Genomic DNA, 223,277 nt, shown 5'->3' with positions numbered 1-223,277 from the left:
CTTGCAGATCTTGTCGACCTGGCCGTAAGGCATTTCGAGCACGCGGCCGACATCGCGCAGCGCCGCGCGCGCCTGCAGCGACCCGAAGGTGATGATCTGCGCCACCTGCTCGCGGCCGTATTTCTGCTGCACGTAGCGGATGACCTCTTCGCGGCGGTCCTGGCAGAAGTCGATGTCGAAGTCCGGCATCGACACGCGCTCGGGATTGAGGAAGCGCTCGAAGAGCAGCGAGAAGCGCATCGGATCGACGTCGGTGATCGTCAGCGCATAGGCAACCAGCGATCCGGCGCCCGAGCCGCGGCCCGGGCCCACGGGGATGTCATGCTGCTTCGCCCATTTGATGAAGTCGGCAACGATCAGGAAGTAACCTGGAAACTTCATCCGCTCGATGACGCCAAGCTCGAAGGCCAGGCGCTCGCGATAGTCCTCCTCCTTGTAGCCTGGCGCCATGCCAAGCCTGGACAACCGCTCCTCCAGCCCCTCCTCCGCCTGGCGACGAAGCTCGGCGGACTCGGCGCGCTCGGCCTCCTCCGGATCGTCCGAGGCACCGGTGAAGCGCGGCAGGATCGGCCCGCGGGTCTTCAGCATGAAGGAGCAGCGGCGCGCGATCTCGACAGTGCTTTCCAGCGCTTCCGGCACATCGGCGAAAAGTGCTGCCATTTCCTTGCGGCTCTTGAGATAGTGGTCCGACGTCAGCCGGAAGCGGCGATCGTCGGAGACGACGGCATTGTGGGCGACGGCCATCAATGCGTCATGCGCGTCGTAATCGGCCGGCGACGGGAAGAAGGCCTCGTTCGTCGCGACGAGCGGAAGGTCGTGGCGATAAGCGATTTCGATCAGGCGATTCTCATGGCGTCGGTCGTAGCTGCCGTGGCGCTGCAATTCGACGTAAAGCCGATCGCCGAACAGCTCTCTCAAAGCCTTGAGGCGCGCCTCCGCGAGCGCCGGCAAGCCTGTTTTCAGCGCCAAGTCGACCGGGCCACTGCCGGCGCCGGTGAGCGCAATCAATCCATCGGTGCCGCCGGCCGCAAGCCAGGACCGCGTTATGCGCGCCGCCTGGTGACCTTCGCCTTCGAGATAGGCGCGACTGACCAGGTCGACGAGGCGGACATAACCTTCGTCGGTCGCGGCGATCAGGACGATCGAGGGCAGCTTGGCGAACTGCTGCGCATGGCCGCGCCGCTCGCCCTCCGCTTCGTCCTCCATGTCGATGGACAGTTGGCAGCCGATGATCGGCTGCAATCCGTCGTCGGCTGCCTTCTGGGAAAACTCGAGCGCCGCGAAAAGGTTGTTGGTATCGGCAATGCCGATTGCCGGCTGATCATCGGCAACCGCCTTGCCGATGATCTTCTTCAGCGGCAGCGCGCCTTCCAGCAGCGAGAATGCCGAGTGCACGCGCAGGTGAACGAATTGCGGATCCACGCCCACCGCGCCCTGCCCGATGCTGTCGTCGCCTGCCATTGCCGCACTCCGATTCCTGTCCGGTGCGGAGGATATCCCGTTTCCCGCCCCGGCTGTCCAGCCTTACCGCGCGAACCGGCACCATTTTACCCGGCACGGCATTGGAGGACAGCCCTCAAGCAGGACGGCGATCACATACCGAGCGCGATCACCGCTATGCTTGCGATGAACAGGGTCATGGAGGCGAAGGCAGCGAGATCACGGACGAAATCAGTCATAACATGGCTCCTTTCGGCTATTGTTCTTTTTTTGTTCTATTTTTGTTCAATAGTCAAGCAAGCGCGCATGAAACGCCCGTTATTCACCGGCTATGGTTAACACAACCGGGGCGATCAGTTCTGCCCCCTCGATTAAGCGAGGATCTACCGAATCACCTATTATCGCGGTGTCTCAAGGTACGTGGCGCGCACCCCGTCCGCCTCTTCAAGGAACGCACATGCGATCAGTACTGCTTGCAGCTTGTCTGTTGTTACCGCCGCCTCTCGCCTTCGCCGAGGACGCGATCGGTCCAGCCCGAATCGTGTCCGCCGCGACGGGGGATTGGGACAAGAACGGCGTAAGCGATCTGGTCCTGCTCGTCGCTCCTCCAGAAGGCAGCGACGAGGACAACGGCGTTTATGTCTATCTCACCAATGACGTCGGCAGGCTACTGCTGAAGTCGCTGATCCCCGACAAGGTCTGGGGCCACTTCGGTCTCTACGGTCAGGCGCCATCGGTCAGCGCGCTTCCGAACGGCTCGATCGAGATCGCTTCGCACAACGACGCAATCGGCCGCGACCGCTGGGAGCAGAAGCTGACGGTCGCCTATCGCGGTTCGGAATTCGTCGTCGCCGGCTATACCTACTCGTCCTACGATACGCTTGACCTGGACAACACGACGCAGTGCGACTTCAACGTCCTGAGCGGCAAGGGCACGGCCAATGCGAAGCCGATCAGGGCGAAGGGCGCCACCATCCCGCTCAAGGACTGGAGCGACGAGATCGGTCAAAGGGCCTGCGACGCGAGGTGATTTGTTCACTATTTGTTCTTTACATGAGCGCCCTTTTCAGGCACCTTTCGCCGGAGAGCGAGGGAACGCCCATGATCAACATCGAGGAACTCACAGGCTTTATCGTCGAAGCGAAAGCGAAAACTTACGTCGGCGACGGTGCAAGCCTGCCGGCCTGCCGGGCCGGTTCCCACGATATCGGCCATCGGCGCGGCGCCTGGCGCTATCTCGACAGCTATTTCGGCGGCACCGACTTCGCCGGACAGGAAGCGGTCTGGCATGACGACCAGCCGTGCTGGGCAATGAACTATTTTGGCCGGATCGTTCGCCCGGAACTTATCGATGCGCGAAGGGCAGGTGCGGTCATCAAGGCCGCGCTGCAGGCGATGTATCGCGAGAAGCGTCACTTCCTCGGCGGCATGGAATATCAGCACGCCTATGGGTGCTATATCGACAGCAGCCGTGGGGCGACCGCCCACTTTTCCGGACGCGAGACCATTTTCGTCGATGGCGAAGAGGCCTATGAGCTCGATTACCGCGGCGGGCTGATCGTGCCGTGAGGCTCCGTTCGGGCTATCTCAGTTCAACGACCTTGCCGTCCTCGATCGTCACGCAACGATCCATGAGGCCGGCTAGTTCGTGATTGTGGGTGGCGATCATCGCCGCCAGTCCGGACTGGCGCGCAAGGGCTTCCATCGCCTCGAAGACATAGCCTGCCGTCTCCGGATCGAGATTGCCGGTGGGCTCGTCGGCCAGCAGGATGAGCGGCGCGTTGGCCACCGCGCGGGCGATTGCCACGCGCTGCTGCTCGCCACCGGAAAGCTCGGCCGGGCGGTGCGCGGCGCGGTGGCCAATGCGCATGTAATCGAGGAGCGCACTCGCCCTCTCGGCGGCTTCCGCCTTCGACAAGCCGGCGATCAGTTGCGGCATCATGATGTTCTCGAGCGCGGAGAATTCCGGCAGCAGATGATGAAACTGATAGACGAAGCCGATCTCGTTGCGACGGATCCCCGTGCGCCGGTCGTCGCTGAGACCGTTGCACGAAATGCCGTTGACGGTCACCTCGCCGGCATCGGGATGTTCTAGCAGCCCGGCGACATGAAGCAGGGTCGACTTTCCGGTGCCCGACGGCGCAATCAGCGCAACGGTCTCGCCGCTCCGCAGGGTCAGGTCCACACCCTTGAGGATCGGCAGAAAGGTGTCGCCCTCGCCATAGTGTCGCTCGACGCCGGAAAGCTGCAGTGCCACGCGCGCATTCATTTTGCGTTCTTGTCCTTGTTATTCGTACCGCAGGGCCTGCACCGGATCGAGGCGTGAGGCGCGCCAGGCCGGAAAGATCGTCGCCAGGAAGGAAAGCGCCAGCGCCATGACGACGACGGAGATGGTCTCATCGGCGTTCATGTCGGCGGGCAGTTGACTCAGGAAATAGAGCTCCGGATCGAAGAGCGTCGCCCCGGATACCCAGGAGAAAAACTGCCGGATCGACTCGATATTGAGGCAGACGACGACGCCGAGGACGACGCCGGCGATCGTTCCCGCGACACCGATGGCCGCCCCGGTCATGAAGAAGATCCGCATCACGGAACCGGAGGTCGCACCCATCGTCCGCAGGATGGCGATGTCGCTGCCCTTGTCCTTCACCAGCATGATCAGGCCGGAGACGATATTGAGCGCCGCGACGAGCACGATCAGCGTCAGGATCATGAACATCACGTTGCGCTCCACCTCGAGCGCCGAGAAGAATGTCCTGTTGCGGTCGCGCCAATCGGTCAGGAAGACCTGCCGGCCGGCGGCATCCTCGATCGGCTTGCGAAAGTTGTCGACGGCGTCCGGTTGCTCGACGAAGAGTTCTATCGACTGGACCAGCCCCTCGGCATTGAAATAGAGCTGTGCTTCCTCGAGCGGCATGAAGATGATCGTCGCGTCGTATTCCGACATGCCCATCTCAAAGATCGCCGAAACCGTATAGGCCTTGACACGCGGATTCATGCCGAGCGGCGTGACGTCGCCGTTCGGCGAGGTGAGCGTGATCGTGCCGCCGACGCGAATCCCCAGTTGCTCGGCCATGCGCGAACCGATCGCAACGCCGGCGCCCGAGGCAAAGCCCACGAGATCGCCGGATTGAATGTGCTCCGAGATCGATTTGAGCTTCATCAGGTCTTCCGCCCGCATGCCGCGCACCAGGGCACCGGTGGAGGCATCGCCGATGCCTTGCGCAAGCACCTGCCCTTCGACCATCGGGATCGCCATCGTCACCCCCGGCACGGCGGAGAACTTCGTGGCGAGTTCGGCATAGTTGGTAAGCGGTCCGTCGAGCGGCTGGACGATCATGTGCCCGTTCATGCCGAGAATGCGCGATATGAGCTCGGTGCGGAAACCGTTCATCACAGCCATGACGATGATCAACGTCGCAACGCCGAGCATGATGCCAATGAAGGAGAAGCCGGCAATGACGGAGATGAAGGCTTCCTTGCGCCGCGAGCGCAGGTAGCGCCAGGCAACCATGCGCTCGAAGGCGGAGAAGGGACGACTCAATGATTTGCCGGATGGCGCGGCAACCTGCACTTGCTCTTCCGTCGCCACGGTCATCGTCGCCCCTTGCCTCTTATCTTGTCGCGACCAGCTTGTTGATCGCGGCTTCCAGCGTCATCGTCTCGCGCGCGCCGGTCTTGCGGTTCTTGACCTCGACTTCGCCATTGGCGATCGAGCGCGGCCCGACAATGATCTGCACCGGAACGCCGATCAGATCGGCGGTCGCGAATTTCGCGCCGGCGCGGTCGTCGGTATCGTCCAGAAGAACGTCGAATCCGGCCTTGCCGAGGTCGGAGTAGAGCGTGCCGCAGGCCGCATCGCAAGCGGCATCGCCGGTTTTCATGTTGATGACGACCGCGTCGAACGGCGCCACCGCCTTCGGCCAGATAATGCCGTTCTCGTCATGCGAAGCTTCGATGATCGCCGGCACCAGGCGGGTCGGGCCGATGCCGTAGGAGCCCATATGGACGAGGTGCTCCTTGCCGTCGGGGCCGAGCACCTTGGCGCCCATCGCCTCGGAGTATTTCGTGCCGAAATAGAAGATGTGGCCGACCTCGATGCCCCGCGCCGACAGACGCTCACCATCCGGTATCGCGTCGAAGGCAGCCTCGTCGTGCATTTCGGAGGTCGCGGCGTAGCGCGAGGTCCACTTGTCAAAGATTGCCTTCAGCCCGGCGGCGTCATCGAATTTCGTATCCTCGCCCGGAATGTCGAAACCGAGGAAGTCCTTGTGGCAGAACACTTCCGATTCGCCGGTGTCGGCAAGAATGATGAATTCATGGCTAAGGTTGCCCCCGATCGGGCCGGTATCGGCACGCATCGGGATGGCGCGCAAGCCCATACGGTCGAAGGTGCGCAGATAGGCGGCAAACATCTTGTTGTAGGCATGCTCCGCCCCTTCCCGATCGAGATCGAAGGAATAGGCGTCCTTCATCAGGAACTCGCGGGAACGCATGGTGCCGAAGCGCGGACGGATCTCGTCCCGGAATTTCAGCTGGATGTGATAGAGGTTGAGCGGCAGGTTGCGATAGGACTTCACCGAGGAGCGGAAGATGTCCGTTATCATCTCCTCGTTGGTCGGGCCGTAAAGCATCGGCCGGTCCTGCCGGTCCTTGATGCGTAGCATCTCCTTGCCGTAGGCGTCGTAACGCCCGCTCTCCTGCCAGAGTTCCGCCGACTGCAGGGTCGGCATCAGCAACTCGACAGCCCCGGAGCGGTTCTGTTCCTCGCGAATGATCGCATTGACCTTGTCGAGAACGCGCTTGCCGAGCGGCAACCAGCTGTAGATGCCGGCCGACTGCTGGCGGATCATGCCGGTCCTCAGCATCAGCCGATGGGAAACGATTTCCGCTTCCTTGGGGTTTTCCTTCAAGATGGGCATGAAATAGCGGGACAGGCGCATGACGGGTTCCGGAACTGGTGGCTCTCGCACTATCGGCGGATTAGGGCGAAATGACGTTGTGCTGCGACAACCGCCCTCGCCCTCTGATGGGCAAGGCGGCGATTGCCGTTTGAATATCGGGCTCTTGAATTCCCAGTGGGGCGACCAGGGGAAGCCTTCGAGTTCAGCGTTCATAACCGCTTCGCGCGCGGAAGAAAACCCTGCAGCGTCGGGAAGACAGCAGCACCCAGAAACTTGCTGCGCCGGCGAAAATACAGCCGTAGCCCTGCGTCAAAAGAGCACGCTAGTAGCAGGACAAGGGGCATTTCTGTCAACCGGAATTTTTTGCCAAACTGTAGCAAAAATGCAAAAAAACCTGGTGACATCGCCCATTGTTTGAGCTAGTTTCGGCTCACAAAACAGGCAAGAAGACCAAATTCTTGCCGAATTTCGCGGTCAAGTCTTGGGAGGATAAGATCTTAGGCGCGCTCGTTCGCTGCCGCCGGCAACGGTTGAAAGATCACGCGAAACTTAAAAAACAAGGCTTTGGCCTTGTTTTTTTTTGCTTTCTCGCCCGCACTGGAAACGAAGCAGTGCCAAAATATGTCGATTTATTGTCTGTCAAGAGCCTGACCTCCGAGCCGGCTCGCTGGCCGCTGCCGAGATCGCCCTCACCTTGCGGCACACTTCTTGCGTATCCTCAGTTCTCCTGCAGCACCACGCGTCCCCTCAGACGCACGAGGGTTGCCGTAACGATTTGAAATGCTGTATGTTTTAGCATCAATGCAAGGAAACACGCCGCGAGAGGCACCTGCATCGCGATCAGAGTTCAGGGCCGATGAAGCCGAACATCTCATCAAGGCCATATCCCAACTTCACGGACAGGACATACCAGCCGAGATGGATTACGGCGGCGATGACCGTCGTCATCACGACCACCCGCAAGCCACGAAAACGCGCCGGCGCGCTCTCGACGCTGCCGGGCACGACATCGTTCTCCTCGGCCTGCGTCTTCACGCCGAACGGCAGGACCGTGAAAAGCGTGAGCCACCAGATGATGAAATAGACGGCAAAGATCGAAAAGGCGGACATCCAGGTTCTCTGATGAAGGACACGGTCAGGCGGCCGGCCGTTTGGCAGCAGCCTCGCCGGCCGCAGCGACCTTTGTACGTCCGAGAAGACGCGCGGCGCTGGATGCGCCTTATAGGCCCTTCCGGCCGCCCACGCAAATGGCCGCACCGCGCCCGACTGTCACACCTCTTCAAGCTCGACCAGAGTGCCTTGAAAGTCCTTGGGATGCAGGAAAAGCACCGGCTTGCCGTGGGCGCCGATCTTCGGATTGCCGTCGCCGAGCACGCGCGCGCCCGCCTCCCGCAGCCGGTCGCGCGCCGCGATGATGTCGTCCACCTCATAGCAGATGTGATGCATGCCGCCGGCCGGGTTTTTCTCGAGAAAGGCGGCAATCGGCGACTGGTCGCCGAGCGGTTCCAGCAATTCGACCTTGGTATTGGGAAGGGTGACGAAGACCACGGTGACGCCGTGTTCCGGAAGGGCTTGGGACTCCGTCACAACGGCGCCGAGGGTTGTGCGATAGCTCTCCGCCGCAGCGGCGAGGTCCGGCACGGCGATCGCCACATGGTTCACTCTTCCGAGCATCGTACATCTCCCTCATCGAAGGCTCCAACCGGTCTTACACCGGCTCGCCGATCGGACAAATCAGACTTTGGTGACAAAGACCGTGACGATCGGCTTCTTGCCCCAGATCTGGTTGGCCGTGCTGCGCACCGCGCGCCGGACGGCTTCCTGCAGCATCGCGAGATCCTTGCGCTTGGCGCGGGGGATGCTTTCCACCGCGCCGAGCACGGCGTCATAGAGCACGTCGTCCATCTCGTCGCCCTCGTCGTCGAACTGCGGAAGCCCGATCGGCACGACGACCGGATCGCCGAGAAAGTCGTAGCGGTTGTCGAGCACGACGTTGACGGAGACGTGGCCGGCGAAGGAGAGTTTGCGGCGTTCGCCAATACCCATCTCGTCGAAATCGCCGATAAGGGTTCCATCCTTGTAGATGCGCCCATGCGGCGCCTCGTCAACCACTCCGGCGGATCCGGGCGCGAGGCGCAGGATCTCGCCGTTGCGCAGCCGCGGGACGCTCGCGATGCCCGAATGCACGGCAAGCTCGGCATGCGCCGTCAAATGCGCCGCCTCGCCATGAACCGGCACGACGATCTGAGGCTTCAGCCATTGGTACATCTGCTGCAATTCATTGCGGCGCGGATGACCCGAGACATGCACCAGCGCCTCGCTGTCGGTGACGATATGGATGCCCTGCTCGATCAGGCCGTTCTTGATGTCATTGATCGCCTTCTCGTTGCCGGGGATCGTGCGCGACGAGAAGACGATGGTGTCGCCGGCCGAAAACGCCACATTGCGCATCTCGTCGCGGGCGATCTTGGCCAGCGCCGCGCGCGGCTCGCCCTGGCTTCCGGTCAGGATCACGACCACCTTGTCGCGCGGGATATAGCCGAATTCGTCCTCCGCCAGGAAGGGCTTCAGGCCCTCCATGATGCCGAGATCCTTCGCGACGTCGACGACGCGCTTCATCGAACTGCCGAGCAGGAGCACTTCGCGACCGGCGGCCTCCGCCGCTTCCGCGACCGAACGGATACGGCCGACATTCGACGAAAAGGTCGTGATGCCGACACGGCCCTCGGCGTCGGCGATGATTTTTGCCAGGCTTTCCGATACCTCCCGCTCGGAAGGCGAAACGCCGTCGCGCAGCGCATTGGTCGAATCGCAGACGAGCGCGAGGACGCCTTCCTCGCCGATCTGACGAAAACGCCCTTCGTTGGTGATCGGGCCGAGCGAGGGCTCGAGATCGATCTTCCAATCGCCGGTGTGGACAACCGTGCCGAGCGGCGTCCGGATCACCAGCGACATCGGCTCGGGAATGGAGTGGTTGACGCCGACCGCCTCGATGCTGAAGGGGCCGACATTGATGCGGTCGCCGGCCTTGAAGACGGTGACCGGGATGTCGCTGCGGCCCTTTTCGAAGTCACGCTTCGCCTCGAGCATTCCGGCCGTGAACGGCGAGGCATAGACCGGAACGTTCAGCCCCGGCCAGAGATCGTTCAGCGCGCCGTAATGATCCTCGTGGGCGTGCGTGATGATGATCGCCTTGAGATTGCGACGCTCCTCGGCGAGAAAGGATATATCGGGCAGAACGAGTTCCACGCCGGGCAGTTCCGGCCCGGGAAAGGTCACGCCGCAATCGACCATGATCCATTGCCGGCTGCCGGGCTTGCCATAACCATAAAGGCCGAGATTCATGCCGATCTCGCCAACGCCGCCGAGCGGCAAGAACACCAGTTCTTCTTCTTGCGCCATTTTTTCGATGCGCCTCTATTCTTGTTTATCCGAGAAATACGTCGCCCGCGGCGATTGCCAGCGGCGCGCCCGAGCCTGTGTCGAGCAGCAGCCGCCCGTCTTCGTTGATACCGACAAAACGGCCGGCAATCGACCGGTCCGGCAGGTTGACAGTGATCGCCTCGCCAATGCCCTTCGCGGCGGCCTTCCACTGATCGATGATCGCGGCAATGCCGGTGCCACGATCCCAGATCGAGAGCGCCTCAGCCATCGTCACGAACAGATGCGCAAACAGTTCCTCGGCCGAGATCGTCGCGCCCTCGTGCCGAAGCGAGGTGACCGGGTAGAGCCCCGCTTCCGGCATCACCGCGACGTTGACGCCGCAGCCGATCACCAGCGCATGACGGCCGTCCGGGAGGCCTTCGCCTTCAAGCAGGATGCCGCAGGTTTTCCGGCCATCGATGAGGATGTCGTTCGGCCATTTGATCGCCACCTCCGGCGAACCCGGAGGCATCACCCTGCGAATGGCGCGGTGGACGGCAACGGCGGCTGCGAGCGGCAATGAATGCAGTTGCGCCACCGGCGCTGGATCGATGAGCAGCAGGGATGCATAGAGATTGCCGGGCTCGGAAAACCATTCGCGGCCGCGTCGGCCGCGGCCGCCCGTCTGGCGCGCGGCGGTGATCCAGAGGTTGCCCGGATCACCCGCGCGCGCACGCGCCAGGCATTCGCTGTTCGTCGAGACAGTTTCGGCAAGCGCTATGTGCCGGAAATCGTCAGGCGAGATCCGGCCGCTGCCCTGCCCGCCGCTCAAAAGAATGTCCGCGCCGCAGCCTCGGCGGCATTTCCGAGCGGGCCGCCGATCAGCACGTAGCCGAGCACGAACAGGCCGGAAAGCCCGTAGACCAACCGCAACTCGCCTGCCGTGCGGGCAAACTCACCCTTCGCCTCGTCGAACCACATGACCTTGATGACGCGCAGGTAATAGTAGGCGCCGACGACGGATGCGAGAACGCCGATGATCGCCAGCCCATAGAGCTGGGCTTCGATCGCGGCAACGAACACGAAATATTTCGCGAAGAAGCCGGCAAGCGGCGGGATGCCGGCGAGCGAGAACATCAGGATCGTCAGCACCGTCGCCATCAACGGGTTGGTCTGCGACAGGCCGGCGAGGTCATCGATGCCCTCGACATGCTGCCCGTCCTTGCGGCGCATCGCCAAGATGCATGCGAAGGTGCCGAGCGTCATCACCATGTAGATCAGCATGTAGAGAATGACGCCACGCACGCCGGCCATCGACCCGGCGGCAAGGCCGACGAGCGCATAGCCCATATGGCCGATCGAGGAATAGGCCATCAGTCGCTTGATGTTGCGCTGGCCAATCGCGGCGAAGGCGCCAAGCAGCATCGAAGCGATCGAAATGAACACGACGATCTGCTGCCAGTCGGCAACGACCGGCTCGAAGGCCTCGATAACGACGCGCACCAGAATGGAAATGGCCGCGACCTTGGGTCCGGCGGCGAAGAAGGCCGTTACCGGTGTCGGTGCGCCTTCATAGACGTCCGGCGTCCACATATGGAACGGAACGGCCGAGATTTTGAAGGCAAGGCCGGCGAGGATGAAGACCAGGCCGAACACGAGGCCGAGCGATCGGCCTTCCGCGGTGAGCGCCGCAGCGATCTCGTCGAAGCCGGTATGGCCGGTGAAGCCATAGACGAGCGACATGCCGTAGAGCAGCATGCCCGAAGACAGAGCGCCGAGAACGAAGTATTTGAGGCCCGCTTCGGTCGAGCGCACGCTGTCGCGATTGATCGCGGCCACGACGTAGAGCGCCAGCGACTGCAGTTCCAGTGACAGATAGAGCGAAATCAGGTCATTGGCCGAGATCATCAGCAGCATGCCGAGGGTCGCGAGCAGCAGCAGCACCGGAAACTCAAAGCGGTCGATCTGAGCGGCGCGGGCCTGGCCGATCGTCATCACCATGACGGTGATCGAGCCGATCAGCGCCAGGACCTTCATGAACTTCGCAAAGGGATCCGAAAGGAAGGCGCCGCCATAGGCCTCGCCGTCACCAGTGTTCAGGACGAGCCACAATCCGGCAACGATGAGCACCGCCACGGAGAGCCCGGTGACGACCGGCGTGGCCCGTTCGCTCGAATAGACGCCGACCATCAGCAGCACCAGCGCGCCGACCGCCAGGATCAGCTCGGGGACTGAGAGTTGCAGGCTTGCAAAAAGGGTTTCAGCAGTCATGTCCATCACATCCTGTGGTCAGTGCACCGAAAGCGCAACGTCTTGCGCTGCCTGCAGGGCTGCGGCGTAGTTGTTGACGAGCAGATCCACGGAGGCCGCCGTCGCATCGAAGACCGGCGCCGGATAGACACCGAAGAAGATCGTCAGGATCACCAGCGGATAGAGGATGACCTTCTCGCGCGTCGACAGATCGAGCATCGCCTTGAGGCTATCCTTTTCCAGCGCGCCGAAGATCACCCGGCGATAGAGCCAGAGGGCATAGGCGGCCGACAGGATGACGCCGCTGGTCGCAAAGAGCGCGACCCAGGTGTTGGCGCGGAAGGCGCCGACCAGCGTCAGGACTTCGCCGACGAAGCCCGAGGTGCCCGGAAGGCCGACATTGGCCATGGTGAACACCATGAAGGCCACGGCATATTTCGGCATGTTGTTGACGAGGCCGCCATAGGCCGAGATTTCGCGCGTGTGCAGCCGGTCGTAGACGACGCCGACGCAAAGGAAGAGCGCGCCCGAGACGATGCCGTGCGAGAGCATCTGGAAGATCGCGCCCTGCACACCCTGGACGTTCGCCGCAAAGGTCCCCATCGTCACGTAGCCCATATGCGCAACGGAGGAGTATGCGATCAGCTTCTTGATGTCGCTCTGCATCATCGCCACCAGCGAGGTATAGATGATCGCGACAATCGACAGCGTATAGACGAGCGGCGCGAAATAATCGGACGCCAGCGGGAACATCGGCAGCGAGAAGCGCAGGAAGCCGTAACCGCCGAGCTTCAGGAGAATACCGGCCAGGATGACCGAGCCCGCCGTCGGCGCCTGGACGTGCGCGTCGGGAAGCCAGGTATGGACCGGCCACATCGGCATCTTCACCGCGAAGGACGCGAAGAAGGCAAGCCACAGCCAGGTCTGCATCTGCCGCGGGAAATCATACTTGAGCAGTTCGGTGATGTCCGTCGTGCCGGCCTGCCAATACATCGCCATGATGGCAAGCAGCATCAGCACCGAGCCGAGCAGCGTGTAGAGGAAGAACTTGTAGCTCGCATAGACGCGGTCCTTGCCGCCCCAGACGCCGATGATGATGAACATCGGGATGAGGCCCGCCTCGAAGAAGACGTAGAAGAGCACGATGTCGAGCGAGACGAAGACGCCGAGCATCAGCGTTTCCAGCAACAGAAACGCAATCATGTATTCCTTCAGGCGCTTCTCGATCGTCACCCAGCTCGCCAGCACGCAGAACGGCATCAGGAATGCCGTCAGCGGCAGGAACAGCACCGAAATGCCGTCTATGCCGAGATGGTAGGAAATGCCGGTACCGAGCCACTCATGCTTCTCGATCATCTGGAAGCCGGGGTTCGAGGGGTCGAACTGGTACCAGACATAGAGCGACAGCGCGAAAACGAAGATCGTCGTCAGTAGCGAGATGTTCAGGATGTTGCGGCGGCCGGCGGCGCTGTCTTCCCGCATCAGCAGGAGAAGCAGGGCGCCGACCAGCGGCAGGAAGGTGACCGCGGAAAGTACGGGCCAATCGGTCATCAGAAGGAACTCCCGAGCATCATCCAGGTAACGAGCGCCGCAATGCCGATCAGCATGACGAACGCGTAGTGATAGAGGTATCCGGTCTGCAACCGGACGACGCGATCGGTGACGTCGAGAACGCGTGCCGCGACCCCGTTCGGCCCGAACCCGTCGATGACGCGGCCGTCACCCTCCTTCCAGAGGAACGTGCCGAGACGCTTGGCGGTGCGGACGAAGAGGAAATCGTAGAGCTCGTCGAAATACCACTTGTTGAGCAGGAACTGGTAGAGACCGCGATGCTGCCGGGCGAGATACTTCGGCGTCTCCGGCGAGCGGATATACATGTACCAGGCCGTGAACAACCCGAGCGCCATGGCGACGAACGGGCTCCATTTCACCCACAGCGGAACATGGTGGTATTCCTCGAGGATTTCGTTCTCGGCCGACGTGAAGAGCGCGCCCTGCCAGAATTCGGCGTAGTGATGGCCGAAGAAATAATCGTGGAACAGGAAGCCCGCGACGAGCGCACCGAGCGCGAGGATGTAGAGCGGCACCAGCATGACCTGAGGCGACTCGTGCACGTGATGCATGACCTCGTGCGACGCGCGCGGCGTGCCGTGGAAGGTCATGAAGGTCAGGCGCCAGGAATAGAAGCTGGTGAACAGCGCGGCGATCACGAGCAGGGCGAAGGCAAGGCCCGAAACGATGCTGTGCGAGGCGAAGGTCGATTCGATGATCGCATCCTTCGAGAAGAAGCCCGCGGTGCCGATGACTGTGCCCGGGATGCCGACGCCCGTCAGCGCGATCGTGCCGATGAACATCATCCAGTAGGTGACGGGGATATGCGTGCGCAAACCGCCCATGTAGCGCATGTCCTGCTCGCCATCGACGGCGTGGATCACCGAACCGGCGCCAAGGAACAGCAGTGCCTTGAAGAAGGCGTGCGTGAAGAGGTGGAAGATCGCGGCACCGTAAGCCCCGACGCCGAGTGCCACGAACATGTAGCCGAGCTGCGAACAGGTCGAATAGGCGATGACGCGCTTGATGTCGTTCTGAACGAGACCGACGGTCGCAGCGAAGAAGGCGGTGATCGCACCGATCAGCGTGACGACCGTCAGCGCATCCGGCGACAGTTCGAAGAGCGGCGACATGCGGGCGACGAGGAAGACGCCGGCGGTCACCATGGTCGCGGCATGGATGAGGGCCGAAACCGGCGTCGGGCCTTCCATGGCGTCCGGCAGCCAGGTGTGCAGCAGGAACTGCGCCGACTTGCCCATGGCGCCCATGAAGAGCAGCAGGCAGGTTGCCGTCAGCGCATCAGCCTTGTCGAGGTGCATGCCGAAGAGCGTGATCACCGCCTCCCCTGCCTCTGCACCTTCAGCCGGCAGGTAGCTCTGGGCTGCGGCGAAGACGGTTTCGAGATTGATCGAGCCGAACAGCACGAAGACGCAGAAGATGCCGAGCGAGAAGCCGAAGTCGCCGACACGGTTGACGATGAAGGCCTTGATCGCCGCGGCATTGGCCGAGGGCTTCTTGTACCAGAAGCCGATCAGCAGATACGACGCCAGGCCCACGCCTTCCCAGCCGAAGAACATCTGCAGCAGGTTGTCCGAGGTGATCAGCATCAGCATCGCGAAGGTGAAGAGCGACAGATAGCCGAAGAAGCGCGGACGATGCGGATCGTGGTGCATATAACCGATCGAATAGATGTGCACCAGCGTCGAGACCGTGTTGACGACCACGAACATGACGGCGGTCAGCGTGTCGACGCGGAAGGCCCATTCGACGTCGAAGCTGCCCGACTGGATCCAATGCAGCACCGAAACCTTGATCATCTCCTCGTGGCCGAGGGCGACGTCGAAGAAGACGAACCAGGAGAGCGCCAGCGCGATCAGCATCAGGCCGCTGGTCACATATTCTGATGCCTTGGCGCCGATCTGGGTGCCAAGCAGGCCGGCGATCAGAAAGCCGATCAGAGGCAGAAAGACGATAGCCTTGATAATGGTGTCCATGGCCCTGTCAGCCCTTCATCATGTTGACGTCTTCGACGGCGATCGAACCGCGGTTGCGGTAGAAGACGACGAGAATTGCAAGTCCAATCGCGGCTTCGGCGGCCGCGACTGTCAGGATGAACAGCGCGAAGACCTGGCCGGTGATGTCGTTCAGGAACGCCGAGAAGGCGACCATGTTGATGTTGACCGCAAGCAGGATGAGCTCCACCGACATCAGGATGATGATGACGTTCTTCCGGTTGAGGAAGATGCCGAAGACGCCGAGCGTGAAGAGAATGGCGCTGACGGTGAGATAGTGGGAAATTCCGATTTCCATAAGTCTGATCCCTCGACCTCGCGTCCCGATTAAAGGCCCTGACCCGGCTTGACCGTGACCACCTCGACGGCGGTCTCGGGCGAGCGGGCAACCTGGCGCGGAATGCTCTGACGCTTGATGTTTTCGCGATGACGCAGGGTGAGCACGATGGCGCCGATCATGGCGACGAGCAGCACCAGCCCGGCGATCTGGAAGAAATAGATGTAGTGGGTGTAGAGCACGTCCCCGAGCGCGGCCGTGTTGGTCCGCTCGGTGACGGCCGGGATCGGCATGGCGATGCCCTTGGCGATCTCCGGCGAGAAGGTCGAACCGCCGACGACGATGATCAGCTCGGCAGCGAGGATCAAACCGATCAGCGCGCCGACCGGCGCGTATTCAAGCACGCCCGCGCGCAGTTCGGCGAAGTCGATGTCGAGCATCATGACCACGAAAAGGAAGAGAACCGCGACCGCGCCGACATAGACCACCAGCAGGATCATCGCCAGGAACTCGGCACCCGTCAGCAGGAACAGCCCGGCCGCGTTGAAGAAGGTCAGGATCAGGAACAGAACCGAGTAGACCGGGTTCTTTGCCGCGATGACCATGAATGCCGACGCCACCGCGATGAAGGCGAAGAGATAGAAAAAAAGAGCCTGCAGACCCATGATCGGTGCCTTTTTCGTCTTGCTCGGCGTGACGGCGCGCTGCCCTCACTCCACGAGGCAAAGCCGGACGTCTGTCCGGCCAGTGCCCAAACCTGTTCCGCATGCCTCCTTGCGAGCGGCGCGATGCGGCGTTTACGCAGATGGCCTCAGCGGTAGGGCGAGTCCATTGCAATGTTGCGCGCGATTTCCCGCTCCCACCGGTCGCCGTTGGCGAGTAGCTTTTCCTTGTCGTAATAGAGCTCTTCGCGCGTCTCGGTGGCGAATTCGAAGTTCGGCCCCTCGACGATGGCATCGACCGGACAGGCTTCCTGGCAGAAGCCGCAATAGATGCACTTCACCATGTCGATGTCGTAGCGCACCGTGCGGCGGGTGCCGTCGTTGCGGCGCGGGCCGGCCTCGATGGTGATGGCCTGGGCGGGACAGATCGCCTCGCAAAGCTTGCAGGCGATGCAGCGCTCTTCGCCGTTCGGATAGCGGCGCAGCGCATGCTCGCCGCGGAAGCGCGGGCTGACCGGGCCTTTTTCGAAGGGATAGTTCAGGGTCGCCTTCGGCCGGAAGAAATAGCGCATCGACAGAAAGAACGCGCCGACGAATTCCTTGAGGAACAGTGAGCTGACGGCTTGCGACAGACCGGCCATCATTAACCTCCAAACTTGCCGGCCTGGGAGAAGCCGACGGTATGCAGCGAAGCTTGGGCGGCCATCATGCCCACCCCATGAGCTTCAGAACGAATGCGACGATGACGACCATCGCCAGCGACAACGGCAGAAAGACCTTCCAGCCGAGACGCATCAGCTGGTCGTAGCGGTAGCGCGGCACGAAGGCCTTCACCATCGCGAACATGAAGAACACGAACGAGGCTTTCAGCACGAACCAGATGATGCCCGGTACCCAGTTGAGGATCCAGATATCGACCGGCGGTAGCCAGCCGCCGAGGAACAGGATCGTCGTCAGCGCGCACATCAGGCAGATCGCCGCGTATTCGCCGAGCATGAACATCATGTACGGGGTCGAGCCGTATTCGACCATGAAGCCGGCGACGAGTTCGGATTCTGCTTCGGGCAGGTCGAAAGGCGGGCGGTTCGTCTCGGCGAGCGCCGAGATGAAGAACACGATGAACATCGGGAAGAGCGACAGCCAATGCCAGTCGAGGAAGGAGGCCGGCAGGCCGATCATCGTTCCGAGACCGTCCGACTGCGCATTGACGATGTCCGTCAGGTTGAGCGAGCCGACGCAGAGCAGCACGGTGACGATGACGAAGCCGATCGAGACTTCATAGGACACCATCTGCGCGGCGGAGCGCAGCGCGCCCAGGAAGGGATATTTCGAATTCGACGCCCAGCCGCCCATGATGATGCCATAAACCTCGAGAGAAGATATGGCGAAGACGAAGAGGATGCCGACATTGATGTTCGCGATCACCCAGTTCGCATTGAGCGGAATGACCGCCCAGGCGGCAAGCGCCAGCGTCACGGAGACGAGCGGCGCGAGCAGGAAGATCGTCTTGTTGGCGCCGGCCGGAATGACCGGCTCCTTGAAGACGAATTTCAGAAGGTCGGCGAAGGACTGGAAAAGACCCCAGGGACCCACCACGTTAGGACCGCGGCGAAGCTGCACGGCGGCCCAGATCTTGCGGTCGGCGAGCAGGATATAGGCAATGAAGACCAGCAGTGCGACCAGGAGCAGCAGCGACTGGCCGATCATGATGGCCGTTGGCCAGACGTAGCTCGAAATGAAAGCGTCCATGATGCTCTATTCCCTCGCGCTCATTCCGCGGCAGCTTTGAAATTGTTGCGCGCCAAAGCCGAGCATTCGGCCATGACGGCGGATGCGCGCGCTATCGGGTTCGTCAAATAGAAGTCTTTGACCGGAGACGCAAACACGGATTTGGCCATCTCACCGGCTTTTTGCGCAAGTGCGGCAATTTCGTCGCTGCTTCCTGCAGCAATGCTGTCGACCTCTGCGAAATGCGGATGAGCCGCGTGGAGCTTCGCACGCAATTCGCCAAGCGAATCAAACGGCAGCTTCCGGCCGAGCACATCGGAAAGCGCGCGGATGATCGCCCAGTCCTCGCGTGCGTCGCCCGGTGCAAAGCCGGCGCGGTTGCCGACCTGTACACGGCCTTCGGTATTGACCCAGGTCCCGGATTTTTCCGTATAGGCGGCACCTGGGAGGATGACGTCCGCCGCATGCGCGCCATTGTCGCCGTGCGAGCCAATGTAAACGGTGAAGCCTTTCCTTGCCGAAAGATCGATCTCGTCGGAGCCGAGCAGGAACAGCACGTCCGCGCCGCCGACCATCTGCGCCGCCGACATGCCGCCGTTGCTGGGGACGAAACCGAGGTCCAGGCCGCCGACGCGCGAGGCTGCCGTGTGCAGGACGGCGAAGCCGTTCCACTCCGTGCCGACCGCGCCGACAGCAACGCCGAGCTTTGCCGCGCTGGCGAGAACGGCAGCACCGCCCTCGCCTGCGAGAGCGCCCTGGCCCACGATGATCAGCGGCCGTTCTGCCTTCTTCAGCGTCTCGAAGAACTTGCCCTTGCCGGAAACGAGTTCGCCAAGCGTTTCGGTACCGGCGCCGAGATACTGATATTCATAGCGCAGATCGCCATTTTCGCCGATGACGGCGATCGGGAACTTGCCCATGCGATAACGCTTGCGGATGCGCGCGTTGAGGACGGAAGCCTCGAAGCGCGGGTTGGAGCCGATGATGAGCAGCGCGTCAGCACTCTCGATCCCCTGGATCGTCGGATTGAAAATGTAGCTGGCGCGGCCGAGTGACGGATCGAGCGCTGCGCCGTCCTGGCGGCAGTCGATATTCTCGGAGCCGAGCGAAGCAACGAGTTCCTTCAGGGCGTACATTTCCTCGACGGATGCGAGGTCGCCGGCGATCGCGCCGATCTTGCCGCCGGAGCTGTTGGCGACGGCCGCCTTGATCGCCTGGAAGGCCTCGCTCCAGGTCGCCGACTGCAGCCGCCCGTCCTTCCGCACATAGGGCCGGTCGAGACGCTGCGTCTTCAGCCCGTCCCAGATGAAGCGGCTCTTGTCGGAGATCCACTCTTCATTGATCTCCTCGTTGACACGCGGCATGACGCGCATCACCTCGCGGCCGCGCGTGTCGACGCGGATCGCCGAGCCGACCGCGTCCATGACATCGATCGATTCGCTCTTGTTGAGCTCCCACGGGCGCGCGGTGAAGGCGAAAGGCTTCGAGGTCAGCGCGCCGACCGGGCACAAATCCACGACGTTGCCCTGCAGTTCCGAGGTCATCGCCTGTTCGAGATAGGTAGTGATCTCCGCATCTTCGCCGCGGCCGATCAGCCCGAGCTCGGCGATGCCCGCGACCTCCGTCGTGAAGCGGACGCAGCGCGTGCAGTGAATGCAGCGGTTCATCACCGTCTTGACGAGCGGGCCGATGTACTTGTCTTCGACGGCGCGCTTGTTTTCCTGATAGCGCGAACTGTCGATGCCGAAGGCCATCGCCTGGTCCTGCAGGTCGCATTCGCCGCCCTGGTCGCAGATCGGGCAGTCGAGCGGATGGTTGATCAGCAGGAATTCCATGACGCCTTCGCGGGCCTTCTTGACCATTGGCGTGGTCGTGAAGACTTCCGGCGCCTCGCCGTTCGGGCCGGGGCGCAGATCGCGCACGCCCATGGCGCAGGAGGCGGCGGGCTTCGGCGGGCCGCCCTTCACCTCGATCAGACACATGCGGCAATTGCCGGCAACCGAAAGCCGCTCATGGAAACAGAAGCGCGGAACCTCGGCGCCGGCCTCTTCGCACGCCTGAAGCAGCGTGAAATGATCCGGGACCTCGATCTCTTTTCCGTCGACTTTCAGCTTTGCCATCTTCGCACTCAATCCTGTCTTCCGTCCGGCTGCCTTCTGCGGCGCCGGACAATTCCTTCACGGCTCTTCCGGTGTGGTGACGACCGGACAGCCGTCACGTTATTTCTTGCCGATCAGCGTCTTTGCCTGGCCGATCCAATCGTCCCGCAGGATGCGGCCGTTGAGCGCGAACTCGGCATCGATCCGCGCGACATCCTTCTCGCTGAGAGCGGCGATGTCGGCAAACCGGCGAAGGCCCCTGCCGTTCAGCACCTGCTCAAGCTTGGGGCCGATCCCGGAAATCCGCTTCAGATTGTCGGCGACGCCGCCCTTCGGCTTCGCCGTGACGGGCTTCGTGGCGGGGCGCGCCTTGGGCTTGGCGACAGCAGCCGGTGCGGGCCGAGCCTCGCGGGCGGCTGGAGCCGGGTTGGACTCGCGGGCTGCCGGCGCTGGCGAAGCCTGCTGAATTACAGGCTCGGGCTTTTCGATCGCCGGCGCCGGTTCGGCAATCTCCGCCGGTTCGGCCGCGCCGGCGCTCTTCTGCAGGGCGTTTGCAGCCCCCTGCATGGCGCCGAACATGACGCCTGCGAAGTGGCTCGACAGGCCGAAGCCGAGCGCGGTCGCCGCCGCTACGGCAGCCACGGGATTGGCCATCAGCGGAACAGGCGGCATGGTCTTCATCCATTCGGCCATGCCGAACGGATCGGTCGAGCCGGCGCCCAAGGGCCGCACGAAAGGAATGACTGCAGTCGCTTTCATGTCCTGTCCTTCATTGCGCGTCCCTGCCATCGCTCGTTACTCCGCTGCTTCCAATACCGCGCCGTGCGAGGTGGCGTTGCGCGTATATTCGTCGATCCGCTTTTCCATTTCCGGACGGAAATGCTTGATCAGGCCCTGGATCGGCCACGCGGCCGCGTCGCCAAGCGCACAGATCGTGTGGCCTTCGACCTGCTTCGTCACGTCGAAGAGCATGTCGATCTCGCGCTTCTGGGCGCGGCCCTGCACCATGCGCTCCATGACGCGCATCATCCAGCCGGTGCCTTCGCGGCACGGCGTGCACTGGCCGCAGCTTTCGTGCTTGTAGAAGGCGGAGAGCCGCCAGATCGCCTTGATGATGTCGGTCGACTTGTCCATGACGATGACGGCGGCCGTTCCGAGACCCGAACCAAGCTCGCGCAGGCCGTCAAAATCCATGATGGCGTCCTTTATCTGCGCACCGGGCACGCAGGGAACGGACGAGCCGCCGGGGATGACCGCAAGCAGGTTGTCCCAGCCGCCGCGGATGCCGCCGCAGTGCTTGTCGATCAGCTCGTGGAACGGGATCGACATCGCGTCCTCGACCGTGCAGGGCCGATTGACGTGACCCGAGACCGAATAGAGCTTGGTGCCGTGATTGTTGGGGCGGCCGAAGCTGGTGTACCAGCCGGCACCGCGCCTGAGAATGGTCGGCGTGACGGCGATCGACTCGACGTTGTTCACGGTCGTCGGGCAGCCATAAAGGCCCATATTCGCCGGGAATGGCGGCTTCAGGCGCGGCTGGCCCTTCTTGCCCTCCAGGCTTTCCAAGAGCGCCGTTTCCTCGCCGCAGATATAGGCGCCCGCGCCGTGATGGACGAAGACGTCGATGTCGTAGCCGAGCTTGTTGTTCTTGCCGAGCAGGCCGTAATCGTAGCATTCGTCGATTGCCGCCTGCAGCGCCTCGCGTTCACGGATGAACTCGCCGCGCACATAGATATAGGCCGCATGCGCGCCCATGGCGAAGCTGGCGATCACGCAGCCCTCGATCAGCGTGTGCGGATCGTGGCGCATGATGTCGCGGTCCTTGCAGGTGCCGGGCTCCGATTCGTCGGCGTTGACGACGAGGTAGTGCGGGCGCCCGTCGCTTTCCTTCGGCATGAAGGACCACTTGAGGCCGGTCGGGAAGCCGGCGCCGCCGCGGCCGCGAAGGCCCGAAGCCTTCACCTCGTTGATGATCCAGTCGCGGCCCTTTTCGAGAAGCGCCTTGGTGCCATCCCAATGGCCGCGCGACATCGCGCCCTTGAGCGACTTGTCCTTGAGGCCGTAGATATTGGTAAAGATGCGATCTTCATCTCTCAGCATAGGTCACCTCTTTACCGCGGCTTCTTCGCCGGCTTGGACTTGTCGACCGTCTCGCCTTCGGCCTTGGCGTTCTTCGCCGCCGCCTTCTTCGCGGTCGCCGGGGTCTTCAGCGCCGGATTGGTGACATCCGCGGAGGTCTTCGGCTTGGCGGCATTCGATGGCGGCACGCTGACCGCCTTGTCGTCCTTGCTCCCGTCATCCTTTGACTTGGCTGCGCGGGCCGGCGCCTTCGTCTTTACAGGCGCTTCGACGAGCTGCAGCGTCGTCAGGCCGCCGACCGGGGCGGAATAGACGCGGTCGATCTGGGGGCCAGGGTTGATTTCAGTGCCCTTGCCTGCGTCGAAGCTATCGATGATTTCCTCGAGACGCTCGGGCGTCAGGTCCTCATAGGTGTCCTTGAAGATCATCACCATCGGCGCGTTGACGCAGGCGCCCTGACATTCGACCTCTTCCCAGGAGAGCGTGCCGCTTCCGTTCAGCGTGAAGGGGTCGGCGGCGATCTTCGTCTTGCAGACCTTGATCAGGTCTTCCGCGCCGCGCAGCATGCAGGGCGTCGTGCCACAGACCTGCACATGGGCGCGAGAACCGACCGGCTTCAGCTGGAACTGCGTGTAGAAGGTCGCCACTTCGAGGGCGCGGATATAGGGCATGCCGAGCATGTCGGCGATCGACTCGATGGCCGCTCTCGTCACCCACCCGTCCTGTTCCTGGGCGCGCATCAGCAAGGGAATGATCGCCGACTGCTCGCGGCCCTTCGGATACTTGTTGATCGTTGCCTCAGCCCAGGCGGCGTTCTCCTTGCTGAATGCAAAGGCCGCTGGCTGGACAGTGTCTTCGGCTAGTCGACGAACGGACATTCTAGTGGACACCTTATCAATTAATCGAGCCGCACCGCGATTTCGTCAGCGTGACGAATTCGCAGGCATAGGCTGACTGGTCTTTCTGCAAAAACACGATGTAGCGCGTGCCATTGGCGACGGCTGCCTTGATCTCGTATCCCTTCGACAGGAGCCCGGCCATGGAGCCGCCGTGTAGCCCCGACGAGGACGTGCTGCCGACATCCTCCTGAGCCAGGGCTGCCGGGCAAAACGCCAGAAATCCGAGAACGGCAATCGGCGCCAGACGCATCAGCGATCCACCTCGCCGAACACGATATCGAGGGAGCCCAGCACCGCCGAGACGTCGGCGAGCTGGTGTCCGCGACAGAGGAAATCCATGGCCTGCAGATGGGCGTAGCCCGGCGCACGGATCTTGCAGCGGTAGGGCTTGTTGGTGCCGTCGGAAACGAGATAGACGCCGAACTCGCCCTTCGGTGCCTCGACGGCGGCGTAAACTTCCCCGGCCGGCACGTGATAGCCTTCGGTATAGAGCTTGAAGTGGTGGATCAGCGCTTCCATCGAGCGCTTCATCTCACCGCGCTTCGGCGGCACGATCTTGCCGTCGAGCGAGGAGACCGGCCCGACCTTCGCGTCGCCCAGCAGGCGATCGACGCATTGGCGCATGATCAGCGCCGACTGGCGCATCTCGATCATGCGGATGAGATAACGGTCGTAGCAGTCGCCGTTCTTGCCAATCGGGATGTCGAATTCAAGGTCGGAATAGCACTCGTAGGGCTGCGCACGGCGCAGATCCCAGGCGGCACCCGAACCGCGCACCATGACGCCCGAGAAGCCCCAGGCCCAGGCGTCGTCCAGCTTGACGACGCCGATATCGACGTTGCGCTGCTTGAAGATGCGGTTGCCGGTCAGGAGCTCGTCGATGTCATCGACGGTCTTCAGGAACGGATCGATCCACTTGCCGATATCCTCGACCAGTTCATGCGGCAGATCCTGATGCACGCCGCCCGGACGGAAATAGGCCGAGTGCATGCGCGCGCCGCAGGCCCGCTCATAGAACACCATCAGCTTCTCGCGCTCCTCGAAGCCCCACAGCGGCGGCGTCAGCGCGCCAACGTCCATTGCCTGCGTGGTGACGTTGAGGAGATGCGAGAGGATTCGGCCGATTTCCGAATAGAGAACGCGGATCAGCTGGCCGCGGATCGGCACCTCCGTGCCCGTCAACCGTTCAACGGCGAGCGCGAAAGCGTGCTCCTGGTTCATCGGCGCGACATAGTCGAGCCGGTCGAAATAGGGCACCGCCTGCAGGTAGGTCTTGGTCTCGATCAGCTTCTCGGTGCCGCGATGCAGGAGGCCGATATGCGGATCGACGCGCTCGACGATCTCGCCGTCGAGCTCCAGCACGAGCCGGAGAACGCCGTGCGCCGCCGGATGCTGCGGACCGAAGTTGATGTTGAAGTTGCGGACGTTATGTTCGGTCATACCGATTGCTCCAGGCCAGATGGCGTCCTCGTGGGATCGCCACGGACCGACTTGTCTCAGCGTGCCTTCGCCTTCTCGTCGCCGGGCAGGACGTATTCCGTTCCTTCCCAGGGCGAGAGAAAATCGAAATTGCGGAATTCCTGCCTCAGTTCGACGGGCTCATAGACCACCCGCTTGACCTCGTCGTCGTAACGAACCTCGACGAAGCCGGTCGTCGGGAAATCCTTGCGCAGCGGATAGCCTTCAAAGCCGTAATCCGTGAGAATGCGACGCAGATCCGGATGGCCGGTGAAGAGAATGCCGTACATGTCGTAGGCTTCACGCTCGAACCAGTCGGCGCCGGGATAGACCGGGGTCGCCGAGGGCACGGGCTCGCCCTCACCCGTCGTGACCTTGACGCGAACACGCAGGTTCTGGCGCGGCGAGAGGAAATGATACACGACGTCGAAGCGATCCGGCCGCTGCGGATAGTCCACGCCGCAGACATCGATAAAGCTCACGAAGCCGCAGCGCGGATCGTCGCGCAGGAAGGTCAGGAATTCGAGAAGGTTTTCGGCCTTCACCGTCAGTGTCAGCTCGCCGTACTTGATCGCCGAATCGGCAATCAGCGATCCGCGCGCTTCGCGAAGATAGGTCGCAAGCTCGTTCAGGGCTTCACTCATTGAAAAGAACCCCCTGCCTTAGCGCTCGATCGTGCCGGTCCGGCGGATCTTCTTCTGCAGCAGAAGCACGCCGTAGAGCAGCGCTTCTGCCGTGGGAGGACAGCCTGGCACGTAGATGTCGACGGGCACGACGCGGTCGCAGCCGCGCACGACCGAATAGGAATAGTGATAGTAGCCGCCGCCATTGGCGCAGGAGCCCATCGAGATGACGTAGCGCGGCTCGGGCATCTGGTCGTAGACCTTGCGCAGCGCCGGCGCCATCTTGTTGGTCAGCGTGCCGGCCACGATCATGACGTCGGACTGGCGCGGCGAGGCGCGCGGCGCGAAGCCGAAGCGCTCGGCGTCGTAGCGCGGCATCGACATCTGCATCATTTCGACGGCGCAGCAGGCGAGACCGAAGGTCATCCACATCAGCGAGCCGGTGCGGGCCCAGTTGATCAGCTCATCGGTCGAGGTGACGAGGAAGCCCTTGTCGGCGAGCTCGTTGTTGATCTCGCCGAAGAATGCATCATTGCTGCCGATCGGCTTGCCGGTCGAGGGATCGACAATGCCCTTCGCCTGCGGCGCAACGAGCGTGGTGCCGGATGCTAGTTCCATTCCAGCGCTCCCTTTTTCCATTCATAGATAAAGCCGACCGTCAGGACTAGGAGGAAGACCATCATCGACCAGAAGCCGAACCAGCCCACATCCTTGAACGAAACCGCCCACGGGAAGAGGAAGGCGACTTCCAGGTCGAAGATGATGAAGAGGATCGACACGAGATAGAAGCGGATGTCGAACTTCATGCGGGCGTCGTCGAACGCATTGAAGCCGCACTCGTAGGCCGACAGCTTTTCCGAATCGGGCGCTTTGAAGGCGACGGCGAAAGGAGCGATCAGCAGTGCGAGGCCGATCACAAGAGCGATTCCAATGAAAATCGCGATCGGAACGTAGGAACCGAGAAGTTCAGTCATTGTTATCCGTCCCTGCCTGCGAAGCGCACCGGGAGAGGCGCTTGAACAACGAATGCCGCAGGCCGAAAATCATGTTGCAACGCCAGAGTGGTTAGCGCAGCCCGCGCCCATGCGCAAGCCTAGACCAGCCATTTAAACCCGTTCGCGCCGCAGGTTTGAACGGCACTTTCGCATCGTTGACACAGCGGAGCTTGGAATCGCGGGGATCGGCCCATCCCGGCGCCAGAACCCGGACCGAGACACATTGCCGCAATGCAAAAAAATCGGCGGCTGGGCGCTGAAACCTATAGGAGAAGAAGTGGCGCGAGTGACGGGGCTCGAACCCGCGACCTCCGGCGTGACAGGCCGGCACTCTAACCGACTGAGCTACACCCGCGCATCATGGCCATGAACGGCCATTATCTCATCATCGGCACTTTTTGAGAATGCCGCATTGCCATTCAAGAGTGGCGCGAGTGACGGGGCTCGAACCCGCGACCTCCGGCGTGACAGGCCGGCACTCTAACCGACTGAGCTACACCCGCATTCCCCTTGATTGGCCGGGGCGCTCGCGCACCCCTTTATCAAAGCGGCCCTGCCGTTTCGATGAGCGGCTAACTAAGCGGTTCGCCTTGGGGTGTCAAGCGTGTTTGAAGACAAATCCGTGACCGTACGAATTTGATCCACAGCACAGTCGAGGCCGAAAATCGACGCATGCGAACTCTGCCGCGGCTGCCCTCTTCCGATCCAGGACCGGCACGATCGCCATCGCCGCCTCGACCTCCCCTATCGGCCTTGTCCACAGTGTCGGTCAGCGCTCATTCTCCGACCCGGACGAGCCTTCACAAAAAAATCAAAAAAATCGATCGAATGCTCTTGCGGTTTTCGCCGCCAGCGCATAGATCACGCCCACCGACGCGGCGGACAACTGTTCGACACGCGAAAGGGCGATTAGCTCAGTTGGTAGAGCGCCTCGTTTACACCGAGGATGTCGGGAGTTCGAGTCTCTCATCGCCCACCATTTTCCGCAGCTTTAGCAATTGTCCGCAAGTGGCTACAATCGTTGCCCTATGGTGTTCCTCACCCGCCGCGGTACTGCTCGTCCGTCACATGCTCCAGCCAATCGACCACCTTGCCGTCGAGTGCCTCCTGGACGGCGATATGCGTCATTCCCGTATCCGCGGCCGCGCCATGCCAGTGCTTCTCGCCCGGCGGGAACCAGACGACGTCGCCGGCGCGGATTTCGCGGAGTTCTCCGCCCCAGCTTTGCGCGAGGCCGCGGCCGGCCGTGACGATCAGCGTCTGGCCGAGCGGATGCGCGTGCCAGGCGGTGCGCGCGCCGGGTTCGAAGGTGACCGTCGCTCCGCGCACCCGCGCCGGCGCCGGCGCCTCGAACGCCGGATCGATGCGTACGGCTCCCTGGAAATACTCGGCCGGGCCGCGGGATGAGGGTCTCGATCCACACTCAAAGATTTCCATCCGAACCTCCTCTTGGTAAACCGCGCCAGACACGTAAGTGATGCAAGGACGAGCACCTTAGCTGTTTCCGCCAGTTTGCTACAGCCTGTGGATCGTCACGCCGGCGCAGGCGCTGCGGGCGATATCGCAGAGGTGCTCGTGGTGCGTCAGATAGATCACCTGGCCGACGTGCGCCATCTCCGCCATCAGATCGAAGGCGCGGCCGGCGCGGTTGTCGTCGAATGTCTCCATGATGTCGTCGGCGATGAAGGGCAGTGTCTCGCGGGCCGCTGCGACCTCGTAATAGCCGGCAATCCTCAAGGCGAGGTAGAGCTGAAAGCGCGTGCCCTTCGAGAGATCGCCGGCGAGCTTCGATCCGCCCGCGGCCGTGTTGGCGATCAGGAATTCCTGGCCCTTTTCCGCCTGCGTCGAGAGGCCGGCATATTCGCCGCCGCTGATATGCGAAAAGGTCCGCGAGGCGCGCTGCATCATGGCGCTGCGGTGGCGCTCGCGAAACAGCCTGAGCGCATGCTCGGCAGCGAAAACGCCGGCCTTGAGCCTGAGATAGCCGACCGCCTTGTGCTCGATGTCGAGCAGGATCGTTCGCTGCTTCTGCTCGATTTCGGCCACCCGGCCGCCGCCCTCGATCTCCGCAAGCGCCCTTTCCTTGTTTCTCACCTCAGAATGCAGCTCGCTGACGTCGCGATCGGCGACATCGATCGCTTCCTCCAGCCGGGCGAGCTCGAGCCTGAGTTCCGCCCCGTCAACACCGGCAAGGATGGACTCGGCTTCTTCGCTCGTGGCGGTGGCGAGCCGCGTCACCAGATCATTCTCGAGCTCGGCGGATCTCTGCCTTTGCCTGTCCTGCTCGCGGACCGCCTCTAGGCACTGCCCGGCCTCCTCCAGCGTCCCGCACCCGAAGAAATCAAGGATCGCCTGCCTCATCGCCAGATGCTGCCGCTCTTCATTGCGTAGTGAGCGAAGGACCTCCTCGAGGCGCATGATACTGGCCGACGCCTCGAGGCGTCGCTCTTCCTGACGATGCGCGGCGGCAATGCGATCGCGCAGCGACGCGTAGAGCGCGAGCGGATCGCCCTCTCCCGCTTCCGCCAAGTCGCGGGCGAGATCCGCAATCGCCTCTGTAAAGCTCTTCTGGTCCTTCCGCATGCCGGCGATGCGATGGTCGAGCTCGCTCTTCTTCTGCATAAGCTTGTCGAAATCCTGAAGCACGGCGAGCACCGGACCGATTTCGTGCGGAAGCGGCCGATCGGTGCGGCCGGCAAGCCAGGTCGCGGCGAGTGCCTGCGCCCACTCCTCTTCCCAGCGGACCATGGCCGCCTCGGCGGCGGCCAGGATCGTCTCCCGGTTTTCCACGGCATCCGATGCGCGGCGGAGCTGCGCGACAGCGGCGCTGTGAGCCGCGGCGGCACTTTGCGCACGGGCGACGATCTGTTCCGCAGTGACCAGGAGTTCATCGAGGCGGTCCGGCAAAGGATTCGTCAAGCCGAGCCGCAGCAACTCATTCTGCAACGCGTCGATTGCCGCCTTCTCTTCCGATGCGGCCCTGTCGCGCGCCTGGCGCGCGGCACGCAAATCGGCGCGCAACTCCAGTGCCGCGGCGCGCGTGGCAAGCCAGGCTTCCAGTTGCGGCACCAGCTTCACGTTGGGTAAGCCACCTGCGCTCGCGGCCGCCCCCACCATTGCGGCCAGCCGTTCCCCTTCCTCGCACAGGCCTGCTCTCTGCGTATCGAGCGCCTGAAGGCGGGCACGCCTTTCCGAAATGGCAATCGTGAGACCGCGCATCTCGGCCATCCGCTCGGCATGAGCCAGGCGGAGCGCCACGGCGGCATCGTCATCCTTCAGCGCCGCTTCGAACGCGCTCGCCGTCGCCTCGTCGAGGTTGGCGCGATGCGATTGCCAGGCAAGGGCGCGACGCCTGCGCAGTGCACCCGCCGCCGCGTCGTCCACAACCGCGCCGTCCGCAGTGAATGCGGCGAGGCGGGCTTCGTCCCCCGCCTGGCGCTCGCGCTCGTCGCCGATCCGATCGTCGAGTCGCAACCGCCGCTCGGAGAGAGCCGCTTCTTCCGCCCTCCACATGGCGACGACGCCGGTGGCAGGAACCGGAAGCATCGCCAGCGCATCCGCATCGCCGGCGAAAGGCCGCAAGCTGTCCATGGCATCGGCAAGCGCTGCCTCCAACCGATCGAACTCCTTGGTCGCCGCCTGCTGACGCAACAGGCAATCGCTCTGACGCAGCACATGCAGCCGCTCGACCAGGGCGCCGGTATCGGCGATGCCGTCCTTGAGCCGATCCAACTCGCGTCCCGAATGGGCGTGATCGCGTCTCGCGCTGTCGATCTCCTCGCGCGCCGATGCCAGCTTCTCCGAGAGCCCGGCATGCTGGCGAACCAGTTCCTGGAGGCGGGCAGCGCGTGCGGTCGGCAGCAACAGCGAAGCGGGATCGGGACTGTCCGTTTCGCCGAGCCGGATCAGGCATGCGCGGATCTCAGCCGACGTCCTTGCCAGTTCGTCGAGCCGTGACGGCATATCGCGGGCGGCGGTCTGGTAACGGGCGTCGAGTGCCAATTCACGCAGCGTCTCGAACCGCCCCGCGAGCGCAAGCGCCCGCTCGTCGCGCGCCAGTTCTTCGAGCCCGGCCCGGCGCTGCCCTAGTTCCTCCTCCAGCTGCCGCATCCGGGTGGCGATTTCCACCTCCTGCCTGCGGAGCGCCGGCAGATCGTTCCACCATTCCTGCGGCGGGACCGGCAAGGCTGGCGTGCCGGCAAGCTGTTCCCGCGTGGTGCGCAGCCTTGCCATGAGCGGCAGGGCCTCGAGCTCGGCGCGCAGCCGGTCCCGCCTGACGCGCAGTTCGGCGCGCTGCCGCGCCGCCGCATCGTGGCGTTCGCGGGCTTTCGCCAGCGTCTTGCGAAGATCGGCATATTCGCGCGCATTGATGTCCACAGCCTTGCGCTCGGACTTGAGGGCGTCCAACTCCGCCTTCAATTCCGCCAGCTGATGCTTGCGCGCCTGGGGGCGGAAGAAGGCATCCGCTTCGGCGCGCAGATTGGCGAGCACAACACCGCTATCCGGCAGGCCCGAGCTTGCCGAGAACAGCAGCGAACCCAGTTCGCCCTCGCTCTTCAGGATCGCTTCCCCGCCTTCCTCGATGCTATCGTCGTCGAGCGAGAACATCATGCGATAGGTGGAGCGATCGATCGCCCCGAGGGCGGCGGAGAAGAGGTTGTCCGGCAGCGCCTGCTCGTCCGGGCCCACGAGGCTGTTCGCGTTGCGCTTGATCCGGTAGGCGTGATGGCTCCTGCCGCCGGCCTCCACGATGCCGCCGATCCGCATCGTCTGGTAGGGATGCAGGAAGCCATAGGGGCTGAGACGCTCGATGCCGAAGAGCAGATCGAGGAAGCCCGAGAACAATGTCGATTTGCCCGCCTCGTTGGGGCCGTAGATCAGATGGAAATCGGGCGCGCCCGGGCTGGCGTCGCCGAAGTCGAGGCTCCGCCCGGTGAACTTGCCGTAGCGCACGAGATCCAGCTGTTGCAGTCGCATCAGTCGATGCCCTCGACGGCGCTGCGGCCATGGAGATGCGACAGGACATCGGCACTTCCAGAAAGGGCGGCGTTCTCCACCAGATCGTCGAGTGTCGCCTCGTCCGCGGCGAGCAGGTGCCGCAATTCGGCGGGCAGATGCGGCAGCAGCTCCTCCGCGACGGCGCGCATGTCTGCGCGGAAGGCAAAGGCCGACAACACTTCGTTCTCGACGAGCGCCGTCAGTTCGCCGATCGGATCCACGGCGATGCGGCTTGCATGCGTGTCGAAGCTTGCAAAAAGGGTCTCGATTTTCTCGACCCAGCAGCGGCCGAGTCCGGCCGCGATATTCGCCAGTTCCCCCTGCAGGAGGTCGAAGTCCCGCCGCAGGCGCCAGGCAAGCGGCGTCATGCCCGTCAGCGTGATCCGCAGGATCAGATCGGCCTCCGGCAGGCCCTTGCGCAACAGCGCGAGCTGCCGGCCGGCGGTCTCGAGCATGCGGCTCCAATCCGCGATCCCCGTCAGGTCGATCGAGGCGCGCTCGAACACCGCTGCGCCCACGGGCCGCTCTTCGAGCGCCACCTGCCCATCGTCGTCGATCGTGACGAGCGTCACGCCCTTCACCCCCGATTCGTTGATATCGCGGCCCTGCGGCATGCCAGACATGACGATGCAGGGGCTGACGCCATGGACCTGCCGCTGATGAACGTGGCCGAGTGCCCAATAGTCGTAGCCGTGGCGCTCCAGATCGGCGACGCTGCAGGGAGCGTAGGGATCATGGCCGGCGGAGCCGGAGAGGCTCGTGTGCAGCATGCCGATGTTGATGGCATCCGCAACGGGCGGATGGAAATGCGGCAGCAGGCTTTCCGGCGCATGCGGGTCGGCAAAGCTCAGCCCATGGACATGAACGGTTTTGCCGTTCTCCAGCGTCTTGGCAAGAACCGGCTTGCCGCGCCCGGGAAAGACATGGACCGACGCAGGCAACGTCAGCTCGCGCGTCACCTGCGACTGGGCGTCGTGGTTGCCACGGATGATGAAGGTGCTGATACCCGCCTCGTCGAGACGACGCAGCTCGCCCGCGAGGAAAAGTGCCGTGTTCATCGAGGTCTGATTGCCGTCATAGAGGTCGCCGGCGATCAGGAGCGCATCGACGTTTTCGGAGATGCAGAGGTCGACGATACGCACCAGGGCATTGCGGGTGGCGCCCCGGACGATCCCGGCAAGCTCCTCGTTCCGCAGCGCCAGGCTTCGCAGGGGCGAATCGAGATGGAGGTCTGCGGTATGGACAAATCGGAAGGCCATGGCCGACCATGGCTGCCCCTTCCCCACGCGTCAATGACGCTCGCGGCCACACCCCAAACTCAGCTGTGGGCAAAGGCACGCGCTTGTCCAAAACCGCCCAGGCAGCTCCGCCGGCTCGCCCGATTTGGCGGTTTTGTAGGGTCTTGCTCGGTCGTGTTTCTGCTGGAAACGTCTTGGGCGTTTGCAGCGTCGACGTGATTCGTTATCCGGTATTGGCGCCATCGTGATGACACGCCGACGGCAATTCTTCGCCTCGCAAGACCAAAGGCCTTGGGATTCGAGGGCCGTTTCTTTTCGCGAGGGCCGTGTCCGTAAGAATTGGGAGGTTTTTGTCGACAAATACGGTGATCGTCACTAAATATAGGGCGACTGCCATTTGACATGGCACCTCACCATATCTCAACGGTGTTCATGAAGACGACATTCGAAGTCTCCGACAAACTGTTCGAACTCTACCATCGCGTCCATCGCCTGGTAAACGAGTCGATGACCGAGGAGGGTGTGTCGCTTGCCCGAAGCAAATTCCTGTTCTTCCTGAGCAAGCTCGGCCCCTGCCGCTCCACCGACATCGCCTGCGCCTTGAACTTTGCCCCCCGAACGGTGACGGAGGCGATCGACGGGCTGGAGCGCGATCGCCTGGTGATGCGCAAGCCCGATCCGGACGACCGCCGCGCCAAGATCGTCTCGATTACCGAGACGGGCCGTGCCGTCCTCCAGGCGGCGGAACATCCGCGCAAGCAGCTCATCGAGGAAATCTTCTCGGCGCTCGACGATGAGCAGCTCGACCAGCTCTACGACATCGTCAGCAGGCTCGTCGACAAGACCGACGAGATCCGCAAGCGCAAGGAAGCGGACGAAGAGGCAGATATCGCTGCGGCGCGGTAACCGGCACAACCGAACTTGGTACAACTTGGTACAAAAGGAAGAGGCCGGGACGTCATGTCCCGGCCTCTTCCGTTTTCTCCTGGCCCGACGCTTACATCGCGTTGATCGCGCCAATGGAGAAGAACAGGGTCTCGCCGGACGAGTCGTCGACGCCGTCATTGTCGGTGACGACATAGCCGTTTCCAGCGGCGTCGACCGTGAAGCCCTCCACCTTGTCGACCACGTAGCCGTTCAGCGACTTCAGGTCGGGGATGAGGTCGCGCACCTCTTCCTTCTTGACGACCGGCAGGTCACCGCCGAGCGCGGCGGGCTTCAGCTCGGTGAGCGCCACACGATAGAGCGCCTTGAGCTTCGCGGCTTCGCCGATCAGATTGTCGCGCTCGATCAGATAGGCATAATCGCCATGGACGGAGATCTCCGAAAGGCCGACCCAGCCGGCTTCGGACTTGTCGAGCGGATAGCGCACCGCGCCCCACTCTTTCGTCGCCGGCTTGTAGGAGACGAGCTTGACGAAGCCCTTCTCGTCATCTTTCCACTCGCGCTGGACTGCCATCCAGAGCGTCAGGTGATCGCCTTCGCCGACCGCCGAGATCCCCTCGAAGCCGGAGCGGATTTCGTTGGCGCGCAGCTCCGGCGGAAGCGCGATCTCCTGCTTGATTTCGCCCTTCTTGTTCACGCGGAGGAGTGCGTGGCTGTAAAGCTTGTCCGAATCGCCCTCCGACGCCAGCCAGAAGCCACCCTCGCCATCATTGGCAATGCCTTCGATATCGAGCTTTTGCGCGGCTGCGCCATCGCGGGTGATCGGCAGCGCCTCGGTGATCAGCGCCGGCTTCTGCGTGGCATCGATCGTGAAAATCGTCGGCTGCGACGAAAGGACGGAATCGTTCACCGCCCGCAGGAAGCCCGGCTTGTCGCCGACGGCCGCAAGCCCGGAAAGCGCGCCGAACCCGATCGGCAGACCGTCCTTTTCGGCGGAGCGAATCTGCGGGTAGGCGGCCTCCCCTTCGCCGCGCTCATAGATCATCACATGCGCCCGCGAACCGCCGTCCTCGACGAGGTCGACCTCGTTCGCGGTGGCGAACAGATTGCGGCCGGGAATGGCTACCGCGCCCTCGGGCGAGATCCCGGACGGCAGAAGCTGGAGCAGTTGCGGCTCGGCGCCGGTGTCCTTGTAGACGCCAACCATCGAGGCGCGCTCGGAGAGCACGAAGAACAGTTTGTCATCGCCGTACTGCGCCATTTCCAGGCCTTCCGGCTCGATGCCCTTCGCCGAAGAGCGCTTTTCCGGGTAGTGGCCAATTGCAGCGATGGCGTGCTCCAGGCTTGCACCGGACTCGAACAGCACGTTGCCGGCGGCGTCGAAAATCGTGAAGCCACGGGAGCCGCCTTCGTAGTCGCCCTCATTGGCGACGACCAGACGGCTGTCGTCGAGCCACTTCACGGCATCCGGCTCGCGCTTGACGCTGGCCAGATCGCCCGCAAACGAAATGGTGCCGTCACGCTTCGCGTCGACATTCTTGAGATCCACTGTGCCGGCGGGAAAATGCGCCTTCACGGTCGCGGATTTGCCGTCGATGATGACGATGTGATTGTTTTCCTGCAGCGTCAGCGCAATCTCGTCCTTGCCGTTGAAGGCGACAAATTCTGGTTCCGGATCGTCGCCGGCGACCTCGGCTAGGCCGGTTAGCGTCACATGCCTGATCGTCGCGCAATCGGCGACGCCGTCCTTCAGCGACAGGATCACGAGATCGCCGGCCGGCAGCTGTGGGATCTGCCCGTCGTTGACGTCCTCGTCGCGCTCGTTCTCAATGGCGATCGCCGCAAGCGTCCGGTCCTTGTTGACTGTGACAGAATCCGGCTGGCCACCGAGATCGCAGCTGGTCTCGACCTTTTTCGTCGCGACATCGACAACGGCAAGCAGGCCCGAGGGCTTGGTGAAGCTTTCGCGGGTGTTGACGGCGACCAGTGCCTTCGCGCCGGCAACGGCGACCGACGTCGGCTCGCCCTCGAAGGAGACGATGCCGCCGGCCTTTGGCGTCCCCGCATCCGCGATGTCGATGAAGCCGATACGCTTGCCGGGGCTGTCCGTATAGATGAGCGTATTGCCGTCCTCAGTAGCGGTGATGATTTCCGCCGATGTCGGCGCCTTTTGGTCGGTGCCATCTGGCACGTTGCCGGCGACGGCAAAGGATGCAATGCGGTTAAAGACCTGTTCGGCCTGAGCGGCCGGCGCCGTCGATGCGGCGAGTGCCGCGGCCAACGCGGCGGTGATGGAAATAGCCCTCATTTATCCCTCCTGTCGCGGCGCGCGCCCCGGGATCCGGCTTTCGACACCGCGGTGGCATCCGGAATCACAGTTCGTCCACCTCCGGATGGGAGGCTTGTGCAACCGTCCTGTAACAGCCCGATGACAGAGAAGGTTGAAATGAAAAGAGGCCCGGATCGACCGGGCCCCAATCAACCTGCCGACGATCCTGCCAGAGGAAGGAAGGCGGCAGATGGAACATGAACCTGTTTGCGGCCTCTGTGGCGTAGCCACCGAACAGAGGCCGTACGGGCATCGTCCCGGTCCTCTCGGACCCTAACGTGTCCGATTAGTTGACGGCGTCCTTCAGGCCCTTGCCGGCCGTGAACTTCGGCACGTTGCGTGCCGGGATGTCAACTTCCGCACCCGTCGACGGGTTGCGGCCCTTGCTCGCTTCGCGGCGAGTTACGGAGAAGTTGCCGAAGCCGACGAGGCGAATGTCGCCACCGCTCTTCAGTTCACCCTGAATGGTCTCAAACACTGCATCAACAGCAGAAGACGCATCGGCCTTGGAAAGTCCGGCCTTCTCGGCAACGGCAGACACGAGCTCATTTTTGTTCATGTTTCCACCCCTTTCATATTGGTTCGAAACGACTGTCTCTTAAGCCGGGGCCGCTTGCGCACGCCCACGTCTTGCCATTCCCAATTGCGCCGAATCCCTTGAAATGCAAGGCTTCGAGGGTGCTTTACAACAGAAAAGACCGGCAAATGACCGGTCTTTTCCGTTTTTCTCGGCAAAGGGAGCAAGCGGGACACAGTCCCGACCCTCTTTACCCGTTGTCAGTGGGCGATCGAGGCGCCCGCTTCGTCCTGCGAATCGACCGGTGAAATGGTGCCGGCGTGGCTCGCCGGGTCCCATTCGATCGGCTCGGGACGCCGCATCAATGCGTGCTCGAGCACTTCGCCCATCCGCGAGACGGGGATGATTTCGAGGTTGTTCTTCACGTTGTCCGGGATCTCGGCGAGATCCTTGGCGTTCTCCTCGGGGATCAGCACCTTCTTGATGCCGCCACGCAGAGCCGCCAACAACTTCTCCTTCAAGCCACCGATCGGCAGGACGCGGCCCCGCAGGGTGATCTCGCCGGTCATCGCCACATCCTTGGAGATCGGAATGCCGGTCATCACGGAGACGATCGCCGTCGCCATGGCAACGCCGGCGGACGGGCCGTCCTTGGGCGTCGCGCCTTCCGGCACGTGCACGTGGATGTCGCGCTTGTCGAAGAGGGGCGGTTCGATGCCGAAGTCGATTGCGCGCGAGCGGACATAGGATGCCGCTGCCGAAATCGATTCCTTCATGACCTCGCGCAGGTTGCCGGTGACCGTCATGCGGCCCTTGCCCGGCATCATAACGCCTTCGATCGTCAGCAGTTCGCCGCCGACTTCGGTCCATGCCAGCCCGGTGACAACGCCCACCTGGTCGTCGCGCTCGGCTTCGCCATGGCGGAAGCGCGGCACGCCGAGATAATCGTGAACGTTCTCGGCCGTCACCTCGACCTTCTTGGTCTTGCCCTTGAGGATATCGGTCACGGCCTTGCGCGCAAGCTTCATCAACTCACGTTCGAAATTGCGAACGCCCGCCTCGCGCGTGTAGGTCTGGATCACCGCCATCAGGGCGCCGTCGGTCACCGAGAATTCGTTCGGCTGCAGCGCATGGTCGCGGATCGCCTTCGGCAGCAGGTGCCGCTTGGCAATCTCCAGCTTCTCTTCTTCCGTGTAGCCGGCGATGCGGATGACTTCCATGCGGTCCATCAGCGGCGGCGGAATGTTCAGCGTGTTCGCCGTTGTGATGAACATCACGCTCGAGAGGTCGTATTCAACCTCGAGATAGTGATCCATGAAGGTCGAGTTCTGTTCCGGATCGAGCACCTCCAGCAGTGCCGACGACGGATCGCCACGGAAATCCTGTCCCATCTTGTCGATCTCGTCGAGCAGGAAGAGCGGGTTGGACCGCTTCGCCTTCTTCATCGACTGCACGACCTTGCCGGGCATGGAGCCGATATAGGTCCGGCGGTGGCCGCGGATCTCGGCCTCGTCGCGAACGCCACCGAGGGCCATGCGGATGTACTCTCGGCCGGTCGCCTTCGCGATCGACTTGGCGAGCGAGGTCTTGCCGACGCCCGGAGGACCGACGAGGCACAGGATCGGACCCTTGATCTTGGCGGAACGAGCCTGCACGGCGAGATACTCGACGATACGCTCCTTGACCTTGTCGAGACCGAAATGATCGGTGTCGAGCACCTTCTCGGCGTGGTTGAGGTCCGTCTTGATCTTCGACTTCTTGCCCCAGGGCAGGCCCAGCAGCCAATCCAGATAATTGCGCACGACGGTCGCTTCCGCCGACATCGGGCTCATCTGGCGCAGCTTCTTCAACTCCGCATCGGCCTTCTCACGCGCTTCCTTGGAGAGCTTCGTCTTGGCGATGCGCTCTTCGATTTCGGCCATCTCGTCGCGGCCGTCCTCGCTGTCGCCCAGTTCCTTCTGGATCGCCTTCATCTGTTCGTTGAGGTAGTACTCGCGCTGGGTCTTCTCCATCTGGCGCTTGACGCGCGAACGGATGCGCTTTTCGACCTGCAGCACCGAAATCTCGCCTTCCATGAAGCCGAGCGCCTTTTCCAGGCGCATCTTCACGCTGGTCGTCTCAAGCATTTCCTGCTTCTCGACGATCTTGATCGACAGATGCGAGGCAACCGTATCGGCAAGCTTGGAATAGTCGTCGATCTGGCTCGCGACGCCGACGACCTCGGGCGAAATCTTCTTGTTCAGCTTCACATAGCTTTCGAATTCGGAGACGACCGAGCGGCTCAGCGCCTCGATCTCGACCGGGTCCTCTTCCGGCTCGCGCAGCACATGGGCAACCGCTTCGTAGAAGTCGTCGCGGGAGGTATAACGGTCGATCTCGGCCCGTGCGCGCCCCTCGACGAGAACCTTGACGGTGCCATCGGGGAGCTTCAGGAGTTGCAACACGTTGGCGATCGTTCCGACGCGGTAGATCGCGGAAGGTTCCGGATCGTCATCCGTCGCATTGATCTGGGTCGCCAGCATGATCTGCTTGTCGGTGCCCATGACCTCTTCAAGCGCCCGAATGGACTTCTCGCGGCCGACGAAAAGCGGCACGATCATGTGCGGGAAGACCACAATGTCGCGCAACGGCAGAACCGGATAGGTCGCGCTTTCGGCCGGAGACGTTTTGTTCGTCATGTCTTTTCCTTTCCGTCCCGATTTCGGGCCCGTTCCCGGGAGCCTCAGCGGCACTCCCGGCTGTCAGATTTCCTTCACGAAAGTGGAGTGCAACAGGGGCCATTTCAAGGCCGGGGGCAATCTCCGCCTCCGTGGACAATTCTTGTTTTCTACGCTGACGGGCTGACGCCGGCCTTACGTGGCTCCCCGACGCCTGCGCTTAAACGCATTCATTGAATCGTCGTATCATCGCGTTGTTGCGGAGGTTTCGCAATATTCGATTCGATTGACCCCAATCATTTTGGGGCGAAAATGTTCGCAAGCTTGACGCTCATCATCGCGCCCGGCGGACCGGACGTGGTGCTCCGGCATCTTCACATCTTCGCGACCCCAAAGAAGGGCCGGCTGCTCACGCAAAAGCCCGCACTCAGGCGGGCTTCTTCTGCAATTCTCTCGCCGAGGCTCAGGCCGAAACGTTGGTCTTCTCCTCGGAACGATCCGAGTAGATGTAGAGCGGCCGGGCCGTTCCCTTGACCACTTCGTCCGAGATCACCACCTCACGAACGCCCTCGAGCGTCGGCAGTTCGAACATGGTATCGAGCAGGATCTTCTCCATGATCGAGCGCAGGCCTCGAGCACCCGTCTTGCGGACGATGGCTCTGCGGGCGATTTCGCGCAGCGCGTCCTCGTGGAAGGTCAGTTCGACGTCCTCCATCTCGAACAGCCTCTGGTACTGCTTGACGAGCGCGTTCTTCGGCTCCGACAGAATCTGGATCAGAGCATCCTCGTCGAGGTCCTCGAGCGTCGCGAGAACCGGCAGACGGCCGATGAATTCCGGAATGAGACCGAACTTGACCAGATCTTCCGGTTCGAGGTCACGCAGCACTTCGCCGACCCGACGATCTTCCGGCGCGCGAACCGTGGCACCGAAGCCGATCGAGGTCTTCTCGCCGCGGGCGGAGATGATCTTGTCGAGGCCCGCGAAGGCGCCGCCGCAGATGAAGAGGATATTCGTCGTATCCACCTGCAGGAATTCCTGCTGCGGATGCTTGCGGCCGCCCTGGGGAGGCACGGAGGCCACGGTGCCTTCCATGATCTTCAGAAGCGCCTGCTGCACGCCCTCGCCCGAGACGTCGCGGGTGATCGACGGATTGTCCGACTTGCGCGAGATCTTGTCGACCTCGTCGATGTAGACGATGCCGCGCTGGGCGCGCTCGACGTTATAGTCGGCGGCCTGAAGCAGCTTCAGAATGATGTTCTCGACGTCCTCGCCGACATAACCCGCTTCCGTCAGCGTCGTCGCATCGGCCATGGTGAAGGGCACGTCGATAATCCGGGCGAGCGTCTGCGCCAGATAGGTCTTGCCGCAGCCGGTCGGCCCCACAAGCATGATGTTCGACTTGGCCAGTTCCACGTCGCTGCTCTTTGCCGCATGGGCAAGGCGCTTGTAGTGGTTGTGCACGGCGACGGACAGGATGCGCTTGGCCTGCTGCTGACCGATGACGTATTCGTCGAGAACCTTGATGATTTCCTGCGGGGTGGGAACGCCATCGCGGGACTTGACCATCGAGGTCTTGTTCTCTTCCCGGATGATATCCATGCAGAGTTCGACGCATTCATCGCAGATGAACACGGTGGGACCGGCAATCAGCTTGCGCACTTCGTGCTGGCTCTTGCCGCAAAACGAACAATAGAGGGTATTCTTCGAGTCACCGCCGTTGCTGCCGCTGACCTTGCTCATTTTCACTTCCTTCCAGCACGCCGGACACCTTCGGAAAGATATCGCGGACCAGTCAATTCGCCTTGCGCGCGCTCCAGCCGCCGCGCAGGGTTCCTGGGAGTACTCACCGCCTCAGGGCATATGCCTGATGTCGGTTGCAACGACTCTCCCGTCAAATCCGAATGCTATACTCTAAACACCGGCATAGCATTAGCGGTTCATATTAACGGCTTTGCCCTTCCGATAAAGCCCTCAGCCGTTACAAATGTGTCACAATCACGTCCGTGGCGACACACGCGTGTGATTTCAGCCCTGTTCGGCGCCCTCGATGGCTTCCCGCGACGTGATCACCTTGTCGATCAAGCCCCAATCGAGCGCCTCGTCGGCACTCATGAAATGGTCGCGATCGAGCGTCTGGTCGACTTCCTCATAGGTGCGGCCGCAGTGCTTGACGTAGACCTCGTTCAGACGGCGCTTCATCTTGAGAATGTCTCTCGCATGCCGCTCGATATCGGAGGCCTGCCCCTGGAAGCCGCCGGAGGGCTGGTGCACCATGATGCGCGCATTGGGCGTCGCGAAGCGCATATCCTTGTGGCCGGCGGCCAGCAGCAGCGAACCCATCGACGCCGCCTGGCCGATGCAGAGCGTCGACACCGCCGGCTTGATGAACTGCATGGTGTCGTAGATCGCCATGCCGGCCGTTACCACGCCGCCCGGTGAGTTGATGTAAAGGGCGATTTCCTTCTTCGGATTTTCCGCTTCCAGGAAGAGCAATTGCGCGCAGACAAGCGTCGCCATGTGGTCTTCGACAGGCCCCGTAAGGAAGATGATGCGCTCCTTGAGCAGCCGCGAATAGATATCGTAGGACCGTTCGCCGCGGTTGGTCTGCTCAACAACCATCGGCACCAGCGCCATGGCCGTATCAACTGGATTTCTCATATCGAACCTTCATAGTCGGGCCCGCAATCCCTTCGCGGACCGGGAATCATCGGATAAGCCTCAGTCCTTACATAGAGTGTCAATGCCCTTCACTTCAAGTCGCGAACATTCGATAAGCTTAATGGTCGCGGCACTTCGGACCAACGTTTTTCATCGACCGCGGCGACCTGCCGATAGAACATTTTTCCAAGGTTGCCGCCCGCTGGCGTGGCCGTTGCAGCCTTGCACACAGGCATTCGCGACGTCGCGGTAAACGATCCGTAAAGTCGGAAGCCCCTCCTATCAGAGTTGGGATTCCAGCGGCAGGAAGCGGATCGCCCCGGCAATCAGCCGGCGGTGGGCGCCGGCGTCCGGCTCCCGCCCGAGCAGCCGTGTGGCGCCGTTCGCCCGGTCGCGCCACACCAGCCTTCCGCCTTCCAGGGCCAGCCGATAACTCCTTTCAGGCAGCGTTTCTTCGTCGAAGATGGATTGGAGTTCGATGGCCAGCGCCGGATCGGAGAAGATCACCCCCATTTCGGTATTGAGAGAGGCGGAACGCGGGTCGAAGTTCATCGATCCCACATAGCCGAACCTGCCATCGATGACGAAAGCCTTCGTGTGCAGGCTGGCGTTGCGTGCGCCGAACAGCGACATGCGATGGCGGTCGATCAGATCGCCGTCTTCCTTAAGCTCGTAGAGATCGACGCCGCCCTGAAGCAGGCCCTTGCGGTATTTCATATAGCCGCCATGCACGGCCGCGACGTCCGTCGCCGCGAGCGAGTTCGTCAGCACGGCCACGCGCACGCCCTTTCTCGCGAGCGCCGTCAACTGCCGCGTTCCCTCTGTGCCCGGTATGAAATAGGGCGACATGATGCGCAGGTCGCGCTCGGCGCCATTGATCAGCGGGAAGAGCTCGCGCAGCAACCAGTTCTGCCGCTTCTGCAGCAGCGCCTTTTCCGGCGGATCGAAGGCCAGGCGGACACCGGCACTTCGGTGAAGCCTGCGGTTGCCCCAATAGAGGCCCGCCCCGGCCTCCGCGTCGCTCACCCGCTCCAGGTAGAAGCGCGCCGCCGCGGTGCGCGCCAGGCCATCGAGCGTTTCGCGCAGCGCCGGCAGGTAGTGCTTGCGCGGTGTCCTCAGCGCCGCGATCGGCAACACGGATGCGCTGTTCCAGTATTGGTCGAACATGGCCGTGGCCTGATCGACGACCGGTCCCGTCATCCAGACATCGAGATCGCGGAAGTTCGAAAGTTCGGCGGCATCGAAATAGGCGTCACCGATGTTGCGCCCGCCGGCGATCGCCACGCGGCCGTCGGCTATCCACAGCTTGTTGTGCATCCGCCGCGTGGCGCTCAAGGCGCGCACTGCCATTTCGAAGCCGCGGCGGAAGCGGTCGGTCCGCGCGCGGCTGGGATTGAAGAGGCGCACATCGATGTTCGGATGTGCATCCAGCGCGATGCATAGTCGGTCGTGAAGGCCGGCATTGATGTCGTCGAGCAGCAGCCGCACGCGGACACCACGCCCGGCGGCCCGGATGATTTCGTGGGTCAGCAGAAATCCCGTCAGTTCGTCCTTCCAGTAATAATATTGCAGGTCGAGGCTGCGGCCGGCGGCGCGCGCCGAATGCGCGCGCGCAACGAACGCCTCGATATTGTCCGAGATCAGGGCGACGGCGCAGTCGCCGGAGTTGGCGAAAAGAAGCGACGCAACTTCGGCGTCGATCGGCGTCGCCTCCCCGGTGAGCGGCAGGGCAAAGGAGGGCGGCGCCTGCGGACGGCGCCCGAAGACGCCGTAGACATACAGCGTCGCGGCAACGACAAGAACGAGGAGAGCGGCAAAAAAGAGCGCAATCCAGAAGAACATGCACGCCGTCCCATCGCATCGGCCTCAGATGTGCCGATGCTCCTTTAACATCTTGAATTGATGCGCGATATTACTTGAAAATCGGCTTCGATCTAAGGGGCTGCATAGATGAGCCGTCACGCCTGCTCCATATCAATCAAGCCGGTCGTGCCGCCTTGCTTGAGAGCGGCCTTCAGATCGATCGAGGCCTTGACCGGAAGATGATCCGAGGCGACCCGCGCGAGCGGGGTGTCGTGCACCGCCACCGAGGTGACCAGATGATGCGGATTGCCGAGCACGCGATCGAGCGGGAACAGCGGGAAGCGCGACGGAAAGCTCGCAACCGTCGCATGGGTCGGGTCGAAGATAGGACTAAGGAAGGTCAGCGAAGAACGCTTGCCCATGCGCCACTCGTTGAGGTCCCCGATGAGCAGTGTCGGCCGCCCCGCGCCGTCGGCGGCGATCCGTAGAATAGTCTCCGCCTGACGTGCCCGGGAGTGGCGCAGCAGCCCCAGATGGGCGGCGATGATCCGCAGCGGCCCGACTTTCAGGTCGAGATCGACGACCAGCGCGCCGCGCGGCTCGACGCCCGGGAGATTCAACTGCCGGACATCCGACACGGCGCCTTCCCTGAGCAGGAGAACATTGCCGTGCCATCCGTGCCCTTTTTCCGAGAAAGGAGAAATCGGCACCGAAACAAGATGGGCCTCTCGCCGCAGATGCTCGAGATCGAGAAGCCCGGCGCGTTCGCCAAAGCGCTGATCGGCCTCCTGCAGGGCGACGATATCCGCGCCGATCTCGCCGATGACCTGGGCGATGCGGCTCGGATCGAACCGGCCGTCGGTGCCGACGCATTTGTGGATGTTGTAGGAGGCAATCACGATATCGCCACGGCTCACGGCCGCGTCGCGATTGACCACGGTCGGCCGCCGTTTTCGGATCGCGGCCATGATGCCCGCGGAAAAACTGCCTTGCGTTTTTGCCATGCCGCTCCCTGCTGCTGCCGCATCATGCTCAAAGAGGCCGATCATTGCCACTGAAAAAGTCGACATTGCGGATCTTGTTCCCTCCGGCCGATACCTTATTGATTGCGCTTGCCGCAGCCGCACCCGGCGCAATAGAGATGCGTCGGAGTGTCAAACTGCCAGCTTTCGAAGAGCCGAAATCATGTCCGCAGTTCCCGGTATCACCATAGACGGCCCCGCCCGGCGCGTTTCTCTCGACGTCCGCAACCCTGACTTCTTCCGCAGTCCGCTGCCGGCCTATGCCGCCCTCCATGCCCAATGTCCGGCCTTCTTCTGGGAAGAGCCGCAGCAATGGTTCTTCGCGGGCTACGAGCAGGTCAACGGGCTTCTGCGCGACCGCCGCTTCGGCCGTCAGATCCTGCATGTGGCGACGCGTGAGGAACTCGGCCTGCCCGAGCCGAAGCCGCATCTCAACGACTTTGACGCGCTGGAAGCCCATTCACTGCTCGAACTGGAGCCTCCGGCCCACACGCGGCTGCGCACGCTCGTCAACCGCGCCTTCGTTTCGCGACAGATCGAACAGCTTCGACCGGATATCGAAGCGCTGTCAGATGCGATCATCGACGGCTTCGAGAAGGACGGCGAGGTCGAACTCCTCAAGACCTATGCCGAGACGATCCCCGTCACCATCATAGCCCGCATGCTCGGCATTCCGGTGGAGGCCGCCCCTCGCCTTCTCGACTGGTCGCACCGCATGGTAAAGATGTATGTCTTCAACCCGAGCTTCGAAACGGAACTCGACGCCAACCAGGCCTCCGCGGAATTTGCCGAATACCTGAAGGACATCATCGCCGAAAAGCGCCTCAGGCCGGCGGACGACTTGCTGACCCACATGATCGGTTCCGAGAAGGACGGCGAGCGCCTCACGGAGGCCGAATTGATCTCGACCACGGTGCTGCTTCTGAACGCAGGTCACGAGGCGACCGTGCACCAGATCGGCAATGCGGTCAGCACCATCCTGCAATCCGGCCTCTCCCCTGCCACCATTTTCGCAGGCGAGGAAGCCACGGCGCGAACGGTGGAAGAGTGCTTGCGCTTCGCCGCGCCGCTCCACATCTTCCAGCGCTATGCGCTGTCGGATATCGAACTGGAGGACGGCATTGCGCTCAGGAAGGGCGACAGGATCGGCCTGATGCTCGGGGCGGCAAACGTCGATCCGCGCAAGTTCACCGCGCCTGGTACGTTCAATCCGGACCGCAACGAGGGCGCCAATGTTTCGTTCGGCGCGGGCCTGCACTTCTGCATCGGCGCGCCGCTTGCGCGGCTCGAACTCAACCTTTCCCTGCCGATCCTGTTCCGGCGCCTGCCCGGCCTGCGGCTGAAGTGCGAGCCGCCGGTCAAGGACAGCTTCCACTTTCACGGACTGGAGCGGCTGGACCTCGTCTGGTAGCTGCGGTCCGGCGTTCAGAGTCGGTTAAGGATAAAGCCCTATTCGGGTCTGAGCGGAACCGCGACAGGAGCCAACCGATGCTGCCGATCAAGTTCACAAGCCTGGTTTTCATCGGCCTTGCCTTGAGCGGCTGCCAAAGCGACCTGGCGACGGTGGCTGATGCAGCTTTCAGGTATCCAGTCACCCAAACTGTCACGGGTCAACCGACGACACCCTCGACGCCAACCGAGCCCCCGCCGGCGGTTCCGTCCACACCCCCAGTCGAGAATGTCGACGCGAAACCGGGCTGCGACGCGGAGGTTCAGACCAAGCTGAAGGCGCCCGGAACCAATCCGATCACGCTCGCCTGCAGCCTTCGCCTGTCTTCTGCCGATGTCATCACCCATCCGCTGGTCTTCGAGGGAAGTGCCGCTTCCGGATCGGTTCTCGACTGCGGCGGCGGAACGCTCGATGTCAGCGCGGGAGGATCGCGCAAGGAGAAGACCGCTGTTGTCGTTCGTTCCAGGAAAACCGGCTCCGGCCCCTGGGAAGCGCCGTCGAGCGTCACGATCCGCAATTGCAGGATCAAGGGCTTCGTTCGTATCTACGGGCTCGGCGAGAACGCCAACGGTGCAGTGATGAAGGCGTCGTCGCGAAATCCCGACCACACGGCCTTCGCTCAGGCGTCGGCCCCGAAAAACGTGCGGCTCGAGAGCGTCACCTTCGACGCACCGGATGGCATCCCCTTCTATGTCGGACCGGGCGTCACCAACACGGCTTTGGTCAACTCGAAGGTCAACGGCCGGTCGACGGCCGTTGCCATCTATCTCGATGCCGAGTCCGCCAACAACACGATCAGCAACAATGTCTTCGGGATTTCGACGGAGAAGCGGGAACTGATCGCCATCGACGGTTCGGCGAACAACAGGATCACCAACAACACCTTCGAACGCGCCGACAACGGCGGCATATTCGTCTATCGCAACTGCGGCGAAGGCGGGGTTATCCGGCACCAGAAGCCGCAATACAATCAGATCGTCGGCAATACGTTCCGCTACGGGTCCTCGTTCCTCGTGAAGCCAGCCGTCTGGCTGAATTCACGCAACGGCAGCAGCAGCTATTGTTTCAGGGATCCGGCCTATCCGTTCGGCAGCAGCGCCAGCAACCTCGATTTCGCGCAGAACAATGTGGTGCGCAGCAACAAGATCGAGGGTGGCTCCGAAAGCCTCATCCGCAACGACGATCCGACGAACGATATCGCCGCGAACACGGCGACGGGCGATTAGACGAAGCGAGAACTGCGGGGCGTCAGAGCCGGATCACATAGTCCTTGCGGGTGGTCGTGACGACCTCCCAAGTCCCTGCAAAACCCGGCCGCAGGACCATGCTATCGCCGGCCTTGAGGTGGACCGGCTCTCCGCCTTCCTCGGTGACGACCGAATGGCCGGACAGAACGTGAAAATACTCCCACTCGTCATAGGCGATCCGCCACTTCCCGGGTGTCGACTCCCAGATACCCGAATAGAGCCCGCCCGGCGCTTCTTCGAAATTCCAGGTGCGGAACTCCGGGGTCCCGGAAATCAGCCGGTCGGGCGCCGGGGCACCGATCTCCGGCTCAACCGAAGCAAGGTCGAATTTCAGCACGTGACTCATGAGGCACCTCCGTCGGAGCGGCGCGTCCGTCGCCGGTTCAAATTGCAGTTCGTCGCATACGGCGCAGCCCGAGCCTATGACTTTGGATTCAAAATCAGGAAAACGCTTTGCTCGCCTGCTCTCATGGCAGGCTCGGCGGCGAGATGAACTGATAATAGGCCCACACCAGGACCAACGCGGCTATAACCGCCATCCAGGTAAGAGCTTTCCGCTGCATTGGGCTGACGGTCCTCTGCTCCTGCTTTGGTTTCCGTCGTTCGAACTTAACGATATTGTCGTCGCTCATGTCGTCCCCTTAGTCGCCGATGGACCTCATCAAATTCTTGCAAGCGCCTGCTCCAGGTCGGCGATGATGTCGTCGACATCTTCGATGCCGATCGACAGGCGCACGACATCGGGCCCTGCTCCCGCAGCGACCTGCTGCTCGGGCGTCAGCTGCCGATGGGTGGTCGAGGCGGGGTGGATCACCAGCGAGCGGGTGTCGCCGATATTCGCGAGATGCGAAAACATCTCGAGACCTTCGACGAAGCGCTTTCCTGCCTCATATCCACCCGCAAGACCGAAGGTGAAGACCGCACCCGCCCCTTTCGGCGAATAGCGCTGCTGAAGCGCATGGTTCGGGTCGTCCGCGAGCCCGGCATAGCGGACCCAGGAGACTTTCTCCTGTTCCTTCAGCCATGTCGCGACGGCGAGCGCATTGTCGCAATGGCGCTGCATCCTGAGCGGCAGCGTCTCGACCCCGGTTTGGATCAGGAAGGCGTTGAAAGGCGAGATCGCCGGGCCGAAATCCCGAAGGCCCAGGACGCGGGCGGCGATCGCAAAGGCGAAATTGCCGAAGGCCTGGTGCAGCACGACCCCGCCATATTCCGGTCTGGGCTCGGACAGCAGCGGATATTTTCCGGATTTCGACCAGTCGAAGGTGCCGCCGTCGACAATGATCCCGCCCATCGAATTGCCGTGGCCGCCGATGAACTTGGTGAGCGAATGGACGACGATATCGGCGCCGTGCTCCAGCGGCCGCACCAGATAGGGCGTCGCCATCGTGTTGTCGACGATGAGCGGCAGCCCGTGCCGGCGCGCGACTTCGGCGACGGCGGCAATATCGACGAAGAGCCCGCCGGGGTTGGCGAGGCTTTCGATGAAGATCGCCTTGGTTTTCTCGTCGATCTGTGCCTCGAAGCTTTCCGACCCGGCGGAATCAGCCCAGCGAACCTGCCAGTCGAAGGATTTGAAAGCCTGGCCGAACTGATTGACGGAGCCACCGTAGAGCTGCCGTGCGGCAACGAAATTATCGCCGGGGCTCATGATCGTATGGAAGACGAGAAGCTGGGCCGCATGCCCGGAGGCAACCGCCAGCGCCGCAGTGCCGCCCTCGAGCGCGGCGATGCGCTCTTCCAGCACGGCTTGGGTCGGGTTCATGATGCGGGTGTAGATGTTGCCGAACTGCTGCACGCCGAAGAGGGCCGCGGCATGATCCGCGTCGTTGAAGACGAAGCTCGTCGTCTGATAGATCGGCGTTGCCCGCGCCCCTGTCGTCGGGTCGGGCTGGGCCCCCGCATGGACGGCGAGCGTGCTGAATCCCGGGCCTGCCTTGGTCATTCCTTCCTCCATGGCCTTGTCGATCAGCCGATCAGGCGCGGATATTCGATTGCCGGGCAACGGTCCATAACCACGTTGATGCCGGCGGCCTCGGCCCTGGCGGCCGCCTTGTCGTCGCGGACCGACAATTGCCCCCAGATCACCTTGGGCAAGTTCGGCAGCGCTAGGATCTCGTCGACCAGGGCAGGCAAGGCGTGAGCGGCGCGAAAAACGTCGACCATGTCGATCGGCTCGCGGATGTCAGCGAGCCTTGCCACGACGACCTGGTCGAGGATGGTCCGGCCCGCATGGCCGGGATTGACCGGAATGACGCGGTATCCCTTGCGCAGCAGGAACGTCATGACGCGGTGGCTCGGCCTCTCCGCCTTTGGCGATGCGCCGACGAGAGCAATCGTCTTAGTCTGGCGCAGGATGTCGGCGAGATAGTGATCCGGGTAGACATCGTGATTCATGCTTGCGCGTCCGGCTTTGTTATCGTTGGCGCGGATAGTTGGCGTGCTGTGGCAACGAGTCAACCGAACCTGTGGTCGCATCCGGGCATTTGCACCGTTTCGTTGCCGGTTGCCACAATCTCAACGCCGATCCACCGAATCCGGTTGCATTTCGAACGAAGCAAAGCGACAAACGCAGAGAATTCCTTCCAGATCGTCCGCTGAGGTTCATCTTGCCGCTTGATGTCATCGCGCTTGTGCTCTTCGGAGCGCTGCTGCACGCGATCTGGAACGCGCTTGTCAAAGCGGGCTCGGAAAAGTCGCTGGATGCCGCCATGGTGGCGCTCGGCGCCGCGGTCGTAGCGCTGCCTTTCCTGCCCGTCCTGCCGCTGCCCAACGCCGCAGCCTGGCCCTACATCCTCGTTTCGGCGGTCCTCCAGTTCGCCTATTTCCAGCTCGTGGCTGCCTCCTACCGCGCCGGCGATATCGGTCTCGTCTACCCGCTAATGCGCGGCGTCGCGCCGCTCATTGTCGCCGCCACGAGCAGCATCGTCGTCGGCGAACACCTGACCGGTGGAGCGCTTGCCGGCATCCTGACGATCTCGGCCGGCGTTCTGACGCTGGCCTTCGAGTCGCGCAGGGGTGGAAAGCAGGCCGTCGGCCTGGCGCTCTGTAATGCCTGCGTGATCGCCAGCTACACCTTCGTCGACGGCATCGGCGCGCGGGTGTCCGGCAATGCGATCTCCTACACGCTGTGGATGGCGCTGCTGCCGCCCGTCCTTCTCTTTGCCTGGGCTTTCGCGACCCGCGGGATCAAGCCGGTTTCGCGCCACGTCCGTCACCATTGGTGGCGCGGGCTGATCGGCGGAGCAGGCTCGATCGGCGCCTACGGCCTAGCGCTCTGGGCCATGACCAAAGCTCCGGTCGCGACCGTCGCGGCGTTGCGCGAGACCGCTATCTTCTTCGCCGTCGTAATCTCTATCGTCTTCCTCAAGGAGCGCGTCAGCGTCTGGCGGATTGCCGCGGCCTTCGTCATTGCGCTCGGAGCGCTGCTGCTGAGACTGGCTTAATCTTCCTTCCATTCCGGCATGCGCTTGCCGATAAACGCGCCGATCCCTTCCTGCGCATCGCGTGCCAGCATGTTCTCGACCATCACGCCGACCGCATAGTCATAGGCGTTGGCAAGCGGCATCTCGGCCTGGCGGTAGAAAGTTTCCTTGCCGATCTTCAGCGCCTGCGGCGACTTGGAGGCGATGACGGCAGCGTATTTGTCGACCACCTGGCGCAGATATTGCTGCGGCACGATCCGGTTAACGAGGCCGAAATCCTTGGCGGTCCCGGCATCGATCGTCTCGCCGGTCAGCAGCATCTCCATCGCCTGCTTGCGATGGGCGGCGCGCGACAGCGCCACCATCGGCGTCGAACAGAAGAGGCCGATATTCACGCCCGGCGTGCAGAAGGTCGAGCTGTCGGTGCAGATGGCGAGATCGCAGCTCGCGACCAGCTGGCAGCCGGCCGCCGTCGCGAGGCCGTCTATCTCGGCGATCACCGCCTGCGGCAGCTTCGTGATCTTCAGCATGATGTCGGCCGCCAAGCGGATAGCGCGTTCGAAGAAGGCCTTGCCGCCATCCTCGTCGGCGCGATGCAAGGTCATCTCCTTCAGGTCGTGACCGGCGGAAAAGACCTTGCCGGAGGCCGCCAGCACGACAACCTTGATCTCCTTCGTCCCGGCGACGGCGTCGAGTTCGGCCGCGAGCGCCTGCAGGAGCGCCATCGAGAGCGCATTGGCCGGAGGGTTGTTGAGCGTCAGCCGCAAAACCGGGCCGTTCGTCTCCCGCAGCAGCAGGCCGTTCGGCTCTTCCTTCTTGAATGCAACAACATCCGCCATAATCTTCTCCCGTTCGCCGTATCGAGCCGTGGTACGCCGCCGCCACCGGTCTTTCAACCCCGCGCGGCATCCCGTCTAAGACCATTTTCCAGCTTGCGCGACAGTTGCAGACGTCCTGTAACGGCCGTCAGAATGGAGGGAAGCGCATGACCTTGCAGCCGATCATGACCGTCGAGGAGCTCAACCGGTTTCTCGACACGGATTTCCCGCAGGTGCACACGGACGGCAAGATCTTCGCCGTCACCGACACCGGTCCCGGTTTTGCGACGATGCGCCTCGACCCGAACGAACGCCATATTCGCCCCGGCGGCACCGTTTCCGGGCCGACGCTGTTCGCCCTTGCCGACGTTTCGGCCTATATCGCCCTGATTGCGCATATCGGTCCGGTCGCGCTCGCGGTCACCACGAACCTCAACATCAACTTCCTGCGCAAACCCGAGCCGGAACCGCTCGAATGCACCTGCCGGATTTTGAAGCTTGGTAAGCGGCTCGCCATTCTCGACGCTTCGATCAGGCCCGTCGGAGGCGACGCATTGGTGGCTCACGCGACCGCGACCTACTCGATTCCGCCCCGCTAATGTGTGGTATCAAAAAACCACATCTTTAAGCTACTGATTTGCTTATAGTTTCTTTGGCTGAGCAAGAAACTCTGCTCTTGACCTCGTTTTCGCGCTTGCGTATAAGCTGCCGCAGATCGCGGTCCTAGTCGGGCCGCCTTCTTTTTTGGCCCTCATCGGGCCAAAGCAAGCAACAAGAAACGCCCGGCCTGACACCGGGTCCAACGAAAGAGTTTAGATATGGCAACCTTCGTTCAGAAGCCTGCAGAGGTGGAGAAGAAGTGGATCCTCATCGACGCCGAAGGCCTCGTTGTCGGTCGCCTCGCTTCCCTCATCGCCAACCGCCTGCGCGGCAAGCATAAGGCCACCTTCACGCCCCACGTCGACGACGGCGACAATGTCATCGTCATCAACGCCGAGAAGGCCGTTCTCACCGGCAAGAAGTACACCGACAAGAAGTACTACTGGCACACCGGCTATCCCGGCGGCATCAAGGAGCGCACCGCGCGCCAGATCATCGAAGGCCGCTTCCCGGAGCGCGTCATCGAGAAGGCCGTTGAGCGCATGGTTCCGCGTGGCCCGCTCGGCCGCCGCCAGATGAAGAACCTGCGCGTCTACGCAGGTACGAACCACCCGCATGAAGCACAGCAGCCGACCGTCCTCGACGTCGCCAAGCTGAACAGCAAGAACACAAGGAGCGCCTGATAATGGCTGACCTTTCCGCTCTCAAGGATATTGCCACGACCGCGGAACCGGCCGCTCCGGTTCACGTCAAGAAGGTCGACGCGCAGGGCCGCTCCTACGCGACCGGCAAGCGCAAGGACGCCGTCGCCCGCGTTTGGGTCAAGGCCGGCTCCGGCAAGATCACCGTCAACGGCAAGCCGTTCTCGGCTTACTTCGCCCGCCCGGTTCTGCAGATGATCCTGCAGCAGCCGATCGTCGCTGCTGCCCGTGACGGCCAGTTCGACGTCGACGCAACCGTTGCCGGCGGCGGTCTCTCCGGTCAGGCCGGTGCCGTTCGTCACGGCATCGCCAAGGCCCTCACCTACTTCGAACCGGGCCTGCGCTCCGTTCTGAAGCGTGGCGGCTTCCTCACCCGCGACAGCCGCGTCGTCGAGCGCAAGAAGTACGGCCGTGCCAAGGCACGCCGTTCGTTCCAGTTCTCCAAGCGCTAATCGCTTGCAGACTGCACTTTCGAAGGCCGGGCATGTCCCGGCCTTTTTTTCATGCCGAGCCAATGCACATGATTCTGGCGGCGGGGCCTTGCCTTGCCGAGGCCGATTGTCCAACGATCTCGCCGATCTGACGGGGAGATGCGCATGGCAAACAAGACGATCGATCACGCGATTACCACTAGGACATTGAAATCGGCCGCCTCCGATCCCACCCATGCCGGGGTCCTCTCCTTCATGCGGCGGAAATACACCAAGCAGCTTAAGGGCGCGGACGCCGTCGTCTGGGGTATCCCATTCGACGCCGCTACCTCGAACCGCCCCGGCGCCCGCTTCGGGCCACAGGCGATCCGCCGGGCTTCGGCGATCTTCGATAACGATCCGCAATATCCGTTCCAGCGCGATCTCTTCGCCGACATGGCGACGATCGACTTCGGCGACTGCCTGCTCGACTACGGCAACCACGCCAGGACGCCCGCTACGATCGAGCGCGAGGCGGCGAAGATCCTGAAGTCGGGCGCCTACCTGTTGACGCTCGGTGGCGACCACTTCGTCACCTATCCCATCCTCAAGGCCCATGCGGCGCGCCACGGCCCCCTCGCCCTGGTGCAGTTCGACGCCCACCAGGATACCTGGCCGGACGAGAAAGGCCGCATCGACCACGGCTCCTTCGTCGGCCGGGCCGCGCGCGAGGGCCTGATCGATACCGAGCGTTCGATTCAGATCGGCATTCGCACGCACGCGCCGGACGACTGCGGCATCCGGATCGTCTATGGCGACGAAGTCGAGGAAATGCGCGCCCAGGAAATCGCCGATACGATCGTTCGGCATGTCGGCAGCCATTCGGCCTACCTGACCTTCGACATCGATTGCCTCGACCCGGCCTTCGCACCGGGCACCGGCACCCCTGTCGCCGGCGGTCCATCCAGCGCCAAAATCCTCTCAGTGCTGCGCAAACTCGGTGCGCTCCACATAGCTGGAAGCGATGTCGTCGAAGTGGCGCCGGCCTATGACCATGCCGACATGACCGCCATTGCTGCCTCAACCATCGCCATGTATATGCTGGGCCTGCGGGCCGAATGGCTTGCCGAACGACGCGGCTAGTGGCCGTTAAGAAATCGACTCAATTCTATGCCAGATTGATTCCGGAAAACTCCGTAACCGTCTGCGGGAGCAGGAAAATCATGAAACCGAAGATCTTCATCGATGGCGAACACGGCACGACGGGCCTGCAGATCCGTGCGCGCATGGCTGGTCGCTCGGATGTCGAGCTCCTGTCGATCCCGGAGGCGGAACGCCGCAACGCGGCGATGCGCGAAGACCTGTTGAATGGCGCCGACATCGCCATCCTCTGCCTGCCGGACGACGCTTCGCGCGAAGCGGTCGCCATGGTCGCCGGCAACAACCGGGTGCGGATTATCGACACGTCGACAGCGCATCGCGTTGCGCCCGACTGGGCCTATGGCTTTGCCGAGATGGACAAGGCGCAGCCCGCAAAGATCCGTGATGCGCGCCACGTTTCGAATCCCGGCTGCTATCCGACCGGCGCCATCAGTGTTATCCGGCCGCTGCGCCAGGCGGGCATCCTGCCGGATGGCTACCCGGTGACCGTCAACGCTGTCTCCGGCTACACCGGCGGCGGCAAGCAGATGATCGCGCAGATCGAGGACGAGAACCACGCCGACCGCATCAGCGCGCCGCACTTCCTCTACGGCCTGCCACTCAAGCACAAGCATGTCCCGGAAATGAAGATGCACGGCCTGCTCGAGCGTGCGCCGATCTTTGCTCCGTCTGTCGGCAAATTCCCCCAGGGCATGATCGTCCAGGTGCCGCTCTATCTCGATGACCTCGCCGCCGGAGCGACGCTGGAAAGCATCCATGCCGCGCTCGCCGAGCACTATGCCGGCCAGTCGATCGTCGAGGTCGTTCCGCTTGCCGAGAGCGCAAAGCTTGCGCGGATCGACGCGACGGAGCTCGCCGGCAAGGATTCGATGAAGCTTTTCGTCTTCGGCGCCCCGGGTGGCGCGCATGTGAATCTTGTTGCCCTGCTCGACAATCTCGGCAAGGGCGCCTCGGGCGCAGCCGTCCAGAACATGGATCTGATGCTGTCGGCCTGACGCAAGCTCAAGAAAGCGAAACCCGGCAGTCACCTCTGCCGGGGTTTTGTTTGTTCACGCAAAGGACTGATCAGTCGCGAACTTCGATGGCGGTCGGGCTCGGATATTCGCCTGTGAAACCGCGCCAATGGGCGATCGCAAAGCCGAGCACCACGAGCGCACCCGCCTGGTGCAGCACGCCCCAGCCAATCGGCACCTGCAACAGAAGCGTGGTGATCCCGATCGCTGCCTGGACGGTGACCAGCGCGAAGAGAAGCACCGAACGGCGTGTATGCGTGGTGCCCGGCGCGGCCCGCAGTGACGCGACCATGTGCACGAGCACCAGGGCAAATAGCAGATAGGCGCCGGCTCGGTGCAGGAATTGCACCGTCTTCGGATTTTCGAAGAGGTTGATCCAGAAAGGCTGCTGCACGAAGAGATCCCCCGGCACGATGGCGCCATCCATCAGCGGCCAGGTGTTGTAGCTCAAGCCGGCATCGAGGCCGGCGACAAGAGCGCCAAGGTAAATCTGGAACAGGCTTACCGCGGCGATGATGCCGGCCATCCTTTGCGATCTTTCTGTCGGCGCCGCGTCGCCGGAATGCGGACAAAGGCCGCGGTAAATCCACATGCAGGCGGCAAAGATCAGACAGGCGATGACCAGGTGCGTCGCGAGCCGGTATTGGCTGACTTCAGTGCGTTCGACGAGACCGGAAGAGACCATCCACCAGCCGATGAAACCCTGGAAACCGCCGAGCGCCAGGATGCCGAGAAGCGGCAGCCGCAGACGCCGCTCGACCCGCCCGGTCAGCCAGAAGAAGAGAAGCGGCAGGGCGTATATCACGCCGATGGAGCGGGCCAGCAGACGGTGCGCCCACTCCCACCAGAAGATCGTCTTGAACTCCCCGACGGTCATGTCCTTGTTGAGCTGCTCATATTGCGGGATGCGCTGGTAAAGCCGAAATTCCTCCTCCCATTCCTGCGCGGTCAGGGGCGGGATGACGCCGTGGATCGGCTTCCATTCGGTGATCGACAGTCCGGACTCGGTCAAACGTGTCGCACCGCCGACAATCACCAAGCCAAACAGGGCAAACAGGACGACCGCGAGCCAGCGGCGGATCTGCCGGCGATTACGCTCGGTTCTGTCGATCTCGCTCCGCAGCGTCTGTTCCGTTGCCCAGTCGGCATGCGCCATGACGTCTTCCTCGTTTGTCGGCTGCAACCTCGCAAAGTACGGGTTGCCGGCCAAGCCGGTCCGAAAGCCGTTGATTTGCACCAGAGCGCCGTGCAAAACAAGGCCGAAGCCTTTGCGGCATGCCGTCGCGGCCGATTCAAAAAAGGCGGGACGCGGGCGGAACCGCGCACGCTTTCCTTATCCCGCTCGATACCGCCATCCGAAAGAAGCCCGATGCCCGTACGCCTCAGAAAACTGATCGGCACCGTCCTCATCATCATTCTCGTCATCGTCTATGCGCTGGCGGCGGTCACGTTCGCCTCCCTCCTCCTCGGCGCATCGCCGTGGTGGGTGCATCTCCTCTATTTCTTCTTCACCGGACTCTTGTGGATCCTTCCTGCGATGCTGATCATCAAATGGATGGAAAAGCCTGCCAAGAATCGCTGACTATCCGAGGTCTCCAAATGAAGATCGCCGTCATCTCCGATATTCACGGCAACGACCGGGCGCTCGAGGCGGTGCTCGCAGATATCAGTGCCCAGGATATCGACGAGATCGTCAATCTGGGCGACCATCTGAGCGGCCCGCTCAATGCCGCCCGCACGGCCGATATCCTGATCAGCCGCGAAATGCCGGCGATCCGCGGCAACCATGACCGCTACCTCCTGACGCTTGACCCGGCCAAGATGGGACTGTCCGACCGCGCGGCCCATAACGAGCTCGAGCCGCACCACAAGGAATGGCTGGCGGCCCTGCCGGAGACCCTCGTTTATCGCGACACGTTCTTTCTGTGCCACGGCACGCCCACGAGCGACGAGACCTACTGGATGGAGGCGTTGACGGCCGATGGGGTCGTCCACATGGCGGCGCGCAAGGCGATCGAAAGCTTCGCCGAAGCTATCGACTACCCGGTGATCCTCTGCGGCCATACGCACATTCCGCGGGCCGTGCGGCTGGCGGATGGACGCCTCCTCGTCAATCCGGGCAGCGTTGGCTGCCCCGGCTACGACGACGATCACCCCGTGGCGCACAAGGTCGAAACTGGCTCGCCCGATGCGCGCTACACCGTCGTCGAACGGGCCGCGGAGGGCTGGACCGTCAGCTTCCGCTGCGTGCGCTACGACCATATGGCGATGTCGCGCCTCGCCGCCGAGCGCAACCGACCGGAATGGGAGAGCGCGCTCGCGACCGGCTTTCTCGCTTGAAGTTATCCTGCGTTTTCCAGCGCCTCGATGTCGGCGCCGGTGATCGCTGCGATGTTGCGCGTCACCTTGTCGATCGGCCAATTCCACCAGGCAACCGCCAGTAGTCGCTCGACGGTCGCTTCCGCAAAGCGCAGCCTGACGATCCTTGCCGGGTTGCCGGCAACGATCGCGTAGGCGGGAACGTCCTTCGTCACCACCGCTTTCGCCGCCACGATTGCGCCGTCGCCGATGGCGACACCCGGCAGGATCGTCGCCTCCATGCCGATCCAGACGTCATTGCCGACGATCGTGTCGCCGCGATGGCCCGTCGCGTAAACGGCCGGATCGAAGCCCTCACGCCAGGCACCGGGAAAAATGCCGAATGGAAAGGTCGAAAAACCGCCAAGCGCGTGGTTGGCACCGTTCATGATGAATTGTATGCCCGTCGCGAGCGCGCAGAACCGACCGATCAGCAGCCGATCGCCGACGAAGTCATAGTGGTAGAGGACGCATTTTTCTTCGAAACGCTCGGGCCCATCCGGATCGTCGTAGTAGCTATACTCGCCGGCCTCGATCAGCGGCGACCGCACGACGTTCTTGAGAAATCCGATCCGGGGGAAATCGGCGACCGGAAACTTGGCGTCGGGATCCGGCAGAGCATGGCTCGGCATCATCGGCAGGTCCACAATTGGAGTTCTTCGGCACGTTCCTATCGGCTGGGTGATGTAACGCCTCAGCGACGAATTCCAAGCCGACCATGAACCGCACGTTTCATGCTTTGCTAACTGCATTGACCGGTCGCGGCCAAGCCGACGGCGGCATTAAGGGGATGTAGCGATTTTTGCCGTCCAATCGCGACACCACGCATGCCGAACGATCCGAGAGATGGCCCAATCCTATTTCACCCTTGCCTCGCCGAGCAAAAAATCGGCACTCGCCAGTCCAATGCGTCCGGCTTCCGAAAGTTGCCAGGCGGAGCGGATCACGCTTTCCGTCCATTGCGATATGACGGAACTCGAGGCGGATTGGCGTATGCTCGATGCCAACACGCTGAACTCCCTGCATCAGAGCTTCGACTGGTGCGCCGCCTGGAAAGTCGCCCATGAGAGCGAATTGCTGGTCGTGCGCGGTGCCGTTGGCGGGCAAGTGCTGTTCCTCCTGCCGTTCGAGGTCGAGCGGGGTCGCTTGTTCCGCACCGCCCGGGTGATCGCTACCGGGCACAGCAATCTCAACACCGGGCTTTTTGCGGCCGAGATCGAGCGCGCGCCGCAGAACGAACTCATCCGGCCGCTGACCGTAGGACTTCGCCGCGCGCTTCGCGCCTACGCCGATGTCGTTGCGCTTGAAAAGACACCGGGCTCTTGGCGTGGCCGGCCCCATCCCCTCGCCGCCCTGCCCGGGATCTCCAATCCGAACGCCTCTTTCCAGCTCGGGCTTGCCGGCGACATGGAGCGCACGCTCGCCCAGCTCAACGCAAAGCGCCGGCGCAAGAAGATGCGCCTCTCCGAAAGGCGGCTCGCGGAACTCGGCGGCTACGACTATGTGATTGCCGACGAGCCGGCGGAAGCGCATGCGCTGCTGGAGACGTTCTTCCGGCAGAAAGCTGCGCGGCTGGAAGCCCAGGGCCTGCCGGACGTCTTCGACAACGCGGAGACGCGCGCCTTCTTTCGCCTGTTGATCGATCGGCAAGGCGCCGGCGACAGGCTACTCGAACTCCATGCGATCCGCCTCAAGGGGGAACATCAGGGCCGGATCATCGCCGTGACCGGCCTGTCGCGAAAAGGCGACCACGTCATCTGCCAGTTTGGTTCGATCGAGGACGCGATTGCCGCCGACAGCAGTCCGGGCGAGTTGCTGTTCTACCGGGTGATCGAACGTCTCTGCGGCGAAGGCGTCGCACTCTTCGACTTCGGGATCGGCGACCAGCCCTACAAGCGATCATGGTGCACGGTGGAAACGCCCCTGCGCGACATCACCCTGCCGCTGACTTTACGCGGATATGCGGCAGCCGGCCTGCATCGCGCTGTCGTCCGCGCCAAGCGCGCCATCAAGGCGAACAGGACGCTTTATGCATTCGTGCAGAGGCGGCGGCGCCAGCTGGTGCGGGCCACTGCAGAAATCGCCGAAGACTGAGACCAGGCTAAGCCGGACCTACTGGAGCCGCCCCAACTGCCGCCCGCCTCAGGCCGCGCGGCGGTTGGGAAGCTCAGGGCTACCGCCGCCGCTGCCGGTCATCAAGACGATGTCCCGGTAGCCGGCCTCGCCGAAGCTCGTCAGTTCCTCGATGATCTTTTCCTCGCTCACTGAAGGCGCCGAAAGGATGATCTCGACCTCCTCGCTCCGAGCCACCTTGGCGATGGAGGCCGCGTCCGCCGCACCGCATTCGACCAGCACGAGGTCGTAGGCGCTCTTCAGCGCGTCGATGATGATCTGCAAGCGCTCGATGCCGCGCATCGCCGAATGCGGGTCCGCGTCGCCATGCGGGACGATATGCGCCTCGGAAAACCTGTCCGCATGGATTGTCTCGGTGAAAGCGACCTCGCCAGACAGCAGGTTGGTAATTCCAGGCAGATGCAGCGACTGGGCCATCAGCCGCGTCGGGCAGGCCGAGCCGGAAAGGTCGATGAGCACAACCTTGTGCTCCTCTTCGGCAAGCAGACGCGCCAGCATCACCGTTGCCGTCGACCCCTCGTCGCCGCCCGGCGAGACTGAAACGGCGACCCGGATACCGTTGCCAAGCAGATGCTCGGCAACCGACTCGATCGAGAAATCATGCTCGGCAGGAATGTCTGCCTCATGCTCCTCCCGTTCCTGCTCGGCGGATACTTCGACCGCCGGAACGGGTGTCGGCGCCTCGTCCGCGACAAGAGACGGTTCCGGAGCCGCGGCCTCCGGTGTCGTTCCTGTTTCCGACACCGGCCGCAGCGCCCTGCCACTGAAGAGTTCGCCGAGCATAATGACGACGCAGGTGATCAGAAGGCTTGCAAGGGCTGCGACGATGGTGATCGGCATCACCTTGGGGAAACTCGCCGTGGTCGGCACGACGGCATTGGAGATGACGCGGGCATCGGCGGGGGTCGCGTTCGCGACGCTTCGCGATGTCGCTTCCCGGTAGCGGGCAAGATAGGTTTCCAGAAGCTGGCGCTGGGCCGCCGCCTCGCGCTCCAGCGCACGGAGCCCCACCTCTTCCTCGCCCGCCTGCGCCGACTGGGCCTTCAGCGCGTTCAACTGCTGAAGCAATTGCTGTTCGCGCAGCTGGCCTACCTTCGCCTCGTTCTCGAGGCTGGAGAGTATTTTGCGCGTCTCCGCACGAATCTGTGATTGGATGCCTTCGAGCTGTGATTTCAGCCCCTTCAATCGGGGATGACCGTCGAGCAGCGCCGTGGACAGATCGGCGATCTGTGCCTGCAGGCTGGCCTGACTCTCCTTCAGCCGCTGGATCATCGGCGAGCCGACGATGTCGGTGAGCGTATCGACCGACCGGCCATCGGCAAGCGCTGCACGCACGCCTTCGGCACGCGCCGCCGCATTCGCCCTTTCCGCGCGGACCCGCGCCAACTCGGTTGAAATATCGGTGAGCTGCCGGGTCGCGAAGTTCTCGGTTTCGCCAGTCGGAAGCAAGCCGGATTCGGCACGATAGGCGGCGACCTTGGCCTCCGCCTCGCGAACCTTTTCCCGCAGATTGGCGATTTCCGGCTCCAGCCAGCGGCTGGCTTCCGAGTTGGAGTCGAGCTTCGCACCGCTCTGCAGCGAGAGATAGACCTTGGCCATCTCGTCCGGAACGGCGGCGGCGAGCTTCGGATCCTGCGACGTGAACGCAATGGCGATGACGCGCGACTTCTCGACCTGGTAGACCTGCAGCTTCGAATTGAACTCTTTCAGTACCCGCTCTTCCGGCGGCAATTCGAGCGGGTTCTTCTTGAAACCAAGCATGACCAGGAGATCGGAGACCGCAGACGGCTGCGCCGACGGATCGAACTCCTCCAGCTCGTGCAGCTTCATATTGCGAGCGACCTGCTTGATGAGGTCGGCGGAGCGCAGCACCTGCACCTGGCTGGCGATACCGGATTCGTCGAAAATGCGCTCCGATCCCGCCTGGGAAAGCTGGTTCGGGCCGCTGAATTCCGGCTCGCGCGATTCGATCAGGACGCGCGTTTCGCTCTCGTAAGCAGGCGCGATCATCTTCGCTGCACCAAAGGCGATCGCCGCTGCACCGACTGTCGCGAGCAAGACGCGGGCGCGACGCTGCCAGATGGCGCGAAAGAGCCCGCCGAGATCGATATCCACATCCTGCTGACCGCCGACGCCCGACATGTCTCTACCCCAAAAGCTTCCGCAATTCAGCCGGAAGGTAAAGGAACATGGTAACGCAAGTGTTAATTGCGGACACAACTGTGAGATGTTTGTGCTTTGCAGGGCACGGATCGCAGCCGGCAAATTCCACCGGGAGTTTACCGGCTATTAACCCTAACGGATCGATAACATCGCAGAAAGGTGTTCATTCCGGAGCCAACGAGAACCCGCATGTCGATCGCAGGCACAAAGACAGCACGCGCTTTCGCCGTGGCAATAATGTCGGCGCTCGCCAGCGGTTGCACAAGCTACCAGCCGGCTCCCAAGGGGTTCAGCGAGGCGACGATCCAGCCCTACAGGCTGGACAGCGGCGACCGCCTTCGTGTCACCGTTTTCGAACAGCCGGCCCTCAGCGGAACCTACACTGTCGACCAGGCAGGCTACGTGGCTTTCCCGCTGGTTGGAGCGGTGCCGTCCCGCGGCCATACGCTTCCGGAACTGGAGGGGATGATCGCGGCCAAGCTGCGTGAAGGCTTCCTGCGCGATCCCGACGTGACAATCGAAGTCGACCGCTACCGTTCGGTCTTCATCATGGGCGAAGTGGGCCAGTCTGGCCAATACAGCTACGTCCCGGGAATGACCGTGCAGAACGCCATTGCGGTCGCCGGCGGCTTCAGCCCCCGGGCAAACCAGGCGAATGCCGACATTACCCGCAAGGTCAACGGCCGGATCATAACGGGTCGCGTCCCGATCACCGATCCGGTGCTTGCGGGCGACACGATCTATGTTCGCGAACGGCTGTTCTGAAGCCATGGCGCATGACCGTCCCTTGCGCATCCTGCATTGCTTCAGATCGCCGATCGGCGGCATTTTCCGCCATGTCCGGGATCTGGCAGAGGCCCATGCGGAAGCCGGCCATCAGGTGGGAATTCTCTGCGACAGCACCACGGGCGGGTCCTATGAAGACGCGCTCTTCGACGAGGTCCGCCCCTTCCTGGCGCTCGGCATCGTCCGCACGCCGATCCATCGCACGATCGGGCCATCGGACATTGGCGCGCTCTGGCGCAGCTACAAGCAAATCAGAAGCTTGCAACCGGATGTGCTGCACGGGCACGGCGCCAAGGGCGGCGTGCTCGCGCGCATCATCGGTTCAGCCCTGCGGGTCAACAAGTATCGCGTAGCCCGCCTCTATTCGCCCCATGGGGGCAGCCTCCACTATGACCGAGAGTCCTTGGTCGGCAGCGCCATCTTCCGGATGGAGCGGCTGCAGGAGCGTCTCACCGACGCGCTCGTCTTCGTCTGCGATTTCGAGCGGCAGACCTATTTCGCCAAGGTCGGACGGCCTGCGGGGCGCAACGAGCTGATCCATAACGGTATCAGCGACACGGAGTTCGCACCGATCGCTGCCCGGCCAGATGCGGTCGATTTTCTCTATATCGGAATGATGCGCGACCTGAAGGGTCCCGATCTTTTTGTCGAAGGCTTCGCAAAGGCAGAGGCTCTTGCCGGACGACCGCTCTCCGGCCTGATGATCGGCGACGGTCCGCAGCAATCCCAATATGAAGAGATGATAGCCCGCATGGGGCTCGGCAGTCGCCTCGGGATGCTTCCGGCGATGAAGGCCCGCGACGCGTTCGCGCTCGCGCGCACCGTCGTCATCCCCTCGCGGGCAGAATCGATGCCCTATATCCTTCTGGAAGCGCTCGCCGCCGGAAAGCCGGTCATCGCGTCCCGTGTCGGTGGCATGCCGGAAGTGCTTGGTGCCGACAGCGGAGCGCTCGTCGATCCGGCCAATGCAAAGGCACTCGCAGCGGTCATGGCGGCCGCCGCCCTCGACGAGAGTTGGGCTGCCCGGACGATGCCCGATGCGGAGCGCTTCAGGTCAGGCTTCTCGGCCGCCGTGATGACCAGGCGCGTCATGCAACTCTATCGCGAACTCACGGAAGAATCGCTTTTCGCCGAGGCGCGCCTTCGTACAACGTAAGCGTTTCTTAGTGGCTTTCTGCTATCGAGGCGAAGGGACAGCGCCGGAAAGCCACCATGAACCAGTTTGACAGGCCCGAGACCTTCGATGCCGAGGCGCTTCGCAAGAAGGTCTCCGAGATCCGAGCGCTTTCTCCGGACGACAAGCAGGCCGAGAGGAGTCCGACGCCGCTCAATCCGCTCGCCCGCCAGATTGCGCACCAGTTCCGGGCCGATACCTATTCTCCTTCGATGATCACCGGCCTCGTCCGGCTGCTCGACCTCTGCGCACTGTTTGCGATCGGCTATGCCATCAATACGCAATACGTCCGTCCCGCGCTCGAGGACCTGCCGGTCTACCTCGCCATTCTCGCCCTCGGTTCCGCGCTCGCCGTGATCGCCATGCAGTTGGCCGACACCTACCAGGTGCCCGCACTCAGGGCGTGGCTCAGGATGACGCCCCGCATTCTGGCCGCCTGGGTGGCGACCTTCGGCATGATCGCGCTCGCTCTCTTCTTCCTGAAATCGGGCCATCTCTATTCACGCGTCTGGGTCGGCGGCTGGTTCGTCGCCGGCGCTCTCTTCCTTGTCGCCGAACGCGCCTTCATCGCCTATTCGATCCGGCATTGGTCGCGCAACGGCACGATGGAGCGCCGCGCCGTGATCGTCGGCGGCGGCGCGCCCGCGAGAGACCTTATCCGAACCATCGAGCACCAGCCAGACAACGACATCCGCATTTGCGGCATCTTCGACGACCGCGACGAACGGCGCTCGCCGCATGTGATCGCAGGCTACCCGAAGCTCGGGACCGTGGACGAACTCGTCGAATTCGCGCGACTCGCCCGGATCGACATGCTGATCTTCTCGCTGCCCCTGACGGCGGAAAGGCGCATCCTCGAACTTCTGAGGAAGCTCTGGGTGCTGCCGCTCGACATTCGCCTCGCCGCCCATGCCAACAATCTGCGTTTCCGGCCGCGCAGCTACTCTCACGTCGGCCAGGTGCCGATGCTCGACATCTTCGACAAGCCGATCGCTGATTGGGACTCGGTCGCCAAACGCTGCTTCGACATCTTCTTCAGCATCGTGGCGCTCGTCCTGCTCTGGCCGGTGATGCTGGTCGCGGCGATCGCGGTCAAGGTCACCTCCCCCGGCCCGATCATCTTCAAGCAGCACCGCCACGGCTTCAACAACGAGATCATCGAAGTCTACAAGTTCCGCTCGATGTACACGCATCTGAGCGATCCGACGGCCCGCAACGCGGTGACCAAGCGCGACCCCCGCGTCACGCCCGTCGGCCGCTTCCTGCGCAAATCCTCGATCGACGAGCTGCCGCAGATCTTCAACGTGCTGAAAGGCGAGCTCTCGCTTGTCGGACCGCGCCCGCATGCCGTTCTCGCCCAAACCCAGAACCGCACCTATTCGGATGTCGTGGAGGGCTATTTCGCCCGCCACCGGGTCAAGCCCGGCGTCACCGGCTGGGCGCAGATCAACGGCTGGCGCGGCGAGATCGACAATGACGAAAAGATCCGTTTCCGTACCGCCTTCGACCTCTACTACATCGAGAACTGGTCGCTGCTCCTCGACCTGAAGATCCTGTTTCTGACACCGATCCGGCTGCTCAATACGGAAAACGCCTATTGATCGCCGTCAACGCCCCTCAGTCCGCCATCCTCCGGCCCCAGCTCGCGGCGGTTTCAATCATCGGATCCGGCCTTGTGGCGATGGGCGTTTTCCTGTCGGGCTTCGTGATTGCCGAGCCCGCACCCTATGAAGTCTTCATGGCCGGCCTCATCGGCCTCTGGTCGCTCTTCGGGTTGAGGATTTCGCGCGCCATCGCGCCCCTGCTCGCCCTGCTCCTCCTCTTCATGGTCGGCGGCATCCTGTCGCTGACGGTGATGGCCGAACTCGCGACCGCGCCCATGTACATGGCCGTCTCCGGCTTTCTGGCGCTGACGGCAGTCTTCTTCGCTGCGATCATCGAAGATCGGCACCAGCGACTGCGGCTCATCTTCGATGCCTGGGTTGCCGCTGCCGTCATCACGAGCCTTCTCGGCGTTCTCGGCTATTTCGGCGCAATTCCGGGGGCGGCAAACTTCACCCTCTATGACCGCGCCAAGGGCGCATTCCAGGATCCCAACGTCTTCGGGCCGTTTCTCGCCGCGCCGGTGTGCTATCTGATGCACGGCCTGCTCACGCAGCCGATCCGGCGCGCTCCGCTGAAAATCACCGGTCTGCTCGCGCTCACCCTCGGCGTATTCCTTTCCTTTTCCCGCGCGGCCTGGGCCCTCAATCTTTTTTGCGTCGTCGCGCTGATCTTCGTCATGCTGCTGAAGGAGCGCAGCGGCCTGTTCCGCTTGAGGATCCTCGTGCTCGCCCTCTGCGGCGCCCTTTTCGTCACGGCCGCGCTTGCTGCCGCGCTGCAGTCGGAGCAGGTGTCCGCGCTGTTTTCGAGCCGCTCGCAGCTCGTGCAGGACTACGACGGCGGGCATCTCGGGCGTTTCGACCGACACCGGATCGGCTTTCTGATGTCGATGGAAAAGCCGTTCGGCATCGGGCCGATGGTCTTCAGCACCATGTTTCCGGAGGACGAGCACAATGTCTGGCTGAAGAGCCTGACGTCCTACGGCTGGCTGGGCTTTGTCGCCTATCTAACCCTGATTGCATGGACGCTGACGCTCGGCTTCCGGTTCCTGCTGCTCGACCGTCCATGGCAGCCATGCCTGATGATTGCGTGGGTGACACTGATCGGTCATGTCGGCATCGGCAATGTCATCGACACCGATCACTGGCGTCATTTCTATCTGCTGCTCGGCATCGTCTGGGGATGCGCCGCGCTCGAATACCGCAATCGGCGGGAGGCCCGCGGCGCAAGGCTCGCTTCGCCATGACACCGCCCGTCGGCAACGGGTCGGCAGCCGTTCCGTTGCGTCTCCTGCAAGTCCTCGAACCAAGCGGCGGCGGCTCTGGGCGGCATTTCCTCGATCTGTGCCGCGGCATGTTGGCGCGCGGCCACCATGTGGAGGCGATCTACTCGCCGGTGCGCGCCGAAGACGGCTTCGTGCGCGAGCTCGAGGCATTGGGTCTGCCGGCGGTCCATGCGGTCGACATGCGTCGCGCGCCAGGCCCTTCCGATCTCAAGGCCCTGCGCACTATCGGCCGCATCGCCCGCGAGCAGGGTCGCTTCGACGTCATCCACGGCCACAGTTCGAAAGCCGGGGCTCTTACCCGGCTGAGATTGCCGGGGCGGCACGTGCCGCGCGTCTACACGCCGCACGCTTTCAGGACCATGGATCCTGCACTCGGCCGCACGGGCCGGCTCGTCTACGGCGCGATCGAGTCGGCGCTCGCCTGGTTCTTCACCGATCACCTCATTGCCGTTTCGGAGGATGAACGCGCGCACGCGCTGTCGCTGCGCGTCCCGAGCGGACGGATGTCCGTCGTCACCAATGGGGTCGAAACCCCCTCCCGCGATATGGCGCGAACGGTCCGCGCGCGCTTCGGCATCCCGGCCGACGCCTTCGTCTACGGCTTCATCGGCCGCCTCTGCGCTCAGAAAGCGCCCGAACGGCTGCTCGATGCCTTCAGGAGCGCCGCTGCAGTCATCAGGAACAGTCATCTGGTGATGGTCGGTTCCGGCGAGCTGGAAGGCGAGCTTCGCCGAGGCATTGAGGAAAGCGGCCTGCAAAGCCGTATCCACCTGACCTCCGCCTTCGGCGGGCCGCAGGCGGTTGCCGCTTTCGACGTGCTCGTTATGCCGAGCCGATATGAGGCGATGTCCTACGTCATGCTCGAGGCAGCGGCAGCGGCGCGGCCGATCATCATTTCCGACGTTGGCGGCGCAAGGACCGCCGTCGACAGTACCCAGAACGGCTTCATCGTCGCCAACAGCGACGATATCTCGGATCTCGCCAGGGCCATGATTTCAGCCGCGCAACCGGAGGTTCATGAGAAGCTTGCCGCAGCGGCCCATGCCCGCAAGGACCGCTTCACGCTGGAGCGGATGCTGGATGAGACTGAAGTGGTCTACCGTGAGCTCGCGAAGCGCCGGCGCCCCTGAAGCCCGAAGTCCTATAGACAGACTGGACGCTCGCGCGTTGACTACATGCGGAAAGCGGGCCTCGAAGGCGCCATTGACGCCCGGCGAGACCCGCATTCGCCGCTCTCCCGGCTTAGTCTTCGGCGGTCGGTTCTTCTTGCTGCAGTTTCTGCTGCAGGAGAAGTTCGTCGGCTGGCGCGGACTGTTCGGTCTTCGTCACGCTGGCCGTCGTGATCTCCTTGTCCACCGGATCCGTCGAGACCGTGGTGTCGTTGTGGCCGAGGCAGGCGGCTGATGCCGCCGTCGCGGAAAGCGCGAGGGCAGCTGCAATTACGAGGATGCGCTTCATAGGGCTTCTCCTGTTGTTGCGGGTGCAGTGTAGCCGCGCCGCCGCCGCCGACCAAATCACAAAACCGTTCGCCCCCGTGCTCCCCGTGCCACTCCGGCCTTCCAAAGCTGCGGAAGGGGCGGCGGGGATCCATTTTCCCCTTGCGCCACGCGTATGTTCCGACTAATGAGAGCGGGCTTGTAAACAAGCGGGTCGGAGCGTAGCGCAGCCCGGTAGCGCACTTGACTGGGGGTCAAGGGGTCGTGGGTTCGAATCCCGCCGCTCCGACCATTTAACTCCTTGAAAATCAAGGTTTATCCTGCCCCACCGGTGGCAGGGCATTCCCTCGTCGTCAAGCTCCTCAGATCGAACGGATCGCCAGCGAGTTCAGCAGCCAGGCCGAATCGATTGAGATATCGATGCTGACGTCGTTGAGCAGTGCCCAGATGCGATCGGCAACGCCGACATAGACCCAGAGTTCGCGGCCGGCGGGGAAGGCCATCTCCGTGAACAGGTTGATGATTCTTCTTTCACCGGGGACCGCCTGGACGCTCGTGCCGGGGAAGCTCTCGCCGTCGCCGCGGCAGTCGAGGCCCGAGATGAACCATTGGTCGCTCACCTCGTTGGCCGGATCGACGTCGTCCCAGTTCCAGAAGACGGCCATCACCAGCCTGCCGCGCGTCGTGGCATGGAAGTCGGACCATCCGAACTCGTCATAGGTCGAGATATGATGGCGGCAAAGGAGGGCCGTCAGATCGGCCTTGACCTGCAATATGCCGGTGCGAAGCGTCTTGAAGGGAACGAGATAACCGTTCTCCCGATAGGCGCAGAGCAGGTCGACGTCGGACGCATCATCGTTGCGGGCGACCAGCTTGGATCCCATGCGGGCGGCGCAATCAAGATAGGACTTGTTCTCGACGATGGCCCCGTCGCCGGTCGCCTGGTTCTGATCGAGCCGGTCCCAGCAGCCGCCATAATGCGGGTAGAACAGCTTTTCCTTGTCCGGATCGGGGGCGACGTAGACGATCGGCGGCTGCACCAGGGCGTCGGCGAGGCTACCGACCACCGATTCATGAAAATGAAAGGCGCTGTAGCCCTTCACGAGTTGACCGAACTTGTCATAGGCACGGTCGTGCAGACCTTTGACCCTCTTCAGGTCAACTTCGGCGTTTCTGGCTTCGATCAGCGACTTGTATCTTAGTCCGGGACCGCGGGGATCATCGCGTCGGCCGCCCCGCGCAGCACTGGCAATCTCGTCGCGCAATGCGGGTGGAAAGACCTGCCGCCGCTCTTCGCCGAACGATTGGCGCAAAGCATCCAGCTTATCCACCGTGGCGCGCCACTCATCCTTCTGCCGACGCTGATAGATCGCCTGAAGCCGATCCAGAACCTCGGGCGTCGACCGATCGGTCCTCGTCCGTTCGATATGGTCTGCTATTTGCATAGCTTCCTCCATGGTTGCGAATGTCGGCGCCGGTCCGCCTCCACCAATCAAGAGGTCAGACTGACCCAGACTATTTTTGCCATAGGTTGTGCGCTTTGCCTGTTACATCAGGAACGCTGTCCCGCTCCAGGTCGCGCGCTCACTTCCTCGGTTCGGGCCGGGAAACAATGAAGGCGCTGACCACCAGCATGATCGAGGCGACGATCGATGCTGTCAGCAAGGAGGGGTGCAGGCGGAGCCAGAAGAATGCGAAGCCCAGAGCCATCAGCGACAGCGCGTAAATCTTGGCGCCCCGCGATATCGAACCGTCCTCCCGCCAGTCGCGCAACGGTGCTCCGAACAAGGGATGCTCGAAAAGCCATTGTTCGAGACGAGGGGAAGACCGGGCAAAGAGCCATGCGGCCAGGAGCAGGAAGGGGGTCGTCGGCAGAAGCGGCAGGAATATGCCGGCTATGCCGATGCCGACCATGATCCAGCCGAGCCCGAGAAGAAGAAGGCGCATGGAAAGGTTCAACTGACTTCTCCTTGCCAGGGCCTGACGAAACGAGCGACTGCCGCTTCCTTGAATTGGAACCGAAAAGCATGCAGCAAATCAAGGCGCTTCGGCGCCGTTTGCGTGTCTGATGCCACACGCGGCGCTGTAGCGTCCTTCGCCCTGTTGATGAAGGAGATGAGGCGACCGGGGCCGGGTCTTCACCTTGCCCTAGTTTTCCAGGGCCGCCCTGTGGATGTCGTTCATGGCGCGCTTCAGATCGTCGATCGCGGATGTGGAGGGCAGCGTCTCTCCCTCGAGTTCGGGCGGCAGCTTCCATCCGGGCTCAACGCCCTGCATGTTCGGCAGCTCGTGGGCAATGCCCTTGTGGCAATCGATGCAGGTGGCCTTTCCCGGCAGCAGATAGCGTGTATGGATCTCGGCGGCGCGCTGCGTCTGCTTGGAAAGATCCATCGCCGCCGACGAGTGACAGTTGCGGCACTCGAGGCTGTCATTGGCCTTGAGCCTCGCCCATTCATGCTTGGCGAGTTCGAGGCGGTGGTCGAGGAATTTCTCGCGCGTGTTGATGGTCCCGAAGATCTTGCCCCAGACTTCCTTGGAGGCCTGCATCTTGCGGGCGATCTTGTCAGTCCATTCATGCGGCACATGGCAGTCGGGGCAGGATGCCCTCACCCCCGAGCGGTTGGAGAAATGGATGGTGCGCGTCAGTTCCTCGTAGACGTTGTTCCGCATCTCGTGACAGGAGATGCAGAAGGTTTCCGTATTGGTGAGCTCCAGCGCGGTGTTGAATGCGCCCCAGAAGACGACGCCGCCGACGAAGCCGCCGAGCGTCAGGAAGGCAAGGCTGAGGGTTGCGGCCGGGGTGGTGAGAAGCTTCCACACCCAGAGCAGGACGCGCTTTATCCGAGCCATGGCCTACTCGCTCCCCGCCTGCTTGACGCCCATGTCGCTCATGTCCTTGAAGGTGTTGTTGACGAGCGGACGCACATCGGCCTGCGGGACATGGCAGGCCGTGCAGAAATAACGCCGCGGCGAGACATCGGCGAGCATCTGGCCTTCGCGCGTCATGTAGTGGGTGACGCTGATCATCGGCGCACCCGATTCCTGGGTGAGTTCGCGCTTGTGGCAGGAAAGGCAGCGGTTGGTATTGACCGAAAGCTGGTAACCCTCGATCGAATGCGGAATGACCGGCGGCTGGTCCGGATAGGCGCGCTCCTTGCGGGCGTCGTCCACCACCCATTTCGGGATCGGCTTCGCCTCCACCTCACCCATCTCCTGCGGCGGCCCGGAGAGGGCCGGGACTCTTTCGGGAGCCATCTGGGCGATTGCTCCCGTCGCAACGAACAGGATCGCCAGCAGCCCGCCGAGCCACGTTCCGGGGCTTTTTATCATGCGACAGAGACGATTTTGACCGCGCATTTCTTGAAATCCGTCTGTTTGGAGATGGGATCGGTTGCGTCGAGCGTCACCTTGTTGATCAGCTTGCTGGCGTCGAACCAGGGAACGAAGATGACGCCCGGCGGCATGCGGTTGCGGCCGCGCGTCTCGACGCGGGCACGAATCTCGCCGCGCCGGGAAACGATGCGCACCTCGGCGCCCTGGTTGATGCCGCGATCGCGCGCGTCGCCGGCATTCATGAAGCAGACTGCACCGGGAAACGCCTTGTAGAGTTCCGGCACCCGCATCGTCATCGAGCCAGAGTGCCAATGCTCGAGGACGCGGCCCGTCACCAGCCAGACATTGTATTCGTCGTCAGGAGATTCCGCCGGCGGTTCGTAGGGAACGGCAAGGATCACCGCCCTGCCGTCCGGACGGCCATAGAACTTCACGCCCTCCCCCGGCTTCACATAGGGATCATAGCCTTCCCGGTAGCGCCAAAGCGTTTCCTTGCCATCGACGACGGGCCAGCGGAGCCCCCGTTCCTCGTGGTAGCGGTCGTACGGCGCCAGGTCATGCCCGTGCCCGCGCCCGAAGGAGGCATATTCCTCGAACAACCCCTTCTGGATGTAGAAGCCGAAAGCCTCGGCCTCCCGATTGGCGTATTCCCGGTTGATTTCGCTTGCCGGAAAGCGGTCGACATTGCCGTTCTTGAAGAGCACGTCGTAGAGGGTCTTGCCGCGATAGCCGGGATTGGCATCGAGAATGGCGGGTGGCCAAACCTCGTCGGTGATGAAGCGCTTCGAGAATTCCACCATCTGCCAAAGATCGGAACGCGCCTCGCCGGGCGCATCGACGAGCTGATGCCAGACATGGGTCCGGCGCTCGGCATTGCCATAGGCGCCTTCCTTCTCCACCCACATGGCGGCGGGAAGGATGAGGTCGGCGCTCATCGCCGTGATCGTCGGATAGACATCGGAGACGACGATGAAATTGTCCGGATTTCGGTAACCCTGATAGGTCTCGTTGCTCGTGTTCGGCGCCGCCTGGACGTTGTTGTTGACCTGAACCCAATAGAAATTGAGCTTGCCGTCCTTCAGCATCCGGTCCTGCTCGACGGCGTGGTAGCCGGGCTTTTCCGGAATGAGGCCATGGGGAATGCGCCAGATTTCCTCGGCGTGCTTGCGGTGCTCCGGGTTGGTGACGGTCATATCCGCCGGCAGTCGGTGGGCGAAGGTACCGACCTCGCGTGCCGTGCCGCAGGCCGAAGGCTGGCCGGTCAGCGAGAACGGGCTGTTGCCAGGCTCGGAGATCTTTCCGGTCAGGAGATGGAGGTTGTAGACCATCTGGTTCACCCAGACACCGCGCACGTGCTGGTTGAACCCCATGGTCCAGAGCGACATCACCTTGCGGTTGGGATCGGCATAGAGATCGGCCAGTTGTTCGAGGAAGCCGGCCTCGACGCCGGTCAATTCGACGGTCTTGTCGAGCGTGTATTCCGAAACGAACGCCTTGAACGCCTCGAAGTCGCTCGGCGTCATCTTCGCCGCATCCTTGGCATTCTTCGCCTTGAGCTCGAGCGGATTGTCCGGCCTTAGGCCGTAGCCGATGTCGGTCGCGCCAACCATGAAGGTCGTGTGCTTCTTGACGAAGTCCTCGTTCACCCGGCCCGTCTGGATGATGTGATTGGCGATATAGTTGAGGATCGCCAGATCGGTGCCGGGCTTGAAGACGATCGGAATGTCGGCGAGATCCATGCTGCGATGGGTGAAGGTGGAGAGCACCGCCACCTTCACATGCTCATGCCCGAGCCTTCGGTCGGCGAGACGCGTCCAGAGGATCGGGTGCATCTCCGCCATGTTCGAGCCCCAGAGCACGAAGGCGTCGGCATGCTCGAAGTCGTCGTAGCACCCCATCGGCTCGTCCATGCCGAAGGTGCGCATGAAGGCTACAGCGGCAGAGGCCATGCAGTGGCGGGCATTGGGATCGAGATTGTTGGAGCGGAAGCCGGCGCGCATTAGCTTCGTGGCCGCATAGCCCTCGAAGATCGTCCATTGCCCCGAGCCGAACATTCCGACGGCGGTCGGTCCCTTCTCCTTCAACACCCTCTTCGCCTGCGCTGCCATGACGTCGAAGGCTTCGTCCCAGCTTACCGGCTCGAACTCGCCGTCCTTGGCGTAGGCACCATTGCGCTTGCGCATCAGGGGCGTTTTCAGACGGTCGGCGCCGTACATGATCTTGGAAAGGAAATAGCCCTTGATGCAGTTGAGGCCGCGGTTGACCTCGGCCTGCATGTCGCCGTGGGTGGCGACTACCTGCCCCTCCTTGACGCCGACCATGACGCCGCAGCCGGTTCCGCAGAAGCGGCACGGCGCCTTGGCCCATTTGATCTGCAACGCTTCCACACCGCCCGGCACGGGCTGCGCCGCGGCCGGAAGCGCGATGCCCGCAGTGGCTGCGGCGATGCCGGCGGCATGCGCCTTCAAGATTTCGCGCCGCGTCAGTTCGCCAGTCATTGCGGTCGTCTCCCTAAGCTTCGACATGCTCAAACACCATATTGGCTGCCACCACGCCCTCGATCAGCGAGATGCGCGACAGGATTTCGCCGAGCATTCCTGTGCTCGTTCCCTCAATCACGACGACGATCTTTCCCGCTTCATGCGCGTAGACCTCGACGTTCGGCATCTCGGCAAGTTGAGCGATGACGCGCTCCTGCATATGCGGCATCGCGACGACGACGGCGCTCGAGACGTGATAGGGCGCGTCTGGATCAGACATGCAGGCTCTCCCTTGTGACTTCACGGAGGCCGATGGCAGCGACGGGGCAGACGGCAAGACAGGCGCCGCAGCCGGTGCAGGCCTCCTCGGCGAGCTCGGGCAGGAACGGACCGCCGGCGCGCGGACGGAAGCGGATCGCCTCCGTCGGACAGGCATCGCGACAGGCCTGGCAATCGGTGCCGTTCCTGGCGAGACAGTTCTCGCCGACGATCGCGACATGGAGAAAGGATTGTGGCCGGCCGGTGAAGACCGGCTCCGGACAGAGATCCGCGCATTGGCCGCAGAAGGTGCATTCCGCGACGGAGAAATCGAGCGCGGGGCGATCTGCGATCAGCCGGATGATGTGCGTCGGACAGGCGTCGACGCATCGTCCGCACCCCGTACAGGCCTCAAGGCTCGCGGCGGTTGTGCCGGGAGGACGGACACGTTCGCGCCACCCCTCGTACCGACCACGCAGAAAATTCCGCCTTGCTATGTCGGTTCCCTCACCCATGCGCGCCCTCAATGCACTGGCGGACCGGGCGGTCCATAGACGATCTGGAACATCCAAACCAGAAACCCGTAGGCACCGACCACGCCCACGGCGACGATCGGCCAGATGCCGAACGCCAAGACGAGAAATGTAACAAATTCGGACTTCCGTTGCGACCGCAACGGACCTGCGTTGGTCCGGTCGACGTCAGGCATTTTGCGACTCCCACCTCGAACGCACGCGCCTTTCGGCAAACTTAGCGCGATGAATATAAAAATAAAGGGAGATTCCAAATAATTCGCCAGATCTATGTTTTCTTCATAGATAGACTTGATTTTTGTCAATTACGCTGCAGTTTCTTGACGGAAATTACCCACTTTTAAGACACTAGAAATTCAAAGTTGCCCGGATAAACGGATCAATTGCACTTAAAATATATTATGATGTCGATATTATACATTTGCTGCAGTGCAGTTCGACTACTGGAATCTGCACTGGAGACTGCGTCGAAGCGTCGCTGAGCTTTCTTCAGCAGTTTGATGCCCTCGACGTTCGTGTCGATATGCGGTGATGATTCGCCGTGATGGAGGTCAGACGCGCCATTGGCAAGCATGCTCAATATCATGCCCTTTGCCCTCGGCTTCCCGGCGCCGGACGCCGGGGCGAGGACGTTTCAACCGGCGTGCGCCCGCCACGTAGGCGGTCCTGAGCACAGAAGTTGCCCGCGGGGCGCGTGTTTGCGACAAGGTCGCCTCATGCAGGCGACGATCGATGCGCCGGTTGTCCCGGCGTCAAAGGCGCAACACCTATTGGCTACCGAACCTGGTCGAGCAGGCGCTTGCACTCCAGAAGGTCGTAAAGAGCTTCCTGCAGCAACGCCCTGTCCTCCTTGTTGACCGAGGTCTTGCCAATCGAGATTTCTGCATCGTCGCTGCTGCCGCCAAAAGAGAAGAAGCGTCGACTTGCCGGGGCTTTGGGGCGGCCGACGATCTGGTCCTCGTCGGCAACACCGACCTTCGGCGCCGGCGGTTCTTCGTGGCTGGAAGCCGCAAGCGCCTCGACGGTGGCGAGATCGCCGCTCGCGATCGCGGCGACGAACTTGTTGCCATTCGCCTTCAGAAGTTTCTGAACGCCCTTGATCGTGTAGCCGTGGTCGTAGAGGAGATGTCGAATGCCCTTGAGCAGATCGACGTCTTCGGGTCGGTAGTAGCGCCGGCCGCCGCCGCGCTTCATCGGCTTGATCTGCTGGAAGCGCGTCTCCCAGAACCGCAACACATGCTGGGGCAGGTCCAGTTCGTCTGCGACCTCGCTGATGGTACGGAAGGCGTCCGGGCTTTTTTCCATGTCGTCCCCATTTCCATAGTCACGCGAAGCTACGTGCGGCAATGACTGGATCATTGCGCGATGATCGCACGAATCGGACCCATTTCAATGGCTTATGGATGGGTTTTCAACCACATTTGTGGTTGCGGCCCTCCCTCAGGAGGCCGTACCGGCCTGCTTCTGCTTGGCCTTTCGGCTGAGATGCGCCTTCAAGACCCGCTGTTTCAGCACGTTGGACGCCTTGAACGTCATCACCCGGCGCGGCGAGATCGGCACTTCTTCGCCCGTCTTGGGGTTTCGCCCGATGCGCTCGTTCTTGTCGCGGACCTGGAACGTCGCGAACGAAGACAGCTTGACGCTCTCGCCACGCACGATTGCGTTGCAGATTTCGTCGATGACGGTCTCCACCAGCTCGGCAGACTCCGTTCGAGACAAACCGACCTTACGAAAAACCGACTCAGCCAAGTCTGCTCGCGTTACTGTTTTTCCGCTCATCTTCCCCCACCGATGTCTGGCATGCCGATCAGCGATGGAAGACTATTGCCCTTGCCTTTTTCGGTCAAGCACCTGCCGTCATTCAATTATTTTTACCAGCGGATGAGAACGGAGCCCCAGGTGAAGCCGCCGCCCATGGCTTCGAGCATCACCAGGTCGCCCTTCTTGATGCGCCCGTCGGAGGCAGCTGCCTCAAGCGCGAGCGGAATCGAAGCGGCGGACGTATTGCCATGCAGGTCGACGGTCACCACAACCTTTTCGTTCGGGATGCCCAACTTCTTCGCGGAACCGTCGATGATGCGGCGATTGGCCTGGTGCGGCACCAGCCAGTCGACGTCGTCGGCCGAGGTTCCCGTAGCTTCGAAGGCTGCCTCAATCACGTCGGTGATCATGCCGACGGCATGCTTGAAGACCTCGCGCCCCTCCATCCGGAGATGGCCGACGGTGCCGGTCGTCGAGGGGCCGCCGTCGACATAGAGCTTGTCGCCATGGATGCCGTCGGACCGTAACTGCGCCGTCAGCACGCCGCGATCGGCAGTGGTGCCTTCGCCCTGCTGCGCTTCGAGGACGATGGCGCCGGCGCCGTCGCCGAAGAGCACGCAGGTCGTGCGGTCCGACCAGTCGAGAATGCGCGAGAAGGTCTCGGCGCCGATGACCAAAGCGCGCTTGGCGAGACCGCCGCGGATATAGGCATCGGCAGTCGCGACCGCATAGACGAAGCCGGAACAGACCGCCTGCAGGTCGAAGGCTGCTCCGTGGCGCATGCCGAGACGGTTCTGGATATTGACCGCCGTCGCCGGGAAAGTGTTGTCGGGCGTCGAGGTCGCAACGATGATCAGGTCGAGGTCATCGGCCGTCAGGCCGGCCCTCTCGAGCGCGGCGCGCGCAGCGCCCTCACCAAGCGAGGCGGTCGTCTCGCCCTCGCCGGCGATGTGGCGCTGACGAATACCGGTCCGCTGCACGATCCATTCGTCGGACGTGTCGACCTTGGATTCCATTTCCTTATTGGTCATCACTCGCTTCGGCAGCGCTGCGCCGAAGCCGCGAACGACAGAACGGATCATCTAATCAAACCTCTTCAATCATGCCGGCGGCAGGGCTTCGGTCGGCTCGGCACCGTGATAACGTGCCAGGTCGGCCTCGATCTTGGCCTTCAGGCCGTTCTTCACCATATCGTAGCCGACGTCGATCGCGGCGGCGAAGCCTTCCGCGTCCGTACCGCCGTGGCTCTTGATGACCACGCCGTTGAGCCCGAGGAAGACGCCGCCATTGACCTTGCGGGGGTCCATCTTCTCGCGCAGTCGGTCGAAGGCGCCCTTGGCGAAGATGTAGCCGATCTTTGCAAGCAGGGTGCGCGACATCGCGGAGCGAAGATATTCGGCGATCTGGCGGGCGGTGCCTTCGGCCGCCTTCAGCGCGATATTCCCAGAAAAACCTTCGGTGACGACGACGTCGACCGTACCGCGGCCGATATCGTCACCCTCGACGAAACCGTAGTAATCGATCCCCTCGATATTGGCCTCGCGGATGAGCCGGCCGGCCTCCTTGACCTCTTCCTGGCCCTTGATCTCCTCGACGCCGACATTCAGCAGGCCGACGGAGGGGCGCTCGACCTCGAAGAGGGCACGGGCCATGGCGCCGCCCATCAGCGCGAAATCCATGAGCTGCTGCGCGTCCGCGCCGATCGTCGCCCCGACATCGAGCACAATGCTTTCGCCCTTGAGGGTCGGCCAGATCGCCGCGATCGCCGGACGCTGGATGCCCCGCATGGTCCGAAGGCAGAAGACCGACATCGCCATCAGCGCGCCGGTATTGCCCGCCGAGACCACTACATCCGCCTCATCGGCATTGATCGCGTCGATCGCCTTCCACATGCTGGACTTGCCGCGCCCGCGGCGCAACGCCTGGCTCGGCTTCTCATCCATGCCGACGGCGATCTCGCAATCATGGAAGGTACCGCTTGCCTGAAGCTTCGGATACTTGGCCAGCAGTTCGGCGCAGCGCGATTCTTGGCCAAACAGGACGAACTTTATGTCCGGGTGACGTTCGAGCGCCCTGGCTGCGCCCGGGATGACGACCTCTGGACCATAGTCGCCTCCCATAACGTCAAGTGAAATTCTGACCACGCGTGTCTTATCCCTTCTTCCCGCCACGCGACGCATTGCGCCCCTGCGCAATCTTCACGCAGCGACGATCCGTGCTTCCTTCTGGCGCCCGGCCAGAATTCAGCGTGTCGGCACAACGGCCCCCTCGGCTGAAGTCGGGCCAAAATACTGCTTTTCGTCTGCGTGACAACCGAATTGTAAGCTCGGCCGACTCCGTTTCAATCCTTTTTCAAATCCTTAAGGACCGCAAACGGGTTGGGCCGCTTGTCATCCGCTGCCGCGCTTTCGATGCGCTCGCCGAAGACCGCGCCGTCCTTGCGCGGATAGGGGTCGATCGCAAGCGCCACATGCTCGCTGACGACCACGCCCACGTCGATCGTATCGCCGGAAAACGTATCAGGAATGTCCGGTCCGCTCGGATCCAGGACCATCTCGCCGCCGTCATTGTCGGCTTGCCGCGCCAAGCGTGAGCCCTCGGGTACGAAGATCGCCTCGACCGGCTCGGATATTTCCGCCTCGACGGGATCGAGCGTAACGACGCAGCTCTGGACGAGCTCGGCCCGAACCTCGCCCTTGATTTTCACACCGTCTTTCTTCCAGCGACCGATCTGCAGGTCGGCGACAAGCAAGCGGACCTCGTCGACCTTCCAAAGGACAGCAAGCGCCTGCCGCTCGGTCTCGTTGGCGGACAGATGCACGCCGACAGGATTGGCCGAAATATGCCCTACCTTGACGGGGTAGGAGAATGCCGGTTTGCTTTCGTGATGCATGATGAAGATCCTTCCTGCAGCGTCTATTGGTCCCCTGCCGGAGGCACGCGCAACTGTCCGGTTTCGACCGCGTCTTCCGGGACCTCCGCCAGCGTGGCTTCGACGGACAGCAGGTAGCGCGCCAGGCCCGCCATTGTCGGCGCGTCCTCTTGCTGGGGGTGAAAATTCCGCCTGAGCGCATCGGCAAGCGACTGCCTGTCGCCGCTCTCCAGAGCTGCCGCATAGGACTCCAGCCGGCCGTAGAACATGCCGGCAAGCTTTTTCATCTTCTTCGGCACGCCGGCGTCGCCGACACCCAGCTCACGGATCGAATGGTCGACATCCTCGAAGAAAGCGTCGACGATCTCCTGGGCGATTTCCTGGCCGCTCCGGGCTGAAGCCCGGGTGCGCCGGAAATAGAGAATCAGGATCGCCGACAACATCTCGAAACGCCCCATCACCGTATCGGGCACATCGAGGTCGGTATAGAGAAACGCCTGACGCGCCGCTGCGGTCAGAAGCGCATACTGGCGCTCCACAATCGCAATGTTGCCGCTTTTTCTCTTGAACAGTCCAAAAATCATAACAAAGCCCAGCCGTGGCTTTCTCGAATTCACGGGCACGCGCCCATGACGTTGTTGCATGATAGCCGAAGCTGGTTTACCGAAGCAGGCACGAATTGCAATGGCGCATATGCCATCGTTACTCCAAGGGGAGCAGTCGTTGACGAAGCGGTATCTGACATCAAACCTTAGAATTCTTGGCCGTGCCGTCGTCGTGGCTTCCCTTTGTACAGCAGTGCTTGCCGGCTGCCAGTCGGCGAATGTCGGCGAAGTCCTGCATCAGGGCTATGTCGTCGATCAAGAAACGCTCAACCTGGTCCCCGTCGGCTCGAGCCGCGAACAGGTACTGCTCTCGCTCGGCACGCCCTCGACGACGGCGACCTTCGACAATGAGGTGTTCTACTACATCTCGCAGAAGCGCCAGCGCCCGGTCGCCTTCATGAAGCCGAAGCTGATCGACCAGTCGATCCTCGCCGTCTATTTCGACAAGGAAGGCGTCGTCAGCCAGCTTGCCCACTACACGATGAAGGACGGCAAGGTCTTCGACATGCTGTCGCGCACGACGCCGACGGGCGGCAAGGAAACGAGTTTCCTCGGCCAGCTCTTGACCGGTCCCGGTGCTGGACAGGCGGCGGCGCGCAATCTGTTCAAGGACTTCGGCAAATACTGACGGAATTTCCTTTCAAACAAAAAGCCCGCGGAACCGAGTTCCGCGGGCTTTTTCGTTGAAGGAAGGCGCCGTCAGGCGAGTACGGCGAGCAGCAACAGGGCCACGATATTGGTGATCTTGATTGCCGGATTGACGGCCGGACCGGCCGTATCCTTGTAGGGATCGCCGACCGTATCGCCAGTGACCGAAGCCTTGTGCGCCTCCGAGCCCTTCATGTGACGCATGCCGTTCTTGTCGACGAAACCGTCCTCGAAGCTCTTCTTCGCATTGTCCCAGGCACCGCCCCCGGAGGTCATCGAGACCGCCACGAACAGGCCGTTGACGATGACGCCGAGCAGCGAGGCGCCGAGTGCCGCGAAGGCCGAGGCCTTCGAGCCGGAAATCAGCAGCACGCCAAAATAGACGACGATCGGCGCCAGAACCGGCAAGAGCGAGGGAATGATCATCTCGCGGATCGCAGCCTTGGTCAGCATGTCGACGGCGCGGCCATAGTCCGGGCGGTCTTTGCCTTCCATGATGCCCGGCTTTTCCTTGAACTGACGGCGCACCTCCTCGACGACGGCGCCCCCTGCCCGTCCGACCGCGGTCATGGCGATGCCGCCGAAGAGATAGGGAATGAGACCGCCGAAGATCAGGCCGGCGACGACATAGGGGTTGGAGAGATCGAACGAGATCGTTCCGACGTCTGCGAAGTAGGGATGCTTGTCGCCATTCGCGGCGAAATAGGTGAGGTCGTTGGAATAGGCCGCGAAAAGCACCAGCGCGCCCAGCCCCGCGGAGCCGATCGCATAGCCCTTGGTGACGGCCTTCGTCGTGTTGCCCACCGCATCCAGAGCGTCGGTCGATTTGCGCACCTCGGGCGGAAGGTGCGACATCTCGGCAATGCCGCCGGCATTGTCGGTGACAGGGCCGAAGGCATCGAGCGCCACGATCATGCCGGCGAGGCCCAACATGGCGGTGACGGCGATCGCGGTGCCGAAAAGACCGGCGAGCTGGTAGGTCGTGATGATGCCGCCGACGATGACGATCGCCGGCAGGGCGGTCGATTCGAGCGACACGGCGAGGCCCTGGATAACGTTGGTACCGTGGCCGGTCACGGAGGCTTGCGCGATCGAGTTCACCGGCCGCTTGTTCGTGCCGGTATAGTATTCGGTGATCACGACGATCAGCGCTGTGACGACGAGGCCAATGATGCCGCAGGCGAACAGCGCCCAGCCGGTGACGTCCTGACCCGCAACGGTTCCGATCGAACCCCAGCCGATCGTCAACGACGTCGCTGCGCCGAGGCCGAGGACCGACAATGCGCCGGTTACGATCAGTCCTCGATAGAGCGCACCCATGATCGAGCCGTTGGTGCCGAGCTTGACGAAGAAGGTGCCGATGATCGAGGTGATGATGCAGGCCGCGCAGATCGCCAGCGGATAGACCATGATGGTCGCGAGTAACGGCGTACCAGCAAAGAAGATCGACGCGAGGACCATGGTCGCGACCACCGACACCGCATAGGTCTCGAAGAGATCCGCCGCCATGCCGGCGCAGTCGCCGACATTGTCGCCGACATTGTCGGCGATCGTTGCCGGATTGCGCGGATCGTCTTCCGGAATGCCCGCTTCCACCTTGCCGACGAGGTCACCGCCGACGTCGGCGCCCTTGGTAAAGATACCGCCGCCGAGACGGGCGAAGATCGAGATCAACGAGGCGCCGAAGCCCAGAGCGACAAGCGCATCGATGACTTCGCGCTCGGCCGGACCATGGCCGAGGCCGACGGTGAGTATGAAGTAGTAGACCGAGACGCCCAACAGCGCGAGGCCGGCCACCAGCAGGCCGGTGATCGCACCGGATTTGAACGCGATGTCGAGACCGGAGGCGAGGCTGACCGATGCGGCCTGGGCCGTGCGGACATTGGCCCTGACCGAAACATGCATGCCGATGAAGCCGGCCGCACCCGAAAGCACTGCGCCGATCAGAAATCCAACGGCGGCCGCACTCGAGAGCAGTCCCCATGCGGCGAAGAAGACGACGACACCGACGATGGCAATGGTAGTGTACTGACGCGTGAGGTAGGCCTGCGCCCCCTCTCTGATAAAACCTGCGATCTCTTGCATGCGGGCATTCCCCTGGTCGGCGGCCAGCACCGACTGTGTCGCCCAGATGGCATAGGCCACCGAAAGCAACCCGCATGCGATAACGCCCAAAAGTATGGTCATTTCGCACTTTCCTCCGTTAAAACCCGCGACCTCAACTCCCTGCCGCAGGCCCCTCTTTCCGCGAATCGCACACCACCTCCTCAAGCGGTATGCCCTCACGGCGCGGCCAGAGTGCGGTTGCGAAGATGGATCGTCAAGCCCCTGAAAATGCCGGGACACCAGGCCCGCAGGTGGCCAGGTTTTCTTGGGAAAGCGAGAGCGCCTTCAGGCTGCAACTCGCCTGCTTGCACGCATCAGGAGAAAGAGAAGCACGAGGCAAAGGCCCGTCACGGGCCAGATGACGGCATTGAGCATGTCCCAGCCGTAGGCAGCCAGAACCTTGCCGGAAGCGAAGGACGAGACGGCGACGGTAGAAAACAGCACCACATCGTGGAAGCCCTGGACCTTGTCCGCCTCATGCGGACGATAGCTCTGGGCGACGATTGCTGTCGCGCCTATGAAGCCGAAGTTCCAGCCGAGCCCCAGAAGAACGAGTGCGCCCCAGAAGTTCCACAGCGCCACGCCAAGATGGGCGACGGCGGCACAGACCATGAGCAGCAGGAGCCCACAGGCGACGATCCGCTCCGCGCCAAAGCGGCTTATCAGCCAGCCGGTGGCGAAGCTCGGAGCGAACATGGCAAGCACGTGCCACTGGATCCCGAGGGTCGCCAGATCGCTCGAAAAGCCGCAGCCGACGACCATGGCAACCGGCGCGCCTGTCATCATGAAGGTCATCAGCGCATAGGAGGAGATGCCGCAGACCATTCCGGTCAGAAAGCGCTGGCTGCCTACGATCTCGCGAAGCGGCCGGGCGGCGCCGCCCGCCTGCACGGACGATACGGTCGCGGCTTGCGGCAGCCGCAAGGGCACAAAGAAGAAAAGGGCGCAGAGGCAGACCGGAATAAGAGCGACGAAAGCGCCGGCGAACCAGACCGGTGCGAAGTAGTCGCCGGCGAAGATCACGATCTGGGGGCCAAGAACCGCCGAAACGATGCCGCCGCCGAGTATCCAGGAAATCGCCTTCGCCTTGTAGAAGGAAGGCGATGCATCCGCGGCGGCGAAACGCAACTTCTGGGTAAAGCCGTTCGAGGAGCCGAGAATGGCGAGGCCGGCGGCAAACAGCCAGAAACTCTCGCGGAACAAAGCCGCGGCGGCAACAATGCCGCCTATCGCGGCAATCACCGCGCCGACCATGAAGGCAAAGCGCCGTTCGAGCGTTCGCGACAGGACCGCCACCAGGATAACGCCAAGCGCCATGCCTACATTGAAGGCAGTCAAGGGCGCGGTCGCGAGCGACTTGTCGCCTCCGAGTAGTTGATGGCCAGCAACGCCGCCGACCGCGAAGCTGATCGGCCCGACCACGCCGAGCAGCGCCTGGGCGACCGTCAGCAGAAGGACGTTGCGGCGGGCCTCGCGAAGAACCGTTCCGATGTCTTCCGCGGTCGCAGCAACCATCAGCAGCTATTTCCGCCCTTCGCCGCGGATCTGTTTGGCGATCCGATCGAGAACGGCGTTGACGAGCTTCGGCTCCTCGTCCTCGAAGAAGGCCTTGGCAATCTCGACATATTCGGTAACGATCACCGGAACCGGTACATCCTTGCGCTCCAGCAGCTCGAAAGTGCCGGCGCGCAGGATGGCACGGACGGTGGAATCGAGCCGCGAAAGCGCCCAATCGTCCTGAAGCGCCGATCCGATCAAGGGGTCGAGCTTACGCTGGTCGCGCACGACACCGGAGACGATCGAGCGAAACCAGGAGGCATCCGCCTTGAGATAGGTCTCGCCGTCAAGTTCCTGGCCAAGGCGATGCGACTCGAATTCGGCAACGATCTCGAGCACGCCGGTTCCGCCGATTTCCATCTGGTAGAGCGCCTGAACGGCCGCAAGGCGCGCAGCACCGCGCTGGTTGACCTGCTTCAGCGGCTGATCCGAGGGGGTGTTCGTCACTGTTCTTTACTCAGCTTGTTCTTCAGTTCGATCATGGTCAGCGCGGCGCGCGCGGCAAAGCCGCCCTTGTCGCCTTCCGACCTGCGGGCACGCGCCCACGCCTGTTCTTCATTTTCCACCGTCAGGATGCCGTTGCCGAGCGCCAGGCTCTCGCTGACGGCAAGATCCATCAGGGCGCGCGCAGACTCGTTGGCGACGATATCGAAATGATAGGTTTCGCCGCGGATGACCATGCCAAGCGCAACGAAGCCGTCATACTCGGTGCCACCTTCGTCGGCGCCGTCGAGCGCCATGGCGATAGCCGCGGGGATCTCCAGTGCGCCCGGAACCGTGACAATATCATAGGTCGCGCCGGCTGCGTCGAGCGCATGTTTCGCTCCGTCGAGCATTGCATCCGCCATATCGTCATAGAAGCGCGCTTCCACAATCAGGATGCGGACGGCCTTGCTCTTCGCCATGGATCACCTGTCTTGAAATCATCGGCCGGGCTTGGCCCGCGCAGGCGGCGGTCAAACCACGGCCGGCGCAGAATGGCAAGCAAATTCCTCCATGCGAGGGCCATTTGCCGCGTCATATCCCGATCCGCCTCGCCCGAAGCCGGCTCCGGCGTATACTCACCTTAAAACCTCAAGTATATTGCAGCCGATTCTGCAAGGCGAAGCTGTTCGCTCTGCCGGAGGGCCGCCACGGCCGGGAGGAAAGCCATGACGGAAGTTCGCAAGCCGATCGTCAGTCTCAATGAACTTGGGCTCAACCACTGGCAGAGGGGCTCGTTCTTCGAATCGCGAGACGCCTCGTTCGGCGCGCTCCTTGGCCTGAAGGACCTCGGCGTCAGCTACGGCGAAGTTCCACCCGGTAAGTCCGGCTGCCCCTTTCACAACCATCATGTCGAGGAAGAATTGTTCGTCATTCTCGAGGGCGAGGGCACGTACCGTTTCGGTGGCGAACGCTATGCTGTCGGGCCTGGCGACGTGCTCGGCGCACCGGCAGGCGGGTCTGAAACGGCACATCACCTGATCAACACGGGAACGCTGCCGCTCAAATATCTGTCCATATCGACGATGGCGGCGACGGAGATCTGCGAGTATCCCGATTCCGGCAAGTTCCTTGCAAGAACCCGGCGGGCCGGCGCCCCCCAGGCCTCGTTCGACTTCATCGGCCGGGCTCGATCGACGACGGACTATTGGGACGGCGAGCCGGGAGCTCAGGATCCAATTCCACTTCCCCCATCTACGCACCCGGAGTGAAAATGCAGCGTGTGCCCGTGATCGAGACCGAGCGGCTTCTATTGCGCCCTTACCGGCGCGACGATTTTGCCTCCTACAGTGTGCTCTTTGGCGACGAGGAGGTGACGCGTTACGCGGGCGGCGTTCCCTACACGCGTGAACAATCCTGGACGCGCTTTTTGCGCCAGGTGGGAATGTGGCACTATTTCGGCTTCGGCTTCTTTGCGCTCCAGGAGAAGGAGGGCGGTGCGTTCATCGGTGAAGCCGGCTTTCACGACCCCCACCGCCAGATTACGCCATCGCTCGAGGGAACGATGGAGATGGGCTGGGCACTCTCGCCAAAGAGTCATGGCCGCGGCCTTGCGTCGGAGGCCGTCTCCGCCGCACTCGCCTGGGGCGACCGCGAGTTTCCCTCGCTTCGAAAGACGTGCATCATCGAACCGGGCAACGAGGCGTCGATCCGGGTCGCACTGAAGCACGGCTTCCGGGAGTTCTGGCGCACGACCTATCACGGCAGACCGATGATCATGTTCGAACGCCGGCTGACGAGCGCCGTCTGACTTGACGCCGGCCGCGAGGCGTTGCGATTTTTCCGGCCGCCTCGCGGGTCGCGAACATGAACAATTATTAATTATTTTTCAGCGACTTACGCCATGGAAACGGCCACATTCCGGCCCAGTTTCGTGACCGTTGGCACGGCGCGGCACCCGACAACAAAGGGAAAACGCCGCCTCAACCAGTCGAAACAGTCCAGCACTCCTCGCTGCGGATGACCCCACCCGCAAACGGCACGTGCTGGCCATGCGGAGCTCGTCAGGACGGCTCGGCAATTGCAACGGGTCATGCGTTCAATTGCCGGTCCGGGCAGCAGCCGCAAAGCAAAGGAGCATGACAATGAACCGCATTGCGACTTTTTCCGTCATCGCCGCCCTCTCCACATTGAGCTTCGGCGGCATCACCTATGCCACCGACGCCAAGATGAACTGGCCGAGCCACATCGACCAAAGCGTTCGTGCTTTCAAGGGCGACAATGTCAGGGTCGTCGACGTCGATACGTTGAAGCAGGAGAACCAAACCCGGATGTGGATCGATGAGGCATCGGCAGAGCAACGCGCCGCCCTGCTTGCCGCCGTCGAAGCCAACAAGCCGCTGGCTACCAAGCTGAAGGCGCAAAACGTCGAGATGAACAACATCGCCGGCGCCGAGGAGGCCGCCGACGGCGGCCTGACGATCTACGTACGCTAGAGCAATTCCAGGAAAAGTGTACAACGGTTTTCCGTCCGGAATTGCGCAATTTCAAAGAGTTGGATCATTTCACCGTTTCAATGAAACGATGAAATGATCTAAACGAGCACCCGACAGAGCAGGCTAGGCAAGCATGTCCGGTTCTTGCCTGTGCCCGGCTCTGTGAATGATCCCGGGTCGTCTTCGGCCCGGGATCGTCCGTGGACCGGCGCGCCTAGCGCATCGGCCCGAAAATCGGACCCGATTTTCGGAAAGCTCGATGCGTAGATTCAAAGACTTACAGCGACCTTTGTGCGTCCTAAAGGACGCACGGCGCTGTAACGTGCGAGAAACGGTCGTGCGAAAGCCTGTCCAAAGTGGGCAGCGTGGCCTCGTTCGCGAAGATCATTCCGCCTTGGAGACGGGAAACTCCGCAAGCCGGGCCGCATAGCGCGCCATCGTATCGACCTCGAAATTGACGAAATCGCCGACCTGGCGTTCACCCCAGGTGGTGACCTCGAGCGAATGACGGATCAACAGCACGTCGAACTCGGTGCCGTCGACCTTGTTGACGGTAAGCGACGTGCCGTCGAGCGCCACCGAGCCCTTCGGCGCGACGAAACGGGCGAGATGTTCCGGAGCCCTCAGCCGGAAGCGCACGGCGTCGCCTTCCGGCTCGACCGCGAGGATTTCCGCCTGCCCGTCCACATGGCCGGAGACGATGTGGCCGCCGAGTTCATCGCCGATCTTCAGCGAACGCTCGAGATTGATGCGTGTCCCCTCCTGCCAGCCGGAAATGCTCGTCAGCCGCAAGGCCTCCTCCCAGGCCTCGACCTCGAACCAGCGCTCGTTGCTGCCCGGCTCCGGTAGGTTCGTCACGGTCAGGCACACGCCGGCATGCGCAATCGATGCCCCCATGTCGATCGTCGTCGGGTCATAGCTGGTGGCGACGCGAAGCTTGATGCCTTCCTTGAGCGCCGTAACCTTCTCCACGGTACCGATATCGGTAATTATGCCTGTGAACATCCGGTATCTCTTTCGTAATCTTCGAAAATATCGTCGCCGTAGCGAGCGCTGCGCTTGAGCGAGAACCCCGCCGGGATTGTCGTCCGATGAAATGGAGATCGAATGCCGTCTTCGCCAATGGTGATCGGCCCCGTATAGAGCAGAATTCGATCGACGAGTCCGGCATCGAGGAACTCGCGCGCCGCCCGCGCCCCACCTTCGACCAGAAGCGAGGAGATGCTGCGCGAGGCAAGTGCGTTCAGCAGATCGGAGATGGTCTCGGCGTTCAACACTTCGACGCCGGCGGCTTCCAGCGCGCGGCGCCGCGCCTCTGCGACCGGACCGAGCACCGGATCGGCAACGCAGATCAATGGAACCGCATGGGCTGAATGAACAAGCCTCGACTTGACCGCCAGATCGAGGCGTCGATCAAGTACGATGCGGATCGGCGAACGCTTTTCAAGCCCCGGCAGCCGCACGGTGAGCTCCGGGTCGTCGGCGTTTGCCGTACCGACACCGACGAGAATCGCATCCGTCTCCGCACGCAATACCTGGACCTGGGCGCGTGAGACCGGACCCGTGATCCGGACCTGCCCCTCCCCCTTTCGGCCGATCATACCGTCGGCGGAAACGGCGAGCTTGAGGGTGACGTGCGGCCGCTTCATGCGCTGGCGCAGGAGATAGGCCTCGAGCGCCCGTTCGCCCTCCTGCCGAAGGACACCGATATCGACTTCAATGCCGGCGTCGCGCAGCATCACTACCCCTTGGCCGGCGACGCGCTCGTCGGGGTCGAGAATAGAGACGACGACGCGGGCGACACCCGAGGCAATCAGCGCATTCGCGCAGGGCGGCGTTCTGCCATGATGCGAACAGGGTTCGAGGGTGACATAAGCCGTCGCTCCCCTCGCCTTTGCGCCGGCATCGGCAAGCGCCTGCGTTTCGGCATGGGGGCGTCCGCCGGGCGCCGTCAGGGCCCGGCCGACGATCGTTCCATCCTTGACGATGAGGCAGCCGACCGAAGGGTTAGTGGATGTCTGACCAAGATTGCGACGCGCGAGACGCAGCGCCGCCGCCATGAATCTCTCGTCCTCATGCGTCGGCCCGCCCATGCGCTCCTCCGCTGGACCTATTCGTTGGGATCGCGCGCGATCTTGGCGCTGATCTCGGCAATGACCTTCTCGAAATCCTCGGCGTGGGAGAAATCCCGGTAGACGGAGGCGTAGCGGACGAAGGCGACGTCATCGAGGCTTTTCAGGGCCTCGAGCACCTGGAGACCGATTTCTTCCGAGGGTATCTCGGTTTCGCCGGAGCTTTCGAGACGGCGGACGATGCCGGATACCGCCCGCTCGATACGGTCGCGATCGACCGGGCGCTTGCGCAGCGCGATCTCGAAGGATCGCAACAGCTTGTCCCGGTCGAAAGGCACCTTCCGACCGGTCTTCTTGATGATCATCAGCTCACGCAGCTGCACCCGCTCGAAGGTCGTGAACCGGCCGCCGCAATCGGGGCAGATGCGGCGGCGGCGAATGGCGTTCCCGTCCTCTGCCGGACGGGAATCCTTCACCTGGCTGTCTTCGGAACTGCAATAGGGGCAGCGCATGCAACGATCACATGTAGCCGTACATCGGGAAGCGGTCGGTGAGTTTCACCACCTTTTCGCGAACGGCAGCTTCGACGGCCGCATTGCCCTCGTCGGAGTTTGCGGCCTTGAGACCGTCAAGCACCTCGACGATCAATTCGCCGATCTCCTTGAATTCCGCCTCCTTGAAGCCGCGCGTCGTGCCGGCCGGCGCGCCAAGGCGAACGCCCGAGGTGACGAAGGGCTTTTCCGGATCGAAGGGGATGCCGTTCTTGTTGCAGGTGATGTAGCCGCGGCCGAGCGCCGCCTCGGCACGCTTGCCCGTGGCATTCTTCTTGCGCAAGTCGACGAGCATCAGGTGGTTGTCGGTGCCGCCGGAAACGATGTCGAGGCCATTGGCCTTCAGCGTTTCGGCGAGCGTACGCGCATTTTTGACGATCTGGGCCGCATAGTCCTTGAAGGAAGGCTGCAGCGCTTCGCCGAACGCAACGGCCTTGGCCGCGATCACATGCATCAGCGGGCCGCCCTGCAGGCCCGGGAAGACGGCCGAGTTGATCTTCTTGGCGATGTCCTCGTCATTGGTGAGGATCATGCCGCCGCGCGGGCCGCGCAGCGACTTGTGCGTCGTGGTCGTCGCGACATGGCAATGCGGGAACGGCGAAGGATGCTGGCCGCCGGCGACGAGGCCGGCAATATGGGCCATGTCGACCATCAGCCAAGCGCCGATTTCGTCGGCGATCTCGCGGAAGCGCTTCCAGTCCCAGATGCGCGAATAGGCGGTGCCACCGGCAATGATCAGCTTCGGCTTGTGCGTGCGGGCCTTCTCCGCGACATCGTCCATGTCCAGCAGGTGATCGCCTTCGCGCACCCCGTAGGAAACGACGTTGAACCACTTGCCCGACATGTTCACCGGAGACCCGTGGGTCAGGTGACCGCCGGAATTGAGGTCGAGGCCCATGAAGGTATCGCCGGGCTGCAGGAGCGCCAGGAACACCGCCTGGTTCATCTGCGAACCCGAGTTCGGCTGCACGTTGGCGAAATTGACGCCGAAGAGCTTCTTGGCACGGTCGATCGCCAGTTCCTCGGCGATGTCTACATATTGGCAGCCGCCGTAGTAGCGCTTGCCCGGATAGCCCTCAGCATATTTGTTGGTCATGATCGAGCCCTGGGCCTCGAGCACGGCGCGGGAGACGATGTTCTCCGAGGCGATCAGTTCGATCTCATGGCGCTGGCGGCCCAGCTCCTTCTCGATCGCACCGAAGATTTCCGGGTCGCTGTCGGCGAGCGAGCGGGTGAAGAAGGCGTCATTGGTCTGTGGAAGCATGGGCGCGGGGCTCCTCTCAAGGGTGGCTGTTCCTTTAGCTTCCTCGCACGCGGAGAGCAATATCCGCTATGCGGTTTGCGCCATTTCCACGATCCGCCGCGCCCAAATATCGTGGCTGGCCAGTCACGAAAAAGCCGCGTATCGCTGGCGACACGCGGCCTTTCCCAAAAAACGCGGCTTTGCTTATTGCGGCAGAGCGTCGGCGTCGATGGCGCCGGGCGATTGCTCGATTCCGGTCGTCGTCTGCAGGGCGAGCTCCGCGGCCCCGTCGCGCTGATAGATATCGTCGCGGAACTGGACGACGCGGTCCTTTGCCGACCAGGCGGTAATATAGGTGAAGTAGACCGGCACCTCTTCGGCAAGCTTGATCGGCGTATTGACGCCCGACTTGATGGTCGACTCGATCTGCTGGCGCGACCAGCCTGGCGTCTCCTTGAGCAGCCAGGTGGAGAGGTCGCGGACGTTCTGGACGCGCACGCAGCCGGACGATTCAAAGCGCATCAACTTGTTGAACAAGCCCTGCTGCGGCGTGTCGTGCATGTACACCGAATGTTCGTTGTGGAAGTTGATCTTCGTCGAGGACATCGCGTTGATCTTGCCGGGATCCTGGCGGAACATCAGGTTGGGCGCCTTTTCGGCATTCCAGTCGACCGTCTCAGGCGACACTTCGTTGCCGCTTCCGTCGAAGAGGCGGATGGCGTTACGCTCGAGATAGGTCGGATCCTTGCGCATCAGCGGCATGATGTCCTTCTGGACGATCGAGCGCGGCGCGGTCCAATAGGGATTGATGATGACCTCATAGATCTTCGAATTGAGGATCGGCGACTGGCGGTCGATCTTGCCGACGACGGCGGCGTGACGCAGTACGACGCGACCATTTTCGACCGCCTCGATATAGGCCGCGGGAATGTTGACCATGACATAGCGGCGACCGAGATCGCCCGACATGGACTGAAGCCGCACGAGATTGGTCTCGAGCTGCGCCAGCCGCGTCGCGGCGTCGACGTTCAGCGCCTTCATCGTATATTCGCCGATCACGCCGTCCGCCGGCAGGCCGTGGCGCGCCTGGAAGCGCTTGACCGCACCGTCGACATAGGAATCGAACGAAGAGGAAATACCGGCGGACTGCGGCAGGTCGCCGGAGACCATCAGACGCTGACGCAGCTGCTGCACGGAGGAGTCGGTGACGCCAAGCTCAAGCCTGACTCCGGTCTGCGGAACCTGAGGCCAGCCGCCGGCGGCAACGATCTGCTGATAGTCGAAGATCGCCTGCTGCACATGGCCGATCGTCTGCGGGCCGAAAACCGGCGTGTTGGAGAGAACTGCCGTTGCCGTGCGCGAGGCCTTTGCATCGAACTGGTCATCCCAGGAGCCGCGGCGCGGCGAATTGATGAGCTCGCCCAGAGCATCCTGGGCAGCGGCGGCGCCTGCCCATGCGGCGGCACCCAGCGTTGCCGCCGAACGCAGAAACGCACGGCGCGAGAAAGCATCAATTCCGTTCTTTTTCGACATAGTCCCTACCATCTCAAAGCGCGATACGCGCTGCCCGACCCCTAGCACGAACGTGGTTAACAAAGGTAAACCCCGCATGCCGACCGGCTCTCGAACTGCTTTCATGATGGTGCGAGCGAGAGCCATTCCGGCAGGCCGGCCGCGAAACGAATCGCCGCCACAGACGCAATCGCGCACCTGCCGCATGCTAGCGTCGCTGTCACAGCAATATGGCCAATTCGTGTCTCGGCACCGGCGAGCGAGGCGGGAGCAAGCGTTGACACGACAACCCGATCGAGAAAAGCCAGCAAGGGCCGGACACGCAGGGATTGCGCCCGACCCTTGAAACTGGAGGTGATCATGCCTCGATCAGAGGCGATACATGATGCTGTCGTTCCAGAAGCGGTCGAGGCGCTGCAGGAGCTTGTTCATCTGGGTGAATTCATCCGAACCGATGCCGCCGACCTTGTGGATCGAGCCGACATGGCGCTCGTAGAGCCTGGCGACGGTCTCGGCAATCTCCTGGCCATCTTCCGTCAGGCTGATGCGGACCGAGCGACGGTCGATGCGGGAGCGCTGATGGTTGATGAGGCCAAGATCGACGAGTTTCTTGACGTTGTAGGAGACGTTCGAGCCGAGGTAGTAACCACGGGAGCGAAGTTCGCCGGCGGTCAGTTCGGAGTTGCCGATGTTGAAGAGCAAGAGCGCCTGGACGGCATTGACGTCGCTGCGGCCCTGCCGGTCGAACTCGTCCTTGATGACGTCGAGCAGACGGCGATGCAGACGCTCGACGAGGTGAAGGGATTCCATATAGAGACCACGGATCGTCTCTTCCTGCGGGTCCCGGGGCGCAGCTACCTGCGGCTTCATCTTGGTGTTCATTTTCGTGCCTCACTGTTTCGTTTGGCGGTGTTTCTTTGTCTTCCCGCCTTGAGTGAGACCCTATCGAATACGTATAAAATTCTACTTAAACCGCAGCCTTAACATGTACTTACCATCCGCCGAGACTGTCTCAGGGTGAATCAACCCTTACCTGCCGCGCCTGGCGCCAGCGCTGCCAGAAGAGCGCCGCACGAAAGAGAATGAAGGTGACGGCGACCGATCCATGGAGCGCGAGGATCAGCGGCCGGTCGCCGAGCATGCCCGGATAGAGCTCGTGCATGGCGGACTCGATCGCGGCCGCAAGCACCCATATGACCGGCCCCCAGGAGACCAGCAACCAGAGCCCTATGGCGGCGACCGGATAGAGGACGGCAAGCGCGGTTGCGGCGGCGCGCCACTCCGGCGCCAGCAGATCGAATCGGCCGGCGCCGCCGTGCGAGAAACCGATCAGCATCGCCCAGTAGTTCAGTGCGAACCAGAAGCAGGAGGCCGAGACGAGGCGCAGGAACCAGCCGAACAGCACTTCGACGAGCGATGGCTTCGGCACATGAGCAGAATCGTGAAGCATGGCCGGCAAGATAGGCCGAGTGCCGGCAATCCACCAGCGCAAAGCAAAAGAGCGGGCCGGAACGGACAAGGACGAGAGCAAATGCCGCAGCCTCGCGCCTTCGCAACGCAGTTTTCAATCTGCCGAGGCGCGTGATAAACCGCCCTTGACCGGTGCATGTCAAAGAAGAAGGACGCGGGCGAGATGAACGACAGGACAAATCTTGTGGACAGGATCACCGGGCACCGCCGCATGCGCCGCAACCGCAAGGCGGACTGGACGCGCCGCCTGGTGCAGGAGAACCGCCTGACGGTGGACGACCTGATCTGGCCGATCTTCATCGTACCGGGCAGCGGCATCGTCCAGCCGATCGAAGCGATGCCCGGCGTCAACCGCATGAGCATCGACAAGGCCGTTGAAGCGGTCAAGGAGGCGGCCGACCTCGGCATTCCCGCCGTTGCCACCTTCCCGAATATCGAGATGGCGCTCCGCGACGAGACCGGTTCGAACAGCCTTGCTGCCGACAATCTCATCAACCAGGCGACGCGGGCGATCAGGAAGGCGGTTCCGAACATCGGCGTCATCACCGACGTGGCGCTCGATCCGTTCACCAGCCACGGCCATGACGGCATCCTGCGCGACGGCCAGATCGTCAACGACGAAACGGTCGAAGCGGTGGCGCGCGCGGCGGTGATCCAGGCGGATGCCGGGTCCGACATCATCGCGCCTTCCGAGATGATGGACGGACGGATCGGCGCGATCCGCGAGGCGCTCGATGCGGCCGGTCACCAGAATGTCGGCATCATGTCCTACGCGACCAAGTTCGCCTCCGCCTTCTACGGGCCCTATCGCGAGGCGATCGGCACCGGCGGCCTGCTGAAGGGCGACAAGAAGACCTACTACATCGATCCGGCCAACGGCACCGAGGCGATCCGCGACGCCGCACTCGACGTCGAAGAAGGCGCCGACATGCTGATGGTCAAACCCGGCCTACCCTATCTCGACATCTGCTGGCGAATGAAGGAAGCCTTCGGTCTGCCGGTCTTCGCCTACCAGGTCTCGGGCGAATACACGCAGATCAAGGCGGCGGCTGCGAACGGTTGGATCGACGGTGAGCGCGTCATGCTCGAGACGCTGCTTGCCTTCAAGCGGGCCGGCTGCGACGGCATCCTCAGCTATTTCGCCGTCGAGGTAGCGAGGATCCTGGCAAAGCGATGAGCAGCCGGTCGGAATAGGAAACGCATTGTTTTGTCGGATTCGTTCCCCATATGTGATCGAAACGGTACGAGGCTGAGATGAGCATGCACAACCAAGAAGTCCGACTTCCGAGCCAGGACTGGCGCGCTTACCAGGGTGTTCTGTCGCGCCGGGTGTTTGCCTTCATAATCGACTATGTGATCATCGCTCTGCTGTGGATTCCGGCAGCGGTCGTCGTGTTCTTTCTGGGCATCCTGACGCTCGGCCTCGGTTTCCTTCTCTATCCGGTGCTCTTCGCACTGGTGGCGATGCTGTATTTCGGGCTGACGGTCGGCGGCCGCGAGCAGGCCTCGCCGGGGATGAGAATCATGGGCCTGGCGATCGCGCGGACGGATGGCCGGCCGATGGATTTCCTGACGGCGATCGTCCATCTGGCGATCTTCTGGATCGCGAATGCGCTGCTCACCCCGCTCATCCTGCTGATCGGGCTGTTCACAGACCGCGGCAGACTGCTGCACGATCTTCTGATCGGCACTGTCACCGTGCGGCGCGACATGTATTGACGGGTACCTGCCGTCCGGAATAGCCGCTCGTCTCGTCCTGGATGAGACCCCACTCAGGCCGGAAGCGTCGGTTTCCATGAAAAATTGCCTGATTTTGCTCGCTCCTCGCTGAACGAGTGTGTTGACGTTTTCCATTCTTCGGCCATCCTAATACATGAGTAACCTCGCAAAGAGTGATCCCCGCGCTCGATGAACACGCAGACCACATCGTCTCCGCAATTCTACCTGACCGCGCCGGCAGCCTGTCCATACCTGCCGAACGAGATGGAACGGAAAGTCTTCACGCACATGGTGGGCGAGCGCGCGCCCGAACTGAACGATCTTCTGACCCAGGGCGGCTTTCGCCGTTCGCAGAACATCGCCTATCGCCCGGCATGCGAGAGCTGTCGTGCCTGCATCTCGGTGCGCATCCTGGCCAACGAATTCGCGCCCACGCGCTCGATGCGTCGTGTGCTCGCGGCAAACCGGGACGTGGCCTCTACCGAATATCCCGCCGAACCATCGAGCGAGCAGTACAACCTCTTTCGCCGCTACCTGGATTGCCGGCACCAGAGGGGCGGCATGTCGGACATGTCGGTTCTCGACTACGCAATGATGGTCGAGGACACCCACGTCCACACCAAGATCATCGAATACCGGTTGAGGGCCGAAGGCGACGGGATCAGCGAGAAGGCCAAAGGCCCCCTGATCGCTACGGCACTGACCGACCGGATGGGCGACGGGCTGTCGATGGTCTATTCGTTCTTCGATCCGGGCCTGGCAAACCGCTCGCTTGGCACGTTCATGATCCTCGACCATATCCGCCGGGCGAAGGAACGTGGCCTGCCCCACGTCTATCTGGGCTATTGGGTGAAAGGGTCCAGCAAAATGGGGTATAAAACAAAGTTTTTGCCGCAGGAGCACCTTATGGCCCGCGGTTGGGAGCGTTATGCTGGCGGGCAAGACTTTCCCGAAACCGCCACGGATTGACGACGATTGACCCCCTCCTCTGATGCCGCCCGTCACCGGCGCGGCCTTGCCATTACGGGCCTCGGCGGCCTGGCGCTTTCCTTCGACATCCCGCTGATCCGTTCCGCAGACGGCGAAGTATGGTCGATTCTCGCTGTGCGCAGCCTGTCGACCTTCGCGGTGGCGATCACCGCCTGGATCTTCATCAATCGCATCTTGGGCCGCCGCATTGCCCTGATCCCCGGCAAGGCCGGGCTGATCGCCGGCCTTTTCTACGGCGTCAATTCCTTCACCTTCCTGCTCGCGGTGTTCAACACATCGACGGCGAACGTTGTCTTCATCCTCGCCTTCACCTCGATGTTCGCGGCAATCCTTTCCTGGATCTTCCTGAAGGAGCGGCCTTCAAACGCCACGTTGCTGACGATGACGATCATGCTCCTCGGCGTCGGCGTAATCGTGCAGGACGGGCTCGAAAGCGGACACCTCTTTGGCGATGCGATGGCGGCCTGCTCCGCCTTCCTGTTGGCGAGCGCCATCACCATCAGCCGCGCCGACGGCAGGGACATGGCGCTGGTGCCGCTGACGACGGCAATCTTCCCGGCGCTGGCGGCCCTCACGCTTTTGCCGCCCGACGGAATTGCCATTGCCGAACCGGGCTACATTCTCTTCAACGGGCTGGTGATGATCCCTATCGCCTACTTCTGCCTAGCGACGGGACCGCGTTACCTCTCGGCACCGGAAGTCGGAATGTTTTACCTGCTCGAGACGATTCTGGCGCCGATCTGGGTGTGGATCGTCTTTTCCGAGACGCCTACCCTCCAGACGCTTATTGGCGGCGCCATCCTGATCGTCGCCCTGCTCGGTCACTCGCTCTGGCAGATGCGCTACAAGGCGGCGAAGGCGCAGCTTCCCTGCGCGGAGTTGCCGTTTACCGGGTGACGGCGATTTGCCTGCCGATCATTGCGGGTTGGCCGGAGCCGGTCCCGTCTCCTCGATCTGCGAGCGCATTGCCCAAAGCTCGCGATTGGTATTGATCCATTCCGCCGCAACCTCCAGCGGGCCCGGATCGGCGGCGATAAACTCTGCATCATCCTGGCGCCGGCGGGCAATCAGCCCCGCCGCCTCCAGCATGTCGATGTGATTCGACAGTTCGTCCTGTTCGGCGCCGACGGCGGTGGCGACGTCCGTGACGGAGGCTTCACCGGCAAACAGGACTTCGAATATACGGCGGCGCGTGGGATCGGCGAGCGCCAGCAAAGTATCGTCAAGGGCCGAGATCATCGCGTTCCTCTTTCCGGCGCATCATTCGTCAAATCGCGGCCGATTTAAGGAAACATCGAAGAGTTGCGGCGGCGGCTGGAAAAGACGCAGGAGCTGTGGATAACCCCGCGCCAATGACCGATCAGCAGAGCCAGGCCCCGGCAATCAGCCACTGAACCTGCCGCTCCGCGGGAAGCCCTTCGGCACGCTGCGACCGGCGCCGGCGCGGTCGCCTAGCCACTCGATCAACTCGTCCCTGATCTTGGTGAAGACGCGACCGGCGCTGTCTTCCCAGGTCAAGCCGTCTGCCATGGTAAAGCAGCGGATGTCGGAAACGCCGCCGTCCTTGTAGCGCTGCAGGCGCACGCCCTTGCCGCGCGCCATCTCCGGTATCTGCGCCAACGGGAAGACCAGCATCTTGCGATTATCGCCGACGACGGCAACGTGATCGCCCTTGACCGGGACGACGAGCTTTGCCTCGTCCGGCATCACGACGTTCATCACCTGCTTGCCCTTGCGGGTATTGGCGACGATGTCACTCTCGGTGACGACGAAACCGTTGCCTGCAGCCGACGAGACAATGAGTTTGCGCGCCGGGTCGTGGACGAGCGCCGTCAGCACGTCCTGGTCGTTTTCCATATCGACCATGATGCGCAGCGGCTCGCCGTGGCCGCGCCCGCCCGGCAGCTTGTCGCCGCCGAGCGTATAGACCTTGCCGCCGGTCGTGAAGATCAAGATCTTGTCGGTCGTCTGCGCCGGGAACGCCACCTTCAGCGCATCGCCGTCCTTGAACTGCAGCGAAGACGTGTCGGAAATGTGCCCCTTCAAGGCGCGGATCCAGCCCTTTTCCGAAATGACGACGGTGATCGGCTCCTTCTCGATCATCGCCTGCTGGATCGCCTCGATATCGGCGTCCGGCGCGTCCGCGAAGGTGCTACGGCGCTTGCCGAGTTCGGTCGCCTTGGCGAACTTCTTCTTCACTTCGCCGATTTCCCAGGCGACCGCCTGCCATTGCTTCTCGTCCGAGGCGAGCAGCGCCTCGATCTCGGCCTTTTCCTTCGACAGCGCCTCGAACTCGGTCCGAATCTCGAACTCCTCGAGCTTGCGCAGCGAGCGAAGGCGCATGTTGAGGATCGCTTCGGCCTGAACGTCGGTCAGCGAGAATCGCTCGATCATCACCGCCTTCGGCTCATCCTCCTCGCGGATGATGCGGATGACCTCATCGATGTTGAGATAGGCGATGAGGTAGCCGCCGAGGATCTCGAGCCGCCGGTCGATCGCGGCAAGCCGGTGGCGGGAGCGCCGCTGCAATACCTCGCGGCGATGCGCCAGCCACTCGCTCAGCACCTCGTTGAGCGCCATGACGCGCGGCACGCGGCCCATCGACAGCACGTTCATGTTGAGCGGAATTCGGCTTTCGAGCTCGGTCAGCTTGAACAGCGATTCCATCAGGATATTGGCATCGACCGAACGGCTCTTCGGCACGAGCACGACGCGGACGTCTTCCGCCGATTCGTCGCGAATGTCTTCGAGCAGCGGCAATTTGCGCGCTATCAGGAGCTCGGCGATCTTTTCGATCAGCCGCGACTTCTGGACCTGATAGGGAATTTCCGTGACGACGATCTGGTAACCGCCGCGCCCCAGGTCCTCGACACTCCAGCGGGCGCGGACGCGGAAGCCGCCGCGGCCGGTGCGGTAGGATTCGAGCATGCTGGCGCGGCTTTCGACGATAATGCCGCCTGTCGGGAAATCCGGCCCCTCGATGCCGCCACGCTGCGGATTGGCTGGATCGAAGAGCAGTTCCTCGACCGTCGCCTTTGGATGGCGGATCAGATAGAGGGCCGCATCGCAAAGCTCATGCGCATTGTGCGGCGGAATGGATGTCGCCATGCCGACCGCGATGCCCGACGCGCCGTTGGCGAGAAGGTTCGGAAAGGCGCCGGGGAGGACGACCGGCTCCTGATCCTCCTCATTGTAGGTCGGTCGGAAATCGACGGCGTCCTGGTCGATGCCCTCCAAAAGGAGGGCCGCGACCTCGGTCATTTTCGCTTCGGTGTAACGATAGGCGGCGGCGTTGTCGCCGTCGATGTTGCCGAAGTTGCCCTGCCCGTCGACGACCGGGTAGCGCTGCGAGAAATCCTGAGCGAGACGCACCAGTGCATCGTAAACGGACTGGTCGCCGTGCGGGTGGAATTTACCGATGACGTCGCCGACGATACGGGCGCATTTCTTGAACGAAGAATTGGGCCGCAGGCCCATTTCGCTCATCGCGTGGATGATGCGGCGATGGACCGGCTTCAATCCGTCGCGGACATCCGGCAGCGCGCGATGCATGATGGTCGACAGCGCATAGGCGAGATAGCGCTCTTCCAGCGCCGCCTTGAGGTCAACCGGCTGAATGTTGTCGTCCCCGCCAGAAGGCGGCAAAAGGCTTTGTCCCATGCGTCCTTGCTACCGCAACCGACCCGCCACGGCAAGAATCCGAGCCAATCCCACTGTGGAGAACGCGCCTCAGGCGCTTGCCTATACCTCGGGTTGCAGTCATCGATTGGCCGGAGGTAATCTTCCGGAAAGCATGATCCGCGGGGAACAGGCATCCTGCCGCGTCGCGATATAAATCTGCCCCGTTTCGTATTAGGGTCGATCCGTGCTGATTTGGGCGATCGTGAACTGGGGGTTTGAGTGCAAGCGAAGACATTCGGTCGAGACGACCGGTTGCACCGGGGCGGAGCGCGTCGGACGCACCGACTGTTGCGTCCCCGCGCCCGACGCTTGGCACCATGCCCAATGATTGACGCATTCCGCCAAGATCGCCGAGACTGACAACAAACGACCTCGCAGACAGCTCCACACTCAATTCTACTCTCAAAGGAACTCCGCAATGATGCACAAGCGCAAGACCCGTCTGATGATGGCCAGCGCCGCCCTCTTCACGCTTGCCAGCCCGGCCTTCGCGCTCGATGGCGCGGACGTGATAAAGAAACTCAGCGCCGCACTCGAAGTCAACGGCACCTCGATTGCCTTCGACAAGGCGGAGGCAGACGGCGACGTGGTGACGGTCACCGGCGTCAAGCTGCAAGTGGCGGCGACGCCCGGCGAATCCGTGAACATAGGCGAGATGACGTTGGAGGGCGTCGAGGAGACCGACGACGGCGGCTACCTTGCCGAAACGGTTTCCTTCCCCGACGTCGATGTGTCCGAGAAGGAGGACAGCGTCTCCGTCAAGGACATTGCGATCGGCGGCCTCTCCATCCCCGGCAATGCCGCCGGCGGCACGATCGACGACATACTGCTCTACGAGTCGTTCGGCACCGGGCCGATAGCGGTCAAGGTCAAAGGCAAGGACGTCTTCAAGCTCGCGAGCATCGAGAGCAGCCTGACACGCCAGGAAAACGATGCCGGATTCGACTTCGATGCGACGCTGGCTGGCCTGAATGCGGACCTGTCGGATGTCGAGGACGCCAAGGCGAAGGAAGCGATCGAGAAACTCGGACTGACGCAGCTCGACGGCCAGGTGACGATGAAAGGCAGTTGGGAAATCGCAAGCGGCAACGTCGCCGTCGATGAATATGCCTTCGACTTCAACAATGTCGGACGGCTGAACATCGCCATGGATTTCTCCGGCTACACGCTCCAGTTCCTGAAGGCGCTGCAGGAGGCGAACAAGGCCGCACAGGCCAACCCGAATAAGGAAGAGGCCAACCAGGCGATGGGCCTCGCCATGCTCGGCCTCATGCAGCAACTGACGTTCAACAGCGCTTCGATCCGCTTCGACGACGCCTCGATCACCAAGAAGGCGCTCGACTATGCCGGCAGCCAGCAGGGTGTCAGCGGCGAACAAATGGCGCAGTCGCTGAAGGGCCTGCTGCCGATCATGATGGCGCAATTGAACCTGCCGGAGCTACAGAACCAGGTGTCGGCCGCGGTCAACGCCTATCTCGACGCGCCGAAGAGCCTGACCATCAGCGCTGAACCGGAAAAGCCCGTGCCGTTCCCGATGATCATGGGGGCCGCAATGGGTGCGCCGAACACCATCCCCTCGGTTCTCGGCGTCAAGGTGACGGCAAACGACTGACATTCGCGAAAGCGTCACGGCCCGCCCTGATGCGGCGGGCCGCAGGGTTCAAGCCCGGCGGGTCACCGCCGGGCTTTTTTTCATCGCGCTGATCGAGAGACTTTCGACCATTCTGTTGGCTCAAGCGGAGCGGAATGTTTGCTCGGCTGGCGCGCGTCGTAGCCAACGCATACCGCCAAGCCAGCCGAGCAAACAGGCCGCCCGCTTCAGCCAACCCGAAGGGCCGGGCATCTTTCCGCCAGGACAGAGGCTCCGGCAGAATGGTTCAATTTAACCAGGAAAGGCTCGATGTTGCGATGTGGCGCTTGATGCTCGCAGGCGCCGGCCTATCTATTTCGACATGGTTTGCAGGCAGTTTGTGCATTCCCGACCGAAGAAGCGCGGAAGGAGGACGCAATGGGACTGAAGCATTCGGATATCACCGCCATTCTCGGCCCGGTCGATGAGACCCTGATGGCCGAGCTTCTGGCGACGGGCGCGACCGCGAGCGAGCTTGCCGAAGCGATTGCCTGGGTCAACAACGACGAGGCGCTGATCGGCGAGGGCCGCCATCTTCCGGCCGGCCGGGTTGCGGCGCTGATCGACATTCTGACACCCGACGTCGAAGAGGAATGACTGCGTCGCTTCCGCCGCCGGATCGGGAAGCCGGTGGCAAGGGTTGAACCGCCAGTCTGGCCGCCGGCCGGACGAATGAGTAACTGATTAATCGTGTTGAGGGAGAGATACATGGCTGCCAAAGACGTCAAGTTCAACACCGATGCGCGTGACCGGATGCTGCGCGGGGTCGACATAATGGCCAACGCGGTCCGGGTCACCCTCGGGCCCAAGGGAAGGAACGTTGTCATCGACCGGTCATTCGGCGCGCCGCGGATCACGAAGGACGGCGTCTCCGTCGCCAAGGAGATCGAGCTCGAGGACAAGTTCGAGAATATGGGAGCGCAGATGCTCCGGGAGGTCGCCTCGAGGACGAGCGAAGTTGCCGGCGACGGCACGACGACCGCGACGGTGCTGGCGCAGGCGATCGTCCGGGAAGGCGCAAAGGCCGTCGCCTCCGGCATGAATCCGATGGACCTGAAGCGAGGCATCGACCTGGCGGTCGAATCGCTCGTCACCGAACTGAAGGGCAAGGCGCGCCAGGTTTCCAAGAATGAGGAGATCGCCCAGGTTGCGACGATCTCGGCCAATGGAGACGCGGAAATCGGCCGCTATCTTGCCGAGGCGATGGAGAAGGTCGGCAATGAGGGCGTCATCACCGTCGAGGAGGCCAAGACCGCCGAGATCGAACTCGAGGTCGTCGAGGGCATGCAATTCGATCGCGGCTATCTCTCGCCCTATTTCATCACCAATCAGGACAAGATGCGGGCGGAGCTGGAGGATGTCTACATCCTGATCCATGAGAAGAAGCTCTCCAACCTGCAGGCGATGATCCCTATCCTCGAAGCGGTGATCCAGGCCGGCAAGCCGTTGCTGATCATCGCCGAAGACGTCGAGGGGGAAGCCCTTGCAACGCTCGTCGTCAACAAGCTGCGCGGTGGGCTGAAGATCGCCGCGGTGAAAGCGCCTGGCTTCGGCGACCGGCGCAAGGCCATGCTCGAGGATATCGCCATCCTGACCGGCGGCACAGTCGTTTCCGAAGACCTCGGCATCAAGCTCGAAAACGTGACGATGGAAAGCCTCGGACGCGCAAAGCGCGTCATGGTGGAGAAAGACGCAACCACCCTCGTCGGCGGCGGCGGCACGAAAGCGGACATCAGCGGCCGCGTCGCCCAGATCAAGGCGCAAATCGACGAAACGACATCGGACTACGACCGGGAGAAGCTGCAGGAGCGGCTCGCCAAGCTCGGCGGCGGCGTTGCGGTGATCCGCGTCGGCGGATCGACGGAAGTGGAGGTCAAGGAGAAGAAGGACCGCGTCGACGATGCGCTGCATGCGACGCGGGCCGCGGTCGAGGAAGGCATCGTGCCGGGTGGCGGCGTCGCATTGCTGCGTATCGTCAAGGCGCTCGAAAAGGTGCCGACGGCCAATGACGACCAGCGCGTCGGCGTCGAGATCGTCCGCCGCGCCATCGAGGCGCCGGTGCGCCAGATTGCCGAGAACGCCGGCGCCGAGGGATCGATCATCGTCGGACGGCTGCGCGAGAAAACCGACTTCTCCTATGGCTGGAATGCCCAGACGGGCGACTTCGGCGACCTCTTCGCGATGGGCGTCATCGACCCGGCCAAGGTCGTGCGCGCCGCGCTGCAGGACGCAGCCTCCGTCGCCGGCCTATTGGTGACGACGGAAGCGATGATCGCCGAAAAGCCGAAGAAAGAGGGCCAGATGCCGATGCCTCCAGCACCGGGCATGGATTTCTGACACATCGGTCCGAAAATCGGTCCGATTTTCGGAAAGCTCGAGACTCAAAGACTTAGGTCCTGTTGACAAAGTGTCGCTGGACCTTTCCTCGCGGACATTTTCGGTTGAGATTGCACGCAAGCGGCACACGGTGCGACGAGGCCAGAATCGGGAATGAAATGACAGACGTAGAGCGCAAGTATTTGGGCGGGCCGCTTACGAAATTGTGGGATGACACCGGAGAGTTCGGTCAGTGCATGAGGGACAGCGTTACTGAAGAAGATATCCGCGACCTGCTTCGAGAAGCCCCTATCAGATTCGTAGAAGTTGATGTGGGCAGGCCGCTGCGCTGGATACCGCTGAATGAGCGTTTTGAATTTTGGAAGTTGATCCGCTCAAACTTGCATGTGTCAGAGAAGCCTTATTTGGAAGATTACCCAGGCTGCTTCTTCTATGGTGCAGCCGAGTGGGCGGGCCGCGACGGTGAGCGTCTCATCGTCCTTCACAAATTTCACTAGGGTCGAGACTCAATCAGTCCAGCCCGCAAGCTTCAAATGTAGTTGGCGCCTTGGCCATCCTGAAGATAGCCGAACACACGAAAACCTTCGGGCGTTTCCTCGCCCGGCACATGAACTTTCCTGAGTGCGGATCGGACAAGTTCACGCTGATTGGGTGTTTCGACGTGAATATCGACGTGGACGATGTCTTCGTAACCGCCTTCCCTAAAGTGGTAGAACCATTCCCGGTCAGGCCCGTAAATGAAGCCGTTCGTGGAAAGTGTGCTCCACGCCGGGGTCGGCGTTAGCGCATACATCTCCAACCTGAGTTCGTTCCATTTTGTGTTGTTCATCACTGGGTTGAGCATGACGCTTCCTTTCAAAGCCAGAATGATATCATGGCGGCCAGCGACACTGCCGATAGGAAGTTGGTGGCCAATTTGTCGTATCGGGTGGCGATACGACGAAAATCCTTGAGGCGGCAAAAGGCGTTCTCTATCAGATGCCGCGCCCGGTATCGCTGCTGGTCATAGCGAACAGGCTTCTTTCGGTTGCGCCGACCAGGAATGACTGGTGTGCATTTGTTCGTTCGCAGCGAGCGGCGCAATTTGTCCGCGTCATACCCTTTGTCTCCCAACAGGTAACGCATTGGGCCAGCGCGTTCGAGCAAGGCTGGAGCCGCTTTTACATCACTGACGTTTCCTGCTGTGAGCATAAGAGCATACGGGCGGCCAATCACGTCGGTGAGCGCATGGATCTTGGTCGTCCAGCCACCGCGAGACCGGCCGATGGCCTGTTCTTGCCGCCCCCTTTTGCCCCAAATGCTGCCCGCTGGGCTTTGACATAGGTGCTGTCGATGGCCGTACTCTTCGTCACCGTGCCGGTCTGCACCAGCGCATCGAGCAACTTTAGCGAAAAGCCTCGCCGCGACCACCGATTGAAGCGATTGTAGACCGTCGTTGGTGGGCCATAATCGGCGGGGCAATCACACCAGCGGCAACCAACCTTCAAAACGTGGATGATGCCCGAAATCACCCGACGGTCATCTACCCGGCGCGCACCTGATTGGTTTTTGGGCAAGTGCGGCTCCATCGTTGCCCACTCTTCGTCCGACAGCCAAAACAAAGCCATATCGCTGCTCCTGATCAATGCCCGGCAGTGAATCAGGAAAGCCAACGTTCCTCAATAGGTTGATTGGGTTTTGACCCTAAGACCTATGCTGTTGACGGGTGCGCTGCTCCAGTCTCGCGGCGAGATGTGGAAGCCAGACTTTCACGGCTGCGATTGCCAAAAATGCTGCGAATGAAGCTTTGGTTTTGTCGTAACGGGTCGCAATCCTGCGAAACTGTTTGAGCCTGTTGAACATCCGCTCGATGCGGTTTCGGTCCTTGTAAGCGCGGAAGTCGCAGGCAGGCGGGTCTTTCCGGTTTGCCTTTGGTGGGATGACAGGTTTGATCCCGTGGGTCAGCAGTTCCTCGCGCAGGAAGTCGCCGTCATAACCCTTGTCGGCGAGAAATAGTCTTGGTTTGCCGACCGGCATGGCCAGAAGGTCTGGAACGGCGTTGTAATCCGAAGCCTCCCCGCCGGTCAGGATGAAGCCGAGAGGGCGTCCTTGACCGTCTGCGCGCGCGTGGATTTTCGTCGTAAAGCCGCCGCGTGATCGACCAAAAGCCTCCTTATAAGTCCCCCTTTAGCGCCCGCAGCCTGAGAGTGGCCCCGAACCGTGGTGCTGTCGATCATGTGCTGCCAGTCATCGGTCAGCCCCATCTCAACAAGCGTCTCAAGAAGGGCATCCCAAACGCCTTGTTCAGCCCAGCGCCGGAAGCGCACGTAGACGGAATTCCACTTGCCGTAGCGCTCGTGCATGTCGCGCCAAGGGCAGCCGACCCGCAGAACATGCAGCATGCCGTCGAGATACCGGCGATTATCGTGCGCAGGTCGTGACTTCCTCCCGCGTTCGGTGGGCAACAGCCCCTCAATGATCTTCCATTCCAAATCCGTCACATCGCCGCGAGCCAAGACCGCCTCCGAAAAAGCAGTCTTGAATCATGCCTCCGCTGATTTGAGAATCCACTTTGTCAACAGGACCTAGCGGCAAACAGTGTCGCGAACGCAAGAAACCCGGCGATCGTCTCGCCGGGTTTTGTCGCTTCTGACAAGCTCAGTCCTTCTTCTGCGGGATCGGGCGGATTGCAAGTTCGCGCAGTTGTGCCGGCGTTGCCGCCGACGGTGCGCCCATCAAGAGATCGACGGCCTGCTGGTTCATCGGGAACAGCGATATTTCGCGCAGGTTCTTGGCGCCGACAAGCAGCATGACGATGCGGTCGATACCGAAGGCCATACCGCCATGCGGCGGGGCGCCGTACTGGAAGGCACGGTAGAGACCACCGAACTGCTCTTCGACATCGGTCTGGCTGAGGCCGACATTCTCGAAAGCCTTGACCATCAATTCCGGCGACTGGTTACGGATCGAACCCGATGCGATCTCGAAGCCATTGCAGACCATGTCGTACTGGAACGCCTTGATCGACAGCAGATCGTCGCCCGACAACGCCTTGAGGCCGCCCTGCGGCATCGAGAAGGGGTTGTGCGCGAAGTCGACACGCTTCTCGTCCTCGTTCCATTCGTAGAACGGGAAGTCGACGATCCAGCACAGCTCGAAGCGGTCGCGGTCGACGAGGTTCAGCTCCTCGCCTGCCCTGGTGCGGGCCTCGCCGGCGAACTTGTAGAACTTGGCCGGCTCGCCGGCGACGAAGAAGCAGGCGTCGCCATCATCGAGGCCGAGCTGGGTGCGGATCGCATCGGTGCGCTCCTCGCCGATGTTCTTGGCGAGCGGGCCGGCACCTTCGAGCTTCTCGCCTTCCTTGCGCCAGAAGATATAACCGAGGCCGGGCTGTCCCTGGCTCTGGGCCCAGGCGTTCATGCGGTCGCAGAAGGCGCGGCTGCCGCCGGTCTTGGCCGGGATCGCCCAGATCTCCACCTTCGGGTTGGTGGCGATCATGTTGGCGAAGACCTTGAAGCCGGAACCGGCGAAATGCTGGGTGACCTCCTGCATCTCGATCGGATTGCGCAGGTCCGGCTTGTCGGACCCGTATTTGCGGATCGCCGTGTCATAAGGAATGCGCTGGAACTTTTCAGTGACGGGCTTGCCGCCGGCGAAGTCCGCGAAAATCGCGCGGATCATCGGCTCCATCGTGTCCCAGACGTCTTCCTGCTCGACGAAGCTCATTTCGAGGTCGAGCTGGTAGAACTCGCCCGGCAGCCGGTCGGCGCGCGGGTCCTCGTCGCGGAAGCACGGCGCGATCTGGAAATAGCGGTCGAAGCCTGCGACCATCAGCAGTTGCTTGTACTGCTGCGGCGCCTGCGGCAGCGCGTAGAAGGTGCCGGGGTGAATGCGGCTCGGCACGAGGAAGTCGCGCGCGCCCTCCGGCGACGACGCGGTCAGGATCGGTGTCGTATATTCGGTGAAGCCGATCTCGGTCATGCCCCGACGCATGGCCGAAATGACCTCGGTGCGCTTGACGATGTTCTTGTGCAGCGTCTCGCGGCGGAGATCGAGGAAGCGAAATTTGAGGCGCACGTCTTCCGGATAATCCGGCTCGCCGAAGACCGGCAGCGGCAGTTCCTTGGCGGCCGAGAGAACTTCGATCTCGCGGGCATAGAGCTCGACCTCGCCGGTCGGCATGTTTTTGTTGACGGTCTCGTCGGTGCGGGCCTTTACGGTTCCGTCGATGCGGATGACCCATTCACCGCGCACGGTTTCGGCCATCTTGAAGGCCGGCGAATCCGGATCGGCGACGACCTGGGTGATGCCGTAATGGTCGCGCAGGTCGATGAAGAGCACGCCGCCATGGTCGCGGACGCGGTGAACCCAGCCGGAAAGGCGAACGGTGGAGCCGACATCCGACTTGCGGAGAGCGGCACAGGTGTGGCTGCGGTAACGGTGCATCGTATGGTCCTGGAATTGCAGAAGGCCGCGCGAGGCTCGCCAAGGCGGGCGCGGCGGCATAGCCAAAGTCGGGCGGAAAAGCGCATGATGCGCCCGATTTGTCAAGGCCGCGGGGCTGCCTGCCGGCCCGTCGGCCGATCGGCCTGCCGCCTTCTCGCATCTGGGGTCTTGGCGGAGACAAAACCGGGAAAGGCCACAAATCGCTACTATCCCCCTCCAGAACGGACCGCTAAACAATGGGAGATCCGCCCACACTACGAGTCGCCGCCGTAAAGCCGGATGCGCCCATGTCCCAGATTCGCCCGCTCATCCCCCTCCTCCTCACCGCCGGCATCCTGATCGGCGGCAATGGATTGCAGGGCACCTTCATATCCTTGCGGGCGCTCGAAGAAGGCTTTTCGACATCGCTGATCGGCCTCGTCGGCGCCGGCTACAATATCGGCTTCGCTGTCGGCTGCGTCTATGTCACCCGCATCCTCCGCGCGATCGGTCATATCCGTACCTTCTCGGCCATGGCGGCAATCGCCTCGGCGGCAGCGATTGCAATGGTGCTCGTCATCGAACCGGGCTTCTGGTTCCTGATGCGGCTCGTCGCCGGTATCTGCTTCGCCGGCCTCTTCGCAACCGTGGAAAGCTGGCTGAACGCCAGCGTCACCAATACCAACCGGGCCCGCACGCTGTCGATCTACCGCCTCGTCGACCTCGGCTCGGTGACCGCCGCGCAATATCTCATTCCGGGCGTGGGGATCGGCGGCTTCGAGCTCTTCGCCATCATCTCGATGGCGCTGACGCTCTCGCTCGTACCGATCTCCTTTGCCGACCGGTCGAGCCCGGTCGCGCCGGAGGCGATCCGCTTCGACGTCAAGGCGCTCTGGAACATCTCGCCACTCGCCACCGTCGGCTGCATCGTCGTGGGGCTTACCAATGCGGCCTTCCGCTCGCTCGGACCGATCTATGCGCAGGGGATCGGCCTTTCCGTCACCGCCATTGCGACCTTCATGAGCGCCGGCATCATCGGTGGCGTGGTGTTGCAATATCCACTCGGGCACTACTCCGACCAGTTCGACCGCCGGCTGATCATCCTGATCGCCACCTTCGGATCCCTTCTGGCCGGGCTCTTCCTCGCCTTCGGTGCCGGCAGCGACGAATGGCTGAATTTTGCTGGCATCTTCGCCTTCGGCGCCTTCGCCATGCCGCTCTATTCGCTCTGTTCGGCCCATGCCAACGATCACGCCGCAGAAGGTCAGCATGCGCTGGTTTCCGCCGGCATGCTGTTCTTCTGGTCGCTTGGCGCCATCATCGGGCCGCTCTTCGCCTCCTTCATGCTCGATCTCTTCGGACCGCGGGCACTCTTCATCTATACTGCGGTGATCCTTTTCCTCTTCATGCTCTATACACTGCAGCGCATGACGGCACGTGAGGCGGTGCCGGCCGGCGAGCGTTCGATGCCGTTCCGCAATCTGCTGCGCACCTCGTCCTTCTTCAACAAGCTGGCCGGTGGCAGCCATTCGAAGGAAACCTGCCAGCATCTGCGGCAAGATGCGCGGTCGACGCGAATTGCTGAACGCGAAGATCAGGTTTAAAAACGGCTCCGACACTCTCGAAAACAGTGCGAAGCGCGTGGGTTTCTGTCCGCGTTCCGCTTCCCATTTCGCACCTCAGGATGCCATGGCGCCGATCCTCAGCCGCCGCACTTTCCTCCAGGGCTCGGCCGCATTCGGCGGAGCCTTTGCGCTCGGCGCCGGATTTGCCGCACGCGCCGGGACAGCTCCCGATCCCCAGATCCTGACGGCGCAATTCGCCCAGGCGAGGATCGCCGCCGACGGCGTTACGCCCGTCATGACCTATGGACTGGGCGAAGCGGCCCATGCCGGCGTGCCGCCGACCTTGAGAATGCGCAAGGGCGAGCCCTATGCGGCAAGACTGGTGAACCGGCTCGATGAGCCGACGACCGTCCACTGGCACGGATTGCGGATCGCCAATGCGATGGACGGCGTGCCGGAGATGACCCAGCCCTATGTCTATCCCGGAGATCACTTCGACTACAGTTTCGTCCCACCGGACGCCGGCACCTTCTGGTACCATCCCCATTGCAACACGCTGACGCAGATCGGGCATGGGCTGGCGGGGATGATCGTCGTCGAAAATCCCGCGGATCCGGTCTTCGACGCCGAGATCGTCCTCAATCTCCGCGACTGGCGGCTCGGCACCGGCGGCAAGTTCATCGATCCGTTCAAACCGCGGGACGCGGCGCGCGGCGGTACGTACGGGACGGTCCGGACAACGAATTGGCATCAGGAACCTGTCTATGACGCACCGGCGGGCGGGCTCGTTCGCGTCAGGATCGCCGCGACCGACGTGACGCGCATCTACACGATCGGTCTTGAAGGCGCCCGGGCAAAAGTGGTGGCCCTCGACGGCAATCCGGTCGAGAAGCCGTTCCTGCTCGATCGGCTGGACATCGGGCCGGGCCAGCGCGTCGATCTCGTCATGCGCATGCCCGACAGCGAAGGGACGCGCGCGACGCTCGGCAATTTCCGTGGGTCGAAGCCGTGGACGATCGCGGGCCTGCGGGCGGTCGGCGTGTCGCTGAAACGCGACCTTGGCGACGTCGCGTCCCTCCCCGCCAATCCGGTCACCGAAGCGGACCTGTCGACGGCGAAGCGGATCCCGCTCGAACTCACGGCAACCGCGGAACACAAGGCGACACCGTCGATCTGCGGATCGCTCGGTTACACGTTCTGGGCGCTCAACAAGGTTCCGTGGCCGGGTGACACGCCCGACCCGATTGCGCCCATCGAAGAAATGAAACTCGGCAAGAGCTATGTGATCGAGCTCGCCAACCGCACCCCGCACGCGCATCCGATCCACCTGCACGGCTTGAGCTTCCGCATTCTCAGCTCGAACAAGCGGAACTTTCTGCCGCCGCCGACCGACACGATTCTGTTGCAGCCGGACGAACAGGCGGAGGTGGCGCTCGTTGCCGACAACCCCGGCGACTGGGTGATTCATTGCCACATCATCGAACATCAAAAGACCGGAATGACCGGTTATTTCAGAATCATCTGACAATTTCGATTGAGACCGCCGCAACGAGCCTATAGAGGGAAGGTTCAAGCCTCATTTTCGCCACAGTGATTTAAGCCCCGATGATTACGACGACAGCAGAACTGGAGGCCGCCTGCCAACAGCTGGCCCTCTCGAGCTACATTACGATCGACACGGAATTTCTGCGCGAGACCACGTTCTGGCCTGAACTCTGCCTGATCCAGATGGCAAGCCCAGATACGGCGGTGATCGTCGATCCGATGGCGCCGGGCATCGACCTCGCGGCTTTCTTCGCGCTGATGGCCAATACTGACGTCGTCAAGGTCTTCCACGCGGCTCGCCAGGACATCGAGATCATCCACCATCTCGGCAACCTCATTCCGCATCCGCTCTTCGACACTCAGGTCGCGGCGATGGTCTGCGGCTTTGGCGACAGCGTCTCCTATGACCAGCTCGTCAACCGCATCAAGAACGTGCAGATCGACAAGTCGTCGCGCTTCACCGACTGGAGCCGGCGGCCGCTTACCGACAAGCAGCTCGAATATGCGCTGGCCGACGTGACGCATCTCAGGGACGTCTACCATTACCTGAAAGCGGAGCTCGAGCGCGAGGGGCGCTCCTCCTGGCTGGCAGAGGAAATGGCCATCCTGGAGAGCCGCGAGACCTACGACCTCCATCCGGAGAATGCCTGGCAGCGCCTGAAGATGCGCGTCAGAAAGCCGATCGAGCTGGCGGTTCTCCAGAAGGTCGCCGCCTGGCGCGAGCGCGAAGCGCGGGCACGCAACGTGCCGCGCGGCCGGATCATCAAGGACGACGCGATCTACGAGGTCGCCCAGCAGCAGCCGAAGGATGCGGAGGCGCTCGGCCGGCTGCGGACCATTCCGAAGGGCTGGGAGCGCTCCAGTGCGGGTGCTTCGATCGTCGAAGCGGTGACCGAGGCCCTGGCGATCCCGAAGGCCGAACTGCCCCGCCTGCCCCGCCAGAATCACGCGCCGGAGGGTGCCGCCGCAGCGGGCGAGATGCTGAAGGTGCTCTTGAAGCTCATTTCCGAGCAGGAGGGCGTTGCAGCCAAGATCATCGCCAGCAGCGAGGATCTCGACCGGATCGCCGCCGAAGGCGAAAAAGCCGAGGTTGCTGCGCTGAGTGGCTGGCGCCGAGAGCTTTTTGGAGACATGGCGTTGAAGCTCATCAACGGCGAGGTGGCACTCCGCTTTGTCGGAAAGAAGATCGAGGCTATGGAAATCGGCGGTTGAACGGCTGCAGCCGCCAACACCTTTCCGCCTGAATCCGGCCTTAGCCACTCGAATCGAAAAGCTGGTCCGACGCAAAGGATCAGATGTTCGCACTGCCGCGGGTGGGACCTCCCGAGCCTCGGCCATCCTTTCGCTGTTTCGATTCCCGAGGCCATCGCGCATGCGCTGGAGATTTTCCACGCTCGAATTCATCCTCCTGCTTCTGGTCCTCGCCGGCAGTGGCGTGGCCTATGCCTGGGTCGTCTATGGAGACGGTGCGCTGGTCGGCGCGACCTTTGCGGTGTTCATCTGCATGCCGGTCCTCGCCTTCGAGCGCCGCATCATCTTCCGGCGTCTCTACAGGGCGATCCACGGGCTTCCGACGCCAGCCTTCCTCCTGTCGTCGATCGCCGTCTATTTCGCTGTCGAGAATCTCGGCTTTGTCGCGGCGGGGGTGGTGCTGAAGCTGACCGGCGTGTTGCAGCAGAGCTGGAGCGAGGCGATAGTGCCGTCCTTCAATGCGCTCGTCTATGCGCTCGTCGTTTCCGGTCCGATTATCTTCGTCCTGCGGGTGCGGGAACTGCTCGGCCGTGACGTCTTCCTGAGCCTGTTGATGGGAAGCTACCGCAAGCCGGTGCAGGAGGAACGCGTATTCCTGTTTATCGATGTCGCCGGCTCGACCTCCTATGCCGAGCGCTTCGGCGATCTCAAAATGCAGGAATATCTCGGAAAATTGTTCGCGGAACTCGCCGACCCGGTACTGCGCTACCGCGGATCCATCGACGACTATATCGGCGACGCGGCAGTGATCACCTGGCCCTTCGATCGCGCCGTCGCCGACGCGGCCTGCATTCGCTGCGTCTTCGACATTCTCGACCAGATCGAAGCGTCCGCCTCCCGCTGGCACAAAAATTACGGCGAGGTCCCTCGCCTGCGCGCCGCGCTCCACGGCGGCACGATTGTTGCCGCCGAAATCGGTGTCGACAGGCACAAGATCACCTATTTCGGAGACACGGTGAACACGACGGCGCGTCTCGAAGGCCTCTGCCGAACGCTCGACCGGCAGGTGCTGATCTCCGCCGACCTGCTACGGCGCCTGCGTCTGCCCACCTTCGTCAGAAGCGAGGACCTCGGCGAGCACGAGGTCAAGGGCCGCGGCCAGAAACTTGGCGTGTTCGCGCTTCGCGCCGTCCGGCCGTAGCGAACACCGAGACGATCCGCCGTAGCCCGCGGGCACTCCGACATCATTATAACGGGCAAATATCCGTCATCAAAGCTTCACGGGCCTGTCAGAGAAGCGTCAACGGGCCGTCATCAAAGCTGCCTATCGGGAAGCGAACTCCACATCGAACCCAGGGTGAATTTGATGACGAAATCCATTCTCGCCGTCGCCTTGACGCTTTTGTCGACGACGACCGCACTTGCCGAGGAGAAGGCCTTCCCGGCGACGCTGAAGGCGCATGCCGTCCTTCCGGCCAATACGATCATCGCCGCACCGGCGGATGCGGCCGATTACCTCAAGACGTCGGGCAAGTTCTCGACCGCCGACCGCAAGCGCGCGCCAGAACTGGGCAGCGTGCCCGGCAAGGACGGCGTCCGGCCGACCGGGCTATCGCTCCCTTTCAATGGACAGCCGATGCAGGGCTTTTCCGGTATCAAGGCGATGCCGGACGGTACATTCTGGAGCCTCTCCGACAACGGCTTCGGCAACAAGCTCAACTCGACCGACGCCATGCTGATGCTCCACCACCTGAAGATCGACTGGGACGCCGGCAAGGTCGAAGCGCTGAAGACGATCTTCCTGACTGATCCCGACCGTAAGGCCCCCTTCCCGATCGTGATGGAGGGCTCGAGCGCGCGCTATCTCACAGGTGGTGACTTCGACGTGGAGTCGATCCAGCCCGTCAGCGACGGCTTCTGGATCGGCGAAGAATTCGGCCCCTATGTGCTGAAATTCGACACGGATGGCAAGCTCACCGACGTCATTCCGACGACCGTGGACGGCAAGCCGGTTCTGTCGCCCGACAATCCGACGCTGACGTTGCAAGCGGATCCGTCGAAGAAGATGCCCGCCTTCAACCTCAAGCGCTCGGGTGGGTATGAGGGGCTGGCGCTGTCCAAGGACGGCACGAAGGCCTATGGGCTGCTCGAGGGAGCGATCTGGACGGATGGAGAAACCGTCGAGCAGGCGGATGGTCGACCGGCTCTCCGTATCATAGAACTCGACGCGGCAAAGAAAACCTGGACCGGACGCAGTTGGCTCTATCCGCTTGCGGAAGGCGGTGAGGCGATCGGCGATTTCAACATGCTCGACGAAAAGTCGGCACTGGTGATCGAACGCGACAACGGCGCCGGCACCGTCGACAAAGGCTGTGCCGATCCCAAGGATCCGAAGCCGGACTGCTTTGCGGTCGGATCGAAGCTGAAGCGCATTTACAAGATTGAGATGACCGAGGAAAAGGTCGGCAAGGCGGTGCGCAAGATCGGCTACATCGACCTCCTGAAAATCGCCGATCCGGACAACCGGAAGCGCCAGGGCGGTGGCGACGGCTATTACGACATGCCCTTCGTCACCATCGAGAACGTCGATCGGGTAGACGATACACATATCATCGTCGGCAACGACAACAACCTGCCCTTCTCCGCCGGGCGCGTGCTCGACAAGGCAGACGACAACGAGTTCGTGCTGCTCGAAGCAGGCGAACTCCTCATGGCCGAATAGCGGCAAGCGGTCGCGCGGGGGAAACCTCGCGCGACCGTCGTCCACGGTCTGCAAAAACGCATCTGCGGCGCTCAGCGCTCGAAGTGGAAGCCGAGTTTCTTGCCCGTCAGCCGGCTCAGTTGCTGCAGACGACCATCGAGGCGTTCGCCCTCGAAATCAAGATAGGCAGCGGGCACGACGAATTCGAGGTCGACATCCGGCCGCGACGACGGTCGCAGGGTGAGATGGCGCGCGACACCCGGCATGGAGGCGGAGAAGAGGTAGGCAACCCGGAGCAGCCCGCCGAGCAGCTTTGCCAGTTCGAGGAGGCGCGGCGTGGTGATGCCGGCGAGAGGGCTGGTGGCGCCGTCGTCGTTGAGCCCCTCGAACCGGTAGTAGTTGGAAAGCGCTATATACGCCCGCCCGGCATGGGTGATGCCGGTGAAGGCGGAGTGGGCGATGATGTTCAGCGCCTGCAGGCCGCGGTAATCCGGATGTGCGCGCCAACTGATATCCGCCAACAGGCAGGCGGCCTGCCGGTAGCGGCTCTCCTCCTCGGTTTCCTTGATGCCGAAGTGCGGCACCATCCGGCCGGTCCACTCGGCAAGCTCGCGCGCATGTTCCGGTGAACGGGCACGTAGGATGGCGATCTCGTCGGCCGCCGTGAGCAATGGGTCCTGCGCGCGTTCATTGTCCGAAAGCAGCGAATATAGATAGCCTTCGCGAACACCGAGCGCCGAAAACGAGATGCGCTCCGGCTGCATGATCGAGATCGCCTCCTGCATCGTCACAGCGCCGAACGGCAAGAGGCTGCGGCGGCTCTTGGAAATCGTCGCAAGGGAGGAGGGCTTCAGGGCCTTCGGCTCGATCACTTCGGCCAGGATCGCCATTGCCTCGTCGTAGGAGATGTCGTAGCCCTGCATCATGTGCAGCGGGTAGTCGCGCATTTCCATCTGCAGCTTGGCGATCGAGCGCCAGGTTCCGCCGACGGCGTAGAAGGTGCGCCCTGTGCCCCTCCTCAGGACATCCGCGCCCTTCATGAACTTCCGCACCCAGGCGCGCGCCCGGCTCAGCGAGCCGTTGCTGTGCTCGAAGAGGCGGATGCCGCCGAGCGGCAGGGTTATGCCTTTGCCGATGCGCCGGCCCTGGACGTCGACCAGTTCGAGCGAACCGCCGCCAAGGTCGCCAACGACACCATCCGGCTCGTGGTAGCCGCTGACGATACCCATGGCCGAATAGTAGGCCTCCTCTTCGCCGGTCAGTATCCGGACCCTCTGGTCAAGGATGGCCTCCGCCTTCTCGATGAAGGCTGCGCCGTTCGACGCCTCGCGCGCGGCAGCGGTCGCCAGCACATACATCTGCGTGGCGCGCGCCTGGTCCGACAGCGCACGAAAGCGGTGCAGCGCCCTCAGCGCGCGCTCGACGCTTTCCTCCTCCATCCGGCCGGTCGCGTCGATGCCCTTGCCGAGACCGCACATCACCTTTTCATTGAAGAGCATCGCCGGGGCGCGACTGAGTCCCTCGTAAACGACGAGGCGAATGGAGTTCGAGCCGATGTCCACGACGGACACCGGCCGGATGCCGGGCAGACGCCCCTGCGCTTCAGATTCGACCATGCGATTCCAGTTTACTTGCGCCAACCGCTTTTCCAGCCGGCAATCAGCTTCGGTGCACTGGACTTCAGAGCCTCACCCCGGCCCGAGAGGCTGGGATTGGTCATGAAATAATGCTGCGCATTGAACGGCTCGGCGTCCTTGCCGACTTCCAGTCGGCGCGAGGTGCCGTCTGGAAGAATCTCGTAGCTCTGCTGGTTGTCGATGAGATTGCCCAGCATGATCTGCGAAAGAACCTGTTCGTGCACAGTCCGGTTGATGAGAGGCACGAGCGTCTCGACCCGCCGGTCCAGATTGCGCGGCATCATATCCGCCGAACCGATATAGACAAGCGCATTTTCCGAAGGCAGGCCGTGACCGTTGCCGAAGCAGAATATCCGGGAATGCTCGAGGAAGCGGCCGACGATGGACTTGACACGGATGTTGTCGGAAAGGCCCGGCACCTGCGGGCGCAGGCAGCAGATGCCGCGAATGACGAGATCGATCTCGACGCCCGCGCCGCTTGCCTTGTAAAGCGCGTCGATGATCTCCGGATCGACAAGCGAGTTCATCTTCATCCAGATCGACGCCGGCCGACCCGCTTCGGCATGCGCAATCTCCTCATCGATATGCTTGAGGATACGCGGACGCATCGTATGCGGCGAGACCGCCAGCTTCATCCCCGCTTCCGGCTCGCCATAGCCGGTGATGAAGTTGAAGATGTTCGCCATGTCATGGGCGATCACCGGATTGCATGTGAAGAAGGACAGGTCCGTATAGATCTTCGCCGTGACCGGGTGATAGTTGCCGGTGCCGAGATGGCAATAGGTGCGGAGCTTGCCTTCCTCGCGGCGCACGACCATCGACATTTTCGCGTGCGTCTTCAGTTCGAGGAAACCGAATACGACCTGGACGCCGGCGCGCTCGAGGTCGCGCGCCCAGCGGATGTTCGCCTCCTCGTCGAACCGCGCCTTCAGTTCGACGAGCGCGGTCACGGACTTGCCAGCCTCGGCGGCGTCGACAAGGGCGCGCACGATCGGGCTGTCGTTGGAGGTGCGGTAGAGGGTCTGCTTGATCGCCAGCACGTCGGGATCGCGCGCCGCCTGCAGCAGGAACTGCACCACGACGTCGAAGGACTCGTAAGGATGGTGGACGACCATGTCCTTCTCGCGGATTGCGGCGAGGCAGTCACCGCCATGCTCGCGGACCCGTTCCGGGAAGCGCGGATTGTAGGGCTCGAATCGCAGGTCCTCGCGCGGCGCCTTGGTGATTTCGGAAAGCGTATTGAGCGCCAACAGTCCGGGCAGCACGGCGACGCGATTATCGGGCACGCCGAGTTCGTGCACGACGAACTGGCGGAGCGACGCCGGCATTTCGGAATCGGTTTCGATGCGGATCACCGACCCGCGGCGGCGGCGCTTCAACGCCGTCTCGAACAGGCGCACCAGATCTTCCGCCTCTTCCTCGACTTCGATATCGCTGTCGCGGATGATGCGGAACGTACCCGAGCCCTGGACCTCATAGCCCGGGAACAGGCGGTCGATGAACTGACCGACGACGTCTTCGAGGGTGATGTAGCGGATGACGTTCTTGACGTCCGGCAGGCGGACGAACCGGTCGAGCGCCACCGGCAGGCGCAACAGCGCCGTCATCGGTTCGCGGCCGGTCTTGCTGACGAGCTGCAGGCCCATCGAGAAGCCGAGATTGGGGATGAACGGGAACGGATGCGCCGGATCGATCGAGAGCGGCGTCAGGACCGGGAAGATCGACTGGTCGAATTCGTTGGCAAGCCAGCTTCTGTCCTGAGCAGACAGGGAAGCCGGCCGGACGATGAGGATATCCTCCTTGGCGAGATATTGCTGCAGGACGGCGAGCGAGGCCTGCTGCTCCATCTGCAGATTGTCGATCTCCTTCAGGATGTCGTCGAGCTGTTCGGCCGGCGTCTTGCCGTCGGGACTGCGCAATGAAAGGCCCGATCGCACCTGCCCTTCGAGACCGGCGACGCGGACCATGAAGAATTCGTCGAGATTGGCGGCCGATATCGACAGGAAGCGAACGCGCTCCAGAAGCGGATGCGCCGTGTTCAGCGTTTCCTCAAGTACCCGGCGGTTGAACTGAAGCCACGAGAATTCGCGGTTGATGAAACGTTCCGGGCTCGTGAGAAGATCAAGTTGCTCCGCGGGCGCCTTGTGTTCGCTGATTGCAGACGTCGCGTTATCCATTCTCATCAAACCCCATTGCTCCGGATGAACGAGCTATCTCACTTTGACGACTGTTCTGTGACAGTCAATCGGAGGCACGGGCAATTGGAAGATCTTCCAGCACTTCTGCCGCCAGGGCCCGCGTCAGCCGCGTGCCGCGGGCAAGCGCCAGATGGTCCAGCCTCTCGACAATCGTCTGAGCGGCCTCCAAAGAGCGCTCCATCCGATTGACTATATAGGCCACGAAACGCTCATCGACGAGCAATTGGCGATCGGCGAAAAGCTTGAAGAGCACCTGCGTCAGGAGTTCGTCATCCGGCTCTCCGATCTCGACGACGGTGGCCGCCTTCAGACGCGATCTGAGATCCGGGAGCGTCACCGGCCACGACATCGGCCACAACCGCGACGTCATCAGCAGGGCCGTACCGTTCTGGCGAACGCTGTTGATGACATGAAACAGCGCCGTGTCGTCGAAGCCTTGCCGGTCGACATCCTCGAAGAGTACCGGTTTCGAGGCGGCGACATCGGCGGCATTCGAGCCCACAACGGGGTGGATCGCCTCGGCGCCCGACCTCTCCCGCCAGATGCTGGCGAGGTGCGACTTCCCGGAACCGACCGGGCCGGCGATGATGACGACCGGCGACGGCCACTGCGGCCAATGATCGACGATCGCAATGGCCGCGCTGAGGCGATCGGAAACGAGCAGATCCTCCCGGCCGGTTGCCGGGTCATGGCCGAAGACGAGCGGCAATTGTTCGTTAGGACGTCTTGTCATGCTTTGCTCTGGAGGATGGCACGTGTCCGCGCGGATCCTGGCCATCCGACTGCTGGTTCGCGGCCGTCCTATGCCCGTGATAGAGGTCGCTATCAAGGTATCGCTGGATGCCGAAACGGACAAGGACGCCGATCGCCGCCGCGGCAGGCACCGCGACGAGCAGGCCGACGAAACCGAACAGTGCGCCGAAGGCGAGCAGAGCGAACATCAGCCAGACGGGGTGCAGGCCGACGCTCTTGCCGACCAGCTTCGGCTGCAGGATGTTGCCCTCGAGAAACTGACCGGTGAAGAAGACGGCAAGGACGAGCAGGATCCAGATATAGTCGGGCCAGAACTGGACGACCGCCACGCCGACGGCGAGAACCAGGCCGACGAGCGAACCGACATAGGGGATGAAGCTGATCATGCCGGCGAAGAAGCCGATCAGCAGGCCGAAATTGAGCCCGACGAGCGACAGGCCGGTGGCGTAGTAAACGCCGAGAATGAGGCATAGCGAGCCCTGGCCGCGAACGAAGCCGGCGATCGTCGCGTTCATGTCGCGGGCGATCTGGCGCACCACGTCGACATGGTCGCGCGGCACCCAGCCATCGACCTTCTGAACCATGCGATCCCAGTCCAGCAACAGATAGAAGGCGACGACCGGCGTGATGATGAAGAGCGACAGGATATCCAGGAGCGCCATGCCGGAATTCCAGAGCTGCTGGAACAGGGTGCCGAGAAAGACTGCCCCCTGCTCGAGAAGCTTGGCGGAATTCTCCTTGATCGTCGCCATTTGAGCCTCGAGCCAGTCCGGCACGAGAGTCGACTGGGTAGTATCCGCCACGAAGGCCTGGAGCCTCGCAACATAGCCAGGCATCTTCTGGATGAAATCGGCAGCTTGGGTGAAGATCAGCGGGATGACGATGATCAGTGACAGCGCAAAGAGAAGGACGAAGGCGACGAGAATGGCGATCGTCGCCATCAGGCGGCTGAGGCCAAGGCGTTGCAGCCGGTCGGCGACCGGATCGAGGAAATAGGCCAGCGCCATGCCGGCGAGAAACGGCAGGAGGATGGAACTGAAGACCATCAGGAAGGCAATGAAGGCGGCAAGCACCAGCAGCCAGAAGAAGATCTGGCGCTGAAGTCCCAAGCCGCTGACCCGATTGTTCATTGCGTTCCCCGCTACGCGTCCGGCATATCGCGCCGCGCCTCTTCGTCCGACGAGATAGGGCGCTGCGCGCATGCAGGTCAAGCCCGATGCCCTTCAATCCGCACCCTTGACGCCTAAGCGCGAGGACAGGAAGGCAAAAAGGTGAAAAAAGGCCGCAATGCCCGGCCTCTGTGCTTGCACTCCTTTCCTTGCCGTGCCAATCGCATCCGCAAAACGCGACGAGCTTTGGAGAACGAGCATGAGCCAGTCGGGAAAGAACGGCCTCACCTATAGCGACGCTGGTGTGGATATCGATGCCGGCAACCTGCTGGTTGAGAAGATCAAGCCGCATGTGCGCTCGACCCGGCGCCCCGGCGCCGACGGCGAGATTGGCGGCTTCGGCGGCCTCTTCGATCTCAGGGCGGCCGGCTTTACCGATCCAGTCCTGGTCGCCGCGAATGACGGCGTCGGCACCAAGCTGAAGATAGCCATCGACGCCGACAAGCACGACACGGTCGGAATCGACCTCGTCGCCATGTGCGTCAACGATCTCGTCGTCCAGGGCGCCGAGCCCCTGTTCTTCCTCGACTATTTCGCCACCGGCAAGCTCGATCCCGACCAGGGTGCGGCGATCGTCGCCGGCATTGCCGCCGGCTGCCGCGAGGCGGGCTGCGCGCTCATCGGCGGGGAAACGGCCGAAATGCCCGGCATGTATTCCGGCGGCGATTACGATCTCGCCGGTTTTGCCGTCGGCGCGGCCGAGCGCGGACAATTGATCCCGGCGGGCGACATTGCCGAAGGCGACGTCATTCTCGGCCTCGCCTCCTCCGGCGTGCATTCGAACGGCTATTCGCTGGTACGCAAGATCGTCTCGCTCTCTGGCCTTTCCTGGGATACGCCGGCGCCCTTCGGCGAGGGCACGCTTGCCGACCTCTTGATGACGCCGACCCGCATCTATGTGAAGCCGCTTCTGAAGGCGATCCGCGAGACCGGGGCGATCAAGGCACTGGCGCATATCACCGGCGGCGGCTTCCCGGAAAACATTCCGCGCGTGCTGCCAAAACATCTCGCCGCCGAGATAGACCTCGACGCGATCAAGCCGCCGGCCGTCTTCTCCTGGCTCGCCAAGACCGGCGGCGTCGCCGCCAACGAGATGCTGCGCACCTTCAATTGCGGTGTCGGCATGATCGCCGTCGTTCCGTCGGCGGAAGCAGACAAGGTCTCGGCGGTTCTCGCCGGCGAAGGCGAGACTGTCTTCACGCTTGGCCGCATGGTGGCACGCGAAGAGGGGGCCGCCGGCACGATCTACAAGGGCAGCCTCGCCCTATGAGCGTGACCGAAGGCGCAAAGAAAAAGGTGGTCGCCTTCATCTCGGGCGGCGGCTCGAACATGCTTTCGCTGGCAAAGGCCGCGACGGCGCCGGACTTTCCGGCCGAGATCATTGCCGTCATCTCCGACAAGGCAGAGGCCGGCGGCCTCGACAAGGCAGCAGCCCTCGGTATCCCGACCTTTTCCTTCGTCCGCAAGGATTTTGCCAGCAAGGAAGCGCACGAGACAGCGATCCTCGCAGAACTGGACCGGCTGCAGCCGGACATCATCTGCCTCGCCGGCTATATGCGCCTTCTTTCCGCGACCTTCATAAAGCGCCACGAGGGTCGTATCCTCAACATCCATCCGTCGCTGCTGCCGCTCTTCCCGGGGCTGCACACCCATCAGCGCGCCCTCGATGCGGACATGAAGCTTGCCGGCTGTACCGTGCATTTCGTGACCGAGGGCATGGATGAGGGCCCGATCATCGCGCAGGCCGCCGTCCCGATCATTGCCGGCGACACGCCTGAGACGCTTGCCGCGCGCGTCCTGACCGTCGAGCACAGGACCTATCCGCTGGCGCTGAAACTGGTCGCCGAGGGCAAGGTGGAAATGAAAGAGGGACGCGCGGTCAGCCACGCGGTCGGGGAAGCCTCGGGCACGCTCATTTCTCCCGCCATCTGACGCTGACGACTACGACAGTTCACTTCGCCTGAGCGAGCCGCCGGTCGAGGCCGTCGAGCACGCGCCGCGTGAGCGCCGGATAGTCTTCGTCGAAATGATGGCCACCCTCGATGGCAACGACATCCGCACCCGACGATTTCAGCTCCGGACAGGCGTCGTCTTCTTCCTCGGTTCCGTAAATGCATTGGACGAGCGACGGGTTGATCGCCTTGATATCGTCGATCGGATCGCCCGCGCTCCCCGCCCCTTCCGCGCCGAGCCACCCGAGAACGGAAATCTTGAAATCTGCCTGATGCGAGAGCGCCATGAGCGTGACCTGGCGGACGCGCGCCCGGTCGGCGGGCGGCAGCAGGTTGTAGGTGCGTGGCAGGACATCGGCGCCGAAGGAATAGCCAATGAGCAGGACGTTGCGGACATTCCACCGCTTGCCGTAATAGCCGATGATCCGATGAAGATCGTCGGCGGTCGCCTGAGGCTGGCGTTCCGCCCAGAAATAACGCAGCGAATCCACGCCGACGACCGGAACGCCCTCCTGTTGCAGGACATTGCCGACCTCCTTGTCGATATCGCGCCAGCCGCCATCGCCGGAATAGATCACCGCCATAGTATCGCGGCTCGGCTTGGCATCGAGGATCGCCAGCGGCAGCCCGAACGGATTGTCGGATTCGTCGTCCTGACCCAGATAATCCGACAGCGCGTCGGACAGCGCCGTGTAGGCATCGTCGTCGGTATCGTCAGTCTCGATTTCCGAATGCTTCTGGACAAGCGCGGCGACGTGGTCTCGACCGTCCGCCGGCGCCGCCGGGGAAAAGGTGACAGCCACCGGGTCGGGCAAGGCTCCGTCGGTCAAGCCGTACACCATGCGATCGTTCTTCCGGCTCTTCTCGGCCGGCGTGCAAAGCTGCTTCGTCAGGGCAATCCCTTCTTCGGGATCGATTGCGAGCGTCCTGCCGATCGTCGCGGCTGGCGATTGCGCAGCGATCGCCAGAGCCATTGCGCCGCCGGCGCCGGCCCCTGCAATGACCGGCGGGCGATAGGCGCCGCTGCCGGCCGCGCGCTGCACCTGCTGGCTCAGGGACTCGATGTCGGAGACCGTATAGACGCAGTCGCCGTCATCCTTGGCAAGCGCCGCCAGATAGGCCTTGAGGTCGATCCCGATGACGATCGCGTTGCTCCCGGAAAGCGATCGGGCGACGCTGTCTTCCCTGGTCGTCCAACCGCCGGCATCCGAAAACAGAACCACGAGCCCCGTCGCCTCTTCCTTCGGGAACAGGATATGCGGCGACGGTATCATGCCCGTGTCGAATTTCGGCGCATCGCCGGCCACGGCCGCGAGGCTGACCGCCCCGGCGAGAAGTGCGCCAAAAAGCGCGGACTTCCAGATCTTGCCGTTGAGCGTCATTTCCCTATCACTCCCTTGAGGCCGCCGCCGATCAGGAACGTCGCGTCCATCAGCGAGAGGATCGGATTGAGCCCGCCGCTCGCGACGAGATAACGTGGCTGCCAGTGTGGATGGAATTTGGACTTGAAGGCGCGCAGGCCCTTGAAATTGTAATAGCGTTCGCCGTGCTCGTAGAAGGCTCGGCCGGCGCGGTCCCAGACGGGCGCCAACCGTCGGGACGACATGCCGGAAAGCGGCGCCATTCCAAGATTGAAGCGCCGGTAGCCATGCGCCTTCAGATATTCCATGAGCTGCGCGAACAGGAAATCCATCGCACCGCGGGGCGCCTCCGGCGAGAAGCGCATCAGGTCCACGGATCCCTCTTCCTTGGTGCCGGTCACAAGGATGTTCGCGAAGGCGACGATGCGGCCATTGCATTTGAGGATCGCCACCGGCTGTTCCGCAAGATAATCCGGATCGAAGGCGCCGAGCGAAAAACCCTTCTCGCGGGCGCTGTGGTGCGCAAGCCAGGCATCGGATATCTTCGCAAGTTCCGGCAGGATCGCCGGCACATCGGCGGGCTCCACCAGCGAGAATTCCAGCCCATCCCGCTGGCCGCGGCTTACCTGCTGGCGCAGGTTCGCCCATTTGCCGCCTTTCATCTCGAAGCGCGCGAGATCGACTTCGGCGAGCTCGCCGAGACGGAACGCCCTCAAGCCCGCATCGGCGTAGTAAGCTAGGCCCTTGGGCGAGACCTGATAGAAGACGGCACGGCAGCCGTTGGATCGCGCCGTCTCGATGAACTGCCAGATCAAGTCCGGCCAGACATCCAAGGGCCCGACAGGGTCGAAAAGTGCGATCCAGGAGCGCGCCCAGCGGCCATACATGATGAAGGCGCGGCCGTCCGCCGAGAACATGATGCTCTTGTCGCCCATCCGCACCAGATTGGCATCGGACATGTCCTGGGTTTCGAGGATGGCGATGGCGCGCTCGAGCTCCTCCCCGGATGCGGGTGCCACCGCCGTCGCGGCCGGCCGCATGAGGCTCCAGATCGCCACGGCGATCGCGCCGATCGTCACGCCCAGGAGCGCCCGCAGCCCGCGCGGCGCCTCGGCCGAAAATTCGAACTGCCACCAGAGCTCGTGGCTGTATTCGACATTGCGGTAGACGAAGAGCAGAACGACATAGGCACCGAGGCAGATGACGCCCATCGCCATCAGCCAGGGGGCCGTCAGCGCCTGGCCGAACAGCGAGGCGGGGCGAATGAAAAGCCGGCGGCTGGCGAGGAGGCCGAGGATGAAAAAGGCGAGCATGCCTGCCTCGACGAGTGCCACCGCCTTGACAAGCGAGAGCAGAAGAGCGGCAAGCGCGATGACGACCGACGCCCACCACGCGCCGTCAAGCCGCAGCGCCAATCCGCGCGCGACGATGACTAGCGCGAGGCCCAACAGGCTCGCGAGGAAGTGTGCGCCTTCGACGATGGGAAGGGAGACATGGTTTGCGAGGAATGCCAGGTTCTCGTCCGGCGTCGGCGTGACGCTCGAAAGGACGAGCATCAGGGCGAGCACGAGGGCGAGCGTCGCGAGCAGGAGCGGGGTCATCCGGCCGCCGGCGCGGCGCAGGCTGGACGCCGCCGGGTGGCCGGCGAGCTGGCGGACCTCCATGCCGATCATCACGACGATGGCGATCAACAGCGGTAGCACATGGTAGATCACACGGTAGAGGACCAGCGCGCCGAGGATCGCATCGACATCCGCCGCGCGGCCGAGGGTTGCGACGATCACCGTTTCGAAGACCCCCAACCCGGCCGGGACGTGGCTCAGCACGCCGAGGCCGACCGCGACGGAATAAATCGCCAGGAATGCCGGCCAGCCGATCGTGCCTGACGGCAGCAGCACATAAAGCACGGTTGCGGAGGCCGCGAGATCGAGCGCCGTCACCAGGAACTGGCGCGACGAGGTCCTTGTGTCCGGCAGACGCAGGGTGACGCGTCCGATGCGCATCTCATGGCCGGTCCGCGCCGCCACCATGATGGCAAGCATTCCGGCAAGCACGAGCACGGCGATTGCCCGCAGCCAGAACGGATCGATACCCGTCAGCGGTGCGACATATTCGGCGACGGCGAGCAGGCTCAGGCAGGCGACTGCGCCCAAGCCTAGGCCGAAGGCGAGCGTGACGAAGGCGATGACCCGGCCAATGTCGTCCGGCTCCAGGCCGAGGCGGGAATAGGACCGGTACCGGATCGCACCGCCGCTCAAAGGGCCGAAGCCCGCCGTGTTGCCGACCGCATAGGCACAGGCCGCCGTCAAGGCAACGTCGAGATAGGGGAGCTTGCGCTTGATATAGTCGAGCGCCCCGACATCGTAGAAGGTGAGCGCGAGAAAACTCAGGCCCGTGCAGAGGATGGCCGTCGTCACGGCGGTCCAGCTCGTGCCCGCCAGCGCCACGACTACATCCTCGTACTCCACCTCGGCTGTGATATGGAAAATCGCCGCTCCGAAGAGCGCGATCACCAGGAGCGTGCCGATGGTGGAAAGATAGCGCCGATTGCGCCTCAGGAACGACCACCACCCGCCCTCGGTGGTTTCGTCCTGCGCTTCAAATTCGTGGGGGGAGGAAGGGGACGTCATGGATCGCCCGTGTCGTTGGAGAAGACACGAGGGATTTACCTCAGCACGGCGCGGACAAAAAGTGAAATATCGGTAATGTATGACGTATCAAGGGGTTAGCCCGCGAGCGCCGCCCGGTTCAGCACCGCCCACTGCAGCAACATGATCGTCTTGGCATCGCAGATTTCGCCGGTGCCGATCATCGCGACGGCGTCGTCCAAGGCAATTTCCAGCACCTCGATGTCTTCGCCCTCATGCGCAAGCCCACCGCCCGCCGCGACTTTCTTGGACGTATCGATGCGGCCAAGGAAAAAACTCGTCCGTTCGGTTATCGAACCGGGGCTCATATAGGCGTCGAAGAGATGCATGGCGCTGTCGATGCGATAGCCGGTCTCCTCCATCGCTTCGCGGCAGATCGCTACTTCCGGCGCCTCGCCGTCGAGAAGGCCTGCCGGCGTCTCGATCAAGAAGGCCGGTTCCCCTTGCAGCAGGACGGGAAGGCGGAACTGGCGGACGAGCACGACGATCCGGCGCTCCGGGTCGAAAAGCAGGATCGTCGCCGCGCGGCCATGGTCGTGCACTTCGCGAACAAGGCGGGCAGTCCTGCCGTCGGACCTCTGTTGCTCGAGGGTGACCTCCTCGAGGCTGATGAAGCCCTTCCAGAGAGATCGGCGATCGATGATCCGGATACGCGGGTCGTCATGCTTGGTCATGGGTGATCCTTGATGAGAGGTTCACGCGCGTCCGGCGCGTGACGAGAGTTGCTCAAGCCCTGCGCATCCAGACGCGATTGTCGTGGAAGGCCGCGCCGCCATAGGGCGCGACCGCATCGGCCCCGGTCAGGACATTGATCCCCTCGCCGTCGAGATGGGCTCCATTCGGCCAAAGCCCCTCCGCAACGACGACGCCGCGGCGCGTGCCGCCGCCGATCCTGGCATGCAGGCGGATCTCGCCGCGGTCGTTGCCGAGCCGGACAACATCGCCGTCGACGATGCCGAGCTCGGCTGCGTCCTCCGCCTGGATCATGACCTCGGGGCGGCCTTCCTTCTCGATCGAGGAGGGCGTCTCGGAAAAGGTCGAGTTCAGGAAGGAACGCGCCGGCGAAGTCGCCAGCCGGAACGGATGACGTTCGTCTGCAACTTCGATCAGATCGACATGGTCGGGGAACGCAGGAAGGCTGCCCTGCGGCCCCTGCGGGCCCATCGACTTCGGCGGCCGGTTGGGCGCCGGCGTGCCGGTCCAATCGGCCTTGAAGCGGAACTTGCCGTCGGGGTGCCCGAAGCCGCCAAGGAAATGGGCCTCATCAAAGGCGGGCTGGCAATCGAGCCATTTCCGCTCTTTCATCTCCTCGTAGCCGATGCCGTAATTGGCGAGCAATCGGTCGATGTGCTGGCGCTCCGAGAGGCCAAAGCCGGGACAGTCGGCGACGCCGAGGCGCTTTGCCAGTTCCTCGATGACGAAGAGGTTGGTGCGCACCGTCGGCGGCGGTTCGACGATCTTCGGGCCGATGAGAACGTGCTGGTGGCCGCCGCCGCGATAGAGATCGTCATGTTCCAGAAACATCGTCGCCGGCAGGACGATGTCGGCAAGCCGGGCGGTGTCGGTCATGAACTGTTCGTGCACGGCGACGAAGAGATCGTCACGCAGGAAGCCCCGCTTCACCAGCCGCTGCTCGGGCGCGACGTTCACGGGATTGGTGTTCTGGATCAGCAGCGCCGTCACCGGGCCGCGGTGGCGCAGCGCCTCGGCGTCGCCGGTCAGCACGCGGCCGATCTGCGACTGGTCGAGCATGCGAACATTCGGGTCGTGCAGCGCCGTGCCGACAAGCTCGCGCTTGTCGAGCTTGAAGATGTCGTTGTTCGAATGAAAGGCGCCGCCGCCCTCGTGCTTCCACGAGCCGAGCACGGTCGCGACCGATGCGGCGGCGTGGATCGCGACGGAGCCGTTGCGCTGGCGGGTGAAGCCGTAGCCGAGACGGAAATAGGTTCTCGGCGTCGTCCCGACGAGCTTCGCGAAGGTCTCGATTTCCTCGACGGATAGGCCGGTGATCGCCGAGGCCCATTCCGGCCCGCGTGTCTCGAGGTGCGCTTCGAGCCCGACCGGATCGTCGGCAAACTCCGCCATGTAGGCGCGGTCCGCATAGCCGTCGCGGAACGCGACATGCATGACCGCGCAGGCGAGCGCGGCATCGGTGCCGGGCTTCAGGATCATTCCCAGATCGGCCTGCCTGACGGTCGGATTGTCGTAGACGTCGATGACGACGATCTTGGCGCCGCGCTCCTTGCGGGCCTTGACGGCGTGGGTCATCACATTGACCTGGGTCGCCACCGCATTGGTGCCCCAGATCACCACGCAATCGGACTTGGCCATTTCGCGCGGATCCGGGCCGCGCAAGGCTCCGGTCGCCATGGTGAAGCCGGTCCAGGCCATGTTGGTGCAGATCGAGCCGAAGAATCCGGAATAGCGCTTCGCATGGCGCAGCCGCTCTATGGAATCGCGCTGCACCTGCCCCATGGTGCCGGCATAGAAATAGGGCCAGACCGCTTCCGAACCGTACCTCTGCTCGGCCCTGACGAACTGGTCGGCGATCTCGTCGAGCGCGGCCTCCCAGGAAATTTCCTGCCAGTTCCCCTCGCCCTTGGCGCCGGCGCGGCGCTGCGGCACCATCAGCCGGCCCGGATGGTAGATGCGCTCCGCATAGCGTGCCACCTTGGCGCAGATGACGCCGGCCGTATAGCTGTTGGCGGCAGCACCGCGGACGCGACCGATCCGCCCTTCGGCGGTTAGGTCGACCTCCAGCGCGCAGGCCGACGGACAGTCATGCGGGCAGACCGAGTGGCTCGCCGATTTTTCTGCTCTGATGGGGGTCGCAACGTTCATGGCTTTTCTATATGGCATCCGAAAGAGGGCTCAAAGTCCCATTCGCCATCCATCGAAACAATTGATCGCAGCCATCGGCGGCCCTTATGAACTATCGGCACATCTATCACGCGGGCAATTTCGCCGATGTCCTGAAGCACGCGGTGCTGGCCAGGCTCGTCACCTATCTCAAGCAGAAGGACAAGGCCTTCCGCGTGCTGGATACCCATGCAGGCATCGGGTTCTACGACCTTTCGAGCGAGGAGGCGCAGAAGACCGGCGAATGGCGCGAGGGCATCGGACGGCTGATCGACGCCGAGCTCCCCGCCCCGGTTGCCGCCATTCTCGAGCCCTACCTCTCGGCCGTGCGCGAACTCAATCCGCATAGCGGGCCGGATGCCGGGCTCACGCACTACCCCGGTTCGCCGAAACTTGCCCGCATGCTGTTTCGGCCGCAGGACCGGCTCTCGGCGATGGAATTGCATCCCGAAGATCACGAGACGCTGCACCGGCTGTTCGACGGCGACTTCCAGAGCCGGATCACACGGCTCGACGGCTGGCTGGCGCTCGGTGCACACCTGCCGCCGAAGGAAAAGCGCGGCCTCGTCCTCGTCGACCCGCCTTTCGAGAAGGAAGGCGAATATGAGCGGCTGGTCGACGGGCTCGCCAAGGCCTATCGCCGCTTCGCCGGCGGCATCTACTGCCTCTGGTATCCGCTGAAAAAGGGCGCACCGGTCAAGGAGTTTCATGAGGCGTTGAGAGCACTGGAGATTCCCAAAATGCTGTGCGCCGAGCTTTCGGTCCGCAGCGATCGCGATATCACCGGGCTTGCCGGATCGGGCCTCGTCATCGTCAATCCGCCCTTTACCCTCAAGGACGAACTCGATGTCCTGCTGCCCTTCCTGAAGGAACGTCTCCGCCAGGACCGGTTCGCATCGGGACGCTGCTTCTGGCTGCGCGGCGAAACATCCCTCAACCGAGGGCCTTGACGGGCCGGGCCACGTGGCTTCAATCTCTAGCGCGTCGGCCCCGAATATCGGAATCGATTTTCGGAAAGCACGATGCGTAGATTCAAAGTGTTACAGTACTTTGCGCGTCTGAAGGGGCCCGCGGCACTGTAGAGATGATTCAGGGAGGTAGCCATGACTTGCAAGCTTGCCGCGATGCTTCTGACCTCGCTTTCCCTCGCCGCCGGTGCGGTCACCAGCGCCGCAGGTGCTGACATGGCGGCAGTGCCCGTCGCCCCCCAAGCCTACGATGCCGGCATTTGCGACAACCCGTCCGTTCTCGGCTTCATCACCCGGCGCTTCGACTACAAGGCCGCAAACTATCTTCACGCCAATCTCGCCATCGCCGAGATTCGCGACATGGGCCAGAACCGCTTCGAACCGCGCGACTACACGCATCTGGTCGAACGTGAATATTGCTATGGCACCGCCGTGATGAGCGACGGCGTCCGGCGCCCCCTCTGGTACCTGGTCGAGAGGCCCTGGGGCTTTGCCGGCGTCGGCTCCAACGTCGAGTTCTGCATCGGCGGCCTCGATCCCTGGTATGTCTACGGCGCCCATTGCTCTTCGCTTCGTTGATTGCCGCAAGAAACCGGCTTCTGGCGGCCCTTGCCCTGTTGGCGGTCGCCGGCTGTAGCGGCGAAGGCGACAAGACACCCGGCTCCGGGGCGGACGCCCCGGCGGATGCCGCATTGGCGAGCGTTCCCGTCGGCAAGGGGTTCGACTTCTATGTGCTTTCGCTCTCCTGGTCCCCGACATGGTGCCGAGGCAATGACCCGAAGGGCAAATCCGAACAATGCGAGCGCGGCAGCGGCCTGATCGTCCACGGCCTGTGGCCGCAACATGAGCGCGGCTATCCGCAGTTTTGCCAGACGGGACAATCCGACCGGGTCCCTGAGTCGCTCGGACGGCTATATCTCGACATCGTTCCGTCGATGGGCCTGATTGGGCATCAATGGCGCAAACACGGCACCTGCTCGGGCCTCAGCCAGGCGGATTATTTCGCCGTGACACGAGCGGCGCGCGAGCGGCTTGCCTTTCCTGCCGAATTTACCTCCACGGAGGGTTCGCGGGACCTCTCCGTGGGATCGATCGAGACCGCTTTCACGGCGAAGAATCCCGGCATGGCGAAAGACATGATTGCCGTGACCTGCGAGGGTCGGCTGATCGAGGAAATCAGAATCTGCTTCGACAAGGAATTGAAATTCAGGACCTGCCCTGAAATAGATCGTCGCGCCTGCCGACGCGATACGGTCCTGCTCCCCGCCGCACCATAAGAACGGAAAGACGAATGAAGATATTTTACTCGCCCGCCTCGCCCTATTCCAACAAGGTTCGAATGGCTGCCCATCATGTCGGGATAGCGGCGGAAAGCGTCCTGACGGACACCAATGCCAATCCGCCGGAGCTGATCGGCAGCAATCCGCTCGGCAAGATTCCAACCCTGATCACGGCGGACGGCCAGTCGATCTACGACAGCCGGGCGATCATGCATTTCATCGACCGCCAGACAAAGGGCAAGCTCTATCCGAAGAATGCCGGGAAACGCACCCAGGTCGAGATCTTCGAAGCACTCTGCGACGGCATCTGCGACAGCCTGCTGGCGATCGTCTACGAAAAGCGCTTCCACCCGCCGGAAAAAGTGCATCAGCCGTGGATCGACCGGCAATGGGAAAAGGTCGAACGGGGCCTCGACTATCTCGAGGCCAATCTGCCGAAGACCGGCAGCAAGCTCCATGCCGGCCATTTCGCCCTGGCGGCCGTGCTGCGCTATATCGAACTTCGGTTTACCGGCGAATGGCAGAAGGGGCGGCCGAAGCTCAAGAACTGGCCGGCCAAATTCGAGAAGCACTTTCCCGACTATTCCAAGTTCAAAGCGTAAAATACAAAAAGGCCGGGTCGCCCCGGCCTTTTTCGATCCACTTCTTAGGATCAGAACTTGACGCCCATACCGAGGCGGACGCTGTGCTCGTCATAGCCGGACGAAACGGTCGAGCCGCCGGCGCGGAAGTCCTTGGAGGCGTAGTCCGTGTAGCGGTATTCGACGCGGGCGGTGACGTTGTCGGTGACGAAGGTTTCGGCCCCGGCGCCGGCCGTCCAGCCGACCAGGGTCTTGTCGTCGGAACCCGCCGGGGTCGAGAGCTTGGCATTGCCGAGGGCGAGACCGGCCGTTCCGTATACCAGGACCGGGTTCACATCGACGCCGACGCGGCCGCGCACCGAGCCGTTCAAGCCCTGCTCGACCTTGCGACCGCTGGAGTGCGAATCGTTGCCGGCGTAATTGACGTCGGCTTCGCCGCCGTAGACCATCTGGCCGTCCTGCACGTTGTAGCCGCCATAAAGACCGCCGCCGAAGCCCGCCGACGTGTTGCTGCCGGTCGCATCGGCTTCGCCGTGATGCCAGTTGGCCGTGCCGCCGACATAGGCGCCGGACCAGTTTTTGACGGCCGGCTCGGTATATTCCGCGGCCGGAGCGGCCGGAACCTCGTCGATGGCGTCAGCGGCATGAGCCGCCTGGAAAGCAACCAGGGAAATGGCCGAAGCCATGAGCGCGGTGGTAAGCGTACGCATACTATTCTCCTATCAGACCGGCACCCCGAAAGCATCTCTTTGGCGTGCTTTATCGGGACACCGGGTATCTACAATTAACCCGTCCGGTTGACCGGAAATTGGACAGAAAATGCGGATTCTCAAGAGCTAAAATGTGAAATTTTAGTGGCTCAAACGCGTTCAAAATTTGATGTTGCCTTGTCGACACAGAGGATTTATTAACCATAATTCAAGATTAACCAAAGATATACTATAAGCATAAAAGATAATTCAAAATACGCTGCCCGCGTTAATTTTTCCGAAATGAATCGTCGAGGGAGTTTTTCAGCCCTGCCTTTCCAGCCTATATCTTTGTCTGACGAAAACTGGATTCGCGGAACGGGAAAGAACGTTGAGAAGGACATTGAAGGCGGCGCTGGTTACAGGCGGCGCACGGCGCATTGGCAGGGCAATAGTTGAGGATCTGGCCGCGCACGGCTTTGCGGTCGCCATCCACGCGAACGGCTCGCTGGCAGAGGCCGAGGCGCTGGCGGCAGAGCTCGGCGCGACCGGCGCCAAGGCGGTAGCCCTTCAGGCGGACCTCACCGATGTGGGGGCGGCCTCGGAATTGACAGCACAGGCGACCTCGCGGCTCGGCCCGCTCGATCTCCTCGTCAACAACGCCTCGGTGTTCAACAAGGACAGCCTCGACCAGTTCGACGAGGAAATCTGGGAGCGGCACTTCGCCCTGCATGTCAAGGCCCCTTCCCTGCTTGCCCGCGACTTCGCACGCCAGCGCCCGGGCGATGTTTCCGGCCTTATCGTCAATGTGATCGACCAGCGCGTCTGGTCTCCAAATCCACGCTTTTATTCCTATATGCTCTCCAAGTCGGCGCTCTGGACGGCAACCCGGACGATGGCGCAGGCGCTTGCCCCCGACATTCGCGTCAATGGCATCGGGCCGGGACCGACACTGCCGAACGAGCGGCAGGACCGGCGCGATTTCGAGGCGCAAGTGAATGCGCTGATCCTCAGGCGCGGCCCGGCGCTCGACGAGTTCGGACGTGCGGTCCGCTTCCTATTCGACACGCCGTCGGTTACCGGGCAGATGATCGCGCTCGACGGCGGCCAGCACCTTGCCTGGGAGACGCCGGATATTCGGGAGATAGTGGAATGAACGGGCGGACGCCCACCGACGGCGGCATCCTTTATGACGGCAGCGAAACCGAGGACGAAGACGATCTCGTCGAGGTGGCTGAAAGTGATCGGCCGGCGCCCCCGGTGGAGTGGACGGAGACGAAGCCGGAAACGCAAGGGCTCAAGGGGGCCGAACTCATTCAGGCCTTCGTCAGGCTGCTGCCGAACGGGCCGGGCGTCTACCGGATGTTCAACGAGGCCGGCGACGTGCTCTATGTCGGCAAGGCGCGCAGCCTCAAGAAGCGGGTCAGCAACTATGCCCAGGGCCGCGGCCACTCGAACCGCATCGCACGCATGGTGCGCGAAACGGCGAATATGGAGTTCGTCACAACGCGCACCGAAATCGAGGCACTGCTGCTCGAAGCGAACCTGATCAAGCGCCTGCGTCCGCGTTTCAACGTGCTTTTGCGCGACGACAAGTCGTTTCCCTATATTGTCGTCACCGGCGATACCCGGGCGCCCGCCCTCTACAAGCATCGCGGTGCGCGCAGCCGCAAGGGCGACTATTTCGGCCCCTTCGCCTCCGCCGGAGCCGTCGGGCGGACCATCAATTCGCTGCAGCGGGCCTTTCTTCTGAGAACCTGCACGGACAGCGTTTTCGAAACGCGCACGCGCCCATGTCTGCTCTACCAGATCAAGCGCTGTTCGGCGCCCTGCACCGGCGAGATCAGCGATCCGGACTATGCGGAGCTCGTGCGCGAGGCGAAGGATTTTCTATCCGGCAAGAGCCAGGCGGTGAAGGCGACGATCGCCGCGGCAATGGCCGAAGCGTCGGAAACCCTCGACTTCGAGCGGGCGGCGCTCTATCGCGACCGACTGGCAGCGCTCAGCCATGTCCAGAGCTATCAGGGCATCAACCCCGCCGGCGTCGAGGAGGCGGACGTCTTTGCCATCCACCACGAAGGCGGCATTTCCTGCATCCAGGTGTTCTTCTTCCGCACCGGCCAGAACTGGGGCAACCGCGCCTATTTCCCCAAGGCCGACCCATCGCTTCCCGCCGCCGAAGTGCTCAGCGCGTTTCTGGCGCAGTTCTATGACGACAAGCCCTGCCCGCGTCAGATCCTGCTCTGCGAAACGGTCGAGGAGCAAGACCTGCTCGGTCAGGCATTGAGCGAGAAGTCCGGCTACAAGGTTTCGATCCTCGTACCGCAGCGCGGCGAGAAGAAGGACCTCGTCGAGCACGCGCAGGCGAATGCACGGGAGGCGCATGGCCGCAAGCTTGCGGAGACGGCCTCCCAGTCACGCCTGCTCGAGGGCTTTGCCGAGACCTTCAAGTTGCCTTCGGTGCCGCGTCGCATCGAAATCTACGACAACTCGCACATCATGGGCACCAATGCGGTCGGCGGCATGGTGGTTGCCGGTCCCGAGGGCTTCGTCAAAGGCCAGTACCGCAAGTTCAACATCAAATCGACGGAGATCACGCCGGGCGACGACTTCGGCATGATGCGCGAGGTGATGACCCGGCGCTTCTCGCGTCTGTTGAAAGAAGAAGGCAAGCCGGACCGCTCGACAGAGGCGAGCGAGGACGCGGCCTTCCCGGCCTGGCCGGACGTCATCCTCATCGATGGCGGCCAGGGCCAGATGACGGCGGTTCGCGCCATTCTCAAGGAACTCGACGTCGAGGACTGCGTGACGGCGATCGGCGTCGCCAAGGGCGTCGACCGGGACGCCGGGCGCGAGCGCTTCTTCGCCGAAGGTCGCGAGAGCTTCGCGCTGCCGCCGCGCGATCCGGTGCTCTATTTCATCCAGCGGCTGCGCGACGAGGCGCATCGATTCGCCATCGGCTCGCACCGGGCGCGGCGAAAGAAGGAGATGGTCAAGAACCCGCTCGACGAGATCGCCGGCATCGGCCCGACGCGCAAGCGGGCGCTTCTTACCCATTTCGGCACCGCCAAGGCGGTTTCCCGCGCCGGCATCAGCGACCTGATGGCGGTCAATGGCATCTCGGAGACGGTGGCCCGCCTCGTCTACGAGCATTTTCACGAGGACGCCAAATGATCGGACGCGCCGCGCGTTTCATCGAGCACGGACGCGCACGCCGGGCGGTGCAATTCAGGCTGCGTTCAGACGAAATCCGGCAAATATGACAACCGCAACGCAATGACCTGTTGACCTCGTGGTCGCAAAGTCATTCTGTACACCTGAAACCCGGAGGGTGTGGGAAAAGCTGGCGCTTCCCCCACGCCAACCGAACCAGAAATCGCGTCGAAGACCCTAGATCACGGGAAATGGGGGATTGTCGTGTCCAGAGAAACCGAGTCCATGCCAACGCCCATTGCCTATAGCGTCCCGAATCTGCTGACCTATTTCCGTATCCTCATCGTGCCGCTGATCGTGCTCTGCTTCTTCATCGAGGGCCGGCTGCACAGCTCCGATTTCGCGCGCTGGACTGCACTCGTCCTGTTCGTCACCGCCTCGATCACCGATTTCTTCGACGGCTATCTCGCGCGCATATGGAAGCAGACATCCAATATCGGCCGGATGCTCGATCCGATCGCCGACAAGCTGCTCGTCGCCTCCATCCTGCTGCTCGTCGCCGCCGACGGGACGATCGCCGGCTGGTCGATCTGGGCCGCGATCATCATCCTCTGCCGCGAAATCCTCGTCTCGGGGCTTCGCGAATATCTTGCGGCGCTCAAGGTCAGCGTCCCGGTGACGCGGATTGCCAAATGGAAGACGACCATCCAGATGGTGGCGATCGCCTTCCTGCTGGCCGGTCCTGCCGGCGACAAGCTCGTGCCCTATATAACGGAAGCAGGCATCGTCCTTCTCTGGATCGCCGCAGCAATTACGCTCTATACCGGCTACGATTATTTCCGCGCCGGCCTGAAGCATGTGGTCAACGAATGAGCACGGTCAACCTCATCTATTTTTCCTGGGTGCGCGAGCGCATCGGCAAGGGTGAGGAAACACTCGAACTGCCGGCGGACGTCGTCACGATCGGCGATCTGTTGGCGCATCTGAAGACCCTCGGCGCCGAGTACGAATCGGCGCTCGAACACCAGAACGTCATCCGCGCGGCGATCAACCAGGAACATGTCGACCATGGCGACCCGATCGCCGGCGCCCGCGAGATCGCGCTGTTTCCGCCGATGACCGGCGGCTGAGGCGATGACTGCCCCGATCACCGTGCGCGTCCAACGCGACGACTTCGACCTTGCCGCCGAAGTCGCTGCGCTTACCTGCGGCCGCGCCGACATCGGTGCGATAGTCAGCTTTTCGGGCCTCTGCCGCGACGAGGCGGGAGCCCTCAACGCACTCGAGCTCGAACACTATCCAGGCATGGCGGACGCGGAGATCAGCCGCATCTGTCACGAAGCGGTTGAGCGCTTCGGCCTGCAGGCCGCGACAGCCATCCACCGTTTCGGGCGCATCGAACCCGGTAAAAACATCGTGTTGGTGGTCACCGCCTCGCCGCATCGGCAGGCAGCCTTCGACGGCGCGAATTTCATCATGGATTTCCTGAAAACCGCGGCTCCCTTCTGGAAGAAGGAACACCGGGCCGACGGCAGCGCCGGCGAATGGGTGAGCGCCAAGGATGCCGACGATGCGGCACGCGACCGTTGGACTCTCGAGAGCTGATCAGGGAATGACCTTCTCCCGCCGCGTGACGACAAGCACAATGACCAGAAACCCGAAAATCGCGAAATCCCGCCAGAGGATCGGGCCGTAGGCGCTCCACAGCGTTTCCAGAAGCCCTACGCCGGCGGCGCCGAGGGCAGCGTAGAATGGCGCCGTCTGGCCGCCGATCGCCGCGATGAACAGGACCTTGACGCCGAAGGTCAGACCCATGCCGAAGTCCATATTGCCATAGTAGGAAGCGGCAAGGATGCCACAGAAGGCGGCAATCAGCGACGCGATGCCATAGGCGAGAATGTAGACGGTGGAGGGATCGACCCCGCAGAGGGCTGCTGCTTCGCGATCCTCCGAGACGGCGCGCCAATAGCGCCCGGCATAGGAATGGCTGAGCAGGAAATGACCGGCGGCGACCAGCGCCGCCATCAGCGCGGTGTTCAGCAGCTGCACGACCGTCAGCGTCACGGGAAATTGCGGATCCGGCCAGAAGACGATGACCTCGTTCAGAAAGGGCGGCAGCCACAGGCTTCGTGTGTCTGAGGCGAGGCGTGCCGTTTCCATGAGCACCATGAGGCTACCGAGCGAGGCGACGACCACCGCATTTGCCGAGGAAAAGGCTAGCGGCCGCATGACGTAGCGGCCTGCGACCAACCCGGCGCCGAGCCCGAAGGTCAGCGCCGCCACGGCACCGACACCGAGGGCTGCCGGCAAGACCAGCCACAGTCGGTTCCAGCCGAAATCCGCGAAGAGCACGAACATCTGCCCGGCAAAGGCAAAAAGCGCGCCGTAGGTCAGATCGGCGCGCCGCGTCACGGCAAAGGCAATCGCGTAGCCGAAGGCGAGCGCCGCATAGAGCGCTGCCACGGGAACGGCGTTGGCGATCTGCTGAAGGAAATAGGTCATGACTAATCCGGCCGGTCGCGGCGATCGGGATCAAGACGATCCAAGACCGAAACCGCGTCAATTTCAATCGCGAAACGCGGAGGCCAACTTTCCTTGGCGGCTCCTAGTGACAGAGGCAATATAACTGGTAAAATAGGTTTTACTAGTTAGGATTTTTCGCATGAGCTTCACTTGGACCGCACATCGATTCTCCGGCGGCGCATTGGCGCTCGATGTGGCCAATTCCGTGGTTCTGCGCTTCGACCCGAGGCGCCGGATCGATCGTTTCGCCGATGGAGCGGCAATCGAGGGCTTTGCCGAAGCTGCCAATCTCCATGGCGCCGAGAAGACGCGTTTCGGCACGCTAGCGCCGATCGGGCCTGAGAGGCAGGCGTCGCTGATCGATCTGCGCGAGGCGACGGATCGGCATTTCCGGGCGCAGATACGGTCCGAAGACCGGCCGGGCCTCCTCGCCGACCTGCTTGAGGCGATTGCGGCCATCCTGCGCCGGCCATCCGAGCGCTGCGATTATATCGCGCTCGACGTCGCCACTGCGCATTCGGCGCTCAGCCTCGCTGCCAATCCGGAGCCCGATCGGCTGAAGATATGCCCGAACTGCGAATGGCTGTTCCTCGACCGCAGCCGCAACAGGAGCAGGACCTGGTGCGACATGGCAGTTTGCGGCAACCGCACGAAGGCCAAACGCCACTACCGCCGCAACAAAGAGGAAACGCAGCCATGAGAAAAGTCATCGCCATTGCCCTGGTTGCGGCGGCGCTCGCCGGTTGCCAGCGCGAGACCGGCCCGGACCCGCTGAAGCTGACCGGAAAGATGTTCGTCTTCAACTACCGCCTGGCCTATGCCACTTACGTTATCACTCTCAACAAGACGCAGCCGGTCCCGGACGGCAGCGTCGTCGTGGCGACCTTCGAGAACCCGGCCGGCGGCGAGCCGCTGACGCTGACGCGCAAGCTCTTTCCGAAGCTCGACAAAGTGGTGCTGGAGAGCCCCGATATCACCTGCGTCAAGAAGGAAAAGCCCTATGCGGTGACGATCGAGGTCAAGGGGCCGGACGGAGCGACACTGCAGAAGCTGGAAACGGCGGTAACTTCCGACGTCGATCAGAGCGTGATGCCAGCGCGGCCCCTGGTCGTGGGGCCGGCCTACGACAAGAATCCGGAAGTCTTCCGGAACGGGCTGGCGCCGACGCATTTCGACACAGCCGCCTGCGCGACATAAGAAAACCGGGGCGTCTCCGCCCCGGTTTCGAAGAATCGTTTCAAGCCTTTATAGGCTGAAGCGAGGAATGTGAATCAGCCAACGATCTCGGTGCCGGCGAACCAGTAGGCGATTTCTTCGGCAGCCGTTTCCGGTCCGTCGGAACCGTGAACCGAGTTTTCGCCGATCGACAGCGCATGAACCTTGCGGATCGTGCCTGCGTCAGCGTTGGCCGGGTTGGTGGCGCCCATCACTTCGCGGTTCTTGGCAATGGCGTTCTCGCCTTCGAGAACCTGAACGATGGTCGGGCCGGAGGACATGAACTCGACCAGTTCACCGAAGAACGGGCGCTCCTTGTGGACGGCGTAGAAGCCTTCGGCTTCGCGGCGGCTCATCCAGACGCGCTTCGATGCGACGACGCGCAGGCCGGCGTCTTCGAGCATCTTGGTGATGGCGCCGGTCAGGTTGCGCTTCGTCGCATCCGGCTTGATCATCGAAAAGGTACGTTCAATCGCCATTGGCTCAATTCCCTTGCTCTTGAGAAAGTGGCGGTTCATTAGCCGCCAATGCCGCGCAAAACAAGGGGGAGCGGCGATGATTCGCCGCTGCTGACGAGAGTTTCACGCCGCTGTCACGGAACGACCGAGGCCATCATGAAGATCGAGGCAACGTTCGAACCAGTCCGAAACGACGTCGCCGGCGGCAAGCAGGCGATGCGGCGAAACGATGCGCGCCCACTGCAGTGCGCCGAAGACGATGTAGTCGGCAAAAAGCGGGCCATCGCCGCCAATGAAGGACTGAAACTTCAGCATGTGGCGCAGCGGCTCGAGCTTAGCCGAGAAGGTTTCGAGGTCCGTCTGCCCCGCCGCCGCGGTCGCCTCGAGCGACTTGCCGAAGCGCTGCTCGCGGCTTTGCCGAAAGTAGACCTGGTCCACCGGATCAAGGCTGTCATGGATATCCATGATGGCGATACGCCCGATTGCCGGGTGCAACGTCATCTGCGACCAGCCTTCGACGAGGCGGGCCATCGCCTTGCCGCCCGCGCCGCCGAACAGGGTCGGGCGGTCAGGATAAGCCTCTTCCAGATAAAGGGCGATGTCGAAGCTGTCGCTTACCAGTCTTTCGCCGTCACGAAGCAGCGGTACGATCTTCGTCGCCCCCTGTTCGAGCTTCGGGATTTCGGTGAAGCCGACCGTCGCTACATCGAAGCCAAGCCCCTTGTGCGCGAGCGAAAGCTTCGTCTTCCATACATGCGGCGAAAAGGGCCGCGCCCGGTCTGTGCCGCAGAGCGCGTAGAGTTTGCGGGTCATGTCGTCTCCTGGTGAAGAATTCGTGCGCTGCATAGGACGACAGGGAGCTCAGCCGATCAAATCAGTAAATTTCATGAGTTGCATTCCACACGCGAATATCAATCCGCGCTAGGCTGGCGGGACAGCAGGGGAGAAAGCATATGCTCGACCATTACCGCATGTTTGCCGACTACAATCGCTGGGCCAACGGGCGGGTCTATGCGGCCGCGGCAGAACTCTCCGAGGCGGAATACCGGCAGGACAAGGGCGCCTTCTTCGGCTCGCTGCATGCAACACTCAACCATATCCTCGTCGCCGACCGGATCTGGATGAAGCGGTTCACCGGGGACGGCGAGGCACCGACGAAACTCGACGCGATCCTCGGCGAAACCCTCAGCGCCCTGACGGCAGCGCGGGTCGAAGAAGATGAGCGCATCATCGCCTGGCTAGACAGCCTCGACGAGGCACGGATCGACGCGCACTTCACCTACTCACCGCTCACCATGCCCGACAAAATCACGCAGAAAGTCGGTGCCACGCTCGCCCATTTCTTCAATCACCAAACCCATCACCGGGGACAGGCGCATGCGATCTTGACTGCGCTCGGACGGCCGTCACTGACGCTGGACCTGGTTTTCTTCCTGAGGACCGAGGGCGAAAAATGGGCGGCCTGAAGTGAGCCAGGACTTGATCCCGGCCGGCCAATCCGCCGGGAGAGCGCCGGCCCTGGCGCGCACGAGCCATTTGAAAAGCTCGCGCTGACCCGACCAGACCGCGAGCCCCAACATGACGCCACCGGCGATCGAAGCGAGCGAATAGGCGAGTGGTGGAAGGAACGGCTGCACCGGCGCCAGCAGGAGTTCGGGCACGAAGCGGTGCAGGATATAGATATGAAAGCCCGCCGCCGAAAGCGGCAGGACAAGATGGACCGCCCATTGCGGCAGACGAATGCGCGGCAGGAACAGGAGCGCCGCGAGAACCGCGATCTGCAGCAGATATTTGATCTTCGTGCCGATCCAGACCCCCTCGTATAGACCGAGAAACAGGTAGATTCCCGTGCCTGCCGCCATGACTGCGAGCCGCTGGGCCCAGCTCCGGGCCAGCGCCGCGCACCAGCCGACTACGGCCAGGTGAAAGATCCACGGCAGCGTGAAGATCTGGCGGTTGCCAATGTCCCAAAGCTGCGGCAGCGCCATACGGGCGGCAAAGGCGGCGGCAAGCAGCGCCATGCCGGCGGCAAAGGGCCGAACGGCGGCGAAGCGCCTGATGGGCGGCACGGCGAACAGAGCGGCAAACACCAGCACCATCTGGCAATAGGCCTCGATGAACCAGTAGAGATACGGTACCATGCTGTGCCGCTCGGGATCGGCGAAGCCGAAATTGCCGACCAGGAAGACCGAGGCCCAGGGCACGTCTCCCCAGGCAAGAGCGTAGGCGGCAACAATCAGATAATAGGGAACCAGGATCTGCGCCAACGGCCGTAGCAGTGGCCAAAGCGAGCCCGACAACAGAGCGCCGCTCTGGAATCGCGCCAGCCCGAATCCGGCGAGAATGACCATCGTCGCCGAGCCGCCCGGGATCGGCCAAAGCGTCTCGTGGTGAAGTACGACGAGCAGGATGGCCAGCGCCCGGATTAGGAAATCCGTGCCGATCTGTGATCCCTTGCGTTCCTGGCGGACCATCGCGGCCAATGATTTGACCGACATTCGCTCCCAGGCCTCGGGCACCTCGCCGAGGATTTTTTCGAGACCGATCGACAGCTGGACGAAACGGAGCGAATCCCCGCCGAGCGACAGGAAGCTGTCTTCCGATCGAACCTTCCGCGGGTAGAAAAGCTGCTCGAACAGCGCTTCGACGCCTTCTGCGCGCGAGGAGCCGCCGGCGCCCCGGCCCTTATCGCGGAGAGCCTCGTAATCGACCTTGCCGGATGCCAGGCGCGGCAGCGCGTCGATGCGCGTCGCCCGGACCTGCAGCAGGGTCAGTCCGCTCGCGGAGACGAGCAACCGGCGGATGTCATCTGGATCGCGTTCTCCCACGAAATAGGCATGAATTTCGACATCGCTGCCAATGACCGCGGCGGCGATATCATGCCGTTCCAAAGCCGCTTCGAGAGCGTCATGCCCGATGCGCAGCCCGGCGATCTTCGATATCCGCTTGGTCCGTCCGACAATGCGGAAGAACCCGTCCACATCCCTGACCGCCAGGTCGCCGGTTCGCAATTCGGAAAGCGCGGCATCATCGGCGAGGTCGGCCCGCGAGCTGGCATAGCCCATCATCACGTTCGCGCCACGATAGATGAGTTCGCCAGGTTCCTCCACACCGGTGACCAGTCGGCCGCTTTCGTCCTCGATCGTCAGGCTGCCGCCGGGTATCGCGACGCCGATGCAGTCCTCCCTGCCCCGCAGCCGATCCGGGGGCATGTAGGCGATGCGGGCGGTCGCCTCCGTCTGGCCGTACATCACGAAAAAGGCTGCGCCGCGCTGAAGCAGGTGCTCGTTGTAGAGACGGACCGTCTCGGGTGGCAGGCGTCCGCCAGCGACGGTCATGAATCGCAGTCGCGGAAATGCCCGCTCGCGGAAGCCCGCCTTTTCCAGAAGGTCGTAGGAATAGGGAACGCCGGAAAAATTGGTGCAGCCGCTTCCGGCAAGTCCGTCGAGGAAACCTTCATCGAGAATGGATCCGCCGGGGATGTAGATGCTCGCGCCGACTGTGATGTGAGCGTTCAGGACGGACAGGCCGTAGGAATAATGCAGCGGCAGAATGAGGCAGCTCCGGTCCGCCGCGGTGAGGCCGAGATATTCGGCAATTGCCCGTGCGTTGGCCGCAATGTTCGATCTGGACAGACGGACATATTTCCCCTGGCCGGTGCTGCCCGAGGTCGAGAGCAGGACGGCCAGATCGGGATGGAGGGCGGTTCGGTCCCCCTCCAAGCGCTCCGTGCGCCAGCGTCCGTCGATGCGGCGACGGCAGAAATCCGGCTTGAAGCTCCCGCGATCGGCGCCCGTGGCGGACGGCCCCTGCAAGGCGACGGCGTGACCGGCATCGAGTGCGGCAAGATAGGCGACGATCGCGTGCTCCGAGAGGTCGGCCTCGAGCATCACCAGTCCGCGCTCGCCGCGCCATTCCGTTGCCTGCCGATCGACGCGGGTGGCCAGTTCCCGGTAGCTGACGACCCTCCCGCCCGGGAACACCAGGGCCGGCTTCTCGCCCTGGGCGGCCAGATGCGCAACAGAAAACGGGAATATCGACAATTCACCTGCGCCCAAAGCCACCTCCATTTTAGCGAGGCGGCATATTATTGCTGACTCCTGTCGTCAAGTATTAGCACCGAACTAAATACGAAAGGGCCGCGACAAATAGCGGCACGCACACGGTACTCATCACTCTCGCAAGCGGAAAGGCCCGGCCCCGCATAGCGGGACCGGGCCACGGAAAGCGGTCTGGGAGGACGAGCGCTAATCCATAGATTCCGCGTTAGCGGCTAATGCCCTGGTAATATTCACCTTCTCCGCCGCGGACCAGCTTCGGTTGGACGGCGTAGTCGGCGACGGAACCCGTCAGGGTACGGTCAATGGAACCATTCGTGCGGCGAACGGCGGCCTCGCCTCCGGCCTTCGGAGCGCGTTCCGTAAAGAGCGGCTTGTCGCTGATGCCTTCGTAATAGCTGCCGCCGGCAAAGGCAGCAGAGGCGCCACCAAGAACGGCAGTGGCGACAAGGGCAGCGGCGAGAGCGGTGTGGACTGCATTTCTCATGGTCAACTCCTGGTCAGAAGATTCGCTGAATGATGGGTTGGTCGCGACCACCTGTGATCGGGTCAGTCTCTTTCGAACGCGGCGGCCTTGCCGATGGCATTCGATCCGAACCGGGTGATCGGAAGAGCAGTTCCTGCGCTCTTCGCCGATAGATGTGGGGCCTCATGATGAGGTTTGGAAGTATTGATTATCGGAACACGTCGTCCAGGATTTGATAACAATAAGCTCTTGAGTCCGCTCGCTCCGACCTTATGGCGCCGCTGCGAAGCTCCTCCGTTGACCCTTGCCTTCGGGTAAAACTCCGGGCAAAAGGCCCGAATGATCCAGATCACCGGCCTTTCCGCCCGCGTCGCGGGCCGTCTTCTCATCGAAAACGCTTCTGTGACGCTTCCGGCAGGCACGAAGGCCGGCCTCGTCGGCCGCAACGGCGCCGGCAAATCGACACTGTTCCGAATCATCACCGGCGAGCTTGCCGCCGAATCCGGCAGCGTCTCCTTGCCGAAGAGCGCGCGGATCGGCCAGGTGGCCCAGGAGGCACCCGGCACGGAAGAGCCGCTGATCGAGATCGTGCTGAAGGCCGACAAGGAACGCGCCGCGCTTCTCGCCGAAGCCGAAACCGCGACCGACCCGCATAGGATCGCCGACATCCAGACACGGCTTGCCGATATCAGCGCCCACTCGGCGGAGGCGCGTGCGGCGAGCATTCTTGCCGGTCTCGGCTTCGACCACGAAGCGCAGCAGCGCCCGGCCTCCTCCTTCTCCGGCGGCTGGCGCATGCGCGTGGCGCTTGCAGCCGTGCTCTTTTCCGAGCCGGACCTGTTGCTGCTCGACGAGCCGACCAACTATCTCGACCTCGAAGGTACCTTGTGGCTTGAGGAGTACATCCGCCGCTATCCGCATACGGTCATCATCATCAGCCATGATCGCGACCTGTTGAACACAGCCGTGAACGCCATCGTTCACCTTGACCAGAAGAAGCTCACCTTCTATCGCGGCTCCTATGACCAGTTCGAGCGGCAGAAGGCGGAAGCCGACGAGTTGCAGATGAAGGCGAAAGCCAAGAACGACGCGGCGCGCAAGCATCTGCAGAGCTTCATCGACCGTTTCAGGGCGAAGGCGACGAAGGCCCGCCAGGCCCAGAGCCGTATCAAGGCGCTCGAACGCATGGGCACCGTCGCGGCGGTCATCGAAGACCACGTCCAAGGCTTCTCCTTCCCCGATCCGGAGAAACAGGTCGCCTCGCCGATCGTCGCGATCCAGGGCGGCGCGGTCGGATACGAGCCGGGCAAGCCTATTTTGAAGCGGCTCAACCTGCGCATCGACGCAGACGACCGCATTGCCCTGCTCGGCTCGAACGGCAACGGCAAGTCCACCTTCGCGAAATTCATTTCGGGCCGGCTGCAGGCGGAGACCGGCGAGGTGCGGATCGCACCGGGCTTGAAGACCGGATTTTTCGCCCAGCATCAACTCGACGACCTCGTGCCGACGCAGAGCGCCGTCGAGCATGTGCGCCGCCGCATGCCGGATGCGCCGGAAGCGAAGGTGCGTTCGCGCGTCGCCCAGATGGGGCTCTCGACCGAGAAGATGGACACGCCGGCGAAAGACCTCTCCGGCGGCGAGAAGGCGCGGCTGCTGATGGGGCTCGCCGCCTTCGATCAACCCAGCCTGCTGATCCTCGACGAGCCGACCAACCACCTGGACATAGACAGCCGCAACGCGCTGATCACCGCGCTTAACGACTATTCCGGCGCCGTCATCCTGATCTCGCACGATCGGCATCTGATCGAAGCAACCGCCGACCGGCTGTGGCTGGTGCGAGACGGCACGGTGACGAGCTACGACGGCGACCTCGAGGACTATCGAAGCGTCATCGTCGGCGGCCCCAAGGCGAAGGACGAAAAGCCGAGGACCAACGGCTCGGACGAAAGCCTGTCGAAGGCCGACCAGCGCAAGGCCAATGCCGACAAGCGTGCTTCGCTCGCGCCGCTCAAGAAAAAGATCAACGAGATCGAGTCCTTGACGGCAAAACTGGAGAAACTGATTCAGGCGCTCGATGCCGAACTGGCCGACCCGACACTCTATGAGAAAGCGCCCGCAAAGGCGGCTAAACGGGCAAGGGAACGGGGGGAGGCGGTAGCAAAGCTCGCCCAGGCCGAAGAGCAATGGCTCGAGCTTTCGGCCGAATACGAGGAGGCGATGGCCAGTTAGATCGGCAGACGCGCTGCGGCGGCTCTGGTGTTACACAAGACACGATTTGGCGCATACCGGGGAACAGACCATGAGCACATCGGACCGTCGGATCGTTGCACTCGTCAAGCAAGTAGTTACTTGGCTTGTCGATCGGGATTTTGTTGCTGTTGAAGCCCGCTCAAGGGGAGTTCGTCTGTCTGCCGACCTCATGCGACAAGCGGTAGAGGAGTATGGCCGAACACTGGTCATGCCTCCTGATGAAGCATTCTCGGACATTGATGCCGTCGCTGTGGCAAATTCCGACCCGCGAATTTGGTCCATTCGGTTCGATCTATGGACGCAGGAAGAGGGGCGATCCGATCTATCGCTAGAATGCACTGCTGTTATTGACCGTGGTACGCTCCAATTGGAAATCGAAAACATTCACGTTTTATAGTTGCGGCGCAACGATATGTCACCCCTGCTACGGTCGGAAGAGCAAACAGCCTGCTGATCAGCCGAGTTCGAAGGTCGTAATCCCGTATATCCGTTGAAGCGGCAGGTCCGGAGCCGGCCCGCGGTACATGCGCGCCGTCTCGAACACCGGCTTCATGTTGTAGCGTTCGCACAGCGCCCTTGCCGAGGCGTTCGGCTCGGGAATATCGAGATAGATCCGCGCTCCCTTTTTCCCCGCGGCGAGCTTGCGGAAGATAAGGTCGGCGCCGGTCTCGTTGTCGGCAAAGAGCGGACCGATCTTGAAGCCTTCACGGCAGGCGCGGATCGTGCCGTAGCCGACGATCGTGTCGTCGCGCAGGAGAACGACGCTTCGCCGGGTCGGCAGTTGTTTTGTCCATTCGTAGAGAAAGGCGTCGCGGCGCGCCGGATTGAAACGGCGGTCGTAGTCGGTGAGCGCCGCGACATGCACCGGGGCCGCGTCGACGAGTTGCGTGCCCGGCGGCTCGGTGACGTCGACGGCACCGCCATAGCGGACATTCGCATGCGCCCAGGCAAAGCCAGACTTCCGATAGTTGTCCTGCTGGGCGACCACTCCATCGAGGCCGATGACGCGGCCTTCGGCGCTAGCGATCGCTCGCTGCCAAAGAGCGTAGCCGATGCCCCGGCCCCGAAAGGCCAGATCGGCAATGTAAAGGCCGAGAAAGGCATATCGGCTGCCATAGCGCACCAGCGAGATGGCCGCCGCGAGAGTTTCCTCTTCGGTCGCAACCCAATAGCCTTCCGGATCGGCGGCCCAGAACGCATTCGCGTCATCCAGGCCGGGGTTCCATCCCTCCCGCGCCGCCCAGTCGATGATCGTGTCGAGTTCGGCGCGCGTCGCCCGGCGGATGTTCGGCATGGCAAATCCTCAATGTCCTTGCGATCGTCAGGTAAGCGGAACCTCGCCCGTCTTCACCAGGGGCAATAATAGATTTGTTTGCATCTTGTGCCCCGAGGTGCCAGCTTATTTCAAGTCCGACCCCGGCTTGCCCATCGCCCCCAATCTGCTACAAGGGGCGCCAATAAGTCATACTAATTAAGAGCGAAGCACCCATGTCTCCCATTCGAATTGCCGTTGTCGGCGTCGGAAAGATCGTGCGCGATCAGCATCTGCCGGCGCTTGCCAGGAATGCCGACTACCAGTTGATCGCAGCGGCGAGCCGCCATGGAACGGTCGATGGCATCGACAATTTCAAGTCGATCGAAGCGATGCTCGAAGCGGTGCCGGCGATCGAGGCGGTTTCGCTCTGCATGCCGCCGCAGTACCGCTATCAGGCCGCTCGCACCGCGCTCGAGGCCGGCAAGCACGTGTTCCTCGAAAAGCCGCCGGGCGCGACCTTGAGCGAGGTCGCGGACCTTGAGGCGCTGGCGTCGGCCAAGGGCCGTTCGCTCTTCGCCAGCTGGCATTCGCGCTATGCGCCGGCGGTCGAGGCCGCCAAGGCCTTCCTCGCGTCGACCAAGATCGGTAAGGTCAAGATCATCTGGAAGGAGGATGTCCGCCACTGGCATCCGAACCAGGAATGGATATGGGCGGCCGGCGGCCTCGGCGTGTTCGATCCCGGGATCAACGCCTTGTCGATCGTCACCCATATCCTGCCGCGTCCGATCTTCATTACCTCGGCGACGCTCGAATTTCCCGAGAACCGCGACGCGCCGATCGCCGCCTCGATCGCCTTCAGCGATGCCCAGAAGCTCGACGTGTCGGCCGAGTTCGATTGGCGCCAGACGGGCAAGCAGAGCTGGGACATCGTTGCCGAGACCGAGGCCGGCGAGATGGTTCTTTCCGAAGGGGGTGCCAAGCTCGCCGTCGACGGCAAGATCGTTCATGACGAGCCGGAACAGGAATATCCGATGCTCTACCGCCGCTTCGCCGAGATCATCAAGGCGGCCCGGTCCGACGTGGACCTGTCACCGCTCCGGCACGTCGCCGACGCCTTCATGCTCGGCCGGCGCAAGTTCGTCGAGGCCTTCCACGACTGAGCTTCATTCACCTGAACAACGTAGGCCCGCGGTTTTCGCGGGCCTTTTGCATTTTGGAAGAGGCGCTCAGGCCTTCTTCTCCCAACGGCCGTCGCGGTTCTGCTGCCAATAGGTGAGATCGTGCCCCTCGCCCTTCAGCCGCTTCCATTGGCCACGCGCCGCCTCGAGCTGCTCTTGGTCGTAGCCGTCGAACATGAAGACGACGCGTTCGTATTCCGAGACCGACGGCGGCTCGGCGCCATCGACGAGAAAGCGGACGGTTGCCCCGTTCTGGTTGCCGTCATTGGCGACGATCAGGATCGGTTGCTCGGCCGCGAATTCGCCCGCATCCGTGCCGTGCGGCAGGAAGCTGTCGTCGCGATAGACCCAAAGATGCGTGTCGAGCGCTTCGCGCCTTTCCGCATCGACCGTTTGCACGACCACCCGCCAGCCGCGCTCGAGGCTTCTGTCCAGGAGCGGCGGCAGGGCGTCCTCGAGTTTCGATTCGGTCAGGTGGTAGAAAAGAATTTCGGTCAGCCGATTTCTCCCGGACACCCCTACAGGGCGGCGCGTTATCAGACGTGCAAAGGCCGCTGCAGCACTTTGAATTGCTGCATGCCCTTATCCTTAAATCGGCTAGGATTTAAGGGAACATGCAGTCGGCAATCAGGATTCATAGTTTGCCCGGACCAGTTCGTCGAGGAGCCGCACGCCGAAGCCCGAGCCCCAGGACTGGTTGATCTCATCGGTCGGCGAACCCATGGCCGTACCGGCGATGTCGAGATGCGCCCACGGCGTGTCCTTGACGAAACGCTTCAGGAACTGGGCCGCCGTCACCGAACCGCCGTGGCGGCCCCCGGTGTTCTTCATGTCGGCGAACTTGCTGTCGATCATCTTGTCGTATTCCTTGCCCAGCGGCATCCGCCACAGGCGCTCCTGCGTCGTCATGCCGGCTTTCAGCAACTGATCGGCGAGCCGATCGTCGTTCGAGAACAGGCCGGCATAGTGGTTGCTGAGCGCCACCATGATCGCGCCGGTCAAGGTCGCCAGGTCGATCATCGCCTTCGGCTTGAAGCGATCGTTGCAGTACCAGAGCGCGTCCGAGAGAACGAGCCTGCCTTCAGCGTCCGTGTTGATCACCTCGATCGTCTGCCCGGACATCGACGTCACGATATCGCCAGGACGTTGCGCGCTGCCGTCCGGCATGTTCTCGACGAGCCCGATGATGCCGACGGCATTGACGCTCGCCTTGCGGGCCGCCAGCACGTGCATGAGACCGGTGACGGCGGCGGCGCCGCCCATGTCCCCCTTCATTTCCTCCATGCCGGATGCGGGCTTGATCGAGATGCCGCCCGTGTCGAACACGACGCCCTTGCCGACGAAGGCAATCGGCTTGTCTTTCGCCTTGCCGCCCTTCCATTGCATCACCACCAGCCGCGGCGGTCGGGACGATCCTTGCGCGACGCCGAGGAGCGCACCCATTCCGAGCTTCTTCATTTCGCGCTCGGTCAGGGTCTCGACCTCGACGCCGAGCTTCTCCAGTTCCTTGGCGCGCGCCGCAAACTCCACCGGGCCGAGCACATTGGCGGGCTCGTTGACGAGGTCGCGCGCCAGAAACACACCTTCGCCGATCGCCTGGACCGTGGCGAATGCCTTCTTGGCGGCGATGACCATGCCCGTGACGATGGTGACCTTCACCACTTTTTGAGCCGTCTTCGCTTCGTCGTCGGATTTGCGCGTCTTGTAGCTGTCGAAGGCATAGGCGTTCATTTCCATGCCAAGCGCGAAGTCGGCGGCCGCCTTGCCGGTGACGTCGACGCCCGGCGCATCGAGGAAAATCGTCGCTTTGTCGGCGGAACGCAGCTTCGCCGCCGCTGCACCGCCGGCTTTCAGCCAATCGTGGCTCGTGAGCGCTGCCGCGTCTCCAAGGCCGAGAAGGATAATCCGATCCGCCGGCGAACCGTGCGGCGCCACGACGTCGAGGGTCGACAGCGCCTTGCCGGTGAATTTTCCGATCTTCGCCGCCTTCGGCAGCACGGCCTCCGGATCGACGACAGCCGCACCGGCCGGTTCCTTCGCGCCCGCGACCTGCAGGAGGACAGCGGCGCCTCCCGTCGGGCGATGGGACTTGCTGAAAGTGAACTCGAACTTCATCGGCATGCAGGACTCCGGAATTTTCTGATGGGCTTCCGTCTGGCTGTTACCGGACGGCTACAGTGGCGGACATTCGCGCTGTCGGCCATGTTCAAAACTGTGGCGCGCACCCTTCTCGCTTTTGAGGCGCTTGGCAAGATGCCCACACATGTTTACATGCGGTTAACCGCAGTTCTTCGTCTTATATTATCCGCGTTGTTCGAGACTCTGAATTGCGATGCGGGGAGCGGGACCGGTACGGTCGGACAGCGAACACGAGCCTCGTGCACGCTTGAACGGCATGAATGAAGAGCAGGATTTAGGTCGGAAACGGGTATGAAGCTGATCGAACGCTACATCTTCCGGCGCGCCACGATCATGTTCCTGGCAACGCTTCTGCCGCTGCTCGGTATCGTTTGGACAACGCAGGCGCTGACCAACGTCAACCTCGTCACCGACAGCGGCCAGTCGATCTTCGCCTTCGTCAAGCTTGCGACCTTGATCCTGCCTTCGGTCGTTCCGATCATTCTGCCCTTCGCGCTTTTGATCGGCGTCACCCAGACGCTGAGCGTGATGAACACCGATTCGGAACTGACGGTGCTTAACGCCGCCGGCAGCTCGCGCATGTCGGTCATCAGGCCGGTGATCTATCTGGCTGTCGGGCTCAGTGTCCTTTCCTTCGTCATCGACAATTTCGTCGAGCCCTATTCGCGCGTTGCCGTGCGCAAGATGATCGCCACGGCGCATGCTGACCTGCTTTCCTCCGTCGTACAGGAAAACGCCTTCCGAAAAATCACCGACGGGCTTTACGTGCAGGTCGCCGCGCGGCGCGGCGGCGGTGTCCTGCACGGCATCTTCGTCGCCGATTCGCGCAATCCGAATTTCGAGCTCGTCTATTATGCCCGCGAGGGCGCGGTCGACGAGGAACGCTCGGCACTGGTGATGAAGGACGGCGAAGTCCATCGCAAACTGCCGGATGGCGGCGTCTCCGTCATCAAGTTCGATTCCTATGCTTTCGACCTGACCGACATGACCCGTGCGGCGGGCGAGGCCAACATCCGGGCCAAGGATCGAGACCTCTTCTATCTCATCAATCCGGATCCGAACGACCCGGCCTACAAGCGGGCGCCGCTGACCTTCACAGCCGAACTGCACCGGCGCTTCAGTGAGTGGACCTACCCACTGCTCTTCGGATTGATCGCACTCGTCGTCAGCTCGGATGCCCGCTCGCACCGGGAGGCGCGCGTACATCCGACGATCAGCGCGGTGGGCGCGGCTCTCGTGATCCGCTGGATGACCTTCTACGCCGGCAACAGCGCCGAAGATTCGGTATGGTTCGTGCCGTTCATGTATCTGGTACCGCTGGTGACCGGCGCGCTCGCCATTCGCCAGCTCGCCAGCAACCGGCGTCTCGACATACCGATGACCTGGAAGGAAAAGCTCACCGACCTCATGCTGCGGCTTCGGCTCGTGCGGCCGGCCGGCGCCGACGGGGAGCAGGCATCATGATTACCAGCACCCTCGGCCGCTACTTTTTCAAGCGGTACATCGTCACGACCTTCTGGTTCCTGGTCGGCATCTTTGCACTGGTCTTCATCATCGATTTCAGCGAACTCGCCAGCCGCATGTCGGCCTTGCCGCACTACTCGGTGTCCGGCGCGCTGCTCATGACGACGTTTCGCATCCCGACGATCCTGCAGCAGACGGTGCCCTTCGTGGCGCTCTTTTCCGCCATGGCGGCCCTGATCTCGCTCAACCGACGTTATGAGCTGGTGGTCACGCGCGCCGCCGGCATTTCCGTCTGGCAGTTCCTGAGGCCCTTCGTGCTGGGCGCCTTTCTCTTCGGCATTCTTGCCGTCATCGCGCTCAACCCGCTTGCGGCCTGGGGTACAAAGAAAGCCGAAGCGCTGGAGGCCGAATGGGGTTCGTCCCGCTCGGCGCAATCCAATTCGATCCCGTGGCTAAGACAGATCTATGACGGCACGGACACGATCATCGGCGCGCGGTCGGTCCAGAACGGCGGCACGGAGCTCATCAACGTCACGGTCATCCACTTTGATCCACAGGGGACGATCATCCTGCGGCAGGATGCGAAGTCGGCGAAACTCGAAGATGGTTACTGGCTCCTTAACGGGGTCACCGAAACCGGTAATGGTCGCCTGCCCCGACGTCTGGAAACGGTACAACTTCGCACGAATCTGAAGGCCGATTTTGTCCAGGAACGCCTGGCGAAGGCTGATTCCATTCAGTTTTTTGACCTGCCGCGCAAAATCGACGTCGCCCGGTCCTTCGGCTTCTCCACCGATGCCATGGAAACTCAGCTGCACTCTCTCCTGTCGTTGCCGCTGCTTCTCGTTGCAATGACTCTGATCGCCGCTTGCGTCTCCCTGAAATTTAGCCGGTTCAACCAATCGCGCTCGGTAATTCTCGGTGGAATCCTGTCAGGCTTCGTGCTTTATGTCGTCACCGTGCTTGTCAAAGCATTCGGGAGCAGCGGTATTGTGCCTCCGTTCGTTGCAGCCTGGCTGCCAGTTGTTGTAGCGATGGCGCTGGGCTCGACGATTCTATTGCACCAGGAGGATGGCTAGTGGCGGCAGGCAACCGCGGACCGATGAAGCTTATCAACGCCGCCCTCCTCGCAGGCGTGGCGTTGCATGCGCTTGCCATCGGAATGCATGCGCCGGCCATGGCGCAGGACACCTCTACCCGAATCGATGAGCTGCAGCCGAACATTCCGGCTGACGCAAAACTGCTGCTGACCGCCAACGAGCTGGTCTACAACCGCGACACGGAAATCGTCACGGTGCGCGGCAATGTGCAGATCGAATATGGCGGCTACAAAATGGTGGCCCGCCAGGTCGACTACAATCAAAAGAGCGGCCGGATTCTTGCGACCGGCGAAGTCCAGCTGATCGAACCCGGCGGCAATATCGTCTACGCCGACAAGATGGACGTCACAGACGATTTCGGCGATGGTTTCGTCACGGCGTTGCGGATCGAGACGACCGACCTGACCCGCCTCGCGGCCGAAAGCGGAGAACGGCGCGGCGGCGAAGAATTCATCCTAAACAAGGCCGTCTATACCGCCTGTACGCCTTGCTCGACGAAGCCGGAACACCGATCGCTGTGGCACATCAAGGCGCAACGGGTGATCCAGAACGGCCGCACACGCACGATCCGGCTTGAGCACGCCTATTTCGAGCTTTTCGGAAAGCCGATCGCCTACATACCGGTGATGGAAATCCCCGACCACACGGTCAAGCGCAAGAGCGGCTTCCTGTTCCCGACTTTTCGCTACACGCAGAAGCTCGGCGCGGGCGTCGGTATCCCCTATTACTGGGCGATTTCGCCCTATATGGACGCGACCGTGACGGCGACCGGCTTGACGCGGCAGGGCTTCCTGCTCGAGGGCGAGTTCCGCCAGCGGTTCCACAACGGCATGCACACGCTGAACGTGGCGGGCATCAGCCAGTTGGACCGGGACCAGTTCACGCCCGGCACGGTCGATGCGCAGGAGACCGCCCGCGGCATGGTGGCGTCCAAGGGCCGGTTCGAAATCAACCCGCGTTGGACCTTTGGCTGGAACGTTCTCGTCCAGTCGGACAACAACTTCGCCAAGACCTACGACCTTTCGTCGTTCGACGGCACGACCTATGTCAACCAGGCCTACCTGTCAGGGCTCGGCAAGCGCAATTATTTCGACCTGCGCGCCTTCTATTTCGATATCCAGGACGCTGATCCGGACAGCATCGCGGAAAACCAGCAGCCGGTCGCGCAGGTCCTGGATTATTCCTACACCGCGCCGGAGCCGGTGCTGGGCGGCGAACTCAACGCCGACTTCAACTTCACCAACGTCAAGCGCAACCGCCTGGACCGCAATACCACGGTTTTCGGCGTGGATCGCTTCCGCGGGCTTGAGGGAACGTCGCATCGCCTGACCGGCGAACTCGAATGGAAACGGACCTACATCGCCCCCGGCGGGCTCGCGCTGACGCCGCTGCTTGCGGCGCGCGGCGACGCGGTGGGCGTCAATGTGGACGACCCGATCGGCTACACCGGCGATTTCACCAGCAGCGATGCAGTGACGCGCGGCATGCTCACCGCAGGCCTCGAGGCGCGCTATCCAATCCTTTTTGCGGGTGAATCGAGCAGCCACGTGCTGGAGCCGATAGCTCAGCTCTATGCGCGCCCGAACGAACAATATGCCGGCGCACTGCCGAACGAAGATGCCCAGAGCTTCGTCTTCGATGCCACCAACCTCTTCGATCGCGACAAGTTTTCCGGTTTCGACCGCATCGAGGGCGGAACGCGCGCCAATGTCGGCTTGCGTTACACCGGAAGCTTCGACAACGGCTACGGCCTGCGCGCCATTGCCGGGCAATCGTTCCACCTCGGCGGCCTCAACTCCTTCGCAACGGACGATCTCGTCAAGGCAGGCGCAGATTCGGGCCTGGAAACCGACCGCTCCGACTACGTGGCGATGTTCGGCGTCGACGCACCATCCGGCCTGATGGCAAGTCTCTCAGGCCGTCTGGACGAAGAGGACTTCAGCCTGCGGCGTGCCGATGCGACGGTCGGCTATCTCGGTCTGACATGGCAGGCCGCCTTCACCTATACGCGGATCGAGGCACAGCCGCTCTATGGCTCAGCCTTCGACCAAGACGAGATCCAGTCGGCTGCCGCCTACCGGTTCCACGACTACTGGTCGGTGTTCGGCGGGGTGACCTATGATATCAATGAGGGCGTCGTAACCCGCCATGGCTTGGGGCTGACCTATGACGATCAGGACACGCTGTTCTCGATCGTCTACAAGTCGGAGCGGGATACGGACAGCACCGTCGCCAACGACTGGTCGATCGGTGCCCGCATCAGCTTCCGTACGCTTGGCGACATCAATGTGGGCGAGACCACATTCGAAGAGCTGGACTATTTCTGAGACGTCCCCGTTCCGCATTAATCTTGAGCGCCGTCTTCGCGCCGCATAAATGCGGCGGGATCGATTGATCACGCGCTCTTGTCATTGTTTAGCCGCATGTATTATGCATTTCCCACAAATTGACAGTGGGAAGGCGGACGGTTGAAGCTGTGGCAACGGCTGCGAGCAACCGACGCGGGATGAGCAGGGAATGATCATGGGCGGGAAATTCTCGATCGTAAAGGCGCTCTCCGCCGTGGCGGTCGCCGGGGTGCTGAGCATTGCTTCGGATGCGGCCGTTCAGGCTGCCAGTGGAGTGAGTGTGATCGTCAACAATACCGTTATCACCTCGGGTGATATCGCCAAGCGCGTGGCCTTCCTTCGCCTGCAGCGCCAGGGCGGCGGTGCGGGCGAAGCCAAGAAGCAGTTGGTCGACGAGGTGCTGAAGCGCGCCGAGATCGCACGGGTCCAGCAATCGGTGAGCACCCAGGAGGTCGACGCCGCCTTTGCACGTTTTGCCGCCGGCAATAAGCTGTCGGCCGATCAGCTCGGCAAGATCCTCGAACAGGCCGGTGTCGGCGTCGACCATTTCAAGCAGTACATCGCAGTTCAGATGAGCTGGCCGCGGGTCGTCAACTTTCGCTACGGCAACGCCAGCCGCCTGTCCGGCGGCGACCTGGTCAAGCGCATGATGGAAGGCGGCGGCGACAAGCCGGTGACGACGGAATATTTCCTGCAGCAGGTCATTTTCGTCATCCCGGAATCGAAGCGCGGCGCGATAACCGCCAAACGGCAGGCCGAAGCCAATGCCTCACGCTCGAAGTTCCCGGGTTGCGAAACGTCGAAGGTCTTTGCGGCGAACTATCGCGACGTGTCGATCCGCAGTCTCGGCCGCGTACTTGCCCAGCAGCTGCCGGAGGATTGGAAGCCGCTCGTCGAAAAGGCCGGGGACGGCATGACGACGGGCACGCGTGTCACAGAAAGGGGCGTCGAATACCTGGCAATCTGCAAGAAGCGCCAGGTCAATGACGACACCGCCGCCGAAATAGTCTTCCGTGCCGAGGATATCGGCAAGAAGAAGGCCGGCGGCGAAGACCCGAACAGTGAGAAATATCTCGAGGAACTGCGCTCCAAGGCGCAGATCGTCAATAAGTAATACGGGTCACCATGAGCGACATGCGCGGCAGGCCGATCGCCCTGACGATGGGGGACCCGGCCGGTATCGGCCCGGACATCACTCTTGCCGTCTGGGCAAGACGGGAGGCGCAGGCGACTGCGCCTTTCCTTTTCGTTGGCGACCCGTCCGTGCTGGCGGCACGCGCCGAGGCGCTCGGGCAGCCGGTGCGGATCGAGGAAACCGATTGCCTCGACGCAGCCGCCACATTCGCAAACGCCCTGCCGGTATTGCCGATCCGTTGTCCCGCTCCCGTCGTCGCCGGTCGGCCGAACCCGGAGAATGCTGCCGCGGTCACCGGCGCGATCGACACTGCCGTCCGGCTTGTGATGGCCGGTGAAGCCTCGGCGGTAACAACCAATCCCATTGCCAAGGCCGTGCTCTACGAGGCGGGCTTTCGTTTCCCCGGCCACACCGAATACCTCGCCGACCTGGCGGAGAAGGCAACCGGGACCTCCGTCCTGCCGGTGATGATGCTGGCAGGACCGAAGCTGCGCGCCGTTCCCGTGACGATCCATATTCCGCTCAAGGACGTTCCTGCAGTGCTGACGCCGGACCTGATCTATCGGACCTGTACGATAACCGCAGCCGACCTGAAGAGCCGCTTCGGGCTCGAGAAGCCGCGCCTTGCCCTCGCCGGCCTCAACCCGCATGCCGGCGAAGGCGGAGCACTTGGCCTGGAGGACGATGCGGTCATCCGCCCGGTCGTCGACCGGCTGCGCGCGGAAGGCCTCGACGCCGTCGGGCCGCTTCCGGCGGACACCATGTTTCACGATCGGGCGAGAGAGACCTACGACGTCGCGATCTGCATGTATCACGATCAGGCACTGATTCCAGCGAAGGCGCTCGGCTTCGATGACAGTGTCAATGTGACGCTCGGCTTGCCTTTCATCCGAACCTCGCCGGACCATGGCACCGCCTTCGCGATTGCCGGCAAGAAAATTGCCCGCGAAGACAGCCTGGCGGCAGCACTGCGGCTTGCCGCCGAACTTGCGGGCAATGCCGGGAAGGCGCGGAACTGATGGCGGCACTCGACGGTCTGCCGCCGCTTCGCGACGTCATCCAGCGCCACGGGCTGGACGCGAAGAAGGCGCTCGGGCAGAACTTCCTGCTCGACCTCAATCTCACGCAGAAGATCGCCCGCACTGCCGGTCCGCTCGAAGACGTCACCGTCATCGAGGTCGGTCCGGGCCCCGGAGGCCTGACGCGTGCCATCCTGGCGCTCGGCGCCAAGAGGGTCGTGGCGATCGAACGCGATGCGCGCTGCCTGCCGGCCCTTGCGGAAATCAGCGCCCATTATCCTGGCCGGCTCGATGTCGTCGAAGGTGACGCCCTGAAGGTCGATTTCGAGACCCTCGCCGAAGGTCCGGTGCGGATCATCGCCAACCTGCCCTACAATGTCGGCACGCAGCTTCTCGTCAACTGGCTGCTGCCCGGGCGCTGGCCGCCCTTCTGGCAATCGATGACGCTGATGTTCCAGCGAGAAGTCGGATTGCGGATCGTCGCGGACGCGGACGACGATCATTATGGCCGCCTCGGCGTCCTCTGCGGTTGGCGGACCAAGGCGCGCCTCGCCTTCGACGTGCCCCCGCAGGCATTCACACCGCCCCCGAAAGTCACCTCCACGGTCGTGCATCTCGAGCCGATCGACAATCCGCTCCCATGCCCGGTCTCGGCACTCGAGAAGGTGACGCACGCGGCCTTCGGGCAGCGTCGCAAGATGCTGCGGCAGAGCCTCAAGCCGCTCGGCGGCGAGGCGCTGCTCAGCAAGGCCGGCATCGACCCGCAACGCCGCGCCGAGACGTTGACGGTCGAAGAATTCTGCCGTCTGGCGAACTGCCTTTGAACGAATTGCAGGGCGTCAACGGCCTGATGCCCCAAGGGCTTAGAAAGGGTCTTCCGTCAGAAGATCATTGACGAATTCGAACAGGCCAGGTCGCCGGTCGCGGCGCAGCCGCTCTGCTTTCACGATCGCACGCACCGACTTGAAGGCCCGGTCGAGATCGTCATTGACGACGATATAGTCGTACTCCCGCCAGTGCTCGATCTCGGCCCGTGAATTGGCAAGTCGGGTCGCGATGACCTCCTCGCTGTCTTCGGCGCGCCGGTGGAGCCGCGACTGCAACTCGGCCATCGATGGCGGCAGGATGAAGATCGAGACAACATCACCCGCCATCTTTTCCTGTAATTGCTGCGCACCTTGCCAGTCGATGTCGAAGAGCATGTCGCGCCCTTCGGCCATGGCGGCCTCGACGGCATCTCGCGGGGTGCCATAATAATTGCCGTGCACCTCGGCCCACTCGAGAAGCGATTCAGTCGCTCTCAGGGCTTCGAATTCGCGCACCGTCTTGAAATAGTAGTGCTGTCCTTCGATTTCGCTGTGCCGCCGCTGGCGCGTCGTCACGCTCACCGAAATGCTCAATTCCGGATCTTTTGCGAGCAGATTGCGCGCGATCGTCGATTTTCCGGCGCCCGAAGGCGACGAGATTACGATCATCAATCCGCGGCGGGCAATCGTGATGGGCGAAGCAGTCGCCGAACTCATATGTTACTCCAGATTCTGAACCTGTTCGCGGAACTGATCGATCACGACCTTCAATTCGATGCCCGCGGCCGAAACGGCAGCGGCGTTCGATTTGGAGCAGATCGTATTCGATTCCCGGTTAAATTCCTGTGCAAGGAAATCGAGCTTGCGTCCGACCGGGCCACCTTTCGTCAAAAGCTCGCGCGCGGCGGCAATGTGCGAACGGAGCCGGTCGATCTCTTCCCTGAGGTCAGCCTTCGTGGCAAGCAGCGCGACTTCGGCATGCAATCTTTCGCGGTCGATCGAAGACACGTTGTCCATGATCAGCGCGACCTGCTGTGCCAGCCTTGCGGCAATCGCCGACGGGCTTCTTGACGGGTCGTTCTCCACCGTCGCCGTGAGTTCTTCTATGCGCTCCACCTGTGCCAGCAGGACCTGGGCCAGGGCCGCTCCTTCATCCTCGCGCATGGCCCGGAGGTCGGCGAGCGAAAACTCCAGCCCCTGGACGATATCCGCATCGCGCGCGGCCCGCTCGCTCTCGCTTTCCTCCGGCTCGCGAAAATCGATGATGCCGCGCAGCGACAGAAGCGTATCGAACCTCAGCGGCGCCGTGTCGACGAGATCGCCGAGTTGCTCGCGCAGCCTCAAAACGGCATCCAGTGCCCCCCGGTTGACGACGGCTTCAACGGCCGTCTCGCCGCCGCTGATCGACAGGGCGACCTGAAGGTTGCCGCGCGAGAAATACTGTGTAGCAAGACGCCGACAGTCGGGTTCGAAGCGTTCCAGCCCCTGCGGCAGCCGCAGCCGCACATCGAGCCCCTTTCCGTTGACCGACCGCAATTCCCAGACCCAGCGATAGCGGCCGCTGCTCCCCTCTCTCCTGGCAAAGCCGGTCATCGATTGGAGCGGCATGGTTTCCTCCATTCACGGCGCTGTCGTTGCAGAAGCAATAGGGCGACGGCGCGGCATCCCGCAAGGGATATCCGCGCCGTCCGCCAATCGTCCACAATGCAGCCTGTCTCTACTGCGCCTCTGGCGCTGCGGCAGCGTCTTGAGCCGCCTTTGCGGCCTCCGCGGCCTTTTCGGCTTCGAGCTTCCGCCACCGCCGCACATTCGCATTGTGCTCATCAAGCGTCGCGGCAAAGACGTGCCCGCCGGTCCCGTCTGCGACGAAATAGAGCTCGGGCGTGCGCGAGGGATTGGCCACGGCTTCCAGCGCCGCCCTGCCCGGATTTGCGATCGGCGTCGGCGGCAGCCCCTTGATGAGATAGGTATTGTAAGGCGTATCCTTTTCGAGGTCCGACTTCAGGATCGCCCGGTCGGCCGGTTTGCCCTCCCCGCCGAAAATGCCGTAGATGATCGTCGGATCGGACTGCAGGCGCATGCCCTTTTCCAGGCGATTGATGAAGACGGAGGCGACGCGGGGCCGCTCGTCTGCGCGCCCCGTCTCCTTCTCGACGATGGAGGCGAGCGTAACGAATTCATCGACCGACGCGACCGGCAGTTCCGGATCACGCTTTTCCCAGATCTGCTCGACCAGCGCCTTCTGCGCCGCAACCATCTGCTGGACGATTTCGGCCCGCTTGGTGCCGCGTGTGAATTTGTAGGTGTCCGGCTTCAGCGAGCCTTCGGAGGGGAATTCCGCCGGCAGGTCGCCGACGAGCACCGGATCATCCGCAAGCTTGCGGAACATCTGTTTCACCGTCAGTCCTTCCGGAAGAGACACCGCATAAAGGATCGACTTGCCGGATTTCAGGAGTTCCATGATCTCCTGCATCGAAGCATGCGCCTTGATCTCGTACTCGCCGGCCTTCATCGTCTCGTTATCGAGATAGGCTTCGGAGACGAAGCGGAAAACACGGCCGTCGGTGATGATGTTGTTGCGCTCGAGGCTGTCGGCAATTTCGATCATGCCCGCTCCGCTGCGCACGATGAAGTTCTGGTTCGCCTGCAGGGGCCCGGGCTTTTCGTATTCATGCATCGCATAGTAGACGGCGCCTGCCGCCGCCAGCGCCACGAAGACGACCACGGTCATCAGGAAGTTGAGGAAGATAACGACCTGGCTTCGTGCCTTTCGGGAACGTCTGGGCGGCTCCGGCAACCGCTCCGGTCTCAACGCCTCGCTTGCCGATTTCGGAATGATCGGTCCGTTGCTCCCGGTTTCATTGCGGCCGAATTGCGCCGCGCCGTTATCGTTTGAGTCGCTCACGATTATCCCGAATCCGAAACTCGCAATTTCAATCGAGCTGCCGCCGATGCGAATTTCGGCTTAGACCGGCGGACAGGCTTGAACGGGCACGAATGTGTCAGAGCAATAGGTCTTCTACAATTGTCAGATATGCCTTGCGCGAGCATAGCCAATCGAGGCGACGCCGACACGGCATCTCCCGTCGACAGCTTGTAGCGAGCATTGCGGCAAAAAGCAGTATCAAGCACCGGCGCGATAAAGGAAAGCGCGGGCGTTTGATCCGCTCACGCTACCGGACCGATGTCAGTCACCCGTGTAGCGGCGCAGGACCAGCGATGCATTGGTGCCGCCGAAACCGAAGGAATTCGAAAGGGCGACGTTGATCTCCCGTTTGCGGGCAACGTGTGGCACCAGGTCGATCTTCGTCTCGACCGACGGGTTGTCGAGGTTGAGGGTCGGCGGAGCGATGTTGTCGCGAATCGCCAGTGCCGAGAAAATCGCCTCCACAGCGCCTGCGGCACCCAGCAGATGGCCGATCGCCGATTTCGTCGAGGACATCGAGATCTTCGAGGCGCTGTCGCCGACCAGCCGCTCCACCGCGCCGAGCTCGATCGTATCGGCCATGGTGGAGGTGCCGTGCGCGTTGATGTAGTCGACATCGGCGGCTGTCAGGCCGGCACGCTTCAACGCCATCTGCATGCAACGGTAGGCGCCGTCGCCGTCCTCCGAGGGAGCGGTGATGTGGAAGGCGTCGCCCGAGAGGCCGTAGCCGACCACCTCGGCATAGATCTTGGCGCCGCGCGCCTTGGCGTGCTCGAGTTCCTCAAGGATGACAATGCCCGCGCCCTCGCCCATGACGAAGCCATCACGATCGGCATCATAGGGGCGCGATGCCTTTTGCGGATCGTCGTTGTGCTGCGTCGAGAGCGCCTTGCACGCGGCAAAGCCCGCCAGCGAAATGCGGCAGATCGGCGATTCGGTCCCGCCCGCCACCATCACGTCGGCATCGCCGAGCGCGATCAGACGGCTTGCGTCGCCGATCGCGTGCGCGCCGGTCGAACAGGCCGTCACGACCGAGTGGTTCGGACCGCGCAGTTTGTGCCGGATGGAAACCTGGCCGGAGGCAAGATTGATCAGGCGACCGGGGATGAAGAACGGCGACAACCGGCGCGGGCCCTTGTCGCGCAGCGTGTAGCCGCCCTCGACGATCCCTTCCAGGCCACCGATGCCGGAGCCGATCAGCACGCCCGTCGCAATCTGATCCTCGTCGCTTTCCGGCTTCCAGCCGGCGTCCGCCAGTGCCATATCGGCTGCGGCCATCGCGTAGACGATGAAGGCGTCGACCTTGCGCTGTTCCTTGGGCTCCATCCAGTCGTCAGCGTTGAAGGTACCGTCGGAACCGTCACCGAAGGGGATACGGCAAGCGATCTTGGCCGGGAGGTCTTCGACCTCGAACTCGGTAACCTTGCGCGCCGCGTTGCCGCCGGCAAGAAGACGCGACCAGCTAACCTCGGTTCCGCAACCCAAAGGCGATACCATGCCGGTACCGGTGATAACGACACGTCTCATGCCCATGATCCACCCTGATTGTTCCATTCCGGAGCTGAACCGGAACACGTGCGCCGAACCCGATCCCTGCGCCCCTTGCAGCTTTGACGATCAGAGGGAAAGGCGGGAGCGCTTTGCTGATCGCAACCCGCAAGTGAGGCGGGCCAGCCCACATCCCCAGGGCTGTACGGGCCGCAAGTTGCGGCCCGTCGGCGGCTTTGGAGCCGCAGTAACGATTAGGCCTGAGCCTTTTCGATGAACTTGACGGCGTCGCCGACGGTCAGGATCGAATCCGCTGCGTCGTCCGGGATTTCGACGCCGAATTCCTCTTCGAAGGCCATGACCAGTTCGACCGTGTCGAGCGAGTCCGCGCCGAGGTCATCGATGAAGCTTGCGCCTTCGCTTACTTTTTCGGCATCGACGCCAAGATGATCAATAACAATTTTCTTTACGCGTTCTGCGATATCGCTCATGTCGGAGTTCCTCGACCTTCGTTTTCTCTGCGGCGCCATTCTTTGGCGCCGGTACTCATTCCCGCCTGATAGACCAAGATGGCCCACCGGGCAATCCATTCAACCGCAACCGCGGAAACCCGTGGCAGCAGGGGCTGCCGGACAACCAGGCCGGACCGGTCGACTGCGCACAGTCATGGCCCGATTAACACGGTTTAAGGCTGCCGCAAAGTCCGAAAATGCCCGACATTCGCTTGCTCAACATTGAATTTCAGGCATTTGGCACCAACACCAAAGGCGCTGACCGAGCGTCCGGCGGCAGGCAGCAGGTTGTATCGCCCGGCCGCCGGGAAGCGCCGGTCAGATCATCGCCATGCCGCCGTTGACGTGGATGGTCTGACCGGTGACATAGCCCGCTTCGGTGGAGGCGAGGTAGGCGACGGCGGAGGCGACTTCGGCGCCGCTTCCCATCCGGCGCATCGGGATCGCCGCCATGATGCCTTCCTTCTGCTTATCGTTCAGCTTGCCGGTCATCGCGCTCTCGATGAAGCCCGGGGCCACGCAATTGACGGTGACGTTGCGGGTGGCGATCTCCTGGGCGAGCGATTTGGAGAAGCCGATCATGCCGGCCTTCGACGCACAGTAGTTGGCCTGGCCCGGATTGCCGGTCACGCCGACGACGGAGGTGATGTTGACGATGCGGCCGAAGCGCCGGCGCATCATCGGATGCGTCAGCTCGCGCGTCAGCCGGAACACCGCCGTCAGGTTGACCTCCAGGACATTGTCCCAGTCCTCGTCGCTCATGCGGACGAAAAGGCCATCCTTGGTGATACCGGCATTGTTGACGAGGATGTCGACACCGCCGAGCTCGGCCTCCGCCTTCTCGCCGAGCGCTTTGACCTCGGCGCGATCGGAAAGATTTGCCGGGAAGATCTGGACACGCTCGCCAAGCGTATTGGCAAGCGCCTCGAGCTTCTCGACGCGGGTGCCGTGCAGGCCGACGAGGGCGCCTTGGGCGTGCAGCATGCGGGCGATTTCCTCGCCGATGCCGCCGGAAGCACCGGTAACGAGAGCCTTGCGGCCGGAAAGATCGAACATGGATTTCTCCCTTTTACAATTGGCGCTTGATTGGGGCGTTCAGGCCAGAAGGCCGGCAAGCGCCGCGTCGATATCGGCGGGCGTATTGACGGCAATGCCGGTGACAGATTTGTCGATCCGCCGGGCAAGGCCGGTCAGCACCTTGCCCGAGCCGATCTCATAGAGGGTCGTCACATCATTGGCGGCGAACCACTGAACCGTCTCGCGCCAGCGCACCTGGCCGGTCACCTGCTCGACCAGCAGCCGGGCGATCTCGCCCGCATCGCTGACCGGGGCGGCGAGGACGTTGGCGACGACCGGCACGACAGGATCGCGCTTCTCTACATTCGAAAGAGCTTCGCGCATCGCGTCGGCGGCAGGCGCCATCAGGGCGGAATGGAAGGGTGCGGAGACCGGCAGCATCAGGGCGCGCTTTGCACCTTTTTCCGAGGCGAGCGCGGCCGCCTTTTCCACCGCCTGCTTCTCGCCCGAGATCACCAGTTGTCCGCCGCCATTGTCGTTGGCGATCTGGCAGGCGCCGAGCGACGACGCCTCGCGACAGACCGCTTCGACATCATCGTGCTCGAGGCCGATGATCGCAGCCATCGCGCCCTTGCCGACCGGGACGGCCGCCTGCATTGCATTGCCGCGAATGCGGAGCAGCCGCGCCGTATCGGCCAGCGAAAAGGTGCCGGCGGCGCACAGCGCCGAGTATTCGCCGAGCGAGTGGCCGGCGACGAAGGAAACCTTGCTGCTGAGATCGAGCCCCTTAGCCTCGAGCACCCGGATCGCGGCCATGGAGACCGCCATCAGCGCCGGTTGTGCATTCGCCGTCAGCGTCAGGGTTTCTTCCGGACCATTCCACATGACGTCGGAAAGCTTCTCGCCGAGCGCGTCGTCGACCTCGGCGAAGACCGCCGCGGCCTCCGGAAACGCCTCGGCCAGGTCCTTGCCCATCCCGACAGCCTGGCTGCCCTGACCGGGGAACGTGAATGCAATGTTCATCAGGAGTGCCCTTCCCTGGATCTCGGCAGACGATCCGCCTGCCGCTATCTGCTCTCTCGGTGTCGGCGCGGAATGAAGGCGCCAGCCGTTCCATATCCTTTACCCCACCGGTCTTTCCTCTCCATTCACATTCCTGAACGGCAAGTCAAGCGCGCAGCGCCGCCGCTTGCGGGCTTTTGCCCTTGATCTTCGTCAACCAAGGCTTAAGTTTGCCCCGCATCGCCGCACCCCGCTCGATATCCTCCAGGTTGCGGCATCAGCCGATTCTGTGGCAGCGCGCCTTTCCTCCCGCGGCGCGCCTTTGCCAGCACAAGGAACGTCACCTCATGCGCTACAAGACGCTCGGCCGCACTGGCATCAAGGTTTCCGAAATCTGCCTCGGCACCATGACCTGGGGCTCGCAGAATACGCCGATCGAAGCCCACGGACAGCTCGACTATGCCGTCGAACGGGGCGTCAACTTCATCGACACCGCCGAACTCTATCCGACGACGCCGCTTTCGGCCGAAACCTACGGCAATACCGAACGCATCATCGGCGACTGGCTGGCAGGCCGCCGGCGGCGCGACGACGTGGTGCTTGCCACCAAGGTCGCCGGTTCCGGACGCCCCTATATTCGTAACGGCGGGCCGATGACACCGGAGGGCATCGGTGAGGCGCTCGATGCCAGCCTCGAGCGGCTGAAGACCGACTATGTCGATCTCTATCAGCTTCATTGGCCGAACCGCGGCCACTACCACTTCCGCAATGCCTGGTCCTACGATCCGTCGCGGCAGGACAAGGAGCATGTCGCCGCCGATCTGACAGCCATTCTCGACAAGCTCGGCGATCTGATGAAGGCCGGCAAGATCCGCGCCATCGGGCTTTCGAACGACACCGCCTGGGGCACGATGAAGATGCTCGACCTGTCCGAAAGACACGGTCTGCCGCGCGTCGCCAGCATCCAGAACGAATACAACCTGCTCTACCGGCCCTTCGACCTCGACCTCGCTGAACTATCGCATCATGAGGACGTCGGGCTGCTTGCCTATTCGCCGCTCGCAGCCGGTTTGCTGACGGGCAAATATCTGGACGGAGCAAGACCCGCCGGCTCGCGCCTGTCGATCAATGGCGACCTTGGCGGGCGCTTCACGCCGCACCAGGAGCCGGCGGTCGCCGCCTATGTGGCGCTGGCGCGCGAGCATGGCCTCGACCCGGCGCAGATGGCGCTCGCCTTCTGCCTGACGCGCCCCTTCATGGCCTCCGTCATCATCGGCGCAACATCGATCCCGCAGCTCAAGACCGACATCGGCGCCGCCGACGTGACGCTGTCGCACGATGTGTTGAATGGAATTCGCCGCCTGCACCGGCTCTATCCGGCGCCGATCTGAGCGAGATCATCTCAGGCGAACGGACGTCAGGCGGCCATTTGACGGCAGCTTTCGGCGCAGCGCTGGCAGGCATCGACGCATTCGGCCATGTCGCCGACGCGCTCGCAGTCGGCCGCGCATTCGCTGCAGATCTCCGCACATTCGCCGCAGACATGCCGGTGATGGGGTGTTCTGATCAGCATGAAGTGCGCCGAGGTCCGGCAAATCTCGGCGCAGGCCATCATCAGCCGGAAATGATCTGGCTCGGTGTGCTTGCCGCCGGTCTCCAGACAATGGCCCATTGCCGTCGAAAGGCAGGCGCGGTAGCAGGCCAGGCAATTTTCGATGCACTCCTGCATCTTCGGATCAATATGATGCATTGTCGTCTCCTGCAGTTCACGACTGCCGGGCCAACAGGGAAGTGTGCCGAATGTTCCGCAACTTGGCGCTCCGGAGATCCCTTAAGATTTCGACCCGACGCAGGATCTTCCGATCGCGCCTTGCATTTCGGCTGAAAATCCGTATAAGCGCGCTGTTCGAAACGCCCGGTCTTCTGGCTGGTGGCTGAACGGAGGGCCGGCTTCCACCTCGGGGGCCGTTAGGAACGACAAGATGTTCCGGCCTCCCGTGTCTCCGCTCTCGACCGTCTCGATACAACACTTTCTTGCCGGCTCGCCTGAGCTAATAAGAACAGTCGTTGAGGCTTAGCCGCCGAGGTCCGGGCTGATTAACGCAAGAAAGGCAAGCCACAATGGCTCTTTATGAACACGTATTCCTCGCCCGGCAGGACATCACGCCGCAGCAGGTCGACGGCCTCGTCGAACAGTACAAGGGCGTCATCGAAGCGAACGGCGGCAAGGTCGGTCGCGTCGAGAACTGGGGCCTGAAGTCCCTCACCTACCGCATCAAGAAGAACCGCAAGGCTCACTACGTCCTCATGGACATCGATGCTCCGGCACCGGCCGTCCACGAAGTCGAGCGCCAGATGCGCATCAACGAAGACGTCCTGCGCTACATGACGATCGCCGTCGAGAAGCACGAGGAAGGCCCGTCTGCAATGATGCAGAAGCGCGACCGCGACGACCGTCCGCGCCGCGATGGCGACCGTCCGGACCGCGGTGGTTTCGGCGACCGTGGTCCGCGTCCGGACCGTGGCGATCGTGAAGACCGTCCGCGCCGCCCGCGCGAAGACCGCGCGTAACCCGAGCCTAGGAGATAAAGACAATGGCTGAAGTTTCTTCCGCTCCGGTACGCCGCCCGTTCCACCGTCGCCGCAAGACCTGCCCCTTCTCGGGCGCAAACGCTCCGCGGATCGACTACAAGGACGTTCGCCTCCTGCAGCGCTACATTTCCGAGCGCGGCAAGATCGTTCCTTCCCGCATCACGGCCGTTTCCCAGAAGAAGCAGCGCGAACTCGCCCAGGCGATCAAGCGTGCACGCTTCCTCGGCCTGCTGCCCTACGTCGTATCGTAAGGCTCACCTCTCCGTTGGTCGCCTGAACTCAACGGTAACTGACTCTGCGGGAAGGCGCTTTCTATGGGTAAGCGCCTTCCCGCCTCCCTTCCGCGGTGGGCGCGGATCGGAACCGGCGCGGCATGCGCCAAATCCCATGTTGGGGCAGGCAAAGAGCGCGCCCCTAACTGCGTTCCAAGCAGGACAGCGAAACGTGCAGAACTTGAACAGGACATCGCTGGTTGGCGTTATTGCCGGCAGTACCGCCGCCCTTCTATCGATGGGCGCGAACACGCAGTCGTCCCTGGCGATCGTCCTTTATGCCGCTTCCGCACTGCCGATCCTGATTGCCGGCCTCGGCTGGGGGAACTTAGCCGCAGCGATGGCGATTGGCGGCGCCTTGGGCATGCTTGCTGCATTCGTTTCGCCCTATTTCGCATTGATTATTCTCGTCGCTACGCTCGTTCCGGCCGGCTGGCTCAGCCATCTCGCCAATCTGGCGCGGCCGGCCTCGGAACTCGGCGGCCCCGAGGGCGCGCTTGCCTGGTATCCGCTGTCCGACATCCTCAGCCACCTCGCCGGGCTCGTTACCCTCGGCATGATCCTCGTCGCCACGATCATCGGTTATGATTCGAGCGTCTCCGACCTGATGGTCGACATGCTTGTCGAGGCAGTGAAGGCGCAGGAACCGCTCTACAACCCCGACGCAGCCTCCCTCGCCCAGCTCAAGTCGATGTTCACGCTGGCGCTGCCGCTCGTGCAGGGCGCGATCTGGGTCGCGATGCTGTTTGCCGCCTATTACATCGCGACTCGGGTCGTGCAGATGTCGGGAAGATCCGTCCGGCCGCGCGAAGACATCCCCTCTTCCCTCAGGATGCATCGCAACGCCATCTTCATCTTCCTCGGCGGCCTGATCCTCACCTTCCTGGGCGGCGCCCCGGCGGCGATCGGCGCCCTCGTCTGCGGCACGTTCGGGGCGGGCTTCCTGCTCTCGGGCTTCGCCTCCTTCCATTTCCGCACGCGCGGCAAATCCTGGCGACTGCCGGTGCTGTGGATCGCATACCTGTCGGTGCTCGTGTTCACGATCCCGGCGGTCTTCTTCCTCCTGTCCGGCTTGACCGACACGCGACGCACCATTGCGGTCACGCCGACGGGAAAAAGCTAACCAACGAACAATGCCAAACTGAAAGGAAACTCAACATGGAAGTCATTCTTCTCGAACGCATCGCCAAGCTCGGCCAGATGGGCGAAACCGTGAAGGTTCGCGACGGCTTCGCACGCAACTACCTGCTGCCGCTCGGCAAGGCTCTGCGCGCCAACGCCGCCAACAAGGCCCGCTTCGAATCCGAGCGCGCGACGCTCGAAGCCCGCAACCTCGAGCGCAAGTCGGAAGCCCAGAAGGTGGCCGAGAAGCTCGACGGCAAGTCCTTCGTGATCGTCCGCTCGGCCGGCGAAACCGGCCAGCTCTACGGCTCGGTTGCAGCGCGCGACATCGTCGACGTGCTCGCTGCCGAAGGCTTCAACATCAACCGCAACCAGGTCAACCTCAACCAGCCGATCAAGTCGATCGGCGTTCACAAGGTGACGCTGCACCTGCACGCGGAAGTCGACGTCGTCATCGAGATCAACGTCGCCCGTTCGGCCGAAGAAGCCGCGCGTCAGGCCAAGGGCGAAAGCCTGACCTCCGCCGAGGCGATCTACGGCGTCGACGAAGACGCCCTGAAGCCGGAAGACTTCTTCAACCCGGAAGCCGAGTTCGCGGGCGAAGAAGAATAAGGCTCAGCGACAGCGCTGTGCGAGAAGCCCGGATCCCCCGCGATCCGGGCTTTTCTTTTGCCGCCATGCGACAGCATCGAGGCGGTTATCGATGGACGACGCGCGAAAGCGAATCAGATAGATTTGCGGCTGCTCTCGCCTTGGCGCAACGCCCGGTGTGGCATGTTTCGGGTCCACCCGCGCGCCCTGTGAATCAGTGTGCACAACCGCCAAAATTCCAAGGCGGAGTCGCAAGCTCCGGCACTGTTGCACAGCTACACTAGACTTGGCGGAGGGCAGGCAGCAAACCGATTGGCTCACGGATTTCAGAGGCGGATACGGACCTACCATGAACGACGCAGTGCGAAAGCTCGCTCCCTTGCCCAAGGATCAGGCGGACCAGCATTACCGCGAGGCGCCGAACAACCTGGAAGCCGAACAGGCGCTGCTCGGCGCCATCCTCGTCAACAACGACGCCTTCTACCGCGTCTCCGATTTCCTCAAGCCGGTGCATCTTCACGAGCCGCTGCATCGCAAGATCTTCGAAGTCGCCGGCGAAATCATCCGCATGGGCAAGACCGCCAACCCGGTCACGGTAAAGACCTTTCTCAAGGCCGACGACAAGGTCGGCGATCTGACGGTCGCGCAATATCTCGCACGTCTCGCCGCGGAAGCCGTCTCGATCATCAACGCGGAGGATTACGGCCGGGCGATCTACGACCTGGCACTCCGCCGCTCGCTGATCACCATCGGCGAGGACATGGTCAACATCGCCTATGATGCGCCGCTCGACATGCCGCCGCAGAGCCAGATCGAGGACGCCGAACGGCGCCTTTTCGAGCTCGCGGAGACCGGCCGCTACGACGGCGGCTTTCAATCCTTCAACGACGCCGTGGCGCTCGCGATCGACATGGCTGGGCAGGCCTTCGAACGCGACGGTCACCTCTCCGGCATCTCCACCGGCATCCATTCGCTCGACGGCAAGATGGGCGGCCTGCAGCGCTCGGACCTGATCATCCTGGCCGGACGCCCGGGCATGGGCAAGACCTCGCTTGCGACCAACATCGCCTACAACATCGCCGCATCTTACGAACCGGAAGTGCAGCCCGACGGCTCCTTCAAGGCGAAGAACGGCGGCGTCGTCGGCTTCTATTCGCTCGAAATGTCCTCCGAACAGCTCGCGACGCGTATCATCTCCGAGCAGACCGAAGTGTCGTCCTCGAAGATCCGCCGCGGCGATATCTCCGAAGCCGATTTCGAGAAGCTCGTCGCCTGCTCGCAGATGATGCAGAAGGTGCCGCTCTATATCGACCAGACCGGCGGCATCTCGATCGCCCAGCTTGCGGCCCGCGCCCGCCGCCTGAAGCGCCAGCGCGGCCTCGACGTCCTCGTGGTCGACTACGTCCAGCTCATGACCGGCTCGAAGAAATCGGGCGAAAACCGCGTGCAGGAGATCACCGAGATCACCACCGGCCTCAAGGCTCTCGGCAAGGAACTCAACGTGCCGATCGTCGCGCTGTCACAGCTGTCACGCGCGGTGGAAAGCCGCGAAGACAAGCGCCCGCAGCTTTCGGACCTGCGTGAATCGGGCTCGATCGAGCAGGACGCCGACGTGGTGCTCTTCGTGTTCCGCGAGGAATACTATGTGAAGAACATGGAGCCGCGCGACGAGCTCGATCCGAAATACGAAGAGTGGAAGATGCAAATGGAGCGGGTGAAGGGCACGGCCGATGTGATCATCGCCAAGCAGCGCCACGGACCGACCGGCACCGTGAAGCTCGCCTTCCAGTCGGAATTCACCCGCTTCTCGGACCTCGCCGATCCGTCGTTCACCCAGTACGAGCATTGAGCGCGCGCTTTGTCGCGGATTGCCTCTCACGCCCCGATCAGCGCCCTCGCGACGGCAACGACGAAGACCCCGATCGCTACCGCCGCAAGCAGCGGCAGTCGCGTTGCGGCGAGCGCCGTCGCAACGGTCGCGAGCGTCTCTGCCGGCCCGGTCACGAGCGCCGTCGGGGCGATGACCGCCATCAGCACGGCAGGGGGAATCGCCTCCAGGGCGCGCTTCTGCTGCGGGCCGATCGTGACGAAGCGAATGACGAGAAGCCCGGCAATGCGCGTCAGCACCGTGGCCGCGGCCATCGCGACGATGGCGAGAAGTATATTGGGATCAAGCGTCATGCGCAGGCCTCCTGACGCCGGTTCGTGACGAGCGTTGCAGCAACGCCGGCAGCGGCACCGGCGGCGATGTACCAGACGCCGGGCAGAAACTGGTGGGCGAGCACCGCCGCCACAGCGCTGGCCGCCAGCACAGCGCCGGTGTCCCGCCCCTTCCAGAAACCCATCACCAGGACCGTGAAGACGGCCGGGAACGCGAAATCGAGGCCGATCGCCTTCGGGTCGCCGAGGAAGGCACCGGCGGCGGCGCCCGTGAGGCTCGAAAGAACCCAGACGCAGTAGAACGGCACGGCAAGGCCCGCATACCAAACGGGCGTCAGCCGCTGCTCTCCGGCGCGGACCTCGGCCATCGCCCAGATTTCGTCGGCAAGCAGCAGCATCGCGGCATATTTCGCCGGACCCGAGAAAGCCGGCATCTTGGTGCCGATCGAAGCGCTCATCAGCACGTGGCGGATATTGACGAGCAGCGCCGAAAAGGCGAGCGCGCCCCAGGATGCCGGATGTGTCCAGATGTCCATGGCGACGAATTGCGACCCGCCGGCAAAGACGAGGGCGCTCATCAGCGTCGCTTCAAGGCTGCTCAGCCCCTTGCTTGCCGCGACGGCACCGAACACCAGGCCGATCGGCATCACCGCTACGGTCAGCGGCGCCATCGCCCTCATGCCGTCGAAGAACTCCTGAGATTTCCCTATCCTTTTCACGTCCACGATCTCCGTCGTTATTTCCGGAGAGTTCTAGAAGGACAGCTGCGGCCGGTCTTGAACGAAAGTGATCAGCCGGCGCGGAAGGCCCCCGGCGTGACGCCGGCACGCGCCTTGAAATGGCGGGTGAAGTGCGCCTGGTCGGCAAAGCCGCAATGATAGGCCGTGTCAGCCGGCGACCACCCTTGACGCAGGAGCGTCCTTGCCTCGCGCACGCGCTTGTCGGTCAGGAAGGCATGCGGGGTAATGTGGAACTCCTTGCGGAAGGCCCGGATCAGATGGGCGCGGCTGAGGCCGGCGACTTTTGCAAGCTCGTCGAGACCGATGTCGCTCGCGTAGTTTTCGAGGAGATAGTCGCGGGCGCGGTGCACGGCCGAACTCTCGCGGGTGCGGACCGGAACGATGATGGCGCTGCCATGCCGCTCGAACAGCGTCGCCAGAAATCCGAACATGCCTTCATCCGCCTCGAGCGTCCCTGTTTTCCCCTCCAGCACCTGATGCGCGCGGCGAAAGGCGACCGCGAGCTCGATGTCCGTCAGCCACTGCCGCGAAAAGCAGGGCGTGCCGCGGAAGGGACGACCGGTGACATCCTCGAGAACGTCGACGAACAGCTCCGCAGACGGATAGATCATCCGGTAGCGATAGCCGTCATTGCCCGGATGCCCGTCATGGGTTTCGTCGGGGTTGATCAGGTAGAGGTCGCCCGGCCCCGTCTGCGACCTCTCGCCCTTGATGGTGCTGATCTGCGAGCCCGCCTCGATGGCACCGATACTGAAGGTATCGTGGGCGTGCGGCGCGAACTCATGGGTGATGAAGGTCGCACTCAGGCACTCCATGCCCTTGAACCGCGCATCCCGCCAGAAACGGGTCTGCTCGGCCCCCTTGAGAGGCATGGCCTCGATGGCCTCTTCCTGAGAGATCGTATGCATCGGCCAATCCTAGCGGTGCCGAGATTTTTCGTCTTGAACAAAAGTGCTCGGAATATCGGCCAGCCGAAGCTGTTTGCGGCATGGCGCGCTTGGATGTATTGCTCACCTATCGTCCATGCAAGAGTTCGCCCATGCACAGCCCCGAATTCCTCGCAGCCTCCAACCGCCTTACCATCGACCTCACGGCCCTCGCCGATAATTGGCGCGCGATGAACGAGCGCTCCGGCAAGGCCCGCGCGGCGGCGGTGCTCAAGGCCAACGCCTATGGAATCGGCGTTTCGCATGCAGCGCCCACGCTTTACGCGGCCGGTGCCCGCGATTTCTTTGTCGCCGATGCGGCGGAAGGCGCCGAGCTCCGCCCGCTCATTCCCGACGCCCGCATCTATATTCTCGCGGGCATGTGGCCCGGCAACGAGGAACTCTTCTTTGCCAACGACCTCGTGCCGATCATCAACTCGGAGGAGCAGCTTGCCGTCTTCATGGCGGCGCTTTCCGAACGGGGCGACCATCCTTGCGTTCTCCATGTCGATACCGGCATGAACCGTCTGGGCCTATCGGTCGAAGAGGCCCTAGCGCTTGCTCGCGATCCGGCGCGTCCGGCGAGTTTCTCGCCGGTGCTCGTCATGAGCCATCTCGCCTGCGGCGACGATCCGAAACATCCGATGAATCTCTATCAGCTGCAGCGTTTTCGAGAGGTGACGGCCGCCTTCGAGGGCGTGCCCGCCAGCCTTGCAAATTCCGGCGGTGTTTTCCTCGGCGAAGACTACCATTTCGATCTCACCCGGCCGGGCATCGCAGTCTATGGCGGCGAAGCGGTCAACGATGCCGTCAACCCGATGAAGCCGGTGGTGACCGCAGAGGCCCGCATCCTGCAGCTGCGCACCGTCCCGTCGGGCGGAACGGCGAGCTACGGGGCTTCGGCACGTTTCAGCCGCGACAGCCGCATCGCGACCGTGGCAATCGGCTATGCCGACGGCTATCACCGCTCGGTGTCGGGCGGCGGCGTCACGTTGCGCCAGGCGATGCCGTCCGGTGCCTATGGGTTCCTGCAAGGCCGGAAGGTCCCGCATGTGGGTCGCGTCACCATGGACCTTTGCCTGTTCGATGTCACCGACCTGCCGGAACGCGCCGTGCGCGCCGGAGACTATATCGAGCTTTTCGGCCGGAACGTCGCCATAGACGACGTTGCGCGGGCTGGCGGCACGATCGGCTACGAGTTGCTGACGAGTCTTGGACACCGCTATTGCCGCACCTATGTGGGCGGCGCCTGAGCGCCGTCGCGAGCAGCGTCGAAAATCACCCTTCCAATCGGTATTTCACGTCATTATGTGACCGCTCGATGTGATTCTCCCGAGGCAGCCTACCCTGTCTCTTGCAACTGCCGAAAGCTGATCCCGATGGCGAAAACCCGAACGCAGTTCGTCTGCCAGAATTGCGGCACCGTGCACTCCCGCTGGGCCGGCAAGTGCGACGGATGCGGCGAATGGAACACGATCATCGAGGAAGACCCGATGGGAGGCATCGGCGGCGGTCCGACGCGCGCGCCCAAGAAGGGCCGGCCGGTGGCGCTGACGACGCTATCCGGCGACATCGAGGACGCGCCGCGCATCGAAACGGGCATATCCGAACTCGACCGCGTGACCGGCGGCGGCTTCGTGCGCGGCTCGGCACTGCTCGTCGGGGGCGATCCCGGCATCGGTAAGTCGACGGTGCTGATGCAGGCGGCGGCAGCGCTTTCGCGCCGCAAGCATCGGGTGATCTACGTCTCGGGCGAGGAGGCGGTCGCCCAGGTGCGCCTGCGTGCCCAGCGGCTCGGCGCCGCCGACAGCGACGTGCTGCTTGCCGCCGAAACCAATGTGGAAGACATCCTGGCGACGCTTGCCGAGGGCAAGCGCCCGGATCTCGTCATCATCGACTCGATTCAGACGCTCTGGAGCGACACGGTCGATTCCGCCCCCGGAACGGTAACGCAGGTGCGCACCGGCGTGCAGGCGATGATCCGCTTCGCCAAGCAGACCGGGGCGGCGGTCGTTCTCGTCGGCCACGTCACCAAGGAAGGACAGATCGCCGGGCCGCGCGTCGTCGAGCACATGGTCGACGCGGTCCTCTATTTCGAGGGCGATCGCGGTCATCATTACCGGATCCTTCGCACGGTGAAGAACCGCTTCGGCCCGACCGACGAAATCGGCGTCTTCGAAATGTCCGACCGGGGCCTGCGCGAAGTCGCCAACCCGTCCGAACTCTTTCTCGGCGAACGCAACGAAAAATCGCCGGGTGCGGCCGTCTTTGCCGGCATGGAAGGAACCCGGCCGCTGCTCGTCGAAGTGCAGGCGCTGGTCGCACAGACTGCGCTCGGCACGCCGCGGCGGGCGGTGGTCGGCTGGGACTCGGCGCGGCTGTCGATGATCCTGGCGGTCCTGGAGGCCCATTGCGGCGTCCGGCTCGGCCAGCACGACGTCTATCTGAACGTCGCCGGCGGATACCGTATTTCCGAGCCTGCAGCCGATCTTGCCGTCGCTTCCGCGCTGGTTTCGTCGCTTGCCGGTCTTGCTCTTCCGGCCGATTGCGTCTATTTCGGCGAAGTCAGCTTGTCGGGCGCGGTCCGGCCGGTTGCGCATACTGCTCAACGTCTTAAGGAAGCCGAGAAGCTCGGATTCTCCCAGGCCGTACTACCGTCTGCAACAAGCGATCTGCCGAAGAACGGCAATGGCCGGTGGAGCGAGATGGAAAGCCTGCCGGACCTGGTAGCGCGCATCGCCGGATCGCGGCGTGCCCTGCAACAGACGGACGAGGAGGATTGAGGCATCGAGCGCCACCGAAGCGCACTTCGGGTGCGGCACGACGACAAGCGGTGGAAAGATGGTCTGGGCGCGTGCGCACAGAGACCGCGGCGGATAAGCTTGGTAAGACCCGAGTCAAGACGGGGGTCGGAGTAAGGACAACATGCCCATTACAATTCTCGACGGTATCGTTCTCGGCGTCGCACTGTTTTCGGCAATTCTCGCGATGGTGCGCGGCTTCTCCCGCGAGGTCCTTTCGGTCGCGAGCTGGGTCGGTGCGGCAGCCGCGGCCTACTTCCTCTATCCGTACCTGCTGCCCTACGCCAAGCAGTACACGACCAACGACACGGTCGCGATGATCGGATCGGCGGCGGTGATCTTCCTGATCGCGCTGATCATCATTTCCTTCATCACAATGCGCATCGCCGACTTCATCATCGACAGCCGCATCGGCGCACTCGACCGGACGCTCGGCTTCCTCTTCGGTGCTGCGCGCGGCATCCTGCTCGTCGTCGTCGCCATGCTGTTCTTCAACTGGCTGGTGGCGCCGCCGCAGCAGCCGGGCTGGGTCACCCAGGCGAAATCGAAGCCGCTACTCGACAATCTCGGCAACAAGCTGGTCGCATTGCTGCCGGAAGAGGCGGACGCCACCATTCTCGATCGCCTGCGCGGCAAGGATACGACCGGCGAAGGCGAAAGCGATGCGCCGCCGGCCGCTACGGATCCGTCGCCCGCCGAGGAAGCGCCCGCGACGAACGGTTGAACATAGAGGAAATTTGCAACAAAGCCCGCTGTGCGGGCTTTGTCCATTTGGAATGACGCCTGCCAGTCTTTTCGGCTAAGATTGCTTGACGACTGGCAGCCTGATCACGATATGCGCACCGGCATGGAGCAAAGGCAACTGCGATGACCGATCCCAGATCCAGTGAAATCCACGACGAACTCGATGGCGACACCCTGCACGAGGAGTGCGGCGTGTTCGGCATCCTGGGACATCCGGATGCAGCCACGCTGACGGCGCTTGGGTTGCACGCGCTCCAGCATCGCGGTCAGGAAGCGGCCGGTATCGTCACCTTCGACGGCAGCCAGTTCTATACCGAAAAGCGCATGGGCCTCGTCGGCGACCACTATACCGACCCCGCGACGCTCGCCAAGCTGCCGGGCCATGTATCCATCGGGCATACGCGCTACTCGACGACCGGCGAGGTGGCGCTGCGCAACGTCCAGCCGCTCTTCGCCGAGCTCGAAGTCGGCGGCATCGCCATCGCCCATAACGGCAACTTCACCAACGGCCTGACGCTCCGGCGCCAGCTGATTGCCGACGGCGCGATCTGTCAGTCGACCTCGGACACCGAAGTCGTCCTTCACTTGATCGCCCGCTCCAAGCAGACCTCCTCGTCCGATCGCTTCATCGACGCCATCCGCCAGATGGAAGGTGGTTACTCGATGCTGGCGATGACGCGGACCAAGCTGATCGCCGCGCGCGACCCGATCGGTATCCGCCCCCTCGTCATGGGCGAGCTCGACGGCAAGCCGATCTTCTGTTCGGAAACCTGCGCGCTCGACATCATCGGCGCCAAGTACATCCGTGATGTCGAGAACGGCGAAGTGGTCATTTGCGAGATCCAGCCGGACGGTTCGATCTCGATCGACGCGCGCAAGCCGGAGACACCGCGGCCGGAACGGCTCTGCCTTTTCGAATATGTCTACTTCGCCCGTCCCGATTCGGTCGTCGGCGGTCGCAGCGTCTATGTGGCGCGCAAGAACATGGGCAGCAATCTCGCCAAGGAATCGCCCGTCGACGCGGATGTCGTCGTTCCTGTGCCCGACGGCGGCACCCCGGCCGCGCTCGGCTACGCGCAGCAGAGCGGAATTCCCTTTGAATACGGCATCATCCGCAACCACTATGTTGGCCGGACCTTCATCGAGCCGACGCAGCAGATCCGCGCCTTCGGCGTCAAGCTGAAGCATTCCGCCAACCGGGCGATGATCGCCGGCAAGCGGGTGGTTCTGGTGGACGACTCGATCGTGCGTGGGACGACATCGGTCAAGATCGTCCAGATGATCCGCGACGCCGGTGCGCGCGAAGTGCATATCCGCGTCGCCAGCCCGATGATCTTCCATCCGGATTTCTACGGCATCGATACGCCGGACCGCGACAAGCTGCTCGCCAACCAGCACGCCGATCTGACTTCGATGTGCCGCTTCATCGGCGCGGATTCGCTCCAGTTCCTGTCGATCGACGGACTTTACCGGGCCGTCGGCGGCGCCCCGCGCGATGCCCAGACACCACAATTCACCGACCATTACTTCACCGGCGACTATCCGACCCGCCTGCTCGACCAGGAAGGCGCGAGCAACGTCCGCAAACTTTCGGTTCTTGCCAGCAACGGATAACCAGACAACACAATGACGCTCAATCTGAAAGACCGGATCGCCGTCGTCACCGGTGCATCGCGCGGTATTGGCTATTTCACTGCCCTCGAACTCGCCAAGGCCGGCGCGCATGTGATTGCCTGCGCCCGCACCGTCGGCGGTCTTGAGGAGCTCGACGACGCCATCAAGGCGGTCGGCGGCTCTGCGACGCTCGTCCCCTTCGACCTCGCCGACATGGCTGCGATCGACAAGCTCGGCGGCGCCGTCAACGAACGCTGGGGCAAGCTCGACATCATGGTCGCCAATGCCGGCGTGCTCGGCACCATCTCGCCGATCGGCCATGTCGAGGCCAAGGTCTTCGAAAAGGTGATGACCATCAACGTCACCGCAACCTGGCGCCTGATCCGCTCGCTCGAGCCGCTGCTCATCAAGTCCGATGCCGGTCGCGCGCTCCTCCTCTCCTCGAGTGCTGCGCACAAGTGCAAGCCCTTCTGGGGCCCCTACTCCGCCTCCAAGGCAGCCGTCGAGGCGTTGGCGCGCACCTGGGCACACGAAACGCAGCGCCTGCCGCTCCGCATCCTCAGCGTCGATCCGGGTGCGACGCGCACCGCGATGCGGGCCCAGGCGGTGCCGGGCGAGGATCCTGCGACCGTGCCCCACCCCTCCGAGGTCGCGGCCGCGCTGATGCCCCTTTTCGGGCCGGAGCAGACCGAAACCGGCAAGCTGTTCATCGTTCGAGAAAAGAAGATCGTGGACTACCGCATGCCGGAGTAATCGGCCTCTGCGTGTCCCACAAAAAAAGCCACCGCGATGTCTCGCGGTGGCTTTTTCGTTCGCAACGTATTTGCGGTCAGTCGGTATCCCCCGGGAGGCCATCATTTCCCTGGCCGGCGGGCCAGTCGCCATATTTCCGCTGCCAGGAGCGGGCGCCGAACGGCAGGGTAAGCAAATAGCCGACTGCCGTCACGACCATCGTCTCCCAGGTGTAGGTCATCAGCGTCGCGACGTAGAGGACGACGACCAGGATGGCCGGGAGCACCAGATCACGGCGAACGCGGTTCTCGGACTTGCCGGACCAGACCGGGAGACGGCTGACCAGCAGAAATGCGATCAGCACGGTATAGAACGCCGCGATCAAGGCGAAGGTCCTGCCGGGCGCCAGCCCCAGCAGGCCGATATAGACCGGCAGCAGCACCAGCATGGCGCCGGCCGGTGCCGGAACACCCACGAAATATTCCGATTGCCAGGCCGCCTTGACGGGGCGCTCGGCCATGACGTTGAATCGGGCTAATCTCAGGCCGACCGCGATCGCATAGATCAGCGCCGCGATCCAGCCGACGGAGCGCGCCTGGTCGAGCAGGAAGACGTAAAGGACAAGGGCGGGTGCGACGCCGAAATTGATGATGTCGGCAAGCGAGTCCATCTGCACTCCGAAGCTCGACGTCGCCTTGAGCAGCCGTGCCACGCGCCCGTCGATGCCATCCAGGAAGGCGGCAAGCAACACCATTGCGACGGCGAGTTCGAAGCGGTTCTCGAAGGCAAGGCGGATGCCGGAGAGTCCCGCACAAATCGCCAGGACGGTGATCGTGTTCGGAACCATCAGGCGCAGCGGGATTTCCCGCAGCCGCGGGCCACGCGCCTTCTCATGCGCTTCGTTGTCATGAGCATCGTTCGTGTCGACCGCAACTTCCTGGGTCTCAGCCGAATCTTCCTGCCGGGGATTTTCCATGACCGTTCCTCACGCGCGTCGGCTGATGACCGGCCCCTTCGACGAGCCGAACTCGGCAATCACCGTCTCGCCGGCAATGGCCTTCTGGCCGAGACTGACACGGGGCTGCGCGCCTTCCGGGAGAAACACATCGACGCGCGAACCGAACCGGATGAGGCCGAAGCGCTCGCCACCTTCCAGCGAAGCGTTTTCCGTCGTCCAGCAGAGAATGCGCCGCGCAACCAGGCCGGCGATCTGGACGACGCCGACGGCGCCGTGGCTCGTTTCGACAACAAGACCGTTGCGTTCATTGTCCTGGCTCGCCTTGTCGAGTTCGGCATTCAGGAAACTGCCGGCCCGATAGGCTATGCGCCGGACGGTCCCGCTCATCGGCGCGCGGTTCACATGGCAATCGAAGACGTTCATGAACACGGAAATGCGCAGCATCGGCTCCGAGCCGAGCCCCAGTTCCTCCGGCGGCGTGACCGTGGCGATCGACGATACACGCCCGTCGGCCGGGCTGATGACGAGATCGTCGTCGATCGGCGTCATGCGTTCCGGATCGCGGAAGAAATAGGCGCACCAGGCGGTCAACAGAAAGCCGATCCACATCAGCGGTTCCCACAGGAAGCCGAGAATCAGGGAAACCACAAAGAAGATGGCAATGAAGCGATAGCCTTCCTTGTGCACCGGGACGAGCGTGTTGCGGACCGTTTCGACCAAGCTCATGAACTTACTCCAGATATGACGCGGAACGTGAACTAGCGCGATTTCGAGGCCCCGGCAACGGCGAAGGCCATGGCAATTGCGACGACGCGGCCTGCAGCGACCCTCGTCAAGCCGCCGGCGCGCCGCGGTCGACGATGCCGAGATCGTCGCGCTCGCGCACCCGCTTCAATTGCTCCTCGGCTTGCGTTGCCTCGCGCTGGCGGTTCCACATGGATGCGTAGAGACCGTCGCGATCGATCAATTCGCCGTGTGTGCCCCGTTCGGCTATAACACCATCCTTCAGCACGATGATCTCGTCGGCGTTGATGACGGTCGACAGGCGATGCGCGATCACGAGCGTTGTGCGGTTGCGCGACACGACGTCGAGTGCGGCCTGGATTTCCTGCTCCGTCTTCGTGTCGAGCGCGGAGGTCGCCTCGTCCAGGATCAGAATCGGCGGCGCCTTCAGGATGGTCCGCGCAATCGCGACGCGCTGCTTCTCGCCGCCCGAGAGTTTCAGCCCACGCTCACCGACCATCGCTCGATAGCCCTCCGGCAGGCCGCGGATGAAGTCGGCAATCTGCGCCGCATCGGCGGCCACCTCGACCTCGGCGTCCGAGGCCGTGATCCGGCCGTAGCGGATGTTGTAGGCGATCGTGTCGTTGAAGAGCACCGTGTCCTGGGGAACCATGCCGATCACGCCCCGCAGGCTGTTCTGGGTGACGTCGCGCACATCCTGATCGTCGACGGTGATCGAGCCCCGCTGCACGTCGTAGAAACGATAGAGCAGCCGCGAGAGCGTGGACTTGCCCGCCCCGGACGGGCCGACGACCGCCACCGTCTTGCCGGCGGGGACCTCGAAGGAGATACCCTTGAGGATGGGTCGGGCCGGATCGTAGGCGAAATGCACGTCCTTGAAGGCGATCGCGCCTCGCTCGATCGATAATTCCTTCGCATCTGGCCTGTCGACCACCTCAGCTTCGACGTCGAGGAGATCGAACATGTGCTCGATGTCCGTCAGGCCCTGACGGATTTCGCGATAGACGAAACCGATGAAGTTCAGCGGAATGGCAAGCTGAATCAGCATCGCGTTGATGAAGACGAAGTCGCCGATGGTCTGCTCGCCGCTTCTCACGGCGAGCGCCGAAATCGTCATCATCACCGCCGTGCCAGCGCCGAATATCAGCGCCTGGCCGAAGTTCAGCCAGCCGAGAGAGGTCCAGACCTGTGTGGCGGCGCGTTCGTAGCGCTCCATCGACTTGTCGAAGCGCTTCGCCTCCATCTCTTCGTTGCCGAAATATTTGACGGTCTCGAAGTTGAGCAGCGAATCGATCGCCTTGGTGTTCGCATCGGTGTCGCTGTCGTTCATCGACCGTCGAATGGCGATCCGCCAGTCGCTGGCGCGCACGGTGAACCAGATGTAGAGCCAGACGGTGATGGCCGTAATGAGGAGATAGCTGAAGCCGTAGCCCCACCAGAAGATCACTGCGGTCAGCAGAAACTCGATCAATGTCGGGACGCTGTTCAGGATCGTGAAGCGAACGATCGTCTCGATGCCCTTGGTGCCCCGTTCGATGATGCGCGAGAGCCCGCCGGTGCGCCGCTCCAGATGGAAGCGCAGCGACAATTGATGCATGTGGACGAAGGTCCTGTAGGCAAGCTGCCGCACGGCATGCTGGCCGACGCTTGCAAAGAGGGCGTCGCGGAACTGGTTGAGCCCGGATTGCAGCAGGCGCGCCAGATTGTAGGCAAGCACCAGCATGACCGCGCCGGTCAGGAATTGCGGCAGGAAGCCGAGTGCGTCCGGCTTGTTGTTCAGCGCATCCGTCGCCCATTTGAAGAAATAGGGAACGAGAACGAGGACCACCTTGGCGGCGACAAGGATGATCGTCGCCCAAACGACCCGAAGCTTGAGATCTGGGCGGTCGGCCGGCCACATATAGGGCCAGAGATTGGCGATCGTACCCAATGGATTGGCGGCATCGGCGGAAACCGTCTTCTTCTGGTTCTGGGGTGCCACGTATCTGCTTCCAATGCTCTTGGATCACGGCGATGCCGAACACTCGAGATCCAAAACGTCAACCGAGAGATCGGGAACCGCTTACGATCGCCGGCGATTCCCTTGCGGGTCAATGAAAAGCGGCGTCCTTGAAGACGCCGCCGTTTCTTACAGATAGGTCTACCCCCACGCCACCGCAATGGAACTGCGGTGGAAGACTGATAATTATTCGCGTCTCACACGCTTGCGATGCATCTCCCGCGATTCCACGTCGGAAAGAGCCTCGTTCGGAACCCCGAACACTTGGCCGGGGCGGATCAGGTCGGGATTGTCAATCTGTTCGCGGTTGGCGAGGTAGATCGTCGTGTAACGCACGCCCTTGCCGTAGACGCGGCGCGAAATCTGCCAGAGCGTGTCGCCACGGCGGATGATCACGGATTCCTTGCTTTCCTTGAGCGGCGGCTGCTCGATCGTTGCGGGCTGTACGTCCGCCGGAGCGGATGCGGCGATCTCTTCGCCCGAAGGCTTGTTCGCGTTGTTCGTCGCGCTGTCGGGCTTCGGCGGTTCGGCCGCGTCGCTCGCCGTGGCCTGGGGCTTGGCCGAGGCCACAAGCGCAGTGCCGCTCGCCTGCTGCGACAATGCGGGTCCGATGACCCCGTCAACTTTGCCAAGCGTCGCAACGACGCTTGCCGGGTCCTGCGGCGAATTTCTCAGGAGTTTCAAAGCCTCGGCGGCTGCCTTGGAAGCCTCGGCTGCCGCGGCGGTCTGTGCCGCATCGGAAGTCTCGGCCGGCTTGAACTCGGAGAGTGATTTCAGCGCAAATTCCGTTGCCGAGCGGGCGGCGGCAAGCTGTTCGGCGGAGGGCTGCTTGCCATCGGTGAAAAGCCCCTTCAGCAGGGTGAGCGCCTTGCCTGCCTCCGTCCTCAGGCCATCGAGTCCTGGGGCAGCGTGTTCCGAGGAGGAACCGGCAATCGCGGCGACCTGCGTGCCGGCCGGCCTGTCGAAGGGCACGGAGGCGCGCATCGCTACCTTGGTGGCGTCCTCGCTCATCATGTCCGCGCGGATGATGTGGCTGCCGACGGCGAGCTCGACCGTGCCATCGACGATGAAATGCCCCTTGTCGTCCGCCTTCATCTCGCCGACGAGCTTGTCGTCGGCATAGATGCGCACCAGTGCCCCCGGTTTCGCATTGCCGGCCACGAACATCCTCTGGCCTTCGATCTCCACAGCCGTCACCTGCAGGCCGGACACGATGTTGGAAGGTGTCGGCATCGCAGGTGTTGCCTCCGTAGCGCCGTTCTGCGTCGCGGGCGCGGCCGCAGTCTCGGTCCCCTTGGCATCTGCCTTCGGCGTCGTGATCAGCCGGCTTGCCTCGCCCGGTTTGGAGACCATCGCCAGCAGTTGGCCGCCCGGCTCCTTCGGCACGGAAACGGTGGCGATCTCTTCCGAGACCTTGCTGGCGCCACCGGCGCCGAGGCTTCGGAGCGTCAGCTGGTGGTCGCCGGCCGCAAGCGGCTTGTCGAAGACGGCGGCGAAGTCTCCAGCCGCGTTGACATCGGCCGTACCGACCACGGTATCGCCGCTCAGAATTTCCAGCTTGGTACCCGGCTGGGCACGGCCGGCGACGACGGTCGACCCATCCGGCTCGACGCGAAGAAGGTCAAATCCTGGAACGGTCAAGTCTGCGGTCGCAGCCCCCTGCTCCTGCGCCCCACCTTGGACCTTGCCGGCGGGCGCCGCGCCTGCGGTCTCGCTGCCGCTTGCCGCAGGTTGCGCGGTCATTTCCTTGTCATCGTCATTCAGATTGAGGTTCGGCTGAACCACGAAGACCATCAACGCGGTCGCAATCGCCAGCACACCGAGGGCCACCCAGCTGGCCTTGTTCTTTATCATGCCACTCTCCACGGGAGCGGAGCGATCTCCGCACATGCCCCTTCATCGGCTTACAACGGGCAAGCCATTGATGCATTATAGCGCAACGGCGGTCGACCGTCCGAATTCTTCAATGTATTACTGAAATTGCTAACGTTTCCTATAGTTGGGCACAAGCTTCGACTGCGGACACAAGCACCAGCGCGACGGGTTTTCGCGCATTTTCCTTGACCCGTGTTGCGCTGCAATGTCTTTTGCCTTCATGAGCAAGCACCCTGCCCCGATTCGATCCGTCTGCGTTTATTGCGGTTCTCAGCCCGGACGTGATCCGGCGCATATCGAGGCGGGCCGCACTCTCGGGAAATCGATCGCCGATCATGGACTGCAGCTCGTCTATGGCGGCGGCACGCGCGGCATCATGGGCGCCGTGGCAAGCGGCGTGCTCTCGGCCGGCGGTCACGTCACCGGCATCATTCCCGAGTTCCTGATGGACAAGGAAGCGACCCGCCACTCGCTCGGCCAGCTCAACGAACTGATCGTCACCGGCGACATGCATGAGCGCAAGCACACGATGTTCGAGCGGGCGGACGCCTTCATAGCGCTGCCCGGCGGCATCGGCACGCTGGAAGAGATCGTCGAGATCATGACCTGGGCGCAGCTCGGCCGTCACCGCAAGCCGATGGTGTTCGGCAATATCAACGGCTTCTGGGCGCCGATGCTCGAACTCCTCCAGCACATGCGCGAGCAAGGCTTCGTCCACACGGCCCATCTGGTACAGCCGCTGGTGATCGACCGGGCCGAGGACATCGTGCCCGGTATTCTGGCTTCCGCCGCCGCGAACGGTCGCGAGGGCGAAACCGAGATCATCGCCAAACTCTGAGCTACTCCGCCGGCGTCGGCTGTGCGGCACGGCGAGCCCTGCTTTCGGCCAGCATCGCTCCCGAATAGATGAAGAGCGCTGCCCAGATCAGCGCGAAGGCCACGAGTTTCGCCGCGCCGAAGGGTTCGTGGAAGACGAAGACGGCGATCACGAAGATCATCGTCGGGGCGATATATTGCATGATGCCGATGGTCGAGAGCCTGAGGAGCTTGGCGCCATTGGCATAGATCATCAGCGGCACGGCCGTGACGAGACCACAGGACAGAAGCAGGACCACGTCGGTCATGGTCGTGTCGCCGAAATGCCCTTGCCCCGTCGCTTCGAGCCAGATGATGTAGCCGATCGCCGGGATACTGAGCAGGACCACTTCGAGGAAGAAGCCCTGGTTCGGGCCGATCGGCAGGGTCTTGCGGAAAAATGCGTAGAAGCCCCAGGAGATGCAGAGCCCGATCGATACCCACGGCAGTCCGCCAGCGTCGAAGGCGAGCACGGCGACGGCGAGTGCGGCCAGACCGATCGCCACCATCTGGGCCGGGTTCGGTCGTTCCTTGAGCAGGAGGGCGCCGAGGAAAATCGAAAACAGCGGGTTGATGTAATAGCCGAGCGCCGTCTCGATCGCCCGCCCGGCACCGATCGCCCAGACATAAATGCCCCAATTGACGGTGATGAGGGCAGCCGTCAGCGTCGCCATCTTCAGCATGCGCGGCGAGCGTAGCGCGGTCTTGATCTCCTGCGTGCGACCGAGCCACAAAAGCACCAGCCCGGCGAGCGGCACCGACCAGACGATGCGGTGTGCGACGACTTCGGGCGCGGGGATGTGCGCCACCGCCTTCATGAAAAAGGGCAGGAAACCCCAGAGCAAGTAGGCCGTCAGCGCGAAGGCGAACCCTCTCGCGGAATCGGTATTCTCGGCGGGCTGTTTCGCGTTCGGTTCGGCCATGAGCTTGATCCTGAAACTTAAACCGGGGCCAAGCGGGGTTGCTCCGGTCTCAATCGACGGCCAGTCGTCGGCGGAGAACTGCCGTCGCTCCTCCCTGCGTCCTACTCCAACGAACGGTGATGCACCAATTCATTTCCGTGAACCGATGCATGAGCGGCGCTGAACGCGGCGCAGGTCTATTCGGCGGCAATCAGCCCGACCCGGTCGCGATTCTTGAGCAGCTTGTAGACGATGCTGTCCATCAGCGCCTGGAAGGACGCGTCGATGATGTTGTCGGAGACGCCGACCGTCCACCAGCGCGCGCCGGTCCGGTCCGTCGATTCGATCAGCACGCGGGTGACGGCCCCGGTGCCGCCGTTCAAGATACGCACCTTATAGTCGGCGAGTTCGAGATCGGCGATCTCGGACTGGAATTTGCCGAGATCCTTGCGAAGAGCAAGGTCGAGCGCATTGACGGGACCATGTCCCTCGGCGACCGACATCATCACCTCGCCGTCGACGATGACCTTGACCACGGCCTCCGACACGGTCTTCAGATTGCCGTTCGCATCGAAGCGGCGCTCGACCATGACCCGGAAGCTCTCGACATGGAAGAATTCCGGCACGGTGCCGAGGATGCGGTTGGCGAGCAGGGTGAAACTCGCATCCGCCCCCTCATAGGCATAGCCGGTCGCCTCGCGCTCCTTGACGACCTCGATCAGCTTGTCGAGCCGCGGATCGTCCTTCGGGACCGTGATGCCGCGCCGCTTGAGCGCGTTGATGAAATTTGCCTTGCCGCCCTGGTCGGAGACCATGACCTTGCGCAGATTGCCGACCGACTCGGGCGCCACATGTTCGTAAGTCCGCGGATCCTTCAGGAGCGCCGAGGCGTGGATGCCCGCCTTGGTGGCAAAGGCCGAGGCGCCGACATAGGGCGCCTGCGGGTCCGGCGAGCGATTGAGGAGTTCGTCGAAGGCGTGGGCAAGCGTCGTCAATTCCTGCAGTTTGTCGGCGTCGATCGCGAGCTCGAAGCGCCCTGAATAGGCTTCCTTCAGCGCAAGCGTCGCAATCAGCGTTACCAGATTGGCGTTACCGCAGCGCTCACCGATGCCGCTCAGTGTACCCTGTATCTGCCGCACGCCGGCTTCGACTGCGGCGAGCGAATTCGCCACCGCCTGGCCGGTATCGTTATGTGCGTGGATGCCGAGATTCGCGCCCGGCACACCGGACGCCATTACGGCGGAAACGATCTCGCGGATCTCAGGCGGCTGCGTGCCGCCATTGGTGTCGCAGAGCACCACCCAGCGCGCGCCCGCCTCAAGCGCCGTTTTTGCACAGGCGATCGCATAGACGGGGTTTGCCTTGTAGCCGTCGAAGAAATGCTCGCAATCGACCATCGCCTCGCGCCCGGAGGCGATGACCGCCTCGACCGAGGCACGGATATTCTCGAGGTTTTCCTCGTTCGAACAGCCGAGCGCCACCTCGACATGATAATCCCAGCTCTTGGCGACGAGACAGATGGCATCGCTCTTGGCCGCCAGCAGCGCATTGAGGCCCGGGTCGTTGGAGGCGGAGACGCCGGCGCGCTTGGTCATGCCGAAGGCGACGAAGGCGGCCTTCTGCGTCCGTTTCTTCGTGAAGAACTCCGTGTCGGTCGGATTTGCCCCCGGATATCCACCCTCGACATAGTCCATTCCGAATTCGTCGAGCATGGCGGCAATGGCGATCTTGTCCTCGACGGAAAAGTCGATGCCGGGCGTCTGCTGCCCGTCCCGAAGCGTCGTGTCGAAGAGATAGATGCGTTCCTTGGTCATGGCTCGGTCCAAAATGCGAGTCTAGAAAACAGCGCGGGTTGTAACCATCCCGCTATTCGGTCTTTCCGGCGAATTTGTCGGTCGCGCGGATCAGGCGATCGAGAATGCCCGGCTCGGAATAGGCATGGCCCGCCCCCTCGATCAGATGGAATTCTGCCTCCGGCCAGGCCTTGTGCAGCAGCCAGGCGTATCTGGCCGGGCACGGCATGTCGTAGCGCCCGTGGACGATCACCCCAGGAATGCCGTGCAGCCTGTGCGCATCGCGCAACAATTGCCCTTCCTCGAGCCAGCCGGCATTGACGAAGAAATGGTTCTCGATCCGCGCAAAGGCGTCGGCAAATTCCTCATCCTCGAAGCGGTTACTGGTCGCCGGCTCGGGCAAGAGCGTGATCGTCTCGCCCTCCCATATGCTCCAGGCCTTGGCCGCCGCAAGCCGCGTCGCCCGGTCATCGCTCGTCAGACGGCGGTGGTAAGCGCGCATCATCTCGTGACGCTCCTCCGGCGGGATCGGGGCGACGAAGCGTTCCCACTTGTCCGGAAACATCTCCGAGACGCCAAACTGATAATACCAGTCGAGTTCGGCCCTGGTGAGCATATAGATGCCCCTGACGACGAGCTCGGAAACGCGGTCGGGATGCTTTTCGGCATAGGCGAGCGCCAGCGTCGAACCCCAGGATCCGCCGAAGACCAGCCATTTTTCGGCGCCGGCCATTTCCCGCAGCCGTTCGATATCGTCGACGAGATGCCAGGTCGTATTGGCCTCGATCTCCGCATGCGGGGTCGACTTGCCGCAGCCGCGCTGGTCGAACAGCGTCACATCGTAGAGCGCCGGATCGAAGAGGCGGCGATGGCTGGGCGAGATCGTGCCGCCGGGACCGCCATGCAGGAACACGGCCGGCTTCGCCCCGGGCGTGCCTACCCTTTCCCAGTAGATCACATGACCATCGCCAACATCGAGATGACCGGAAGCATAGGGCTCGATTTCCGGATAAAGGGTTCTGAGCGGAGCACTCACGGCAGGTCTTCCTCGGGTGGCCAGTGAATAGTGTCGAAATCGGGGTGCTGACGGTTCGATTCCAGCACGCGCAGATGGCGCGCGGCGGCTTCTTCGCTGCCATCGTCCGTGTCTCTCTCGGGAAGTCTCGGCAGATGCGAAAACCAGATCATCCGCGACTCGACGCCCGACTGATAAACGGGTGGGACGTCATCCGGATCGTCAAGCGAGCCGAGTGCGATATTGAGAAAAGTCTCGCCCGGCATGTCGTAGAAGAGCGGCGTCCCGCAATTGCGACAGAAGCCGCGCCGCACCAGATCCGACGAGCGGAACCAGGAAGGCTGGCCGCGCGTGACAGTCAGATCCTCGCGAGCGATATTGGCAAGCGGCAAGAAATAATTACCTGCCGCCTTCTGGCACATGCGGCAGTGGCAGATATGGGGATCGTCGAGCGTGCCCTCGGCGCGGTAGCGCACCTGACCGCATTGGCAGCCGCCCGTGAAAATGCGCCGGATCATCACGTCCAGGCCCCGGACGCCGGCCATTGCTCCGTCTCGTGATCGGGATGCTGGAAGGAAATGATCTGTTCCTGCCGCGCATAATAGTCCTGATCATCGTGGACCGGCTGGTTGAAGATCGTTTCGACCCAGGGTAGGCGCGCCTGGTAGTTGACCTGGATCTGCGGCGCGAGATCGGAGCGGTCGTCGAAGGCCCCGATCGCGATTTCCAGCCCGCCGGGATGGCGATACGTCAGCGGTGTGCCGCATTTCGGGCAAAAGCCGCGATCGATGTTGATGGAAGACTGGAAGTAGCTCGGTTCGTCGCGTGTCCATTCGACCCCATCCTTCGGCGCCGTCACCAAGGCGGAGAAGAAGGAGCCGAACTGCTTCTGGCACATCCGGCAATGGCAGATCGACGGGCGCCCGAGCTCGCCGCGGATACGGAAACGGACCGAACCGCACTGGCATCCTCCGGTTCTCACGGCGTCACTCATCATCTCTCCTCCGGGGGCCAGGTTTTGGTGTCATGATCGGGATGCTGATAGGAAACAAGATCGGCCAGGTAAGAAGCCTCGTCGGAGTCGTTCATCGTCTCCTCGCCGCGAAGGGTCGGCACACGATCGACATAGGGCAATTTCGCCTCGGTACCCCACTGAATGGTCGGCGCGATGCCTTCCGGCCTGTCGAAAGCGGCAATCGCCAAGGCCATGCCGTCAGGCGCCTCGAAGGTGAGCGGCGTACCGCAATCGCCGCAGAAGCCGCGCCACACCGCGTTGGATGACTGGAACCGCTTTCGCTGCCCGCGTGTCCAGGCGACTTTCGCCCCGCGCACGGAAACAAGCGGCAGATAGAAATTGCCGCTCGCCTTCTGGCACATGCGGCAATGGCAAACCGAGGCATCGCCGAGCTTGCCTTCGACGCGGAAGCGGACCGCACCACATTGGCATCCGCCGGTATGGATTTCGTCAGCCATGTCTTCCTCCTCGTCAGCCGCGATCAGGTCTGTGACCGTTTCACTTCCCAGGTCGTCACCCGTTCGCCGGTTTCCGGATCCTTGCCGTCCTTGAGCTGGACGCCGCGGGCCACGAGATCGGCGCGGATTGCATCAGCCTCGGCATAGTTCTTCGCCTTCAGGAACTCGAGGCGGGCACGCACGCGGCCGTCGATCTCCTCTACGACCGCCTCATCGAGCTCGATCTCCTTCGGCAGCACGCCGATCAGCGCGGCGCTCGCGGCGAAGGCGCCGAGATGCTGCGCATCGGCCGACGCCTTCTGCGCCAGGCCATGCAACGCCTGGATCGCCGCGACCGTATTGAGGTCGTCGGCAAGCGCCGCCACGACGGCTGCGTCCGCCTCACCGGTCGCCTCACCGGGCACCGGCCATCTGGAGAGCAGGTGCTCGGCCTCTTCCAGGCGCTTCAGCGAAAAATCGATCGGCTCGCGATAGTGCGTCATCAGCATCGCCAGCCGCAGCACCTCGCCCGGCCATTTGCGGCCGCCGAATTTCTCCGTGTGCAGCAGTTCGTAGATGGTGACGAAATTGCCCTCGGACTTCGACATCTTGCGGCCTTCGACCTGCAGAAAGCCGTTGTGCATCCAGACATTGGCCATGACATCCGTGCCGTGCGCGCAGCGCGACTGGGCGATCTCGTTCTCGTGATGCGGGAAGATCAGATCGAGCCCGCCCCCATGGATGTCGAAGACTTCGCCGAGATAGCGGACGCTCATCGCCGAGCATTCGATATGCCAGCCGGGCCGGCCGCGTCCCCAAGGGCTTTCCCAGCCGGGCTCGTGCTGCTGCGAGAGCTTCCAGAGCACGAAGTCGCCTGGATTTTTCTTGTGGGCCTCGACCGCGACACGGGCACCCGCCTGCTGCTCGTCGAGGTTGCGCTTGGAAAGCTGACCGTAATCCGCCATCGACTTCGTGTCGAAAAGCACCTCGCCCTCGGACTCGTATGCATGGCCCTTGGCGATGAGCTTTTCGATGATCTCGACCATCTGGGGAATGCTCTCGGTGGCGCGCGGCTGCACCGTGGGCTCGAGGCAGCCGAGCACCGCGGCATCGTCCAGGAACTGCGTCTCGGTCTTTTCGGTCACACGCCGGATCGCTTCGTTCAGCGGCAGGCCGGGATAGTCGCGCAAGGCGCGTGCGTTGATCTTGTCGTCGACGTCCGTGATATTGCGCGCATAGGTGACCTGGCTTTCGCCATAGACATGGCGAAGCAGCCGGAAAAGCACGTCGAAGACGATGATCGGCCGCGCATTGCCGATATGGGCATAGTCGTAGACGGTCGGGCCGCAGACATACATGCGGACGTTCCGAGGGTCGATCGGCCGGAAATCGGCCTTTTCCCGCGTCAGCGTGTTGTACAGCTTCAAAGTTGGCACTCCGCCCATCCCAATTCTCCAAGACCGCATGCAACCGTAACACTATACGCCCGGGCCGGCCCGCACGTTTGTCATCTTGGATTTCGGGAGACGAAAACGGCCAGGCCAGCGGATCGCTAGCGAATAATCTTCCGGCAAATAATGCAGATAACCGTTTTCATGGCGATCCTTATCGCGCGTCGCATGGCGCCGGTCAAGAGGCCGGCAGCATGCAAGCAGAGGTCGGCACCACCAAGAGAACCTGTCATGGATTTGTCACGATTTGGCCGGACCGGGTTTGTCACGCGGGACCCTGATTCGCGCTGCAATCCGCTGCCGCGTCGGCTCATGTTTCCTGCGGAACAAGAAGAAACGCGTTTTCGGGCACAAATGCGAAGGCGAGACGTTTCCATTTTACAGGGCCGTGCGTCTCATTAAGCGCACAAGGTCGCTGTAGCACTTTGAATTGCTGCATGTTTTGACACAATCGGCTCCGATTCAAGGAAACATGCAGCGGGGAAGCATCAAGGAGATCTGAAAGTGAAGCCCGCCAAAACCACCAATCGCAAGCCGCCGGCCGCAAACCTGGTGGCTCAGTATCGTCCGCTCGGCCTCCGGGCCGTGGTCGCCGCCGCCCTACAGGTCAAGGCGAAGCCGGCCGGCGGCAAAAAACACGTCAAGCGTCCCGCCCGATAGGGGCGAACCGGTCAGAAGAGCGACATCTGCCGGCTGTCGCCGTCGTCGACGCGGACCTTTGTCGCCGGGATCGGCGTGATCTCCTCCTGGAGATCGCGCCCGGTATTGGCGACCTTGTTGACTTTGTCCGACACTGGTACCGCCTCGAACAAATCCTCCTGCGCCGGGACCATGAGATCGGCCACCTCCCGGGGTTCCTGCGTCCTGCAGTCCAGCCAGCGGGCGAAGTCTTCCGGCTGGATCACCACCGGCATGCGATCATGAACATGCTGGATCGCCTTGCTCGCACCGGTCGTCAGGATCGCTGCCGTATCGACTTCCGAGCCATCGGCGGATGACCAGGTTTCCATCAGGCCGGCGAAGGCAACGATGCCACCCTTTTTCGGCCGGACCCAATAGGCCTGCGACGCCTTTCCACTGCCCTTCGGTGGGCGATGCCATTCATAGAAGCCGGACGCCGGCACCAGAATACGGCGGTGTCGCATCGCCGCACGAAAGGCGGCCTTGCCGGTCGCGGTTTCGGCGCGTGCATTGATGAGCAAAGGAAAGGTGCGCGGGTCCTTGACCCAACCTGGCGTGAGGCCCCAGCGGACGAGCATGGCCTTGCGGTCGGGCAGGTTGCTACCCGGCTCCGCCCGCTCCGAAGCGACGACGATGAGGATTGGTTGCGTCGGCGCCACGTTGAACCGCGGCGGAAAATCGTCCACGTTCAAGAGGCCAAACAGTTCCAGCAGTTCTTCCGGGGTCGCCGTCAGCGCAAAACGTCCACACATGACATCGGTGTGGCATTTCACGTAGGATGGGTCAACGACCATGCGAACCCAGATCCCTATGCCGCTTCTACCCCAGCTTGCCTCCTCCGCCATTCTCGAACGCGATGGGCGCTATCTGCTCGTCCGCCGAGCCAATCCGCCGTCGGCGGACATGTATGCTTTTCCGGGCGGCCGGGCGGAGCCCGGCGAAACGCCCGCGGAAACCGCGTTGCGCGAACTCGCCGAGGAAACCGGAATCTGCGGCCGCGACCCGGTTCTTTTCGAGACCTACGATCTTGTTCCGAGCCACGCGGAGAGCCGACATTTCCTGCTCTCTGTCTTCACGGTAGCGGCGGATGCCGATTGCGACGCCGTTGCTTCCGACGATGCCGCGGACCTCGGCTGGTTCACGCCGGAGGAGATTTTCGCCCTGCCCATTCCCGAGAGTGTGCGTCATTGTGTGGAAAAGCTGACCCGTCTTCGGCCGTCCGCCCGCCCGGACCGCGACGCTCTTGCAAGCGGAGCCGATTCGGATTTGATGGAGCCATGACCGTTGCGCCCCTCATTTTCCGAATACTCCTCGCCGGCACCGCACTCGCGATCCCAGCGGGCGCTACCGCGCAGGAGGCCACTCCCGCCCCTCCGGAAACGCACGCCACCCCGCCTCCTGTCGAAGACAAGCCCCCGCCCTATGAACAGCGCCTCATCCGCCTGGCCGAAATCCTCGGATCGGTTCACTACCTGCGCAATCTCTGTCTCAACCAGCCCGAAGATGGCTGGCGGCGTTCGATGCAGGAGCTGATCGACAAGGAGACGGCCGATGAGCCGAAACGGCGCGAGCGTATGACGGCCGCATTCAACCGTGGGTATAGAACCTTCGCCTCGGTCTATACGGCCTGCACGGAGCCAGCGACGCTCGCCGAGGAACGATACCGTGCCGAAGGTGCAACACTCGCGTCCGAAATCGTCGCGCGCTTTGGAAATTAGCGGGAAATTAACCTCTTTTTCCGGGAGGCCGTGTCGTTTCGGGAAAAGACTGATAAGTTGTTAAGAGAGTGATAAGAGGTGACCCGCCCGTCTGCCCGTTCAGTTACGGTTCAGCGGATAGGCGCTAGGTTAAGCCAAGTGTACGTGATGGAAGCCGCATGGAACGAATGATGGAACCAAGCCTGACCGACATCGACGACATGATCGTTCATGAGAAAATGCAGGCAGCGCTGGAACACCAGAACGAAGCCTGGGCGGACGGCATGGCGGATGGGATCGAGCCGGAAATCATTGCCGACGCGGCGATAGCACTGGCCATGCGGGAAACCATTCGGCTGCATGGCGAAGACGGCGCCGAGGCCATGCTGAATTCGCTTCGTGAGCGCATGCTCGCCGGAGAATTCTCGCCGCAGCGGTCAATTCAATAACATCGGGACTGCCCATGACCCGGAACCTTGCAGGCCGTACCGGAGCGGTGCGCCTCGTCATGCTGTTGGCGGGCGCCGCATCTTACGTCCCGATGGCGGCTCCGGCTGCATTTGCATTGAGTGAACTCAAAGGCGCACCTCCTCCCGCCGCTGCTGACAGTGCGGAGAACGCGGCACCGGCGGAGGCGCCTGAAGAGGCCGAGCCGGCCGACCAGGTGCCGCTCGAAATTCCGATGCCCGATCCGCTCGTCGACAAGGCCGCGACCGGGACCAAGGATGCCGCGCCCGAAGTGGTCCAGCCGGTCGAGGTCCTGACCGACGTCTCGAAAATTCCGGCTCCAGTCGCACGCATGCGCGAACTCATCGTCGAGGCGGCGGCCTCCGGCGACATCGAGCGGCTTCGTCCCCTGCTCGGCAAGGGACCGACCCAGACTCAGGTGAGCGGCAGCGGCGGCGAGGAAGATCCGATCGCAACGCTGAAGGGTCTGTCCGGCGACCAGGATGGCGTCGAGATCCTGGCGATCCTGCTCGATGTCCTTTCGACCGGCTTCGTCCTTGCCGACAAGGGCACGCCGGAGGAAGCCTATGTCTGGCCCTATTTCGCCGAAAAGCCGTTGTCTTCCCTGACCCCTCCGGAGAAGGTCGACCTTTTCCGGCTGGTGACCGCCGGCGATTTCGCCGGGATGGAGGAACTGGGCAACTACAATTTCTACCGCGTCGGGATCACGCCCGACGGCCAGTGGAAATTCTTCGTCGCCGGCGACTGAGCATCCTCGATCAGTTGACGAGGGCGGGACGGCGGCGGAAAACCGCTTCGCACCTTTGCGCATCCCGCTCTGTGCGCTTGCCCTTAAGCAGCGGAAATCCTACCTCTTCATCAAAGAGAACGGGATTCGAAACCATGCCCAAACTTCGCCTCGACGATCGTGCGCTGATCAGCGTTTCCGGCAAGGACGCCGACGCCCTGCTGCAGGGCCTGGTCACCACCGACATCGGCGCGCTGGCCCCGGATGAAGCACGGCCGGGTGCGCTGCTGACGCCGCAGGGCAAAATCCTCTTCGACTTCCTGGTCTCCCGCGATGGGGAGGCGCTGCGGCTAGAAACGTCCCGGGACCAGGCCGAGGCGCTGTTAAAGCGGCTGACCATGTACAAGCTGCGATCGGTGGTGGAGCTCTCCCTCCTCACGCCGGCGCCGGTCGCAATCGTCTTCGGGGAGGACCGGCGGCCCGAGGCCAGCTACCGCGACCATCGTTTCGAGAAAGCAGGCATTTCCGTATTCCGTCTCTATCACCAAATCGCCGGCGCGGAGGCCGGCGTCGCCGATTACGACCGGCTGCGGATCGCAGCCGGCATCGCCGTGGTGGACCGTGACTACGCGCTGCAGGACGCCTTTCCGCATGACGTGCTGATGGATCTGAACGGCGGCCTCTCCTTCCGCAAGGGATGCTATGTCGGCCAGGAGGTCGTCTCGCGCATGCAGCACCGCGGTACTGCGCGGCGGCGTGTCGTGATCGTCGCCGGCGAGGCACAGCTCCCGCCGACCGGCACGAGCCTTTCCGTCAATGGCCGCCCGATCGGCGCGCTCGGCACCGTTCAGGACAAGGCGGGTCTGGCAATCGTGCGGATCGACAAGGCGGGCGAAGCGATCGCCAAGGGCGAGCCCATTCTCGCCGGCGATGTGCCGGTTACACTGACATTGCCCGCTTGGACCGGCCTCGCCTTTCCGGCCGAGGCGGACGAGGCGAGCGCATGATGAATGCGCGCGCCTGGCAGCGGATGCTTTCCGGCCGACGGCTCGATTTGCTCGATCCCTCGCCGCTTGATGTCGAGCTTGCCGACATCGCCCACGGACTTGCCCGGGTGGCCCGCTGGAACGGCCAGACGACTGGCGACCACGCCTTCTCTGTCGCCCAGCACAGCCTGCTAGTCGAAGACATCTTTCGCCGCACCAATCGCTGCAACGCCGCCGATTGCCTGATGGCGCTCCTTCACGACGCGCCCGAATACGTCATCGGCGACATGATTTCGCCATTCAAGGCCGTGGTCGGCGGCGGTTACAAGGCGGTGGAGAAGCGCCTCGAAGGCGCCGTTCATCTGCGCTTCGGCCTGCCGCCCCATACCCCTAAGGAGCTCAAGGAGCGGATCAAGAAGGCCGACCGCATCGCCGCCTATTTCGAAGCGACGGAACTTGCCGGCTTTGCACCGGAGGAAGCGCGCAAGTTCTTCGGGCAGCCGCGCGGCGTCACCCGCGAGACCCTGCTGATCGATCCTTTGCCGGCGGTCGATGCACAGCGGCTTTTCGCCGAGCGTTTCACATCGCTGGAGACGGAACGCGCCAAGACGAGCCAGGAGGCCTGACATGGCGGGCATCGTCATCTCCCCGCTCGGCCGCATCGCGGAAATGGCTGTCCGCCACGGTTGCCGCGAGATGCTCAGCCTGGTGGCAAAGGGTCAGGATTTTCACCGCCCGGCGGTGATCGACGGGGCGAGGCATCTGAAGATCGGTGTCAACGATATCAGCTTTGCCGGAACGGGCGACTTGATCGCGCCGCAGGAGGCGCATGTCGTGCAGATCATCGACTTCGTCCGCAACTGGGACCGATCCCGCCCGCTGCTGGTCCATTGCTGGATGGGAGTCTCCCGCTCGCCCGCCGCGGCGCTGATCGCGGCGCTTGCCGTCGAACCGGACCAGGACGACGACGCGCTGGTAAAGCGCCTGCGGCTCGCCTCGCCCTTTGCGACGCCGAATGCGCGGCTCGTGGAGATCGGCGATCTGGCGCTGGCGCGACAGGGGAGGCTCGTCGCCGCGGTGCGGGCGATCGGTCGCGGCGCGGACGCCGACGGCAATGCCCCGTTCCTCCTGCCGCTTCTTCCGGAAGAAGGGCACGATGCAGACTGAAGGGATGCCGGCCACCGTCGAGATTGGCCTCAACGCGGTCATTGTCGCCGTGGTCAACCGCAGTCCGCGCATCCTCGCGGTCAGCGAAACGGACGGTGACACGCGCGACGGCCTGCCCTTCGGACCCTTCGACCCGGCGCGCCACCGCACCTTCGAGGCCAGCCTGCGCGCCCGCGTCGAAAAGCGAACGGCGCTGAAGCTCGGCTATATCGAGCAGCTCTACACCTTCGGCGATCGCGGTCGCCAGCGCCTGCCCGGTGAAGAAGGCAAGCACATGGTCTCCGTCGGCTATCTGGCGCTGACGCGCACGGATGCCGAGAACAACGAGAGATTGGCGGAAGCCGGCGCCCATTGGCGGGATTGGTACGGCTACCTGCCTTGGGAGGACTGGCGCCAGGGACGTCCTCACGTGCTCGACCAGGCGATTCTGCCCGCACTCAGCCGCTGGGAAGCCGGCCCCAATGGCGACGAGAAATCCGCTGCGAGCGCGCAGCGCCGGTCGCGTGTGCGGCTGGCCTTTGGCCTCGACGATTTTCCCTGGGACGAGGAACGCGTGCTGGAACGCTACGAGCTGCTTTACGAAGCCGGGCTGGTGCGCGAAGCGGTGATCGACGGCCACTGCGGTAAACCCGACAAGCCGGCGGCCGGGCTGGCGATGCGGCACGACCATCGCCGCATCGTCGCGACCGCCGTCGCCCGGCTGCGTGGCAAGATCAAATACCGACCCGTGGTCTTCGAACTGATGCCGCCGGAATTCACCCTTACCGACCTTCAGGCGACGGTCGAGGCGATCTCCGGCCGCCATCTGCACAAGCAGAACTTCCGCCGGCTGGTCGAGGGCGCCGAACTCGTCGAACCGACCGGGGGGACGCTTGCATCGACCGGCGGCCGGCCGGCTGCACTTTTTCGCTTCCGCCGGCAAATTCTCGACGAACGCCCTGCCCCCGGCCTCAAGGTCGGCGGAGGAAGATGATGTCTATTTAATAACAGCGCAGGCCAGCCGATCGCCGGCATCTCCGGCCGGCTGGCTGCGATTGTCGTCCGATCGCGCATGGATGACCAGGGCCCGTCCGCGTATGGCCGTTGCCTTGTCGTCGAGCGAGACGAAGCTGTTGAACACCTGCGCGCGCAACACACCGTCGGCACCCACATATTGATTGGGCATGTCGCCGGCATGCGGACCTTGGATAGCAAGGAATCCATGCTCGGCGCCCTCGTTTCCGTCGGCAAAGTGCTTGCCGGCCGATTCGAAGCCTTGCGACACTTCGCAACGCCCGTCTTCATGAACGTGGAAGGCCACCCATGTATCCTTGGGAAGGCCGCTGACCTCCATCTCGATCAGCACACCCTTGCCGCCGGACATCAACGTCGCCCGCCCGATGTCCGTGCCGTCGGTACCGACGAATTCCGCCGTCGCCGTCTGCGATGATTGTTGCGCCGAGGCAGCGGCTGCCAGTCCCGCGGAGACGGCGAGCGCGATTATCACCCTGATCATCATCGTTCTTTCCTCGCTGTCGGTTTGAGGAGCAACGCGCGGTTGCCGATCTCGTTCCCACGACAATTATGGAGGAAGTGGGATCAGATCGAAATATCGAGCCCGATGTCGAGCGTCGGTGCCGCCATGGTGATCTTCGACGTCGAGATGTAGTCGACGCCGGTCTCGGCGATCGCGCGTATGGTCTCGATCCTGACATTGCCGGATGCCTCGAGCCGGGTGCGGCGCGGGTCGGCCGGATAAGCGTCAGCGCTCAGCCCCCAATGTGCGGCATTGACGGCCACCGCTTCGCGCAGAAGCTCAGGCCCCATATTGTCGAGCAGGATGACGTCGGGTACTGCCGTCAGCGCCTCGCGCATCTGCGCCAGCCCGTCCACCTCGACCTCGACCTTGACCAGATGGCCGCAGTAGGCGCGCGCCGCCCGAATGGCGCCGGCGACGCCGCCGGACACCGCGATGTGGTTGTCCTTGATCAGCGCCGCGTCATCGAGGCCGTAGCGATGGTTGGAGCCTCCGCCCAGGCGAACGGCGTATTTCTCGAGCGCGCGAAGGCCGGGAATGGTCTTGCGGGTGCAGCACACCTTGGCCGTCGTGTGGGCGATCTCGTCGGCGAACTTCGCCGTATAGCTGGCAATCCCCGAGAGGTGCATGAGGAAATTGAGCGCTACACGCTCCGCCGAAAGCACGCCCCTGGCCCGGCCCGTGATCCGCGCAACGGTCGCGCCCGGTGCGACACGGTCACCCTCGGCAACCAGTGCCTCGAAGCGGATCGAAGGATCGATGAGGCGGAAGGCCGCGCGTGCCGGGTCCAGGCCGGCAACGACACCCGCTTCGCGCACGCGCATGGTCGCGGTCGCCGTCATCTCCGGTCCGATGGTCGCCAGAGTGGTAATGTCGCCGGCGCGGCCGAGGTCTTCCAGGAGAGCGGTCCTCACCTGCTCCTCGACCATGAGAGCAGGCAATTCCGGACGGAGGGCAACGGTCATGATCTTTCTTTCCGATTCGGCGTTGTCTCAGCAACGAAGGCGGCAGCCGGCGTCAAGCCGGCTCTGTCTCGATGGCCTCAGCGGCCAGGCGTTCCGCTTGTGCGAGCGTCAGATAGGTGCGCCGCTGCCATTCCGAACGATCGGTCGGGCAATCGGCGCGGAAATGACCGCCGCGGCTCTCGGTGCGCTGCAGGGCGGCGACGGCGATGAGCTTGGCGGTGGTAATGATATTGGCAAAGCGCAATCGCGTATTGACCCGCTCCAATTCGGCGATCTCGCAGATCGCCTGCAGCAGGCTTTCGCGCGTGCGGACGACGCCGACGCATTCGCTCATCAGACCACGCAGTCGTTTGAAGGGCGGGCTGTCCTCGACCGTCACCGGATCGTCGTTCTCGCCGGCATCGTCTCCCCATTCCGTCAGCTTCGGCGCCGGCAGCGAACCCTTGATGTTTTCGGCAATCCGCGCCGCGAAGACCACGGCCTCGAGCAGAGAATTGGAGGCAAGCCGATTGGCACCGTGGACGCCGGTCGAGGTCACCTCGCCGGCCGCCCAGAGGCCATCGATCGAGGTGCGGCCTTCCCCGTCCGTCAGCACACCGCCCATGTGGTAGTGCACTGCTGGCACGACTGGAATCGGTTGCGTTGTCGGATCGATGCCGGCAGCCATGCAGGAGGCATAGACAGTCGGGAACATGTCCGGGAAATGCTTGCCCACAGCCTTGGTGCAATCGAGGAAGGCGCCGCGCCCAGCCTGCACCTCGGCAAAGACGCCGCGGGAGACGATGTCGCGCGGGGCAAGTTCGCCATCCGGATGGATGTCGTGCATGAAGCGATGGCCCTTCGAATTGACGAGGATCGCACCGTCGCCGCGCAGCGCTTCGGTTGCGAGTGGTGCCGGATCCTTGCCGATATTGATCGCTGTTGGGTGGAACTGCACAAATTCTGGATCGGCGATGATCGCGCCGGCCCGTGCCGCCATGCCGACGCCCTGGCCGCAGGCTTCCCACGGATTGGTGGTGACGGCGTAAAGGTGGCCGAGACCACCGGAGCAAAGCACCACTGCGCGCGCCGGAAAGGAAACGCGGGTCTTCGACTGTCCCGCATCCGGCCGCGCGACGACGCCGGAAATGAAGCGGCCTTCGCGCACCAGCTCCTCGACCACATAGCCTTCGATCACGCGGATCGACGGGGTGCTGCGCACCGCGGCGATCAGGGCCTCCATGATCGCCTTGCCGGCCATGTCGCCCTTGACGCGGACGATGCGCCGCTCGGAATGCGCAGCCTCGCGCGACAGGATAAGCTTGCCCTCGAGGTCGCGGTCGAAGGGCACGCCGTATTCAAGCAGGTCGTGGATGCGGGCCGGCCCCTCGGCAACCATCATCCGGGTCATCTTCTCGTCGACGATGCCGGCACCGGCAGCGATCGTGTCGGCAACATGCTTTCCGAAGGTGTCGCCCGTGCTCATCGCCGCGGCGATGCCGCCTTGCGCCCAGGCGGAGGACGCGCCGTGACCGATCGGCGCGGCGGCGAGAATGGTAACCGGGCGCGGCGCCAGCTTTAGCGCGCAGAACAGCCCGGCAAGGCCGCCGCCGACGATGACGATGTCATCGATCCCGTTGAAGGATTGCGGGCGGAAATGATCGGTCAGCATGGCTCGGTAACTCCTCCAACGGCCTGCACGGGTGCGATTACTGCTTGAGATTCACCATGCGCTCGACGGCAAGGCGCGCGCGGTCGGCGATCGCCGGATCGACCAGAACCTCCTCCGTCATGTAGAGCAGGCTGTCGAGGATCTTCGGCAGCGTGATGCGCTTCATATGCGGACAGAGGTTGCAGGGCTTGACGAAATCGACGCCTTCAACTTCCGCCTGGATGTTGGACGCCATCGAGCACTCGGTGACGAGCAGCACCCGCGGCGGCCGCTTGTCCTTGACATAGTTGATCATCCCGGAGGTGGAGCCGGAGAAATCACAGACCTCGATCACATCCGGGTGGCACTCCGGATGGCCGATGATCTCGATGCCCGGGTTGGCCTCCTTGTAGGCGAGCAGTTCGGCCGCGGTGAAGCGCTCGTGGACCTCGCAATGGCCTTTCCAGGTCAGGATCTTCTTGTTGGTCTGGCGTGCGACGTTCATCGCCAGATATTCGTCCGGAATGCAGAGAACCGTATCGGATTCGAGGCTCTCGACGACGGCGAGCACGTTGGACGAGGTGCAGCAGATATCCGTCTCCGCCTTCACGTCGGCGGACGTGTTGACATAGGTGACGACCGGTACGCCGGGATAGCGCTCCTTAAGCAGCCGCACATCCGCGCCGGTGATCGATTCCGACAAGGAGCAACCAGCCTTGGCGTCGGGAATGAGCACCGTCTTTTCCGGATTGAGCAGCTTCGAGGTCTCGGCCATGAAGTGGACGCCACACTGGACGATGATCTCGGCATCGACCTTGGTGGCATCTCGGGCGAGCTGCAGCGAATCGCCGACAATGTCGGCGACGCAGTGGAAAATGTCCGGCGTCTGGTAGTTATGCGCGAGGATGACTGCGTTGCGCTCCTTCTTCAGACGGTTGATCGCATGCACATAGGGCGCATAAGCGGCCCATTCGAATGCGGGGATAAAGTCCTTGACCTTCTCATAGAGATGCTCGGTTTCGCGGGCGATCGCCGGTGTGAAGGCGAGATCCGGTTTCTCGACGACACCGAAACGGGCCGCGGCGCTCACGAATGCGGAAGCAGTCGCTGCTTCGGTGCGAAGGTCAAGCATGGTCATCGAGGCTCTCCTCTCGTCATCCCGGGCAGTCTCTAATTATACTCACATTGAGCATAATTAGGCCCAAACAAAAGCGGCTAGGCCGCGCGCACTGATTTAGAAAGTTTTGTGACAGATTTCAAGCGTCGCAAATAGGCGATGCGCCCGACGCTCCGGGCGCAGCGCCTCGATATCAGGCCATGGCCGGGCGCACGACGCCCCTCTCCTCGATCGGCCAATGGACGATGGCCGCGAGGACGCCGAGCGCGACCCCCAGCCACCAGACCGGATCGTAAGAGCCGAGACGGTCGTAGAGATAGCCGCCCATCCAAACTCCGAGGAAGGAGCCGACCTGGTGGGAGAGGAAGACGACGCCGCCAAGCAAGCCAAGGTGGCGCGTTCCGAACATGACCGCCACCAGTGCGTTGGTCGGCGGCACGGTCGACAGCCACAAGAGGCCCATGACCACCGCGAAGATGATGACCGAGGTGGGCGATTGCGGCAGCAGCAGGAAGGCCGCGACGGCAACCGAGCGGCCAATGTAAATCCATGCCAGGAAGTACGGCTTGGAATAGCGCTGGCTGATGAAGCCGGCCGACAGCGAGCCGATGATGTTGAAGAAACCGATGAGCGCGAGCGCAATCACCGCATAGCGCGCGTCGATGCCGATGTCGCCGAGATAGGCGGGGAAATGCGCCGTGATGAAGGCGACCTGATAGCCGCAGACGAAGAAGCCGGAGACGAGCAGCAGATAGCTCCTGTGTCCAAGGGCTTCCTTCAAAGCCTCGCCGACAGTCTGCTTCGAGAGCGCTTCCGAATGCAGCCCTGATGTGGCGTTGCCGCGCAACGGGATGGCAAAGAGCGGCACCAGCAGCATCAGGAAGCCAAGATAGATGAGACTGTCGGACCAGCCATAGGCGGAAATCAGCCCCTGGCTTAGCGGCGCGAACAGGAACATGCCGGCCGAACCCGCCGCTGTGCCGATGCCGAAGACAAGTGCACGCTGATGAGGCGCGACATTGCGGGCGAAGGCCGACAGTACGATGCCGAAGGAGCCGGAGGCGACGCCGAGACCGACGAGCACGCCGCCGCCCACATGCAGCCAGATCGGCGCGCTGGCGAAGGCCATGATGAAGAGTCCGCTGGAATAGAGCAGACCGGATAGCGCCAGCATGCGCCAGGTGCCGAACTTGTCGGCTATCGCCCCGAAGAACGGCTGGCCGAGACCCCAGCAGAGGTTCTGGATCGCCATCGCAAGTCCGAACGTCGTCCGATCCCAGCCGGTGTCGGCGAGCATCGGCAACTGGAAGAAGCCCATGGCCGAGCGAGGACCGAAGGTCAGCATCGCGATCATGGACCCGGCAGCAATGATCAGCCAAGGCAGGTGATGCGTTGAATGCTTGGCGGCTGGACTGGCAGCGGACATAGGAAGCTCCGATCTTTTGAGGGGCCATCCTATGTTGGGTCTCAAATTGAGCAAGCCAATTAAATTGACGAAGCGATCACAGGAATTGATGGCGAGGAACGCCCCTGCGCTCACTCGCTGCCGCGCACCTTCATCGGCCAGCGTTCGCTGCGCCGCCGAATGACTCTGGCCTCATCGCCCAGCCGGACAGTCCCCTCGCCCCTTGGAACGGCGTTCCAGCCGAAGAGCACGCCCGTCACCCGGCGATCCGCCGACATGCGTTTTTCGGCAAGCCCCTGGATCGGATTGCCGCCGATGCGGTCGCCGGTCGTCTGGTCCTGCGTGGTCATGATGCATCGCGCGCAGGGCTTGACGAGGTCGAAGGCAATGCCGGCAATCTCCAGGCTTTCCCACAGGTCCTCGGCCCAGGGCTCATCACAGTCGATGAGGATATTGGTCCGGAAGCGCTCCATGCCGACCGGCTCCTGGCCCTTCCCGACGAGCGTGCGATTGAGGTCTGCGAGCGAACCGGTCGTCGTGATCAGCACCGGAAAGCCGTCGGCAAAGCCGACAGGCGCCGCCGCGCCGGCCCATTCGGTGCCGACGAATCGCTCGGCCTCTTCGTCCATATGCACGAGCTTGACCGGCCGTCCGAACCAGGCCGACAGCGTCTCGTTCACGACGTCGTCGGCGACGGCAGCATTCACGTCGCTTGACCAGACGCGAACGTCGATCCGCCGATCCGGATCGAAGCGGACGGCGATTTCGTTGCCATTCATCCTCAGGTGAAGACCGCCGGCAATGTGCATTGCTTCGACCTGCGCCAGCGCCTGCAACTCGCGTTGCGTGATGAAATGACCATCGGGCTCGACGACCATGAAGCGCCGGTCGCCGGCCAACCCATCGAGATTGACTGTCACGGTCGTCTGCGGCACGGCGCGACCGCTTTTCAAGGGGTGGATGTTGAGACCGGTGACTTTCATCCTTGGCTTCCACGTTCAGATATCGATTCAGGCCGTTCGCGATCTGATTCACCGCGCGGCAGCAACATACTGAAAATTGGTCTAGATTTCATCGAGCAGCATGGCAAGCACGCTGCGCAGCCGCTCTTGCCGCTCCAGCGCCAGGCGACGCCCCGCCGCGGTCTGGAAACCGTCGGCGAGGCGCAAGAGCTTCGTTTCAAAATGGTCGATCGCAAAGGCCTTGTCATCGAGCGGCCTGTCCTCGGCTAGAGGATCGAGCGGATCATAGAGGCCGCTTCCCATGCGGCCCGCAATGTAGAAGCAGCGCGCGGCGCCGACCATGCCGATCGCATCGAGCCGATCCGCATCCTGCAGGATTTTCGCTTCGAGCGTCTCCGGCGTCATATTGGCCGAGAAGCTGTGGGTCAGTATGGCATGGGCAACGGCGGAAATTTCCAGCGTACGCCAGCGCAGGGCGTCGAGGATTTGCCACGCCTTTTCGGCAGCGAGCCGCGATGCGCCGGCCCGCAAAGGCGAGTTCTTCTCGACGGCGACGCAATCGTGCAGCAGGACGGCGGCGGCGAGCTGGCGGCCGTCGCCGCCCTCCTCCGCCTGTATGCGCGCCGCGTTCTTCCAGACGCGGATGAGATGGGCGGCGTCGTGCGAGCCATCGTCGCCGGAGAATGCATGCGGCAGAAGCTGGTCGGCAAGCTCTTCATGCGGTGCGAAGGCCGTGGCCAGGGCGTGAAGGCGCGTCATGCCTGGCTCGCCCCCTCTCCCGGCTCCGGCGCAGCCGTGATCGATCCGGGCGGATCGGCCGAACCGCTCCCGCCGCTGGAAAGTATCTTCTGGTAGAAGAGCCCTATGCCGATCAGCACGCCGCCGAGGCCGATGAAGGAGAGTGCCCGCAGGAACCCCTCGAGATTCGACATGTCGACGAGGAAGACCTTGAGCACGGCAATGAAGACCAGTGCCGCCGAAGCGATGCGGATGCTCTTCGCGTTGAAGCGTGAGCCCACCACGAGCAGCAGGACGCCGAGCACCAGCCAGACCACCGAGTAGGTATAGGTCTCTCCCTGCAGGAAGCCTTTCCAGTCGGCGACGCTCTCGCCCTGCCAGAAGCGTCGCACACTCAAAGTCGCCCAGGCGAAGGCAAGCACCGCGCCGCTCACCGCAAGCGCCATGACATAGGGCTGCGGACGCCTGCCCCGCGCATACCAGGCCAGCCCGGCATAGCCGATGGCGGGCAGCAAATAGCCAATGAAGATCAGGTCGAAGAAGGGAACCTTGCCGAGCAATTCGCCGCTGAAATAGGGGTTCAGCCCCACGAGATGCGCCGAGAGTACCGACAGCATCGAGAGCACGCCAAGCGCCATGCCGCCGTAGCGGAACACCGGGCTCGGCGATCTGCCGTCGAGCGTCATGAAAATGCCGGAGGCGCCGATCGCTAGCAGTGTGTAGATCGCCTGTTCGCCAAGCGTCGGAACAGAACTGTCGAGCACGCCGCCGTTCATCGCATGGCGCACGAGGATCGCGAGCGTCAGGAGCACGAAAAGGCTTGCGAGCGCCTGCAGCAGGTTGCGCACCCGCACATCCGGAGAAGCGCGCAGGAAATAGGCGCAGGCGACGAGCACCAATGCCGGAATGCCGTAACCGGGCAGAAGAGCGTTGAAGACCGGCGTCGTGCCAAGACTGTTGGGGCCGACGATCGTCGGCTCCCAGACGATCCGCGCCAGGATGGCGATAGCGGAAACGACCGTCACCCAAGGCAGGACGGGCCAGGCGCGGAAACGTGTTGCAAAGGTGTATCCGGCGCCGAGAAGCGCGAGCGCAAGCGTCGTGACGAGCCCATCGGTCCAGGCATGCAGGCCGGTGACGAAGAGACCGAAAGAGCCGAGGACCAACAGGCCGGCGGCGACGTCGAGCTCCCGCCCCTCGCCGTTGCGGCGGTAGAGCCATTCGACGAGGACAAGGAGGAACAGCCCGCCGACAAAGGCGGCAAGCCCGTGCGGCAGGTCGAAGGCGAAATTGCCCGTCATCAGGAACGACATGGCAATGAGGGCATTCGGCACGACGGCGGCAATGCCGGCCCAAAGGATCGCGAAGTGGCGCTCTCCGGCGAGGCGGGAAAGGACGGCCGCGGCGAGCAGCAGGAAAAGCGCCGCGAGCATCATTGCCGTGAGCATGGCCGTCCTACCTGGAACGACGACCTCCGGTATTGCCAGCGTCGGGTCGAGATAGGCGAGGACACTGCTGAGCGCGGTCAGGGTCCATGTGCCGACGACGGCACCGACGGCCGCGAGCAGTGCCGGATAGACGGCAGTGGCTCGCAGGGCGCCAAACCCGGCGAGCGTTGCAACCACGACCACGAATTCGGCGGTCGGGTACCGATCGGCCTCAACTGCCGGGCTGATAAACAGCAGCGCGATGAGCGTTGCCACGATTGCCGCCGATAGTGAGATCGCCACATAGGGCGGTGCAAACAGCCGCCCCCAGGGGCCCGAAGCGGCGGTTGGCACCCCGTTCGGCTCCGTTGTTGCGAGGGTCTCAGGCGCGATGCTGCCGGGCCAGATCAAGCCGACGCCGACGATCATGACCACAAGCGCGGCGGCGACCGGCGGGGCCTCGAAGGGCACGGCCAGCGCGACATAGGCCAGTCCCCAAAGTCCGAGACCGGCATTTGCAAGGGTTGGCACGACGGTCCACAGGCGCAGGCGCGAGGCTACGAGCGTCGCAAGCCAGGCAATTGCGAGAAACCCGAACAGCACCCACGGCCGCGGCTCGCCGCTCGAGACGAACAGGGGCGTCAGCAGCGAGGCGAGAAGACCAAGGCCGGCAAGCGCCTGGCCATGCAGCAACGACAGGCCGACGGTCGCCAGCGAAATTAGCGCCAGCAGCGCGAAGGCCGTTGCCGGGCCCATGTAGTCGTAAATGCCGTAGGCTGCGTAGACGACGCCGAACAGCGTGACCGCACCGGCTGCGGTCAACACCCCTGGGATCATTGCATTGCGGAACCGGTCGGCGATCGTCGGCACCGCCCGGCGCCGGATCACTTCACCGGCGACCCCGAGCACGAGGCCGAAGACCGCAGCAAGCGTCAGGCGAACCGCCGGGCTCAAGAGACCCGCATCGATCGAATATTGCACCAGGAAGTAACCGCCCAGCGCCAGCGCGAGCCCGCCGACCCAGACCGGCCAGCGTCCGCCGATACGGCTCTCGAGGCTCTCCGAAGACCGCTGGAGGATGGGTTCGGCGCCTGTGGCGAGGACAGGTTCGCCGCTTTGCGCTTCCTCCGTTCCCTGGCTACCGGTCGCGTCGCCACTGAAGATTCGGGCACCCTCGCGCGCCTGCGACCACGGTCCGGGAGCCGCTTCTTCCCCAACCTCGGATGCGGCTGGAACGCCGGCGTCTTTTCGCGCGGAGGCTGTAGGGTCCGGTATGGCGTCCGCAGGGGCCTGCGCCGCGAGCCGGGCGATCTCCGCCTTCAGGCTCTCGATTTCGGTATCCAGCCGGTCCGCAGTCCTGCGGCCGCCGAGAAAGGCGGCAAGCGCCATGGCAAAGGCAACAAGCGCGATAAGCTCAAGCATGGGTCCCCAACACCACGACGACTTGTGAACGATTCGCACAGGTTAGCGTGGATTGCCAGCGGAGACATCCGGCTTGACGCATGCCTCGTTCCCGCAACCACAGGACGGAAGAGCCGTAATCTCTTCATCGACCTGTCGCGGAACTGTCATGAGCCAGCTGGTAGAGCGATAATGAACGCCGCAGACATCAACGGCGCTTCTATCGTCCTCAACGGGGAGAATGACCATGGACAAGTATCTCGGCTCGACGGAAGAAACCGAATTCAAGACGCTGACGGAACGCAGGGAGGAACTGGAGGATATCGGCCAGAACTGTTCCACCAACGTGACCATGGGCGACATCATCAACCGCCGCTTCTCGCGCCGGTCCTTCCTTGGTGGATCGCTTGCGGTTGCGGCAATTTCGACGACGGTCAGCCCGCTTGCGCTGCTTTCGGCCGACGAAGCGAGGGCCAATGACAGCGCCACGCGCTTCGACTTCAAGGAGATCGAGGCCGGCGTCGATGAGACGCACCATGTCGCCGAAGGATATGACGCCGACATCCTGCTGCGCTGGGGCGACAAGATTTTCGCCGACAGCCCGGAGTTCGACCCGCTGAAGCAGACGGCCGAAGCGCAAAACCGCCAGTTCGGCTACAACAACGACTATGTCGGCTTCATTCCGCTCGACGGCAGCCCTGACCACGGCCTGCTGGTCGTCAACCACGAATACACCAACGCCGAGATCATGTTCCCGAACTTCGCCCGCGTCGAAAAAGTGACGGAGGACGGCAAGGAGGAAGACAAGGTCGTTCTCGGCGAATACACCAAGGAACTGGTCGATATCGAGATGGCCGCCCATGGCGGCACGGTCATCGAGATCCGCAAGGTCGATGGCAAGTGGCAGCCGGTTCTCGACGGCAAGTACAACCGCCGCATCACGGCCAACACCGAAATGCAGCTCTCCGGTCCGGTGGCCGGCCATGACCGCGTCAAGTCCGTAGCCGACCCGACCGGCAAGAAAGTCTTCGGCACCATCAACAATTGCGCAGGTGGGGTTACCGCCTGGGGCACCTACATGATGGCCGAGGAAAACTTCAACGGCTATTTCGGTGGCGAGCTCGCAGAGGATCATCCGGAATTCAAGCAGTTGAAGCGTCTCGGCGCGCCCGGCGGCCAATATGAGTGGTCGAAATTCTACGATCGCTTCGACGTATCGAAGGATCCGAACGAGGCCAACCGCTTCGGCTGGGTCGTCGAGGTCGACCCGCTCGACCCGACCTCGGTTCCGAAGAAGCGCACCGCCGTCGGACGCTTCAAGCACGAAGGTTGCGAGTCTATCGTCAACAAGGACGGCCGCGTCGTTCTCTATAGCGGCGACGACGAGCGTTACGACTATGTCTACAAATTCGTGACCAAGGGCACCTACAACCCGAACGACCGCGCTGCCAACATGGACCTCTTCGACGAAGGCACGCTCTATGTGGCGAAGTTCGATGAGGACGGCACGGTCACCTGGATGCCGATCATCCATGGCGAGGGTCCACTGACCGCCGAGAACGGCTTTGCCTCGCAGGCCGACGTCCTGATCAACACCCGGTTTGCAGCCGATGCTCTCGGCGCGACCAAGATGGACCGGCCGGAAGACATCCAGCCCAATGCGAAGACCGGCAAGGTCTATGTCATGCTGACCAACAATACCAAGCGCAAGGACGAAGAAGTCGACGCCGCCAATCCGCGTGCCAAGAACGCCTTCGGCCACATCGTCGAGATCTCCGAAACGGATGGCGACTTCGCCTCGACGAAATCCAAGTGGGACGTTCTGCTGAAATGCGGCGATCCGAGCGTTGCGGATGTCGGCGCTTCCTTCTCGACGGCGACGACGAAGAACGGCTGGTTCGGCATGCCGGACAATTGCGCGATCGACTCGGACGGGCGCCTATGGGTATCGACCGACGGCAACAACGAGAAGGAAACCGGCCGCACCGATGGCGTCTGGGCGATCGAAACCGAAGGTGAAGCACGCGGCACATCGAAGCTGTTCTTCCGGGTGCCGGTCGGCGCGGAAATGTGCGGCCCGAGCTTCAACCCGACGAGCGACACTTTCTTCCTCGCCGTTCAGCACCCGGGCGATGCCGGCCTTGCCACTTACGAGAAGCCGGCAACGCGCTGGCCCGACTTCCGCGACGACATGCCGGTGCGCCCGGCCGTGGTCGCCGTGACCAAGCAGGGCGGCGGCAAGATCGCCTGATGCGCGGGTTCAAAGTGTTACAGCGTCCTTTGCGCGTTTGAAAAGACGCGCGTCGTTGTAATGCGGGAAAATCGATGATCGCAGGCGCCGCATGACATGTGCGGCGCCTGCTTTATGTCTCAGGCAGCTGGGGGCGGGACTGGCTTCAGTGCCTTCAGCGTCGCATGGACGAAGCCGTCGCGCGCCGATGAGGCGTCCAACCCGCGCGGTTCATAGACATGGCGGTTGAGAAAATAGGCGGTCAGGCGGAAAGCTGCGGCCAAGCTGTCGTAGTCGGCCGCGCTGTCCCCTCCCGAGAGGAAATCCGGAAGGGCAAGCATGCGCTCGGCGTAAGGGGCACCCGCCGCGCGGCTGACGGCGCGTCCGGTCTTCGGCGAGACGTAGACGAGGTCGGTTCGGCTTCCGGTCGCCGCGCACTCCGAAAGGGCGAGGCCGAAACCGAGATCGTTCAAGACCGCGAGTTCGAAACGTACGAACAATTCGCCGGCATCGGCCGGGTCCTGGAGATGATCGACGATGACGGCGAGCGCCTCGTAGAGATGCGGATGCGGATCGCGCTCCGGCAGGAGCCTTAGCAGCGCCCCCAGCGCCTGAATGCCATAGACGGAGGTTGCCGCCTCCATCAGCCTTGCGGCACGCAGTTCAAGCGGCTCGATGCGGAACTCGCCGAGATGTTCGTCGAGCCGGGCGCGCCAGGTGACTTCCACCGAATTGCCCGGCTGCAGCACCGGCTGCATCGTGCGCGACCGCCCGGAGCGCACGAGACCGAGATGCCTCCCGTGGGCGGCTGTCATGACTTCGGCGATGACAGTGCTTTCGCCGTGCCGCCGGATGCCGAGAATGATGGCCTGATCGCTCCATTGCATGAAAAAAGGCATACACCCGAGGCGGAAAGCGGATCAAGCGAAGATGGGTGTCGACAGGGCACGCGGCCGGCGGCCAAGATCCACTACTGCCGCCCTTTCCGCGGCATGTTCGCCGCACTACAATTCTAATCATCGTCCAGCCGAATCGCGGCCAGGCTTCATGCACAGGTCGAAGCTGCCGATCTCGACGTGGCAATCATCAGGATTGTTTGGAGTATGTGTGTGTCCCGTCTCGCCCAGTCTCTCACGCTCTTCCTGGTTTTGGCCGCGCTGACAGGTTGCGCGACGGGTACCGCGCAGCCGTCCCGACCGCGGGGGCCGGATCCCTATTTCACGGCGATGTACGGACCACAGCCTGACGAGGCGTTCCCGCTGCCTGCGACCGACATCCGCAAGGTCGACCCCCGCTTCCTACGCCAGCAGGTGCCCTACGTCACGCACGAGCCGCCGGGCACGATCGTCATCGATACGCCGGACCGATACCTCTATCTCGTGCAGGGCGGCGGCATGGCGCTGCGCTACGGGATCGGTGTCGGCAAGGCGGGGCTGGAATTTGCCGGCGAGGCGCGGATCGGCCGCAAGGCGCAATGGCCCCGCTGGATCCCGACGTCCGATATGGTCGCCCGCGAGCCGGACCGCTATGGCCCGCTTGCCGGCGGCATGGATCCTGGGCCGACCAATCCGCTCGGGCCACGGGCGCTCTACCTATACCAGGATGGCAAGGATACGCTGTTCCGGATACATGGCACGACAGAGGCCTGGTCGATCGGCAACGCCGTTTCGAGCGGCTGTATCCGCATGTTCAATGCGGACGTCATCGATCTATACAATCGGGTGCCCGAAGGCACCCGCGTCGTGGTGATCCAGGCGGAGGCGCCGATGAGTGCGGCGGTTCTTCCGCTCGAGCCGCCCATCGGCGCTCCGGTCGAAGCCCCGATCGAAGCCTCGACAGACGACACGCCTCTTGCGTTCTGAGGCATCACCAGGCGTCGGGCTCGCGCACGAGATGCACGATATTGGCGGGGTTCAGCACCCAGCCACCGCGGAATCCCTCGCCCAGATCCTCGACAGGGTCGCAGCGGACCACGCCATTTAACGCAAGATGGCCAAGTGCGGTTTCGTGGTCGTCCGTGAACAGTTCCAGCCAGACTTCCGCCTGGCTCAAATGCGGCATTTCATCGATCCACAGGCGATTCGGGCCGAGGATGAAGCCCTTGGCCGGCTGTTTCTCGTCGAAGGGCGGCAGGCCGACGACGTCGCGGTAGAAAGCCACAACGGCAGCGTATTCGTGACTCGGCACCTTCATCGCGATGTTGATACCGCCCTTTATCTCCACTGGCATGGTGCGTCCTCCTATGCCTGCGGCTCGAGCGCCGGCTTGCCGGAGAGTTCGCTCACATAGTAGCCCTCGCGCAGGTTGATACCGTATTCGACCCAGGCCTTCATGCAGGCGAGCATCTGGGACCAGCCCTCGCAATTGAGGTAGGAACTCTTCTGCCCCTGCTCGTTCTCGCGCCACCCGGCTTCGGCGATAGTCACCATGGTGGCGCCGTCCTCGAGCGGCTGGAAGCGCATCTCCACACGCGTCCGATATGGCGCCTCTTCCTTCGCGACCATCGCATCCCAGCGGAAAACGATCCGCTCATTGAGCTCGACGACTTCCACCTCGACCGGCACTTCGCCCCACCAGGTGACGGTGGTGCCGGCGACCAGGGGACCGCTGATGCCACCGAGGGTCACGAAATAGCGACCGAGCTGATTCGGGTTGACGACCGCGTCGAAGACCTCCCCGACGGGACGGGCAATTCGCCCATTCACACGAAATTCGAAAGCCATGACGACCTCCTTCCGATTGTGTCCGGACATAATATGTTATAAAAATATAACATGTCAATTGATTCGACAGACGACTCTGTTTTCAAGGCGCTGGCCAACGGCCTGCGTCGACAGATTCTGGACGCGCTCAAGGACGACCCACAGACGACGGGCATGTTGTGCGAGCGATTTTCCGAACTCGACCGCTGCACCGTAATGCAGCACCTGAAGGTGTTGGAGGGGGCAAACCTCGTCCTTGTCCGGCGCGAGGGGCGCGAACGATGGAACCACCTGAACGCCTTGCCGATCCGGGCCATACATGACCGCTGGATCAGTCAGTATTCCGGCCATGCGATGTCCGTGATCGCCGCCCTGCAGCAGCAACTCGACGGTGAGGAGGAGTGACGGTTTCATCTTTCCATTGCCCGGCTTTCTTCGTATGAACGATCAAGTTCACGAAAACTGGGATCATTTCCGTGCGTTACCTCATCACCGGCACCGCAGGTTTCATCGGCTTTCACGTCGCCAAGCGGCTGATAGACGATGGGCATTTCGTGGTCGGATTCGATGGCATGACGCCCTATTACGACGTGAGGCTCAAGGAACGGCGCCACGCGATCCTGGCGCGCTCGAACGGCTTCAAGGCGGTGACGGCAATGCTCGAGGACCGCGCCGCCCTCGACCGCGCCGCAGAGCTTGCGGAACCGGAGGTCATCATCCATCTCGCCGCCCAGGCGGGCGTTCGCTACAGCCTTGAAAATCCGAAGGCCTATATGGACGCGAACCTGATGGGGTCCTGGAACATCCTCGAACTGGCCCGGGCGATCGGCCCGAAGCATCTGATGCTGGCATCGACCTCGTCGATCTACGGTGCGAACGAGAAGATACCCTTTGCCGAGGCCGACCGGGCCGACGAGCCGATGACGCTCTATGCGGCGACGAAGAAATCGATGGAGCTGATGGCCCACAGCTACGCCCATCTCTACAGGGTGCCGACGACGGCCTTCCGGTTCTTCACCGTCTATGGTCCCTGGGGAAGGCCCGACATGGCGCTGTTCAAATTCGTCGATGCCATCCTCAACGGCCGGCCGATCGATATCTATGGCGAGGGCCGGATGAGCCGCGATTTCACCTATATCGACGATCTTGTCGAGGGCATCCTGCGGCTTTCCCACGTCGCGCCGTCCGAGGCCAATCGCGTCGGACTGGACCTGGCGCAGGACACGCTTTCCCGGCACGCGCCGTTCCGCGTCGTCAATGTCGGTGGCGGCCAGCCGGTGGACCTGATGACCTTCGTCGAGACCGTCGAGCGGGTCGTCGGCCGGCCTGCCGTCCGCAACATGCTGCCGATGCAGATGGGCGACGTGCCGCGCACCTACGCGTCACCGGACCTGCTCGAGGCGCTGACCGGCTTCAAGCCGTCCATGCCGGTCGAGGAAGGCGTCGCGCGATTCGTGGAATGGTACGAACAGTACTATCGCCCTGCCGAGACCACCGCCTGAGGGCTACCGAGCGATTTCACGCATCGGAAAACGCCCAGAAAACGCCCCTGTCATTTGCAGGTCGAAAAACGGTCCTATTTGCCTATCAATGGATGCGTAGCTCCCAAGGCTCAAGAAGGACCCAACAACAAAGGAAGAGCGGATGAAGATTACGATGATTGGCGCCGGCTATGTCGGCCTCGTTTCCGGTGTTTGTTTCGCGGATTTCGGCCACGATGTCGTCTGCCTCGACAAGGACGAAAGCAAGATCATAGCGCTCAAGAAGGGGGAGATCCCGATCTTCGAGCCGGGTCTCGACCATCTGGTCGCCAGCAACGTTGCCTCCGGGCGCCTGCAATTCACCACTGATCTTGCGCCTGCCGTTTCCGGCAGCGACGTCATCTTCATCGCCGTCGGCACACCGTCCCGGCGCGGCGACGGCCACGCGGACCTTTCCTATGTCTATGCCGCCGCACGCGAGATCGCTGCCAATCTCAACGGCTTCACCGTCGTCGTCACCAAGTCGACCGTCCCGGTCGGCACCGGCGACGAAGTCGAACGGATCATCCGTGAAACCAATCCGGATGCGGACTTTGCCGTCGTGTCCAATCCGGAGTTCCTGCGCGAGGGTGCGGCGATTGACGATTTCAAGCGGCCCGACCGCATCGTCATCGGACTTGCGGACAACGATCAGCGTGCACGCGACGTGATGACGGAAGTCTATCGTCCCTTGTATCTGAACCAGGCTCCCCTCGTCTTCACCTCGCGCCGCACCTCCGAACTGATCAAATATGCCGGCAATGCCTTCCTGGCGATGAAGATCACCTTCATCAACGAAATGGCCGACCTTTGCGAAAAGGTGGGCGCCAACGTCCAGGACGTCGCCCGCGGCATCGGCCTCGATGGCCGTATCGGCGGCAAGTTCCTGCATGCCGGCCCGGGTTACGGCGGCTCGTGCTTCCCCAAGGATACCCTGGCGCTCGTCAAGACAGCACAGGACCACGACAGTCCGGTACGGCTGGTGGAGACCACCGTCGCCGTCAACGACAACCGCAAGCGCGCCATGGGCCGCAAGGTCATCACCGCGCTCGGCGGCGACGTGCGCGGCCGCAAGATCGCCGTGCTCGGACTCACCTTCAAGCCGAACACCGACGACATGCGCGACAGCCCGGCGATCGCCATCGTCCAGACGCTGCAGGATGCCGGCGCCCGGGTGACGGGCTACGATCCCGAAGGGATGGAGAATGCGCGCAAGGTCATCGACGGCCTGGACTATGCCACCGATCCCTATGAGGCGGCAGCAGAAGCGGACGCACTGGTGATCGTCACCGAATGGAACGAATTCCGGGCGCTGGACTTCACGCGGCTTAAACGCACGATGAGCACCCCGTTGCTCGTCGACCTTCGCAACATCTACCGCAAGGACGAGGTCACCCGACACGGCTTCACCTATGCGAGCGTCGGCCGGCCGGACTGATCGGTAAGAGAGACTGGAGCGGGCGCGGGAAGCACAACCTTCCTGCTTCCGCTCTACTGCATGTTTCCTTAAATCGTAGCCGATTTAAGGAGAAAAACATGCAGCAATTTAAAGTGCTACAGCGACCTTAGTGCGTCTGATAAGACGCACGGCGCTGTAGTGGGTCTGCGGCTGAATCATATTGGACGGGCTCGGGATTTCGTGCGCTGGCGACTGCGCCATCGCGTGATGGGGAAACAGGGTACGCGGAACCGGACAAATCTATCCGGCCACTAGACTTTCGGCCCGACGGGAATGACCGTCTCCCAGGCCTTACCGGCGAGTATCACACAGCTTCGGCCCGAGACGTCGGTTATGATCAAGGTCCAGCTGCCGCTGTCGGCGGCGTAGAGTTCCATCACCGCCTGTTGATTGATCAATCCGACTGCGGCCTGCTTCTCGGCGTATTGCCGAGCGAGAAACTCGATCACCTGCGAGCGCTCGGCGCAATTCATGACGCTCTGCGCGCCTGCTATTTCCGGATATGCGGTTGCCGCTGCCGCCAGAAGGACGGCGTGCGGAAGGCCGCGGATTGCATTGCGCACCATGACGCACCTCCTTTCGCCGGGAGCCCCGGCGGAAGAGGATTTTCCGCTGACCTGTTCCGCCGTAGTCCGGCATTCCTATGGTCGGCACCGCCACGACGGACCGATGCCGCCTCGAAGGCAGTATGACGGAGGGGAGTTTATATTTCAATTAACTAATTTATAGATTGTTCCTGCAACCATCGCGTCATGAGCCGATGAGCACGTAACGATCCTCGGCGCAGCGCCGTTCCATGGCCGCGTTATTTTTTCTTCATCGCTTCCATCAGCGCCGCGCCGAACGCGCCCTGAGCTGGCGCCTGGGATTTTTGCGGTCGCGCGGCCGCATTGCGGTTGCCACCGCTCGGCGATGCCCCCCTCGCCTCGCGTCCCCCGGCCTCGGCACCGCCATCCTTGCGCATGCTAAGACCGATGCGTTTGCGCGCGACATCGACCTCGGTGACGCGAACGCGCACCACGTCGCCGGCCTTCACCACCTCATGCGGGTCCTTGACGAAACGATCGGCGAGTTGCGAGACATGCACGAGCCCGTCCTGGTGCACGCCGATATCGACGAAGGCACCGAAGGCCGCGACATTGGTCACGGTTCCTTCGAGCTGCATGCCGACCTTCAGATCCTTGATGTCGTCGACCCCCTCGGCGAAGGTCGCGGTCTTGAAGCTCGGGCGCGGATCGCGGCCGGGCTTCTCCAGTTCCGAGAGAATGTCCTTGACCGTTGGCAGACCGAAGCGTTCGTCGACGAAGGCGCGGGCATCGAGCGCCTTCACCGCCGCACTGTTCCCCATCAGTGAGCGTACGTCGCGGCCGCAAGCAGCCACGATCTTCTTTGCCACGCCATAGGCCTCCGGATGCACGGCCGAAGCATCGAGCGGCTCGGAGCCATTGGTAATTCTGAGGAAGCCGGCGCACTGCTCGAAGGTGCGGGCGCCGAGGCGCGGCACCTTGAGAAGCTGCTGTCGGTTTGCGAAAGCGCCCGTCGCATCACGATGCGCCACGATCGCTTCCGCCGACGACTTGCCCAGGCCGGACACACGCGCCAGCAGCGGTGCCGATGCGGTGTTGAGATCGACGCCGACGGCGTTCACCGCATCCTCGACGACGGCGTCGAGAGAACGGCTGAGATGCGACTGGTCGACGTCATGCTGGTACTGGCCGACGCCGATCGACTTCGGTTCGATCTTGACGAGTTCGGCGAGCGGATCCTGCAGCCTGCGGGCGATGGACACGGCACCGCGCAGCGAAACATCGAGATTCGGAAATTCCGCCGCCGCCGTTTCCGAAGCGGAATAGACAGAGGCGCCCGCCTCGGAAACGATCACCTTGGTAGGCTTCGGTGCCGGCAGCAGGGCGAGCATGTCGGCAACGAGCTTCTCGGTTTCGCGGCTGCCGGTGCCGTTGCCAATGGCGATCAGCTCGACCTTGTGCTTGCGGACGAGCGCCGCGAGTTCGGCCTGCGTGCCGCGAATGTCGTTCTTCGGAGGGAACGGGTAGACCGTCGTCGTCTCGAGCAGCTTGCCGGTGCCGTCGACGACCGCGACCTTGACGCCGGTCCGGATGCCGGGGTCGAGACCCATGGTCGGACGCGAGCCGGCGGGGGCCGCAAGCAAAAGGTCCTTGAGGTTGCGCGCAAAGACGCGGATCGCTTCCTCCTCGGCCCGCTCGCGCAGTTCACGCATCAGATCGAGCGAAAGCGACAGGGAAAGCTTGACCCGCCAGGTCCAGCCGACCACGTCCAGCAGCCATTTGTCCCCGGGCAAGTGCGCGCCGACCTCGTAGGCGGCGGCGATCATGCGTTCGACCGGCTTTTGCGGAGATGCCGCGTCCTGGTCGACGGCGATGTCGACCGAAAGGATTTCTTCGTTCCAGCCGCGCAGCATCGCCAGCGCGCGGTGGCCCGGCGCTGTTGCCCAGCGCTCCGCGTGATCGAAGTAATCCGAGAACTTCGCCCCTGCCGCCTGCTTGCCGTCGACCACCTTCGCCCTCAGGAATGCCGCGTCCCGCATGTAGCTGCGCAGGCGACCCAGGAGGTCGGCGTTCTCCGTCATGCTTTCGGCGATGATGTCGCGGGCGCCGTCGAGCGCCGCCTTCGTGTCCGGCACGTCTGCAGAAAGGAAGGCCACTGCCCGTTCGGCCGGCGCAATCGAGCGATCGGCGAGGATCGCCTCGGCGAGCGGTCCGAGCCCTCGCTCCCGGGCAATCTCCGCCTTGGTCCGCCGCTTCGGCTTGTAAGGCAGGTAGATGTCCTCGAGCTCCGCCTTGGTAACGGCGGCGGCGATCTTGCCTTCCAGTTCATCGGTGAGCTTGCCCTGGGCACGGATCGACTCGAGGATCGACCCCCGGCGCGCTTCGAGCTCGCGCAGATAGGTCAGCCGTTCCGAGAGAGTGCGCAACTGCGTGTCGTCGAGACCGCCGGTGACCTCTTTGCGGTAGCGGGCGATGAAAGGCACCGTCGCGCCGGCGTCGAGCAATTCGACCGCCGCGCCGACCTGCGCGGCGGTCGCCTTGATCTCGCTGGCGATGATGGCGGCGATGGGCTTTGCGGTCATGTCTGCATTCCGTGTCCTGGTTTCGAACCGGACCATACTGGCACAGACGATGTAGGCCAAGTGAGGGCGTTTCGTCGCCCGCACGCACTCCACAGAAGATGGCAGGCGTCGAACATCCAACAGGCGAAGCGGAATGCCCCTCTCCTCGGGTGGCCGGCAGGCCGGATGAGGGGCAGAAAAACACAGCGCGCCCATGCTAAACCGCGACGAGTTCCAGTCGCGAACGGGTCTTTTCGAATTCGAGCAATTCACGCTCCTTCGCTTCGATGTAGTCGCGCGAAACCGGAACCGTCTCCAGCGATGGCGAGAGCTGGAGCTGGAAGATGAAGTGCTTGTCGTAGAGGAAGGCCGTCTCGGAAGCGGCGAGATAGAACTCCCACATCCGGAAGAAGCGCTCATCATAGAGCTTCACCGCTTCCTCGCGCCGGGCGACGAAACGCTCGCGCCAGGCCCTCAGCGTCCAGGCATAGTGCATCGGCAGGATCTCGATGTCCTTGACAAGCAGGCGCGTGCTCTCGACCGGGGGCAACACC

214 protein-coding genes and 4 tRNA genes (2 of these 218 running past the window's edge) are annotated in these 223,277 nt (G+C 62.9%); 87 read left to right on the top strand and 131 right to left on the bottom strand.

Features of this window, described 5'->3' with window-relative positions; all coding sequences use genetic code 11:
• On the bottom strand, positions 1 to 1,461 hold the beginning of the coding sequence (gene dnaE / locus RHIBR816_RS0125375) for a DNA polymerase III subunit alpha (protein WP_018239412.1). The gene continues 2,034 nt to the left of window position 1, outside the view; the window shows 1,461 of its 3,495 coding nt (coding positions 1-1,461); its start codon is at positions 1,459 to 1,461; its stop codon lies off the left edge, out of view.
• 436 nt (positions 1,462 to 1,897) lie between these two features.
• On the opposite strand from dnaE, the gene RHIBR816_RS0125365 reads away from it, so the two are divergent.
• Complete coding sequence (locus tag RHIBR816_RS0125365; RefSeq protein WP_026187414.1) at positions 1,898 to 2,470, top strand: hypothetical protein; 573 nt, start codon at positions 1,898 to 1,900, stop codon at positions 2,468 to 2,470.
• 71 nt (positions 2,471 to 2,541) lie between these two features.
• Positions 2,542 to 3,009: a DUF5680 domain-containing protein gene (locus RHIBR816_RS0125360; RefSeq protein ID WP_026187413.1), complete on the top strand. Its 468-nt coding sequence runs from the start codon at positions 2,542 to 2,544 to the stop codon at positions 3,007 to 3,009.
• A 13-nt stretch (positions 3,010 to 3,022) separates the two neighbouring features.
• Here RHIBR816_RS0125360 and RHIBR816_RS0125355 read toward each other — a convergent pair whose 3' ends face one another.
• The 25 genes from RHIBR816_RS0125355 to RHIBR816_RS0125235 form a co-directional block, all read right to left on the bottom strand.
• A complete protein-coding gene (locus RHIBR816_RS0125355) occupies positions 3,023 to 3,709 on the bottom strand; it encodes an ABC transporter ATP-binding protein (RefSeq protein WP_018239409.1) in 687 nt (228 codons plus the stop codon).
• Positions 3,710 to 3,727: 18 nt separating this feature from the next.
• Positions 3,728 to 5,038, bottom strand: coding sequence for a lipoprotein-releasing ABC transporter permease subunit (locus RHIBR816_RS0125350; protein WP_018239408.1), 1,311 nt, complete (start codon positions 5,036 to 5,038; stop codon positions 3,728 to 3,730).
• Positions 5,039 to 5,054: 16 nt separating this feature from the next.
• Complete coding sequence (proS, locus tag RHIBR816_RS0125345) at positions 5,055 to 6,383, bottom strand: proline--tRNA ligase (protein WP_018239407.1); 1,329 nt, start codon at positions 6,381 to 6,383, stop codon at positions 5,055 to 5,057.
• Between the two features lie 801 nt (positions 6,384 to 7,184).
• On the bottom strand, positions 7,185 to 7,454 hold the full coding sequence (locus RHIBR816_RS0125340; RefSeq protein ID WP_026187412.1) for a DUF1467 family protein: 270 nt from the start codon (positions 7,452 to 7,454) through the stop codon (positions 7,185 to 7,187).
• A gap of 159 nt (positions 7,455 to 7,613) precedes the next feature.
• Positions 7,614 to 8,018, bottom strand: a complete 405-nt coding sequence (gene mce / locus RHIBR816_RS0125335; RefSeq protein ID WP_018239405.1) for a methylmalonyl-CoA epimerase — start codon at positions 8,016 to 8,018, stop codon at positions 7,614 to 7,616.
• Between the two features lie 60 nt (positions 8,019 to 8,078).
• A complete protein-coding gene (locus RHIBR816_RS0125330) occupies positions 8,079 to 9,746 on the bottom strand; it encodes a ribonuclease J (protein ID WP_018239404.1) in 1,668 nt (555 codons plus the stop codon).
• Positions 9,747 to 9,771: 25 nt separating this feature from the next.
• Positions 9,772 to 10,539, bottom strand: coding sequence for a biotin--[acetyl-CoA-carboxylase] ligase (locus RHIBR816_RS0125325; RefSeq protein WP_018239403.1), 768 nt, complete (start codon positions 10,537 to 10,539; stop codon positions 9,772 to 9,774).
• A complete protein-coding gene (gene nuoN / locus RHIBR816_RS0125320) occupies positions 10,536 to 11,978 on the bottom strand; it encodes an NADH-quinone oxidoreductase subunit NuoN (RefSeq protein WP_026187411.1) in 1,443 nt (480 codons plus the stop codon). Before nuoN ends, RHIBR816_RS0125325 begins: the two co-directional genes overlap by 4 nt.
• 18 nt (positions 11,979 to 11,996) lie before the next feature.
• Positions 11,997 to 13,508, bottom strand: coding sequence for an NADH-quinone oxidoreductase subunit M (locus RHIBR816_RS0125315; RefSeq protein ID WP_018239401.1), 1,512 nt, complete (start codon positions 13,506 to 13,508; stop codon positions 11,997 to 11,999).
• On the bottom strand, positions 13,508 to 15,502 hold the full coding sequence (nuoL, locus tag RHIBR816_RS0125310) for an NADH-quinone oxidoreductase subunit L (RefSeq protein ID WP_018239400.1): 1,995 nt from the start codon (positions 15,500 to 15,502) through the stop codon (positions 13,508 to 13,510). Before nuoL ends, RHIBR816_RS0125315 begins: the two co-directional genes overlap by 1 nt.
• A 7-nt stretch (positions 15,503 to 15,509) precedes the next feature.
• Entirely contained in the window at positions 15,510 to 15,818 is a 309-nt protein-coding gene (nuoK, locus tag RHIBR816_RS0125305) for an NADH-quinone oxidoreductase subunit NuoK (RefSeq protein WP_003531854.1), read from the bottom strand.
• Positions 15,819 to 15,847: 29 nt separating this feature from the next.
• Positions 15,848 to 16,462 carry an NADH-quinone oxidoreductase subunit J gene (locus RHIBR816_RS0125300; RefSeq protein ID WP_018239399.1) on the bottom strand — a complete coding sequence of 205 codons (615 nt, stop codon included), beginning with the start codon at positions 16,460 to 16,462 and terminating at the stop codon, positions 15,848 to 15,850.
• Positions 16,463 to 16,608: 146 nt separating this feature from the next.
• Positions 16,609 to 17,100 carry an NADH-quinone oxidoreductase subunit NuoI gene (nuoI, locus tag RHIBR816_RS0125295; RefSeq protein WP_012707628.1) on the bottom strand — a complete coding sequence of 164 codons (492 nt, stop codon included), beginning with the start codon at positions 17,098 to 17,100 and terminating at the stop codon, positions 16,609 to 16,611.
• A 64-nt stretch (positions 17,101 to 17,164) separates the two neighbouring features.
• On the bottom strand, positions 17,165 to 18,208 hold the full coding sequence (nuoH, locus tag RHIBR816_RS0125290) for an NADH-quinone oxidoreductase subunit NuoH (RefSeq protein ID WP_014327993.1): 1,044 nt from the start codon (positions 18,206 to 18,208) through the stop codon (positions 17,165 to 17,167).
• Between the two features lie 20 nt (positions 18,209 to 18,228).
• Positions 18,229 to 20,307: an NADH-quinone oxidoreductase subunit NuoG gene (gene nuoG, locus RHIBR816_RS0125285; RefSeq protein WP_026187410.1), complete on the bottom strand. Its 2,079-nt coding sequence runs from the start codon at positions 20,305 to 20,307 to the stop codon at positions 18,229 to 18,231.
• Between the two features lie 99 nt (positions 20,308 to 20,406).
• Positions 20,407 to 21,075 (bottom strand): NADH ubiquinone oxidoreductase, encoded by a 669-nt coding sequence (locus RHIBR816_RS0125280; RefSeq protein WP_018239397.1) that lies wholly within the window; start codon positions 21,073 to 21,075, stop codon positions 20,407 to 20,409.
• Positions 21,076 to 21,081: 6 nt separating this feature from the next.
• Positions 21,082 to 22,386: an NADH-quinone oxidoreductase subunit NuoF gene (nuoF, locus tag RHIBR816_RS0125275; RefSeq protein ID WP_018239396.1), complete on the bottom strand. Its 1,305-nt coding sequence runs from the start codon at positions 22,384 to 22,386 to the stop codon at positions 21,082 to 21,084.
• Between the two features lie 11 nt (positions 22,387 to 22,397).
• On the bottom strand, positions 22,398 to 23,243 hold the full coding sequence (nuoE, locus tag RHIBR816_RS0125270) for an NADH-quinone oxidoreductase subunit NuoE (protein WP_018239395.1): 846 nt from the start codon (positions 23,241 to 23,243) through the stop codon (positions 22,398 to 22,400).
• 16 nt (positions 23,244 to 23,259) lie between these two features.
• Positions 23,260 to 23,514 (bottom strand): hypothetical protein, encoded by a 255-nt coding sequence (locus RHIBR816_RS0125265; RefSeq protein ID WP_018239394.1) that lies wholly within the window; start codon positions 23,512 to 23,514, stop codon positions 23,260 to 23,262.
• On the bottom strand, positions 23,514 to 24,704 hold the full coding sequence (locus RHIBR816_RS0125260; RefSeq protein WP_018239393.1) for an NADH-quinone oxidoreductase subunit D: 1,191 nt from the start codon (positions 24,702 to 24,704) through the stop codon (positions 23,514 to 23,516). Before RHIBR816_RS0125260 ends, RHIBR816_RS0125265 begins: the two co-directional genes overlap by 1 nt.
• A gap of 56 nt (positions 24,705 to 24,760) precedes the next feature.
• Positions 24,761 to 25,366 carry an NADH-quinone oxidoreductase subunit C gene (locus RHIBR816_RS0125255; RefSeq protein ID WP_018239392.1) on the bottom strand — a complete coding sequence of 202 codons (606 nt, stop codon included), beginning with the start codon at positions 25,364 to 25,366 and terminating at the stop codon, positions 24,761 to 24,763.
• Between the two features lie 18 nt (positions 25,367 to 25,384).
• The gene (locus tag RHIBR816_RS0125250; protein WP_018239391.1) at positions 25,385 to 25,963 is read right to left on the bottom strand and encodes an NADH-quinone oxidoreductase subunit B family protein; all 579 of its coding nucleotides are present in this window, start codon (positions 25,961 to 25,963) and stop codon (positions 25,385 to 25,387) included.
• Positions 25,954 to 26,319 carry an NADH-quinone oxidoreductase subunit A gene (locus tag RHIBR816_RS0125245; RefSeq protein ID WP_018239390.1) on the bottom strand — a complete coding sequence of 122 codons (366 nt, stop codon included), beginning with the start codon at positions 26,317 to 26,319 and terminating at the stop codon, positions 25,954 to 25,956. Before RHIBR816_RS0125245 ends, RHIBR816_RS0125250 begins: the two co-directional genes overlap by 10 nt.
• Positions 26,320 to 26,618: 299 nt before the next feature.
• Positions 26,619 to 26,695: transfer RNA gene (locus RHIBR816_RS0125240), tRNA-Asp, on the bottom strand.
• Between the two features lie 71 nt (positions 26,696 to 26,766).
• Positions 26,767 to 26,843: transfer RNA gene (locus tag RHIBR816_RS0125235), tRNA-Asp, on the bottom strand.
• 400 nt (positions 26,844 to 27,243) lie between these two features.
• Here RHIBR816_RS0125235 and RHIBR816_RS0125230 point away from each other — a divergent pair.
• A tRNA-Val gene (locus tag RHIBR816_RS0125230) sits at positions 27,244 to 27,319 on the top strand.
• 59 nt (positions 27,320 to 27,378) lie between these two features.
• On the opposite strand, the gene RHIBR816_RS0125225 is transcribed toward RHIBR816_RS0125230, so the two are convergent.
• From RHIBR816_RS0125225 to RHIBR816_RS0125215, 3 genes are all read right to left on the bottom strand, one after another.
• Entirely contained in the window at positions 27,379 to 27,777 is a 399-nt protein-coding gene (locus RHIBR816_RS0125225) for a cupin domain-containing protein (RefSeq protein WP_018239389.1), read from the bottom strand.
• 78 nt (positions 27,778 to 27,855) lie between these two features.
• Entirely contained in the window at positions 27,856 to 31,317 is a 3,462-nt protein-coding gene (locus RHIBR816_RS0125220; protein ID WP_018239388.1) for an AAA family ATPase, read from the bottom strand.
• Positions 31,317 to 32,597 carry an exonuclease SbcCD subunit D gene (locus tag RHIBR816_RS0125215; protein WP_018239387.1) on the bottom strand — a complete coding sequence of 427 codons (1,281 nt, stop codon included), beginning with the start codon at positions 32,595 to 32,597 and terminating at the stop codon, positions 31,317 to 31,319. The genes RHIBR816_RS0125220 and RHIBR816_RS0125215 overlap by 1 nt, the downstream gene beginning before the upstream one ends.
• 411 nt (positions 32,598 to 33,008) lie before the next feature.
• Here RHIBR816_RS0125215 and RHIBR816_RS0125210 point away from each other — a divergent pair, with 411 nt between their 5' ends.
• The gene (locus RHIBR816_RS0125210; RefSeq protein WP_018239386.1) at positions 33,009 to 33,482 is read left to right on the top strand and encodes a MarR family winged helix-turn-helix transcriptional regulator; all 474 of its coding nucleotides are present in this window, start codon (positions 33,009 to 33,011) and stop codon (positions 33,480 to 33,482) included.
• Positions 33,483 to 33,573: 91 nt separating this feature from the next.
• Here the strand turns inward: RHIBR816_RS0125210 and RHIBR816_RS0125205 are convergent, their stop codons facing one another.
• From RHIBR816_RS0125205 to RHIBR816_RS34595, 7 genes are all read right to left on the bottom strand, one after another.
• Positions 33,574 to 35,769 carry an esterase-like activity of phytase family protein gene (locus tag RHIBR816_RS0125205; protein WP_018239385.1) on the bottom strand — a complete coding sequence of 732 codons (2,196 nt, stop codon included), beginning with the start codon at positions 35,767 to 35,769 and terminating at the stop codon, positions 33,574 to 33,576.
• Between the two features lie 307 nt (positions 35,770 to 36,076).
• Positions 36,077 to 36,349 carry a DNA-binding protein HupB gene (gene hupB / locus RHIBR816_RS0125200; RefSeq protein ID WP_012707611.1) on the bottom strand — a complete coding sequence of 91 codons (273 nt, stop codon included), beginning with the start codon at positions 36,347 to 36,349 and terminating at the stop codon, positions 36,077 to 36,079.
• A gap of 218 nt (positions 36,350 to 36,567) precedes the next feature.
• Complete coding sequence (gene lon, locus RHIBR816_RS0125195) at positions 36,568 to 38,985, bottom strand: endopeptidase La (RefSeq protein ID WP_018239384.1); 2,418 nt, start codon at positions 38,983 to 38,985, stop codon at positions 36,568 to 36,570.
• Between the two features lie 442 nt (positions 38,986 to 39,427).
• Entirely contained in the window at positions 39,428 to 40,705 is a 1,278-nt protein-coding gene (gene clpX / locus RHIBR816_RS0125190) for an ATP-dependent Clp protease ATP-binding subunit ClpX (protein ID WP_018239383.1), read from the bottom strand.
• A gap of 285 nt (positions 40,706 to 40,990) precedes the next feature.
• The gene (gene clpP / locus RHIBR816_RS0125185; RefSeq protein WP_026187409.1) at positions 40,991 to 41,623 is read right to left on the bottom strand and encodes an ATP-dependent Clp endopeptidase proteolytic subunit ClpP; all 633 of its coding nucleotides are present in this window, start codon (positions 41,621 to 41,623) and stop codon (positions 40,991 to 40,993) included.
• 282 nt (positions 41,624 to 41,905) lie between these two features.
• Positions 41,906 to 43,465, bottom strand: a complete 1,560-nt coding sequence (locus tag RHIBR816_RS0125180) for a phospholipase D family protein (protein WP_018239381.1) — start codon at positions 43,463 to 43,465, stop codon at positions 41,906 to 41,908.
• Between the two features lie 116 nt (positions 43,466 to 43,581).
• On the bottom strand, positions 43,582 to 44,430 hold the full coding sequence (locus RHIBR816_RS34595; RefSeq protein WP_034816669.1) for an endonuclease/exonuclease/phosphatase family protein: 849 nt from the start codon (positions 44,428 to 44,430) through the stop codon (positions 43,582 to 43,584).
• 181 nt (positions 44,431 to 44,611) lie between these two features.
• On the opposite strand from RHIBR816_RS34595, the gene RHIBR816_RS0125170 reads away from it, so the two are divergent.
• Positions 44,612 to 45,859: a cytochrome P450 gene (locus RHIBR816_RS0125170; RefSeq protein ID WP_018239379.1), complete on the top strand. Its 1,248-nt coding sequence runs from the start codon at positions 44,612 to 44,614 to the stop codon at positions 45,857 to 45,859.
• 77 nt (positions 45,860 to 45,936) lie between these two features.
• Entirely contained in the window at positions 45,937 to 47,124 is a 1,188-nt protein-coding gene (locus RHIBR816_RS0125165) for a right-handed parallel beta-helix repeat-containing protein (protein ID WP_018239378.1), read from the top strand.
• 22 nt (positions 47,125 to 47,146) lie between these two features.
• Here RHIBR816_RS0125165 and RHIBR816_RS0125160 read toward each other — a convergent pair whose 3' ends face one another.
• The 4 genes from RHIBR816_RS0125160 to RHIBR816_RS0125145 all read right to left on the bottom strand — a co-directional run bounded on the left by RHIBR816_RS0125160 (position 47,147) and on the right by RHIBR816_RS0125145 (position 49,542).
• Positions 47,147 to 47,491: a cupin domain-containing protein gene (locus RHIBR816_RS0125160; protein WP_018239377.1), complete on the bottom strand. Its 345-nt coding sequence runs from the start codon at positions 47,489 to 47,491 to the stop codon at positions 47,147 to 47,149.
• 121 nt (positions 47,492 to 47,612) lie between these two features.
• Positions 47,613 to 47,777, bottom strand: a complete 165-nt coding sequence (locus RHIBR816_RS36450) for a hypothetical protein (RefSeq protein WP_018239376.1) — start codon at positions 47,775 to 47,777, stop codon at positions 47,613 to 47,615.
• A 29-nt stretch (positions 47,778 to 47,806) separates the two neighbouring features.
• Complete coding sequence (locus tag RHIBR816_RS0125150) at positions 47,807 to 49,090, bottom strand: O-acetylhomoserine aminocarboxypropyltransferase (protein WP_018239375.1); 1,284 nt, start codon at positions 49,088 to 49,090, stop codon at positions 47,807 to 47,809.
• Positions 49,091 to 49,113: 23 nt separating this feature from the next.
• Positions 49,114 to 49,542 (bottom strand): CoA-binding protein, encoded by a 429-nt coding sequence (locus tag RHIBR816_RS0125145; RefSeq protein ID WP_018239374.1) that lies wholly within the window; start codon positions 49,540 to 49,542, stop codon positions 49,114 to 49,116.
• Positions 49,543 to 49,754: 212 nt separating this feature from the next.
• On the opposite strand from RHIBR816_RS0125145, the gene RHIBR816_RS0125140 reads away from it, so the two are divergent.
• Positions 49,755 to 50,591: a DMT family transporter gene (locus tag RHIBR816_RS0125140; protein ID WP_026187408.1), complete on the top strand. Its 837-nt coding sequence runs from the start codon at positions 49,755 to 49,757 to the stop codon at positions 50,589 to 50,591.
• On the opposite strand, the gene RHIBR816_RS0125135 is transcribed toward RHIBR816_RS0125140, so the two are convergent.
• Positions 50,588 to 51,409: an enoyl-CoA hydratase gene (locus tag RHIBR816_RS0125135; protein WP_018239372.1), complete on the bottom strand. Its 822-nt coding sequence runs from the start codon at positions 51,407 to 51,409 to the stop codon at positions 50,588 to 50,590. The two genes, RHIBR816_RS0125140 and RHIBR816_RS0125135, sit on opposite strands and share 4 nt — an antisense overlap.
• 146 nt (positions 51,410 to 51,555) lie before the next feature.
• On the opposite strand from RHIBR816_RS0125135, the gene RHIBR816_RS0125130 reads away from it, so the two are divergent.
• The 5 genes from RHIBR816_RS0125130 (at position 51,556) to argC (ending at position 55,255) form a co-directional block, all read left to right on the top strand.
• A complete protein-coding gene (locus tag RHIBR816_RS0125130) occupies positions 51,556 to 51,987 on the top strand; it encodes a PaaI family thioesterase (protein WP_018239371.1) in 432 nt (143 codons plus the stop codon).
• Positions 51,988 to 52,206: 219 nt separating this feature from the next.
• Positions 52,207 to 52,671: a 50S ribosomal protein L13 gene (gene rplM / locus RHIBR816_RS0125125; protein ID WP_018239370.1), complete on the top strand. Its 465-nt coding sequence runs from the start codon at positions 52,207 to 52,209 to the stop codon at positions 52,669 to 52,671.
• A gap of 2 nt (positions 52,672 to 52,673) precedes the next feature.
• Entirely contained in the window at positions 52,674 to 53,141 is a 468-nt protein-coding gene (gene rpsI, locus RHIBR816_RS0125120; RefSeq protein WP_018239369.1) for a 30S ribosomal protein S9, read from the top strand.
• A gap of 144 nt (positions 53,142 to 53,285) precedes the next feature.
• Positions 53,286 to 54,242 carry an agmatinase gene (speB, locus tag RHIBR816_RS0125115; protein WP_018239368.1) on the top strand — a complete coding sequence of 319 codons (957 nt, stop codon included), beginning with the start codon at positions 53,286 to 53,288 and terminating at the stop codon, positions 54,240 to 54,242.
• Positions 54,243 to 54,322: 80 nt separating this feature from the next.
• Positions 54,323 to 55,255 carry an N-acetyl-gamma-glutamyl-phosphate reductase gene (gene argC, locus RHIBR816_RS0125110; protein WP_018239367.1) on the top strand — a complete coding sequence of 311 codons (933 nt, stop codon included), beginning with the start codon at positions 54,323 to 54,325 and terminating at the stop codon, positions 55,253 to 55,255.
• Positions 55,256 to 55,325: 70 nt separating this feature from the next.
• Here argC and RHIBR816_RS0125105 read toward each other — a convergent pair whose 3' ends face one another.
• Positions 55,326 to 56,429 carry a COX15/CtaA family protein gene (locus RHIBR816_RS0125105; RefSeq protein WP_018239366.1) on the bottom strand — a complete coding sequence of 368 codons (1,104 nt, stop codon included), beginning with the start codon at positions 56,427 to 56,429 and terminating at the stop codon, positions 55,326 to 55,328.
• Between the two features lie 213 nt (positions 56,430 to 56,642).
• Here RHIBR816_RS0125105 and RHIBR816_RS37235 point away from each other — a divergent pair, with 213 nt between their 5' ends.
• Both RHIBR816_RS37235 and RHIBR816_RS0125095 read left to right on the top strand, forming a co-directional pair.
• Positions 56,643 to 56,855, top strand: a complete 213-nt coding sequence (locus RHIBR816_RS37235; RefSeq protein ID WP_034816667.1) for a DUF2842 domain-containing protein — start codon at positions 56,643 to 56,645, stop codon at positions 56,853 to 56,855.
• 17 nt (positions 56,856 to 56,872) lie between these two features.
• Positions 56,873 to 57,613 (top strand): metallophosphoesterase, encoded by a 741-nt coding sequence (locus tag RHIBR816_RS0125095; RefSeq protein WP_018239364.1) that lies wholly within the window; start codon positions 56,873 to 56,875, stop codon positions 57,611 to 57,613.
• Between the two features lie 2 nt (positions 57,614 to 57,615).
• Here the strand turns inward: RHIBR816_RS0125095 and RHIBR816_RS0125090 are convergent, their stop codons facing one another.
• Complete coding sequence (locus tag RHIBR816_RS0125090) at positions 57,616 to 58,263, bottom strand: CatB-related O-acetyltransferase (RefSeq protein ID WP_026187406.1); 648 nt, start codon at positions 58,261 to 58,263, stop codon at positions 57,616 to 57,618.
• Between the two features lie 214 nt (positions 58,264 to 58,477).
• On the opposite strand from RHIBR816_RS0125090, the gene RHIBR816_RS0125085 reads away from it, so the two are divergent.
• Entirely contained in the window at positions 58,478 to 59,725 is a 1,248-nt protein-coding gene (locus RHIBR816_RS0125085) for a GNAT family N-acetyltransferase (RefSeq protein ID WP_018239362.1), read from the top strand.
• 48 nt (positions 59,726 to 59,773) lie between these two features.
• On the opposite strand, the gene RHIBR816_RS0125080 is transcribed toward RHIBR816_RS0125085, so the two are convergent.
• The gene (locus RHIBR816_RS0125080) at positions 59,774 to 61,906 is read right to left on the bottom strand and encodes an exopolysaccharide transport family protein (RefSeq protein ID WP_018239361.1); all 2,133 of its coding nucleotides are present in this window, start codon (positions 61,904 to 61,906) and stop codon (positions 59,774 to 59,776) included.
• 210 nt (positions 61,907 to 62,116) lie between these two features.
• Here RHIBR816_RS0125080 and RHIBR816_RS0125075 point away from each other — a divergent pair, with 210 nt between their 5' ends.
• Genes RHIBR816_RS0125075 through RHIBR816_RS34590 form a run of 5 tightly spaced genes read left to right on the top strand, consistent with a single transcriptional unit; the run spans position 62,117 to position 67,904 of the window.
• A complete protein-coding gene (locus RHIBR816_RS0125075) occupies positions 62,117 to 62,692 on the top strand; it encodes a polysaccharide biosynthesis/export family protein (protein ID WP_018239360.1) in 576 nt (191 codons plus the stop codon).
• A gap of 4 nt (positions 62,693 to 62,696) precedes the next feature.
• A complete protein-coding gene (locus RHIBR816_RS0125070; RefSeq protein WP_018239359.1) occupies positions 62,697 to 63,869 on the top strand; it encodes a glycosyltransferase family 4 protein in 1,173 nt (390 codons plus the stop codon).
• A 56-nt stretch (positions 63,870 to 63,925) separates the two neighbouring features.
• Positions 63,926 to 65,488, top strand: coding sequence for an undecaprenyl-phosphate glucose phosphotransferase (locus RHIBR816_RS0125065; RefSeq protein ID WP_018239358.1), 1,563 nt, complete (start codon positions 63,926 to 63,928; stop codon positions 65,486 to 65,488).
• On the top strand, positions 65,485 to 66,735 hold the full coding sequence (locus RHIBR816_RS0125060) for an O-antigen ligase (RefSeq protein ID WP_018239357.1): 1,251 nt from the start codon (positions 65,485 to 65,487) through the stop codon (positions 66,733 to 66,735). The genes RHIBR816_RS0125065 and RHIBR816_RS0125060 overlap by 4 nt, the downstream gene beginning before the upstream one ends.
• A complete protein-coding gene (locus RHIBR816_RS34590; RefSeq protein ID WP_018239356.1) occupies positions 66,732 to 67,904 on the top strand; it encodes a glycosyltransferase in 1,173 nt (390 codons plus the stop codon). Before RHIBR816_RS0125060 ends, RHIBR816_RS34590 begins: the two co-directional genes overlap by 4 nt.
• Positions 67,905 to 68,016: 112 nt before the next feature.
• On the opposite strand, the gene RHIBR816_RS0125050 is transcribed toward RHIBR816_RS34590, so the two are convergent.
• Positions 68,017 to 68,232 (bottom strand): hypothetical protein, encoded by a 216-nt coding sequence (locus RHIBR816_RS0125050; RefSeq protein WP_018239355.1) that lies wholly within the window; start codon positions 68,230 to 68,232, stop codon positions 68,017 to 68,019.
• Positions 68,233 to 68,425: 193 nt separating this feature from the next.
• Between RHIBR816_RS0125050 and RHIBR816_RS0125045 the strand changes: the two genes are divergently transcribed.
• Positions 68,426 to 68,502: transfer RNA gene (locus RHIBR816_RS0125045), tRNA-Pro, on the top strand.
• Between the two features lie 70 nt (positions 68,503 to 68,572).
• Here the strand turns inward: RHIBR816_RS0125045 and RHIBR816_RS0125040 are convergent.
• The 14 genes from RHIBR816_RS0125040 to RHIBR816_RS0124970 form a co-directional block, all read right to left on the bottom strand.
• Positions 68,573 to 69,655: a hypothetical protein gene (locus RHIBR816_RS0125040; RefSeq protein WP_018239354.1), complete on the bottom strand. Its 1,083-nt coding sequence runs from the start codon at positions 69,653 to 69,655 to the stop codon at positions 68,573 to 68,575.
• A gap of 139 nt (positions 69,656 to 69,794) precedes the next feature.
• Complete coding sequence (locus RHIBR816_RS0125035; protein ID WP_018239353.1) at positions 69,795 to 70,169, bottom strand: YbaN family protein; 375 nt, start codon at positions 70,167 to 70,169, stop codon at positions 69,795 to 69,797.
• A gap of 189 nt (positions 70,170 to 70,358) precedes the next feature.
• A complete protein-coding gene (locus RHIBR816_RS0125030; RefSeq protein WP_018239352.1) occupies positions 70,359 to 71,060 on the bottom strand; it encodes a cytochrome c3 family protein in 702 nt (233 codons plus the stop codon).
• 3 nt (positions 71,061 to 71,063) lie between these two features.
• Entirely contained in the window at positions 71,064 to 71,567 is a 504-nt protein-coding gene (locus RHIBR816_RS0125025) for a nitrate reductase cytochrome c-type subunit (protein WP_034815674.1), read from the bottom strand.
• Positions 71,537 to 74,041, bottom strand: coding sequence for a periplasmic nitrate reductase subunit alpha (gene napA / locus RHIBR816_RS0125020; RefSeq protein ID WP_018239350.1), 2,505 nt, complete (start codon positions 74,039 to 74,041; stop codon positions 71,537 to 71,539). Before napA ends, RHIBR816_RS0125025 begins: the two co-directional genes overlap by 31 nt.
• A gap of 13 nt (positions 74,042 to 74,054) precedes the next feature.
• A complete protein-coding gene (locus RHIBR816_RS0125015; RefSeq protein ID WP_018239349.1) occupies positions 74,055 to 74,303 on the bottom strand; it encodes a chaperone NapD in 249 nt (82 codons plus the stop codon).
• Positions 74,296 to 74,796, bottom strand: coding sequence for a ferredoxin-type protein NapF (gene napF / locus RHIBR816_RS0125010; RefSeq protein WP_018239348.1), 501 nt, complete (start codon positions 74,794 to 74,796; stop codon positions 74,296 to 74,298). The genes RHIBR816_RS0125015 and napF overlap by 8 nt, the downstream gene beginning before the upstream one ends.
• 8 nt (positions 74,797 to 74,804) lie before the next feature.
• Complete coding sequence (napE, locus tag RHIBR816_RS0125005) at positions 74,805 to 74,990, bottom strand: periplasmic nitrate reductase, NapE protein (RefSeq protein WP_018239347.1); 186 nt, start codon at positions 74,988 to 74,990, stop codon at positions 74,805 to 74,807.
• A 598-nt stretch (positions 74,991 to 75,588) separates the two neighbouring features.
• Entirely contained in the window at positions 75,589 to 76,119 is a 531-nt protein-coding gene (locus RHIBR816_RS0124995) for a MerR family transcriptional regulator (RefSeq protein WP_018239345.1), read from the bottom strand.
• 135 nt (positions 76,120 to 76,254) lie between these two features.
• Positions 76,255 to 76,593, bottom strand: a complete 339-nt coding sequence (locus tag RHIBR816_RS0124990; RefSeq protein ID WP_026187405.1) for an integration host factor subunit alpha — start codon at positions 76,591 to 76,593, stop codon at positions 76,255 to 76,257.
• A gap of 92 nt (positions 76,594 to 76,685) precedes the next feature.
• On the bottom strand, positions 76,686 to 77,657 hold the full coding sequence (locus RHIBR816_RS0124985; RefSeq protein ID WP_018239343.1) for a beta-ketoacyl-ACP synthase III: 972 nt from the start codon (positions 77,655 to 77,657) through the stop codon (positions 76,686 to 76,688).
• 18 nt (positions 77,658 to 77,675) lie between these two features.
• The gene (plsX, locus tag RHIBR816_RS0124980) at positions 77,676 to 78,719 is read right to left on the bottom strand and encodes a phosphate acyltransferase PlsX (protein WP_026187404.1); all 1,044 of its coding nucleotides are present in this window, start codon (positions 78,717 to 78,719) and stop codon (positions 77,676 to 77,678) included.
• 197 nt (positions 78,720 to 78,916) lie between these two features.
• A complete protein-coding gene (locus RHIBR816_RS0124975; RefSeq protein ID WP_018239341.1) occupies positions 78,917 to 79,468 on the bottom strand; it encodes a DUF177 domain-containing protein in 552 nt (183 codons plus the stop codon).
• A gap of 23 nt (positions 79,469 to 79,491) precedes the next feature.
• Entirely contained in the window at positions 79,492 to 80,031 is a 540-nt protein-coding gene (locus RHIBR816_RS0124970) for a ubiquinol-cytochrome C chaperone family protein (RefSeq protein WP_018239340.1), read from the bottom strand.
• A 139-nt stretch (positions 80,032 to 80,170) separates the two neighbouring features.
• Here RHIBR816_RS0124970 and RHIBR816_RS0124965 point away from each other — a divergent pair, with 139 nt between their 5' ends.
• The gene (locus RHIBR816_RS0124965; protein ID WP_026187403.1) at positions 80,171 to 80,680 is read left to right on the top strand and encodes an outer membrane protein assembly factor BamE; all 510 of its coding nucleotides are present in this window, start codon (positions 80,171 to 80,173) and stop codon (positions 80,678 to 80,680) included.
• 71 nt (positions 80,681 to 80,751) lie between these two features.
• Here RHIBR816_RS0124965 and RHIBR816_RS0124960 read toward each other — a convergent pair whose 3' ends face one another.
• From RHIBR816_RS0124960 to RHIBR816_RS0124945, 4 genes are all read right to left on the bottom strand, one after another.
• Positions 80,752 to 82,887 carry a sodium-translocating pyrophosphatase gene (locus tag RHIBR816_RS0124960; protein WP_018239338.1) on the bottom strand — a complete coding sequence of 712 codons (2,136 nt, stop codon included), beginning with the start codon at positions 82,885 to 82,887 and terminating at the stop codon, positions 80,752 to 80,754.
• Positions 82,888 to 83,091: 204 nt separating this feature from the next.
• The gene (locus RHIBR816_RS0124955; protein ID WP_018239337.1) at positions 83,092 to 84,321 is read right to left on the bottom strand and encodes an MFS transporter; all 1,230 of its coding nucleotides are present in this window, start codon (positions 84,319 to 84,321) and stop codon (positions 83,092 to 83,094) included.
• 6 nt (positions 84,322 to 84,327) lie between these two features.
• Positions 84,328 to 84,810: a transcription antitermination factor NusB gene (gene nusB, locus RHIBR816_RS0124950; RefSeq protein WP_018239336.1), complete on the bottom strand. Its 483-nt coding sequence runs from the start codon at positions 84,808 to 84,810 to the stop codon at positions 84,328 to 84,330.
• The gene (locus tag RHIBR816_RS0124945) at positions 84,807 to 85,268 is read right to left on the bottom strand and encodes a 6,7-dimethyl-8-ribityllumazine synthase (RefSeq protein ID WP_018239335.1); all 462 of its coding nucleotides are present in this window, start codon (positions 85,266 to 85,268) and stop codon (positions 84,807 to 84,809) included. Before RHIBR816_RS0124945 ends, nusB begins: the two co-directional genes overlap by 4 nt.
• Positions 85,269 to 85,514: 246 nt before the next feature.
• Here RHIBR816_RS0124945 and RHIBR816_RS0124940 point away from each other — a divergent pair, with 246 nt between their 5' ends.
• From RHIBR816_RS0124940 to RHIBR816_RS0124930, 3 genes are all read left to right on the top strand, one after another.
• Positions 85,515 to 86,057 carry a cupin domain-containing protein gene (locus RHIBR816_RS0124940; RefSeq protein WP_018239334.1) on the top strand — a complete coding sequence of 181 codons (543 nt, stop codon included), beginning with the start codon at positions 85,515 to 85,517 and terminating at the stop codon, positions 86,055 to 86,057.
• Positions 86,058 to 86,059: 2 nt separating this feature from the next.
• Positions 86,060 to 86,596: a GNAT family N-acetyltransferase gene (locus RHIBR816_RS0124935; RefSeq protein WP_018239333.1), complete on the top strand. Its 537-nt coding sequence runs from the start codon at positions 86,060 to 86,062 to the stop codon at positions 86,594 to 86,596.
• 334 nt (positions 86,597 to 86,930) lie between these two features.
• On the top strand, positions 86,931 to 87,281 hold the full coding sequence (locus RHIBR816_RS0124930; protein ID WP_018239332.1) for a hypothetical protein: 351 nt from the start codon (positions 86,931 to 86,933) through the stop codon (positions 87,279 to 87,281).
• 384 nt (positions 87,282 to 87,665) lie between these two features.
• On the opposite strand, the gene RHIBR816_RS0124925 is transcribed toward RHIBR816_RS0124930, so the two are convergent.
• The 7 genes from RHIBR816_RS0124925 to RHIBR816_RS0124895 all read right to left on the bottom strand — a co-directional run bounded on the left by RHIBR816_RS0124925 (position 87,666) and on the right by RHIBR816_RS0124895 (position 94,109).
• Complete coding sequence (locus tag RHIBR816_RS0124925; RefSeq protein ID WP_018239331.1) at positions 87,666 to 88,286, bottom strand: riboflavin synthase; 621 nt, start codon at positions 88,284 to 88,286, stop codon at positions 87,666 to 87,668.
• A complete protein-coding gene (gene ribD, locus RHIBR816_RS0124920; protein WP_018239330.1) occupies positions 88,271 to 89,374 on the bottom strand; it encodes a bifunctional diaminohydroxyphosphoribosylaminopyrimidine deaminase/5-amino-6-(5-phosphoribosylamino)uracil reductase RibD in 1,104 nt (367 codons plus the stop codon). Before ribD ends, RHIBR816_RS0124925 begins: the two co-directional genes overlap by 16 nt.
• A 17-nt stretch (positions 89,375 to 89,391) precedes the next feature.
• Positions 89,392 to 89,865: a transcriptional regulator NrdR gene (nrdR, locus tag RHIBR816_RS0124915; RefSeq protein ID WP_026187402.1), complete on the bottom strand. Its 474-nt coding sequence runs from the start codon at positions 89,863 to 89,865 to the stop codon at positions 89,392 to 89,394.
• Between the two features lie 7 nt (positions 89,866 to 89,872).
• Complete coding sequence (gene glyA, locus RHIBR816_RS0124910) at positions 89,873 to 91,168, bottom strand: serine hydroxymethyltransferase (RefSeq protein WP_018239328.1); 1,296 nt, start codon at positions 91,166 to 91,168, stop codon at positions 89,873 to 89,875.
• 183 nt (positions 91,169 to 91,351) lie between these two features.
• On the bottom strand, positions 91,352 to 92,680 hold the full coding sequence (locus RHIBR816_RS0124905) for a murein L,D-transpeptidase (protein WP_018239327.1): 1,329 nt from the start codon (positions 92,678 to 92,680) through the stop codon (positions 91,352 to 91,354).
• Positions 92,681 to 93,028: 348 nt separating this feature from the next.
• Complete coding sequence (gene ldtR, locus RHIBR816_RS0124900; protein ID WP_018239326.1) at positions 93,029 to 93,541, bottom strand: transcriptional regulator LdtR; 513 nt, start codon at positions 93,539 to 93,541, stop codon at positions 93,029 to 93,031.
• A gap of 130 nt (positions 93,542 to 93,671) precedes the next feature.
• A complete protein-coding gene (locus RHIBR816_RS0124895) occupies positions 93,672 to 94,109 on the bottom strand; it encodes a DUF6163 family protein (RefSeq protein WP_026187401.1) in 438 nt (145 codons plus the stop codon).
• A 183-nt stretch (positions 94,110 to 94,292) separates the two neighbouring features.
• Here RHIBR816_RS0124895 and hemB point away from each other — a divergent pair, with 183 nt between their 5' ends.
• From hemB to RHIBR816_RS0124875, 4 genes are all read left to right on the top strand, one after another.
• The gene (gene hemB, locus RHIBR816_RS0124890; RefSeq protein ID WP_026187400.1) at positions 94,293 to 95,306 is read left to right on the top strand and encodes a porphobilinogen synthase; all 1,014 of its coding nucleotides are present in this window, start codon (positions 94,293 to 94,295) and stop codon (positions 95,304 to 95,306) included.
• A 77-nt stretch (positions 95,307 to 95,383) separates the two neighbouring features.
• A complete protein-coding gene (locus RHIBR816_RS0124885) occupies positions 95,384 to 95,848 on the top strand; it encodes an RDD family protein (RefSeq protein ID WP_018239323.1) in 465 nt (154 codons plus the stop codon).
• 189 nt (positions 95,849 to 96,037) lie between these two features.
• Positions 96,038 to 96,817 (top strand): arginyltransferase, encoded by a 780-nt coding sequence (locus tag RHIBR816_RS0124880; protein WP_018239322.1) that lies wholly within the window; start codon positions 96,038 to 96,040, stop codon positions 96,815 to 96,817.
• 6 nt (positions 96,818 to 96,823) lie between these two features.
• Positions 96,824 to 97,735, top strand: coding sequence for a DMT family transporter (locus RHIBR816_RS0124875; protein ID WP_018239321.1), 912 nt, complete (start codon positions 96,824 to 96,826; stop codon positions 97,733 to 97,735).
• Between the two features lie 18 nt (positions 97,736 to 97,753).
• Here RHIBR816_RS0124875 and RHIBR816_RS0124870 read toward each other — a convergent pair whose 3' ends face one another.
• Together RHIBR816_RS0124870 and parC are read right to left on the bottom strand one after the other, a co-directional pair.
• Positions 97,754 to 98,077, bottom strand: coding sequence for a metalloregulator ArsR/SmtB family transcription factor (locus tag RHIBR816_RS0124870; protein WP_018239320.1), 324 nt, complete (start codon positions 98,075 to 98,077; stop codon positions 97,754 to 97,756).
• A 144-nt stretch (positions 98,078 to 98,221) separates the two neighbouring features.
• Positions 98,222 to 100,498: a DNA topoisomerase IV subunit A gene (gene parC / locus RHIBR816_RS0124865; RefSeq protein WP_018239319.1), complete on the bottom strand. Its 2,277-nt coding sequence runs from the start codon at positions 100,496 to 100,498 to the stop codon at positions 98,222 to 98,224.
• Positions 100,499 to 100,937: 439 nt separating this feature from the next.
• On the opposite strand from parC, the gene RHIBR816_RS0124860 reads away from it, so the two are divergent.
• From RHIBR816_RS0124860 to RHIBR816_RS35330, 4 genes are all read left to right on the top strand, one after another.
• The gene (locus tag RHIBR816_RS0124860) at positions 100,938 to 102,131 is read left to right on the top strand and encodes a hypothetical protein (protein WP_018239318.1); all 1,194 of its coding nucleotides are present in this window, start codon (positions 100,938 to 100,940) and stop codon (positions 102,129 to 102,131) included.
• Positions 102,132 to 102,527: 396 nt separating this feature from the next.
• On the top strand, positions 102,528 to 102,746 hold the full coding sequence (locus RHIBR816_RS0124855; RefSeq protein ID WP_018239317.1) for a hypothetical protein: 219 nt from the start codon (positions 102,528 to 102,530) through the stop codon (positions 102,744 to 102,746).
• Between the two features lie 111 nt (positions 102,747 to 102,857).
• On the top strand, positions 102,858 to 104,486 hold the full coding sequence (gene groL / locus RHIBR816_RS0124850) for a chaperonin GroEL (RefSeq protein WP_018239316.1): 1,629 nt from the start codon (positions 102,858 to 102,860) through the stop codon (positions 104,484 to 104,486).
• A 158-nt stretch (positions 104,487 to 104,644) separates the two neighbouring features.
• Complete coding sequence (locus tag RHIBR816_RS35330; RefSeq protein WP_018239315.1) at positions 104,645 to 104,983, top strand: hypothetical protein; 339 nt, start codon at positions 104,645 to 104,647, stop codon at positions 104,981 to 104,983.
• Positions 104,984 to 105,015: 32 nt separating this feature from the next.
• Here RHIBR816_RS35330 and RHIBR816_RS0124840 read toward each other — a convergent pair whose 3' ends face one another.
• The 5 genes from RHIBR816_RS0124840 to aspS form a co-directional block, all read right to left on the bottom strand.
• Complete coding sequence (locus tag RHIBR816_RS0124840; RefSeq protein ID WP_018239314.1) at positions 105,016 to 105,330, bottom strand: DUF6678 family protein; 315 nt, start codon at positions 105,328 to 105,330, stop codon at positions 105,016 to 105,018.
• A gap of 11 nt (positions 105,331 to 105,341) precedes the next feature.
• A protein-coding gene (locus RHIBR816_RS36435; RefSeq protein WP_371259074.1) for an IS5 family transposase occupies positions 105,342 to 106,093 on the bottom strand; the annotation gives its coding sequence in 2 pieces (ribosomal slippage) (positions 105,342 to 105,764 and positions 105,767 to 106,093; 750 coding nt in all).
• 76 nt (positions 106,094 to 106,169) lie between these two features.
• A complete protein-coding gene (locus tag RHIBR816_RS38915) occupies positions 106,170 to 106,598 on the bottom strand; it encodes an IS5 family transposase (RefSeq protein WP_256375052.1) in 429 nt (142 codons plus the stop codon).
• Positions 106,550 to 106,981: an IS5 family transposase gene (locus RHIBR816_RS38910; RefSeq protein WP_018239311.1), complete on the bottom strand. Its 432-nt coding sequence runs from the start codon at positions 106,979 to 106,981 to the stop codon at positions 106,550 to 106,552. The genes RHIBR816_RS38915 and RHIBR816_RS38910 overlap by 49 nt, the downstream gene beginning before the upstream one ends.
• Positions 106,982 to 107,123: 142 nt before the next feature.
• On the bottom strand, positions 107,124 to 108,911 hold the full coding sequence (aspS, locus tag RHIBR816_RS0124825) for an aspartate--tRNA ligase (RefSeq protein ID WP_026187398.1): 1,788 nt from the start codon (positions 108,909 to 108,911) through the stop codon (positions 107,124 to 107,126).
• Between the two features lie 287 nt (positions 108,912 to 109,198).
• Here aspS and RHIBR816_RS0124820 point away from each other — a divergent pair, with 287 nt between their 5' ends.
• From RHIBR816_RS0124820 to RHIBR816_RS0124800, 5 genes are all read left to right on the top strand, one after another.
• A complete protein-coding gene (locus RHIBR816_RS0124820; RefSeq protein WP_018239309.1) occupies positions 109,199 to 110,494 on the top strand; it encodes an MFS transporter in 1,296 nt (431 codons plus the stop codon).
• A gap of 85 nt (positions 110,495 to 110,579) precedes the next feature.
• Positions 110,580 to 111,980, top strand: coding sequence for a multicopper oxidase family protein (locus RHIBR816_RS0124815; protein WP_034816657.1), 1,401 nt, complete (start codon positions 110,580 to 110,582; stop codon positions 111,978 to 111,980).
• Positions 111,981 to 112,060: 80 nt separating this feature from the next.
• Entirely contained in the window at positions 112,061 to 113,212 is a 1,152-nt protein-coding gene (rnd, locus tag RHIBR816_RS0124810) for a ribonuclease D (protein WP_018239307.1), read from the top strand.
• 160 nt (positions 113,213 to 113,372) lie between these two features.
• Entirely contained in the window at positions 113,373 to 114,392 is a 1,020-nt protein-coding gene (locus tag RHIBR816_RS0124805; protein WP_018239306.1) for an adenylate/guanylate cyclase domain-containing protein, read from the top strand.
• A 165-nt stretch (positions 114,393 to 114,557) separates the two neighbouring features.
• Positions 114,558 to 115,913 carry an esterase-like activity of phytase family protein gene (locus RHIBR816_RS0124800; RefSeq protein WP_018239305.1) on the top strand — a complete coding sequence of 452 codons (1,356 nt, stop codon included), beginning with the start codon at positions 114,558 to 114,560 and terminating at the stop codon, positions 115,911 to 115,913.
• 71 nt (positions 115,914 to 115,984) lie between these two features.
• Here the strand turns inward: RHIBR816_RS0124800 and ppx are convergent, their stop codons facing one another.
• From ppx to RHIBR816_RS0124780, 4 genes are all read right to left on the bottom strand, one after another.
• On the bottom strand, positions 115,985 to 117,508 hold the full coding sequence (gene ppx / locus RHIBR816_RS0124795; RefSeq protein WP_018239304.1) for an exopolyphosphatase: 1,524 nt from the start codon (positions 117,506 to 117,508) through the stop codon (positions 115,985 to 115,987).
• 11 nt (positions 117,509 to 117,519) lie between these two features.
• On the bottom strand, positions 117,520 to 119,706 hold the full coding sequence (locus tag RHIBR816_RS0124790; protein WP_018239303.1) for an RNA degradosome polyphosphate kinase: 2,187 nt from the start codon (positions 119,704 to 119,706) through the stop codon (positions 117,520 to 117,522).
• Positions 119,707 to 119,770: 64 nt separating this feature from the next.
• Positions 119,771 to 120,460 (bottom strand): DnaA regulatory inactivator HdaA, encoded by a 690-nt coding sequence (gene hdaA / locus RHIBR816_RS0124785; RefSeq protein ID WP_026187396.1) that lies wholly within the window; start codon positions 120,458 to 120,460, stop codon positions 119,771 to 119,773.
• Positions 120,444 to 121,610 carry an AI-2E family transporter gene (locus RHIBR816_RS0124780; protein WP_018239301.1) on the bottom strand — a complete coding sequence of 389 codons (1,167 nt, stop codon included), beginning with the start codon at positions 121,608 to 121,610 and terminating at the stop codon, positions 120,444 to 120,446. Before RHIBR816_RS0124780 ends, hdaA begins: the two co-directional genes overlap by 17 nt.
• A gap of 238 nt (positions 121,611 to 121,848) precedes the next feature.
• Between RHIBR816_RS0124780 and purM the strand changes: the two genes are divergently transcribed.
• Together purM and purN are read left to right on the top strand one after the other, a co-directional pair.
• The gene (purM, locus tag RHIBR816_RS0124770) at positions 121,849 to 122,919 is read left to right on the top strand and encodes a phosphoribosylformylglycinamidine cyclo-ligase (protein ID WP_018239300.1); all 1,071 of its coding nucleotides are present in this window, start codon (positions 121,849 to 121,851) and stop codon (positions 122,917 to 122,919) included.
• The gene (gene purN / locus RHIBR816_RS0124765) at positions 122,916 to 123,581 is read left to right on the top strand and encodes a phosphoribosylglycinamide formyltransferase (RefSeq protein WP_018239299.1); all 666 of its coding nucleotides are present in this window, start codon (positions 122,916 to 122,918) and stop codon (positions 123,579 to 123,581) included. The genes purM and purN overlap by 4 nt, the downstream gene beginning before the upstream one ends.
• A gap of 19 nt (positions 123,582 to 123,600) precedes the next feature.
• Here purN and RHIBR816_RS0124760 read toward each other — a convergent pair whose 3' ends face one another.
• The 4 genes from RHIBR816_RS0124760 to RHIBR816_RS0124745 all read right to left on the bottom strand — a co-directional run bounded on the left by RHIBR816_RS0124760 (position 123,601) and on the right by RHIBR816_RS0124745 (position 130,469).
• Entirely contained in the window at positions 123,601 to 124,983 is a 1,383-nt protein-coding gene (locus RHIBR816_RS0124760; protein WP_018239298.1) for a virulence factor, read from the bottom strand.
• A complete protein-coding gene (mprF, locus tag RHIBR816_RS0124755) occupies positions 124,980 to 127,592 on the bottom strand; it encodes a bifunctional lysylphosphatidylglycerol flippase/synthetase MprF (protein ID WP_018239297.1) in 2,613 nt (870 codons plus the stop codon). The genes RHIBR816_RS0124760 and mprF overlap by 4 nt, the downstream gene beginning before the upstream one ends.
• Before the next feature lie 95 nt (positions 127,593 to 127,687).
• On the bottom strand, positions 127,688 to 128,284 hold the full coding sequence (locus RHIBR816_RS0124750; protein WP_018239296.1) for an NUDIX domain-containing protein: 597 nt from the start codon (positions 128,282 to 128,284) through the stop codon (positions 127,688 to 127,690).
• 52 nt (positions 128,285 to 128,336) lie between these two features.
• The gene (locus RHIBR816_RS0124745; RefSeq protein ID WP_026187395.1) at positions 128,337 to 130,469 is read right to left on the bottom strand and encodes a molybdopterin-dependent oxidoreductase; all 2,133 of its coding nucleotides are present in this window, start codon (positions 130,467 to 130,469) and stop codon (positions 128,337 to 128,339) included.
• A 68-nt stretch (positions 130,470 to 130,537) separates the two neighbouring features.
• On the opposite strand from RHIBR816_RS0124745, the gene RHIBR816_RS0124740 reads away from it, so the two are divergent.
• From RHIBR816_RS0124740 to RHIBR816_RS0124725, 4 genes are all read left to right on the top strand, one after another.
• The gene (locus RHIBR816_RS0124740) at positions 130,538 to 131,419 is read left to right on the top strand and encodes a 23S rRNA (adenine(2030)-N(6))-methyltransferase RlmJ (RefSeq protein ID WP_018239294.1); all 882 of its coding nucleotides are present in this window, start codon (positions 130,538 to 130,540) and stop codon (positions 131,417 to 131,419) included.
• Positions 131,420 to 131,572: 153 nt separating this feature from the next.
• Positions 131,573 to 132,016 carry a hypothetical protein gene (locus tag RHIBR816_RS0124735; RefSeq protein ID WP_018239293.1) on the top strand — a complete coding sequence of 148 codons (444 nt, stop codon included), beginning with the start codon at positions 131,573 to 131,575 and terminating at the stop codon, positions 132,014 to 132,016.
• On the top strand, positions 131,998 to 132,714 hold the full coding sequence (locus RHIBR816_RS0124730; RefSeq protein ID WP_018239292.1) for a ribonuclease T(2): 717 nt from the start codon (positions 131,998 to 132,000) through the stop codon (positions 132,712 to 132,714). The genes RHIBR816_RS0124735 and RHIBR816_RS0124730 overlap by 19 nt, the downstream gene beginning before the upstream one ends.
• A gap of 14 nt (positions 132,715 to 132,728) precedes the next feature.
• The gene (locus tag RHIBR816_RS0124725; protein ID WP_018239291.1) at positions 132,729 to 133,319 is read left to right on the top strand and encodes a glutathione S-transferase; all 591 of its coding nucleotides are present in this window, start codon (positions 132,729 to 132,731) and stop codon (positions 133,317 to 133,319) included.
• Positions 133,320 to 133,369: 50 nt separating this feature from the next.
• Here the strand turns inward: RHIBR816_RS0124725 and RHIBR816_RS0124720 are convergent, their stop codons facing one another.
• Entirely contained in the window at positions 133,370 to 134,008 is a 639-nt protein-coding gene (locus RHIBR816_RS0124720; protein ID WP_018239290.1) for an outer membrane protein, read from the bottom strand.
• A 370-nt stretch (positions 134,009 to 134,378) separates the two neighbouring features.
• Between RHIBR816_RS0124720 and RHIBR816_RS0124715 the strand changes: the two genes are divergently transcribed.
• The 5 genes from RHIBR816_RS0124715 (at position 134,379) to RHIBR816_RS0124695 (ending at position 138,745) form a co-directional block, all read left to right on the top strand.
• The gene (locus RHIBR816_RS0124715) at positions 134,379 to 135,143 is read left to right on the top strand and encodes an SDR family oxidoreductase (RefSeq protein WP_026187394.1); all 765 of its coding nucleotides are present in this window, start codon (positions 134,379 to 134,381) and stop codon (positions 135,141 to 135,143) included.
• On the top strand, positions 135,140 to 137,161 hold the full coding sequence (uvrC, locus tag RHIBR816_RS0124710; RefSeq protein ID WP_018239288.1) for an excinuclease ABC subunit UvrC: 2,022 nt from the start codon (positions 135,140 to 135,142) through the stop codon (positions 137,159 to 137,161). Before RHIBR816_RS0124715 ends, uvrC begins: the two co-directional genes overlap by 4 nt.
• A gap of 264 nt (positions 137,162 to 137,425) precedes the next feature.
• Complete coding sequence (gene pgsA / locus RHIBR816_RS0124705; RefSeq protein WP_018239287.1) at positions 137,426 to 138,013, top strand: CDP-diacylglycerol--glycerol-3-phosphate 3-phosphatidyltransferase; 588 nt, start codon at positions 137,426 to 137,428, stop codon at positions 138,011 to 138,013.
• Positions 138,010 to 138,270 (top strand): molybdopterin converting factor subunit 1, encoded by a 261-nt coding sequence (gene moaD, locus RHIBR816_RS0124700; RefSeq protein ID WP_018239286.1) that lies wholly within the window; start codon positions 138,010 to 138,012, stop codon positions 138,268 to 138,270. Before pgsA ends, moaD begins: the two co-directional genes overlap by 4 nt.
• A 4-nt stretch (positions 138,271 to 138,274) precedes the next feature.
• Positions 138,275 to 138,745 carry a molybdenum cofactor biosynthesis protein MoaE gene (locus RHIBR816_RS0124695; protein WP_018239285.1) on the top strand — a complete coding sequence of 157 codons (471 nt, stop codon included), beginning with the start codon at positions 138,275 to 138,277 and terminating at the stop codon, positions 138,743 to 138,745.
• Here RHIBR816_RS0124695 and RHIBR816_RS0124690 read toward each other — a convergent pair whose 3' ends face one another.
• Positions 138,746 to 139,642: a branched-chain amino acid ABC transporter permease gene (locus tag RHIBR816_RS0124690; protein ID WP_018239284.1), complete on the bottom strand. Its 897-nt coding sequence runs from the start codon at positions 139,640 to 139,642 to the stop codon at positions 138,746 to 138,748.
• Between the two features lie 160 nt (positions 139,643 to 139,802).
• On the opposite strand from RHIBR816_RS0124690, the gene RHIBR816_RS0124685 reads away from it, so the two are divergent.
• Both RHIBR816_RS0124685 and RHIBR816_RS0124680 read left to right on the top strand, forming a co-directional pair.
• On the top strand, positions 139,803 to 140,363 hold the full coding sequence (locus RHIBR816_RS0124685) for a CGNR zinc finger domain-containing protein (RefSeq protein ID WP_018239283.1): 561 nt from the start codon (positions 139,803 to 139,805) through the stop codon (positions 140,361 to 140,363).
• The gene (locus RHIBR816_RS0124680; protein ID WP_018239282.1) at positions 140,360 to 140,860 is read left to right on the top strand and encodes a hypothetical protein; all 501 of its coding nucleotides are present in this window, start codon (positions 140,360 to 140,362) and stop codon (positions 140,858 to 140,860) included. Before RHIBR816_RS0124685 ends, RHIBR816_RS0124680 begins: the two co-directional genes overlap by 4 nt.
• Before the next feature lie 74 nt (positions 140,861 to 140,934).
• Here RHIBR816_RS0124680 and ndk read toward each other — a convergent pair whose 3' ends face one another.
• Entirely contained in the window at positions 140,935 to 141,357 is a 423-nt protein-coding gene (gene ndk / locus RHIBR816_RS0124675) for a nucleoside-diphosphate kinase (protein WP_018239281.1), read from the bottom strand.
• Positions 141,358 to 141,459: 102 nt separating this feature from the next.
• Positions 141,460 to 142,149: a glutathione S-transferase family protein gene (locus RHIBR816_RS0124670; protein WP_018239280.1), complete on the bottom strand. Its 690-nt coding sequence runs from the start codon at positions 142,147 to 142,149 to the stop codon at positions 141,460 to 141,462.
• Positions 142,150 to 142,289: 140 nt separating this feature from the next.
• Between RHIBR816_RS0124670 and RHIBR816_RS0124665 the strand changes: the two genes are divergently transcribed.
• Positions 142,290 to 142,802 carry a DinB family protein gene (locus RHIBR816_RS0124665; RefSeq protein ID WP_018239279.1) on the top strand — a complete coding sequence of 171 codons (513 nt, stop codon included), beginning with the start codon at positions 142,290 to 142,292 and terminating at the stop codon, positions 142,800 to 142,802.
• On the opposite strand, the gene RHIBR816_RS0124660 is transcribed toward RHIBR816_RS0124665, so the two are convergent.
• Together RHIBR816_RS0124660 and RHIBR816_RS0124655 are read right to left on the bottom strand one after the other, a co-directional pair.
• A complete protein-coding gene (locus RHIBR816_RS0124660; protein WP_026187393.1) occupies positions 142,743 to 145,406 on the bottom strand; it encodes an AMP-binding protein in 2,664 nt (887 codons plus the stop codon). The genes RHIBR816_RS0124665 and RHIBR816_RS0124660 overlap by 60 nt on opposite strands.
• A gap of 196 nt (positions 145,407 to 145,602) precedes the next feature.
• On the bottom strand, positions 145,603 to 145,881 hold the full coding sequence (locus RHIBR816_RS0124655; RefSeq protein ID WP_018239277.1) for a hypothetical protein: 279 nt from the start codon (positions 145,879 to 145,881) through the stop codon (positions 145,603 to 145,605).
• Between the two features lie 318 nt (positions 145,882 to 146,199).
• Between RHIBR816_RS0124655 and RHIBR816_RS0124650 the strand changes: the two genes are divergently transcribed.
• A complete protein-coding gene (locus RHIBR816_RS0124650; protein ID WP_018239276.1) occupies positions 146,200 to 148,089 on the top strand; it encodes an ABC-F family ATP-binding cassette domain-containing protein in 1,890 nt (629 codons plus the stop codon).
• Positions 148,090 to 148,159: 70 nt separating this feature from the next.
• The gene (locus tag RHIBR816_RS0124645) at positions 148,160 to 148,507 is read left to right on the top strand and encodes a hypothetical protein (RefSeq protein ID WP_026187391.1); all 348 of its coding nucleotides are present in this window, start codon (positions 148,160 to 148,162) and stop codon (positions 148,505 to 148,507) included.
• Between the two features lie 57 nt (positions 148,508 to 148,564).
• Here the strand turns inward: RHIBR816_RS0124645 and RHIBR816_RS0124640 are convergent, their stop codons facing one another.
• Entirely contained in the window at positions 148,565 to 149,404 is an 840-nt protein-coding gene (locus RHIBR816_RS0124640) for a GNAT family N-acetyltransferase (RefSeq protein WP_018239274.1), read from the bottom strand.
• A 194-nt stretch (positions 149,405 to 149,598) separates the two neighbouring features.
• On the opposite strand from RHIBR816_RS0124640, the gene RHIBR816_RS0124635 reads away from it, so the two are divergent.
• Entirely contained in the window at positions 149,599 to 150,525 is a 927-nt protein-coding gene (locus RHIBR816_RS0124635) for a Gfo/Idh/MocA family protein (protein ID WP_018239273.1), read from the top strand.
• Positions 150,526 to 150,591: 66 nt separating this feature from the next.
• Here RHIBR816_RS0124635 and RHIBR816_RS0124630 read toward each other — a convergent pair whose 3' ends face one another.
• Positions 150,592 to 151,041 carry a DNA polymerase III subunit chi gene (locus tag RHIBR816_RS0124630; RefSeq protein WP_026187390.1) on the bottom strand — a complete coding sequence of 150 codons (450 nt, stop codon included), beginning with the start codon at positions 151,039 to 151,041 and terminating at the stop codon, positions 150,592 to 150,594.
• A gap of 129 nt (positions 151,042 to 151,170) precedes the next feature.
• Positions 151,171 to 152,664, bottom strand: a complete 1,494-nt coding sequence (locus RHIBR816_RS0124625; RefSeq protein WP_018239271.1) for a leucyl aminopeptidase — start codon at positions 152,662 to 152,664, stop codon at positions 151,171 to 151,173.
• A 309-nt stretch (positions 152,665 to 152,973) separates the two neighbouring features.
• Between RHIBR816_RS0124625 and lptF the strand changes: the two genes are divergently transcribed.
• The 6 genes from lptF to rsmA all read left to right on the top strand — a co-directional run bounded on the left by lptF (position 152,974) and on the right by rsmA (position 160,572).
• Entirely contained in the window at positions 152,974 to 154,146 is a 1,173-nt protein-coding gene (gene lptF, locus RHIBR816_RS0124620; protein WP_018239270.1) for an LPS export ABC transporter permease LptF, read from the top strand.
• Positions 154,143 to 155,225 (top strand): LPS export ABC transporter permease LptG, encoded by a 1,083-nt coding sequence (lptG, locus tag RHIBR816_RS0124615; protein ID WP_018239269.1) that lies wholly within the window; start codon positions 154,143 to 154,145, stop codon positions 155,223 to 155,225. The genes lptF and lptG overlap by 4 nt, the downstream gene beginning before the upstream one ends.
• Positions 155,225 to 157,573 carry an LPS-assembly protein LptD gene (locus tag RHIBR816_RS0124610; RefSeq protein ID WP_018239268.1) on the top strand — a complete coding sequence of 783 codons (2,349 nt, stop codon included), beginning with the start codon at positions 155,225 to 155,227 and terminating at the stop codon, positions 157,571 to 157,573. Before lptG ends, RHIBR816_RS0124610 begins: the two co-directional genes overlap by 1 nt.
• Positions 157,574 to 157,763: 190 nt before the next feature.
• Positions 157,764 to 158,708: a peptidylprolyl isomerase gene (locus RHIBR816_RS0124605; RefSeq protein ID WP_018239267.1), complete on the top strand. Its 945-nt coding sequence runs from the start codon at positions 157,764 to 157,766 to the stop codon at positions 158,706 to 158,708.
• Positions 158,709 to 158,719: 11 nt separating this feature from the next.
• Positions 158,720 to 159,748 (top strand): 4-hydroxythreonine-4-phosphate dehydrogenase PdxA, encoded by a 1,029-nt coding sequence (gene pdxA / locus RHIBR816_RS0124600; RefSeq protein WP_018239266.1) that lies wholly within the window; start codon positions 158,720 to 158,722, stop codon positions 159,746 to 159,748.
• Positions 159,748 to 160,572 (top strand): 16S rRNA (adenine(1518)-N(6)/adenine(1519)-N(6))-dimethyltransferase RsmA, encoded by an 825-nt coding sequence (gene rsmA, locus RHIBR816_RS0124595; protein ID WP_018239265.1) that lies wholly within the window; start codon positions 159,748 to 159,750, stop codon positions 160,570 to 160,572. Before pdxA ends, rsmA begins: the two co-directional genes overlap by 1 nt.
• Positions 160,573 to 160,611: 39 nt before the next feature.
• Here rsmA and gmk read toward each other — a convergent pair whose 3' ends face one another.
• The 7 genes from gmk to fabD form a co-directional block, all read right to left on the bottom strand.
• Positions 160,612 to 161,271 carry a guanylate kinase gene (gene gmk / locus RHIBR816_RS0124590; RefSeq protein WP_018239264.1) on the bottom strand — a complete coding sequence of 220 codons (660 nt, stop codon included), beginning with the start codon at positions 161,269 to 161,271 and terminating at the stop codon, positions 160,612 to 160,614.
• A gap of 3 nt (positions 161,272 to 161,274) precedes the next feature.
• Complete coding sequence (locus RHIBR816_RS0124585; protein ID WP_018239263.1) at positions 161,275 to 162,162, bottom strand: YicC/YloC family endoribonuclease; 888 nt, start codon at positions 162,160 to 162,162, stop codon at positions 161,275 to 161,277.
• A gap of 109 nt (positions 162,163 to 162,271) precedes the next feature.
• Positions 162,272 to 163,459, bottom strand: a complete 1,188-nt coding sequence (gene mltG / locus RHIBR816_RS0124580; RefSeq protein WP_026187389.1) for an endolytic transglycosylase MltG — start codon at positions 163,457 to 163,459, stop codon at positions 162,272 to 162,274.
• A gap of 282 nt (positions 163,460 to 163,741) precedes the next feature.
• Positions 163,742 to 165,007 carry a beta-ketoacyl-ACP synthase II gene (gene fabF, locus RHIBR816_RS0124575; protein WP_026187388.1) on the bottom strand — a complete coding sequence of 422 codons (1,266 nt, stop codon included), beginning with the start codon at positions 165,005 to 165,007 and terminating at the stop codon, positions 163,742 to 163,744.
• A gap of 215 nt (positions 165,008 to 165,222) precedes the next feature.
• Positions 165,223 to 165,459, bottom strand: coding sequence for an acyl carrier protein (locus RHIBR816_RS0124570; RefSeq protein ID WP_003531676.1), 237 nt, complete (start codon positions 165,457 to 165,459; stop codon positions 165,223 to 165,225).
• 339 nt (positions 165,460 to 165,798) lie between these two features.
• Positions 165,799 to 166,536, bottom strand: coding sequence for a 3-oxoacyl-[acyl-carrier-protein] reductase (gene fabG / locus RHIBR816_RS0124565; protein WP_018239259.1), 738 nt, complete (start codon positions 166,534 to 166,536; stop codon positions 165,799 to 165,801).
• Positions 166,537 to 166,575: 39 nt separating this feature from the next.
• The gene (gene fabD / locus RHIBR816_RS0124560) at positions 166,576 to 167,520 is read right to left on the bottom strand and encodes an ACP S-malonyltransferase (protein ID WP_018239258.1); all 945 of its coding nucleotides are present in this window, start codon (positions 167,518 to 167,520) and stop codon (positions 166,576 to 166,578) included.
• A gap of 326 nt (positions 167,521 to 167,846) precedes the next feature.
• Here fabD and RHIBR816_RS0124555 point away from each other — a divergent pair, with 326 nt between their 5' ends.
• The gene (locus RHIBR816_RS0124555; RefSeq protein ID WP_018239257.1) at positions 167,847 to 168,890 is read left to right on the top strand and encodes an aldo/keto reductase; all 1,044 of its coding nucleotides are present in this window, start codon (positions 167,847 to 167,849) and stop codon (positions 168,888 to 168,890) included.
• A gap of 26 nt (positions 168,891 to 168,916) precedes the next feature.
• Here the strand turns inward: RHIBR816_RS0124555 and RHIBR816_RS0124550 are convergent, their stop codons facing one another.
• A complete protein-coding gene (locus RHIBR816_RS0124550) occupies positions 168,917 to 169,249 on the bottom strand; it encodes a four-helix bundle copper-binding protein (RefSeq protein WP_018239256.1) in 333 nt (110 codons plus the stop codon).
• Positions 169,250 to 169,620: 371 nt separating this feature from the next.
• Between RHIBR816_RS0124550 and rpsF the strand changes: the two genes are divergently transcribed.
• The 5 genes from rpsF to RHIBR816_RS0124525 all read left to right on the top strand — a co-directional run bounded on the left by rpsF (position 169,621) and on the right by RHIBR816_RS0124525 (position 173,925).
• A complete protein-coding gene (gene rpsF / locus RHIBR816_RS0124545) occupies positions 169,621 to 170,070 on the top strand; it encodes a 30S ribosomal protein S6 (protein WP_018239255.1) in 450 nt (149 codons plus the stop codon).
• A gap of 23 nt (positions 170,071 to 170,093) precedes the next feature.
• The gene (rpsR, locus tag RHIBR816_RS0124540) at positions 170,094 to 170,342 is read left to right on the top strand and encodes a 30S ribosomal protein S18 (protein WP_012707461.1); all 249 of its coding nucleotides are present in this window, start codon (positions 170,094 to 170,096) and stop codon (positions 170,340 to 170,342) included.
• A gap of 193 nt (positions 170,343 to 170,535) precedes the next feature.
• On the top strand, positions 170,536 to 171,486 hold the full coding sequence (locus RHIBR816_RS0124535) for a hypothetical protein (protein ID WP_026187387.1): 951 nt from the start codon (positions 170,536 to 170,538) through the stop codon (positions 171,484 to 171,486).
• A gap of 35 nt (positions 171,487 to 171,521) precedes the next feature.
• Positions 171,522 to 172,097 carry a 50S ribosomal protein L9 gene (gene rplI / locus RHIBR816_RS0124530; RefSeq protein WP_018239253.1) on the top strand — a complete coding sequence of 192 codons (576 nt, stop codon included), beginning with the start codon at positions 171,522 to 171,524 and terminating at the stop codon, positions 172,095 to 172,097.
• Positions 172,098 to 172,425: 328 nt separating this feature from the next.
• The gene (locus RHIBR816_RS0124525) at positions 172,426 to 173,925 is read left to right on the top strand and encodes a replicative DNA helicase (RefSeq protein ID WP_018239252.1); all 1,500 of its coding nucleotides are present in this window, start codon (positions 172,426 to 172,428) and stop codon (positions 173,923 to 173,925) included.
• Positions 173,926 to 173,951: 26 nt separating this feature from the next.
• On the opposite strand, the gene RHIBR816_RS0124520 is transcribed toward RHIBR816_RS0124525, so the two are convergent.
• From RHIBR816_RS0124520 to RHIBR816_RS0124510, 3 genes are all read right to left on the bottom strand, one after another.
• Positions 173,952 to 174,257, bottom strand: coding sequence for an AzlD family protein (locus RHIBR816_RS0124520; RefSeq protein ID WP_018239251.1), 306 nt, complete (start codon positions 174,255 to 174,257; stop codon positions 173,952 to 173,954).
• Positions 174,254 to 174,907 (bottom strand): AzlC family ABC transporter permease, encoded by a 654-nt coding sequence (locus RHIBR816_RS0124515; RefSeq protein WP_018239250.1) that lies wholly within the window; start codon positions 174,905 to 174,907, stop codon positions 174,254 to 174,256. The genes RHIBR816_RS0124520 and RHIBR816_RS0124515 overlap by 4 nt, the downstream gene beginning before the upstream one ends.
• 119 nt (positions 174,908 to 175,026) lie before the next feature.
• The gene (locus RHIBR816_RS0124510; RefSeq protein WP_018239249.1) at positions 175,027 to 175,884 is read right to left on the bottom strand and encodes an AraC family transcriptional regulator; all 858 of its coding nucleotides are present in this window, start codon (positions 175,882 to 175,884) and stop codon (positions 175,027 to 175,029) included.
• Positions 175,885 to 176,015: 131 nt separating this feature from the next.
• Between RHIBR816_RS0124510 and alr the strand changes: the two genes are divergently transcribed.
• From alr to RHIBR816_RS0124485, 5 genes are all read left to right on the top strand, one after another.
• Positions 176,016 to 177,155, top strand: a complete 1,140-nt coding sequence (alr, locus tag RHIBR816_RS0124505) for an alanine racemase (protein ID WP_018239248.1) — start codon at positions 176,016 to 176,018, stop codon at positions 177,153 to 177,155.
• Between the two features lie 126 nt (positions 177,156 to 177,281).
• On the top strand, positions 177,282 to 178,685 hold the full coding sequence (gene radA, locus RHIBR816_RS0124500) for a DNA repair protein RadA (protein WP_018239247.1): 1,404 nt from the start codon (positions 177,282 to 177,284) through the stop codon (positions 178,683 to 178,685).
• A 142-nt stretch (positions 178,686 to 178,827) separates the two neighbouring features.
• Complete coding sequence (locus RHIBR816_RS0124495) at positions 178,828 to 179,427, top strand: CvpA family protein (RefSeq protein WP_018239246.1); 600 nt, start codon at positions 178,828 to 178,830, stop codon at positions 179,425 to 179,427.
• Between the two features lie 143 nt (positions 179,428 to 179,570).
• Positions 179,571 to 181,061 carry an amidophosphoribosyltransferase gene (gene purF / locus RHIBR816_RS0124490; RefSeq protein WP_018239245.1) on the top strand — a complete coding sequence of 497 codons (1,491 nt, stop codon included), beginning with the start codon at positions 179,571 to 179,573 and terminating at the stop codon, positions 181,059 to 181,061.
• Positions 181,062 to 181,073: 12 nt separating this feature from the next.
• A complete protein-coding gene (locus RHIBR816_RS0124485; protein WP_018239244.1) occupies positions 181,074 to 181,814 on the top strand; it encodes an SDR family NAD(P)-dependent oxidoreductase in 741 nt (246 codons plus the stop codon).
• 76 nt (positions 181,815 to 181,890) lie between these two features.
• On the opposite strand, the gene RHIBR816_RS0124480 is transcribed toward RHIBR816_RS0124485, so the two are convergent.
• The 4 genes from RHIBR816_RS0124480 to RHIBR816_RS0124465 all read right to left on the bottom strand — a co-directional run bounded on the left by RHIBR816_RS0124480 (position 181,891) and on the right by RHIBR816_RS0124465 (position 187,348).
• The gene (locus RHIBR816_RS0124480; protein ID WP_018239243.1) at positions 181,891 to 182,769 is read right to left on the bottom strand and encodes a phosphatidylcholine/phosphatidylserine synthase; all 879 of its coding nucleotides are present in this window, start codon (positions 182,767 to 182,769) and stop codon (positions 181,891 to 181,893) included.
• 9 nt (positions 182,770 to 182,778) lie between these two features.
• Positions 182,779 to 183,477, bottom strand: coding sequence for a phosphatidylserine decarboxylase (locus RHIBR816_RS0124475; RefSeq protein ID WP_018239242.1), 699 nt, complete (start codon positions 183,475 to 183,477; stop codon positions 182,779 to 182,781).
• A gap of 106 nt (positions 183,478 to 183,583) precedes the next feature.
• Positions 183,584 to 185,476, bottom strand: a complete 1,893-nt coding sequence (locus RHIBR816_RS0124470) for an ABC transporter ATP-binding protein/permease (RefSeq protein WP_018239241.1) — start codon at positions 185,474 to 185,476, stop codon at positions 183,584 to 183,586.
• A gap of 204 nt (positions 185,477 to 185,680) precedes the next feature.
• Positions 185,681 to 187,348, bottom strand: coding sequence for a LysM peptidoglycan-binding domain-containing protein (locus tag RHIBR816_RS0124465; protein ID WP_018239240.1), 1,668 nt, complete (start codon positions 187,346 to 187,348; stop codon positions 185,681 to 185,683).
• Between the two features lie 241 nt (positions 187,349 to 187,589).
• On the opposite strand from RHIBR816_RS0124465, the gene RHIBR816_RS0124460 reads away from it, so the two are divergent.
• Positions 187,590 to 188,207, top strand: a complete 618-nt coding sequence (locus RHIBR816_RS0124460; protein WP_026187385.1) for a TIGR00730 family Rossman fold protein — start codon at positions 187,590 to 187,592, stop codon at positions 188,205 to 188,207.
• A 1-nt stretch (position 188,208) separates the two neighbouring features.
• Here RHIBR816_RS0124460 and rarD read toward each other — a convergent pair whose 3' ends face one another.
• The 7 genes from rarD to cysS all read right to left on the bottom strand — a co-directional run bounded on the left by rarD (position 188,209) and on the right by cysS (position 194,831).
• Positions 188,209 to 189,147 (bottom strand): EamA family transporter RarD, encoded by a 939-nt coding sequence (gene rarD, locus RHIBR816_RS0124455; RefSeq protein WP_018239238.1) that lies wholly within the window; start codon positions 189,145 to 189,147, stop codon positions 188,209 to 188,211.
• A gap of 176 nt (positions 189,148 to 189,323) precedes the next feature.
• The gene (gene cimA / locus RHIBR816_RS0124450) at positions 189,324 to 190,940 is read right to left on the bottom strand and encodes a citramalate synthase (RefSeq protein WP_018239237.1); all 1,617 of its coding nucleotides are present in this window, start codon (positions 190,938 to 190,940) and stop codon (positions 189,324 to 189,326) included.
• A 52-nt stretch (positions 190,941 to 190,992) separates the two neighbouring features.
• Positions 190,993 to 191,955, bottom strand: coding sequence for a prolyl aminopeptidase (gene pip, locus RHIBR816_RS0124445; protein WP_018239236.1), 963 nt, complete (start codon positions 191,953 to 191,955; stop codon positions 190,993 to 190,995).
• Entirely contained in the window at positions 191,952 to 192,452 is a 501-nt protein-coding gene (locus RHIBR816_RS0124440) for a GFA family protein (RefSeq protein WP_026187384.1), read from the bottom strand. The genes pip and RHIBR816_RS0124440 overlap by 4 nt, the downstream gene beginning before the upstream one ends.
• Positions 192,452 to 192,928 carry a GFA family protein gene (locus tag RHIBR816_RS0124435; RefSeq protein ID WP_018239234.1) on the bottom strand — a complete coding sequence of 159 codons (477 nt, stop codon included), beginning with the start codon at positions 192,926 to 192,928 and terminating at the stop codon, positions 192,452 to 192,454. The genes RHIBR816_RS0124440 and RHIBR816_RS0124435 overlap by 1 nt, the downstream gene beginning before the upstream one ends.
• Positions 192,928 to 193,407, bottom strand: coding sequence for a GFA family protein (locus RHIBR816_RS0124430; protein ID WP_018239233.1), 480 nt, complete (start codon positions 193,405 to 193,407; stop codon positions 192,928 to 192,930). Before RHIBR816_RS0124430 ends, RHIBR816_RS0124435 begins: the two co-directional genes overlap by 1 nt.
• A 23-nt stretch (positions 193,408 to 193,430) precedes the next feature.
• Complete coding sequence (gene cysS, locus RHIBR816_RS0124425; RefSeq protein WP_018239232.1) at positions 193,431 to 194,831, bottom strand: cysteine--tRNA ligase; 1,401 nt, start codon at positions 194,829 to 194,831, stop codon at positions 193,431 to 193,433.
• Between the two features lie 510 nt (positions 194,832 to 195,341).
• Here cysS and RHIBR816_RS38070 point away from each other — a divergent pair.
• Positions 195,342 to 195,497 (top strand): hypothetical protein, encoded by a 156-nt coding sequence (locus tag RHIBR816_RS38070; protein WP_018239231.1) that lies wholly within the window; start codon positions 195,342 to 195,344, stop codon positions 195,495 to 195,497.
• 11 nt (positions 195,498 to 195,508) lie between these two features.
• Here RHIBR816_RS38070 and RHIBR816_RS0124415 read toward each other — a convergent pair whose 3' ends face one another.
• Entirely contained in the window at positions 195,509 to 196,270 is a 762-nt protein-coding gene (locus RHIBR816_RS0124415) for an SOS response-associated peptidase (protein WP_018239230.1), read from the bottom strand.
• Between the two features lie 58 nt (positions 196,271 to 196,328).
• Here RHIBR816_RS0124415 and RHIBR816_RS0124410 point away from each other — a divergent pair, with 58 nt between their 5' ends.
• The 8 genes from RHIBR816_RS0124410 to RHIBR816_RS0124375 all read left to right on the top strand — a co-directional run bounded on the left by RHIBR816_RS0124410 (position 196,329) and on the right by RHIBR816_RS0124375 (position 201,536).
• Positions 196,329 to 196,799 (top strand): NUDIX hydrolase, encoded by a 471-nt coding sequence (locus tag RHIBR816_RS0124410; RefSeq protein WP_018239229.1) that lies wholly within the window; start codon positions 196,329 to 196,331, stop codon positions 196,797 to 196,799.
• Positions 196,796 to 197,236, top strand: a complete 441-nt coding sequence (locus RHIBR816_RS0124405) for a TIGR02301 family protein (RefSeq protein WP_018239228.1) — start codon at positions 196,796 to 196,798, stop codon at positions 197,234 to 197,236. Before RHIBR816_RS0124410 ends, RHIBR816_RS0124405 begins: the two co-directional genes overlap by 4 nt.
• 158 nt (positions 197,237 to 197,394) lie before the next feature.
• Positions 197,395 to 197,664, top strand: coding sequence for a hypothetical protein (locus tag RHIBR816_RS0124400; protein WP_018239227.1), 270 nt, complete (start codon positions 197,395 to 197,397; stop codon positions 197,662 to 197,664).
• 14 nt (positions 197,665 to 197,678) lie between these two features.
• Complete coding sequence (locus tag RHIBR816_RS0124395) at positions 197,679 to 198,431, top strand: hypothetical protein (RefSeq protein ID WP_018239226.1); 753 nt, start codon at positions 197,679 to 197,681, stop codon at positions 198,429 to 198,431.
• A gap of 134 nt (positions 198,432 to 198,565) precedes the next feature.
• Positions 198,566 to 199,417, top strand: a complete 852-nt coding sequence (locus tag RHIBR816_RS0124390; protein ID WP_018239225.1) for a folate-binding protein YgfZ — start codon at positions 198,566 to 198,568, stop codon at positions 199,415 to 199,417.
• A complete protein-coding gene (locus RHIBR816_RS0124385; protein WP_018239224.1) occupies positions 199,414 to 200,022 on the top strand; it encodes a YfbR-like 5'-deoxynucleotidase in 609 nt (202 codons plus the stop codon). The genes RHIBR816_RS0124390 and RHIBR816_RS0124385 overlap by 4 nt, the downstream gene beginning before the upstream one ends.
• Position 200,023: 1 nt before the next feature.
• On the top strand, positions 200,024 to 200,563 hold the full coding sequence (locus RHIBR816_RS0124380) for a tyrosine phosphatase family protein (RefSeq protein ID WP_018239223.1): 540 nt from the start codon (positions 200,024 to 200,026) through the stop codon (positions 200,561 to 200,563).
• On the top strand, positions 200,511 to 201,536 hold the full coding sequence (locus RHIBR816_RS0124375) for an NAD regulator (RefSeq protein WP_026187383.1): 1,026 nt from the start codon (positions 200,511 to 200,513) through the stop codon (positions 201,534 to 201,536). The genes RHIBR816_RS0124380 and RHIBR816_RS0124375 overlap by 53 nt, the downstream gene beginning before the upstream one ends.
• A 3-nt stretch (positions 201,537 to 201,539) precedes the next feature.
• Here RHIBR816_RS0124375 and RHIBR816_RS0124370 read toward each other — a convergent pair whose 3' ends face one another.
• The 8 genes from RHIBR816_RS0124370 to RHIBR816_RS0124335 form a co-directional block, all read right to left on the bottom strand.
• The gene (locus RHIBR816_RS0124370) at positions 201,540 to 202,058 is read right to left on the bottom strand and encodes a superoxide dismutase family protein (RefSeq protein WP_026187382.1); all 519 of its coding nucleotides are present in this window, start codon (positions 202,056 to 202,058) and stop codon (positions 201,540 to 201,542) included.
• An 83-nt stretch (positions 202,059 to 202,141) separates the two neighbouring features.
• The gene (nadC, locus tag RHIBR816_RS0124365; protein WP_018239220.1) at positions 202,142 to 203,044 is read right to left on the bottom strand and encodes a carboxylating nicotinate-nucleotide diphosphorylase; all 903 of its coding nucleotides are present in this window, start codon (positions 203,042 to 203,044) and stop codon (positions 202,142 to 202,144) included.
• 52 nt (positions 203,045 to 203,096) lie between these two features.
• Entirely contained in the window at positions 203,097 to 204,695 is a 1,599-nt protein-coding gene (locus tag RHIBR816_RS0124360) for an L-aspartate oxidase (protein ID WP_018239219.1), read from the bottom strand.
• 37 nt (positions 204,696 to 204,732) lie between these two features.
• Positions 204,733 to 205,812, bottom strand: coding sequence for a quinolinate synthase NadA (gene nadA, locus RHIBR816_RS0124355; RefSeq protein ID WP_018239218.1), 1,080 nt, complete (start codon positions 205,810 to 205,812; stop codon positions 204,733 to 204,735).
• A 172-nt stretch (positions 205,813 to 205,984) separates the two neighbouring features.
• On the bottom strand, positions 205,985 to 207,217 hold the full coding sequence (locus RHIBR816_RS0124350) for an MFS transporter (RefSeq protein WP_018239217.1): 1,233 nt from the start codon (positions 207,215 to 207,217) through the stop codon (positions 205,985 to 205,987).
• Between the two features lie 110 nt (positions 207,218 to 207,327).
• A complete protein-coding gene (locus RHIBR816_RS0124345) occupies positions 207,328 to 208,179 on the bottom strand; it encodes an MOSC domain-containing protein (protein ID WP_018239216.1) in 852 nt (283 codons plus the stop codon).
• Between the two features lie 81 nt (positions 208,180 to 208,260).
• A complete protein-coding gene (locus RHIBR816_RS0124340) occupies positions 208,261 to 208,917 on the bottom strand; it encodes an HD domain-containing protein (RefSeq protein WP_018239215.1) in 657 nt (218 codons plus the stop codon).
• The gene (locus RHIBR816_RS0124335; RefSeq protein ID WP_018239214.1) at positions 208,914 to 211,745 is read right to left on the bottom strand and encodes a DUF2339 domain-containing protein; all 2,832 of its coding nucleotides are present in this window, start codon (positions 211,743 to 211,745) and stop codon (positions 208,914 to 208,916) included. The genes RHIBR816_RS0124340 and RHIBR816_RS0124335 overlap by 4 nt, the downstream gene beginning before the upstream one ends.
• Positions 211,746 to 211,971: 226 nt before the next feature.
• Here RHIBR816_RS0124335 and RHIBR816_RS0124330 point away from each other — a divergent pair, with 226 nt between their 5' ends.
• On the top strand, positions 211,972 to 213,975 hold the full coding sequence (locus RHIBR816_RS0124330; RefSeq protein ID WP_018239213.1) for a PhoX family phosphatase: 2,004 nt from the start codon (positions 211,972 to 211,974) through the stop codon (positions 213,973 to 213,975).
• Between the two features lie 119 nt (positions 213,976 to 214,094).
• Here the strand turns inward: RHIBR816_RS0124330 and recO are convergent, their stop codons facing one another.
• Positions 214,095 to 214,841: a DNA repair protein RecO gene (gene recO, locus RHIBR816_RS0124325; protein ID WP_026187381.1), complete on the bottom strand. Its 747-nt coding sequence runs from the start codon at positions 214,839 to 214,841 to the stop codon at positions 214,095 to 214,097.
• Between the two features lie 216 nt (positions 214,842 to 215,057).
• Here recO and RHIBR816_RS0124320 point away from each other — a divergent pair, with 216 nt between their 5' ends.
• Positions 215,058 to 215,816, top strand: coding sequence for a L,D-transpeptidase (locus tag RHIBR816_RS0124320; protein WP_018239211.1), 759 nt, complete (start codon positions 215,058 to 215,060; stop codon positions 215,814 to 215,816).
• A gap of 4 nt (positions 215,817 to 215,820) precedes the next feature.
• Here the strand turns inward: RHIBR816_RS0124320 and RHIBR816_RS0124315 are convergent, their stop codons facing one another.
• Together RHIBR816_RS0124315 and RHIBR816_RS0124310 are read right to left on the bottom strand one after the other, a co-directional pair.
• Complete coding sequence (locus RHIBR816_RS0124315; protein WP_018239210.1) at positions 215,821 to 216,183, bottom strand: glyoxalase/bleomycin resistance/dioxygenase family protein; 363 nt, start codon at positions 216,181 to 216,183, stop codon at positions 215,821 to 215,823.
• 11 nt (positions 216,184 to 216,194) lie between these two features.
• Positions 216,195 to 216,677: an SRPBCC domain-containing protein gene (locus RHIBR816_RS0124310; protein WP_018239209.1), complete on the bottom strand. Its 483-nt coding sequence runs from the start codon at positions 216,675 to 216,677 to the stop codon at positions 216,195 to 216,197.
• 51 nt (positions 216,678 to 216,728) lie between these two features.
• Between RHIBR816_RS0124310 and RHIBR816_RS0124305 the strand changes: the two genes are divergently transcribed.
• From RHIBR816_RS0124305 to rkpK, 3 genes are all read left to right on the top strand, one after another.
• Entirely contained in the window at positions 216,729 to 217,061 is a 333-nt protein-coding gene (locus tag RHIBR816_RS0124305) for a helix-turn-helix transcriptional regulator (protein ID WP_018239208.1), read from the top strand.
• A 71-nt stretch (positions 217,062 to 217,132) separates the two neighbouring features.
• A complete protein-coding gene (locus tag RHIBR816_RS0124300) occupies positions 217,133 to 218,158 on the top strand; it encodes an NAD-dependent epimerase (protein WP_018239207.1) in 1,026 nt (341 codons plus the stop codon).
• Between the two features lie 142 nt (positions 218,159 to 218,300).
• A complete protein-coding gene (gene rkpK, locus RHIBR816_RS0124295) occupies positions 218,301 to 219,614 on the top strand; it encodes a UDP-glucose 6-dehydrogenase (protein ID WP_018239206.1) in 1,314 nt (437 codons plus the stop codon).
• Positions 219,615 to 219,886: 272 nt separating this feature from the next.
• On the opposite strand, the gene RHIBR816_RS0124290 is transcribed toward rkpK, so the two are convergent.
• From RHIBR816_RS0124290 to RHIBR816_RS0124280, 3 genes are all read right to left on the bottom strand, one after another.
• Positions 219,887 to 220,201 carry a hypothetical protein gene (locus RHIBR816_RS0124290; protein ID WP_018239205.1) on the bottom strand — a complete coding sequence of 105 codons (315 nt, stop codon included), beginning with the start codon at positions 220,199 to 220,201 and terminating at the stop codon, positions 219,887 to 219,889.
• A 239-nt stretch (positions 220,202 to 220,440) separates the two neighbouring features.
• On the bottom strand, positions 220,441 to 222,744 hold the full coding sequence (locus RHIBR816_RS0124285; protein WP_026187380.1) for a Tex family protein: 2,304 nt from the start codon (positions 222,742 to 222,744) through the stop codon (positions 220,441 to 220,443).
• 196 nt (positions 222,745 to 222,940) lie between these two features.
• Positions 222,941 to 223,277 carry the 3' end of a cyclopropane-fatty-acyl-phospholipid synthase family protein gene (locus RHIBR816_RS0124280; RefSeq protein ID WP_026187379.1) on the bottom strand. It continues 920 nt past the right edge of the window, so the window shows 337 of its 1,257 coding nt (coding positions 921-1,257); the start codon falls outside the window, past its right edge; its stop codon occupies positions 222,941 to 222,943.

This window comes from Ensifer sp. BR816 (genome assembly GCF_000378985.1).
In the GTDB taxonomy this organism is placed as follows: domain Bacteria; phylum Pseudomonadota; class Alphaproteobacteria; order Rhizobiales; family Rhizobiaceae; genus Sinorhizobium.
This window is presented reverse-complemented; position numbering and strand designations above follow the sequence as displayed.

What these genes read in the sequence shown, in the direction of transcription:
- rplM (WP_018239370.1), top strand. Translation starts at nt 52,207, where the DNA reads ATGGCAACCTTCGTTCAGAAGCCTGCAGAGGTGGAGAAGAAGTGGATC.
- RHIBR816_RS0124390 (WP_018239225.1), top strand. Translation starts at nt 198,566, where the DNA reads ATGCCCAAACTTCGCCTCGACGATCGTGCGCTGATCAGCGTTTCCGGC.
- RHIBR816_RS0125280 (WP_018239397.1), bottom strand. Translation starts at nt 21,075, where the DNA reads ATGGCAGGGACGCGCAATGAAGGACAGGACATGAAAGCGACTGCAGTC.
- RHIBR816_RS0124330 (WP_018239213.1), top strand. Translation starts at nt 211,972, where the DNA reads ATGGACAAGTATCTCGGCTCGACGGAAGAAACCGAATTCAAGACGCTG.
- purF (WP_018239245.1), top strand. Translation starts at nt 179,571, where the DNA reads ATGACCGATCCCAGATCCAGTGAAATCCACGACGAACTCGATGGCGAC.
- RHIBR816_RS0124970 (WP_018239340.1), bottom strand. Translation starts at nt 80,031, where the DNA reads ATGATTTTTGGACTGTTCAAGAGAAAAAGCGGCAACATTGCGATTGTG.
- RHIBR816_RS0124735 (WP_018239293.1), top strand. Translation starts at nt 131,573, where the DNA reads ATGACTTGCAAGCTTGCCGCGATGCTTCTGACCTCGCTTTCCCTCGCC.
- RHIBR816_RS0124905 (WP_018239327.1), bottom strand. Translation starts at nt 92,680, where the DNA reads ATGTCGAAAAAGAACGGAATTGATGCTTTCTCGCGCCGTGCGTTTCTG.
- RHIBR816_RS36450 (WP_018239376.1), bottom strand. Translation starts at nt 47,777, where the DNA reads ATGAGCGACGACAATATCGTTAAGTTCGAACGACGGAAACCAAAGCAG.
- RHIBR816_RS0124860 (WP_018239318.1), top strand. Translation starts at nt 100,938, where the DNA reads ATGATGCACAAGCGCAAGACCCGTCTGATGATGGCCAGCGCCGCCCTC.
- rpsR (WP_012707461.1), top strand. Translation starts at nt 170,094, where the DNA reads ATGGCTGAAGTTTCTTCCGCTCCGGTACGCCGCCCGTTCCACCGTCGC.
- moaD (WP_018239286.1), top strand. Translation starts at nt 138,010, where the DNA reads ATGAGCACGGTCAACCTCATCTATTTTTCCTGGGTGCGCGAGCGCATC.
- RHIBR816_RS0124460 (WP_026187385.1), top strand. Translation starts at nt 187,590, where the DNA reads ATGAGCAAGCACCCTGCCCCGATTCGATCCGTCTGCGTTTATTGCGGT.
- rnd (WP_018239307.1), top strand. Translation starts at nt 112,061, where the DNA reads ATGATTACGACGACAGCAGAACTGGAGGCCGCCTGCCAACAGCTGGCC.
- RHIBR816_RS0124510 (WP_018239249.1), bottom strand. Translation starts at nt 175,884, where the DNA reads ATGCATACGATCTCTCAGGAAGAGGCCATCGAGGCCATGCCTCTCAAG.
- RHIBR816_RS0124550 (WP_018239256.1), bottom strand. Translation starts at nt 169,249, where the DNA reads ATGCATCATATTGATCCGAAGATGCAGGAGTGCATCGAAAATTGCCTG.
- RHIBR816_RS0124340 (WP_018239215.1), bottom strand. Translation starts at nt 208,917, where the DNA reads ATGACGCGCCTTCACGCCCTGGCCACGGCCTTCGCACCGCATGAAGAG.
- RHIBR816_RS0125210 (WP_018239386.1), top strand. Translation starts at nt 33,009, where the DNA reads ATGAAGACGACATTCGAAGTCTCCGACAAACTGTTCGAACTCTACCAT.
- RHIBR816_RS0124335 (WP_018239214.1), bottom strand. Translation starts at nt 211,745, where the DNA reads ATGCTTGAGCTTATCGCGCTTGTTGCCTTTGCCATGGCGCTTGCCGCC.
- RHIBR816_RS0124660 (WP_026187393.1), bottom strand. Translation starts at nt 145,406, where the DNA reads ATGGAGGTGGCTTTGGGCGCAGGTGAATTGTCGATATTCCCGTTTTCT.
- RHIBR816_RS0124310 (WP_018239209.1), bottom strand. Translation starts at nt 216,677, where the DNA reads ATGGCTTTCGAATTTCGTGTGAATGGGCGAATTGCCCGTCCCGTCGGG.
- ppx (WP_018239304.1), bottom strand. Translation starts at nt 117,508, where the DNA reads ATGGTCGAATCTGAAGCGCAGGGGCGTCTGCCCGGCATCCGGCCGGTG.
- RHIBR816_RS0124405 (WP_018239228.1), top strand. Translation starts at nt 196,796, where the DNA reads ATGACCGTTGCGCCCCTCATTTTCCGAATACTCCTCGCCGGCACCGCA.
- RHIBR816_RS0124685 (WP_018239283.1), top strand. Translation starts at nt 139,803, where the DNA reads ATGAGCTTCACTTGGACCGCACATCGATTCTCCGGCGGCGCATTGGCG.
- RHIBR816_RS0125255 (WP_018239392.1), bottom strand. Translation starts at nt 25,366, where the DNA reads ATGAGTGAAGCCCTGAACGAGCTTGCGACCTATCTTCGCGAAGCGCGC.
- RHIBR816_RS0124800 (WP_018239305.1), top strand. Translation starts at nt 114,558, where the DNA reads ATGACGAAATCCATTCTCGCCGTCGCCTTGACGCTTTTGTCGACGACG.
- RHIBR816_RS34590 (WP_018239356.1), top strand. Translation starts at nt 66,732, where the DNA reads ATGACACCGCCCGTCGGCAACGGGTCGGCAGCCGTTCCGTTGCGTCTC.
- clpP (WP_026187409.1), bottom strand. Translation starts at nt 41,623, where the DNA reads ATGAGAAATCCAGTTGATACGGCCATGGCGCTGGTGCCGATGGTTGTT.
- RHIBR816_RS35330 (WP_018239315.1), top strand. Translation starts at nt 104,645, where the DNA reads ATGACAGACGTAGAGCGCAAGTATTTGGGCGGGCCGCTTACGAAATTG.
- RHIBR816_RS0124555 (WP_018239257.1), top strand. Translation starts at nt 167,847, where the DNA reads ATGCGCTACAAGACGCTCGGCCGCACTGGCATCAAGGTTTCCGAAATC.
- RHIBR816_RS0124820 (WP_018239309.1), top strand. Translation starts at nt 109,199, where the DNA reads ATGTCCCAGATTCGCCCGCTCATCCCCCTCCTCCTCACCGCCGGCATC.
- clpX (WP_018239383.1), bottom strand. Translation starts at nt 40,705, where the DNA reads ATGAGCAAGGTCAGCGGCAGCAACGGCGGTGACTCGAAGAATACCCTC.
- RHIBR816_RS0125205 (WP_018239385.1), bottom strand. Translation starts at nt 35,769, where the DNA reads ATGAGGGCTATTTCCATCACCGCCGCGTTGGCCGCGGCACTCGCCGCA.
- radA (WP_018239247.1), top strand. Translation starts at nt 177,282, where the DNA reads ATGGCGAAAACCCGAACGCAGTTCGTCTGCCAGAATTGCGGCACCGTG.
- RHIBR816_RS0124990 (WP_026187405.1), bottom strand. Translation starts at nt 76,593, where the DNA reads ATGAGCGGAAAAACAGTAACGCGAGCAGACTTGGCTGAGTCGGTTTTT.
- RHIBR816_RS0124645 (WP_026187391.1), top strand. Translation starts at nt 148,160, where the DNA reads ATGAGCACATCGGACCGTCGGATCGTTGCACTCGTCAAGCAAGTAGTT.
- RHIBR816_RS0124320 (WP_018239211.1), top strand. Translation starts at nt 215,058, where the DNA reads ATGTGTGTGTCCCGTCTCGCCCAGTCTCTCACGCTCTTCCTGGTTTTG.
- RHIBR816_RS0125030 (WP_018239352.1), bottom strand. Translation starts at nt 71,060, where the DNA reads ATGGCTCGGATAAAGCGCGTCCTGCTCTGGGTGTGGAAGCTTCTCACC.
- RHIBR816_RS0124750 (WP_018239296.1), bottom strand. Translation starts at nt 128,284, where the DNA reads ATGACCAAGCATGACGACCCGCGTATCCGGATCATCGATCGCCGATCT.
- lptF (WP_018239270.1), top strand. Translation starts at nt 152,974, where the DNA reads ATGAAGCTGATCGAACGCTACATCTTCCGGCGCGCCACGATCATGTTC.
- fabD (WP_018239258.1), bottom strand. Translation starts at nt 167,520, where the DNA reads ATGAACATTGCATTCACGTTCCCCGGTCAGGGCAGCCAGGCTGTCGGG.
- RHIBR816_RS0124975 (WP_018239341.1), bottom strand. Translation starts at nt 79,468, where the DNA reads ATGCATCACGAAAGCAAACCGGCATTCTCCTACCCCGTCAAGGTAGGG.
- rsmA (WP_018239265.1), top strand. Translation starts at nt 159,748, where the DNA reads ATGGCGGCACTCGACGGTCTGCCGCCGCTTCGCGACGTCATCCAGCGC.
- RHIBR816_RS34595 (WP_034816669.1), bottom strand. Translation starts at nt 44,430, where the DNA reads ATGGCAAAAACGCAAGGCAGTTTTTCCGCGGGCATCATGGCCGCGATC.
- RHIBR816_RS0124465 (WP_018239240.1), bottom strand. Translation starts at nt 187,348, where the DNA reads ATGATAAAGAACAAGGCCAGCTGGGTGGCCCTCGGTGTGCTGGCGATT.
- RHIBR816_RS0124740 (WP_018239294.1), top strand. Translation starts at nt 130,538, where the DNA reads ATGAACTATCGGCACATCTATCACGCGGGCAATTTCGCCGATGTCCTG.
- RHIBR816_RS0124690 (WP_018239284.1), bottom strand. Translation starts at nt 139,642, where the DNA reads ATGACCTATTTCCTTCAGCAGATCGCCAACGCCGTTCCCGTGGCAGCG.
- RHIBR816_RS0125360 (WP_026187413.1), top strand. Translation starts at nt 2,542, where the DNA reads ATGATCAACATCGAGGAACTCACAGGCTTTATCGTCGAAGCGAAAGCG.
- RHIBR816_RS0124955 (WP_018239337.1), bottom strand. Translation starts at nt 84,321, where the DNA reads ATGGTTGCTGCGACCGCGGAAGACATCGGAACGGTTCTTCGCGAGGCC.
- RHIBR816_RS0124855 (WP_018239317.1), top strand. Translation starts at nt 102,528, where the DNA reads ATGGGACTGAAGCATTCGGATATCACCGCCATTCTCGGCCCGGTCGAT.
- nadC (WP_018239220.1), bottom strand. Translation starts at nt 203,044, where the DNA reads ATGACCGTTGCCCTCCGTCCGGAATTGCCTGCTCTCATGGTCGAGGAG.
- glyA (WP_018239328.1), bottom strand. Translation starts at nt 91,168, where the DNA reads ATGCTTCCACAGACCAATGACGCCTTCTTCACCCGCTCGCTCGCCGAC.
- napA (WP_018239350.1), bottom strand. Translation starts at nt 74,041, where the DNA reads ATGACTGGCGAACTGACGCGGCGCGAAATCTTGAAGGCGCATGCCGCC.
- RHIBR816_RS0124305 (WP_018239208.1), top strand. Translation starts at nt 216,729, where the DNA reads ATGTCAATTGATTCGACAGACGACTCTGTTTTCAAGGCGCTGGCCAAC.
- RHIBR816_RS0124945 (WP_018239335.1), bottom strand. Translation starts at nt 85,268, where the DNA reads ATGGCGAAGAGCAAGGCCGTCCGCATCCTGATTGTGGAAGCGCGCTTC.
- alr (WP_018239248.1), top strand. Translation starts at nt 176,016, where the DNA reads ATGCACAGCCCCGAATTCCTCGCAGCCTCCAACCGCCTTACCATCGAC.
- RHIBR816_RS0124780 (WP_018239301.1), bottom strand. Translation starts at nt 121,610, where the DNA reads ATGAACAATCGGGTCAGCGGCTTGGGACTTCAGCGCCAGATCTTCTTC.
- aspS (WP_026187398.1), bottom strand. Translation starts at nt 108,911, where the DNA reads ATGCACCGTTACCGCAGCCACACCTGTGCCGCTCTCCGCAAGTCGGAT.
- RHIBR816_RS0124935 (WP_018239333.1), top strand. Translation starts at nt 86,060, where the DNA reads ATGCAGCGTGTGCCCGTGATCGAGACCGAGCGGCTTCTATTGCGCCCT.
- recO (WP_026187381.1), bottom strand. Translation starts at nt 214,841, where the DNA reads ATGCAATGGAGCGATCAGGCCATCATTCTCGGCATCCGGCGGCACGGC.
- RHIBR816_RS0124840 (WP_018239314.1), bottom strand. Translation starts at nt 105,330, where the DNA reads ATGCTCAACCCAGTGATGAACAACACAAAATGGAACGAACTCAGGTTG.
- nuoI (WP_012707628.1), bottom strand. Translation starts at nt 17,100, where the DNA reads ATGGCCGGTCTGTCGCAAGCCGTCAGCTCACTGTTCCTCAAGGAATTC.
- RHIBR816_RS0125260 (WP_018239393.1), bottom strand. Translation starts at nt 24,704, where the DNA reads ATGACCGAACATAACGTCCGCAACTTCAACATCAACTTCGGTCCGCAG.
- RHIBR816_RS0124885 (WP_018239323.1), top strand. Translation starts at nt 95,384, where the DNA reads ATGAGCATGCACAACCAAGAAGTCCGACTTCCGAGCCAGGACTGGCGC.
- nuoN (WP_026187411.1), bottom strand. Translation starts at nt 11,978, where the DNA reads ATGACTGCTGAAACCCTTTTTGCAAGCCTGCAACTCTCAGTCCCCGAG.
- RHIBR816_RS0125040 (WP_018239354.1), bottom strand. Translation starts at nt 69,655, where the DNA reads ATGCAAATAGCAGACCATATCGAACGGACGAGGACCGATCGGTCGACG.
- RHIBR816_RS0125215 (WP_018239387.1), bottom strand. Translation starts at nt 32,597, where the DNA reads ATGGCCTTCCGATTTGTCCATACCGCAGACCTCCATCTCGATTCGCCC.
- pdxA (WP_018239266.1), top strand. Translation starts at nt 158,720, where the DNA reads ATGAGCGACATGCGCGGCAGGCCGATCGCCCTGACGATGGGGGACCCG.
- RHIBR816_RS0125315 (WP_018239401.1), bottom strand. Translation starts at nt 13,508, where the DNA reads ATGACCGATTGGCCCGTACTTTCCGCGGTCACCTTCCTGCCGCTGGTC.
- lptG (WP_018239269.1), top strand. Translation starts at nt 154,143, where the DNA reads ATGATTACCAGCACCCTCGGCCGCTACTTTTTCAAGCGGTACATCGTC.
- RHIBR816_RS0124725 (WP_018239291.1), top strand. Translation starts at nt 132,729, where the DNA reads ATGAAGATATTTTACTCGCCCGCCTCGCCCTATTCCAACAAGGTTCGA.
- RHIBR816_RS0125350 (WP_018239408.1), bottom strand. Translation starts at nt 5,038, where the DNA reads ATGACCGTGGCGACGGAAGAGCAAGTGCAGGTTGCCGCGCCATCCGGC.
- nuoL (WP_018239400.1), bottom strand. Translation starts at nt 15,502, where the DNA reads ATGGACACCATTATCAAGGCTATCGTCTTTCTGCCTCTGATCGGCTTT.
- RHIBR816_RS0124585 (WP_018239263.1), bottom strand. Translation starts at nt 162,162, where the DNA reads ATGCCGCTCCAATCGATGACCGGCTTTGCCAGGAGAGAGGGGAGCAGC.
- RHIBR816_RS0125265 (WP_018239394.1), bottom strand. Translation starts at nt 23,514, where the DNA reads ATGCGTCTGGCGCCGATTGCCGTTCTCGGATTTCTGGCGTTTTGCCCG.
- RHIBR816_RS0124870 (WP_018239320.1), bottom strand. Translation starts at nt 98,077, where the DNA reads ATGATCTCGGCCCTTGACGATACTTTGCTGGCGCTCGCCGATCCCACG.
- RHIBR816_RS0124805 (WP_018239306.1), top strand. Translation starts at nt 113,373, where the DNA reads ATGCGCTGGAGATTTTCCACGCTCGAATTCATCCTCCTGCTTCTGGTC.
- fabF (WP_026187388.1), bottom strand. Translation starts at nt 165,007, where the DNA reads ATGAGACGTGTCGTTATCACCGGTACCGGCATGGTATCGCCTTTGGGT.
- RHIBR816_RS0125070 (WP_018239359.1), top strand. Translation starts at nt 62,697, where the DNA reads ATGGCGCATGACCGTCCCTTGCGCATCCTGCATTGCTTCAGATCGCCG.
- gmk (WP_018239264.1), bottom strand. Translation starts at nt 161,271, where the DNA reads ATGAGTTCGGCGACTGCTTCGCCCATCACGATTGCCCGCCGCGGATTG.
- RHIBR816_RS0124315 (WP_018239210.1), bottom strand. Translation starts at nt 216,183, where the DNA reads ATGCCAGTGGAGATAAAGGGCGGTATCAACATCGCGATGAAGGTGCCG.
- fabG (WP_018239259.1), bottom strand. Translation starts at nt 166,536, where the DNA reads ATGTTCGATCTTTCCGGCCGCAAGGCTCTCGTTACCGGTGCTTCCGGC.
- RHIBR816_RS0125130 (WP_018239371.1), top strand. Translation starts at nt 51,556, where the DNA reads ATGACCTTGCAGCCGATCATGACCGTCGAGGAGCTCAACCGGTTTCTC.
- nuoG (WP_026187410.1), bottom strand. Translation starts at nt 20,307, where the DNA reads ATGGCAAAGCTGAAAGTCGACGGAAAAGAGATCGAGGTCCCGGATCAT.
- RHIBR816_RS0125355 (WP_018239409.1), bottom strand. Translation starts at nt 3,709, where the DNA reads ATGAATGCGCGCGTGGCACTGCAGCTTTCCGGCGTCGAGCGACACTAT.
- RHIBR816_RS0125075 (WP_018239360.1), top strand. Translation starts at nt 62,117, where the DNA reads ATGTCGATCGCAGGCACAAAGACAGCACGCGCTTTCGCCGTGGCAATA.
- RHIBR816_RS0124605 (WP_018239267.1), top strand. Translation starts at nt 157,764, where the DNA reads ATGATCATGGGCGGGAAATTCTCGATCGTAAAGGCGCTCTCCGCCGTG.
- pgsA (WP_018239287.1), top strand. Translation starts at nt 137,426, where the DNA reads ATGCCAACGCCCATTGCCTATAGCGTCCCGAATCTGCTGACCTATTTC.
- RHIBR816_RS0124665 (WP_018239279.1), top strand. Translation starts at nt 142,290, where the DNA reads ATGCTCGACCATTACCGCATGTTTGCCGACTACAATCGCTGGGCCAAC.
- purN (WP_018239299.1), top strand. Translation starts at nt 122,916, where the DNA reads ATGAGCGTGACCGAAGGCGCAAAGAAAAAGGTGGTCGCCTTCATCTCG.
- rkpK (WP_018239206.1), top strand. Translation starts at nt 218,301, where the DNA reads ATGAAGATTACGATGATTGGCGCCGGCTATGTCGGCCTCGTTTCCGGT.
- RHIBR816_RS0125050 (WP_018239355.1), bottom strand. Translation starts at nt 68,232, where the DNA reads ATGAAGCGCATCCTCGTAATTGCAGCTGCCCTCGCGCTTTCCGCGACG.
- argC (WP_018239367.1), top strand. Translation starts at nt 54,323, where the DNA reads ATGAAACCGAAGATCTTCATCGATGGCGAACACGGCACGACGGGCCTG.
- nuoF (WP_018239396.1), bottom strand. Translation starts at nt 22,386, where the DNA reads ATGCTGAGAGATGAAGATCGCATCTTTACCAATATCTACGGCCTCAAG.
- RHIBR816_RS0125170 (WP_018239379.1), top strand. Translation starts at nt 44,612, where the DNA reads ATGTCCGCAGTTCCCGGTATCACCATAGACGGCCCCGCCCGGCGCGTT.
- mprF (WP_018239297.1), bottom strand. Translation starts at nt 127,592, where the DNA reads ATGACGTCCCCTTCCTCCCCCCACGAATTTGAAGCGCAGGACGAAACC.
- RHIBR816_RS0124435 (WP_018239234.1), bottom strand. Translation starts at nt 192,928, where the DNA reads ATGAGTGACGCCGTGAGAACCGGAGGATGCCAGTGCGGTTCGGTCCGT.
- RHIBR816_RS0124790 (WP_018239303.1), bottom strand. Translation starts at nt 119,706, where the DNA reads ATGGATAACGCGACGTCTGCAATCAGCGAACACAAGGCGCCCGCGGAG.
- cysS (WP_018239232.1), bottom strand. Translation starts at nt 194,831, where the DNA reads ATGGGCGGAGTGCCAACTTTGAAGCTGTACAACACGCTGACGCGGGAA.
- RHIBR816_RS0125365 (WP_026187414.1), top strand. Translation starts at nt 1,898, where the DNA reads ATGCGATCAGTACTGCTTGCAGCTTGTCTGTTGTTACCGCCGCCTCTC.
- RHIBR816_RS0125145 (WP_018239374.1), bottom strand. Translation starts at nt 49,542, where the DNA reads ATGAATCACGATGTCTACCCGGATCACTATCTCGCCGACATCCTGCGC.
- ndk (WP_018239281.1), bottom strand. Translation starts at nt 141,357, where the DNA reads ATGGCGATTGAACGTACCTTTTCGATGATCAAGCCGGATGCGACGAAG.
- RHIBR816_RS0124285 (WP_026187380.1), bottom strand. Translation starts at nt 222,744, where the DNA reads ATGACCGCAAAGCCCATCGCCGCCATCATCGCCAGCGAGATCAAGGCG.
- uvrC (WP_018239288.1), top strand. Translation starts at nt 135,140, where the DNA reads ATGAACGGGCGGACGCCCACCGACGGCGGCATCCTTTATGACGGCAGC.
- RHIBR816_RS0124520 (WP_018239251.1), bottom strand. Translation starts at nt 174,257, where the DNA reads ATGACGCTTGATCCCAATATACTTCTCGCCATCGTCGCGATGGCCGCG.
- parC (WP_018239319.1), bottom strand. Translation starts at nt 100,498, where the DNA reads ATGGGACAAAGCCTTTTGCCGCCTTCTGGCGGGGACGACAACATTCAG.
- ribD (WP_018239330.1), bottom strand. Translation starts at nt 89,374, where the DNA reads ATGGGCGGGCCGACGCATGAGGACGAGAGATTCATGGCGGCGGCGCTG.
- RHIBR816_RS0124895 (WP_026187401.1), bottom strand. Translation starts at nt 94,109, where the DNA reads ATGCTTCACGATTCTGCTCATGTGCCGAAGCCATCGCTCGTCGAAGTG.
- RHIBR816_RS0125165 (WP_018239378.1), top strand. Translation starts at nt 45,937, where the DNA reads ATGCTGCCGATCAAGTTCACAAGCCTGGTTTTCATCGGCCTTGCCTTG.
- RHIBR816_RS0124440 (WP_026187384.1), bottom strand. Translation starts at nt 192,452, where the DNA reads ATGATCCGGCGCATTTTCACGGGCGGCTGCCAATGCGGTCAGGTGCGC.
- proS (WP_018239407.1), bottom strand. Translation starts at nt 6,383, where the DNA reads ATGCGCCTGTCCCGCTATTTCATGCCCATCTTGAAGGAAAACCCCAAG.
- RHIBR816_RS0124925 (WP_018239331.1), bottom strand. Translation starts at nt 88,286, where the DNA reads ATGTTCACAGGCATAATTACCGATATCGGTACCGTGGAGAAGGTTACG.
- hupB (WP_012707611.1), bottom strand. Translation starts at nt 36,349, where the DNA reads ATGAACAAAAATGAGCTCGTGTCTGCCGTTGCCGAGAAGGCCGGACTT.
- RHIBR816_RS0124485 (WP_018239244.1), top strand. Translation starts at nt 181,074, where the DNA reads ATGACGCTCAATCTGAAAGACCGGATCGCCGTCGTCACCGGTGCATCG.
- purM (WP_018239300.1), top strand. Translation starts at nt 121,849, where the DNA reads ATGAGCCAGTCGGGAAAGAACGGCCTCACCTATAGCGACGCTGGTGTG.
- nuoE (WP_018239395.1), bottom strand. Translation starts at nt 23,243, where the DNA reads ATGTCCGTTCGTCGACTAGCCGAAGACACTGTCCAGCCAGCGGCCTTT.
- RHIBR816_RS0125225 (WP_018239389.1), bottom strand. Translation starts at nt 27,777, where the DNA reads ATGGAAATCTTTGAGTGTGGATCGAGACCCTCATCCCGCGGCCCGGCC.
- rpsF (WP_018239255.1), top strand. Translation starts at nt 169,621, where the DNA reads ATGGCTCTTTATGAACACGTATTCCTCGCCCGGCAGGACATCACGCCG.
- napE (WP_018239347.1), bottom strand. Translation starts at nt 74,990, where the DNA reads ATGCCTGACGTCGACCGGACCAACGCAGGTCCGTTGCGGTCGCAACGG.
- rpsI (WP_018239369.1), top strand. Translation starts at nt 52,674, where the DNA reads ATGGCTGACCTTTCCGCTCTCAAGGATATTGCCACGACCGCGGAACCG.
- RHIBR816_RS0124430 (WP_018239233.1), bottom strand. Translation starts at nt 193,407, where the DNA reads ATGGCTGACGAAATCCATACCGGCGGATGCCAATGTGGTGCGGTCCGC.
- RHIBR816_RS0124410 (WP_018239229.1), top strand. Translation starts at nt 196,329, where the DNA reads ATGCCGCTTCTACCCCAGCTTGCCTCCTCCGCCATTCTCGAACGCGAT.
- RHIBR816_RS0125095 (WP_018239364.1), top strand. Translation starts at nt 56,873, where the DNA reads ATGAAGATCGCCGTCATCTCCGATATTCACGGCAACGACCGGGCGCTC.
- RHIBR816_RS37235 (WP_034816667.1), top strand. Translation starts at nt 56,643, where the DNA reads ATGCCCGTACGCCTCAGAAAACTGATCGGCACCGTCCTCATCATCATT.
- RHIBR816_RS0124695 (WP_018239285.1), top strand. Translation starts at nt 138,275, where the DNA reads ATGACTGCCCCGATCACCGTGCGCGTCCAACGCGACGACTTCGACCTT.
- hdaA (WP_026187396.1), bottom strand. Translation starts at nt 120,460, where the DNA reads ATGACAAGACGTCCTAACGAACAATTGCCGCTCGTCTTCGGCCATGAC.
- RHIBR816_RS0124930 (WP_018239332.1), top strand. Translation starts at nt 86,931, where the DNA reads ATGAACCGCATTGCGACTTTTTCCGTCATCGCCGCCCTCTCCACATTG.
- RHIBR816_RS0125080 (WP_018239361.1), bottom strand. Translation starts at nt 61,906, where the DNA reads ATGTCGGGCGTCGGCGGTCAGCAGGATGTGGATATCGATCTCGGCGGG.
- RHIBR816_RS0124395 (WP_018239226.1), top strand. Translation starts at nt 197,679, where the DNA reads ATGACCCGGAACCTTGCAGGCCGTACCGGAGCGGTGCGCCTCGTCATG.
- RHIBR816_RS0124720 (WP_018239290.1), bottom strand. Translation starts at nt 134,008, where the DNA reads ATGCGTACGCTTACCACCGCGCTCATGGCTTCGGCCATTTCCCTGGTT.
- RHIBR816_RS0124670 (WP_018239280.1), bottom strand. Translation starts at nt 142,149, where the DNA reads ATGACCCGCAAACTCTACGCGCTCTGCGGCACAGACCGGGCGCGGCCC.
- RHIBR816_RS0125300 (WP_018239399.1), bottom strand. Translation starts at nt 16,462, where the DNA reads ATGGGTCTGCAGGCTCTTTTTTTCTATCTCTTCGCCTTCATCGCGGTG.
- RHIBR816_RS0125105 (WP_018239366.1), bottom strand. Translation starts at nt 56,429, where the DNA reads ATGGCGCATGCCGACTGGGCAACGGAACAGACGCTGCGGAGCGAGATC.
- RHIBR816_RS0124385 (WP_018239224.1), top strand. Translation starts at nt 199,414, where the DNA reads ATGATGAATGCGCGCGCCTGGCAGCGGATGCTTTCCGGCCGACGGCTC.
- RHIBR816_RS0124815 (WP_034816657.1), top strand. Translation starts at nt 110,580, where the DNA reads ATGGCGCCGATCCTCAGCCGCCGCACTTTCCTCCAGGGCTCGGCCGCA.
- nuoK (WP_003531854.1), bottom strand. Translation starts at nt 15,818, where the DNA reads ATGGAAATCGGAATTTCCCACTATCTCACCGTCAGCGCCATTCTCTTC.
- RHIBR816_RS0125245 (WP_018239390.1), bottom strand. Translation starts at nt 26,319, where the DNA reads ATGACTGAACTTCTCGGTTCCTACGTTCCGATCGCGATTTTCATTGGA.
- RHIBR816_RS0124370 (WP_026187382.1), bottom strand. Translation starts at nt 202,058, where the DNA reads ATGATCAGGGTGATAATCGCGCTCGCCGTCTCCGCGGGACTGGCAGCC.
- RHIBR816_RS0124360 (WP_018239219.1), bottom strand. Translation starts at nt 204,695, where the DNA reads ATGCTGACCGATCATTTCCGCCCGCAATCCTTCAACGGGATCGATGAC.
- RHIBR816_RS0125065 (WP_018239358.1), top strand. Translation starts at nt 63,926, where the DNA reads ATGAACCAGTTTGACAGGCCCGAGACCTTCGATGCCGAGGCGCTTCGC.
- RHIBR816_RS0125330 (WP_018239404.1), bottom strand. Translation starts at nt 9,746, where the DNA reads ATGGCGCAAGAAGAAGAACTGGTGTTCTTGCCGCTCGGCGGCGTTGGC.
- RHIBR816_RS0125135 (WP_018239372.1), bottom strand. Translation starts at nt 51,409, where the DNA reads ATGGCGGATGTTGTTGCATTCAAGAAGGAAGAGCCGAACGGCCTGCTG.
- RHIBR816_RS0124880 (WP_018239322.1), top strand. Translation starts at nt 96,038, where the DNA reads ATGAACACGCAGACCACATCGTCTCCGCAATTCTACCTGACCGCGCCG.
- RHIBR816_RS0124400 (WP_018239227.1), top strand. Translation starts at nt 197,395, where the DNA reads ATGGAACGAATGATGGAACCAAGCCTGACCGACATCGACGACATGATC.
- RHIBR816_RS0124515 (WP_018239250.1), bottom strand. Translation starts at nt 174,907, where the DNA reads ATGGCGCCGCTGACCGTAGCGGTGATGCCGATCGGCCTGGTGTTCGGT.
- RHIBR816_RS0124680 (WP_018239282.1), top strand. Translation starts at nt 140,360, where the DNA reads ATGAGAAAAGTCATCGCCATTGCCCTGGTTGCGGCGGCGCTCGCCGGT.
- cimA (WP_018239237.1), bottom strand. Translation starts at nt 190,940, where the DNA reads ATGACCAAGGAACGCATCTATCTCTTCGACACGACGCTTCGGGACGGG.
- RHIBR816_RS0125160 (WP_018239377.1), bottom strand. Translation starts at nt 47,491, where the DNA reads ATGAGTCACGTGCTGAAATTCGACCTTGCTTCGGTTGAGCCGGAGATC.
- RHIBR816_RS0125340 (WP_026187412.1), bottom strand. Translation starts at nt 7,454, where the DNA reads ATGTCCGCCTTTTCGATCTTTGCCGTCTATTTCATCATCTGGTGGCTC.
- nrdR (WP_026187402.1), bottom strand. Translation starts at nt 89,865, where the DNA reads ATGCGCTGCCCCTATTGCAGTTCCGAAGACAGCCAGGTGAAGGATTCC.
- RHIBR816_RS0125090 (WP_026187406.1), bottom strand. Translation starts at nt 58,263, where the DNA reads ATGCCGAGCCATGCTCTGCCGGATCCCGACGCCAAGTTTCCGGTCGCC.
- rplI (WP_018239253.1), top strand. Translation starts at nt 171,522, where the DNA reads ATGGAAGTCATTCTTCTCGAACGCATCGCCAAGCTCGGCCAGATGGGC.
- RHIBR816_RS0125150 (WP_018239375.1), bottom strand. Translation starts at nt 49,090, where the DNA reads ATGACCAAGGCAGGCCCGGGATTCAGCACGCTCGCCGTCCATGCGGGG.
- RHIBR816_RS0124570 (WP_003531676.1), bottom strand. Translation starts at nt 165,459, where the DNA reads ATGAGCGATATCGCAGAACGCGTAAAGAAAATTGTTATTGATCATCTT.
- speB (WP_018239368.1), top strand. Translation starts at nt 53,286, where the DNA reads ATGGCAAACAAGACGATCGATCACGCGATTACCACTAGGACATTGAAA.
- groL (WP_018239316.1), top strand. Translation starts at nt 102,858, where the DNA reads ATGGCTGCCAAAGACGTCAAGTTCAACACCGATGCGCGTGACCGGATG.
- RHIBR816_RS0124960 (WP_018239338.1), bottom strand. Translation starts at nt 82,887, where the DNA reads ATGACCATACTTTTGGGCGTTATCGCATGCGGGTTGCTTTCGGTGGCC.
- RHIBR816_RS0124415 (WP_018239230.1), bottom strand. Translation starts at nt 196,270, where the DNA reads ATGTGTGGACGTTTTGCGCTGACGGCGACCCCGGAAGAACTGCTGGAA.
- RHIBR816_RS0125015 (WP_018239349.1), bottom strand. Translation starts at nt 74,303, where the DNA reads ATGTCTGATCCAGACGCGCCCTATCACGTCTCGAGCGCCGTCGTCGTC.
- RHIBR816_RS0124525 (WP_018239252.1), top strand. Translation starts at nt 172,426, where the DNA reads ATGAACGACGCAGTGCGAAAGCTCGCTCCCTTGCCCAAGGATCAGGCG.
- RHIBR816_RS0125085 (WP_018239362.1), top strand. Translation starts at nt 58,478, where the DNA reads ATGGCCCAATCCTATTTCACCCTTGCCTCGCCGAGCAAAAAATCGGCA.
- RHIBR816_RS0124375 (WP_026187383.1), top strand. Translation starts at nt 200,511, where the DNA reads ATGCCCCGTTCCTCCTGCCGCTTCTTCCGGAAGAAGGGCACGATGCAG.
- RHIBR816_RS0125025 (WP_034815674.1), bottom strand. Translation starts at nt 71,567, where the DNA reads ATGCGCGGTCAAAATCGTCTCTGTCGCATGATAAAAAGCCCCGGAACG.
- RHIBR816_RS0124495 (WP_018239246.1), top strand. Translation starts at nt 178,828, where the DNA reads ATGCCCATTACAATTCTCGACGGTATCGTTCTCGGCGTCGCACTGTTT.
- RHIBR816_RS0124940 (WP_018239334.1), top strand. Translation starts at nt 85,515, where the DNA reads ATGACGGAAGTTCGCAAGCCGATCGTCAGTCTCAATGAACTTGGGCTC.
- RHIBR816_RS0124745 (WP_026187395.1), bottom strand. Translation starts at nt 130,469, where the DNA reads ATGCCATATAGAAAAGCCATGAACGTTGCGACCCCCATCAGAGCAGAA.
- nadA (WP_018239218.1), bottom strand. Translation starts at nt 205,812, where the DNA reads ATGACCATGCTTGACCTTCGCACCGAAGCAGCGACTGCTTCCGCATTC.
- RHIBR816_RS0124625 (WP_018239271.1), bottom strand. Translation starts at nt 152,664, where the DNA reads ATGCCGATGAAGTTCGAGTTCACTTTCAGCAAGTCCCATCGCCCGACG.
- RHIBR816_RS0124640 (WP_018239274.1), bottom strand. Translation starts at nt 149,404, where the DNA reads ATGCCGAACATCCGCCGGGCGACGCGCGCCGAACTCGACACGATCATC.
- napF (WP_018239348.1), bottom strand. Translation starts at nt 74,796, where the DNA reads ATGGGTGAGGGAACCGACATAGCAAGGCGGAATTTTCTGCGTGGTCGG.
- RHIBR816_RS0124350 (WP_018239217.1), bottom strand. Translation starts at nt 207,217, where the DNA reads ATGTCCGCTGCCAGTCCAGCCGCCAAGCATTCAACGCATCACCTGCCT.
- RHIBR816_RS0125180 (WP_018239381.1), bottom strand. Translation starts at nt 43,465, where the DNA reads ATGTTCTTCTGGATTGCGCTCTTTTTTGCCGCTCTCCTCGTTCTTGTC.
- RHIBR816_RS0124760 (WP_018239298.1), bottom strand. Translation starts at nt 124,983, where the DNA reads ATGACGCTCAACGGCAAGATCTGGAAGTCCGCGCTTTTTGGCGCACTT.
- RHIBR816_RS0124655 (WP_018239277.1), bottom strand. Translation starts at nt 145,881, where the DNA reads ATGAGAAATGCAGTCCACACCGCTCTCGCCGCTGCCCTTGTCGCCACT.
- RHIBR816_RS0124650 (WP_018239276.1), top strand. Translation starts at nt 146,200, where the DNA reads ATGATCCAGATCACCGGCCTTTCCGCCCGCGTCGCGGGCCGTCTTCTC.
- RHIBR816_RS0124290 (WP_018239205.1), bottom strand. Translation starts at nt 220,201, where the DNA reads ATGGTGCGCAATGCAATCCGCGGCCTTCCGCACGCCGTCCTTCTGGCG.
- ldtR (WP_018239326.1), bottom strand. Translation starts at nt 93,541, where the DNA reads ATGAACACCAAGATGAAGCCGCAGGTAGCTGCGCCCCGGGACCCGCAG.
- RHIBR816_RS0124380 (WP_018239223.1), top strand. Translation starts at nt 200,024, where the DNA reads ATGGCGGGCATCGTCATCTCCCCGCTCGGCCGCATCGCGGAAATGGCT.
- rarD (WP_018239238.1), bottom strand. Translation starts at nt 189,147, where the DNA reads ATGGCCGAACCGAACGCGAAACAGCCCGCCGAGAATACCGATTCCGCG.
- RHIBR816_RS0124635 (WP_018239273.1), top strand. Translation starts at nt 149,599, where the DNA reads ATGTCTCCCATTCGAATTGCCGTTGTCGGCGTCGGAAAGATCGTGCGC.
- nuoH (WP_014327993.1), bottom strand. Translation starts at nt 18,208, where the DNA reads ATGGACGCTTTCATTTCGAGCTACGTCTGGCCAACGGCCATCATGATC.
- hemB (WP_026187400.1), top strand. Translation starts at nt 94,293, where the DNA reads ATGAACGACAGGACAAATCTTGTGGACAGGATCACCGGGCACCGCCGC.
- RHIBR816_RS0125250 (WP_018239391.1), bottom strand. Translation starts at nt 25,963, where the DNA reads ATGGAACTAGCATCCGGCACCACGCTCGTTGCGCCGCAGGCGAAGGGC.
- RHIBR816_RS0125220 (WP_018239388.1), bottom strand. Translation starts at nt 31,317, where the DNA reads ATGCGACTGCAACAGCTGGATCTCGTGCGCTACGGCAAGTTCACCGGG.
- RHIBR816_RS0124995 (WP_018239345.1), bottom strand. Translation starts at nt 76,119, where the DNA reads ATGGAAAAAAGCCCGGACGCCTTCCGTACCATCAGCGAGGTCGCAGAC.
- mce (WP_018239405.1), bottom strand. Translation starts at nt 8,018, where the DNA reads ATGCTCGGAAGAGTGAACCATGTGGCGATCGCCGTGCCGGACCTCGCC.
- RHIBR816_RS0124475 (WP_018239242.1), bottom strand. Translation starts at nt 183,477, where the DNA reads ATGAGCTTGGTCGAAACGGTCCGCAACACGCTCGTCCCGGTGCACAAG.
- RHIBR816_RS0124480 (WP_018239243.1), bottom strand. Translation starts at nt 182,769, where the DNA reads ATGGAAAATCCCCGGCAGGAAGATTCGGCTGAGACCCAGGAAGTTGCG.
- RHIBR816_RS0124985 (WP_018239343.1), bottom strand. Translation starts at nt 77,657, where the DNA reads ATGATCCGTTCTGTCGTTCGCGGCTTCGGCGCAGCGCTGCCGAAGCGA.
- RHIBR816_RS0124345 (WP_018239216.1), bottom strand. Translation starts at nt 208,179, where the DNA reads ATGAAAGTCACCGGTCTCAACATCCACCCCTTGAAAAGCGGTCGCGCC.
- lon (WP_018239384.1), bottom strand. Translation starts at nt 38,985, where the DNA reads ATGACGAACAAAACGTCTCCGGCCGAAAGCGCGACCTATCCGGTTCTG.